This window comes from Aeromonas sp. R6-2 (genome assembly GCF_040908155.1).
Lineage (GTDB): Bacteria > Pseudomonadota > Gammaproteobacteria > Enterobacterales > Aeromonadaceae > Aeromonas > Aeromonas schubertii.
In genome coordinates this window covers 51,513-213,392 of sequence record NZ_JBFODE010000037.1, presented here as the reverse complement: position 1 = coordinate 213,392, position 161,880 = coordinate 51,513, and the positions used below count along the sequence as shown (strand labels likewise).

152 protein-coding genes, 6 tRNA genes and 1 pseudogene are annotated in these 161,880 nt (G+C 62.0%); 63 read left to right on the top strand and 96 right to left on the bottom strand.

From position 1 onward, the window contains the following. Positions 1–122: 122 nt before the first annotated feature. The 10 genes from pepB (AB5Y48_RS09815) to trmJ form a co-directional block, all read right to left on the bottom strand. Positions 123–1,397 (bottom strand): aminopeptidase PepB, encoded by a 1,275-nt coding sequence (gene pepB / locus AB5Y48_RS09815; protein ID WP_050665069.1) that lies wholly within the window; start codon positions 1,395–1,397, stop codon positions 123–125. After that, on the bottom strand, positions 1,394–2,683 hold the full coding sequence (gene pepB, locus AB5Y48_RS09810; RefSeq protein WP_060584730.1) for an aminopeptidase PepB: 1,290 nt from the start codon (positions 2,681–2,683) through the stop codon (positions 1,394–1,396). Before pepB (AB5Y48_RS09810) ends, pepB (AB5Y48_RS09815) begins: the two co-directional genes overlap by 4 nt. 147 nt (positions 2,684–2,830) lie before the next feature. Next, positions 2,831–3,169, bottom strand: a complete 339-nt coding sequence (gene fdx, locus AB5Y48_RS09805) for an ISC system 2Fe-2S type ferredoxin (RefSeq protein WP_050665067.1) — start codon at positions 3,167–3,169, stop codon at positions 2,831–2,833. 2 nt (positions 3,170–3,171) lie between these two features. Continuing rightward, the gene (gene hscA, locus AB5Y48_RS09800) at positions 3,172–5,010 is read right to left on the bottom strand and encodes a Fe-S protein assembly chaperone HscA (protein WP_368164290.1); all 1,839 of its coding nucleotides are present in this window, start codon (positions 5,008–5,010) and stop codon (positions 3,172–3,174) included. Positions 5,011–5,016: 6 nt separating this feature from the next. After that, the gene (hscB, locus tag AB5Y48_RS09795) at positions 5,017–5,535 is read right to left on the bottom strand and encodes a co-chaperone HscB (RefSeq protein ID WP_060584725.1); all 519 of its coding nucleotides are present in this window, start codon (positions 5,533–5,535) and stop codon (positions 5,017–5,019) included. Between the two features lie 12 nt (positions 5,536–5,547). Continuing rightward, positions 5,548–5,871 carry an iron-sulfur cluster assembly protein IscA gene (gene iscA / locus AB5Y48_RS09790; RefSeq protein WP_050665064.1) on the bottom strand — a complete coding sequence of 108 codons (324 nt, stop codon included), beginning with the start codon at positions 5,869–5,871 and terminating at the stop codon, positions 5,548–5,550. 10 nt (positions 5,872–5,881) lie between these two features. After that, positions 5,882–6,268 carry a Fe-S cluster assembly scaffold IscU gene (iscU, locus tag AB5Y48_RS09785; RefSeq protein WP_050665063.1) on the bottom strand — a complete coding sequence of 129 codons (387 nt, stop codon included), beginning with the start codon at positions 6,266–6,268 and terminating at the stop codon, positions 5,882–5,884. A 33-nt stretch (positions 6,269–6,301) separates the two neighbouring features. Further along, positions 6,302–7,516, bottom strand: a complete 1,215-nt coding sequence (locus tag AB5Y48_RS09780) for an IscS subfamily cysteine desulfurase (RefSeq protein WP_050665062.1) — start codon at positions 7,514–7,516, stop codon at positions 6,302–6,304. Positions 7,517–7,572: 56 nt separating this feature from the next. After that, entirely contained in the window at positions 7,573–8,079 is a 507-nt protein-coding gene (iscR, locus tag AB5Y48_RS09775; RefSeq protein ID WP_050665061.1) for a Fe-S cluster assembly transcriptional regulator IscR, read from the bottom strand. A 92-nt stretch (positions 8,080–8,171) separates the two neighbouring features. Further along, a complete protein-coding gene (trmJ, locus tag AB5Y48_RS09770) occupies positions 8,172–8,897 on the bottom strand; it encodes a tRNA (cytosine(32)/uridine(32)-2'-O)-methyltransferase TrmJ (protein ID WP_368164289.1) in 726 nt (241 codons plus the stop codon). A 176-nt stretch (positions 8,898–9,073) separates the two neighbouring features. Between trmJ and AB5Y48_RS09765 the strand changes: the two genes are divergently transcribed. After that, on the top strand, positions 9,074–9,505 hold the full coding sequence (locus AB5Y48_RS09765; protein WP_368164288.1) for a hypothetical protein: 432 nt from the start codon (positions 9,074–9,076) through the stop codon (positions 9,503–9,505). On the opposite strand, the gene AB5Y48_RS09760 is transcribed toward AB5Y48_RS09765, so the two are convergent. After that, positions 9,446–9,973, bottom strand: coding sequence for an SCP2 domain-containing protein (locus AB5Y48_RS09760; RefSeq protein WP_050665058.1), 528 nt, complete (start codon positions 9,971–9,973; stop codon positions 9,446–9,448). The two genes, AB5Y48_RS09765 and AB5Y48_RS09760, sit on opposite strands and share 60 nt — an antisense overlap. 182 nt (positions 9,974–10,155) lie before the next feature. On the opposite strand from AB5Y48_RS09760, the gene AB5Y48_RS09755 reads away from it, so the two are divergent. Then, positions 10,156–11,151 (top strand): peptidase U32 family protein, encoded by a 996-nt coding sequence (locus AB5Y48_RS09755; RefSeq protein ID WP_136613092.1) that lies wholly within the window; start codon positions 10,156–10,158, stop codon positions 11,149–11,151. Positions 11,152–11,160: 9 nt separating this feature from the next. Continuing rightward, the gene (locus AB5Y48_RS09750; protein WP_136613091.1) at positions 11,161–12,030 is read left to right on the top strand and encodes a U32 family peptidase; all 870 of its coding nucleotides are present in this window, start codon (positions 11,161–11,163) and stop codon (positions 12,028–12,030) included. Between the two features lie 16 nt (positions 12,031–12,046). Here the strand turns inward: AB5Y48_RS09750 and nlpI are convergent, their stop codons facing one another. From nlpI to queA, 7 genes are all read right to left on the bottom strand, one after another. Beyond that, positions 12,047–12,988, bottom strand: a complete 942-nt coding sequence (gene nlpI, locus AB5Y48_RS09745) for a lipoprotein NlpI (RefSeq protein WP_317986266.1) — start codon at positions 12,986–12,988, stop codon at positions 12,047–12,049. 89 nt (positions 12,989–13,077) lie between these two features. Continuing rightward, positions 13,078–13,446, bottom strand: a complete 369-nt coding sequence (locus tag AB5Y48_RS09740) for a rhodanese-like domain-containing protein (protein ID WP_050665054.1) — start codon at positions 13,444–13,446, stop codon at positions 13,078–13,080. A 54-nt stretch (positions 13,447–13,500) separates the two neighbouring features. Further along, positions 13,501–14,448 (bottom strand): protein translocase subunit SecF, encoded by a 948-nt coding sequence (secF, locus tag AB5Y48_RS09735; protein ID WP_060584717.1) that lies wholly within the window; start codon positions 14,446–14,448, stop codon positions 13,501–13,503. An 11-nt stretch (positions 14,449–14,459) separates the two neighbouring features. Continuing rightward, on the bottom strand, positions 14,460–16,304 hold the full coding sequence (secD, locus tag AB5Y48_RS09730) for a protein translocase subunit SecD (protein ID WP_050665052.1): 1,845 nt from the start codon (positions 16,302–16,304) through the stop codon (positions 14,460–14,462). A gap of 18 nt (positions 16,305–16,322) precedes the next feature. Further along, entirely contained in the window at positions 16,323–16,658 is a 336-nt protein-coding gene (yajC, locus tag AB5Y48_RS09725) for a preprotein translocase subunit YajC (RefSeq protein ID WP_050665051.1), read from the bottom strand. Positions 16,659–16,712: 54 nt separating this feature from the next. Further along, positions 16,713–17,849, bottom strand: a complete 1,137-nt coding sequence (tgt, locus tag AB5Y48_RS09720) for a tRNA guanosine(34) transglycosylase Tgt (RefSeq protein ID WP_136613090.1) — start codon at positions 17,847–17,849, stop codon at positions 16,713–16,715. A 71-nt stretch (positions 17,850–17,920) separates the two neighbouring features. After that, a complete protein-coding gene (gene queA / locus AB5Y48_RS09715; RefSeq protein WP_368164287.1) occupies positions 17,921–18,970 on the bottom strand; it encodes a tRNA preQ1(34) S-adenosylmethionine ribosyltransferase-isomerase QueA in 1,050 nt (349 codons plus the stop codon). A gap of 224 nt (positions 18,971–19,194) precedes the next feature. Between queA and AB5Y48_RS09710 the strand changes: the two genes are divergently transcribed. After that, complete coding sequence (locus AB5Y48_RS09710; RefSeq protein ID WP_136613088.1) at positions 19,195–19,641, top strand: CBS domain-containing protein; 447 nt, start codon at positions 19,195–19,197, stop codon at positions 19,639–19,641. Between the two features lie 342 nt (positions 19,642–19,983). Continuing rightward, positions 19,984–20,601, top strand: coding sequence for an ACP phosphodiesterase (locus AB5Y48_RS09705; RefSeq protein WP_136613087.1), 618 nt, complete (start codon positions 19,984–19,986; stop codon positions 20,599–20,601). A gap of 12 nt (positions 20,602–20,613) precedes the next feature. On the opposite strand, the gene AB5Y48_RS09700 is transcribed toward AB5Y48_RS09705, so the two are convergent. Together AB5Y48_RS09700 and arsC are read right to left on the bottom strand one after the other, a co-directional pair. Next, positions 20,614–20,997: a DUF2069 domain-containing protein gene (locus AB5Y48_RS09700; protein WP_060584709.1), complete on the bottom strand. Its 384-nt coding sequence runs from the start codon at positions 20,995–20,997 to the stop codon at positions 20,614–20,616. Further along, on the bottom strand, positions 20,994–21,344 hold the full coding sequence (gene arsC / locus AB5Y48_RS09695) for an arsenate reductase (glutaredoxin) (protein WP_050665045.1): 351 nt from the start codon (positions 21,342–21,344) through the stop codon (positions 20,994–20,996). Before arsC ends, AB5Y48_RS09700 begins: the two co-directional genes overlap by 4 nt. Before the next feature lie 67 nt (positions 21,345–21,411). Here arsC and AB5Y48_RS09690 point away from each other — a divergent pair, with 67 nt between their 5' ends. Continuing rightward, complete coding sequence (locus AB5Y48_RS09690) at positions 21,412–21,903, top strand: thioredoxin family protein (protein WP_082634767.1); 492 nt, start codon at positions 21,412–21,414, stop codon at positions 21,901–21,903. A gap of 43 nt (positions 21,904–21,946) precedes the next feature. Here AB5Y48_RS09690 and AB5Y48_RS09685 read toward each other — a convergent pair whose 3' ends face one another. Next, positions 21,947–23,404 (bottom strand): M48 family metalloprotease, encoded by a 1,458-nt coding sequence (locus AB5Y48_RS09685; RefSeq protein WP_050665043.1) that lies wholly within the window; start codon positions 23,402–23,404, stop codon positions 21,947–21,949. Between the two features lie 116 nt (positions 23,405–23,520). On the opposite strand from AB5Y48_RS09685, the gene AB5Y48_RS09680 reads away from it, so the two are divergent. The 3 genes from AB5Y48_RS09680 to AB5Y48_RS09670 all read left to right on the top strand — a co-directional run bounded on the left by AB5Y48_RS09680 (position 23,521) and on the right by AB5Y48_RS09670 (position 25,685). Next, positions 23,521–23,754, top strand: a complete 234-nt coding sequence (locus tag AB5Y48_RS09680) for a sulfurtransferase TusA family protein (protein WP_050665042.1) — start codon at positions 23,521–23,523, stop codon at positions 23,752–23,754. Further along, entirely contained in the window at positions 23,755–24,825 is a 1,071-nt protein-coding gene (locus AB5Y48_RS09675; RefSeq protein WP_050665041.1) for an AI-2E family transporter, read from the top strand. A gap of 65 nt (positions 24,826–24,890) precedes the next feature. After that, a complete protein-coding gene (locus AB5Y48_RS09670) occupies positions 24,891–25,685 on the top strand; it encodes a MipA/OmpV family protein (protein ID WP_136613084.1) in 795 nt (264 codons plus the stop codon). 63 nt (positions 25,686–25,748) lie between these two features. On the opposite strand, the gene AB5Y48_RS09665 is transcribed toward AB5Y48_RS09670, so the two are convergent. After that, on the bottom strand, positions 25,749–26,549 hold the full coding sequence (locus tag AB5Y48_RS09665; RefSeq protein WP_136613083.1) for an alpha/beta fold hydrolase: 801 nt from the start codon (positions 26,547–26,549) through the stop codon (positions 25,749–25,751). Positions 26,550–26,655: 106 nt separating this feature from the next. Between AB5Y48_RS09665 and ppk2 the strand changes: the two genes are divergently transcribed. Beyond that, on the top strand, positions 26,656–27,459 hold the full coding sequence (ppk2, locus tag AB5Y48_RS09660; protein WP_050665039.1) for a polyphosphate kinase 2: 804 nt from the start codon (positions 26,656–26,658) through the stop codon (positions 27,457–27,459). 83 nt (positions 27,460–27,542) lie between these two features. On the opposite strand, the gene AB5Y48_RS09655 is transcribed toward ppk2, so the two are convergent. The 5 genes from AB5Y48_RS09655 to yejK form a co-directional block, all read right to left on the bottom strand. Continuing rightward, positions 27,543–28,679: an ABC transporter ATP-binding protein gene (locus tag AB5Y48_RS09655; RefSeq protein ID WP_050665038.1), complete on the bottom strand. Its 1,137-nt coding sequence runs from the start codon at positions 28,677–28,679 to the stop codon at positions 27,543–27,545. A 63-nt stretch (positions 28,680–28,742) separates the two neighbouring features. Further along, positions 28,743–29,633, bottom strand: coding sequence for a maltose ABC transporter permease MalG (gene malG, locus AB5Y48_RS09650; RefSeq protein WP_050665037.1), 891 nt, complete (start codon positions 29,631–29,633; stop codon positions 28,743–28,745). Positions 29,634–29,643: 10 nt separating this feature from the next. After that, positions 29,644–31,293, bottom strand: coding sequence for a maltose ABC transporter permease MalF (malF, locus tag AB5Y48_RS09645; RefSeq protein WP_050665036.1), 1,650 nt, complete (start codon positions 31,291–31,293; stop codon positions 29,644–29,646). 72 nt (positions 31,294–31,365) lie between these two features. Further along, complete coding sequence (malE, locus tag AB5Y48_RS09640; RefSeq protein WP_368164286.1) at positions 31,366–32,547, bottom strand: maltose/maltodextrin ABC transporter substrate-binding protein MalE; 1,182 nt, start codon at positions 32,545–32,547, stop codon at positions 31,366–31,368. Positions 32,548–32,952: 405 nt separating this feature from the next. Beyond that, positions 32,953–33,972, bottom strand: coding sequence for a nucleoid-associated protein YejK (gene yejK, locus AB5Y48_RS09635; RefSeq protein ID WP_060584699.1), 1,020 nt, complete (start codon positions 33,970–33,972; stop codon positions 32,953–32,955). Positions 33,973–34,045: 73 nt separating this feature from the next. Between yejK and AB5Y48_RS09630 the strand changes: the two genes are divergently transcribed. Next, positions 34,046–34,273, top strand: coding sequence for a YejL family protein (locus tag AB5Y48_RS09630; protein ID WP_050665033.1), 228 nt, complete (start codon positions 34,046–34,048; stop codon positions 34,271–34,273). Between the two features lie 39 nt (positions 34,274–34,312). Beyond that, positions 34,313–36,163, top strand: coding sequence for a DUF3413 domain-containing protein (locus AB5Y48_RS09625; protein WP_224159603.1), 1,851 nt, complete (start codon positions 34,313–34,315; stop codon positions 36,161–36,163). 27 nt (positions 36,164–36,190) lie between these two features. Here the strand turns inward: AB5Y48_RS09625 and AB5Y48_RS09620 are convergent, their stop codons facing one another. The 13 genes from AB5Y48_RS09620 to AB5Y48_RS09560 form a co-directional block, all read right to left on the bottom strand. Further along, positions 36,191–38,731, bottom strand: coding sequence for a family 14 glycosylhydrolase (locus AB5Y48_RS09620; RefSeq protein ID WP_368164285.1), 2,541 nt, complete (start codon positions 38,729–38,731; stop codon positions 36,191–36,193). A gap of 143 nt (positions 38,732–38,874) precedes the next feature. Next, positions 38,875–39,888 (bottom strand): UDP-glucose 4-epimerase GalE, encoded by a 1,014-nt coding sequence (galE, locus tag AB5Y48_RS09615; protein ID WP_136613077.1) that lies wholly within the window; start codon positions 39,886–39,888, stop codon positions 38,875–38,877. Positions 39,889–39,972: 84 nt separating this feature from the next. Next, positions 39,973–40,962: an FAD-binding oxidoreductase gene (locus AB5Y48_RS09610; protein ID WP_368164284.1), complete on the bottom strand. Its 990-nt coding sequence runs from the start codon at positions 40,960–40,962 to the stop codon at positions 39,973–39,975. 72 nt (positions 40,963–41,034) lie between these two features. Continuing rightward, the gene (gene hcp, locus AB5Y48_RS09605; protein ID WP_060584691.1) at positions 41,035–42,684 is read right to left on the bottom strand and encodes a hydroxylamine reductase; all 1,650 of its coding nucleotides are present in this window, start codon (positions 42,682–42,684) and stop codon (positions 41,035–41,037) included. 189 nt (positions 42,685–42,873) lie between these two features. After that, positions 42,874–43,341 (bottom strand): Dps family protein, encoded by a 468-nt coding sequence (locus tag AB5Y48_RS09600; protein WP_224159598.1) that lies wholly within the window; start codon positions 43,339–43,341, stop codon positions 42,874–42,876. A gap of 148 nt (positions 43,342–43,489) precedes the next feature. Further along, a complete protein-coding gene (locus tag AB5Y48_RS09595) occupies positions 43,490–43,714 on the bottom strand; it encodes a TIGR02450 family Trp-rich protein (RefSeq protein WP_136613075.1) in 225 nt (74 codons plus the stop codon). A 194-nt stretch (positions 43,715–43,908) separates the two neighbouring features. Then, entirely contained in the window at positions 43,909–45,303 is a 1,395-nt protein-coding gene (phrB, locus tag AB5Y48_RS09590; protein WP_368164283.1) for a deoxyribodipyrimidine photo-lyase, read from the bottom strand. 1 nt (position 45,304) lies between these two features. Continuing rightward, positions 45,305–46,120: a MerR family transcriptional regulator gene (locus AB5Y48_RS09585; protein ID WP_368164282.1), complete on the bottom strand. Its 816-nt coding sequence runs from the start codon at positions 46,118–46,120 to the stop codon at positions 45,305–45,307. Then, positions 46,117–47,055 carry a DUF523 and DUF1722 domain-containing protein gene (locus AB5Y48_RS09580; RefSeq protein ID WP_060584671.1) on the bottom strand — a complete coding sequence of 313 codons (939 nt, stop codon included), beginning with the start codon at positions 47,053–47,055 and terminating at the stop codon, positions 46,117–46,119. The genes AB5Y48_RS09585 and AB5Y48_RS09580 overlap by 4 nt, the downstream gene beginning before the upstream one ends. A gap of 139 nt (positions 47,056–47,194) precedes the next feature. After that, positions 47,195–47,833: an outer membrane beta-barrel protein gene (locus AB5Y48_RS09575; RefSeq protein ID WP_050665022.1), complete on the bottom strand. Its 639-nt coding sequence runs from the start codon at positions 47,831–47,833 to the stop codon at positions 47,195–47,197. A 135-nt stretch (positions 47,834–47,968) separates the two neighbouring features. Beyond that, complete coding sequence (locus tag AB5Y48_RS09570; RefSeq protein ID WP_060584667.1) at positions 47,969–48,517, bottom strand: DUF3157 family protein; 549 nt, start codon at positions 48,515–48,517, stop codon at positions 47,969–47,971. Between the two features lie 79 nt (positions 48,518–48,596). Next, positions 48,597–49,445, bottom strand: coding sequence for a hypothetical protein (locus AB5Y48_RS09565; protein WP_060584665.1), 849 nt, complete (start codon positions 49,443–49,445; stop codon positions 48,597–48,599). 10 nt (positions 49,446–49,455) lie between these two features. Continuing rightward, on the bottom strand, positions 49,456–50,049 hold the full coding sequence (locus tag AB5Y48_RS09560; RefSeq protein ID WP_050665019.1) for an HAD family phosphatase: 594 nt from the start codon (positions 50,047–50,049) through the stop codon (positions 49,456–49,458). Positions 50,050–50,379: 330 nt separating this feature from the next. Here AB5Y48_RS09560 and pheA point away from each other — a divergent pair, with 330 nt between their 5' ends. Next, positions 50,380–51,549, top strand: coding sequence for a prephenate dehydratase (gene pheA, locus AB5Y48_RS09555; RefSeq protein ID WP_050665018.1), 1,170 nt, complete (start codon positions 50,380–50,382; stop codon positions 51,547–51,549). 50 nt (positions 51,550–51,599) lie between these two features. Here the strand turns inward: pheA and AB5Y48_RS09550 are convergent, their stop codons facing one another. Further along, on the bottom strand, positions 51,600–52,019 hold the full coding sequence (locus AB5Y48_RS09550; protein ID WP_136613070.1) for an LPP20 family lipoprotein: 420 nt from the start codon (positions 52,017–52,019) through the stop codon (positions 51,600–51,602). 10 nt (positions 52,020–52,029) lie between these two features. Further along, the gene (locus tag AB5Y48_RS09545; RefSeq protein ID WP_050665016.1) at positions 52,030–52,650 is read right to left on the bottom strand and encodes a FlgO family outer membrane protein; all 621 of its coding nucleotides are present in this window, start codon (positions 52,648–52,650) and stop codon (positions 52,030–52,032) included. A gap of 184 nt (positions 52,651–52,834) precedes the next feature. Between AB5Y48_RS09545 and AB5Y48_RS09540 the strand changes: the two genes are divergently transcribed. The 9 genes from AB5Y48_RS09540 to AB5Y48_RS09500 all read left to right on the top strand — a co-directional run bounded on the left by AB5Y48_RS09540 (position 52,835) and on the right by AB5Y48_RS09500 (position 57,678). Next, positions 52,835–53,986, top strand: coding sequence for a flagella assembly protein FlgT (locus AB5Y48_RS09540; RefSeq protein ID WP_050665015.1), 1,152 nt, complete (start codon positions 52,835–52,837; stop codon positions 53,984–53,986). 52 nt (positions 53,987–54,038) lie between these two features. Further along, positions 54,039–54,115: transfer RNA gene (locus AB5Y48_RS09535), tRNA-Arg, on the top strand. A 168-nt stretch (positions 54,116–54,283) separates the two neighbouring features. Next, positions 54,284–54,676 carry a hypothetical protein gene (locus AB5Y48_RS09530; RefSeq protein ID WP_050664985.1) on the top strand — a complete coding sequence of 131 codons (393 nt, stop codon included), beginning with the start codon at positions 54,284–54,286 and terminating at the stop codon, positions 54,674–54,676. Positions 54,677–54,754: 78 nt separating this feature from the next. Continuing rightward, positions 54,755–55,234 carry an NlpC/P60 family protein gene (locus tag AB5Y48_RS09525; protein ID WP_368164281.1) on the top strand — a complete coding sequence of 160 codons (480 nt, stop codon included), beginning with the start codon at positions 54,755–54,757 and terminating at the stop codon, positions 55,232–55,234. Between the two features lie 130 nt (positions 55,235–55,364). Continuing rightward, positions 55,365–55,449, top strand: a tRNA-Tyr gene (locus tag AB5Y48_RS09520). Between the two features lie 33 nt (positions 55,450–55,482). Next, a tRNA-Tyr gene (locus AB5Y48_RS09515) sits at positions 55,483–55,567 on the top strand. 20 nt (positions 55,568–55,587) lie between these two features. Next, a tRNA-Tyr gene (locus AB5Y48_RS09510) sits at positions 55,588–55,672 on the top strand. Positions 55,673–55,800: 128 nt separating this feature from the next. Beyond that, positions 55,801–56,427, top strand: a complete 627-nt coding sequence (locus AB5Y48_RS09505; protein WP_060584658.1) for a response regulator transcription factor — start codon at positions 55,801–55,803, stop codon at positions 56,425–56,427. A 105-nt stretch (positions 56,428–56,532) separates the two neighbouring features. Further along, entirely contained in the window at positions 56,533–57,678 is a 1,146-nt protein-coding gene (locus tag AB5Y48_RS09500) for a patatin-like phospholipase family protein (RefSeq protein WP_050664982.1), read from the top strand. Positions 57,679–57,680: 2 nt separating this feature from the next. Here AB5Y48_RS09500 and AB5Y48_RS09495 read toward each other — a convergent pair whose 3' ends face one another. Beyond that, positions 57,681–59,630 carry a cation:proton antiporter gene (locus AB5Y48_RS09495; protein WP_050664981.1) on the bottom strand — a complete coding sequence of 650 codons (1,950 nt, stop codon included), beginning with the start codon at positions 59,628–59,630 and terminating at the stop codon, positions 57,681–57,683. Positions 59,631–59,790: 160 nt separating this feature from the next. Here AB5Y48_RS09495 and AB5Y48_RS09490 point away from each other — a divergent pair, with 160 nt between their 5' ends. Further along, entirely contained in the window at positions 59,791–60,642 is an 852-nt protein-coding gene (locus tag AB5Y48_RS09490) for a GGDEF domain-containing protein (RefSeq protein WP_050664980.1), read from the top strand. Here AB5Y48_RS09490 and tilS read toward each other — a convergent pair. Then, positions 60,639–61,973, bottom strand: coding sequence for a tRNA lysidine(34) synthetase TilS (gene tilS / locus AB5Y48_RS09485; protein ID WP_082177870.1), 1,335 nt, complete (start codon positions 61,971–61,973; stop codon positions 60,639–60,641). The two genes, AB5Y48_RS09490 and tilS, sit on opposite strands and share 4 nt — an antisense overlap. Positions 61,974–62,177: 204 nt before the next feature. Between tilS and AB5Y48_RS09480 the strand changes: the two genes are divergently transcribed. Together AB5Y48_RS09480 and AB5Y48_RS09475 are read left to right on the top strand one after the other, a co-directional pair. Next, positions 62,178–64,205: a M13 family metallopeptidase gene (locus AB5Y48_RS09480; protein ID WP_368164280.1), complete on the top strand. Its 2,028-nt coding sequence runs from the start codon at positions 62,178–62,180 to the stop codon at positions 64,203–64,205. Between the two features lie 19 nt (positions 64,206–64,224). Beyond that, positions 64,225–64,653 (top strand): PliI family lysozyme inhibitor of I-type lysozyme, encoded by a 429-nt coding sequence (locus tag AB5Y48_RS09475; protein WP_136613065.1) that lies wholly within the window; start codon positions 64,225–64,227, stop codon positions 64,651–64,653. A 61-nt stretch (positions 64,654–64,714) separates the two neighbouring features. On the opposite strand, the gene AB5Y48_RS09470 is transcribed toward AB5Y48_RS09475, so the two are convergent. From AB5Y48_RS09470 to AB5Y48_RS09460, 3 genes are read right to left on the bottom strand one after another with little or no spacing between them, the layout of a single operon-like run. Beyond that, entirely contained in the window at positions 64,715–65,158 is a 444-nt protein-coding gene (locus AB5Y48_RS09470) for a flavodoxin (RefSeq protein ID WP_224163416.1), read from the bottom strand. A gap of 48 nt (positions 65,159–65,206) precedes the next feature. Beyond that, positions 65,207–65,947, bottom strand: a complete 741-nt coding sequence (gene truC / locus AB5Y48_RS09465) for a tRNA pseudouridine(65) synthase TruC (RefSeq protein WP_050664976.1) — start codon at positions 65,945–65,947, stop codon at positions 65,207–65,209. Next, positions 65,944–66,282 (bottom strand): YqcC family protein, encoded by a 339-nt coding sequence (locus tag AB5Y48_RS09460; RefSeq protein WP_050664975.1) that lies wholly within the window; start codon positions 66,280–66,282, stop codon positions 65,944–65,946. The genes truC and AB5Y48_RS09460 overlap by 4 nt, the downstream gene beginning before the upstream one ends. A 170-nt stretch (positions 66,283–66,452) precedes the next feature. Here AB5Y48_RS09460 and AB5Y48_RS09455 point away from each other — a divergent pair, with 170 nt between their 5' ends. From AB5Y48_RS09455 to yddG, 6 genes and pseudogenes are all read left to right on the top strand, one after another. Continuing rightward, the gene (locus AB5Y48_RS09455) at positions 66,453–67,487 is read left to right on the top strand and encodes a DUF3549 family protein (protein WP_136613062.1); all 1,035 of its coding nucleotides are present in this window, start codon (positions 66,453–66,455) and stop codon (positions 67,485–67,487) included. Continuing rightward, positions 67,484–67,747 (top strand): annotated as a pseudogene (locus AB5Y48_RS09450) (DUF3301 domain-containing protein); the annotation flags it as partial. The gene AB5Y48_RS09455 and the pseudogene AB5Y48_RS09450, both read left to right, overlap by 4 nt. Positions 67,748–67,843: 96 nt before the next feature. Then, the gene (locus AB5Y48_RS09445) at positions 67,844–68,074 is read left to right on the top strand and encodes a DUF2789 domain-containing protein (protein ID WP_060588220.1); all 231 of its coding nucleotides are present in this window, start codon (positions 67,844–67,846) and stop codon (positions 68,072–68,074) included. A 19-nt stretch (positions 68,075–68,093) separates the two neighbouring features. Beyond that, positions 68,094–68,357 (top strand): hypothetical protein, encoded by a 264-nt coding sequence (locus tag AB5Y48_RS09440; RefSeq protein WP_050664973.1) that lies wholly within the window; start codon positions 68,094–68,096, stop codon positions 68,355–68,357. A 30-nt stretch (positions 68,358–68,387) separates the two neighbouring features. Next, positions 68,388–69,158, top strand: coding sequence for a Zn-ribbon-containing protein (locus AB5Y48_RS09435; protein WP_060584639.1), 771 nt, complete (start codon positions 68,388–68,390; stop codon positions 69,156–69,158). Between the two features lie 42 nt (positions 69,159–69,200). Beyond that, on the top strand, positions 69,201–70,094 hold the full coding sequence (yddG, locus tag AB5Y48_RS09430) for an aromatic amino acid DMT transporter YddG (protein ID WP_368164279.1): 894 nt from the start codon (positions 69,201–69,203) through the stop codon (positions 70,092–70,094). On the opposite strand, the gene syd is transcribed toward yddG, so the two are convergent. After that, entirely contained in the window at positions 70,095–70,634 is a 540-nt protein-coding gene (gene syd, locus AB5Y48_RS09425) for a SecY-interacting protein (RefSeq protein WP_050664971.1), read from the bottom strand. It lies immediately after the preceding gene. Between the two features lie 54 nt (positions 70,635–70,688). Here syd and queF point away from each other — a divergent pair, with 54 nt between their 5' ends. The 7 genes from queF to AB5Y48_RS09390 all read left to right on the top strand — a co-directional run bounded on the left by queF (position 70,689) and on the right by AB5Y48_RS09390 (position 79,483). Then, entirely contained in the window at positions 70,689–71,537 is an 849-nt protein-coding gene (gene queF / locus AB5Y48_RS09420; protein ID WP_368164278.1) for an NADPH-dependent 7-cyano-7-deazaguanine reductase QueF, read from the top strand. A gap of 73 nt (positions 71,538–71,610) precedes the next feature. Beyond that, positions 71,611–73,878, top strand: coding sequence for a tetratricopeptide repeat protein (locus AB5Y48_RS09415; RefSeq protein ID WP_368164277.1), 2,268 nt, complete (start codon positions 71,611–71,613; stop codon positions 73,876–73,878). Positions 73,879–73,929: 51 nt separating this feature from the next. After that, on the top strand, positions 73,930–75,492 hold the full coding sequence (locus AB5Y48_RS09410; RefSeq protein ID WP_224159560.1) for a GGDEF domain-containing protein: 1,563 nt from the start codon (positions 73,930–73,932) through the stop codon (positions 75,490–75,492). 145 nt (positions 75,493–75,637) lie between these two features. Beyond that, positions 75,638–76,993, top strand: a complete 1,356-nt coding sequence (gene ppnN, locus AB5Y48_RS09405; protein ID WP_060584632.1) for a nucleotide 5'-monophosphate nucleosidase PpnN — start codon at positions 75,638–75,640, stop codon at positions 76,991–76,993. A 68-nt stretch (positions 76,994–77,061) separates the two neighbouring features. Beyond that, a complete protein-coding gene (xni, locus tag AB5Y48_RS09400; protein WP_368164276.1) occupies positions 77,062–77,838 on the top strand; it encodes a flap endonuclease Xni in 777 nt (258 codons plus the stop codon). A gap of 111 nt (positions 77,839–77,949) precedes the next feature. Next, complete coding sequence (locus AB5Y48_RS09395; RefSeq protein WP_224159558.1) at positions 77,950–78,957, top strand: isocitrate dehydrogenase; 1,008 nt, start codon at positions 77,950–77,952, stop codon at positions 78,955–78,957. 109 nt (positions 78,958–79,066) lie between these two features. Beyond that, positions 79,067–79,483: a hypothetical protein gene (locus tag AB5Y48_RS09390; protein WP_050665796.1), complete on the top strand. Its 417-nt coding sequence runs from the start codon at positions 79,067–79,069 to the stop codon at positions 79,481–79,483. Here the strand turns inward: AB5Y48_RS09390 and rlmM are convergent. From rlmM to dinB, 6 genes are all read right to left on the bottom strand, one after another. After that, on the bottom strand, positions 79,480–80,571 hold the full coding sequence (rlmM, locus tag AB5Y48_RS09385) for a 23S rRNA (cytidine(2498)-2'-O)-methyltransferase RlmM (protein ID WP_050665797.1): 1,092 nt from the start codon (positions 80,569–80,571) through the stop codon (positions 79,480–79,482). The two genes, AB5Y48_RS09390 and rlmM, sit on opposite strands and share 4 nt — an antisense overlap. Beyond that, positions 80,564–80,950: a DUF423 domain-containing protein gene (locus AB5Y48_RS09380; protein WP_050665798.1), complete on the bottom strand. Its 387-nt coding sequence runs from the start codon at positions 80,948–80,950 to the stop codon at positions 80,564–80,566. Before AB5Y48_RS09380 ends, rlmM begins: the two co-directional genes overlap by 8 nt. Further along, the gene (locus AB5Y48_RS09375) at positions 80,947–81,561 is read right to left on the bottom strand and encodes an alpha/beta family hydrolase (protein ID WP_136613057.1); all 615 of its coding nucleotides are present in this window, start codon (positions 81,559–81,561) and stop codon (positions 80,947–80,949) included. Before AB5Y48_RS09375 ends, AB5Y48_RS09380 begins: the two co-directional genes overlap by 4 nt. After that, positions 81,561–82,478 carry a transcriptional regulator GcvA gene (locus AB5Y48_RS09370; protein WP_050665800.1) on the bottom strand — a complete coding sequence of 306 codons (918 nt, stop codon included), beginning with the start codon at positions 82,476–82,478 and terminating at the stop codon, positions 81,561–81,563. The genes AB5Y48_RS09375 and AB5Y48_RS09370 overlap by 1 nt, the downstream gene beginning before the upstream one ends. Before the next feature lie 289 nt (positions 82,479–82,767). Next, on the bottom strand, positions 82,768–84,897 hold the full coding sequence (locus tag AB5Y48_RS09365; RefSeq protein WP_368164275.1) for a methyl-accepting chemotaxis protein: 2,130 nt from the start codon (positions 84,895–84,897) through the stop codon (positions 82,768–82,770). A 68-nt stretch (positions 84,898–84,965) separates the two neighbouring features. Continuing rightward, on the bottom strand, positions 84,966–86,018 hold the full coding sequence (dinB, locus tag AB5Y48_RS09360) for a DNA polymerase IV (RefSeq protein WP_368164274.1): 1,053 nt from the start codon (positions 86,016–86,018) through the stop codon (positions 84,966–84,968). A gap of 137 nt (positions 86,019–86,155) precedes the next feature. Between dinB and AB5Y48_RS09355 the strand changes: the two genes are divergently transcribed. Continuing rightward, a complete protein-coding gene (locus tag AB5Y48_RS09355; protein ID WP_368164273.1) occupies positions 86,156–86,365 on the top strand; it encodes a hypothetical protein in 210 nt (69 codons plus the stop codon). A 37-nt stretch (positions 86,366–86,402) separates the two neighbouring features. Here AB5Y48_RS09355 and nqrM read toward each other — a convergent pair whose 3' ends face one another. From nqrM to AB5Y48_RS09305, 10 genes are all read right to left on the bottom strand, one after another. Further along, entirely contained in the window at positions 86,403–86,627 is a 225-nt protein-coding gene (nqrM, locus tag AB5Y48_RS09350) for a (Na+)-NQR maturation NqrM (RefSeq protein WP_005349134.1), read from the bottom strand. Between the two features lies 1 nt (position 86,628). Beyond that, a complete protein-coding gene (locus AB5Y48_RS09345) occupies positions 86,629–87,675 on the bottom strand; it encodes an FAD:protein FMN transferase (protein ID WP_050665804.1) in 1,047 nt (348 codons plus the stop codon). 3 nt (positions 87,676–87,678) lie between these two features. Then, entirely contained in the window at positions 87,679–88,902 is a 1,224-nt protein-coding gene (gene nqrF / locus AB5Y48_RS09340) for an NADH:ubiquinone reductase (Na(+)-transporting) subunit F (RefSeq protein WP_050665805.1), read from the bottom strand. Positions 88,903–88,918: 16 nt separating this feature from the next. Next, positions 88,919–89,515, bottom strand: a complete 597-nt coding sequence (nqrE, locus tag AB5Y48_RS09335; protein WP_050665806.1) for an NADH:ubiquinone reductase (Na(+)-transporting) subunit E — start codon at positions 89,513–89,515, stop codon at positions 88,919–88,921. A 3-nt stretch (positions 89,516–89,518) separates the two neighbouring features. Then, the gene (locus AB5Y48_RS09330; RefSeq protein ID WP_060584605.1) at positions 89,519–90,151 is read right to left on the bottom strand and encodes an NADH:ubiquinone reductase (Na(+)-transporting) subunit D; all 633 of its coding nucleotides are present in this window, start codon (positions 90,149–90,151) and stop codon (positions 89,519–89,521) included. Then, on the bottom strand, positions 90,144–90,917 hold the full coding sequence (locus tag AB5Y48_RS09325; RefSeq protein WP_050665808.1) for a Na(+)-translocating NADH-quinone reductase subunit C: 774 nt from the start codon (positions 90,915–90,917) through the stop codon (positions 90,144–90,146). The genes AB5Y48_RS09330 and AB5Y48_RS09325 overlap by 8 nt, the downstream gene beginning before the upstream one ends. Then, entirely contained in the window at positions 90,907–92,136 is a 1,230-nt protein-coding gene (locus tag AB5Y48_RS09320; protein ID WP_136613054.1) for an NADH:ubiquinone reductase (Na(+)-transporting) subunit B, read from the bottom strand. Before AB5Y48_RS09320 ends, AB5Y48_RS09325 begins: the two co-directional genes overlap by 11 nt. 3 nt (positions 92,137–92,139) lie before the next feature. Continuing rightward, positions 92,140–93,480 carry a Na(+)-translocating NADH-quinone reductase subunit A gene (locus tag AB5Y48_RS09315; protein WP_224159756.1) on the bottom strand — a complete coding sequence of 447 codons (1,341 nt, stop codon included), beginning with the start codon at positions 93,478–93,480 and terminating at the stop codon, positions 92,140–92,142. Positions 93,481–93,860: 380 nt separating this feature from the next. Then, positions 93,861–94,172, bottom strand: coding sequence for a BolA family transcriptional regulator (locus tag AB5Y48_RS09310; RefSeq protein ID WP_050665811.1), 312 nt, complete (start codon positions 94,170–94,172; stop codon positions 93,861–93,863). Positions 94,173–94,208: 36 nt separating this feature from the next. Further along, a complete protein-coding gene (locus AB5Y48_RS09305; RefSeq protein ID WP_368164272.1) occupies positions 94,209–94,787 on the bottom strand; it encodes an alpha-ketoglutarate-dependent dioxygenase AlkB in 579 nt (192 codons plus the stop codon). A 78-nt stretch (positions 94,788–94,865) separates the two neighbouring features. Here AB5Y48_RS09305 and AB5Y48_RS09300 point away from each other — a divergent pair, with 78 nt between their 5' ends. From AB5Y48_RS09300 to AB5Y48_RS09280, 5 genes are all read left to right on the top strand, one after another. Further along, on the top strand, positions 94,866–95,996 hold the full coding sequence (locus tag AB5Y48_RS09300; protein WP_368164271.1) for a methyltransferase: 1,131 nt from the start codon (positions 94,866–94,868) through the stop codon (positions 95,994–95,996). An 11-nt stretch (positions 95,997–96,007) separates the two neighbouring features. Then, positions 96,008–96,580, top strand: coding sequence for a YajG family lipoprotein (locus AB5Y48_RS09295; protein WP_050665814.1), 573 nt, complete (start codon positions 96,008–96,010; stop codon positions 96,578–96,580). Between the two features lie 24 nt (positions 96,581–96,604). Continuing rightward, positions 96,605–97,177, top strand: coding sequence for a peptidylprolyl isomerase (locus AB5Y48_RS09290; protein ID WP_368164293.1), 573 nt, complete (start codon positions 96,605–96,607; stop codon positions 97,175–97,177). 84 nt (positions 97,178–97,261) lie between these two features. Continuing rightward, on the top strand, positions 97,262–98,635 hold the full coding sequence (locus AB5Y48_RS09285; protein ID WP_050665835.1) for an MFS transporter: 1,374 nt from the start codon (positions 97,262–97,264) through the stop codon (positions 98,633–98,635). 127 nt (positions 98,636–98,762) lie between these two features. Continuing rightward, positions 98,763–99,581 (top strand): outer membrane protein OmpK, encoded by an 819-nt coding sequence (locus tag AB5Y48_RS09280; RefSeq protein ID WP_060584591.1) that lies wholly within the window; start codon positions 98,763–98,765, stop codon positions 99,579–99,581. 93 nt (positions 99,582–99,674) lie between these two features. Here AB5Y48_RS09280 and AB5Y48_RS09275 read toward each other — a convergent pair whose 3' ends face one another. Further along, positions 99,675–100,157 (bottom strand): YajQ family cyclic di-GMP-binding protein, encoded by a 483-nt coding sequence (locus AB5Y48_RS09275; RefSeq protein WP_368164270.1) that lies wholly within the window; start codon positions 100,155–100,157, stop codon positions 99,675–99,677. A gap of 201 nt (positions 100,158–100,358) precedes the next feature. On the opposite strand from AB5Y48_RS09275, the gene AB5Y48_RS09270 reads away from it, so the two are divergent. Beyond that, positions 100,359–101,279: a ketopantoate reductase family protein gene (locus AB5Y48_RS09270; protein WP_050665818.1), complete on the top strand. Its 921-nt coding sequence runs from the start codon at positions 100,359–100,361 to the stop codon at positions 101,277–101,279. Between the two features lie 16 nt (positions 101,280–101,295). Continuing rightward, positions 101,296–101,853: a DJ-1 family glyoxalase III gene (locus tag AB5Y48_RS09265; protein ID WP_050665819.1), complete on the top strand. Its 558-nt coding sequence runs from the start codon at positions 101,296–101,298 to the stop codon at positions 101,851–101,853. Here AB5Y48_RS09265 and alsS read toward each other — a convergent pair. Together alsS and budA are read right to left on the bottom strand one after the other, a co-directional pair. Next, entirely contained in the window at positions 101,850–103,520 is a 1,671-nt protein-coding gene (alsS, locus tag AB5Y48_RS09260; protein WP_368164269.1) for an acetolactate synthase AlsS, read from the bottom strand. The genes AB5Y48_RS09265 and alsS overlap by 4 nt on opposite strands. Positions 103,521–103,537: 17 nt before the next feature. Beyond that, a complete protein-coding gene (gene budA / locus AB5Y48_RS09255; protein WP_050665821.1) occupies positions 103,538–104,329 on the bottom strand; it encodes an acetolactate decarboxylase in 792 nt (263 codons plus the stop codon). Between the two features lie 109 nt (positions 104,330–104,438). Here budA and AB5Y48_RS09250 point away from each other — a divergent pair, with 109 nt between their 5' ends. Beyond that, positions 104,439–105,347, top strand: a complete 909-nt coding sequence (locus AB5Y48_RS09250; RefSeq protein ID WP_050665822.1) for a LysR substrate-binding domain-containing protein — start codon at positions 104,439–104,441, stop codon at positions 105,345–105,347. Between the two features lie 7 nt (positions 105,348–105,354). Here the strand turns inward: AB5Y48_RS09250 and tyrS are convergent, their stop codons facing one another. Continuing rightward, positions 105,355–106,554, bottom strand: coding sequence for a tyrosine--tRNA ligase (tyrS, locus tag AB5Y48_RS09245; protein WP_005349086.1), 1,200 nt, complete (start codon positions 106,552–106,554; stop codon positions 105,355–105,357). 111 nt (positions 106,555–106,665) lie between these two features. On the opposite strand from tyrS, the gene AB5Y48_RS09240 reads away from it, so the two are divergent. Then, complete coding sequence (locus AB5Y48_RS09240) at positions 106,666–107,943, top strand: peptidoglycan DD-metalloendopeptidase family protein (protein ID WP_368164268.1); 1,278 nt, start codon at positions 106,666–106,668, stop codon at positions 107,941–107,943. After that, positions 107,940–109,049, top strand: a complete 1,110-nt coding sequence (locus tag AB5Y48_RS09235) for an anhydro-N-acetylmuramic acid kinase (RefSeq protein WP_368164267.1) — start codon at positions 107,940–107,942, stop codon at positions 109,047–109,049. The genes AB5Y48_RS09240 and AB5Y48_RS09235 overlap by 4 nt, the downstream gene beginning before the upstream one ends. A 42-nt stretch (positions 109,050–109,091) precedes the next feature. On the opposite strand, the gene AB5Y48_RS09230 is transcribed toward AB5Y48_RS09235, so the two are convergent. The 20 genes from AB5Y48_RS09230 to glyA form a co-directional block, all read right to left on the bottom strand. Beyond that, positions 109,092–109,787 carry a DUF3334 family protein gene (locus AB5Y48_RS09230; RefSeq protein WP_050665825.1) on the bottom strand — a complete coding sequence of 232 codons (696 nt, stop codon included), beginning with the start codon at positions 109,785–109,787 and terminating at the stop codon, positions 109,092–109,094. Positions 109,788–109,900: 113 nt separating this feature from the next. Then, a complete protein-coding gene (locus AB5Y48_RS09225) occupies positions 109,901–110,326 on the bottom strand; it encodes an HIT domain-containing protein (protein ID WP_368164266.1) in 426 nt (141 codons plus the stop codon). A gap of 57 nt (positions 110,327–110,383) precedes the next feature. Beyond that, positions 110,384–110,977, bottom strand: a complete 594-nt coding sequence (locus AB5Y48_RS09220) for a DUF2057 family protein (protein WP_136613045.1) — start codon at positions 110,975–110,977, stop codon at positions 110,384–110,386. 90 nt (positions 110,978–111,067) lie between these two features. Further along, positions 111,068–112,003: an ABC transporter permease gene (locus AB5Y48_RS09215; protein ID WP_368164265.1), complete on the bottom strand. Its 936-nt coding sequence runs from the start codon at positions 112,001–112,003 to the stop codon at positions 111,068–111,070. Between the two features lie 2 nt (positions 112,004–112,005). After that, complete coding sequence (locus tag AB5Y48_RS09210; protein ID WP_368164264.1) at positions 112,006–112,980, bottom strand: ABC transporter permease; 975 nt, start codon at positions 112,978–112,980, stop codon at positions 112,006–112,008. A 91-nt stretch (positions 112,981–113,071) separates the two neighbouring features. Beyond that, a complete protein-coding gene (locus AB5Y48_RS09205; protein WP_060588218.1) occupies positions 113,072–114,628 on the bottom strand; it encodes an ABC transporter substrate-binding protein in 1,557 nt (518 codons plus the stop codon). 27 nt (positions 114,629–114,655) lie between these two features. Continuing rightward, positions 114,656–116,380 carry an ABC transporter ATP-binding protein gene (locus AB5Y48_RS09200; RefSeq protein WP_136613044.1) on the bottom strand — a complete coding sequence of 575 codons (1,725 nt, stop codon included), beginning with the start codon at positions 116,378–116,380 and terminating at the stop codon, positions 114,656–114,658. A 487-nt stretch (positions 116,381–116,867) separates the two neighbouring features. Beyond that, complete coding sequence (locus AB5Y48_RS09195) at positions 116,868–117,350, bottom strand: phosphatidylglycerophosphatase A (RefSeq protein ID WP_050665831.1); 483 nt, start codon at positions 117,348–117,350, stop codon at positions 116,868–116,870. After that, positions 117,347–118,306: a thiamine-phosphate kinase gene (gene thiL / locus AB5Y48_RS09190; RefSeq protein WP_050665832.1), complete on the bottom strand. Its 960-nt coding sequence runs from the start codon at positions 118,304–118,306 to the stop codon at positions 117,347–117,349. The genes AB5Y48_RS09195 and thiL overlap by 4 nt, the downstream gene beginning before the upstream one ends. Before the next feature lie 54 nt (positions 118,307–118,360). After that, entirely contained in the window at positions 118,361–118,774 is a 414-nt protein-coding gene (gene nusB, locus AB5Y48_RS09185) for a transcription antitermination factor NusB (RefSeq protein WP_050665833.1), read from the bottom strand. Positions 118,775–118,788: 14 nt separating this feature from the next. After that, positions 118,789–119,259, bottom strand: coding sequence for a 6,7-dimethyl-8-ribityllumazine synthase (gene ribE, locus AB5Y48_RS09180; RefSeq protein WP_050665834.1), 471 nt, complete (start codon positions 119,257–119,259; stop codon positions 118,789–118,791). Between the two features lie 419 nt (positions 119,260–119,678). Next, positions 119,679–120,626: a transposase gene (locus AB5Y48_RS09175; protein ID WP_368164263.1), complete on the bottom strand. Its 948-nt coding sequence runs from the start codon at positions 120,624–120,626 to the stop codon at positions 119,679–119,681. 24 nt (positions 120,627–120,650) lie between these two features. After that, positions 120,651–120,923, bottom strand: a complete 273-nt coding sequence (locus tag AB5Y48_RS09170) for a transposase (protein ID WP_368164262.1) — start codon at positions 120,921–120,923, stop codon at positions 120,651–120,653. 470 nt (positions 120,924–121,393) lie between these two features. Then, positions 121,394–132,781, bottom strand: a complete 11,388-nt coding sequence (locus AB5Y48_RS09165; protein WP_368164261.1) for a DUF637 domain-containing protein — start codon at positions 132,779–132,781, stop codon at positions 121,394–121,396. A 60-nt stretch (positions 132,782–132,841) separates the two neighbouring features. After that, complete coding sequence (locus tag AB5Y48_RS09160; RefSeq protein ID WP_368164260.1) at positions 132,842–134,419, bottom strand: ShlB/FhaC/HecB family hemolysin secretion/activation protein; 1,578 nt, start codon at positions 134,417–134,419, stop codon at positions 132,842–132,844. A 390-nt stretch (positions 134,420–134,809) separates the two neighbouring features. Continuing rightward, positions 134,810–135,919: a bifunctional 3,4-dihydroxy-2-butanone-4-phosphate synthase/GTP cyclohydrolase II gene (gene ribBA, locus AB5Y48_RS09155; RefSeq protein ID WP_060584564.1), complete on the bottom strand. Its 1,110-nt coding sequence runs from the start codon at positions 135,917–135,919 to the stop codon at positions 134,810–134,812. Positions 135,920–135,991: 72 nt separating this feature from the next. Continuing rightward, positions 135,992–136,639, bottom strand: a complete 648-nt coding sequence (locus AB5Y48_RS09150; RefSeq protein ID WP_050666076.1) for a riboflavin synthase — start codon at positions 136,637–136,639, stop codon at positions 135,992–135,994. 1 nt (position 136,640) lies between these two features. After that, positions 136,641–137,750: a bifunctional diaminohydroxyphosphoribosylaminopyrimidine deaminase/5-amino-6-(5-phosphoribosylamino)uracil reductase RibD gene (gene ribD / locus AB5Y48_RS09145; RefSeq protein WP_368164259.1), complete on the bottom strand. Its 1,110-nt coding sequence runs from the start codon at positions 137,748–137,750 to the stop codon at positions 136,641–136,643. Next, the gene (gene nrdR, locus AB5Y48_RS09140; RefSeq protein WP_050666074.1) at positions 137,750–138,199 is read right to left on the bottom strand and encodes a transcriptional regulator NrdR; all 450 of its coding nucleotides are present in this window, start codon (positions 138,197–138,199) and stop codon (positions 137,750–137,752) included. Before nrdR ends, ribD begins: the two co-directional genes overlap by 1 nt. Positions 138,200–138,316: 117 nt before the next feature. After that, positions 138,317–139,570 (bottom strand): serine hydroxymethyltransferase, encoded by a 1,254-nt coding sequence (glyA, locus tag AB5Y48_RS09135; RefSeq protein WP_368164258.1) that lies wholly within the window; start codon positions 139,568–139,570, stop codon positions 138,317–138,319. Between the two features lie 174 nt (positions 139,571–139,744). On the opposite strand from glyA, the gene AB5Y48_RS09130 reads away from it, so the two are divergent. Then, positions 139,745–140,209: a GNAT family N-acetyltransferase gene (locus AB5Y48_RS09130; protein ID WP_368164257.1), complete on the top strand. Its 465-nt coding sequence runs from the start codon at positions 139,745–139,747 to the stop codon at positions 140,207–140,209. A 1-nt stretch (position 140,210) separates the two neighbouring features. On the opposite strand, the gene torS is transcribed toward AB5Y48_RS09130, so the two are convergent. Beyond that, a complete protein-coding gene (torS, locus tag AB5Y48_RS09125; protein WP_368164256.1) occupies positions 140,211–142,970 on the bottom strand; it encodes a TMAO reductase system sensor histidine kinase/response regulator TorS in 2,760 nt (919 codons plus the stop codon). A 72-nt stretch (positions 142,971–143,042) separates the two neighbouring features. Between torS and torT the strand changes: the two genes are divergently transcribed. Further along, positions 143,043–144,068, top strand: coding sequence for a TMAO reductase system periplasmic protein TorT (gene torT / locus AB5Y48_RS09120; protein ID WP_368164255.1), 1,026 nt, complete (start codon positions 143,043–143,045; stop codon positions 144,066–144,068). A gap of 53 nt (positions 144,069–144,121) precedes the next feature. Here torT and torR read toward each other — a convergent pair whose 3' ends face one another. After that, complete coding sequence (torR, locus tag AB5Y48_RS09115; protein WP_050666069.1) at positions 144,122–144,832, bottom strand: two-component system response regulator TorR; 711 nt, start codon at positions 144,830–144,832, stop codon at positions 144,122–144,124. Positions 144,833–144,975: 143 nt separating this feature from the next. Between torR and torC the strand changes: the two genes are divergently transcribed. The 4 genes from torC (at position 144,976) to AB5Y48_RS09095 (ending at position 149,765) form a co-directional block, all read left to right on the top strand. Continuing rightward, entirely contained in the window at positions 144,976–146,139 is a 1,164-nt protein-coding gene (torC, locus tag AB5Y48_RS09110) for a pentaheme c-type cytochrome TorC (RefSeq protein WP_368164254.1), read from the top strand. A gap of 26 nt (positions 146,140–146,165) precedes the next feature. Continuing rightward, positions 146,166–148,658, top strand: coding sequence for a trimethylamine-N-oxide reductase TorA (torA, locus tag AB5Y48_RS09105; RefSeq protein ID WP_368164253.1), 2,493 nt, complete (start codon positions 146,166–146,168; stop codon positions 148,656–148,658). A gap of 82 nt (positions 148,659–148,740) precedes the next feature. Further along, complete coding sequence (torD, locus tag AB5Y48_RS09100) at positions 148,741–149,400, top strand: molecular chaperone TorD (protein WP_050666066.1); 660 nt, start codon at positions 148,741–148,743, stop codon at positions 149,398–149,400. Beyond that, the gene (locus tag AB5Y48_RS09095) at positions 149,397–149,765 is read left to right on the top strand and encodes a hypothetical protein (protein WP_050666065.1); all 369 of its coding nucleotides are present in this window, start codon (positions 149,397–149,399) and stop codon (positions 149,763–149,765) included. Before torD ends, AB5Y48_RS09095 begins: the two co-directional genes overlap by 4 nt. Here AB5Y48_RS09095 and AB5Y48_RS09090 read toward each other — a convergent pair. Beyond that, positions 149,762–150,028 (bottom strand): hypothetical protein, encoded by a 267-nt coding sequence (locus tag AB5Y48_RS09090; protein ID WP_368164252.1) that lies wholly within the window; start codon positions 150,026–150,028, stop codon positions 149,762–149,764. The two genes, AB5Y48_RS09095 and AB5Y48_RS09090, sit on opposite strands and share 4 nt — an antisense overlap. 209 nt (positions 150,029–150,237) lie before the next feature. Between AB5Y48_RS09090 and acs the strand changes: the two genes are divergently transcribed. Both acs and AB5Y48_RS09080 read left to right on the top strand, forming a co-directional pair. Beyond that, complete coding sequence (acs, locus tag AB5Y48_RS09085) at positions 150,238–152,184, top strand: acetate--CoA ligase (protein ID WP_368164251.1); 1,947 nt, start codon at positions 150,238–150,240, stop codon at positions 152,182–152,184. A gap of 131 nt (positions 152,185–152,315) precedes the next feature. Next, on the top strand, positions 152,316–152,783 hold the full coding sequence (locus tag AB5Y48_RS09080; RefSeq protein WP_050666062.1) for a hypothetical protein: 468 nt from the start codon (positions 152,316–152,318) through the stop codon (positions 152,781–152,783). On the opposite strand, the gene AB5Y48_RS09075 is transcribed toward AB5Y48_RS09080, so the two are convergent. Beyond that, the gene (locus AB5Y48_RS09075) at positions 152,780–153,277 is read right to left on the bottom strand and encodes a putative 4-hydroxy-4-methyl-2-oxoglutarate aldolase (protein WP_050666061.1); all 498 of its coding nucleotides are present in this window, start codon (positions 153,275–153,277) and stop codon (positions 152,780–152,782) included. The genes AB5Y48_RS09080 and AB5Y48_RS09075 overlap by 4 nt on opposite strands. 41 nt (positions 153,278–153,318) lie before the next feature. Next, positions 153,319–153,711, bottom strand: a complete 393-nt coding sequence (locus AB5Y48_RS09070) for a DUF3293 domain-containing protein (protein WP_368164250.1) — start codon at positions 153,709–153,711, stop codon at positions 153,319–153,321. Positions 153,712–154,103: 392 nt separating this feature from the next. On the opposite strand from AB5Y48_RS09070, the gene arcA reads away from it, so the two are divergent. Further along, positions 154,104–154,823: a two-component system response regulator ArcA gene (gene arcA / locus AB5Y48_RS09065; protein WP_060584534.1), complete on the top strand. Its 720-nt coding sequence runs from the start codon at positions 154,104–154,106 to the stop codon at positions 154,821–154,823. Positions 154,824–154,880: 57 nt separating this feature from the next. Here the strand turns inward: arcA and AB5Y48_RS09060 are convergent, their stop codons facing one another. The 3 genes from AB5Y48_RS09060 to AB5Y48_RS09050 form a co-directional block, all read right to left on the bottom strand. Beyond that, positions 154,881–156,179, bottom strand: coding sequence for a methyl-accepting chemotaxis protein (locus AB5Y48_RS09060; protein WP_368164249.1), 1,299 nt, complete (start codon positions 156,177–156,179; stop codon positions 154,881–154,883). Positions 156,180–156,371: 192 nt separating this feature from the next. After that, a tRNA-Gly gene (locus tag AB5Y48_RS09055) sits at positions 156,372–156,446 on the bottom strand. A gap of 10 nt (positions 156,447–156,456) precedes the next feature. Then, positions 156,457–156,530, bottom strand: a tRNA-Gly gene (locus tag AB5Y48_RS09050). Positions 156,531–156,730: 200 nt separating this feature from the next. Between AB5Y48_RS09050 and cydD the strand changes: the two genes are divergently transcribed. The 5 genes from cydD (at position 156,731) to tsaA (ending at position 161,866) form a co-directional block, all read left to right on the top strand. Further along, positions 156,731–158,500, top strand: a complete 1,770-nt coding sequence (gene cydD, locus AB5Y48_RS09045; RefSeq protein ID WP_050666057.1) for a cysteine/glutathione ABC transporter permease/ATP-binding protein CydD — start codon at positions 156,731–156,733, stop codon at positions 158,498–158,500. Further along, complete coding sequence (gene cydC, locus AB5Y48_RS09040) at positions 158,493–160,220, top strand: cysteine/glutathione ABC transporter ATP-binding protein/permease CydC (protein ID WP_368164248.1); 1,728 nt, start codon at positions 158,493–158,495, stop codon at positions 160,218–160,220. The genes cydD and cydC overlap by 8 nt, the downstream gene beginning before the upstream one ends. 77 nt (positions 160,221–160,297) lie before the next feature. Continuing rightward, positions 160,298–160,669, top strand: coding sequence for an Rcs stress response system protein RcsF (gene rcsF, locus AB5Y48_RS09035; RefSeq protein ID WP_050666055.1), 372 nt, complete (start codon positions 160,298–160,300; stop codon positions 160,667–160,669). Between the two features lie 44 nt (positions 160,670–160,713). Next, entirely contained in the window at positions 160,714–161,100 is a 387-nt protein-coding gene (locus AB5Y48_RS09030) for a DUF488 domain-containing protein (RefSeq protein WP_050666054.1), read from the top strand. A 58-nt stretch (positions 161,101–161,158) separates the two neighbouring features. Continuing rightward, entirely contained in the window at positions 161,159–161,866 is a 708-nt protein-coding gene (gene tsaA / locus AB5Y48_RS09025; RefSeq protein WP_368164247.1) for a tRNA (N6-threonylcarbamoyladenosine(37)-N6)-methyltransferase TrmO, read from the top strand. Positions 161,867–161,880 lie beyond the last annotated feature (14 nt).

Genomic DNA, 161,880 nt, shown 5'->3' with positions numbered 1-161,880 from the left:
TTCGATGCGCATAAAAAATCCGAAACCAATCAATAGGTTTCGGATTTTCACACATCAGAAGGATCGGTCAATGGATCCTTAACTGATCGGCATTAACCTCAAGCGAGGTGGTTTTTTGTTTATCAGGCCTGCTCCAGCAGCCGGGCCACGGTGCGCATGCCGAGGGTCGTCGCCCCCGGCGCCCACAGGCTGTCACCGTTATCGCAGAAGCAGGCGGCCAGATCGATATGCAGCCACCCCTCACCATCCCGGGGCACGAAGCGCGACAGGAAACCGGCCGCATTGGAGGCTCCGCCTGCGCCGCCCCCCTTCACCGGTCGGCTATTGGCGGTGTCGGCGTAGTGGGAAGGGCACATGCCCCGGTGCCAGCGCTCCAGCGGCAGGGGCCAGGCCGGCTCCTGCTCCGCATCGGCCACTTGCCGGGCCCGCTCCACCAGCGGCTTGTCGAGGCCAAACAGGGCGTTGTAGCGCCCCCCCAGGGCCATCACGGCAGCCCCGGTCAGGGTGGCGGCATCGATGATGAGCGGCGCCCCCGACTCCCCGGCCAGTTGCAGACCGTCGGCCAGCACCAGGCGCCCCTCGGCGTCGGTGTTGACGATCTCTACCGTGGTACCGTTCTTGTAGGTAAGGATGTCCCCGAGCTTGTAGGCATGGCCAGAGACCAGGTTCTCGGCGCAGCAGAGAATGAGCTTCACCCGTTTGGTCAAACCACGCGCGATGGCGAGCCCCAGGGCGCCGGTCACGATAGCCGCCCCTCCCATGTCGCACTTCATGGTGAGCATCCCCTCGGAGCTCTTCATGGAGTAGCCGCCCGAGTCGAAGGTGATCCCCTTGCCCACCAGGGCGGCCGCCACCGGCGCCTTGGGATCCCGGGTCGGGTTGTAGTCGAGCTCAAGCAACACGGGCTCCCGTGCACTGCCACGCCCCACCGACCAGATCCCGGTCCAGCCCGCCTGCTGCAGGGCCTCGCCCTTGAGAATGCGATGGCTGACCCGATCCGGCGCCAGCTCGGTAATGAACGCAGCCGCCTCCACCGCCAGCTCCAGCGGGCCGATCTGCTCCGGGGTGGCGTTGGTCATCTCGCGTACCCAGCGACCACAGAGCCAACGGGCCTCGAGTTCGGCGCGGTCGCTCTCTTCGCAGGTGGCCCACTGCAGCTGCACCTCGGCCTTGGGGGTCTGGAAGCCCTGGGCGAAGGCCCACTGCTGCTCCCGCTCCCAGTGGCCACAGAGGGCCGCTTGCTGGATCCCCTGAGCGCAGAGGCGACGGGCCCCCTGCTGAATATCCCCCAGAGGATCACTGCCCAAATGAATGGCAATGCCCTCCTGATGCCAGGAGAGCAGTGCCCCCTCGCCCCACGCAGGGGCGGCCGGATCGCGACTCAACCAGACGTTCATGCGCATACCTCCCCGAGCCAGGCGGCAATGGTGCGCAGGCCGTGTCCCTTGGCACCGACGGCCCAGAGATCGTTGCCCGCCTTCTGATAGGAGCCGGCCAGATCCATGTGTACCCAACCCTCTCCTCCTGCATGCACGAAGCGCGACAGGAAGGCGGCCGCCGTGGTGGCCCCGGCGGTGCCCTCGGCGCTCGCCACGTTGCCCATATCGGCAAAGGAGGAGCTGAGCTGACCCACATGCCAGGGCTCGAGGGGCAGCGGCCAGGCCTTCTCGTTCTCGCGGCGGGCGGCGGCCAGCAGACGGGCAGACTCCTCCTCATCGAGGGCGAACACAGCATTGTAGTCGCGTCCCAGCGCCATCTTGGCGGCGCCGGTCAGGGTGGCGGCATCGAGGATGCAAGCGGCGCCGCTCTCGACGGCGGTGAGCAGGCCATCGGCCAGTACCAGGCGCCCCTCGGCGTCGGTGTTCTGGATCTCCACCGACAGGCCGTTGCGATAAGTGAGGATGTCACCGAGTTTGAAGGCATGGCCCGAGACCAGGTTCTCGGCACAGCAGAGGATCAGCTTGACCCGCTTGTCGAGGCCACGGCTGATGGCGAGTGCCAGGGCACCGGTCACCATGGCGGCGCCGCCCATGTCGGACTTCATGGGCAACATGTTGTCGGAGGACTTCATGGAGTAACCGCCGGAGTCGAAGGTGATCCCCTTACCCACCAGAGCCGCCGCCACCGGCGCGTCGTCACGGCCGGTCGGGTTGTAGTCAAGCTCGAGCAGCACAGGCTCGCGTTCGCTGCCACGGCCCACCGACCAGATGCCGATGTGGCCGGCTTCTCGCAGTGCCTCGCCGGCCGTGATACGGGCAGTCACCCTCTCGCCCCCCAGGCCGCGAATGAGCAGCAGGGCCGATTCGGCCAGGGTCATGGGGTAGATCTCCTCGGGACAGGCGTTGGTCACATCGCGCACCCACTGGGTCGCCTTGAGCAGCCCTCCCAGCTCGCGGGCCTCCTGCTCGCTCTGCTCACCGAAGTCGAGCTCGCGATCCCCCTTGGCCGCATAGAAGCCCTGGGCAAAGGCGAAGCGACGCTCCAGATCCCACCCTTGCCCTGCCAGGCGCACCTGACGGATGCCGGAGGACTCGAGGCGGCGGGCGGCGCGCTGCACGGCGCGCAACGGGTCCCCCTCCAGATGAATACGGGCGCACTCCCCCTCGAAACTGAGCAGGGCTCCCGCCCCCCATACGGCGGGCGCCGGGGTAGTGGTGAGCAGAACGTTCATCAATTCAGCCATCTTGGTTTGCTTCCTTCTTCTTGTGATCGCCGGCCAAACCGGCGCTTAATCCATCATGGGTTGATTGCTGCGGCAAATAAAAAAGGCCGTGCCCCGGGGGCAACGGCCTTTCACCATATCATTGCGACGCCTTCACCGCAGCACCACTCAGTGGCGTTCGGAGGCGAGGTTCAGGGTGTATTTGGGAAACTCCACCACCAGATCCTCATCGGTCACCTTGGCCTGGCAGCTCAAGCGGGACTCGGGCTCGAGGCCCCATGCCTTGTCCAGCATGTCATCCTCCAGCTCGTCGCTCGGATCGAGGGAGTCAAACCCCTCGCGCACCACACAGTGACAGGTGGTGCAGGCGCAGGACTTCTCACAGGCGTGCTCCACCTCGATCCCGTTGCGCAGGGCCACGTCGAGGATGGTCTCTCCCTCACGGGCCTCGAGAACCGCCCCCTCGGGACAGAGCTCGGCATGGGGCAATACAACTATTTTCGGCATGGTTACACCTTGTTGACGTTCTGGCCGGCCAGCGCCTTGCGGATGGAGGCATCCATGCGGCGGGCGGCAAATTCGGCACTGGCCCCATCGGTTGCCTCGATGGCGGCCTTTATCTCATCGGCACTGCCGCTCTGGCGGGTCGCCACCAGGCGGGCCACCTGGTCGCGCAGGGCAGCCAGTTCGCCCTCGTCGAGCAGGGCCGCACCATCGGCCGCCAGGGCGGCGTTAAGGCTCTCGACCACCCGATCGGCCTCGACCTGCTGCTCGGCCAGCATGCGCGCGGCCATGTCGTCCGCCGCATGCAGGATGGAGGAGTGCAGCATGGAGAGGATCTCCCCCTCCGCCAGCCCATAGGAGGGCTTGACCTGAATTTCGGCCTGCACCCCGGTGGACTTCTCCATGGCGGTGACCGAGAGCAGCCCGTCCGCGTCCACCTGGAAGGTGACCCGGATGTGGGCGGCGCCGGCCGCCATGGGCGGGATGCCGGTCAGGGTAAAGCGTGCCAGGGAGCGGCAGTCCGCCACCAGTTCGCGCTCCCCTTGCACCACATGGATCATCATGGCGGTCTGGCCATCCTTGAAGGTGGTGAACTCCTGGGCGCGAGCCACCGGTATGGTGGTGTTGCGCGGGATCACCTTCTCGGCCAGTCCCCCCATGGTCTCGAGACCCAGGGAGAGGGGGATGACGTCGAGCAGCAGCATCTCGGAATCGGGTTTGTTGCCCACCAGGATGTCGGCCTGCACGGCGGCACCGATGGCGACCACCTTGTCCGGGTCGATAGTGGTGAGCGGGGTGCGGCCGAAAAACTCGCCCACCCGCTCGCGCACCAGGGGCACCCGGGTGGAGCCACCGACCATCACCACCTCGAGCACTTCATCCGCCTCGACACCGGCATCCTTGAGGGCTCGGCGGCAGGCGAGCAGAGTGCGCTTGACCAGGGGTTGAACCAGCTCGTCGAACAGATCGCGGGTCACCTCACCCTGCCAGTTTCCGAAGGCGACGGTAACGACGGCCTCATCGGTCAGGCGCTGCTTGGTGTCACAGGCGAGATCGAGCAGGCGGCGCTGCTCCCCCGGGCTCAGGGTCGAGACACCGGCCTGCTCCCGGATCCTGTGAGCCAGCAGGTGATCGAAGTCGTCCCCACCGAGGGCGGAGTCACCACCGGTCGCCATCACCTCGAACACGCCACGATGCAGACGCAGGATGGAGATATCGAAGGTGCCACCGCCGAGGTCATAGACGGCGATCACCCCTTCCTGGCCCGAGTCGAGGCCATAGGCGATGGCCGCCGCGGTCGGCTCGTTGAGCAGGCGCAACACATGCAGACCGGCCAGGCGGGCCGCATCCTTGGTGCCCTGGCGCTGGGCATCGTCGAAGTAGGCGGGCACCGTGATGACCACGCCGTCGAGCTCACCACCCAGGCTCTCGCGACCGCGAGCCGCCAGGGCCTTGAGGATCTCGGCAGAGACCTGCACCGGATTGACCGGTCCCTGACGGGTGAGGATATTGGGCAGTTCCCCCTCGGCGAAGCGGTAGGGGAGGTGATCGCGCGGCACGTCTGCCAGGGCTTTGCCCATCAGACGCTTGACCGAGATAACGGTATTTTCCGGATCCTGGGCCGCCTCGCGCTTGGCGTCGCGGCCAACCCGCACCCCCTCGGCCAGATAGTGAACGGCGGAGGGCAGGATATCGAAACCGTCGTGATCGGTCAGGGTCTCGGCCTTGCCACTGCGTACCGTGGCGACCAGGGAGTTGGTGGTGCCGAGATCGATGCCGACGGCGAGTTTGTGCTGATGAGGCGCGGCGCTCTGGCCGGGCTCGGCGATTTGCAATAATGCCATGGGTAATTAGAGTTCCAGCAGGGAATCCTCGAGGCGTTCGAGCTCCTCGAGCATCTTGTCGACAAACTTGAGCTTGCGCACCGTGTCGGCCGCGCTCTCCCAGGCCCCCTCCTCCAGCTGATGCTCGAGGCGGCCCATCAAGCCCTTGTGCTCCCCCTTGATCTCGCGGCGGAAGGCATCGATGGCCCCCTCCGGCTCCTCGGCCGCGCGCAGATCCTCGAGGGCTTCGCGCCACTCCAGCTGTTGCATCAGGAAGGCGCTGTCTTGCAGGGTACGAGACTCACCACGGATGTCGTGGCCCTGCAAAGAGAGGAGGTACTCGGCCCGGCGCAGGGGGGATTTCAGGACTGCATATGCCTCGTTGATGAGGGCTGCGCGGGAAACGGCGGCGAGCCGCTCCCCTTCCGGGGCAGCGGCAAAGCGATCGGGGTGGAATTGGGACTGCAGCCGACGGTAGGTCTCTGCCAGAGCTGCCCCGTCAAGGGGAAAGCCCGGCACCAGGCCGAACAGCTCGAAGTGGTTCATGCAATGCTCCAATCAGACGCTGAAGCTCTCGCCACAGCCACACTCCCCCTTGGCGTTGGGGTTGTTGAATTTGAAGCCCTCGTTGAGCCCCTCTTTCACGAAGTCGAGCTCGGTACCGTCGAGGTGGGAAAGACTCTTGCCATCGACGATGATCCTGACCCCCTTCTCCTCGAAGACCTGGTCCTCCTCGCCGAGTTCGTCGACGAACTCGAGCACATAGGCAAGACCGGAGCAGCCGGTGGTCTTGACGCCGAGGCGCAGGCCAATGCCCTTGCCCCGGTTGGTCAGGAAAGATGCAACTCGCGCCGCGGCGGCGTCTGTCATGGTAATGGCCATATGACTAACCTCAGGCGAGCCCTTTCTTCTGCTTGTAATCGGCAATGGCGGCCTTGATGGCGTCCTCGGCCAGGATGGAGCAGTGGATCTTCACCGGCGGCAGCGCCAGCTCTTCGGCGATCTCGGTATTCTTGATAGAAGCCGCCTCGTCCAGAGTCTTGCCCTTGACCCACTCGGTCACCAGCGAGCTGGAGGCGATGGCAGAGCCACAGCCATAGGTCTTGAACTTGGCGTCCTCGATGACCCCTTCCTCATTGATCTTGAGCTGCAGCTTCATCACGTCGCCACAGGCGGGAGCGCCCACCATGCCGGTGGCCACGCTCGGATCGTTCTTGTCAAACCCGCCGACATTGCGGGGGTTTTCGTAGTGGTCGATGACCTTTTCACTGTAAGCCATAACTTAACTCCTGCAGATTCCGTCAAACCACGATCAGTGGTGGGCCCATTCGACTGTGTTCAGATCCACGCCATCCTTGAACATCTCCCACAGGGGGGACATCTCGCGCAGGCGACCGATGGAGTTGCGGATAAGCTCGACCGCATAGTCGATCTCTTCCTCAGTGGTGAAGCGACCGATGGTGAAGCGAATGGAGCTGTGGGCCAACTCGTCGTTCATGCCCAGGGCACGCAGTACATAGGAGGGCTCCAGGCTGGCGGAGGTACAGGCCGAGCCGGAGGAGACCGCCAGGTCCTTGAGTGCCATGATGAGGGACTCGCCCTCTACGTAGGCAAAGCTCACGTTGAGGTTACCGGGTACACGGTGCTCCATGTCACCGTTGACATAGACCTCTTCCATGTCCTTGATGCCGTTCCAGAGGCGATCACGCAGAGCGCGGATACGCGCCTCTTCGGTCGCCATCTCTTCACGGGCGATACGAAACGCCTCGCCCATGCCGACGATCTGGTGGGTCGCCAGGGTGCCGGAACGCATGCCACGCTCGTGGCCGCCGCCGTGCATCTGGGCCTCGATACGCACCCGCGGCTTGCGACGAACATAGAGGGCACCGATCCCCTTGGGACCGTAAATCTTGTGGGCAGAGAGGGAGAGCAGGTCGATCTTCATCGCCTCGACATCGATCTCGACCTTGCCCACGCTCTGGGCAGCATCGACGTGCAGCAGCACCTTGCGGGCACGGCACAGCTCGCCGATCCCCTGAATGTCCTGAATCACGCCGATCTCGTTGTTCACGTGCATCATGCTCACCAGGATGGTGTCGTCACGCATGGCATTTTCGATCATCTCGAGGGTGAACAGACCGTTGGGCATCGGCTCGAGATAGGTCACCTCGAACCCTTCACGCTCGAGCTGGCGGCAGGTATCGAGCACCGCCTTGTGTTCGGTCTTGGAGGTGATGATGTGCTTGCCCTTGCCGGCATAGAAGTGAGCAACGCCCTTGATGGCCAGGTTGTCGGACTCGGTCGCACCGGATGTGAAGACGATTTCGCGGGGATCGGCACCGATCAGCTCTGCCACCTGATTACGGGCCAGATCGACCGCCTCCTCCGCCTGCCAACCGAAACGGTGGGAACGGGAGGCCGGGTTGCCGAACAGACCGTCCATGGTGAGACACTGCATCATCTTCTCTGCGACGCGCGGATCTACCGGACAGGTGGCCGAATAATCAAGGTAAATTGGCAGTTTCATGTTTTTCTCCGTTACAACCGGGACCCCACTGGTCATGGGTTGTTGAAAGCACGCTTTTATAGTTGGACTTTCAGGCTCAGATTGCTGTGCTGTTCACCACGGTCACCCAGGGTGACAGCACCTTTCAAATGATGATCTTGTTTGTCGGCAATGCGGCGCACGTCGGCCTGGCGGACCAACTCACCCAGAGTAATCTCGCCGAGAAAGCTGGAAATGCGCTCGCTCAAATCCCGCCACAGGGAGTGGGTCAGACACTGGGTACCCCCGTGGCAATCCCCTTTTCCGAGGCACTTGGTGGCATCGACCGACTCGTCGACGGCCGAGATGACCTGCCCCACCGAGATGGCATCGGGATCCAGCCCGAGGCGATAACCACCGCCGGGACCGCGAACGCTCTGGACCAGGCCATTCTTGCGCAGACGGGCAAACAACTGCTCCAGATAGGAGAGGGAGATGCCCTGACGCTCCGAAATATCTGCCAAGGGAACCGGCCCTGTCTCAGCATGTAATGCTACATCCAGCATGGCGGTCACTGCATAACGTCCTTTCGAAGTCAGTCTCATGGTGCTTTACCGTATCCCTTAATTCGTTGCCGTGAATGCTCACATACCCGACTAATTTAGTCAAGAATAATAGTTGAGTGCCACAGTAGGAATTACTTGGGGGGATGGGGTTTCTGCACCGAGGTGAGAATGCCGCGCAGTATATTGAGCTCGGCCGATTCGGGGCGAGCCCGATTGAACAGGCGGCGCAGCTTGCTCATGACCTGGCCGGGATGCCCCTCACTGATAAAACCGGTCTGCAACAGGGTCTGTTGCAGATGGCCATAGAATCCCTCCATCAGTTCACTGCTGGGATAATCCGTCTCATCCACTTCGGCAACCGGCTGCTGACCCGCCAGCCAGTGCATGCGCACCTCATAGCAGAGGGTCTGCACCGCCATGGCCAGGTTGAGGGAGCTGTACTCCGGATTGGCCGGGATGGCGACATGGTAGTGGCAGCGTTGCAGCTCTTCGTTGGTGAGGCCGGTGCGTTCACGGCCGAACACCAGAGCCACAGGATGACGCGCCCCTTCTGCCACCAGCTTCTTCCCCGCCTCACGGGGATCGAGCATGGGCCAGCTCAGGGTTCGGGAGCGGGCGCTGGTACCAATGACCAGGCCACAATCGGCCACAGCCTCATCGAGGGTCGTCACGATACGGGCCTTGGCCAGTATATCGCTGGCGCCTGCCGCCAACGCATTGGCATTGCCATCGGGAAGGGCCTGGGGATCGACCAACACCAGGTTACTCAGCCCCATGGTCTTCATGGCGCGGGCCGCAGACCCCATGTTGCCGGTGTGGGAGGTATTAACCAGTACGATGCGAACCTGATCCAGCATGAGCCGTCAATCTTGTCTCAAAATAAGGCGGGCAATTGTAGCATAGGAAAGGTGAAATTGGGCATGGGAAAGGTGCGGTGCGACACAGAAATGAGGGACGGTTATCACCAAACGATCTTATCCCCGCCTCCCCCTTGGCTAGACTGGAGCAGAGAAGCCCTCAGGGAGAAACTGCCATGCTGCCGCGCCCCCTCTACGAATCCATGCCGCTGGGCTGTCTGGCACTGGGTGCCCTGGTCGCAGGTCTGGGACATACTCCCCTGCTCTGGTTTGCCGGCGGCATGTTGTTTGGCTGTGGCGCCCTGCTCTGGGTGATGCGGTCGAGCTACCGGCGCACCGATCTGGTCATCTATCCCGACAAGCGCTGGTTCCAGCCCGAGTGGTTCTACGAACTGCAGCCCTTCATGCTGCTGGCAACCGCCGTCATCATCGCCCGTCTGCATGAGTTGGGCCCCTGGCTGGCCCTGCTTCCTGCCTTGTGGGCCCTCAACTGCCTGCGCCTGCGTCTGCGCTCACGCCACCACAGGCGCGAGTTTGCCGGCGAGCAGTTAAAGCGCCACCGAGTCCCCGCGCGCCGGGTCAGCAACCGGCGCACGACGAACTCGTGACACCAATTCCGCCAGGTCCTGCAGAGGCAGTCTGATCAGGGCGGGCAGTGCGCTCATGTCGAGGCTGTCGAGCAGGTTTTTCACCTCCAGCCCCAGCTCGGTATCCCCTTCTATCTTGAGCCGGCGCTGGAAGAAGAGCGCATCCGGATCCTCTTTGCGACCGGCGATCAGAATGAGATCGTTGGCCTCCCCGCTAAAACTCACATCGACCTGTGGAGCGCACTGAGCCACTCTCAGGGCCCCCTCCTCCTGAGTGATAAACCAGCACAGACCCAGATCGGTCACCGCGACCTTGAGCCAACGCCCCGCCAGAAAGTCGAAGTCACCGTCGGCAATGGCCTCATGAAAGGCCTTGGTCAGCAGCGTCTCCAGCACCTTCTGTTGCAACGTGAAGGGGACCCACTTCAGGGGGGGGCGCAAAATGGCGGGAGCCTGCTCGACCAGGCGGCGCTGCAATTCGATCAACACTGTGCTTCTCCTCTTGTGGTGGTGGCATTCAAGCACAGGGGCAGGACGCAGATCCTGTTGAAAATCAAACTTATGATGCCTAACTCCAAAGAGTAAAAGGGCCTATAAGCTGCCTCAGGTCAATAACTGCCACGACGCCCCTGCCTACAATCCCTCCATTTTCACGATCAGGGAGCCCACTGATGGAACTACTCTGCCCGGCGGGGAGCCTGCCGGCCCTGAAGAGCGCCGTGGACAACGGTGCCGATGCCGTTTACATCGGCTTCAAGGATGACACCAACGCCCGCCACTTCGCCGGCCTCAACTTCGACGGCGGCAAGCTGGAGAAGGCGGTCAACTATGTGCACGATCACGGGCGCAAGCTCCATGTCGCCATCAACACCTTCGCCCATCCCGGGGCCGATGCCCGCTGGAAGTCAGCGGTAGACAAGGGGGCTGCGATCGGTGCAGATGCACTCATCATCGCCGATCTCGCCGTGCTCGATTACGCCAGGGAGCGCTACCCCGACATGGAGCTGCATGTCTCGGTGCAGGCCTCGGCCACCAATGCGGCGGCGATCCGCTTCTACCAGCAGCACTTCAACGTCAAACGGGTGGTGCTGCCGCGGGTCCTCTCCATGCACCAGGTCAGGCAGCTGGCCCGGGAGACGGACGTCGGCCTCGAGGTGTTTGCCTTCGGCAGCCTCTGCATCATGGCCGAGGGACGCTGCTATCTCTCCTCCTACCTGACCGGCGAGAGTCCCAACACGGTAGGGGCCTGCTCTCCGGCCAAGTATGTGCGCTGGGAAGAAACCCCTTTGGGCCTGGAGTCACGACTGAGCGAGGTACTGATCGACCGTTACGGGCCCGGGGAAAACGCCGGTTATCCGACCCTGTGCAAGGGGCGCTTCGAGGTGGATGGCCAGCTCTACCACGCCCTGGAGGAGCCCACCAGCCTCAACACCCTGGGGCTCTTGCCCGAGCTGTTCCAGACCGGTATCCAGTCGGTCAAGATCGAGGGACGCCAGCGCAGCCCGGCCTATGTAGAGCAGGTTACCCGGGTATGGCGTGCCGCCATCGACGCCTACCAGGCCAATCCGGCAGGCTACAGCGTCAAACCCGAGTGGGATGCCCAGCTCGCCCGCATCTCCGAGGGGAGCCAGACTACCCTCGGCGCCTACCATCGTCAGTGGCAGTAAGGAGGCCATATGCAATTTTCACTCGGGCCCCTGCTCTTCTACTGGCCCAAGGCACAGACCCTGGCCTTCTACGAGAAGGTGGCCGGCAGTCGGGCCGATATCGTCTATCTGGGGGAGACAGTCTGCAGCAAGCGTCGCGAGATGAAGGTCGATGACTGGCTGGCGGTGGCCCGCCAGCTGAGCGATGCCGGCAAGCAGGTGGTACTCTCGACCCTGGCCCTCATCAGCGCCCCTTCCGAGCTCAAGGAGGTCAAGCGGATGGTGGATAACGGGGAGTGGATGATAGAGGCCAACGATCTTGGCGCCGTTCAGCTCGCCGCCGAGGCGGGGGTACCGTTTGTCTGCGGTCCGGCCATCAACGCCTACAACGCCGACGTGCTGCGCCTGCTGCTGCGCCAGGGGATGAAGCGCTGGGTGATGCCGGTGGAGCTCTCTCGCGACTGGCTCTGCGCCCTGCGCCGGGAGTGCGCTCCGCTGCGGGAAAAATTCGAAGTGGAGCTCTTCGCCTACGGCCATCTGCCGCTCGCCTACTCTGCCCGCTGCTTCACCGCCCGCTCCCTCGACCGTCCCAAGGATCAGTGCGAACTGGCCTGCATCGACTACCCCACAGGGCGTCAGGCCAACAGCCGGGAGGGGCAGAGCGTCTTCAACCTCAACGGCATCCAGACCCAGTCAGGCTACTGCTACAACCTGGTCAACGATCTGCCTTCCATGACCGGGCTGGTCGACGTGGTACGCCTCAGCCCCGAGGGAGACGACACCCTGCTCTGGCTGGACCGTTTCCTGGCCAATCGGCAGGGTGAGGCGCCGCAGCCTCTCACCGGCCACGACTGCAACGGTTACTGGCGGCAGATCCCCGGCATGAAACTGGTCTCCTGACCAAAAAAATCAGGCCTCAAATCGAGGCCTGTTTTTTTGCGTTGGCGTCACCGCCACTCTGTTTCTTGCGGGACATCAGCTCCAGCTCCAGCAAGGCATAGCGGTGTTCGATAAAGTCGTAGACATTGTTGGCCAGCGCCAGCTTGAAGTAGCTGATGGCCTCCTTGCGATTGCCCTTGGCCAGCTCCAGCTTGCCCAGATAGAAGTAGGTCTCGCACAGGCGCTCGGCCAACTCTCGATTATCCTTGACCCCCTTGACCACGTTCCCCATCAGCTGGGTCGGATTGATATCCCCCAGATAGAGACGCACCAGATCCCAGTTCCAGTTGCCGTCGTGACCCCGGCTGAAACGATCGCGCAGATTGCTTCTGGCCTTGGCCGGATCGAGTTTGGCCTCGGCCATGTAGAGCCAGAGCTGGCGATAGGGATCTTCCGGCTGCGCCTCGTAGAAGCGCTTGATATCGGCGGCGGCCAGATCGGAACGATTGCCGTAATAGAGGGCAATGCCACGATTCAAATAGGCGTAGTCATAGTCAGGTGCCAGCTCGAGGGCCGAATCAAAGGCCTCATAAGCCTCATCGTAGTTCTGCTGTTGGACCAGATAGACGCCGATGAAGTTATAGGCCTCGGCGAAGTCGGGCTTCTCCCGCAGGGCGCGGGTAAAGTCCAGGCGCGCCAGGGAGCGCAGACCCACCTTGTCAAAGACCACGGCACGCTCATAGAAGAGCTCGGCCCTCTGCTCCTTGGTCAGCTCCATCTCGCTCAACATCTGCCCGAGACGGGCCAGGGCCAGCTCACTCTGATAGGAGACCTGAAGGGGGGTGGCCAGGATGAGAGAGGCAGGCTCCGGCTTGGGCTGGGACTTGGGTGCGTCAGTTTGACCTACACTGCTGCATCCCAGGAGGGGTAGTGCCAACAGGATACCGACCAGGTACCTGATTCCTTTCCAGTTGCTCAACGAAAACTCCGCCGCATTAGCTTTACCCGCCTATGGTAAAGGGCCGGATCGGGTTTGTCATGTGGCTGACCGTGTCGACACAAAATAATTCATGCCTCGACCGGGTAGCCGGCCTCGCACCAGCCACGAAATCCGCCGTCCACGCTCACCACCTTGCCATATCCCATCTTTTGCAGACTCTCGGCCACCAGCACAGAGCGAAAGCCGCCACCGCAATAGAGGTAGAGTTCGCTATCGGGATCGGGGAAGCGGGTCTCGATATCGCGCTCGACGATGCCGCGCCCCAGATAGACGGCGCCCGGCAGGTGTCCTCTGGCCCACTCGCTCTCCTCGCGCACATCCACCAGGATGAAGTCGCGTCCGGCCTCCTGCCAACGGCGGATGGTGTGAACATCGGTCTCCTCGACGTGGCGACGCGCCTCATTGACCAGGGCAAGAAAACGGGGATTGTGCTGCATGAGTCACTCCTTGGCGATGAAATAAGAAGAGCGCCCCGAAGGGCGCTCCTCATCTTACGGCATGATCTCCTGCTGATCAGCCCCTTCCTTCTCCACCTGGGGAGGCAGCATGTGTTCACGCTTGACCCCCATGTACATGGCAAAGGCACTCGCCACATAGATGGATGAGTAGGTACCGAACGCAACCCCTGCCAGCATGGCAGTGGCAAAACCGTGAATGAGCGGGCCGCCCTTGAAGAAGAGGGCCAACACCACCACCAGGGTCAGGCCCGAGGTGATGATGGTACGGCTCAGGGTCTCGGTCATGGAGAGATCCAGAATGTAGGCCGTATCCCCTTTGCGGATCTTGCGGAAGTTCTCCCGCAGACGGTCAAACACCACGATCGTATCGTTGAGGGAGTAGCCCACCACCGTCATCAGCGCCGCCACCACGGTCAGATCGAACTCGATCTGGAACCAGGCAAAGATGCCGAGGGTGATGGCGATGTCGTGAGCCAGGGAGATGATGCCCCCCATGGCCAGACGCCACTCGAAACGAAAAGCCACGTAGATGAGGATACAGATGATGGAAGCCAGCATGGCCAGGGCACCATCGGTCGCCAGCTCGGCACCGACCGAGGGGCCGACGAACTCCACCCGTTTGAGCGCTGCCGCCGGGTTGAGGGTCTGGGCCGCCGCCAATACCTGACGCCCCTGCTCATCCACCTTGATGCCCTCTTTGGGCGCCAGGCGGATCAGCACATCCTGGCTCGAGCCAAAGTGCTGCAGGGTCGCCCCCTCGATCTGGTTGGACTCCAGGGCGGAGCGCACCTCATCGAGGGAGACGGTCTGCTGGAAGCCCACCTCAATGATGGTACCGCCGGTAAAGTCCAGCCCCCAGTTCAGCCCCTTCTGGGCCAGGGTCACCATGGAGAGCACCACCAGTGCCAGGGAGAAGATCACCCCCGGCTTGGCGAAGCGCATGAAGGGGATCGGCTTTTCAAAATGCAGAATCTGAAACATCGCAACTCCCCTCAGATGGGCAACTTGTCGAGGCGACGACCACCCCAACCGAGGTTGATGATGGCGCGCGAGACGGTGATGGCGGTGAACATGGAGACGGTCAGACCGATCCCCAGGGTCAGCGCGAAGCCCTTGATGGGACCACTACCGATGCCAAACAGGATCACCGAGGTAATCAGCGAGGTGATGTTGGAGTCGGCGATGGTGGAGAAGGCTCGGTCAAAACCCAGATGGATCGCCTGCTGTACCCCGCGCCCGTTGCGCAGCTCCTCACGGATCCGCTCATAGATGAGCACGTTGGCATCGATGGCCATCCCCAGGGTCAGGACGATACCGGCGATCCCCGGCAGGGTCATGGTGGCCCCCGGAATCATCGACATCACCCCCACCAGCAGTACCAGGTTGAGGCACAACGCCAGGTTGGCGACCCAACCGAAGACCCGGTAGTAGATGCCCATGAACAGCACGATGACCACCATGCTCCACATCATGGCTTGCAGGCCACTGTCGATGTTTTGCTGGCCCAGGCTCGGGCCTATGGTGCGCTCCTCGACGATCTGGATCGGGGCAATCAGGGCACCGGCGCGCAGCAACAGGGCCAGGTTGTGGGCCTCGTTGGCGTTGTCGATGCCGGTGATGCGGAACTGGCTACCCAGACGCGACTGAATGGTGGCGACGTTGATCACCTCTTCATTCTTGCGGAACTTGCGCTTGCCATCCGGACCCGGCTCACCAACCGGCTTGTACTCGATAAAGACGGTGGCCATGCCCTTGCCGACGTTGTCCTTGGTGAAGGCAGACATCTTGTTGCCACCCTGGCCATCGAGCTTGATGTTCACCTGGGGACGGCTGTACTCGTCAAAGCCCGATTGGGCACCGACGATATGATCACCGGTCAGGATGATGCGCTTTTGCAGCACCACGGGACGGCCGTTGCGATCCGTATAGAGCTTGGAGCTCGGCGGCACGCGACCGGACTGGGCGTCGGCAGTCTCGTCCACCATGTGGAACTCCAGGGTCGCGGTGGCGCCCAGGATCTCCTTGGCGCGGGCGGTGTCCTGAATACCGGGCAGTTCGACCACGATGCGCTCGGCACCCTGTTGCTGCACCAGCGGCTCGGCCACACCCAGCTCGTTGACCCGGTTACGGATGATGGTGATGTTCTGCTCCAGGGCGTACTTGCGTACCTCCTTGAGCTTCTGCTCGCTCATGGCGGCGCGCAGGGCGAACTGGCCGTCCGCTGACTCCTTGTTGAAGGTGAGCTCAGGGTTCAGACGACGCAGATGGGAGGCCGCCTTGTCCAGGCTCTCCTGATCGCGGAAACGCACCAGCACCTGATCGCCACTGCGATTCACACCGGAATAGCGGATCTTCTGGTTACGCAGCTCGGTGCGAAAATCCTGCACCATCTGCTCTTGCTGCTTGGCGATCGCCTCGTCCATGTCCACCTCCATCAGGAAGTGCACACCACCACGCAGGTCGAGACCGAGCTTGAGGGGGGCGGCGCCCACGCTCTCCAGCCAGGCTGGTGTGGAGGGCGCCAGGTTGAGGGCGACCACAAAGTTATCACCCAGCTTGGCGGCCACGAGATCGCGCGCCTTGAGCTGGGCTTCGGTATTGGTGAAACGAACCAGGATCTGGCCCTGTTCGAATGCGGCATGCTTGATGGGAATGCCGGCTTCATCGAGGATGCCTTTGACCTGCTCCAGGGTGCTCAGTTGCACCTCGGCGCCACGGCTGGCAGAGACCTGCAGTGCCGGATCTTCACCGTAGAGATTGGGGGCTGCATAGAGAAAACCGATGGCGATCACCAGGATCACCATCAGGTTCTTCCACAGCGGAAAGCGGTTTAACACGCTGTGCTCCTCGGGAGATTACAGGGACTGGATAGAGCCCTTGGGCAGAACGGCCGTCACGAAGTCACGCTTGATGGTGACCTGGGTCTGATCGTTCAGGGAGAGCAGAATGTAGTCGTTCTCGGCAGAGACCTTGGCGATCTTGCCAACCAGACCACCGGAGGTAAGCACCTCGTCACCCTTGGAGAGGGAGCTCATCAGAGTCTTGTGCTCCTTCACGCGCTTGGCCTGGGGGCGGTAGATCATGAAGTAGAAGATGAGGCCGAACACGGCCAGCATGATGATCATTTCCATACCGCCACCCTGGGGAGCGGCAACACCGGCGTCAGCGTAAGCCTTGGAGATAATGCTCATTTAAAAACCTCTCTGGTCAGTAATAATCCGTGAGTTCAAATAAACGAAGGGGCCTTACTCGGTGGCCGCTTCTGCCAGGGGGGGAACGGGCTTCCCTTGCCGACGGTAAAACTCAGTTACAAAGTCGTCTAATTTACCCTGCTCGATCGCGTCCCGCAAACCCTGCATCACACGTTGGTAGTAGCGCAGGTTGTGGATGGTGTTGAGTCGGGCGCCGAGGATTTCATTACACTTGTCCAGGTGATGCAAGTAGCTACGGCTGTAGTTTTGACAGGTGTAACAGTCGCACTCGGCATCCAGGGGGCTGGTGTCATCCTTGTGCTTGGCATTACGGATCTTGACCACACCGTCGGTGGTGAAAAGATGACCGTTACGGGCGTTGCGGGTCGGCATTACGCAGTCGAACATGTCGATACCGCGACGCACCCCTTCCACCAGATCCTCCGGTTTGCCCACCCCCATCAAATAGCGCGGCTTGTCGGCCGGGATCTTGGGACAGACGTGCTCGAGGATGCGATGCATGTCCTCTTTCGGCTCACCCACGGCGAGACCACCCACGGCGTAGCCGTCGAAACCGATCTCCAGCAAGCCGTCCAGGGAGACGTCGCGCAGGGGCTCATAGACAGAGCCCTGGATGATGCCAAACAGGGCATTCTTGTTGCCCAGCTCGTCGAAACGCTGGCGTGAGCGCTTGGCCCAGCGCAGGGACATCTCCATGGACTTGCGCGCCTCTTCATAGGTCGCGGGATAGGGAGTGCACTCGTCGAAGATCATCACGATATCGGAGCCCAGATCGAACTGGATCTCCATCGACTTCTCGGGGGAGAGGAAGATCTTGTCGCCGTTGATGGGGTGACGGAAGGTGACCCCCTCCTCGGTGATCTTGCGGATGTCGCCGAGGCTGAATACCTGGAAGCCACCGGAGTCGGTCAGGATGGGGCCGTGCCAGTTCATGAAGTCATGCAGATCCCCGTGCAGACGCATCACCTCTTGCCCCGGACGCAGCCAGAGGTGGAAGGTGTTGCCCAGCAGGATCTCGGCACCGCTCTGGCGCACCTCTTCCGGGGTCATCCCCTTGACGGTGCCATAGGTGCCCACCGGCATGAAGGCCGGAGTCTGTACTGTGCCACGCTCAAACACCAGCTGGCCGCGACGGGCGCGCCCATCGGTGGTTTTCAGTTCAAATTTCATCGTTTACCTCGAAAAAGCCAGAGAAACAGTCTGACGGTGTGGGGCTGTGCCCCGCTAGCAGTCGCCGACGGTCAGCGGCTGCGGCGACGGGTGATGAACATGGCATCCCCGTAGCTAAAGAAACGGTACTGCTCGACCACCGCCTCACGGTAGGCCGTCATCACGTTGTCATAGCCGGCGAAGGCGCTGATCAACATGATGAGGGTTGACTCGGGCAGGTGGAAGTTGGTGACCATGGCATCCACCACCTGAAACTCGAACCCCGGGTAGATGAAGATGTCGGTGTCGCTGAAAAAGGGCGCCAACGGCTGGCCCTGGGCCAGGGTCACCCGGGCGGCGCTCTCGAGGGAGCGCACCGAGGTGGTGCCGACGGCGATCACCCGGCCACCCCGGGCCCGGGTTGCGGCGATGGCATCCACCACCTCCTGGGGCACCTCGGCATACTCCGAGTGCATGTGGTGATCTTCAATCTTGTCGACCCGCACCGGCTGGAAGGTGCCCGCCCCCACGTGAAGCGTCACAAAAGCGGTCTCGACGCCCTTGGCGCGGATCTGCTCGAGCAGCGCCTGGTCAAAGTGCAGACCGGCAGTGGGTGCGGCCACCGCACCGGGCTTGGCGTTGTAGACGGTCTGGTAGCGCTCCTTGTCCGCATCCTCATCGGGTCGGTCGATATAGGGGGGCAGCGGCATGTGGCCGATAGCCTCCAGGATCGCCAGCACGGGACGCGGGTCGAGGAAGTGGATCTCGAACAGGGCATCATGACGGGCACGCATCTCGGCCTCTACGCCACCATCCAGGATCAGGCGAGTACCGGGTTTGGGCGCCTTGGAGGCGCGCACATGGGCCAGCACGGCATGATCGCCGATGATCCGCTCGACCAGGACCTCCAGCTTGCCGCCGCTCGCCTTCTGGCCAAACAGACGGGCCGGAATGACGCGGGTGTTATTGAAGACCAGCAGATCGCCGGGATTAAGCAGGTCGAGCACATCGACGAACTGGCCGTGACGGCGCTCACCGCTCTCGCCATCCAGCTGCAGCAGGCGGCTGGCGGTACGCACGGCGGTGGGATATCGAGCGATCAGCTCATCGGGAAGGTCGAAATGGAAATCGGATACTTGCATCGCACACCTCGGAAAACCGGCGGCTAGTCTAGTTATCCCCCCCCTTCGTGGCAACTCAAAATGGCCCCGATTCGCCATCTTTCGACCCGTGGCAACCGTCACCGCTCAATTTTGTGAGCAGGCACAAGTTGCAGCGGTTTTAACAAAATGTCTTGACCTTGATCAATCGCTACCACGCCCCCCCGAGTAATGTGGATCAGGAAGGCAGTAGCGAGGAGGCCGCCATGATCACCCTGTCCGAAATCATGACCGAGAAACCCTTCACCCTGGGACCGGAAAACAGCCTCAAGCAGGCCATCGATCTGATGAACCAGGAGAAAATCCGCCACATTCCCGTCGTCGACGGTGAGCATCAGCTGCTGGGTCTGGTGACCCTGAGCGATGTACTGGCCACCCGGGAGTCCAAGCTCTTTGTTACCACCCAGGAGCGGGAGGCGGAGTTCACCGACAGCGTGCGGCTCGAGGAGCTGATGACCCGCAACGTGGCCTGGGTCGACCCCCACGCGGGGATCAAGGAGGCAGCCCTCTATCTGCAGCGTCACAAATATGGCTGCCTGCCGGTGGTAGAGCGGGGCAAGCTCATCGGCATCGTCACCGACAGCGACTTCATCGGCGTCGCCATCAACCTACTCGAGGTGATGGAGGAGCGGGAGCCTTATGATGATGACTGATCTAAAATAAACGTAATAAAATTACAAAAAATAAAATTTTTGCGCTAAAAAACACCTTATCAACTGAAAGCGTTTCAGTTTGCCAGTTTTATTACAACAACATCTTGCAATGTGAGCCAGATCACACTACTATTCACTCCGCAATATTGCTGAAGGATGGGCTGCGGAGTGTGCTCCCGTTGCGTGTTCTTCCCGTGTGCATGTTTGCAACACCCCATAGTTTGTCTTTGCTGCCCATGGCAGCACTTTGTAAAGCCATTCCTTGTTGATTCTCCGGCCTCTGGCCGGTTTTTTTTTGTCTTCGTATCCGCTAGCCTGAGGGGGTCTGAAACGAGATACCCCATGAACTATCTGGCCCACCTCCATCTGGCAGATCACACCCATACCTCTCCCCTGGGCAATCTGCTGGGAGACTTCGTCAAAGGGCCCCTGGCCGGCGATCTCTCCCCCGAGCTCAGACTCGGCATTCGTCTGCACCGCACCATCGACGGTTTTACCGATAACCACCCCGAACACAGGGCCGCCGTCGCCAGCCTCTCGTCCCCCTGGCGCCGCTATGGTCCCATCCTGATCGACATGCTCTATGACCACTGGCTGAGCCGCCACTGGGCGCGCTTCGCCGCCGATCCCCTGCCTGCCTTTCTCGCCAGGCACTACCGTGCCCTGCTCACCGTGCGTCCCCACCACCCCGGGCACCTCCCGGCCGGGCTCCCCTTGCCCCTGCGCCATATGGCCGAACAAGGGTGGCTGGAGAGTTATGCAGAGTGGGAGGGAACGGCCCGGGCGCTCGACGGGATCGGTCGTCGTCTGCGCCGCCCCCTTCCCCTGGGAGAGGGCGTTCGCGACTTGTCCCTGCCACACAGAGGCGAGATGGAGCAGGGCTTTCTGCGTTTCTATCCCGACCTGATGGCGTTTGCCCTGGGTGAGGCCAAACGGCTGAAACGAGAAGAGGCGGGATAACCCGCCTCTCTCTTACTTCGCCTGCTGTTTCTCTTTCTTTATCCCGAGTCCCAGCTCCCGGCCGCGCAGCCGGGCATAGTAGGTGCAACCCACGAAGGCGATGGTGGCAAGCAGCAGCTCGACCAGCGCCAGAAGGCGTTCCCCCTCGTCCGTGGTGATCAGAGTCAGGGAGTGCAGAAAATAGAACATCAGCACGAAGTTGGCCCAGGCATGGGTATAGGGCTTGCCCAGCAGGATCCCCCGCAGGGGAAAGAGCAGGGGCACCACCCAGATGGTCAGCAGCAGGGTGTTGCTGATCTCCGGATGGGGTGAGAGCCAACCGTGCCACAGCACGACCCAGACCAGCAGCCCCAGATAGCCGAAGAGGGCCAGGATACGGGCAAGGGAGCTCGTCACTTGATGATCTCCAGCACCTGCTCGGGCGGACGACCGATGCGGGCACGCCCGTCACAGACCACGATGGGACGCTCGATAAGCTTGGGATGCTCGGCCATGGCGCGGATCAGGGCATCCCCCGACTGCTCGGCCAGCCCCAACTCACGATAGAGCTCCTCCTTGGTACGCATCAGTTGACGCGGATCGTCAAACCCCAGCAGTACCAACAGCTCACGGATCTCCGCCTCGCCGGGGGCCTGCTCCAGGTAAAGGGTGACGGTGGGCTCAATCCCTTGCTCGGAGAGCAGGGCCAGGGTTTCCCGGCTCTTGGAACAGCGCGGATTGTGGTAAATTCTGACTCGGCTCATGAGGCCTCCCGTGGCAGCTAATCAACGGCCGCCATTGTAGGGGAAACACGTGGAGAAACATAACTGAATGAAACGAATTTGTTGGGCAGTTGTGGCCGGTCTGCTGCTCGGTGGCTGTGGCGAGATCACCCAGTTTGAGAAGGCATCGGGGGCTCGGGTTGCCCTCAGCGAGTTTTATGGTCGCCCCCTGCTGGTCAGCTACTACGCCCCCTGGTGCGCCCCCTGCCAAAGCGAACTTCCCCTGCTGCAGGAGATGGTGACCCGGCGCGGTCTTCAGGTCTTGCTGGTGAGCTATGATGCCACCTCCCAAGAGGAGCTTGGCCGCCAGGGTGCCCCGCTCGCTCCCGAGCTCCCCCTGCTCAGAGCACTGCCCAATGCCAGGCTCCCCTATCCCAAGCCCCGGGCGCTTCCCACCAGCTATCTGCTCGATGCCAGCGGCCAGCTCAAGGAGACCATCACGGGTGAGCTCTCGGCCCGCAAGGTCGATGAGCTGGTCACCACCATGCTCACCCCTCTGCCCCGCCCCGAGCCCTGGATGATCTACAGCTCCAAACAGTAACGACGCGGCCCCTTCACGGGGCCGCCTCTTTCGCTTGTTGACGTTAGCGCTTGAGAGACTCCAGCTCCTTCTGCGCCTGCTCCAATTGGGCGATGCGCGCCTCGATTCGGGCCAGGGTCAGTTTGTCACTGGTCGTGCCTCGCCCCACCACCATCTCGTCGATGGCGGCCTGATAGTCACCGCGCAGGGCCAGTTGCTCGGCCCTCGCCAGGTGCAGGTCGGTCATGCGTCCGGCCTTGCGATAGGCATCGGAAAGCATGCTCCAGGCCAGGCTGTTATCCCCGTGGGCGCGCACATAGGGATCGAGCAGGGCGATGGCCTGCTTGGTCTGGCCACTCTCGAGCAGGGCATTGGCCAGGTTGATGATAACCACCTCGTTGTCGGGCATGCGCCGCTGGGCCGACTTGAGACGGGCGATCGCCTCCTGGCTGCGCCCCTTGGCCATATCGATATCGGTCTGGGTATCGATGACGAAGAGATCTTCAGGGTGGCGGCTCGCCAGCTCCTTCATGATGACATCGGCCTCGTCGTAGCGTTTGAGCTGCACCAACGCCAGTGCCTTGCCATACAGGGCCGCATCCTTGAGGCCATAGTCCCCCTTGGCAAGGCGGGCATCGAAATAGGTGAGCATGCCATCGGCACTCTCGTTACCGTAACGCACCTGAATACGGGCCTTGGCCATCAGGAAGTCGAGGCTGGGGGGCACCCGCCGGGCCTGGTAGCTGGCGGCTCTCGCCCGCGCCTCCGAGATGCGGGTCTCGGGCAGGGGGTGGGTGAGCAGCATCTCGGGGGGTTTGCTGGTATAGCGGTACTCCGCCGCCAGCTTCTGGAAGAAGTTGGCCATTCCCATGGGCTCGAACCCGGCGTCATAGAGGGTCTTCATGCCGATACGGTCGGCCTCGAACTCGTTGTCGCGGGTGTAGTTGATGGCCGACTGCATCGACAAGCCAAGGGTGGTCTGCAGCGCCGCGATACCGGCGGTGGGGTTGATCACCGCGAGCGCAATCGAGCCCACCAAACCGGCCAGAGTCAGGGGGGTATTGCTGGCCTGGGCCTCGAGATAGCGGGCGATGTGGCGCTGGGTCACGTGGGTGATTTCGTGGGCCAGTACCGAGGCGAGCTCGCTCTCGTTGTCGGCATAGAGAAACAGCCCGGTATGCACCTTGACGCGCCCACCGAGAAAGGCGGCGGCGTTGATGCTGCTGTCGTTGACCAGAAAGAAGGTAAAGGGGAAACGTACCCCGTCTGCGTTGGCCAGCAGACGCTGCCCTATGCTGTCGAGGTATTCGCTCAGCACAGGGTCATCGATGACCGGCAGACCGGCACGGGCAAAACGCATGAAGGCATCCCCGTAGCGCACCTCCTGCTCGATGGGCAGGGCCACGACACCGGCGGTCCCGATATCGGGCAACTGATTGCTGGCCAGCGCCGGCGCGGTCGCACCGCTGAGGGCGGCGATCAGCAGGGGAATACTGGCGGCGACGAGGGATTTTCTGGCCACGCTCTCTCTCTCCTTGGGATGGGCCTGCGCAGGATAACCTTGCCATCTGGCCCCCACAAGCGTTGTTTAACACTCGCCGCGGGGCAATAATAGCCTGCCGTCATGAGGGAGAGACGATGGAGAGAGTGGATCTGCGAGCCCTGCGCTGCCCCGAGCCCCTGATCCGGGTCAAACTCTGGTTGCGTGAGGCCGCCACGGGGGAGACGCGCGAGCTGCTGCTCAGCGATCCGGGTTCACGCCGGGATATCCCCCGTTACCTCACCCGAATGGGCCACCACTGGGAGACTTGCGAGGAGTCTGCCGATCATCTGCACTTGCGGGTGCAGGTCTGCCACAAGGAATTGCTCTGAATGTTTGATGTCATCAGGCGCTGGTACAAGTCCCGTTTCTCCGATCCCGATGCGGTCGCCCTCTTCCTGCTGCTGCTCAGCGGCTTCGCCGTCCTCTGGTGGTTTGGCAATCTGCTTGGCCCCTTTCTGGTTGCCCTGGTGCTCGCCTACCTGCTGGAGTGGCCGGTAGCCCGGCTACAACGACTGGGGTTGTCGCGTACCCTCGCCACGGCGCTGGTGGTCACCCTCTTTCTCGCCTGCATGATCATGCTCTTGCTGGGCCTGGTGCCAACCCTGGTCGTACAGGGGATCAACCTGGCCAAGGAGGCGCCCACCATGCTGGCCCACACCCAGGACTTCGTGCGCAACCTGCCGGAGAAGTACCCGGATCTGGTCGACATCTCCCTGGTAGAGAGCGTCATCGACACCATTCGCCAGCGCATTCTCTCTCTGGGGGAGAGCCTGGTCGCCGCCTCCTTAAGCTCGCTGGTGAGCATAGTGACCCTGCTCATCTATCTCATCCTGGTCCCCCTGCTGGTCTTTTTCATGCTCAAAGACAAGCAGGCTCTGCTCGGCGGCCTGCAGCGCTTCCTGCCGCGCAACCGAGCCCTGGTACGCCAGGTGTGGCTGGAGATGAACGACCAGATAGTCAACTACATCCGCGGCAAGGTGATGGAGATCCTTATCGTCGGGGTGGCCACCTATATCCCGTTTGCCTTCCTGGGGCTGCGCTACTCGGCCCTGCTGGCGGTGGCGGTGGGCTTCTCGGTACTCATTCCCTATATAGGGGCCGTGGTGGTGACGGTTCCGGTCGCCATGGTGGGGCTGTTTCAGTGGGGCCTGACTCCCGAATTTGCCTGGTTGATGATCCTCTATCTGGTGATCCAGGCCCTCGACGGCAATGTGCTGGTCCCGGTGCTCTTCTCCGAGGCGGTCAACCTGCACCCGGTCGCCATCATAGTGGCCGTGCTCTTCTTTGGCGGCCTGTGGGGCTTTTGGGGGGTCTTCTTCGCCATCCCGCTGGCCACCCTGGTCAAGGCGGTACTCAATGTCTGGCCCAAGCGCGACGAGCTCCCGCTTAGCCAGGGATAGCCGGCTTCCCACCTGAGGGGGGGCCCGCTACACTGGGGTTCCCCCCTGGCATAAGGAAGTGGCCCATGACCCACACCCCTCGTCTTCTGCTGTTACTCCCCCTGCTCCTGGCGGGGCAGGCCCGGGCCGATATCGATCTCGGCGCCCTGGGCGCCTTCTCCAGTGACAGCCCCACCAGCCCCATTCCCAAGGGATTGGTGCTGGGCGGTGCACTCATCGGTGGCCAGGCACGCTACCAGCACCAGGACGATGCCCTGCTCCCCATTCCGGGCGCCCTCTACTTTGGGGACGACCTCATGTACCTGGGCGATCGGGCCCGCTACTACCTCACCCGGGAGGGGGGCCTGTCGACCTACGCCTTCGGCCGGATGCGCTTTGGCAACCTGGACCCGGATGATGACCCCTTTCTCGGCGGCATGCACAAGCGCAAGGGGGAATTTGAGGCGGGCCTGGGGGCCGATCTCATCACTCCCTATGCCCTGCTGAGCATGCGTGCCACCACAGATGTGACCGGCAACAGCAACGGTCAGGAGGTGATGCTGTGGGCCAACTTCCCCATCATCCGTGGCCCGCTGCTGCTGATGCCGGGGGCCGGTGTGATGCTGCGCAGTCACAATCTCGCCAACTACTACTTTGGCGGCGTCTCACAGGAGGAGGCCAGGGCCGGCCGACCGGCGTGGAACACGGGCACCACCCTCTCCCCCATGGTCTCGCTCATCGGCAGCTATCGATTCAGTGCCAACTGGATTGGCGGCTTTGGTGTCAACTACGAGCGCTATGATGACGATATCGCGCAGAGCCCCATCGTCCAGCACAGGGGCGAGCTCTATGCCGGGATGGGACTCGGCTATATCTGGTGATACCCTCTTCGCCAAGAAAAAAGGAGCCGACGGCTCCTTTTCTTATTCGGGGTTACCCCTCTCTCACAGCTGCGCCAGGAAGTGCATCAACCGCTGGTTGACGAACGCCGGATTCTCCAGGGTAGCGATATGGCCCGCCCCGGGGATCTCCACCAGAGGACACGCCAGCACCTCGGCCATCAGGTAGCCTTCCAGCACGGGGCGCGCCTTGTCCTCACAACCTGTCATCACCAGGGCCGGACAGGGGATCGCTTCGAGCCACTCCATGCGATCGGCGCGGGTGACGAAGCTGCGCCCCACCGCCACCATGGCCGCCACCTTGTCCGCCGGCCAGGCAGCCAGACGGGCCTTGAAACCGGCCATCAGGGCCGGGTCTGGCTGGTTGGCGAAAAACAGTGGCGCCACCTGCTCGACGATGGGTGCCGGAATGGTGCCGAGCTGCTCGATGGCCCCCAGCATGCCGAGGTAGCGCTCGCAGGTGATCTGGGGCTCGAGGCCGACGAAGGTATCCATCAACACCAGCCCCTTGATGCGCTCTGGCACCATCCTGGCCAGCTCTACCCCCCACATGCCACCGATGGAGAGACCCACCAGGATAAACTCCCCGACGCCGAGGGCATCGAGCAGGGCCAGATGATCCCGGGCGAGATCCGCCAGGGTGAGGCGCCCGGCCGCCAGGCCATCGGACTCCCCGTGTCCCCACAGCTCGGGGACGATGCAGCGATACTGCCCCTTGAGGGCCTCCACCTGGGGCGCCCACATGGCGCTGTCCCACAGGTAGCTGTGGCCAAACAGGATGACGGGGCCCTGGCCCTCGTCCAGATAGGCGAGACTGCGCCCGCCGAGCTCGATCCGCTGTTTCATCGATAGATCCATTCTCATGACAGGTGCGGCAGTTTAGCACAGGGAGACTGGTCACCCCTGCTCCGATTAGTGCATGCTCATCAGAGACCGACAAGGAGAGAGAAGGATGGCCAAAGAGAAGATCAAACGGCTCGACAAGAAGCTCTACGAGCACCACCTTGCCCATCTGCAGGAGGAGCTGGTCAAGCTGCAGGAGTGGGTCAAGCAGGAGCACCTCAAGGTGGTGGTGCTGTTCGAGGGACGCGACGCCGCCGGCAAGGGGGGGGTCATCAAGGCGATCACCGAGCCGCTCAACCCCCGGGTCTGCCGGGTCACCGCCCTGCCCGCCCCCTCGGACAGAGAGCGCTCCCAATGGTACTTTCAACGCTATGTCGCCCACCTGCCGGCCGCCGGCGAGATGGTGCTGTTTGACCGCTCCTGGTATAACCGGGCCGGGGTCGAACGGGTGATGGGCTTTTGCAGCGACGAGGAGTACCGGGAGTTTCTGCGCGCCTGCCCCGAGTTCGAGCGGATGCTGATCCGCGCCGGCATCATCCTCATCAAGTACTGGTTCTCGGTGAGCGATGAGGAGCAGGAGAAGCGCTTCAAGGAGCGCATCAACACCCCCATCAAGCGCTGGAAGTTCAGCCCCATGGATCTGCAGTCCCGCTCCCGCTGGGCCGAATACTCCCGGGCCAAGGATGACATGTTCACCTACACAGATACCCAGGACAGCCCCTGGTTCGTGGTGGATGCCGATGACAAGCGGCGGGCCCGGCTCAACTGCATCACCCACCTGCTCTCCAAGATCCCCTACGAGGCGATCCAGTACGAGAAGATAAAGCTGCCGCCCATCAATCAGGAAGGGTACGAGCGGCCCCCCATCACCAGCCAGACCTTTGTGCCGGATATCACCGCCGAGCTGCAATAAAAAGCCGGCCCAAGGGCCGGCAAAAGTGATAACACTGCATTGGAAATCCGAACTCCCGGCCCTCCTGGCCGGGAGCTTGCACCTTAGGTGCGGTTGTAACGGGCGGTACGGGGGAAGGCCCGCTCCTTGGCGTCGAACAGGTAGCAGGCTTCGGCCGGGATCCCGACGCTGAACTGCTGGCGCGCCTCGACCTCCAGGTCCGCATTGGCCTTGACGGTAAAGTCGTGACCATCCACCTCCATGTAGACGAAGGACTCGGCCCCCAGGTGCTCGGCCACCTGTACCGTGCCGGTCACCACGCTGTGGGCGTGGTCGTGGTCGGTCGCCACCAGATGCTCGGGGCGCACCCCCAGCTCCACGGCATCCCCCACCTGGCCGCGACGGGCATCGACCCGGGCGCGCACCTTGTCCCCCGTGGTCAGGGTCACCACACACTCCTGCTCACCGATCTCGGTCAGGGTCCCCTTGAGGAAGTTCATCTTGGGAGAGCCGATGAAACCGGCCACGAACTTGTTGTCCGGGTTGTGGTAGAGCTCGAGCGGGGTACCAAACTGCTCCAGGTTGCTCTCGGCCTCACCCTTGAGGGGGCTCAGCACCACGATACGGTTGGCCAGGGTCATGGCCTCGACCTGATCGTGGGTCACATAGATGATGGTGGAGTTGAGTTCCTTGTGCAGCTTGGCGATCTCGATACGCATCTTGACCCGCAGGGCGGCGTCGAGGTTGGAGAGCGGCTCGTCGAACAGGAACACCTGGGGCTGCTGAACGATGGAGCGACCGATGGCCACCCGCTGACGCTGACCGCCGGAGAGAGCCTTGGGCTTGCGCTCGAGCAGCGGCTCTAGGCCGAGGATCTCGGCGGCGCGCATCACCCGCTTGTGGATGGTCTCCTTGTCCATCTTCTTGAGCTTGAGGCCGAAGGCCATGTTCTCGTAGATGTTCATGTGCGGATAGAGGGCGTAGGACTGGAACACCATGCCCACGTTGCGCTCGACCGGCGGGACATCGTTCATGTAACGACCACCGATGGAGAGCTCGCCGCTGGTGATATCCTCCAGACCCGCGATCATCCGCAGCAGGGTGGACTTACCGCAGCCGGACGGGCCGACGAAGACGATAAACTCCCCTTCCTTGATGTCCAGGTTGATGTTGCGCAGGGTGTCCTTGTGGACCGCCGGATCGTAGTTCTTGCGAACGCTTTTAAGTACAACTTCTGCCATGACAGGCTCCGCTCAAAAATCGTTTTAACCTGGCGGCGGGCACTCCCGCCGCCTGTGAATGCATCAGCCCTTGACGCCGCCCGCCGTCAGACCACCCACCAGCCAGCGCTGGGCCAGCAGGAAGACGACCGTGATGGGGAAGCCGGAGAGCACGGCCGCCGCGGCGAAGTCACCCCACAGGTAGTTCTGGGGGTAGAGGTATTGCTGGGCACCGACCGCCAGGGTCAGGCTGTTCACATCCGACAACAGGATGGAGGCCATGGGCACCTCGGTGATCGACCCGATGAAGGCGAGGATGAAGACCACCGCCAGGATCGGCACCGACAGGGGCAGCAGGATCAGGCGGAACGCCTGCCACGGCGTGGCGCCGTCGATGGCCGCCGCCTCTTCCAGGGAGGAGTCGATGGTCTCGAAGTAGCCCTTGATGGTCCACACGTGCAGGGCAATCCCCCCCATGTAGGCCAAAATCAGGCCGCCATGGGTGTTGAGCCCGAGCCAGGGGATGTATTCACCAATCTTGTTAAACAGGGCGTAGATGGCCACCAGCGCCAGCACGGCCGGGAACATCTGGAACACCAGCATCCCCTTGAGGATGGTGGCCTTGCCACGGAAACGCAGACGGGCGAAGGCGTAGGCGCAGGTGGTGGAGAGCACCACGATAAACAGGGCGGTAAGGCCCGCTATCTTGATGGAGTTCCACAGCCAGGTCAGCACCGGGAACGGCGGCGGGGTGATGCTGCCGTCCGGATTGGTGACCGGGATGCCCAGCGCCAGCCGCCAGTGATCCAGGGTCGGATTGGTGGGGATGATCTCCCCCACCGAGAAGTTGCCGTTTCTAAAGGAAATGGCGATGACCATGATCAGCGGGAAGATGATCAGCGCCACGAAGCTCCACATCACCAGATGGGTGGCCCAGACCCGATACTTCACCGATTTGGGTTGTACGATTGCCATGGGTCTCTCCTTAGATCTTGTCCGCTTTGGTCAGCTTCAGGTTGAGCAGGGCCAGTGCACCGACAATCAGGAAGATGGCGGTGGCGATGGCGCTGGCCAGACCGTAGTCCTGACCGCCCGATCCCTGGAACGCGATCCGGTAGGTGTAGCTCACCAAGAGATCCGTGGTCCCGGCCGGGGTGGTGGCACCTATGATGTCCGGCGCCCCGTTGGTGAGCAGCTGGATCAAGACGAAGTTATTGAAGTTGAAGGCGAACGACGCAATCAGCAGGGGCGTCAGCGGCTTCATCAACAGGGGTACTGTGATCTTGAAGAAGTTCTGGATGGGACCGGCTCCGTCCATGGCGGAGGCCTCGTAGAGATCCTCCGGGATGGCCTTGAGCAGACCCATGCAGAGGATCATCATGTAGGGATAACCCAGCCAGGTGTTGACGATGAGGATCATGGTCTTGGCCAGCATGGGACTGGTGTACCAGTCCGGCTTGATGCCGAAGGCCGCCTCGAGGAAGAGGTTGATCTCACCGAAGTTCTGGTTGAACAGGCCCTTGAACACCAGGATCGAGATGAACGCCGGGATCGCATAGGGCAGGATCAGCATGACCCGATAGAAGCCGCGCCCCTTGAGCTCTTCCCACTGCACCAGACAAGCCAGCACCATGCCGATGGCGAGGGTGAAGGCGACCGAACAGGCGGAGAAGATAACGGTCCAGATAAAGATCTGCAGGAAGGGCCCCTGGATACCCGGGTCCGTGACGATACGGGCAAAGTTCTTCCAGCCGACGGCGACCACGAAGCCTGGGGCGACGCTCTTGCCGACAAACTGACCCTGCTCGTCGATGTACTGGTAGAAACCGGTCTCCTGATTGGGCAGCATCAGCTGACCGCTCTGGTTGTCGCGCAGCAGGTTGCCATCCTTGATGACCACTCCGGACTTGAGCACGGCACCGTCGGTCAAACGGCTGTATTGGCTCTTCTGAGCGGCGAACTTGCGCAGGCTGCTCATGGTCAGGGTGACACCGTCCGGCAGACGCAGGCTGAGACGATTAAGGTCGCTGCGATGGCTCACAATCTCGCGGATCGGGGCCGCTGTCGCGGTGACCTCGCCGGTCACCGGCTGCAGAGGCACCTCTTTGGCATCGCCGGCGGCGACACCCTGCTTGGTGGCCAGATCCAGCGTCTTGTTGTCCATCAGGCTCAGCGGATGGCTGATAAAGGCTTGGTCTCCCTGTTTCAGCAGCAGCTGAAACTGATTGTTTTCACCACTAACCAGGGTGAAATCGTACTCACCGCCCTGCACCTTGTAGGTTTTTTTGAGGTGATACTCCCGGGCCTGCTCCATGGAGAGGAGGTTGGCACCCGAGTAGTTGGTGAAGGCGATGCCGATCGTGTAGGCAAGAGGGAAGATGATAAAAACAACCATGCCGGCCACACCGGGGAAAATGTAGCGGTGGGCATAGGTCTTCTTGTTCATGAAGACATAGAGTCCGACAGAGACGACCACCAGGTCGAGCAGGGCAAATACCCACTCGCCGCTGGCATACATCATGACTGCCGCATAACCATTGAGGACGGCAACCAGGGCCGCCATGGTCCACTTCAGCCAGACATACTTGTCTTTCTTCGGACCGGCATAGGATTCGATAGAAGGTACTACTTCCATGCCAATTAACCTTTATAACGCCAAGAGAGTAGAGGGTGCGGGAGGCAGTTGGCCTCCCGCGGGGTGGTGCAATTACTGAACGATACGCTTGGCAGCAGTATCCAGAGCCTCGTCAACACGCTGACGGCCAGAGGTGACGTTCTTCAGCGCGGTCTCAAAGGAGGACCAGAAGCGGCTCATTTCCGGTACGGACGGCATCGGCTCGCCGGCCTGGGCGTTGGCCATGGTGGCCTTGATGCGGGCATCGGCTTCCAGGGTCTTCTGGAAGGACTTGAGCGCCACGGCACCCAGGGGCTTGTCGGCGTTCATCGGCGCCAGACCGCCATCGGTCAGCAGGTAGTTCTCGAGGAACTCGATGGCCAGATCCTTGTTCGGGCTGGCGGCGTTGATGGTGGCACCCAGCACGCCCACGAAGGCCTTGGCCGGTTTGCCATTCAGGGTCGGCAGCGGAGCGACGCCATACTTCAGACCAGTCTTGTCCAGGTTGCTCCAGGCCCAGGGGCCGTTGATCATCATGGCCACTTCGCCCTTGTTGAACTTGGCATCCATCACACCGTAGTCGATGCCCTTCTCCAGGTTGCCGTTCTTGATCATGTCGGAGATATATTTGACGCCCGCCTTGGCACCGGCATTGGCCACACCAGTGTCTTTCACGTCATAACCGGTGGCCGTTTTCTTGAAGGCATAACCCCCGTTGGCCGCTACCAGCGGATAGCTGAAGTAGGGGGTGTCATAGGCCCACATGATGGCGCGCTTGCCATCTTTCTTCAGCTTCTCGTCGATCTGGGCGATCTCTTCGAAGGTCTTCGGCGGCTCGGGCAGCAGATCCTTGTTATAGATGAGGCTCACGGCTTCGACAGCCACCGGATACCCGTAGACCTTGCCATCGACCGTCATGGCGTCCCAGGCAAACTGCTCAAACTTGGCCTTCTCGGCATCGCTCGGGGTGACAGGCACCAGCAGACCGGACTTGACCCACTCACCGTAACGGTCGTGAGCCCAGAAGAAGATGTCCGGACCGTTGCCGGTGGAGGCGGCCTGCTGGAACTTCACTTCTACCTGATCCGGGTGAGCCACGGTCACCTTGACGCCGGTCTCGGCCTCGAACTTCTTGCCGATTTCAGCCAGACCATTGTAGCCCTTGTCACCGTTGATCCAGATGGTCAGCTGACCCTCCTCGATGGCAGCGGTCGCAGTACCGGCAACACCCAGGGTGGCCAGAGCAATCAGGGAGGAGATCAATTTCTTTTTCATGAGCCTTTCCTTGTCGTGGGACAGCGAAGAGTGTCGACGCTGCAAATAACTGTGTGTGCGGGGCTCATAGTAGCCGATGCCAATTTTGACTCACATGACGCAACTCGCATTTTTTGAAATGCAATTACGTCTTTTCTTCCAATAACTTATGAAAGCATTTTCAATACCTGGGCAATATCGTGATTGAGATCTCATGTAACGAAATGAAACAGGGAAAATAATTACCATAAAGAAATTAAATTACACAAATGAAAGGGTTTTCAAATAACTGAAAACCCTTTCATCTGCGTGATGAGCGTATTTTGTTACTAAAAGCCGCAGAGGAATTTCCAACTCGCCCTGCGGCAGGCATCAAAAAGCCCCCGGATGGGGGCTTTCGGTGTATTTGTGATCTCAATCACGTCATCAGCCTTGGCGCAACAGCTGGTCCTTGAGATTGGGCGGCACCCCCTTGACGGTCAGGGTATCCGTATCGGGATCGTAGAAGACCCGGCTGCCGAGCAGCTTCTGATCGAAACTCAGGGTGAGCCCGCCCCCGGACCCCACAAACTTGGTCAGGCCGCGCAAGGTGCTGCGATCGACCGGGAAACGCTCCTCGAGCTGGTACTCATCACCGACGAAGCTGTAGAAGTCGAGATCGTCCTTGCCGGGCAACTCGGCCGACAGCTCCCGCAGCTCGATCTCCTCACCGGCGCTCGCCTGTTCAGTGCAATATTTAAACACCTGCTTCTTGTATTCACGGCTCTCCTCGGCGGGCATCTGCCGAGTCTCGCAATACTCCTCAACCGCCTGCAGCAGCCCCTTGTTTTGCAACTTGGGATCCATCCCCTCACGGATACCGAACAGCTCGATAAAGAGATCCCCCAATTTACGTCCAACCCGCCCCTTGCTGAAGGTGACATAACGGCGCGAGTCGCCCTGGGTTTGCCACTCGGTGAGATCGACCCGGGCCACCAGATTCATCTTGCCGATGTCGAGATACTGGATGTGGCGCAGCTCCAGGCGGTCGCTCACGGTCACGCTCTCCTTGCTGTCGAGCAGCGCCAGCAGCAGGTAATCCACCCCCACATACTGGTAGCGCGCCACCAACAGCACGCCATGCTCGTCGAGGCCATGGCGAACCAGCGTCTCAACCAGGGCACCGGTCAACTGCTCGGAGAAGGGGACAAAATCGAGCGCCCCCTGGCGCAGGGCCGTCAGTGCGTCACGAAACCGGGGATCCGGTGCCTCCTCCTCATCGGTGGCGGCGGGGAAGTAACCAAACCCCTTGCCCCCCTTGCCGTTGTAGATGCGGTGCAACTCGGCCATCAGCCCCTGCACGGCATCGTCGACGACCAGCAGCTGAGAGTGGGAATCCGCCCGGGGACGGCCTTCGGCGTCCAGTCGCAGGGAGTGAAGGATGATCTTGTCGATATCGAGACTCATGTCACAAAGCCATAGTGTTAGCCAAGAGGGTGGGGTATTATAAGGCGCTTTGAACCGAGATGAATCCAAGATTATGCCCATCGTATCAAAGTACAAAAACGAGCAGTTTGACGCCCTGATGAACGATCTCATCGCCGTGCTGGAACAGCACAAGGCCCCGGTGGATCTCAGCCTCATGGTGCTGGGCAATCTCGCCACCAATATCATCAACGAACTGCCCCAGGCACAACGCCAGGCCATCGCCGACAAGTTCGTGCAGGCCCTGACCGCCTCCGTGGACAAAGGCAACCAGCCCCACTGAGCTTCCGGTCCGTATCCAACCTGAACCTGATGGACGAGTATGGTCGAAACCGGTAACCCCTATCGTGATAATGTCTCTCGCCTGATCACCTGGGGACATTGGTTCTGCTTCTTTAATATTCTGCTGGCCATGCTGATCGCCACCCGCTATCTGGGCGCGATCCCCTGGCCGTCGACCACACTCGGAGTTGCCTATCTGGTGGTCAGCTGGATCGGCCACTTCTCGTTTCTCGGCTTCGTCACCTATCTGCTCACCATCTTCCCCTTAAGCTTCGTGCTGCCAAAGGAGAAGGTGCTGCGCTTCAGTGCCGTGGTGGTCAGCACGCTCGCACTGCTGTTACTGCTGCTCGACACCCAGATCTTCCGGCTCTTCAAGTTTCACCTCAACGGCCAGATGTGGCCGCTGCTGCTGGAGCAGGCCCAGACCGAGGAGGGGACCAGCTGGAGCATGCTCTTCATCGCCGTGCCCAGCCTGCTGCTGATCGAGCTGCTGCTCTCGGCCTACACCTGGCGCAAGATCAACAAGCGCAAGCGTCGCCAGTATGGCAATCACGTAGGCGTACTGCTGCTTATCTGCTTCATGTTGACCCACCTGGTCAACAGCTGGGCCGATGCCACTCTCTATCAACCGATAACGGCCCAGAAGGCCAACTTCCCTCTCTCCTATCCCATGACGGCCCGCACCTTCCTGGCCAAGCATGGCTGGCTGGATCTGGCCGAGTTCGAGAAGGCGGCCAAGAGCCAGCAGGAGAGCGAGGGCAATGAACGGCTGCGCTACCCCCTGCGTACCCTGAGCGTCGATGTCCCGGAGCAGCGTTACAACCTGCAGGTCGTCGTGGTCGACTCCCTGCGCTTTGACATGCTCAACAACATCAACATGCCGAATCTGCAGCGCTTTGCCGATCAGCATCTGCTCTACCGCTCCCACCTCTCCGGTGGCAACGGCAATCTCAGCGGCCTCTTTACCCTCTTCTACGGACTGCCGGGCCACTACATGGCCGACATGGGTCGGGAGAAGCGCCCTCCCCTGCTGTTCGACGAAATGCTGCGCCAGGATTATCAATTCGGCCTCTTTGGCCCGCTGGCCTCCGAGCGTCAGTATCGCAATACCTTGCTGGCCGGCTTGCGCAAACCTGTCTTCATCTCCCAGCAGCCGCAAGATGGCGCCCTGCTCGAGCAATGGGGAGCCTGGCTGGAGAAAAACAGCGACGAGCGTCCCTGGTTCTCCCTGCTCTATCTCACCTCGGTCGGCCGTTACAGCACGCCAGAGCAGTTCCAGGGTCCCTTCCAGCCGACGCTCAAGCAGTTCAATCCGGCCACGGCCTACCGTAAAGAGAACCGTCAGCGGCTGGAGAACAGTTACAAAAACGCCGTCTTCTACGTCGACCAGCTGCTCGAGCAGCTCACCAACCGGCTCCAGCAACAGGGCGTGCTCGACAAGACCATCGTCATCATCACCTCCGACCATGGCATGGAGTTCAACGACACCGGACGCAACAACTGGGGTTATGGCAACAACTTCTCCCCATACCAGGTACAGGTGCCTCTGGTCATCGCCTGGCCCGGCATGCAACCGGCCGTGATGACCCAGGACACCAGTCATCTGGATCTCGCCCCCACCCTGATGCAGGGCATGCTGGGGGTGCGCAATGCCCCTCGGGACTACGCCAGCGGGCAATCCCTCTTCATGCCCGGCAATCGCAGCTGGACACTGAGCGGAGACGGCCAGGAGTTTGCCATCTATCAAGGGGATGTGATCACCCACTTCGACAAACGGGGTGACTTCGAGCTGCTGCACCGAAGCGACTACACGCCCCTGCGCCACACCAACCCCGACATGGGGGTATTGGTGCAGGTGATGAACGAACTCAACCGCTTCTATCGCCAATAATCCACACCCCGCCACGGCGGGGTGTTTTCATTGGAAGCGGGTGATGAGGCGCTGTAGCTGTTCGAGAGGGGTGCGGTCCTCATCGAAGAAGTGCTGCATACGCAGCAGGGTTAACCCGCCAAAGCCCGGCGTCTCTGCCAACGCCTTCTCCATCTGGCGCCAGCCTGTCTCCCCATACAGCTCGCCGGCCAGGGCATTCTCCCCCATCAGACGGATCCCCAGCTCATGGGCCGCCGCCGCAAACCACCCCACCAGATCGGCGGCCTGGGAGTACCCCTCATAGGGGCGGTTCTGCATCTCGAGACAGGTAAAATGCACCACCACCCGTCCCCGCAGCCCGGCGGGCACCAGGGCATCGAGCAGCTGTACATACTCTCGCTGGTTGTGTGGTCCCATGGCCGGGTGTGGACGCAACAGTCCTGCGGTGATCTCGGCGACTCTGGGCTGGTGCGGATCGCCGATCTCCCAATGGATACCGGGGATCTTGATGCCGATGGGTACCCGCGACCAGTGTGGCTCGTCAAACACAGCGAGAGCACAGTCGGTGATCCGGCGCCCATGGCTGACCAGGGCATCGTGGTACCACCCCAGATACTCCCTCCCCCAGGCAGAGTGCTGGTAGGCCCGGTTTTCGAACAGGAGATCGGCCTGCGGCAGCGGGATCGCTTCAAACGTCTCATGGTGAGTGCCAAAGGTGTAATTCAGTACCCGAATGTCCTGATAGCGACGCGCCAGGTGAGCACACCAGTCAAGCCTGGCCAACTCACTGTAACACTGGAGTGTGCCCCGGTTGGGGTAGTTGCCCCAATCGTGAGCGTTATAGCTGGGATATCGCAGCTCACCGGCGGGGCCCAGGCTGACGTTGATCTCGGCCATCAGGTCAGCATGGGGCCGATAGTGGTCACGAAACGCCGCCATAAAGGCGCGATAGTAGGGAAGCACCCACTCATCGGCCCAGAGGGAGAGATACTCCATGGAGGCATCTCCGGTCTCGCTCACGTATTGCAGCTCTCGCACCGAGTCCAGCTCGGGATGACGGGACAAGAGGGTGCCCCAGAGCCAAAGCGGTATGGTCTGGGTAAAGTCATCGTTGACGTTGCCACCGGCCTGATGAAACGAGAGGATGGGAACCCAGCGCATCTGCTGGCGCGCGAGCAGCGCAACCAGCCTGTCGTAGTACCGCCAATCGAAACATCCGGGCTGACGCCCCTCCACCAGTCCCCACCAGATATCGGTCGAGATGGCGCTCACCCCAATCCGGCGCAGGGTGGCGACCTCCTCTTCGAAGCGCAGCCACTCCTGCTCGCTCAACACCTGACGCTGGTTGCCCACTTTCAGATGCAAGGGGCCCATGACACGGAACTCCTTGCGGCGCTGGTGCTCATCCTCGCCCCGGGAGTGGCGCAACCTGGCCAGGCGGCGTATGCGCTCTGCCACCGGATCGAGCCGCTCCAGATCGCGCCACACCCAGCCCCGGCATGAAGGCCCCTGCAAGGCCGCCATCCTGAAACGCTCCCAACTGGGGTGATCGTCACCGGGCAGGAAGCCGCGGTTCTCAATCAGAGTGCCCATCCCCCTGCCGGCACAGGTCTGCTGCCAGGCGCAAAGCGCCTCCTCTTCTTCCCCGCCCGCCAACCAGATCCTGAGCCGCTCGACCGGCAGGGTGTCAGGCAAGGCCTCGTCAAGCCAGGCGCCAATCGCCCCGGGCTCGGCCAGCACGGGAGTATGCCCCATGGCCAGACGCGCCCCCAGAGTCGTGTGCTGCCACGGACCCTGTAGCAGACCCGCAACCTGCGACAGCCAGCCCCGTCCCTGATGGGCAATCCCCCGCGCCAGCCATGACGCCACCTCCTGGTGGATCGCCTCTCCCGGCGTCGAGAGGAGGGTGCGCAGCCCCGCTTCCTGCACATCGGGCATTTGCCAGGCGCACTGCCAATCCTCTGGCGAGCCATAGCGCGCCACCATGTCCCGCCGCAAGGCGGCAAGACCGGCGCGCCCAAACAGTGGCCACCCGTGCCGGGCAAAATCGGGGTAGCGCCACTCCCCGGCGGGCCCCATCCCCAGTTGCAGATGCGGGATGGCGGCCGCCAGCGGGCTCAGTTGCTCAGTCAGCAGTGAGAGCCACTGGCGCATCAGAGGGGCTATCAATGACTCGCCCCACCAGCTGATCGAGAGGGAGCTGTCCACCCCGGCCTCATCGCGGTATCGCAACAGATCCGCCGATGCCGACACCGGCAGACGCTCACCGGCCCATCCCCACAGCCAGTCCGGCAGCAGACGGTCATAGCCGGAGCCTGCGGCCGCCAGGTGTACCTCGGGGATTAGCGCCAGGCCGCTGTCGGCGATGGTGTGACAGAGGCGAAGCAGGGGCTGCCATGCGGCGGCCTCACTCATTTGACGGGGTGTATCAGGCGCCAGATGCCGCCACAGGATGGGCACCACGACCCCCTCGATACCCAGTGAGCGGGCCAGTGAGAGGCGGGCGGGCAGATCCTCGCGGACTCTGCGGGGGTGAGGGTCGCCGCCGAGATGAGCCCAGAGGTGAAGGGGGTGAGGTGACCTTGTCATGAGGATGGCTCTTAACCGGGATGATGAGCCACCGTTTCTCACATCAAACGAAGAAAAGCGCAAATTTGGTAGGCTTTTCAGAACAGAAAACTGAGATCCTCTTCACAGAGAGAGCAAGAGGCGCCCCCTGGGCGCCTCTCTCGTTAGCCGTGGTAGCCGTTGGGATTACCGCTCTGCCAGCGCCAGGTATCGACCATCATCTGCTCGAGCCCCCGCTCGGCCTGCCAGCCCAGCTCGTCACGAGCCAGAGCCGGATCGGCCCAGCACTCGGCAATATCTCCAGGCCGGCGAGGCTTGATCTGGTAAGGGATGGGGCGCCCGCTCGCCACCTCGAACGCCCTGACCATCTCCAGCACCGAGTAGCCCTGACCCGTCCCCAGGTTGTAGGTGAAGACGCCGGTGTCGGCTGCGATACGCGCCAGCGCCTTGAGATGGCCGATGGCAAGATCCACCACGTGGATGTAATCACGCACCCCGGTGCCATCGACCGTGGGGTAGTCGTTGCCAAACACGCCCAACGCCTTGAGCTTGCCGACCCCAACCTGGCTGATGTAGGGGAGCAGGTTGTTGGGGATGCCGCTCGGGTCTTCACCGATGAGGCCGCTCTCATGGGCGCCGACCGGGTTGAAGTAACGCAGCAGCACGATGGACCAGCGGGGATCGGAGGCGCTGAGATCGCGCAGCATCTCTTCGACCATCAGCTTGGAGCGGCCATAGGGGTTGGTGGCCCCGGTCGGGAAGTACTCGTGGATGGGCACCGAGGCGGGATCCCCGTAGACGGTGGCCGAGGAGCTGAACACCAGGCGAAACACCCCGGCCCTGGCCATTTCCTCGCACAAAACCAGGGTGCCGGTAACATTGTTCTGGTAGTAGGTGAGCGGGATCCGGGTCGACTCCCCCACCGCCTTGAGGCCGGCGAAGTGAATGACCGCCTCTATCTTGTGCTCGGCAAACAGACGCTGCAGACAGGCTCTGTCCAGCACATCTCCCTCGACGAAGGTGACCCCCTTGCCGGTGATCTGCTCGACTCGCTTGAGAGACTCCGGTGACGAATTGGAAAGGTTGTCCAGCACCACCACCTGCTGCCCATCAGAGAGCAGCTCTACCAGCGTATGGGAGCCGATATAGCCGGCACCACCCGTTACCAAAATGGTCATCTTGTTATCCCGCAGTCGTTAAAAACCGGGACAGAGTCTACCCTGCCACTCCCGTCGGGAAAAGATGATGACACAATTGACACCTTAATAGTCGAGGCTGACATCCCCTCTGGCGATGCAGGAGCAGGCCAGGGCCACACCACTCTCCAGATCCTGTGTACTCAGGGTCACCACGCTCTGGCGCTCGATCTCACCCGTGGTGGTGCAGCGACAGGCCCCACACACACCGGCCCGGCAGGCAGCCTGCATGCTCTCCCCGGCCGCTTCCAGCGCCGCCAGCAGGGTTTGCCCCGGCAATATCCTCACCCGCTTGCCACTCTTTTTCAGGGTCAGCCAGAAGTGATCCAGGGACTCGGGTACAGGCTCGGCAACTGGCAAACCAAAGGACTCCTGATGCAGTTGTCCGGCAGGCAGCCCCAGCTCGACCAGCATGGCGCCCACCGCCTCCATATAGGGGGCAGGACCACACAGGTAGACATGACGGCCAAGCAGATCCGGTGCCAGCTCTCTGAGCATGTCCGGCGTGAGACGCCCCACCCAGGGGTGATCGGCTGGCGCCTCTTCCAGTACCAGGGCGTGGCGCACGCCGGGGTGTGCCTCGGCCAGGGAGGCCAGCTCCCGGCCAAAGATCACATCCTGTGGCGAGCGGGCACTGTGAATAAAGCGGATATCGGCATCGCTCCGTTTGGCCAGCTCATCGCGCAGCATGGCCCACATGGGGGTGACGCCAGAGCCGGCGCTGAGCAGCAAAGGGCGATCGCAAGGCAATGCGCTCAGGTTGAACTCCCCGAAGGGGCCGTCGACCCGGATGGTATCGCCCACCATCAGGCTCTGGTGCAGATGGCTGGAAACCTTGCCCACGGCCTTGATGGTGACTGTCCAGAAGGGATCATGGGGGGCCGACGACAGGGTGTAGGCGCGGCGGTGGGAGACACCGTCAATCTCGGTATGCAGGGTCACGCACTGGCCGGCAAGCACGGGCGGCAGACTCCCCTCCTGGGGGGCAAGTTGCCAGCTCACCACGTCGTGGGTCTCGGCGCGACGGCCAATGCAGGTGAGGCTAAGTGAGGTCATGGTCAGGCTCCTCGGTGCGAGGTGAAAAAAGGCGAGCCGGGCGGCTCGCCAAACGCAGATAAGAGACGGGGATCAGGCCGCCAGGATCTCGGCCAGATCGGCCTCGGCCGTGGTGGTTCCCTTGAGGCCAAACTGCTCCTCCAACACCTGGATGAGATGAGGCGTGAGGAAGGGGGGCGCGGTCGGGCCAGTGCGAATATTCTTCACACCCAGCGCCAGCAGGGTGAGCAGGATGACGATGGCTTTTTGCTCGAACCAGGAGAGCACCAGGGTCAGGGGCAGGTCGTTGACCCCGCACTCGAAGGCATCGGCCAGGGCCAGGGCGAGCTGGATGGCAGAGTAGGCATCGTTGCACTGACCCACATCGAGCAGGCGCGGAATGCCCTGGATATCGCCGAACTCCAGCTTGTTGAACTTGTACTTGCCGCAGCCCAGGGTGAGCAGCAGGCTGTCCTGCGGCACTGCCTTGGCAAATTCGGTGTAGTAGGCGCGCTCGGCACGATCGCCGTCACAGCCACCGACCAGGAAGAAGTGCTTGATGTCGCCGCTCTTGACCCTGTCGATAACGGCGGGGGCCGCCTGCATCAGGGCGTTGCGGGCAAAGCCGATGGTGATGAAGTGCTCCAGCTCTTCATGCTTGAAGCCATCCAGTGCCTGTGCCTTGGCGATCACGGCGGAGAAATCCTCCCCTTCCAGATGGGTGACACCGGGCCAGCCGACGATGGAGCGAGTGAAGATACGATCGCTATAGCTGCCGACGTTGGGGTCTATGATGCAGTTGGAGGTCATCACCACGGCGCCCGGGAAATTGGCGAACTCTTTTTGCTGGTTCTGCCAGGCTGAGCCATAGTTGCCCACCAGGTGCGGATACTGCTTGAAGAAGGGGTAGGCCAGGGCCGGCAGCATCTCACCATGGGTATAGACGTTGATACCGGTGCCAGCGGTCTGCTCAAGGATGAGTTTGAGGTCCACCATGTCGTGGCCGGAGACCAGGATGCACTTGCCCGGCACCGGGGTGACGCGCACCCGGGTCGGCTCCGGATGGCCGAAGGCACTGGTCTCACCGCGATCGAGCATCTCCATTATCTTGAAGTTGAGCAGGCCAATGTCCATGGCGCACTGGAGCAGGGGGGCAACCTCGGCGGGATCGGTGGCCAGCCAGGCCATGATGCGATGGAACTCGGCGCCAATGGCATCGTCCTGCTCCCCCAGCACCCGGGCGTGCTCCATGTAGGCGGCAGCCCCCTTGAGGCCGTAGAGGCAGAGCAGGCGCAGCCCCATGACATCCTCGCTGACCCGATCCTTGCCGCGATTGACGGCGGCCTGGGGAGCCACGGCGAGCTGGCTCAATTTCTCTTCACCCGGCTCGAAGGTGGCCGCGGCAGGCAGGGCGGTGAGATCCACGGCGAAGGCACCGATGCGCCCGGCCAGTTGCTGACGGAAGGCGAGAGCCTGGCGCACGTAGGCGATGATGCGATCGGAGTCGAAGTTGACGTTGGTCAGGGTGGCAAAGAAGGCTTGGGGGACGAAGGCGTCGATGGCGCGATCCACGATGCCGTGCTCTCGGGCAAGCTCGGCCCAGGCACTCACCCCTTGCAGGGTATAGATGAGCACGTCCTGCAGATCGGAGGTCTCGGCGGTCTTGCCGCACATGCCCTGGGCGAAGGCGCAGCCGTTGCCGGCCGGGGTACGGATGGTCTGTTCACATTGCACACAAAACATGATGCCACTCCTAATTGACATTTCATTTGTCTGTTTTGCGGCGATTCTATGCCTGACCCCGCCGATTGAATAGGCATTCTGATTGTTAGTTTATATTCGTTTGATCTGAATCAATTTCATCACCATAAAAAAACCGCCCAGAGGGCGGTAAAGGGTGGATAACGGTATGGCAAGGAAGGAAAATATGTCTTAGTCGAGATAGGCTCGCAGCATCCACACCAGCTTCTCTTGCTGCTGGATGTAGTCAGAGAGCAGGGAGCCGGTACCTTCGTCGCCGGCCTCGGCGGCCTGGTTCAATATGGTGCGCTGGGCCATCAGCAGCTCGCGAAAACCCGCCAGCAGGGATTCGATGCAGGCGCGCCCATCGTGAACGCCCTGTGCCTCGGCGATGGAGGAGAGGGTCAGATAGCGGCTGAAACTGTGCTCGGGCACGGCCCCCAGGGTGAGGATCCGCTCGGCCAGCTCATCGACCTTGAGCAGCAGATCGTTGTAGATCTCCTCGAACTTCAGGTGCAGCTCGAAGAATTGGTTGCCGCGAATATTCCAGTGAAAACCGCGCACGTTCATGTAGAGGATCTGATAGCTGGAGAGGAGCTGGTTAAGCTCGGCGGCCAGCGCCTGGGATTGAGCGGCATCGAGACCGATAGCATTTTTCATGAAACACCTCCAAATCTTGGGAACAGAGCCAGAATAATCACTCAGGAAGTGGAGGGATAATCGTTGCTGCCTGGGAACTTGATAGTTGCAGGCTATCAGTGAGCCCTTGTCAGGAGAGGATAAAACAGGAGACGTTGGCTTCCCGGAGCTAATCCCAACCACGATGCCAACGGCCCGAGCCCTGTAACTCATGACTCTCGACCTCCATCTCGGAGAGATCATTGACATTTTGCAAGGTGACGCGCTCAAGCGACCCCATGGCATTACGACAACAGGAGACCACCAGAAAGTGATCCGTAAGGGCTGACCTCACACCGGAAGGCTCCGGCTCCCGGGTCCACTTGCTAAAGAGCAGGGTCTCGTCATGGCTCATGATCTCGCCTCCCCATCCGGTTGCCCTGATCATCAAGGGCAACAGCACCAGCCAGAGAAGGGGCTGTACCAGCGCACACACCCCTGCCCCCAATAGCAAGTCTATCTCAGCCGGATGAAGGCGTAGTCTGATATGGTCGCACCCGCCCCTCTCTCCCCTTCCCAAAGCGACGAAGAAACAGAGGCATCGATGACTCACCCCAACGCTTTAAACATGGCGATGGCGCGCAGACGGGCCGCGCCGTGATCGACGATGGGGGCCGGATAGGCGCCGACGGGACCGGGCTGATGCAGACGGGTGACAGGCAGGGCCGCCAGCTCGGGTACCCAGCGGCGAATAAAGGCCCCTTCAGGATCGAAGCGCTGCCCCTGGGTGGTGGGGTTAAAGACCCGGAAATAGGGCGCTGCATCGGCTCCGGTGCCGGCCGCCCATTGCCAGCCACCGTTGTTGGCGGCCAGATCCCCGTCGATCAGCTGGCTCATGAAATAATCCTCCCCCCGGCGCCAGGAGATGTGCAGATCCTTGGTGAGAAAGCTCGCCACTATCATGCGCAGCCGGTTGTGCATCCAACCGGTCTGCCGCAGGCAGCGCATGGCCGCATCGACGATGGGATAACCGGTACGCCCCTCACACCAGGCGAGGAAATGCTCCTCATCATGGCTCCAGGCCAGCGCCCGGGTGTGCAGTTGAAACGGCTGGTTTCTGGAGAGGCGCGGCGCCAGGTAGAGCAGATGGCGGTAGAATTCGCGCCAGATGAGCTCATTGAGCCAGGCAAAACCGGGCGCCTCCTTCTCCATAGGAAGGGTGCCTAGGCCAGTCTGGATGGCCGCGAGGCACTGGTTGGGGCTCAAGACTCCCGCGGCCAGATAGGCAGAGAGGCTTGAGGTGCCATCCTGCGCTGGAAAATCGCGCCACTGCCCATAGGCGAGCAGCCCCTCCTCCACAAAACCGCACAGGCGCCCCTCGGCCTCCCCCTCGGCTACCGGCCAATGGGCCAGCACCCGCTGCTCGTGCTCGCTGCGCTCGGGCAATGACAGAGGCTGCCACGACAATGGGGCCGCAACCGGGCGGGGAGGCGGCAGCAGGGAAAATCCCCGCGACGCCAGTTGCCCAAGCCAGGCCCGGCTGAAGGGGGTGAACACCTTGAAGGGCTCCCCCTTGCCGGTGAGGATCTCCCCCGGCGCGAAGACGCAGCAGCCGGGGATGAAGTGACAGGGGATGGGCAGGGCCGCCGCGACGGCCTTATCCCGGCGCCGCTCGTCAATCTCGATGGCGCTCAGGGCATGCAGCTCGCTCACCCCCCTCTCCTGCGCCCAGCTTGCCAAAGCGGCAGGTATCTCCTCAAACCAGGGCACCTCGATAAGATGCAGCGGGATGCCGAGGCGCGCCAGCTCGGCGCCCAGCTCGTTGACCCGCTCGAACAAGAAGCGCTCGCGCACTGGGGCCATATGGTGATGACGCCACTGCTCGCGGCTGATGATAAAGAGACCCGCAACGGCCTCACCGCGCTCGCGGGCGCGCTGGCAGGCCTGAGTCAGGGCGCGGTGATCGACGATCCGCAGATCCTGGCGAAACCAGACGAGCTGCATATCAGGCCCCCTCTCTTGCGGCTAGCCACTCCCCAACCCCGGGGAAGGCACCACCTGCGTAGTCGGGATAGAGGGAGAGCATCTCACCGAGCAGCACTGTCCCCTCGGGCCAGCTATCGCTCACCTCGCCGGGTACTCCTGCCCCCACCAGCACCAGCAGGGGGCCGCTCAGACGTGGCGCCAACAGACGGGCCTCGCGGGCCGTCAACTGCGGCAGCAAAGTGACCATAAAGCCCGCCTCGCGGGCCTCCATGGCGCACAGCACCAGCTCGAGCGGTGGCAGGCGCCCCACGCCAGCCAGAGTCAGGGGCACCCCTTTGTCCTGGGTCACCAGGCGACGGCCAAAATAGATCTCGAGGAAGTTCAGGGCATAGGCGTACAGCGCCGCACCATCGGGACGCTCCAGATGGCGGGCCAGATGTGCCAGCCAGGGGGAAAAGACCTGGCGGCGCAGCAGGGGCAGCGGGTAATTGGCGGTCAGCTCACCGAGAAGCGACTCCAGTTGGCGCTGATTCAAGACCAACAAGGCCGAGTCGAGGGACTCCACCTTCTCCTGCCAGTGATCCGGCAGGCCTTTCGCAGCCGGGGGATCCTGCTCCAGCAGTGGACGCACCTGACCGATGCTGACCCCCAGCTCGAGCCAGGCGAGAATACGCCGGATCAGGGCGATATCCTGCTCGCTGTAGAGGCGATGTCCCTTCTCGGTACGCTGTGGCACCACCAAACCATAACGGCGCTGCCAGGCCCTCAGGGTGACCGGGTTGACCCCGGTCAGACGTGCCACGTCACGAATGGGGTAGAGAGAGGGGTCGGTCACAGGCTGTACCTCAACTTCAAGGATTCGGGATGGGGCTGCAGGTAGACCTGCGACGCCAGATAGGGGTTCGGAAATTCACGCAGGTAGTGACGGATCAGGGTCATGGGGACCAACAGTGGCAACAGGCCGACCCGATACTTGTGGATCACCTCGGCCAACTCCTGGCGCTGGGGTGAGCTCAGGTGGCGCTTGAAATAGCCCTGCAGATGCTGCAACACATTGGAGTGCCCCTTGCGGTTGGCACGCCGGGTCAGGGCCGCCATCAGACCGGCGATATAGGTGTCAGCCACCTCATCGAGGGGGCGCTCGTCGAGGCGACCGAGCAGGCTGCCAAGACGACGATAGGCATCGGGGGCATGGGAGAGCACCAGATACTTGTAACGGGAGTGAAAGGCGATAAGGCGCGCCGCGCTCAGCCCCTGGCGTGCCAGCTGCTGCCAGTCGTGGTAGGCAAAGACTCGCAGCACGAAGTTCTCACGCAAGATGGGATCGTTGAGCCGCCCCTCCTCCTCCACCGGTAACAGGGGATGCGCCTTCATCAGGGCCTGGGCAAACAGCCCAACCCCCTCCTTGGCAGCCCCCTCGCCTCCGTAGACCTTCACCCGCTCCATGCCACAGCTGGGGGACTTGGCGCAGAGGATGTAGCCGCTGAGGAAGTCGAGCTCGCGTACCTTCTGTTCGCTAAACGCGATGAGACGCTCGGTCACGTCAAAGCTGCCGTTGCTCGCCTCGGCTCGAATGGTGCCATCGCGGCGCACCAGACGTATGGTGGGGCGTGGCGCCCCGAGACCGATGGCCATCTCGGGACAGAGGGGATGAAAATCGAAGTGTTGGGCCAGTTCACGCTCGCAGAAGGGGGAGCGCTTGTGGCCCCCGTCATAGCGCACCTCGGCCCCGAGCAGACAGGCGCTGATCCCGACATTAATCTTGTACATGACACACCTCCTTGCACAACTATTTCTCTTTATAGTGGTTGTACAAGAAAATGCAAGTTGTATAAGTTTATCCCGTGCCGCCATGAAAAAGGCCCGGGCAGATGCGCCGGGCCAAAGGAGGTGGAAACCAGACAGGGGATCAGAAGCTGTATTTCACGCCCAGGCTGGAGATGGAACCCTTCTGCAGATCCCAGTTGCGATAGGTGTAGTCGGCGGTCAGGGCCCAGGCAGGGCTCAGCTTGTAGGCAGCCCCCACCTTGAAGTCGTGCATGTCCTTGGTCATGTTGGCGTAACGGTAGGCGGTGGAGAGCTCCACATTGCCAACGTCGTAACGCAGACCCACTTCGCCGTACAGGCTGCCGCTGCTCTTGCGAGAGATCGCATCCCACCCTTTCACATCGTGAGCCAGCTCGCGCTCCAGGGTGTAGCCCATGGCGCCCATCTCACCGTAGAGGTTCAAGCCGGTGCTGAGGGGGGTAAACATACCGATACCGGCGTTGTAGATGCCCATGCCGTCGTTGCCATGCTGGCGAGAGGTGTACTCGCTGCCGAGGCGACCATAGAAGTTACCGGCAAAGGACTTGGAGAGATCCAGGGTCACACCGCCAAAGTCGCGGGTCGACTCACTGTCACGGGGGCTGTTCAAGTCCTTGAGATAATCGGACTTGGTGTGTGCCCAGGTGGCAGCGCCCTTGGCATAACTGAAGGCGTCGGCCGCGAAGGCAGAGTGGGCGGTCAGGGCAGAGAGGGCCAGCAGGGAGAGGGTGATCTTCTTCATGGTATCAAACTCCGTTTCAAGGATGGATTGGAACGGGAGTCATTGTGCCTCTACCCTGCGGCCCGGCCGAGCCACAAGCTGTTACCGGAGCATTGCAGTTGTAAGCAATTTTTGCAGCCGGTAAGCAGTCATGTCTCAGCGAAAGGCGATCTCGTCGAGCTCGACACGCACCAGGGGCTTGCCGGTCAGGCCCGCCGGGCGTGCCAGCTCAAGGTCGCGGGCCGCGCGCTGCTCACCCTTGCGCAGATAGGTTTCCGGCATACGGGTCTCGGCCACCCAGAAGCGAGCCGGCTCACGCACCAGCTGGCGACCGTCCTGATCGAACAGGGTCACCCAGCCAGTCACCAGGATGGCATTGCGGCTCCCCTGGTTGTGCGCCTCGAAGTGCAGGGTGAGGGTCTCATCCCCTTCTACACCACTCAGGGCAACGGCGATCCCCTCCTTGGTGGCCTGGCTCAGCAGCTCGGGTCGCGCCTTGGCCTGCTCGGTCAGCACAGTCGCCACGGGCGCACCGCTGGTTGCGGTCGCCGTCACGCTCGGCTCGGCCGGTTTGACCACCAGATACTCCCAGGTGTGATCGTCGTTAAGCTGGATCTGGGTACCATCGGGCAGGGTGACCTGGGTCAGGGGCGCCGCGACTGTCAGGGCTGGAACCAGCAGCAGGGTGGAAAGAAGGCTCTTCATCGGGTGATTCTCGTGATGGGCAAAGGGTGGCAAGTATAATCGCGTCGGCCCCCTCTGCCCACGACCGGGATCACACTGCCTACGGCCGGCACTGCTCGAGAGCATGGTCGTGCGCCATCCGGTGCAGATCGAGAGTCACCAGATCGAAGCCGCACGCCTGCAGGGCGCCAAGGATCTCTTCGCGCCGATCGAAGGCGGTCGCCAGCTCTCGCTCATCCACCCGCACCCGACCGAGCATGGTCTCCCCATCCGACAGGTAGTGAAAGAAGACCCGCGCCTCGGGTAACCCCATATCGGCCAGGATCTGCTCGGCCATGTCCACCATGCGCAGCCGATCCCCGTCCATGTCCTCCTCGCTGGAGAAACGCAGGCTCAGACAACCGGTCTCGTTGCTTCCCCAGACGGCCAGTTGGCGCTGGTGAAAACCGTAACGAAAGTCGCGGGTGGTCATCCCCTCCTCGGCAAAGGTCCAGAGGGTGTTGGCCGGAGGGGGGCCAAAGTGGGCACGATAGGCCTCGGCATCTTCCACCGAGGCCGCCACCAACAGTGGAATGGTCGCAAGCCCCGGGTGGGCGTCCCGAAAGCGGCTCAGCCAGCGAACGGGGTCAGGCGCCTGGGTGGCGATGCCGTCGTGGTCGAAGAAGATCATCTCCTCGCTCTTGATCAGCACCTGATCGATGCCATGGTACTCACAGTAACGACGGGAGCGGGCGATATCACGCCGGCTACGGTTTGGGCTGTCGACCGTAAAGGCCCGCACCGACACGCCGGCGGCGCGGCAGAGTTCCATGGCATAGCAGGACTCCATCCTGCCCGAGAAGGAGACGATCAGCCGCGGATGGGCGGCGAGCTGAGCCATCAGTCGCTGTTCTCTTGCCAGAAACAGCTGATCGCGCACGGGGCTCAGAGAGACAATATTGTCGGACATGAGGGTTACCTTACAGCTTGCCGAAGGCCTGCAGTTCGTGGCGACACTGGCTCGCATCCGTAAACAGGATCCCCTGAATGCCGACCCGGGCGGCCGCCTCGATATTGGCGGCACTGTCATCGATAAAGAGGCAATCCCGGGCCTTGAGGTCGTGAGCCACCAGCAGATAGCGGTAGATATCGGGCTCTGGCTTCATCATGCGTACCCTGGCCGACACGACCTTCCCCCTGAAGAAGCGCCAGAAGTCGCAGTGCTGCTCGAGATAATCGATGCTGGCGTGCCCCATGTTGGAGAGGGCATAGAGGTGGTGACCACGCTGATGCAGCTCGGCGAGCAGGGATAGCATGGCGGGGTTGGGTACCAGGGAGGGAGGCACCGCCTCCAGAATGGCCAGATTCTCGGCCATGGAGAGGCCGGTTCGCGCCTCGGCACGGCGCGCCATGGTGTGCAGGGAGAGGGTCCCCCGGTCCACCTCCAGCCAATCGGGATGATCGAACAGCACCCGGGCCAGCTCGGCGGCGCCGGCCGACCCTCGCACCGCCTTCACTATGCCCTCGGGATCCCAACTGACGATCACTCGCCCCAGATCGAAAATCAACGCCATGATACCTCCCGCCAACCGTCATTATTGTCGCCCATGATGCCGTGAGCCGCGCCCAAGAACCAGTGCCACAACCGGCAAAGAGAGCGCTGACCTGTGCCCTGTCACGCCATTTTTTACTTGCAAGCCACCGGCAAATCCCTTAATGGTTAGAGGATTGACGACAGGGAGACCTCCCCATGCAGACCCTATTCCTCTTTGGTTTCTTCTTCTTTACTCAGCCTGACTGAGGGTGGCTGCGCGTCGTTAACGAGACCAAAGACGAATCGAGCCTCCCCCCGCGGAGGCTCTGTTTTTTTATAAGCCATGACGGCACATCACAGGGAACAAGCAATGGCATTGCTCGAGCACATCAGAGAAGAGATCACCCAACTCGACACGGAGCTGCTGGCCCTGCTGGCCCGGCGCAAGAGCCTCAGCATTGAGGTGGCCAAGGCCAAACAGGCCAATCCACGCCCCATACGGGATCACCAGCGCGAGCAGGATCTGCTGGTCAACCTGATCCAGAAGGGGCGCCCCCTCGGTCTCGATGCCCAGTACGTGACCCGCATCTACCACACCATCATCGAGGACTCGGTGCTCTCCCAGCAGGCTTACCTGCAAGGGCTGCTCAATCCGGGGCAGCAGGAGCCCATGACCAGCGTCGCCTATCTGGGACCGCGGGGCTCTTACTCCAGCCTGGCCGCCCGCCGCTATCTGGCGCGCTACAAGGATCAGGTCATCGAGGTGAACTGCCACAACTTTCGCGAGGTGATCGATGCGGTGGAGTCGGGGCAGGCGGCCTATGGCGTCCTGCCCATCGAGAACACCAGCTCGGGCTCCATCAACGAGGTCTACGACGTGATGCAGCACACCAACCTTTCCATCGTCGGTGAGCTCACCTACCCCATCGAGCACTGCATCCTCACCGCCGTCGCCACCGATCTCACCCGCATCAAGACCCTCTACGCCCACCCTCAGGTGTTCCAACAGTGCTCCCACTATCTGGGCAAGCTTGAGGGGGTACGCCACGAGATCTGCGACTCCTCCTCCAGCGCCATGATGAAGGTGCGCGAGCTGGCCAGTCCCGAAGCCGCAGCCATCGGCAGTGCTGCCGGCGGCGAGCTCTATGGCCTCGAGGTGCTGGCCACCCATCTGGCCAACCAGAAGGAGAACTACAGCCGCTTCATCGTGGTGGCCCGCAAGCCCATCGAGGTGGCCCCCCAGATCCCGGCCAAGACCACCCTCATCATGTCCACCTCCCAGCAGGCGGGCTCCCTGGTTGAGGCACTGCTGGTACTGCGCAGCCACCAGATCAACATGACCAAGCTCGAGTCCCGTCCGGTGCAGGGCAATCCCTGGGAAGAGATGTTCTATCTGGATGTCTCGGCCAATCTGCAAACTCCCCAGATGCAGGCCGCCCTGGTGGAGCTGACCAAGATCACCCGCCACATCAAGGTGCTTGGTTGCTATCCGAGCGAGGATGTCAAACCGACCGACGTCCCCCCCGTGTTGCTGGGGTAGTGATAAAAACCAAAGAGGCGGGTCACCCCGCCTCTTTTGTATATCTGCCTTCAGTAACCGTAAGCCAGCTGATTGATGTTGTAGAGATCCCGGGTGTCGAGTTCCATCTCGGTGGCATAGGTATTGCCGTTGGGATAACTGCGTACCACCCTGGCTCCGCGTACTATGCCCTCAACCGACACATCGAGAGCATTGGAGACCTGGGTCAGATCCTTGTAACTGGAGCGGCCCATCACCTGCTGGCCATTGAGGGACTCCGCAAGCTCCCGATAGGCATCCATCTTGGAAGCCCGGATCGCTTGAAGCATCTTCTCATCCTGGCTCGGGCCGGGTTGGATGCTGATCACCGCATAGCCCACGGCACGGATCACGGGAAAGTCGTCCGGCTTCTGATTGGTGTAGTCCACGACCCGATTACCACTGCAGCCGTTGAGCAGCAGGGCGCCGAGCAGGATCCAGAGCACTCTCATGACCGTCTCCTCAATAGACAGGGTTTACCAGCCGGCCGCTCGGGCCGACGATGTTACTGCGATAGACATAGCCCCGGTTGGGGGAGGCCCGACCGAAGGAGTTGGCCGCCCCATTCAGGTAGGCCTGGGGGATCAGGTTCTGTGCCGTGGTTTCGACCATCTTGGTGCGCATGTCGATGATGCGGGCATTGACCAGTACCCCTTGCTTGTTACGGCTAAAGGTCCCCACCAGAATACGGGAGATGGGCAGGCGTCCCGCCAAGTCCTTGTAGTTACGGCTGAGGACGAAGTCCCCCTGGGGGGTCACCTTGATGGCTCCGGTCAACTTGAAGTCCACCACCACCTCACCGCGGCGGTTGAGCTCGTGGATAAAACTCTCCTGCAGTTGCAGGCCCATCCAGTTGGTATCCTGCAGCGTATCGAGATCGACAAAGGCCGCCACCGCAATGGGCTCGGTCAGGGTCGAGGGAGAGCGCTTTTCCATCATCTGATCGGCCATGCGCGCCGTCAGCCAGGTAAGCTCCATGCCCGGCATCGCCTGACGAGGATCGCCCACCCCCCGATCGATAGGATCAGTCGAACAGCCGAGCAGGCTCATGCAGAGCAGGGCCGTCATCATCACACGCTTCATGAACATCATCCTGAAAGAGGTCATGTCCGGTTATCGGTTCATACTACAAACTCTTGAGTTCATTTAATGACAGAAGAAGAAGAGTAAAACCTTGCATGATTCTTGCTTGATAAGAGGAGCCATCGCCTCGCCCCAGTCAGAGTGACGTCACCGAGGCCCCACATTACAAGCAAAGGTCACTGCCATGAAATGCCCCCTGTTGCTCGCCCTGCTGCTTACTCTTCCGGCCCAGGCCGCCTGGATCCAGGCCAGGGGCAGTGCCGCCATCACGGGTGGCGATGAAGCCTATGCCCGCGAGCAGGCCACCCGGGATGCCCTGCGCCAGGCCCTGCTCGACAGCGGCGCCTCCGTCTCCAGCCTGCAACGCCTGGAAAATGGCAGCATCAAGCAGGATCGCTTTCAGGTACGCTCGGGGGGCGAAATCCGTCAATACCAGTTGCTGCGCGAAGAGGTGCGTAACAACCGCATGTTTATCACCCTGCGCGCCGACATCCGTGCCGAACGTCAGCTCTGCCCCTCCCAACGTTACGCCAAGGATCTGACGCTGGTACGCCTGCGTCTGCGCAACCCCGAGCAGACCAGTTACGGCGCCCTCAATGACCTTCCCCCCTCCGTATCACGCCGCCTGTTCGAGAAGATCGCCGACAACGACAAGGCCTTGGTGGCACGGCGCTGGCTGGACGAAAACCTGCGCATCGATCCCCTCTATCTGCAGCAGGGGGATCGCAGTTACATGGAAGAGATCAAGGCGCTGAGTCAACGCACCGACAGCCAGTATTTGCTGCTGGGGAGCATCGACGATGTCTCGGTGGAGAGTCAGGGCAATGCCCTCACCGCCTGGTATCAGGATCCCCTGCGCCACTTCCGCCTGCAGCTCTACCTGTTTGACGGCATCAACGGCGCCATGCTGAGCCGTAAGGCCTATGAGGGGGCGGCCCTGTGGACCTTCGACAAACGCGAGCAGGTGGGAACCACTGACAGCCGTTTCTGGAGCTCCAGCTATGGCCAGGAGGTCGACCATCTGCTCGAGCGGGCCGCCCAGGATGTGGCCGGCGAGCTTGCCTGCGCCCCCGTCATGGCCCGCGTCATCGCCCAGAACGAGCGAGGCCCTCACATCAACCTGGGACGGCGCAACGGGGTCAAGCTCGGGGACCAGTTCCGCATCCAGCACAGGGCCGATTTCGTGGATGCCTATGGGGATGCCCGGGCCCTGCGCAACCCCGCCACCGGCCTCTTCGAGGTGGTTCAGGTGTTCGACGATGGTGCAATTTTGCGCACCCAGAGCCGCTATGAGCCATTTAATATCCAGATCGGCGACTTTGCCATATTGGAATAGAAATCAAGGCTTTAATTACGATCATCTTGCTGTATAATGCCGCCCACGCGCCGCTCCCGTAGCTCAGTAGGATAGAGCGGTCCCCTCCTAAGGGACAGGCCACAGGTTCGACTCCTGTCGGGAGCGCCATACAAAACAAGGGGTTGGCATCATCACGATGCCAACCCCTTGGTCTTTCCGGCCGCAGGTCCCGCAGGGCCGGGCGGCAGCCGTTACACTCTAAGTCGAAGGGCGAAGCGGGAGTCCCTCATGTTGCGAGGTCCCGTGTTCTCCTCTTATGACGGGAGGGCTAATCCCATGACCCATCCGAACCAGATTGAGCTGGCTCCACTGCTCGACCGGTTGACTCCCGGCGCCCACATCCTCATCAGCGGCGATGACGGCCACCTCTGCCATGCATTGCGCGAGGCCGGCATGGTGGTGAGCGCCTGTTGCGACGCCATTCCGGCCGCCATGACCGCCTCAGCCCGGGGAGGGGTACCGGTACGGGCCGTCCCCCTGCATCGCATGAGCTCGATCGTCCCCTTCGACGGGGCCTGCCGCATTGGCGGCGAGCATCACTGGCATGCTGATCTGCGGGCTCTTCGCGCGCTGCTCAAAGCGGGTGCCCCCCTGCTCGTGCTGGGCACCCCTCCCGCCGGCGAGCCTCCCGAATGGCATCGGGAGGGCGCTATCCTGTTTCACGACTGAACCGGTATCGGCATCGGGTTTTCTTTGAATACCCCCCTGCTTTACACTCCATAAGACAAGGATCTTGCGGAGACGTCGATGCGATACCTTCTTCTTTCCACTCTCATGCTGCTGGCTGCCTGCTCGTCCACGTCGCCTCCGCCTCCCCCGGTGTCAACACACTCTGCCTTCGAGGGCTTCTATCAGGAGTGGCGCGGTGTCCCCTACCGACTCGGCGGCAGCTCCCGCAACGGCCTGGACTGCTCAGCCTTTACCCAGCTCGCCTATCGCCAGGTACTGGGGCTGCCCCTGCCCCGCACCACCGAATCCCAGGCCGAACTCGGCCTTCCCGTCTCCCGCTCCGCTCTGCGTCACGGAGACCTGGTCTTTTTCAAGACCGGCTGGAACCAATACCATGTGGGTGTCTATACGGGGGGCGGTGAATTTATCCACGCCTCGACCAGCAAGGGGGTGATCCGCTCGCGCCTCGATAACGTCTACTGGAAACGCCATTACTGGCAGGCCCGCCGCATGGATCCCATCCTGATGATGGCGCTGCAAGGCGCTTCCGGGTCATGAAACGCTCACAAAAGGGCGAAAAATAAGCAAACAAACCAAAAAACAGGGTGAAACAGGCTTTTTTACCAATCTTTTTATTTTTCGGGGTTCACAAGCGAAAAGTTTCTGGTAGTATTCGCCTCGCACTTGAGGAGGGGTTCCCGAGCGGCCAAAGGGATCAGACTGTAAATCTGACGGCTCTGCCTTCGAAGGTTCGAATCCTTCTCCCTCCACCATCTACCAAGTGCGACAATCAGGAAGTACCCCGTGGAGGGGTTCCCGAGCGGCCAAAGGGATCAGACTGTAAATCTGACGGCTCTGCCTTCGAAGGTTCGAATCCTTCTCCCTCCACCACTTTCCTGAACACAATCTGTGGAGGGGTTCCCGAGCGGCCAAAGGGATCAGACTGTAAATCTGACGGCTCTGCCTTCGAAGGTTCGAATCCTTCTCCCTCCACCACTATTCAGAGACCCCGGCCCAGTGCCGGGGTTTCGCTTTTCCACCCGTCTCACATTTGTCCCTCCCCTCATTTGACCCGACCGTCCCGGGGTGTTAGCTTCCTGACAAAACAATCTGTTAACAACGCCATGGACAGCTCACTCACCATCGTCATCGCCGACGATCACCCTCTCTTTCGCGGTGCCCTCTATCAGGCTGTACACCTGGCCATGAACCAGGCACACCTGCTCGAGGCAGACTCTATCGATTCCTTGCTTACCCTGTTGGGCGAGCATGACGAGGTGGATCTGTTGCTGCTTGATTTGAAGATGCCCGGGGCCAATGGCCTGGAGGGGCTCGCCCACCTTCGTGGCCAATACCCGGATCTGCCGGTGGTCGTGGTCTCGGCAGCCGAGGAGCCCGCCATTATCGGTCAGGTGATGGCCATGGGGGCCCTCGGTTTTATCCCCAAGTCCTCCCCCATGAAGACCCTGGTCGACGCGCTCACGACGGTACTCGGTGGCGACACCTGGTTGCCGGAGGGCATCGCCTTGCAACAGGAGGAGTATCCCCTGGCCGAGCGACTCTCCAGCCTGACTCCCCAGCAATACAAGGTGCTGCTGATGCTGCGCGATGGCAGCCTCAACAAGCAGATCGCCTGGGAGCTCAGCGTCTCCGAGGCGACCATCAAGGCCCATATCACCGCCATCTTCCGCAAACTGGGGGTCAAGAATCGCACCCAGGCGGTGATCGCCCTGCAGCAGCTCGACCTGTAGACGAACAGGTCGGCGCCGGCAACCCGGATAGCCCGATAACGAAAAAAAAATGGTCTTCGATGACAGCGACTTATAGTTAAAAAAAAAGTCGTAGGAACATGCTGTATGTCGAGGCCCAACACCGCACTGCTGTTGACCGGGGGGGGCGCCCGCGCCGCCTATCAAGTGGGGGCCATCAAGGCCATCGCCGAACTCTACCCGCGCAATATCGGGATCCCGTTCCCGATCCTCTGCGGTACCTCGGCCGGGGCTATCAACGTGACGGCCCTGGCCTGCTATGCCTCCTGCTTTCAGTTGGGAGCACGCAAGCTGGAGTGGGTGTGGCGCCGCTTCGAGACGCGCCATATCTTTACCTTCTTTCCAGGTCAGGTGCTGCGCCGCCTCCTGTTTGAGGGATCGGCGGGGCTGATTCGCCCCACCCCCAACCCGGCCTTTAACCTCTTCTCCCACGACCCCCTGCGCCGCCTGCTGGATCAGCTCATCGACTATGAGCGGATCGACGACAACCTCCTCTACGGCACTCTGGAGGCGCTGGCCATCACGGCGTCAGACTACTATGGTGGCCAGTCCACCACCTTCTTTCAGGGGCGACCCGATCACCTCCCGTGGGAGCGCGCGAGGCGCCGTGGCGTCAGAACCGTCATCAATACCGACCATCTGCTGGCTTCGGCGGCGCTCCCCTTCGTCTTCCCCCCCCTGATGATCGAGGGGCACTACTATGGGGATGGCTCCATCCATCAGCTCAGTCCCCTAAGCCCGGCCATCCACCTGGGGGCCGAGCATATATTGGTGATCTCCCTCGATGCCCCCCACAAGGAGCGGCCCCACAGCCACAGCCTGACCAGCTCGGAGATCGCCAGCCACCTGCTCAACACCGTCTTCACCGACACCCTCAACTCGGATCTCGAGCGACTGTGGCGCATCAACAAGACGCTCGCCATGCTGCCGCGGGGGGAGCGTGAGCGACTCAAACTCAAGTCGGTCGAAACCTGTCTGCTCAAGCCGAGCCAGGATCTCGACGAACTGGCGATCCCCTATCTGCCCAGGCTCCCCGTCCATGTGCGTCGCCTGCTGCGGATCCTGGGGGTCAAGGGGGATGAGCCGAGCACCCTGGCCAGCTTCCTGATGTTTCATCCGGGCTATTGCCAACGCCTCATCCGACTGGGCTATGAAGATACCCTGGCCGATCAGGAGCGCGTCTGCGCCTTTCTCGATCTCATCCCCCCCTACCGGGCGGAGCAACCGGCCTGAGGCTAGCCCCCCTCCAACAGTCGCTGGACCCCCTGCTCGATGTCGGCACTGTTGCCAAACAAAATGATGGTATCCCCCTTCATCAGACGCAGGGTCGACAGGGGCTCCAGGCTCTCCTGCTCGCGCAGCACCTCCTTGATATGCACCGCCAACCCCAACTCCTCGATGCGTCGCCCTATGGCCCAGGCCTGCCCCTCCAGCAGCACCGGATGCAACCGCTCCAGCACCAGCTCCCGCTCGATCCCGGCGCCGCTCTGGTCACCCCAATAGAAGCCGTGCAAGAAGCGATAGTGGGTGCGCCGCTCCTGCTCCATACGGCGGATGATGCGCCCGATAGGAATGTCGCAATTCACCAGCACATGGGAGACCAGCATCAGCGCCCCCTCCTGGGACTCGGGTACTATCTCCTGGGCGCCGGCCGCCAGGTAAGCCTCGAGATGGGTATCATCCCGAGTGCGCACCAGCGTCTTGACCCCGGGCGCCAGCTCCTTGACCAGCGCCAGCATCCCTTCGATACGCCGCCTGTCGTCGAAGGTAATGATGAGCAGCCGGGCCCGTGACAGACCGGCCGCCAGCAGGATCTCCCGTCGTCCCGCATCCCCAAAGGCCACCTGCTCTCCGGCCAGCCTGGCCTCGCTGACTCGCTCCGGATCGAGATCCAGTGCCAGAAAGGGGATCTCCTCGAGCCTTAAGAAGCGGGCACAGGTCTGACCGACCCGGCCAAAGCCGGCGATGATCACATGATCGCACTTGCCCAGGCCGCTCTGGGCCACTTCGGACTGGGCGAGCAGCCGTGAGCGGGTCAATGAGGCGGCCCAGGCCTGGGAGCGGTTGATAAGCCAGGGAGTCATGGCAATGGAGAGCACCCCGACCCCGATGAGCAGAGAGGTCTGGTCGCGGCTGAGCAGACCGTGTTGGGCCGCCAGCGCCAGCAGCACGAAGCCGAACTCCCCCATCTGGCTCAGCATGATGCCGGCGGCCAAACTGTCTCGTTTGCGCTCCCCCATCAGGCGCCCGGCCAACATGACCAGCACCGCCTTGCAGAGCATGAGCGCGAGCACGGCCCCCATCACCCAGGACCAGTGCTGGGCCACCCGCTGCCACTCCATGCTCATGCCGACGGTGACGAAGAAGAGCCCCATCAACATGTCGCGAAAGGGGCGAATATCGACCTCAAGCTGGTGCCGGTAATGGGACTCCCCCAGCATCATGCCGGCCAGGAAGGCCCCCAGTGCCATGGAGAGGCCCAGCCAGTTGGTCAGCAGGGCCGCGAGCAGCGCCACCAGCAGGGTCGTCATCACGAAGAGTTCGTCAGAGCGAACCCGGGCCACCTCAAAGAAGAGTCTGGGCAGCAGCCACTTCCCCACCGCCAACAGGCCCACCAGCGCCAGCATCCCCTTGCCCGAGGCGATCAGCACCAGCTGGAGCAGGGCAACCCCCTCCACCTCGGGCTCGGCAAAAATGGGGATCATCACCAACAGGGGAACCACCGCCAGATCCTGAAACAGGAGCACACTCACCCCCAGCTGGGCACGCCGGGTATGCAGCAAGTTCTCGTCGCCCAGCTGCTTGATCACCACCGCCGTCGAGGACATGGCCAGGGTGCCCCCCACCACCAGGGCCTGGGGCAGGGAGAACGACCAGGCCAGCAGGACCGCCACACAGAGCAGGGAGGTGAGCAATACCTGCAGCAGACCGACACCAAGCACCAGGCGGCGCATGGCGATGAGTCGTGGCAGGGAGAACTCCAGACCGAGGGAGAACATCAAAAAGACGACCCCCAGATCGCCCAGGGTATGCATCACCTCCTGATTGCTGACCGCCCCGCTGCCATAGGGGCCCAGCAGCACCCCCACCAACAGGTAGGCGAGGATCGCCGGCAACCCGAGGCGTCGGAAAAGTGCCACCAAGAGGACGGCGACGAGCAGGAGTAGCAGCAGTTCCCGGTACAATTTTTCCTCCTGTTTGATTGACTTAAGTCTAGTCAGCCAAATCGGGAGGCAGTGATCATCTTTTCGGCACGTTGTTTGCAGAAGTGTTGCGTGAAGAGGGGGAAAATGTCATTCCCCGGGTTGTAAGGAGTAGGCTGTGGACAATACAACGACGGCCGGCATGTTGAGCCAGGGGCTCGACCACTGGGTCAGACAGAGTGAACGCCTGACCTGCCTCTCGAGTGCGGAGCGGATCACGCTGATCGAGTCGCTGCTCGCCCAACAGAGCCTGAGCGACTTGCTGGCAACCTTTGCCAGCGAGGCGGCAAAGATTGTCCGGATCCGCTCTTTGCTCATCGACTGCGGACAACCCCGCCACATCATCAACAGCGAGGGCGCCGTACTGCATCACAGCTTCGAGCTGCGCGGCAGTGACAACCACCTGCTCGGCCTCATCCACTATGGGCTGGATCAGACCCCGAGCCAGGGACAATTGCGACTGCTGGAGCAGTATCACCTGGTGCTGGTGCAACCCCTGCGCCTGATGCTGCGCCTGGAGCAGCTGCAACTGCAGGTGCGCCTCGATCACCTCACGGCCCTGGGCAACCGCGCCTATTTTGACGAGGCCATTGGCCGGGCGGTGGAGCAGCACAGCCGCGACTCCCGTGGCCTGGTGCTGGCGCTGGTCGATCTGGATCGCTTCAAGCAGATCAACGACACCTGGGGCCATCCGGTCGGCGATCTGGTGCTCACCCGCTTTGCCCACCTGCTGCAGGAGGTGATCCGCACCACGGATCAGGCCTTCCGCCTCGGCGGCGACGAGTTTGCCCTGATCCTGCAGCCGGCCGAGCCGGCCGCCTGGCAGCCGGTCTGGCTCAGGCTCAACGAGCAGCTGGCCTGCCACCGTGAGCTCTCCACCTTCTCGGTGGGCTGCAGCATGGGGGGAGCCAGCTGGCATCCTGGCATGAGCGTTCACCAGCTCTATGAGCTGGCCGATGCCGACCTCTACCTGCGCAAGGTGCGGCGCGGCTAGTCCTGGCACCACTGCCAGGCGAGCCCCCTGCCGGCCTCACAGATGAATCCCTGGCAGATGAAGACCCCGAGCACCGCCGCCGGAGTCTCGCCGTAATAGAGGATGGGGATGCGCCCTCGCTGCCAGGAGGGGATCCCATACTCCTGCCACAGCTTCTTGAGCCTTCTGCTGCCAGCCCGCCCCTCTGGATGCAAGCGGCATCCTGGGGGCACGTCGAAGCGTACCGACAGCAGCTCCCCCTGCCGGGGCAATCGCAGTGCCCCCCCTTGTGTCTCCCGCAGTTGCAGGTGCCCCAACCCCTCGGGAAGCGTCAACGACAGACCCGGCTGCAGGCTCCCCTGCCACGCCAGGGGGCGGGCCTCTCCCTCGCTACGACGCAGCAGGTGAAGCGCCCCGTCATGGCGGCGACAACTCCACTCATCCCAGCTGAGGCAAGGATTGGCATCCTCCCTGGCACAGGCCACCTCGAGCCAGAGGCGCTGCAACTGCTCGCGAGAGGGCGCGCTGGCACCACAGTGCCGGAGCCAGTAACGCAGCAAGTTATGACGACGGGTAGCCGAAAACGCCCCCAGAGCGGCGATGGCCAGCCCCTCCCCGCAGGAGGCGCGCTGCAGATCCTCGGCCGCCACCTCGTCGAGCAGCGCCGAACTCTCGGCACAAAGCTCGGCGCTGCGCCCGGCCGTCTGCAAGATGGCGGGCCAGCGCTCGCGCAGCAAGGGCACCAGGTGCAGGCGCAAGAAGTTGCGATCGAAGCGAGCGTCGCCGTTGCTCTCGTCATCGACCCAATCTATCCCGGCGTGCTGCGCCGCCGCGGCCAGTTGCTGGCGGGAGAAAGAGAGCCAGGGGCGCAGATGTACCCCCTCTCCAAACGGCTGCGCAGGGCGCATCGCCCCCAGGCCGCGCACACCACTACCCCGCTTGAGGGCCAGCAGCAGGGTCTCGAGCTGATCGTCTCCGTGATGGGCCGTGAGCAGCACGCCTCCCACCGGAAGACGGGTTCGCAACACCTCATAACGGGCCTCACGCGCCTGGGCCTCCAGGCTCTCCCCCGTCCCTCTGGCCAGCAGGACCCGCTCCGTCACCAAGGGCACCCCCAACTCGTCGCAGCGAGCCTGACAGAAGGCCATCCAGGTGTCGGCGTGGGGACTCAGACCATGGTGCACATGGATCGCCACCAAGCGATGTCGCCACGTCGGGTCGGCGGCGAGCAGGGTCAGTAACAGGGCAGAGTCGAGCCCCCCGCTCAGGGCCAGACACAGGGGCGCAGAGGGGTAGTCGCCGAGCGCCTGATGCAGGGCCAGGCGCAGAGGAGAGTCGCTGAAGGTGGTCATAAGGCATCCCGGGTACAGATCGGGGCATCATACCACCACTTGAATCGCAGCATCGGCCAATGTGATAACGTGTTCCCCTCATCGCGCCCGGCAACAGTACCACCACTTGAGTCACGGGATCGGGCACTGATAGAGTGTTCCCCTCATGCCGCCCGGCAACATGGACAGGCTGAACCCCTATTGGATAGCAAGAGACGAATAACAATGACCCATAAGCTGACCTTAAGCGCCTCTCTGGTGGCCCTGGCCCTGTTGGCCGGTTGCCAGAGCACCCCGCCTCGCCACAGCGGACTGCAGGGCGCCAACATGGATCTCGGCGTCAAGCCGGGCGATGACTTCTTCCGTTATGCCAACGGCCACTGGCTCGGTACGGCCCGGATTCCGGCCGACCGCCCCGCCGACGGCGCCTTCTATGCCTTGCGCGATCGCTCCCTGGCCGACGTCAAGGTGCTGGTGGATGAGGCGGTCAAGGCCAACGCCAGCGAGGGGAGCGATCAGCAGATCGCGGCCCTCTATGAAAGTTACATGGACCGCACCCGGCGCGATGCCCTGGGCATGGCCCCCCTCAGCCCGCTGCTTGCCGAGATAGACAAGGTCCAGAGCCAAAGCGATCTGGCCCACGCCTTCGCCCGCAGTGCACGCATCGGTGGCGGCGCCCCCTTCGCCTTCTGGATCGGGGCCGACGAGAAAGATCCCGACAGCTACAGCGTCACCCTCTACCAGAGCGGCCTCGGCCTGCCGGATCGGGACTACTACCTCAAAGACGACGCCGAGGCGCGCGCACTGCAGCAAAAGTACCAGGCTCATATCGCCGCCATGCTGGCCCGCAGCGGCATCCCCGCTGCCGAGGCCGATACCCAGGCCGCCCGCATCCTGGCCCTGGAGACCCGGATCGCCAGGCTGCAATGGGACAATGTCACCCTGCGCGACCGGGAGAAGGGCTATAACCCCAAGAGCCAGGCCGAGCTTAAACAACTGGCCAGCCGTTTCGACTGGGGACGCTGGCTCGACGATACCGGGCTTGCGAAGCAACAGCGCCTCATCGTCGGCCAGCCCGACTACCTGACCGGTGTCGATGCGCTGATACAGGAGACGCCCCTGGCAGACTGGCGCGCCTACCTGCGCTGGCATCTCATCAGCAGTTGGGCCCCTTATCTGGACAAGGAGACCGACCGCCTCAACTTCGCCTTCTTCGGCACCACCCTGAGCGGTACGCCGCAGCAGCGTCCGGACTGGGAGCGTGCCCTGGGAGTGCTCGACGATCATCTGGGTGAGGCGATCGGCGAGCGCTATGTGGCCCGCTACTTCCCCCCCGCCGCCAAGGCGCGCATGGAGCAGTTGGTGGAGAATTTGCGCACCGCCTACGGCGAGAGCATCCGGGAACTCGACTGGATGAGCGAGCCCACCAAGGCCAAGGCCCTCGAGAAGCTGGCCAAGTTCCGCCCCAAGATTGGTTACCCGGACAAGTGGAAGGACTACAGCGCCCTCTCCCTGCGCGCCGACGATCTGGTGGGCAACCTGCTGCGGGCCAGCGAATTTGAATACGCCGATAACCTGGCGCGCCTCGGCAAGCCGGTGGATCGGGACGAGTGGCACATGACGCCGCAGACGGTGAACGCCTACTACAACCCGAGCAACAACGAGATCGTCTTCCCGGCGGCCATACTGCAGCCCCCCTTCTTCGATATGCAGGCGGACGATGCGGTCAACTACGGTGCCATCGGCGGGGTCATTGGCCACGAGATGGGACACGGTTTTGATGATCAGGGAGCAAAATCGGATGGCGACGGCGTCCTCACCAACTGGTGGAGTGCACAAGATCTCAAGGAGTTCCGCTTCCGCACCAGCCGCCTGGTAGCCCAGTACAACCGCTTCGAGCCCATCGAGGGACAGTACGTCAACGGCGCCTTCACCCTGGGTGAGAACATCGGCGATCTGGGTGGCCTCACCATAGCCCACAAGGCTTATCTCCTCTCCCTCGATGGCAAGGGGGCGCCGGTCATCGATGGCTATAGCGGCGAGCAGCGCTTCTTCCTGGGTTGGGCCCAGGTGTGGAAGGGCAAGTATCGCCCCGAGCTGATGCAGATGCTGCTGCGCTCCGACCCCCACTCTCCGCCCGAGTATCGGGTCAACGGTGTGGTGCCAAACATTCCGGCATTCTACGATGCCTTTAACGTCAAACCCGGCGACAAGCTCTACCTGCCACCGGAAAAACGGGTCAAGATCTGGTGATGACCCTGAGGAAATGATGATGAAAAGATGGGTCTTTACCCTGTTGCTGGCCATGGCCGGCGCCACGCAGGCGGGAGAGCTCCCGCGGCAGTTGACCCTGCCAACGGGACTGGTGATCACGCTGGAGCAGGGGAGCGGCGAGCCTGCCTCTATCGGCAGCTATGCCCTTCGCCTCTACTCCGGGAGCAATCCCCGGTTTCCTCTCGATGACTTTATCGCCGGCATCATCATGCCTCGCAACGGCAGCCTGGTCGCGGCCAGGCTGGTCGATCTCAACGATGACAAGCAACCGGAGTTGATCGTGGTGGCCCAAAGTGCCGGCAGCGGTGGCTATCTCTCGGCCGATGCCTTCACCGTTACCCCGGAGGGCATAGAGAGCTACAGTCAGGTGGTGGATCTGCCCCCGGACAGCGATCTGGTCAAGGCACTCAGGGCGCCGCAGGAGTGATCGACCATAACCGGACAGGGGAGCCATGGCTCCCCTGTTTGCTATCTAGGTCCCCGAAGGCTCAGAGACGGCCCATCCACCCCTTGAGCCAGGCCAGGGCCGGACGCTCCGGCTCATCCTCTTGCCCGGCATCGATCTCGAGACGGGGCACCAGGGGGCGGGCCCCCAGCTCTTGCAGCAGACCATCCAGGGTTCGACCGGCTCCGCAATAAGTATCGCCATAACCACTGTCGCCCATGGCAATCAGGGCGTAGCGCAGGGGAGAGAGCCAGGGAGACTGGTGGCGCAGATCGTCGGCGAAAGGAGCCAGGTTTTCCGGTATATCCCCCTGCCCCGTGGTGGAGGTGACAAGCAGCAGGAAACGCTCCGGGCTGAGATCCCTGGCCCGCGCCTCCTCATTGATTGTGACCCTGTGCCCGCCACGCTTGAGCTCACGAGCCAGCTGCTCGGCCACCAGCGCCGCCGAGCCATAGACGGTCCCCACAAACAGATCCACTTGCGCCATCGTCACTCTCCTTCTCCACGATAAGCCCCAGCATGGCACAGAGGGGGATCAATAGTCACTCTCGCTGGCCGGCCAACCGAGTCGCTCGAACAGGGCCAGCACCTCGCGTCCGAGCGGCGCCTGGATGCGCATCGGCACCTTGAGCACCGGATGGGTAAAGCTCAGGTTACGGGAAATAAGCAGTAGCCGATCCGAGCCCAGCTCCTGCTTGAAGAAGCGGTTGTGGCGCCCGTCACCGTGGGTGGTATCCCCTATGATGGGATGGAAGATATGGTCGAGATGGCGGCGCAGCTGATGCTTTCGCCCGGTGTGCGGGTGCAGCCGCACCAGGCTGTAGCGACTGGTAGGGTGCTTCTTGGAAACAGCATGGGGGAGCTCCACCCGCTGCAGCCGGCGATAGCTGGTGACCGCATCCTGGGCCGGCTTGTCGGGACTGCTGAAGGCGTCGGCAATCTTGTCGAGCTGCTCCTTGAGCGGATAGTCGATGAGCCCCTGCTCGGGCACCCAGCCGCGCACCAGCGCCAGGTACTCCTTGTGGACCTGACGGTTGGCAAAGGCCTCGGTCAGGGTGCGGGCGGTCTGCGGGTCGAGGGCAAACAGCAGCACTCCCGAGGTGGGGCGATCGAGCCGGTGCACCGGGTAGACATGACGGCCACCGATAAGATCCCGGGTCATCTGCATGGCAAAACGGGTCTCGTGCTTGTCGAGCCAGCTGCGATGCACCAGCAGACCGGAGGGCTTGTTCACTGCCACCAGCCAGTCATCCTGATAGAGGAGCTCGAGCCTCATCGGTCCACCACTTTACCCGAGAGCAACAGATCGAAGCGGCCGATGAGACGCAGCAACTGCTCCACCTCGGCCAGCTCCTCCTTATAAACCTCGCTGGCCATGGGATAGAGGGAGACGCTGCTTGGCAACTCGGCCTCCAGCAGGATGAGCTGCTGCATGCGCGGAATCAGAATGAACTGGATCCACTGATCGAAGCTGAGGGTATCGACACAGAAGGGGAGCTGGCTGGCCAGGGCCTCGGCACTCGGTGCCTCACTCTGCCAGCGACCGATGCGCTGCATCTCCACAGTCATCTCCATCAGAAGCTCTGAGACCAGCAGGTGCTTGTTGAACATGGGAACGTCCTTAATTTGCCGGGCGCCAGGGGCGCGGGGGGGCGCTACTATACCATGCCGCCTTGACGCGGCAGAGCAGGCTCTTTTGATTATGCACCGCAGGGAACGGTTTGCGCCGGCACTCAGGCTCCCTATAATCGGGCACCAAACCCCAGACTCGAGAGCAAGGCATGTCCACCATCGATACCCTGACCCAATTTCTGACCCAGGCCGGCACCGAATTCCAGCTGTTCGATCTGGGCCGCCAGCTCAGAGTTCTGGAGCGCGACCGGTTCGAGCGCATCGAGCGCCAGCAGGAGCCCTACCCCTGGCCCCTGCAGCAGAAGGCCTGGCTGGCGGTGCACTTCTATCAGGAAGGGGGCAAGCACTATCTCTGGTTTCTCACCTTCCCCCTCGACGAGCAGGGGCTGCTGATGGGGGCCGGCCCCAAACAGTTTATGGATCTGGTGGTCGAGACCCTGGGCTACCAGCTCACCGGCGAGCTCGACGAGGCCAAGGCAGAGAAGCTGGCCAACAACCCCTGGACCTTCCGCCCGGCCGAGGCCAAGATGGCGGCGCTCCATGCCCACCTGTCACGCCGGCTGGCCCAACCCTCTTCGGCCTATCTCGCCCCCCTGTGCGGCTACCTCGCCGATCCCCGGAGCGATGGCTGGCAACAGCTCGGTCTGCAGGGCTTTGCCGACCTGGCCGAGCGGGTGAGTGATCAAGACATCCTCCCTCTGGTGTGCAAGAGCCTGCCGCGCCTGCCCGAGCCCGTGCTGCACGCCCTGTGTCAGGCGTTGGAGTCGGTCGCCCTGCCCCCGGCCCTGCAAGGGGCGCTCATCGAGCGCATCAATCAGGAGCAGGAGCGCGCCGAGCCGAGTGACGAGACCCTGGCACACCTGTGCCGGGCCCAGGCCTCCTGTCCGCCCCAGGCCCTGCGCCGGGCCAAGCTGCTGACCCTGCTCACCACCCATCCGAGCCAGGCCCTGCTGCTCGCCATTGCCGGGCGCTTGCCCGGCGATCTGGAGGACGAGGCCCTGCTTGGCGCCTTCCTCGAGGCCCTGGCTGCCCTCGACACCCGCCTCTTTGGCCAACTCTTTGCCGAGCTGGTCACCCTGCCCAACCTGCGACCCGGGTTGCTGGGCAAGCTGCGCGACCCCAACCGCAGCGCGGCCCTGGGCCAGGCCATCGGCGAGCTCTTCAAGGCGGCACACGGCGGATGAGCAGCGAACTCTGGCTGATCCTGCTGCTCCTGCTCGGGGCAGCCCTGTTCTGGCGTGAGCGGCAAAAAAGCGAGCTCGCCGCCCTGGCCCTGCGCCGCTACTGCAAGGCCAACGGACTGCAGCTACTCTCGGTGGCCCTGAGCCACCGGCGCTTTGGGCGTAGCGGTCTGGTCAACTGCTACCAGTTTGAATTCTCGAGCGACGGGGAGAGCCACTACACGGGCCAGCTGCTCCTGCGTGGCAACCAGATAGAGGGGATAGACCTCCCCCCCTTTCGCATGAGCGGGAACGACCGCTCGGGGAGGGTGATGGAGGCAGAACTATACTCAGATCCAGTCAAGCTGGAGACGAAAACCATGGAGAGCCCGCATCACACCCTGAGCCACCTGTTCGCGCAGTTGGGGCTGCCCTCAGACGAGCTCAGCATTCGCCGGTTCATCAACAGTCACGCCCTGGACTCGCACACCCTGCTGCCCGAAGCCCCCTTCTGGAGCCGGGCCCAGGCCGACTTCCTGCGCGATGCCCTCTATAACGACTCTGACTGGTCGAGCTGCATCGACGAGCTGGACCGACAACTGCGCCGCTAACCCTGTATTGGAGAGAAAGATGTCCCATCGCGACGCCATCTTGCGTATCGCCAACGAGCTGGCCGAACGGGGTACCACCCCGACCACCGCCATGATCAAGGCCCGCCTCGGTGAACCGGTCCCCATGGCCGAGCTGATGTCGGTGCTGGCCAGCTGGAAACAGGGGAACCCCCTCCCCTCGGCCCCCGCACAACCCGAGGCCCCAGCCGATAGCCTGGAGGCACGCCTGACCCGCATCGAGACCAAACTCGATACCCTGATCACCCTGCTGCAATCACGCTAAGGGCGGCCGCTCCGCCCCGTTGGACACCTCATGTACCTTGTCGACCTCATCTTCGAATGCTTCGAAGACACCACCCTCTCCCGTGCCGAGCAAGGGATCCTCGGTTATCTCGATGCCCTGCGCTACAACGGCCAAATCATCGGGCGCGAGCTCCCCACCAGCGTGCAGGAGGGGTGGTTCAAGAGCCGGGTGGTCTGCCCCGAGCCAGACAGCCTGCACCCACGCCATCACAGCGAACAGGTGCAACTGGCCGAGCGGCGCCTGAGCGACGCCGGCCTGCTCGCCCCCAAGGTGGAGCTCGATGGCCCGGATCTTTTCTCTGACAGCACAGACCCGTGCGAAAGCCCGAGCTGGCAGGTGCTCTACACCAGCTTCCTGCACACCTGCTCACCCCTGCGCTGCGGGGATCACTTCGCCCCCATCCCCCTCTACCGCATCCCGCCTGTGGCCAACGGGGATCACAAGCAGGTGATCAAGTGGCAGGAGGATTGGGAGGCATGCGATCAGCTGCAGATGAACGGCTCCATCGCCGAGCACGCGGCCCTGCACGAAATTGGCGAGGTAGGAAGCCGTCTCCATCGCCGTGGCTGGGATCTGTGCAAGCGCATCGAATACCTGACCAAGACGCCGACCTACTACTACCTCTATCGGGTCGGCGGCAGCCGTGAGGAGGAGCTCACCCGTCCCTGCCCCCAGTGCGGCGGACAGTGGCGCCTCCCCGCGCCCCTTCACGAGATCTTCGACTTCAAGTGCGACGATTGCCGGCTGGTTTCCAACATCTCCTGGGATTTCAAGGAGTAATGTTCGTGCCCCATGGGCCATCATCCAGACGGAGCTGATCCCTTGCCCCTCTCCCCGCACTCCCGTCGCCGGGCCACCCTGATCGGCATGAGCGCCGTCTTGCTCTGGAGTGGGTCGATCGGACTGTTTCGCAGTATCTCGGAGATCTTCGGGCCGACCGGCGGGGCGGCGCTCATCTTCAGCGTCAGCGCCCTGCTCGCCACCCTGGCATCGGGCTGGCCGCGCCTGAGCGCCATTCCACGCGCCTACCTGCTGATTGGAGGAGGTCTGTTTGTGGCCTACGAGATCTCGCTGGCCCTGGCACTCGGCCTCGCCCATGACAGGGCCCAGGCCCTCGAGCTCGGCATGCTCAACTACCTCTGGCCGAGCCTGACCGTGTTGCTGGCGGTCTTGAGCCGTCAGCAACGGGGCTCACTCCTGTTGCTGCCCGGGCTCGGTCTCTGTCTGGCGGGGATCGGCCGGGTGATGCAGGGGGATGGTGGGGGGTCACTCACCCATAGCTGGCAGAGCGTCATCGACAATCCGACGGCCTATCTGCTGGCTCTGGCCGCCGCCTTTATCTGGGCCTGTTACTCCCTGGTGACGCGCCTGCTCGGTCGCGGGGAGCGGGTCATCCCCCTGTTTCTCGCCGCCACCGCCCTGATGCTGTGGGGCAAGTACCTGCTGGGGGAAGAGCCCCCTCTCCCCTTCCACCCGGGGGGCCTGCTGCAGGTGCTGCTGCTCGGCGTCTTTACCGCCACCGCCTACTCCTGCTGGAATCATGGGGTGCAGGGGGGCAACCTGACCCTGCTGGCCAGCGCCTCCTACTTCACCCCCATCCTCTCCATGGTGCTCGCCAGCCTCTGGCTCGGCGTTACCCCCGGGGCCGGCTTCTTCGGCGGGGTGGCCATGGTCAGCCTGGGCTCCCTGCTCTGCTGGTGGGGCAGCCGTAGCTAATCAGGGGAGCAAGCGGTCGAGGAAGGTCGCCAGATCCGGCGCTATGATGGTGCGTTTGTCGCTGTCGAGCCGCTCGAAGAGCACCTCACCACTCCCGTTATCGAGGCTGATGATCCCCATCTCGTCCCGGCAACTGGCCAGAAACAGGGTCGGTGTACGCCCGAGCTTGCGCTGCATGAGCAGGTGACCGATGAGGTTCTCCTTGAGGAGATCCAGATCCTCCTGGTTCCATGGCTGGATGAGGCAGAGGCGCAGCCCCTTGAACCAGAGGGTGAGGGGGCGGCTGAACCAGTGGCCATAGAGGGCCTTGATGGAGGGGTGCAAGGGGAGTTCGAGGGCCTGCTCGAGCGCGGAGAAGTCCTCCGCCTCGGGGCGAGCGGCAGGACGCCAGGCGACCCGCCCATCGTGGGGCTCTCCAAGCTCACACGGGGAATGCCATCCCGCCTCAAACTCGCACAGGGGCAGGCTGCCCCGGCTCTCCCCCAGCTGCTGCCAGCGCACAAACAGGCGCCCCAGCGCACACAACACTTGATCCGTCATCCAAATTCACCACAATTGCCGCCAAAGCCCGTCATTTTATGCGACATCGACACCATGACCAACCAAGACCGTTACGCCGGCGCCAAGGCACTGGCCGGCCTCTCCCTCGGCCAGAAATCCGACTACATCAGCAGCTACACACCAAGCCTGCTGCAACCGGTCCCGCGCAGCCTGAACCGCGATGACCTCTCTCTGGGCGATGCCCTGCCCTTCCAGGGAGAGGATATCTGGACCCTCTATGAACTCTCCTGGCTCGATAGCAAGGGCAAGCCAGTGGTCGCCCTGGGAGAGGTTCGCATTCCGGCCACCAGCACGAATCTGATTGAATCCAAGTCATTCAAGCTTTACCTCAACTCCTTCAATCAGACCCGCTGCGAGAGCCTGGCTGCCGTACAGGCGCTGCTCGAGCAAGATCTCGGGGCCTGTGCCGGCGCGCCGGTAGCGGTGACCCTGTGGCACCTCGATGAGGCACCGGCCACCATCGCCACCCTGCCCGGGGAGTGTATCGATCACCTCGACATCGAGGTAAACGACTACCACTTCGACAGCGCCTGGCTCGACGGCGCCACCGGCGACGAGGAGGTGGAAGAGACACTGCACAGTCACCTGCTCAAGTCCAACTGCCTGGTCACCTCCCAGCCGGACTGGGGCTCAGTGGTGATCCACTATCAGGGCCCACGTATCGACCGGGAGAAGCTGCTGCGCTACCTCATCTCGTTTCGTCAACACAACGAGTTCCATGAGCAGTGTGTCGAGCGGATCTTTACCGACCTCAAGGCCCTGTGTGGCTGCCACCGACTCACCATCTATGCCCGTTATACCCGTCGTGGCGGACTGGATATCAACCCGTTCCGTAGCGATTTTGAGCACTCCCCCGCGAATATCCGACTGATTCGCCAGTAATCTTTTCCAGCGCTGGACGCGCAAGGGGCCCCTTGGCTAACATGCCCTGACCCCTTGCGCGCTGTTACTGACAATGAACCAATTGCTCTTTCTGGCCATGATGATGTCTTCCCTGTCGACTCCCGAACTGGAGTTGGCCAAGACATCCCTGCCCAGCGAGCTCATCTCGGCCCAGGCTCAGGCCTTCAACCAGCCCCGTGAGTGCGTGCGCCTCGCCGATGCCTTCCTCCAGCGCATCGGGGAAAATCCGACCCAGGTGCTGAGCAGCAGCCAGACCAACTCCTATCGGGAGCCACTGCTCAATTACCGTACCCAGGAGCAGGTCAATGCCGCACTGATGCTCAAGGGTATCTGTCTGGCCCAGGCCAGCGAGATTCAGGCCGCGTTGGCCACCCTGACCCAGGCCCAGGAAGTTGCCCAGAAGGAAGGGTTCACCAGCCAGCTGGCAAGCACCCTCTACCTCAACTCCCGCTTGTTGACCCGGGATGAGCGCCGCCTTCATGAGGCTCGCCCTCTGCTGGGACAGCTCGATCGCCTGCTTGCAGAGCCGGCGCTCCGGGCCCATCCCTTGCAAGTCTATGCCCCCCTGCTGGAGGCCTCCCTGGCCATCGGCCATCATCAGCTCGAGCAGGCCAAAGACTTGCTGGCAAAGAGCCAGAAGGCGGCAGAGAAGAGCGCAGACCCCATCCAGCTCGCCTGGTACGGGGCCGTGCAGGGTGACTTCTATCTGGCCATCCGCCAACCCGAGATGGCGCTGGGTCAATATCTCGATGCCCTCAAGCGGGTCGAGGGGATGGAGCAACACTTCTTCCTTGGCATGCTGACCGCCCAGATCGCAGCCCTCTATCGCGACGAGGGTAACCTCAAGAAGGCGCTCGAATTCGCCAGCAGCTCGGCCGATCACTATCAGAATCTGGGGGATCCTCGCCCCCTGCAGCAGGCGTTAATCGCCCTGGCCCAGCTCAACCGGGAGCAGGGTGATCTCAACATGGCCCTGGTCTATTTCTTCAACGCCCTGGATCTGCAAGACGACAGGGCCCCGCAGCAGCAAGGGGCCAGGCTCAAGTTCGAAATTGGCAAGACCTACCTGCAGGCGGGTAATCTGGTGCTGGCGCGCAACTACCTCAACGCCGCCCGCCAGGCCTATGAGTTTGGTGACGACAAGGCGCCCCTGGTCGACACATTGCAACTGCTGGGGGAGCTGCACCTGCGCCAGCGCGAGGCGGGCATCGCCATCTTGCAGCTCGAAAATGCCCTGACCCTGGCCAATCAACTCGGGGACAAAGCGCGGCAGATCGCGCTCTACCGCTTGCTGGCGGGAGCCTATGAGCAGAAGGGCTTCTATCAGCAGGCGCTGGCCAGCTACAAACGCTTCCACCAGAGCAGCGAACAGGTACGCCAGCAGCAGACCGACCTCTATCAGGATGGGCTGGAAGAGCATTATCAACGGGTCGAGCGGGAGCAGATGATCAGCCAGCTCGACAAGACCCTCAAAGAGGAGCAGCGCTCTCGCCAGCGCTACCAGTGGACCTCCATACTGACCGGCCTCTCACTGGCACTCTTCATCTGGCTCTTCTTTACGCTCTGGCTCAAGTTGCGCACCCTGCGCCTGCAAAACAAGGCGCTCGGCCGGGCTTTGCAAAAAGAGGCCAGAACCGGCCTGCCCAACTGGCAACGGCTGCTGCAACGCACCCCGGAGGAGATGGCCAAACGCCAGCAGAGCTCGGATCTCTGGTATCTGACCGAAGAGGGGGAGAAGGCATTCGATGACAAGCTCCATTACCTGCTGTTCAAGGTCCCCTTCCTGATCGATTGCCGCGAACGCTTCGGACATCAGGTCGCCTGCGAGCTGGAGCAGGCCTTTGGCCACTATCTGGAGGCGGGCAAGCCCAGGGATGGCCGCATCTACGATCTGCGCGAGGGGCATCTGCTCTATGTCGTCCCCCAGCGCCATGTGACCGATCTCCCCCGCCTGGCCGATGAGCTCATCGCCTGGCTCGATGCCTTCCCAAGCGACCTGGCGCTCGATCGCCGGGTAGCCCTCGGTATCATCAGCTACCCCTTCCTGCCCAAGGCGGCCGGCGCCTTCGATCATCGCCGTCTGTTTGACCTCTGCTACCTGGCCCTGGCCGGTGCGGTATCGGCCGGCCGTAGCGACGGCCGGGCAGCCTGGGTTGAACTGGCCGCCGTGGATTGCCAACAGGCGGCGTTCTTCCATGGGGATGTCTGGGAGCGCTGCCTGATGGCAATTGACAAAGGGCTGGTTAAAGTGAATTCTTCACATGAAAAACAGTGGATTGAGTGGCATATGCTGGCCAGGAAGCAGGCATCTGAACACTGACGACGCGACCATTTTTTATGCTCATAATAACAATGACAGGTGACCTCTTTTATGAAGGACATGGCCACTTCGGCAGAACAGATGAACGAGCTGAGAGTTAAGCTGAGCGAATTGAGGGAGCAGACGGTCGCCGAGCGCACCCGGATTACCCAATTCCTTACCAAATTGATGCTGGCCTGCCGGGGTCATGATCGCGAGCTCGACACCCGACTCGCGAAGCTCAAGCAGCGGATCGACGTCAACCACACCTATATGACTCTCGATGCTGAGATGGTACTCATCGAGCGGCTGCTGCAGCGTCACTCTGACGCCGTTCAAGACTCGATCGATTCGGTTCGTGATGCGGTCCATTTTGGCGCAAAAAATATCCGTCCAGTACGAGACTTCACCGAGAAGGCCTGCCAGACCCTGCGCGAGCATCTGCTCGCCGACGATGGCTACAGCTTTGGCGATTATCATCGCAAAGTATTGAAGTTGCTTGAGTATTACCAGCAAGCCCTGAAGTACCAGTCCGCCCAATCCCCCCTGCTTCAAGAAAATCAGGACGTCCCCCTCCCCGACGCGGAGCTGGAGCCCGGCTCGTCAGGCCAACTGGCCGACGAACTGCAACGACTCATCACAGAGCTCGACTTCGCCGGCCAGACTGGCGAACAGCTGGACAGCATCCGCCGCGAGTTGCTGCAAGGGGTTCCCCTGGAAAACCTGGCCAATATGGCCCTGCAGGTCATTGAGCTGATCATTCAGGGGACCCGTGAGGAGCGCAAAGCCTCCCACTCCTTCCTGAGCAGCCTCAACGAAAGCCTTAACGCCGTTCACTTCAGCTTTACCGAGACCCTCGACGAAGGGCGTAGCCTGCAAGATGAGACCACCCTCAGCAGACTGGCCCTCAACAAGGAGCTGCAGGCCATCGGCAAGACGCTTGGCAACCAGCAGACGGTCGAAGAGCTCAAGCTCGCCATCCACCGCCATATGGACGCCATCTCGCACCTGCTCAGCGAACGGGATGCCCTCTATCAACGCGAGCGTGGCCTGATGACCCGCCTCTCCGCCATGGAGGCCAAGCTGCGACTGATGAAGGACGAGACCGCCGAATACAAGAAGCGTCTGACCATCCAGAAGCACAAGTTGTTCCTCGACAGCCTGACCCAGGTACACAACCGGGCGGCCCTCGACGAGCGGCTCGAGCTCGAGTACAAACGCTGGCTGCGCTACCAGACCCCCCTCTGTCTGGCGGTGGTAGACATAGACCACTTCAAGACCATCAACGACAACTATGGCCACATGGCCGGTGACAAGGCCCTCAAGGTTGTGGCCAAGGCGCTGCAACGGACCCTGCGCGATACGGACTTCATCGCCCGCTTCGGTGGTGAGGAGTTTGTGATCCTGCTGCCCAATATCAACCCCGACAAGTTCCAAAAACCCCTCGACAAGCTGCGCCAGACCATCAAGAGCATCCCGTTCCGCTTCAAGGATGCCCGGGTAGAGATCACCATCTCCATCGGCGCCACCCTGTTCAAGGAGGGGGACCAGCCCACGGATGCTTTCGAGCGAGCCGATCAGGCGCTCTACAACTCCAAGCACTCGGGGCGCGACCAGGTCAACCTGGTGTTCTGAGCGGGAAGCACAAAAAAGCAGCAGACGAACTCGCCCCCTATTCCCCTTTTGCCCCGCTTGCATCTAGTATCGGATGGAAGGGATACCAGTCGGTATCCCTTTGATGAATCAGGAAGAATGATAAGAACAACCCTAAGGGGGGCCTATGATCACCCACATCAATCCGGTCGGCAGCATGGATCTGCTGTCACAGCTCGAGGTGGATCGCCTGAAGCAGACCGCTACCAGCGATATCTATCAGCTGTTTCGTAACTGCTCCCTGGCGGTACTCAACTCCGGCAGCCACACCGACAGCTCCAAGGAGATACTGGAGCGCTACAAGAGCTTCGACATCCATGTGATTCGTCGTGAGCGGGGGGTCAAGCTGGAGCTCTTCAACGCCCCCGAGCACGCCTTCGTCGATGGCGAGATCATTCGCGGTATCCAGGAACACCTCTTCTCGGTGCTGCGCGATATCCTCTATGTCTCCAATCAGCTCGAGTCCAATCGCCAGGTCAACCTGACCAACTCCACTCATATCACCAACGTGGTCTTTGCCATCTTGCGCAATGCCAAGGCTATCCTGCCCGGCGCCGATCCCAATCTGGTCGTCTGCTGGGGTGGCCACTCCATCAACGAGATCGAGTACAACTACACCCGCGCCGTCGGCAATGAGCTGGGCCTGCGCGAGCTCAACATCTGTACCGGGTGTGGTCCGGGCGCCATGGAGGGGCCCATGAAGGGAGCCGCCGTGGGACACGCCAAGCAGCGTATCAAGAACAGTCGCTATATCGGCCTGACCGAACCCTCGATCATCGCCGCCGAGCCGCCCAACCCCATCGTCAACGAGCTGGTGATCCTGCCGGATATCGAGAAGCGACTGGAGGCCTTCGTACGCCTCGGCCACGGCATCATCATCTTCCCCGGCGGGGTCGGCACGGCCGAAGAGCTGCTCTACCTGCTCGGTATCATGATGAACCCGGCCAACGAGCGTCAGCCTATTCCCATCATACTGACGGGCCCCAAAGAGAGCGCCGACTACTTCACCGCCATAGACGACTTCGTGCGTGCCACCCTGGGCGAGGCAGCCACCCGCCTCTATCGCATCATCATCGGCGATGCACCCGAGGTTGCCCGCGCCCTGAAAGAGGCGATGCCCAAGATCCGCGAGTATCGCAAATCAGTCGGGGATGCTTACTCCTTCAACTGGTCTCTCAAGATAGAGCCGGAGTTCCAGCTGCCCTTCGAGCCCAACCACGAGACCATGGGTAGTCTCAACCTGCATCGCAACCAGCCGCCCCAATCCCTGGCGGCCAACTTGCGACGCGCCTTCTCCGGCATCGTGGCCGGGAACGTCAAGGAGGGGGGCATCCGCGCCATCGAGAAGAAGGGGCCCTTTAAGATCCATGGGGACAAGGAGCTTATGTTGCTGATGGACAAGCTGCTGCAAAGCTTCGTCAAGCAGCAACGGATGAAGTTGCCGGGCTCGGCCTATGTGCCTTGCTACGAGATAGTCCGTTAAGACGCTGCAAGGGGGCGCGACGCGCCCCCTTTTGTTACAATGGCGGGCCCGAACCGAGCGAGCCCTCCATGTCCCACCTGCTGATCATCGATGCCCTCAATCTCATCCGCCGCATTCACGCGGTGCAAGCCAGCCAGTCTCTGACGCCGGATCAGGCCCTCATCGCGACCCGGGCAACCCTGCTCAATACCACCCGCAAACTGCTCACCCAAGCGGCCCCCACCCATGCCATCGCGGTCTTCGACGCCGAGGTGGACGGCTGGCGAAAGGCACGCTTTCCCTCCTACAAGGAGGGAAGAACCCCCATGCCGCCGGAACTGCGTGCCGGACTCGATAGTCTGCAGGATGCCTTCTGGGAGCTCGGCATCGATGCCCTGCTATCAGAGACCGATGAGGCGGACGATCTGATCGCGACCCTGGCCCGCAAGATGGCCCGTCACGGCCAGTGTGTGACCATAGTGTCGACCGACAAGGGGTTTTGCCAACTGCTCTGCCCGGAGATCCGCATCCGCGACTACTTCAACAAGCGCTGGCTCGATCTGCCCTTCGTCCAGAGTCAGTTTGGCGTGGCGCCAGGTCGGCTGGTCGACTACTGGGCCCTGACCGGTGTGGGAGGTAGCGGTATCAAGGGGGTACCGGGGATCGGGCCCAAGAGTGCCACGGCGCTGCTGCAGGACCACGACAGCCTGGCAGCCCTGCTGGCAGCAGAGAGCGACGACAAGGGGGTAAAGAAGGTGCAGGCTCACGCCGATGAGGCCCGCCTGGCCTTTGAGCTGGTGCGGCTGAGAGACGACATCGAACTCGGGTTTAATCTCAAGGATCTGAGACTCCCCTCCCCCGACTGAGGAGAAGGCGCTCAAAATGGCGCCATGATGTAAAGAAAAATGGAGGAAATGTTTCTAAAATGGTATAAGAAACACCGACTTCTACACCTATCTGTACCTCGGAAGTGCCCTATGTCCAAAACAAGAATCACCGTCATCCCGGGTGACGGCATCGGCCCCAGCATCATCGACTCCGCCATCCAGATCCTGCAAAAAGCGGGTTGCGATTTCGACTACGACTACGCCGACGCCGGCCTGACTGCGCTCGAAAAACATGGTGAGCTGCTGCCCCAGGCAACCCTGGATCTCATCGACCAGAACAAGGTGACCCTCAAGGGCCCCCTGACGACGCCGGTTGGTGGTGGCTTCACCTCCATCAACGTCTCCTTGCGCAAGAAATTTAACCTCTACGCCAACGTGCGCCCGGTTATCTCCTTCAAGGGGACCAAGAGCCGTTACGAGAACATCGACATCATTACGGTACGTGAGAATACGGAAGGGATGTATTCCGGTGCCGGTCAACGCCGCAGCGATGATAACAACAGCGCCGAGGCAATGAGCATAGTCACCCGCGAAGGGGCCGAACGCATCGTCGAGTTTGCCTTTGATCTGGCCAAGAAAGAGGGCCGCCAGAAGGTGACCGTGGTGCACAAGGCCAACATTCTCAAATCCACCTCGGGTCTCTTCCTGGAGGTCGCGCGCCAGGTAGCGGCACGCCACCCGGAGATCCAGTGTGAGGAGATGATCGTCGACGCCGCCTGCATGAACCTGGTGATGTACCCTGAGCGCTTCGATGTGATCGTCACCACCAACCTGTTTGGCGACATCCTCTCGGATCTCTGCGCCGGTCTGGTGGGGGGCCTTGGCATGGCACCGGGGGCCAATATCGGCAGCGGCGCCGCCATCTTCGAAGCGGTACACGGCTCCGCGCCCGATATCGCCGGCAAGAATATTGCCAACCCCACGTCAGTGATCCTTGCCTCGGTGCAGATGCTTGAGTATCTCGGCATGCAAGAGAAGGCCGAGCGCATTCTGACCGCAGTGCGCAGCACCATAGAGGCGGGTCAGTGCGTGACTCGAGATCTGGGTGGCAGCGCCACCACTGACCAGTTTACCCAGGCCGTGATGGCCAAACTCTGATTATTAAATAGACGCAAAAGGAGCCTTTATGGCTCCTTTTATTTTGCCCATTTTGCTCAGGCCGGGACACCCTGATCTATGTTTGTATCAGAGAAGGGAGGGATCTCTGATGCGTGCGCTTTTTCTGCTGCTCCTGCCGGTCTTGCCTGTCATGGCGCTCGATGAAGCCAGCTGGAAGAGCGCCCTTGACAGCGATGAAGTCGCCCGCTGGCAGAGCTCCCGAGAGGAGCTGAGCCTCAGCCGTTACTCGAGCCTTAGCCTTGAGGTCAAACGCAACGACAGTGGCGAGGCGACCCTCGCCCCCTACCACAGGCTCAATCTAACCCCCGACAAGCGTGTTTCGGTGGGCTTCGAAAATCTCAGACCCAGAGTCAAGTTTCGCGCCGGCACCATGGACACGGCGGTCAAGCTGAGGGGAGATGGCATCAAGGTCCAGCTCACCCCCAGCGACAAGACGATCCCCATGCAGATAGAGCTGAAGATCACCGACGACGAATCAAGCCTTAAGTTCGACTATCGCTTTTAGGCCGGTTTGAGCTTGGAGAGGGCATAGCGGTTGTAGACGTGTACCGTGATCTCCTCGCGGTCATGGTAGAGCTGCTTGGCCTGTACCACGAAGCCGGGATCGATCTCGGCAAGCCGCTCGCGCAGCACATTCAGGTTGTGCTCGCACTCTACGAAGCGCTTCTTCATGGGCAGCTTAAGGTTGAAGATCGCCTCCTGACAGAGCCCGTCCTGGAACCAGTCACCGATCATCTGCACCACCCGCGCCGGCTTGTCGACCATGTCGCACACCAGCCAGTAGGTGTTCTTCTTCACCGGCTTCCACATGAAGCCATCATCGCGCAGGTGTTTGACCTGGCCCGTCTCCATCAGAGAGTCGGCCATCATGCCGTTGTCCACGGCGGTCACCATCATGCCACGGCGCACCAGTTGATAGGTCCAGCCTCCCGGACAGGCGCCCAGATCCACCGCCTTCATCCCGGAGGTGAGGCGCAGATCCCACTCCTCCTTGGGTACGAAGACATGAAACGCCTCCTCGAGCTTCAGAGTCGAGCGGCTCGGAGCGTCGGAGGGGAAGCGCAGACGAGGAATGCCCATATGGAACTCAGAATTATTGAACGAGTAGGAGTAGCCAAGCAGCACATGATCGGTCGCCACAAAGAAGGCGTGGAAGACCGGCCGATTGGGGGTCTCCTTGCTGGTCAGGATCTCGTTGCTACGCAGGGCCTGACGCAGGGGTACCGTGAACTTGCGGCAGAAGGCAGAGAGCTCTTTGGCCTCATTGGTGTCTGCCGTTTCGACCCTCAGATCCCCACAGATGGCATAGTCACGGCACGCCTCCACGATGGGACGGATCCGATCCCCCAGATCCAGATCGGAGAGATCGTGGGTCAACACCAGCATCTGGCGGGCAAAGATGAGCTCACGGAAGGGGAGCTTGCGTGCCAGCAGGTCGGCCTGTCCCTCCTCATAGAGCTCGAAGAGCACATAGCCGCTGTCGTCCTTGACCCGGGCAAAGCCGTAGCACTGCATGTCGCTGGCACGCTCGGTGATCTCTGCCGCCGCCTCTTTCTCAAAGCCGGGACGGCAATAAATCAGCAGGTTATTCATTTCTTCCTCCAAGACGACAGCCAACCCAAAACAGGGTTGCCCATCCCAACATAAAACAGACTCCCCCGACCGGCGTCAGCAGGCCAATTCCCTTGGTTCCCAGCAGTACCATGGCGTAGATACTGCCGCTAAAACCCAGGGTGCCCAGCACGAAGAGGCCGGCAGCCAGGGCCAGACCACGCCCGCGCAGGGGAGAGAGCCCGAGCGCCAACAGCGCCAGGGCGTGAAAAAACTGGTACTGCACCGCCGTATTGAAGGCGGAGAGCTTATCGGGGGCTATGCCGGTCGCCGGCAAACCATGAGCGCCATAGGCGCCCAGCAGGGTGGCCGACAACCCCATCAGAGCCGCCACCATGAGTTCGATTCGTTGCGCTTTCATCCTCTCACCTCATGGGCAAACGCCCGGATCAGACGGGCCGCCGAAGCCAGATTGTCCGCCTCGGTCAAGCCGCTGCGCTGGCGCGGTTTCAGGCTGTGATCTCCGTCCGGTAGCCAGTGGCAACGCACCGCCGGGGAGAAGGGAAAACCGGCCAACTCCTCACGACAGCCAAACGCGTCTCGCTCCCCCTGCAACAGCAGGGTCGGCGTGACGATCTGCTTGAGCACCTCACCACGCCAACGCTCGGGCTTACCGACGGGGTGGAAAGGATACCCCAGTAGCACCAATCCCGCAGCCCCCGTTTCATCGGCAAGCTCGGCGGCCATCCTCCCTCCCATGGATTTACCCGCCAGAATGAGCCTGGGATGGGCATGGGCGGCAATCACCTCGCGCCAGCACTCGAGTAACACGGGAGCCCGATCGGGAGGGCGGCGCCCTCCTTCCCTCTGCATGCGCGCCATATAGGGAAAGTTAAAACGCACCACCTGCAACGTCTCATCGGCCAGCAGAGCACTCAGGGTGACAAGAAAGGGATGATCCATACCGGCCCCGGCGCCGTGAGCCAGCAAGAGACGAACCGGGGCGTCCACCGCCCCCTGGGTCTCTGTCATCAGGGTTTGACCTGGGCGCGGCGGCGCGCCTCTTCCTGCTCGACCAGCTCCAGCATCCAGTCGCGGAAGGCGACGATCTTGCCCTGCTCCGACTGTTGCTCCTGACAGACCAGGTAGAAGGCGTTCTTGCTCACCAGCACCTGCTCGAAGGGGCAGATGAGGCGACCGGCATCGATCTCGGGCTGGGCCAGCACGCTGTGACCCAGCGCCACTCCCTGACCGTGAATGGCAGCCTGGATCACCATGGTCGAGTGGCTGAAGATGGGCCCCTGATTGACGTTGGGGGCATCGATCCCCAGCTGGCGAAACCAGGCCTTCCAATCGCGGCGCGAGGTGTCGTGCAGCAGGGTATGACGGGTCAGGTCTTCGGGGGTACGCAGGGGCTTGGGCCCGGTCAGCAACATGGGCGAGCAGACCGGGATCAGATACTCGGTATGCAACTTGTCGGCCCTGAGCCCGGGCCAGTTGCCGCGCCCGTAATAGATGGCCACATCCACATCGTCGGTGAGCGATCCCTCATCCAGATCCACGGCCTTGATACGCACATCGATATCCGGATGACGCTCACTAAAGCGCACCAGGCGAGGCACCAGCCACTGAATCGCGAAACTGGGCTGCAAAGAGACGGTCAGTGCCCCCTTGGCACTGCGTGCCAGCAGCTTCTCGGTGGCCTCAGAGATGGAGGCAAAGATATCCTTGATATCGAGAAAATAGCCCTGCCCCTCTTCGGTCAACAGCAGGGAACGATTCTTGCGGCGAAACAGTTTAATCCCCAGGTACTCCTCCAGCGCCTTGATCTGGTGGCTGATGGCAGCCTGGGTGACAAACAGTTCTTCCGCCGCCCGAGTAAAACTCAGGTGGCGAGCCGCCGCCTCGAAAGCCTTGAGGGCGTTGAGGGGAGGAAGACGACGCGACATGACTCCTGCCAAAGATGAGATTTTCTAATGGTCTGCATTATAAATTGTCGGTTGCGACGCCACCAGCGAATAAACATAATTCGCCGCACAATCAGTTGCCATATGGCTCGCACTTCCCCATGAAACCCTGTGGGAAGGGCAATTTTCCGAGTCAGTGACTGTCGATTGTGGTGTTGTGTAATCTTCCCCCGGGAAGAAAAGGTTCAAATTTTCCGATTTGACCTGTCTGTCATCTGAATTGTTTGGCGCCACCTCAGGATGGCGCCTTTTTTCTGTCTGGCGTGACCCCTTATACCTTGAACTGCCCCATCAGGGCCTGCTGGCGATCGGCCAGGGTAAACATCTCCCGACCAATCCTGGCAGAGGATATGGCCTCTTCGCTGATGTTCTGGCTCACATCCCTGATGGTTGCCACATTGTGGTTAAGGGAGTGGATCACCTCGCTCTGCTGACCGGCGGCGCGGGAGATGAGATCGTTCATCTGCTCAATCGAGCCAACCGCCTCGAGGATCTGCTCGAGCATGGTGACCGAGGCCTCCACTCGCTCCCGGGTACGGCCGGCCCTGGCGTGACTCTCGACGATGGCCTCCACCACGCCGCTCGTTCCCCCTTGCAGCTTCTCGATGAGTTCGCGGATTTGGACCACGGAGTCCTGGGTCCTTCCCGCCAGGCTGCGCACTTCATCGGCCACCACGGCAAATCCCCGACCCTGTTCACCGGCCCGGGCAGCCTCGATGGCGGCGTTGAGGGCCAGTAAATTGGTCTGCTCGGCGATGGCCTGGATCACCTCGAGAATATTGCCGATATTGTCGCTCTCATCGGAGAGCCGCTCAGCCATGGGTCTGGCCGCCTCAATCACCTGCATCAACTCATCCATAGCGCGCTGGCTCTCATTGACCGCCTGCTGTCCATGACGCGCCATCCCCTCGGCCTCCTTGGCCGAGGCCACGGCACTGCCGGCACTCCCGGCCACTTCGGCGGCGCTGGCATTCATCTCCTCAAAGGCCGCGGCGACCATCTCCACCTCCTTGAACTGGGCCTGCAGGCTGTCGCGGGTACGCTCGGCCACCGCTGCCGCCTGGCTCGCCGTCTCGCGAGTTCCCGCCACCGTCTCTACCACCTGGGAGACGGTGCCCTGCAGCTTGTCGAGGAAGAGATTGAACCAGCGAGCCAACTCCCCGAGCTCATCCTGGCGGTCTATCTGCAGCCGCTGGGTGAGGTCCCCCTCACCGCTGGCGATATCCCGCAACCGACTGACCACTGCACGAATGGGTGAGACCACCTGGCGCGCCAACAGGGTAATGGCACCGAGCGCAAGCAGGGTGATCAGGATGCCGATCTCAATTTGAATCCAGCCGCTGCTGGCGGCCTGCTCGGCCAGCTCGGCACTGAGCCGATCGGCCTCCTCCAATACCACGGCACGGGGCAGCTGGATATAGACCCCCCAGCTGTGGCCCGCCACCCGGATCGGCGTGAAGCTCTGTAGCCAGGCCCCATCCTCGCTCCAGCGTGAGAGTGGCGCTCCCTCCTTGAGCCAGCCCTTGAGCTGCCCCCCCAGGGGATCGCCGCCAAGCGGCTTGCCTACCGGGGTGTTAAAACCGCTCTGGGCGGCCACAGTCCCTCCCTGGCTTATCAGCATCACATCGCCGCTGCCCCGGTAAAGATCCTCATCCATGCCCTGCACCACCTGCTGCAGACTGTCCAGGGCCAGATCCACACCCACGATACCGATCACCTTCCCCTCCTCCATGAGCGGAACCGTGACCGAGGTCATCAGACGGGATTGTCCCTCGACCTCATCCAGATAGGGCTCGAGCAGGCAGCTGCTGCGACTCTCCAGGCTACAGCGATACCAGTAATTGGCAGGGGTACCACTCTCATCGGGAGCGCTGTCGGCCAGATCCTCCTCACTCATGGTCTCGGCGACTATGCCCTCCTTGCCGCGCGCCCAGTAGACGGAGAAGCGCCCCTTCTCGTTGGAGCCCAGGGCACTCGAATCAACATAGTTGGCATCCTCACCATCGAGGGCATCGGGCTCGAATACCCCGTAGACACCGAGCAAGTTGGGAGCCGCCAGCAACGACTCGTGCAACATCTGGTTGAGGGCACCGCGCAGGGCCTCGGAGTGCATGAAATTGTCTTGGGCATTCTTGCGCTGGAAGAGGATCCCCTGAGCCAGCAGGGAGGCCCGATAGAAAGACTCATCCAGATAGGCCGTCACCCTGGCGGACTGGGCCAATCCCTGAGCCTGCATCACTTGCTGGGCGGCACCACGCGCACTCTCGGCGGTGCGCATCTCGATGCGAGACTGCACTTCACGCCCTTGATAGAGGGAGAAGCTGATGAGTGAAACCGAGAGCAGCAACAGGCAGAGACCGGCAGAGAGGGTGATGCGCCACTGGACCGAGAGAGATTTCATGGAAACATCCTTGTTGTATTCGATACCGAATTATATCGGCGGCCATGCTTCATAACTTAATAATATATTTATAAATCAAGAGCTAACTGTTCAGACGAGTCCCCTACTCCAACCACCACGCCCACCAGGCGAATGCCCCGGCCGCGAGCCCGAAGCAGCCCCTCGCGCAGCAGCGTCGGAAGCAATGCGGCATCGGGCCTTTCACAACTACGATAGACGGTCGTCTGCTGAAAATCGGCAAACTTGAGCTTGATCCCCACTCCCCGTACCGGTCGACGCCCCTGATGGCGCTCGAGACGACGCAGCAACTCGGGCCAGAGCGCCTCGAGACAGGTGAGAACCAAGGGCGCATGAGGGGGCAGATCCTCATCCAGGGTGGTCTCCACTCCCACGCTCTTGCGCTCCCGGCTCACTGCCACCGGTCGCTCATCTCTCCCCCAGGCTCGCTCGAGCAGTGCCTCTCCCGGTTTCCCCCAGAGACGGCGAGCCCGCTCGAGGTCGAGGGCTCTGAGATCTTCGCAGGTAATAAAGCCCAGCGCCGCCATCCGCTCGGCACTCTTGCGTCCCACGCCGGGGATCTGGGAGAGCGGCAACTGGCACACAAACTCATCGACCTGATGGGGGGCGATAACAAACTGGCCATCGGGCTTGTTGCGCTCGGAGCCGATCTTCGCCAGAAACTTGTTGGGGGCAACACCGGCAGAGGCGGTCAGGGCCAACTCCTCCCTGATCCGCTCTCGGATTTCGGCGGCGATCCGGGTCGCCGAGCCTCCCAGCAGGGGACATTCGGTCACATCCAGATAGGCCTCATCCAAAGAGAGGGGCTCGATGAGAGAGGTATAACGGCGGAAGATATCATGCAGCTGACCGGAGACCTCCTTGTAATAGGCAAGCCTCCCGGGCAGCAATACCAGGGGTGGGCAGAGACGGCGAGCCACCGCCGTCGGCATGGCTGAACGGACCCCGAAGCGACGCGCCACATAGTTACAGGTCGAGATGACGCCACGGTGCTCGACGCTGCCACCTATGGCCATAGGCACCTCACGCAGGGCCGGATCGTCACGCATCTCCACGGCGGCATAGAAGCAGTCCATGTCGATATGGATGATTTTACGTCCCATTGTGCCCTCCAAACCGACCGGTGACATGCCAAAAGCTGGATAAAAAAACAGTATACAGGTTGACCTGTGCATTTTGACAGTCCGCTCCCGAGAGAAAGGGGCTATCCCTAGGGGACTAATGGCCCCAGGAGAAGCAAATGGACGCACAAGCCGTCTGGCTGATGGTAATACTGGCCATGCCACTGGCCGCCAAAAATAACCCCACGGCCGAGTGCCAATGGCTCCACGATCGTATCGAGACGCTGGAAATTGCGATCAAGAAGGGAGATACCCTCGGCACCCGGGAAGAGCTGACTCGCTGGCGGGGTGAGTTCAGGAAGAAGGAGTGTCACCAGTATGACTACTGAAAAACAGCGCGGGGCCGATGGCCCCGCGCTGTGATTACTAGATGATGCGATTTTCTTCGAGCATCTTGCGGCGCGCCTCTTCGGCGGCCATCTTCTTCTTGCGATTGTCACAGGGTTCGGGACAGTCGCACTCCTTCTCGATGCCGATGGCACCCAGCCCCCCGCAGGAGCCGGAGATGGTCTTCTTCTTGATGATGTAGCCGATGGCCATGGCCGCGACAAATAACAGGAAGACGGCGAAGGTTATCAGAAAGATTTGCATATCACTTTCTCACCAGATAGGGCTTGAAGGCATCCGAGTACTCCTCACGGAACCCTTCGTCGGTCTTGGTAACCATGAAGATAGCCAATCCCTTCTCCCTGGCATAGGCCATTCCCTTCTCCGGTCCCATCACCGTCAGGGCGGTAGCCAACCCGTCTGCAGTCATGCAGGAGGGATGCACCACGGTCACTGATACCAGGCGGTGAGTGATGGGCTTGCCGGTCGCCGGATCTATGGTGTGGGAGAAGCGCTTGCCATCCATCTCGTAGTAGTTGCGGTAGTCTCCCGAGGTGGCGACGCCGTTGTCACCAACCACGATCACCTCCTGCACCGAGCCTTCCGCACTACCGGCTACCGGTTTCTCGATGGCCACCCGCCAGGGGTGTCCCTTGCCGTTGAGCCCCTTGATACGCAGCTCACCGCCAATCTCGACCAGGTAGTTGCGCGAGCCGAGCGCTTCTATGTATTCGGCTACCTTGTCCACACCGAATCCCTTGGCGATGGAGGAGAGATCCACATAGAGATCCGGTATGTCCTTTTGCAGGGTATCCGCATCGACCGAGGTGGTCACATGAAGATTACCCAGGCCTGTCTTCTGACGGGTCTGGGCAATCAGCTCATCACTCGGCACCTTGGTAGGCCGTTTGTCAGGGCCAAAGCCCCACAGGTTAACCAGAGGGCCAACCGTCACATCCAGCGCCCCCCGGGTCTCACGGCCCAGATGCAGCGACTCGGTCACCACCCGGGCAGTGTCACGAGAGACGACCACAGGCTTGCTGTCGCGGGTCTGGTTGAAACGGGAAAGCTCGGAGTCGGGACGATAAGTGGACATCTGGTCGTTGACCCGCTCGAGCAGCGCATCCACCTCGGCCTGAAAGGCCTCGGGGGTCTTGGCTATCTTGTCGGCGACCTTGATGGAGTAATAGGTTCCCATGGTGCTGCCGGTGATGTGGATCTCCGGCCCTGTGTTGACCTTCTCCTGACCGCACCCTGTCAAGAAAAAGGCCAGCCCGATAAGGGCCAGCCATGTCTTTACCGCAGAACGCATCGATTAGCCACCGAAGTCGTCGAGCAGGATATTTTCGTCTTCCACGCCCAGGCTCTTGAGCATGTTGATGACGGCGGCGTTCATCACGGGAGGACCACACATGTAGAACTCGCAGTCTTCCGGGGCCTCGTGGTTCTTGAGGTAGTTCTCATAGAGCACGTTGTGGATGAAGCCGGTGTAGCCGGTCCAGTTGTCTTCCGGCTGCGGATCCGAGAGCGCCACATGCCACTGGAAGTTGTCGTTTTCCGCCTGCAGCATGTCGAAATCTTCCACATAGAACATTTCGCGCTTGGAGCGGGCACCGTACCAGAAGCTCATCTTGCGCTTGGACTTCAGGCGACGCAGCTGGTCGAAGATATGGGAGCGCATCGGTGCCATACCCGCACCACCCCCGATGAACACCATCTCGTTGTCGGTCTCTTTGGCAAAGAACTCACCAAACGGACCGGAGATGGTCACCTTGTCACCCGCCTTCAGGTTGAAGATGAAGGAGGACATCTGGCCCGGCGGCAACTGCATGTTGCTGGGGGGCGGCGTGGCAATCCGCACGTTCAGCATGATGATGCCGAACTCTTCCGGATAGTTGGCCATGGAGTAAGCACGGATGATCGGCTCGTTGACGGTCGACACCAGGTCGAACAGCTTGAAGCGATCCCAGTCACCACGATACATCTCGGGGATGTCGAAGTTCTTGTACTCCACCTTGTGAGCCGGCGCCTCGATCTGGATATAACCACCGGCGCGGAACGGCACACTCTCCCCGTCGGGGATCTGCAGCTTGAGCTCCTTGATGAAGGTGGCCTTGTTGTCATTGGAGATGACACTACATTCCCACTTCTTCACGCCGAAGATCTCTTCAGGCAGCTCGATGTCCATGTCCTGACGCACGGTCACCTGGCAGGCCAGACGCTCACCGTGGCGGGCATCACGCTTGCTGATGTGATCCAGCTCGGTCGGCAGGATATCACCACCGCCCGCCTTCACCCGAACCTTGCACTGGCCGCAGGAGCCACCGCCACCACAGGCGGAGGAGACGAAGATACCACTGCCGGCCAGGGCTCCGAGCAGTTTGCCACCGGCCGGGGTCTTCACCGCCTTGGCCGGGTCATCGTTGATCACGATTGTCACGTCGCCCGCGGTCACCAGCTTGGACTTGGCGAACAGTATGACTGCCACCAGCGCCAGCAGGATCACGGTGAACATGACCACACCCAAAATAATTTCCATCTATCGTTCCTTCCGATTACAGGGAGATACCAGAGAAGGACATGAAGCCCAGCGCCATCAGGCCGGCGGTGATGAAGGTGATACCCAGACCGCGCAGGCCGTCCGGCACATCGGAGTACTTCATCTTCTCGCGGATACCCGCCATGGCCACGATGGCCAGCATCCAACCAAAGCCGGAGCCCACGCCATAGACGACGGATTCGGCAAAGTTGTAATCACGCTGCACCATGAAGGAGACGCCACCGAAGATGGCGCAGTTCACCGTGATAAGCGGCAGGAAGATACCCAGGGCGTTGTAGAGGGCCGGGAAATACTTGTCCAGCGCCATCTCCAGGATCTGCACCAGAGCCGCGATCACACCGATGAAGGTGATGAAGCTCAGGAAGCTGAGATCCAGGCCAGTCACCAGGGCCCCGTCTTTCAACACGAAGTTGTAGATGAGGTTGTTGGCCGGTACGGCGATGGTCTGCACCACGACCACGGCGATGCCGAGACCGATGGCGGTTTTAACCTTCTTGGAGACCGCCAGGAAGGTACACATCCCGAGGAAGAAGGAGAGTGCCAGGTTTTCGATGAAGACCGAGCGGATTAACAGACTGATATAGTGTTCCATCTCTTACTCCTTCGCCTCCACCTGCTTGGGATCCTTGGTGCGGACCGCCCAGATGATGAGGCCGATCAGGAAGAAGGCACTCGGCGGCAGCAGCAGCAGGCCATTGGGCACGTACCAACCACCGTTGTTTACCAGCGGCAGCAGTTCGATGCCAAACCAGGTACCTGAGCCCAGGATCTCGCGCACGGTGGCCACGGTCAGCAGCACGGCACCGTAACCCAGGCCGTTGCCGATACCATCCAGGAAGGAGGGCAGCGGGGCACTCTTCATGGCATAGGCTTCGGCGCGCCCCATCACGATACAGTTGGTGATGATAAGACCAACGAACACGGAGAGCTGCTTGGAGATGTCATAGGCGACAGCCTTCAGCACCTGATCCACCACAATAACCAGAGAGGCGATGATCGCCATCTGGGCGATGATCCGCACACTGTTGGGGATCTGGTTACGGATCAGGGAGATGAAGAGGTTGGAGAAGGCCGTGACCGCGGTTACGGCCAGGGTCATCACGAATGCCGTCTTCATCTGGCTGGTCACCGCCAGAGCGGAACAGACACCCAGCACCTGAAGGGCGATGGGGTTGTTGCCGATCACAGGGGTGAGCAGCAGCTTTTTCATTTCGCTCTTGTCAGCCATTGTTGAGCTCTCCTGCACGCAGCTTGGCCAGGAACGGACCAAAGCCATTGGAACCCATCCAGAACTCGAAGGTGTGCTGGACGCCGTTGGAGGTCAGAGTGGCACCCGAGAGACCGTCGATCTCGTGCTCGGAGCCTTCCGGCGCATGACCCTTGATCACGCGCAGGGCCGGTTTGCCATCAGCATCAAACAGCTTCTTGCCAACAAACAGCTCGCGCCAGGCCGGATTCTCGACCTCACCACCCAGACCCGGGGTCTCACCCTGATCGTAATAGGTGATGCCCTTGATGGTCTGGCCATCCGGCGCGACCGCCAGGAAGGCGTACATGGTGGACCAGAGGCCCTGACCATAGATCGGCAGGATCACGCTCTCCACCTTGCCATCTTCCCCCTTGGCGAGGAACACAGGCATGGTCTTGGAGATGCGCTTGATACCGGCACGATCGGCGTCAGCGGGGATCAGGAAATTTCGTGACGGGTCTTTGGCGGCGGCCAGCATGTCGAAGCCGTCGGCATCCCCTTCCACGAACTGACCACTGGCCAGATCGACCAGACGAGCCTCGATCTTCTCGCCATAGGTCTTGGTCACATTGCTCACATCCAGACCGGCAACGGAGAGGATGTTGGACTGCTTGTCGAGGGCCTTATTGGCCTGCTGGGCAGGGCGCAGACCCACGGCCGCCACGGAGACGACGATGGAGCAGACCAGGCACAGGCCAGCAACGACGCTGACGGTGCCGATAGTCGTATCTTTGTTAAACGCCACGAGCGATCCTCCGCTTGATGTTCGCCTGTGCTACGAAATGGTCAAACAGCGGGGCAAACAGGTTCGCAAACAGAATGGCCAGCATCATGCCTTCCGGGAACGCAGGGTTAACCACGCGCACCAGCACCACCATCACGCCGATCAGGGCGCCATACCACCACTTACCGGTGTTGGTAAAGGAGGCAGAGACAGGATCGGTGGCCATGAACATCATGCCGAAGGCAAAACCGCCCAGCACCAGATGCCAGTGCCACGGCATGCTGAACATGGGGTTGGTATCAGAACCGACCACGTTGAACAGCAGGGAGGTGGCGATCATGCCGATCATCACGCCGGCGATGATGCGCCAGGAGGCGATGCGCATGTAGACGATCATGGCGCCGCCGAGCAGGATCATCAGGGTAGAGACTTCGCCGATAGAGCCCGGCAGGTTGCCGAGGAAGGCGTCCATCCAGCTGATAGCCTGACCGGTCGCCGCATTGACCAGACCAGCCTGACCACCCTGGGCCCACTGGCTCAGCGCGGTGGCGCCGGAGAAGCCATCGACGGCAACCCAGACTGCATCACCGGAGATCTGGGCCGGGTAAGCGAAGAACAGGAAGGCACGACCGGCCAGGGCCGGGTTCAGGAAGTTTTTGCCGGTACCACCGAACACTTCCTTGGCCATCACCACACCGAAGGTGATACCCAGAGCAGCCTGCCACAAGGGCAGTTCGGGCGGCACGATCAGGGCAAACAGGATCGAGGTCACGAAGAAGCCTTCGTTGATCTCGTGCTTGCGCACCATGGCGAACAGCACTTCCCAGAAACCACCGACGAAGAAGACGGTGATATAGATCGGGAAGAAGTGAGCGGCACCGATCAGCATCTTGCTGCCGACACCCGCCACGGCCGGATCCAGAGAAGCCCCCAGCAGGGAGGCCAGGGTGTACTGCCAGGTATCGAGGCCGGCGGCGCTACCCAGTTGGGCGACGGCGCTCATGGCCTGGTTACCGACGTTGTACATGCCCCAGAACATGGCCGGGAAGACGGCCAGCCACACCATGATCATCATGCGCTTGAGATCGAGCGCATCACGGACGTGGGAAGAGGAGCGGGTCACGGAACCCGGGGTATAGAAAAGCGTGTACGCCGCTTCGAACAGGGCATAGTACTTCTCGTACTTGCCGCCCGGCTCGAAGTGATGTTCCATCTTTTCAAGAAGTTGCTTAAAACTCATCGCTTAACCTTCCTGTTCGATCTTGGTCAGGCAGTGGCGCAGAATCGGACCGTATTCGGTCTTGCCCGGGCAGACGAAGGTACACAGGGCCAGATCCTCTTCATCCAGCTCCAGGCAACCGAGAGCCTGGGCACCGTCCGTGTCACCGGCGACCAGGTCGCGCAGCAGCAGGGTCGGCAGGATGTCCAGCGGCATCACTCGCTCGTAGTTACCAATCGGCACCATGGAGCGATCACTACCGTTGGTACTGGTGGTGAAGTTGAACAGCTTGCCCTTGAAGAGGTGGGACAGGGTGGTACGAGTGATGGTGAACTTGTCGGCACTGGGATTGGCCCAGCCGAGGAACTCCTTCTCGCGCCCTTCACCCAGCACGCTGACCTGATTGTGGTAGCGACCCAGGTAGGCGACTTCACCCCTGGCATGCACACCGCTCAGGATAGAGCCGGAGATGATGCGGTTCTCGTCGGCACGCAGCTCGTTATTGGTCAGCTGAGCCATGCTGGCACCGATGCGGGTACGCAGCAGACGCGGCTTGAGCACGTTCGGACCGGCCAGGGAGATTACCTTGTCGGTGCAGATCTCACCGGTGGTGAAGAGCTTGCCGTAGGCAATCACATCCTGGTAGTTGATGTGCCAGACACACTTGTGGGCACTCACCGCATCCAGGAAATGGATGTGGGTACCGGGCAGACCGGCCGGGTGCGGGCCCACAAAGACCTCTTCCTGTACCTGAGACAGGGTGGACTGGGGCAGGCTACCCTCGGCCTTGCACACATACACCTTGCCATCGGTCAGACGGCTCAGTACCGCCAGGCCATCGACGAAGGCCTGGGCCTGTTCGCGGATGACAAGCTCGGCACTGGCAGCCAGCGGATTGGAGTCCATGGCGGTGACGAAGATGGCGCGCGCAGCGCTACCCACGGCGGGCACCTTGCTAAACGGGCGGGTGCGCAGGGCGACCCACTGGCCGGACTCGACCAGGATCTCCTGGACCTTGGCCCGGTCAAGCTGGGGCAGCTCGGCGGAAGAGAAGGCGGCAAAGGTGATCTGCTCGTCGCCGTCGATATCGATCACGACAGATTGCAGAACTCGTTTGTCACCACGGTTAATCTCGGCAACGACACCGGCAGCAGGGGCAGTGAATTTCACGCCAGGATTCTTCTTGTCTTCAAAAAGAATCTGGCCCTTCTTGACGCGATCCCCGACCTTGACGGCCATGGTGGGACGCATCCCCACGTACTCCTCGCCGAGTGTAGCGACACGGGTGATGGCGGGGCCATCGTAGATTACTTGCTCTGGCGCACCCAACACGGGGATGTCCAGTCCTTTTTTAATTGTAATCATACTCACTTGCACTACCGTTACGGGAAGACAGGTTGGTAAGTGCCGGGAGAGGCTCCCGACTGTGGATTGACTCTCCGGGATGTAGTCGAAGGTGACCACATCCATGGAAATTCAAAAAGCGATTGAGTTTATCATCTCGGTGATTCCCCCCGCCATGACAAAACAGGAAAATTCACGCAACATCACAAAAATCACCCTACAAACTGTGATAGTGAATTCGAAGTGACTTTTCAAGCAGGACAAGGGGATAACCCCAACATACCCATTAAGGGATAAACAAAATTTATCCCCTCCATGGTCAAGAAAATTTAATGATTAAAATCCATCCTGACACCGGATAAAGCACCATCGATTGCCGACCGATGAGGGAACACAGAGCCTTACAATGTCGGTTTGCCCACACAGGAAGGCGTGCGCGGCGCCCCTTCCCGAGCCTGCCACTCGGCGTCAGTGTAGGTGTGCAGAGCCAGGGCGTGCAGAGTACTTGCCAGCTCCTCGGCCAACAGGGCATTGATTCTGCGATGACGTGCCAACAGACGCTCACCGGCAAAGCATTCGCTCACGACAATTACCTTGAAGTGGCTCTCGGCCCCCGGCTCGGTACGATGCATGTGACTCTCATTGATAACCTCGAGATGGCTCGGGGCGAGGGCCTCCCGTAACTTCTGCTCGATGTGGGTTTGCAACTGCATAAAACAGACTCCGCTGACTGACGATGGAGAGCCATTCTAACGGCCCGGCTGGATCAAACGAAAGGTGAGGCTGATGCGCGGCCCGACCCGACTCCGGGTTTTGGGCAGGCAGTGCTGCCAGCATGACTGCAGACCCGGCGCCATCAGCAGCAAGGAGCCAGGCTCCAGCCACCACTCCTCGCGGCACCGATGATCCTCCAGTCGGCGCAGCAAGAAGCGTCGGCATGCCCCCAAAGAGACGGCCGCCACCGCAGGCGCCGCGCCAAGCTCGGCCTCATCGTCCCGATGCCACCCGATGCTGTCACTGCCGCTTCGGTAGTGATTGAGCAACACGCTGTTAAAGGCATATCCCGTGGCGGTGCAGACCCTGTCGCGCAGCTGTGCCAAGGGCTCAGGCCAGGGGGTGGCGGGGAGCTGCAAGCCCGAATAGCGGTAGGGGCTGTCACCATACCAGGCGCTCAGCCTCGGCTGAGGCAGAGTCCGGCCAAACAGCCGTACCCGGTATTGCTGCCACCTTATCTCCTCCAGCCATTGCCACCACCACGCTTGCTCCTCTTGCGTGAGCCAGCCGGGCCAATACCGCAAAGCGGCCCCTTCCGGATGAGTGGCCTTCATTTATCCTCCCGATGAGATATGACTTCTGACGCCGAGCCGCTAAAATAGCGGCCCCGTTTATGTCACGCCGGAGCCCTGATGCTGACCCGTCTCGATCATCCCCATTGCCAGTTTGAGCTGCTGCGCTATCCGCCACAAGCCAACGACCCGTTACAGGCCTGGGATGCTGCCGACGAATACCTGATCACCACCCTGGCCGAGGAGGGGATAGCGGCCGGCGCCGTGGTGATCATGAATGACAGTTTTGGTGCACTCACCGCATTTTTGCACGCCCATCACCCGCACTTTGTCAGCGACTCTTTCGTCAGCCGCCGCGGCGCCGAAGAGAACCTCAGGCGCAACGGCCTGGCTCCCGACAGCGTCGTCTGGCAGGATGCCCTGGCTCCTCTGCCTGCGGCACCGGCGCTGGTCGTCATCAAGGTGACCAAGTACCAGGCCCTGCTCGAGCAGCAACTGATCGCCCTCTCCCGGGTGGTGACACCGCAGACCCGTATCCTCGCCGCCGGCAAGGCCAAGGAGATCCACACCTCCACCCTGCAGCTGTTTGAGAAGTGGCTCGGGGCCACCACCACCTCGCTGGCCTGGAAGAAGGCACGCCTCATCCACTGCGTGCCGCGCGGCGAGCCCTGCAAGGCCAGCGACCCCTACCCCACCATCTGGCCACTGGAGGGGACCGACATGGTGCTGCGCAATCACGCCAACGTCTTCTCTCGCACCAGCCTCGATATCGGGGCCCGCTTCATGCTTGATCACCTGCCGGTGATGAGTGCCCGTCAGGTGATCGATCTCGGTTGTGGCAACGGGGTGCTGGGGCTCTCTCTGCTCGCCAGGGATCCGCAAGTCGCTGTCACCTTCTGCGATGAGTCTTACATGGCCATCACCTCGGCCAGGGAAAACGTGCAGAAGAACCTGCCCGATGCTCTCGGACGCGCCCACTTTATGGTCAACAACTGTCTCGACGGCGTCGAGATCGGCAGTGCGGATCGCATCCTCTGTAATCCCCCCTTCCACCAGCTGCAGGCCATCACAGACCATATCGCCTGGCAGATGTTCCAGGATGCACACAGGGTGCTCCCGCGCGGTGGGGATCTCTGGGTGGTGGGCAACCGCCACCTCGACTACCACCTCAAGCTCAAGCGGTTGTTTGGCAATGCTCAACTCATTGCAGGCAATAAAAAATTCGTTATCTTGAAAGCCATCAAACGTTAAAGGAACCCCAGATGAAGAAGTCTCTCATCCTGATGGGGGCGCTGCTGCTCGGCGGCTGTGCCACCAGTTGGCCGGAAACGGCCTATATCAATCCCCAAATCATCCCGGCCAACCAGCAATACTACTCGGGTAACAGCATCACCCTGGAGGGCGTCGATCGCCGTGAGGCAGCCTATGTCATCTCGGTCAAGAAGAGAGAGAAGGCCCCGGTGCTGGTCAACGCCTACGCCCCTCTCGGGCAGGTCCTCGCCGACAAGCTATCCGAAGGGCTGCGCAGCCAGGGGCTGAACGTGGGCGGTATCGGCTCGACACACCTGCAACTGGAGGTGCTGCAGGCGGCCGTCAATGTGGAGGAGAAGACCTTCACCTATGTGACCAAGTCCAGAGTGAGCCTCAAGGCCACCGCCGATTTCCAGGGCAATCGGGTGAGCAAGCAGTTCAACGCCACCTCCTCCAAAGAGGGGCCGGGTGAGCCGGACATGAGCGATCTGGAGTCCACCCTGAACCAGCAGTTGGGTAATCTGCTGCAACAGATCCTGGCGGATCAGCAGCTGCGCAGCTACCTCAAGGGCCAACCGGGCTAACGGAGAGTCATGATGAAAAGATGGATGAGTGTGCTGGCATTGGCTGCCAGCCTGTTGCCTGCTCTGCTGCAGGCAGCGCCAAGGGTTCAGTTTGAAACCAATCATGGCAATATCGTGGTCGAGCTCGCCCCCAAGGCGGCGCCACAGACGGTCAAAAACTTCCTGCGTTATGTGGCCGACGGCAGCTACGATGGCAGCCTGTTCCACCGCATAGTGCCGGGTTTCGTGGTGCAGGGGGGAGGCTATAACCAGCAGTATCAGCAGCTCCCTACCTATGATCCCGTGGTCAATGAATCCATCGGTGGCCTCTCCAACAAGCGGGGCACCATCGCCATGGCCCGAACCCAGGCGGTGGACAGCGCCACTCGCCAGTTCTACTTCAACCTGGTCAACAACACCAATCTGGATGGCGCCGGGCAAGCGGGCTACACCGTGTTTGGCCAGGTGGTGAGCGGACTCGAGGTGCTGGACAAGCTGGCCCAGACCCCGACCCAGTACAGCAGCATACTGCGCGCCAACAACGTGCCCACCACCCCCGTCATCTTGCGACATGTCACCCTGCTGCCCGATCAGCCGGCAACCAAGAAGAGCAAGTAAGCCTCAGGCGGGCCCAGAGCCCGCCTTTCACTTTGTTATTGCGAGGAGTGCAAGGTGCGCAACACATCCGGCTGGCTGCAGGTCATGGCCATCTATCTGGAGCCCAGAGTTCTCACCCTGCTGACGTTGGGATTCTCGTCGGGGCTGCCCCTGCTGCTGGTCTTTGGCACCCTCTCCTTCTGGCTGAGGGAGGCCGAGGTGAGCCTCACCGATATCGGCTACATGAGCTGGGTGGCACTGGCCTATGGCTTCAAGTGGGTGTGGTCTCCACTGGTCGATCGCCTCTCCCTGCCTCTGCTCTCAAGCCTGCTTGGACGGCGACGCAGCTGGATGCTGCTCTCCCAGCTACTGGTCATGGGAGCCCTGATCGGCATGGGGATGAGCGACCCCAAACTGAGCCTGACCCATCTCGCCCTGTTTGCCCTGTTGGTGGCCTTCGCCTCGGCGACCCAGGATATCGTCATCGACGCCTTTCGCATCGAGTCTGCCCCCGAGCGCCTGCAGGCGGCCATGGCGGCGGCCTACATGACGGGCTACCGACTCGCCATGATCCTGGCCGGCGCCGGCGCCCTGGCCCTGGCCGCCTGGCTCGGCAGTGATACTGGCTACTCTCGGGATGGTTGGCAACTGACCTATTTCATCATGGCCGCCTGCATGAGCGTCGGCCTTGTCACTACACTGCTCTGTCACGAGCCTGAAGCCGATCTGCAACGCCAGAGCGAGGAGCAAGCCGCCTGTAAAGCGTCGTTGCTGGAGCGGGGCTGGCCCCCAGCTATCGCCGCTGTGGGAGCCTGGTGCATCGAGTCTATCTGGCGTCCCTTCAGCGACTTCTTCGAGCGCTACGGCAAGACGGCGCTGCTGATCCTGGCGCTTATCGCCTGCTATCGCATCTCGGATGTGGTGATGGGGGTGATGACCAGCAGCTTCTATGTGGACCTGCAGTTTAGCAAGACCGAGGTGGCCACCATCACCAAGGTCTACGGCGTCATCATGACCCTGGTGGGCGCCAGCGTCGGGGGGGTGCTGGTGATGCGCTTTGGTACCCTGCGCATCCTGTTGATCGGCGCCCTGCTCACCGCCAGCACCAATCTGCTCTTCTCCCTGCTGGGGGTCGTGGGACACAACACCTGGCTGCTCACCGTCATCATCTCGCTGGATAACCTGGCCGCCGGCATCGCCACCGCCGCCTTTGTCACCTATCTGTCGAGCCTCACCAACGTCGCCTTCTCGGCCACCCAGTACGCCCTGTTCAGCTCGATGATGCTGCTGCTGCCCAAATTTCTGGCCGGTTTCTCCGGTGCCGTGGTGGAGCAAATTGGCTACAGCCACTTCTTCATTGGCACCGCCCTGCTGGGTATTCCCGCCATCTGCCTGATCCCGATCGTCTCCAAACGGACAACGGCTATCACGAGAGAGCGGTCACAAGATAATCGTTTGCGAAATAGTGGGGGTGATTAGACTCACACTTCATCACAAAGTTCCCAACAATTTATTTATCCCCCGGGATGTTTGGCCTAGAATCCACTCGCTCCCTCGCTGGAGCGGGCTACGGAAATCCTCAACTACGGACATAAGAGATAAGAAGATGGCCAAGTTCACCAAATCCCTGATCGCCGCCGGCCTGCTGGCCGCCGCCGCTACCCCCGCCTTCGCCGCCGACTACAGCGGTGACATCCACAAGAACGACTACAAGTGGATGCAGTTCAACGTGATGCACACCATCGGCCAGCTGCCGAGTGGCGATCACGACTACAACGACACCTACTTCGAAATGGAGTTTGGCGGTCGTTCCGGCCTGTTCGATCTGTACGGCTATGTCGACGTCTTCGATATCTTCGACAACCGTCACAGCGACAAGCACGGTGGTCAGAACATCTTCATGAAGTTTGCCCCGCGTCTTTCCCTGGATGCCCTGACCGGTAAAGATCTCTCCTTCGGCCCGGTGCAAGAGCTCTACATCGCCTCCCTGAACAACGTCGATGACACCATGATGGAGAACCAGATCGGTCTGGGCGCCGATGTGATGGTTCCCTGGTTTGGCAAGGTGGGCATGAACCTGTACGCTCGTCACGCCACCGAGAGCAAGTTCTTCCAGGAAGAAGAGGGTAAATGGAACGGCTATCAGTTCTCCATGAACTGGTTCAAGCCCTTCTATACCTTCTCCAACGGCTCCTTCATCTCCTATCAGGGCTACCTGGACTACCTGTTCGGCGCCGACACCTATGGCCGCGCCGACCGCAATGCCACTGGCGTTGCCACCTTCCACGGCCTGTACTGGCACTCCGACCGCTACGCCGTCGGTTACGGCCTGAAGTACTTCAACGACGTGTACGGCATCAACAACTCCGATGGCTTCAAGTCCACCGGTTTTGGCCACTACTTCTCCGTTACCTACAAGTTCTAATCGAACCTCGGGTAACCAAAAAACCGGAGCATCTGCTCCGGTTTTTTTATTGCGCCTGATAAGCAAGGGGGCAGTGCCCTGCCCCCTTGAGACTCAGTCGCGGAAGTTCTGGAACTGGAACGGCTGATCCAGTTCGGCACCGCGAATGAGCGCGATGGCCTCCTGCAGATCGTCACGCTTCTTGCCGGTGACGCGCACCTCGTCGCCCTGGATGGCGGCCTGCACCTTGATCTTGGAGTCCTTGATCAGCTTCACCAGCTTCTTGGCGGTCTCCTTCTCGATCCCCTGCTTAAAGTTCACCTCGAGGGAGAAGCGCTTGCCGGAGTGGACCGAGTCCCCCACCGTCATGGAGTTGGTATCTATGCCCCGCTTGATGAGCTTCTCGCGCAGGATGTCGACCATCTGCTTGAGCTGAAAATCGGCGTCCGCCTCCAGCTTCACCACTTCCTTGCTGAGGGTGAACGAGGCCTCGACACCACGAAAATCGAAGCGGGTCGAGAGCTCGCGGTTGGCGTTGTCCACCGCGTTCAACACCTCGTTCATCTGGACTTCGGACACAATATCGAATGACGGCATCTGGGCCTCCTCATCTAATCTGAATCGCAGGGGGCACACTCTACCAAAATCCCGCCAAAAAAGCTGACCCCACTTTGCCCCCTTGCTAGAATGCCACCCCGAAGCATGATGGATAAGCCCCATACAGGGCCATTGCTCACGTACCACCATCAGGCGGCCGATCGGCAGGAGCCGGGTCCCCGCCCGCATAACGAGAATTCGATGCCACGCAGCAATACACTCCCCCCCCTCTGGACCCTGCTCGGAGCCGGCGCCCTCGGCGGTGTCTTCGCCAGCCTGCTCTCCCAAAGCGGCCAGGGAGTACGTCTCATGGTGCGCGACAGCCAGCGTTCGCGCCTGCACCCGACCCTGGACTTCACCGCCCTGGATGGCTCGGCGCATCTGCTCCCCATCCCGCGCTGCTTCGCCAGCGACGGCGCCACGACCCGCCGCCTGCTGGTGATGACCAAGGCCGGTCAGGTAGTCGAGGCGCTGCGCCCCCTGCAGGGAATACTCGGGCGCGAGGTGCCCATAGTGCTGCTGCACAATGGCATGGGAATCGCCGAACAGGTGGCCGAGCTGTTCCCCGACAATCCCCTGCTGGTGGGGGTCACCAGCCACGGAGCCATGCGCGGTCAGCACTACAGCTTTCGCCATACCGGCAAGGGAGAGACCTGGATCGGCCCCTTCAATGAGGCGGGTCGCCAACACCGCCATATCGCCGATGACCTGGCCCGAGCCCTCGGCCAAGCCGAATGGGACGAGCAGATCCAGCGTCGTCAGTGGCAAAAGCTCGCCATCAACTGCATGATTAATCCGCTTACCGCCCTGCACAGGGTCAAGAATGGCGAGCTCTCCACCCCCCGCTTTGGCGACGCCCTGACCCAGCTCTCGGTGGAGCTGGCCGACGTGATGCAGGCAGAGGGGATGGAAGCGGGCGCCGACGAGCTGCTGCGCCGGGCCCTCACAGTGGCAGAGCTGACGGCGGATAACCACTCCTCCATGTTGCAAGACAGGGAGGCAGGACGCGTCACCGAGATCGACGCCATCACGGGCTATCTGCTGGCGCGCGCCGACCATCACGGCATCGCCGTGCCGGTTAACCGCAGCCTGTTTGAGGCCATTTCACAAAAAGCAGGCTGATGCCTGGGAGGCAGGGATGAAGGCAGTGGTCCTGATGGGGCCGGGCTCGGAGGAGATCGAGACCGTGACCCTGGTCGATGTGCTGGTGCGTGGTGGCGTGGCGGTGACGCTCGCCTCCTGCGCCCAGGATGGTGCGCTCACCCTCACCGCCTCGCGCGGAGTGAAGATAGTGACCGATGGCCATGTGCGGGATCTGCCCGATGAGCCCTGGGATCTGGTGGCGGTGCCGGGGGGGGTGCCCGGCAGCGAGGCCATTCGCGACAGCGATGAGGCTATCGCCCTGCTGCGCCGTCAAGCCGCCGCGGGGCGCTGGCGCGCCGCCCTGTGCGCCGCACCCGCTTTGGTGCTGGCCCACCACGACCTGATAGGTAGCGCCCGCGTCACCTGCCACCCGGGCTTTCAGGAGCGGCTGCCCGCCGCCCAGCTGAGCACAGACAGGGTGGTTGTCGATCGGACGCATCGCCTCATCACCAGCCAAGGGCCGGGCACCAGCCTCGAATTCGCCCTGACCATCCTCGCCGAGCTGAGAGGAGACGATCTGGCGCGCCAGGTCGCCGCCCCCATGGTGGTCTAGGCCATCACCTCGGGACGCAGCTGGGCCATCAGGCTCGGGTTGTCCGAGTAATCCACCGGAATGGCCACCACGGCCGGCCCGTCGACCTCCAGCGCCGCCCTCAGGGTGGCGCGCAGGGTGTCGGCCGACCTCACCGCAAATCCCGCCGCCCCGAAGGACTCGGCATAGCCCTTGAAGTCGATGGGACCAAACGCCACCCCCGAGGTGCGCCGGTATTTCTGCTCCTCCTGCATCGCCACCATGTTGTAGCCGTTATCGACCCAGATGATGTGCAAGATGTTGCTGCCAAGGCGTACCGCCGTCTCCAGCTCCATGCTCGACTGCATGAAACTGCCGTCCCCTGACACCGACACCACCTTCTCCCCCGGCCGCACCATGGCCGCACCAATAGCCCAGGGCAGTGCGACCCCCATGGTCTGCTGACCGTTGGAGATAAGCACCTGGCGGGCCCGAAAGCTGTAGAGATAGCGGGCGATCCAGATGTGGAAGCTGCCCATGTCGACGCACAGGGTCATGTCGCCACGCACCAGATCCTGCAGCTCGCGCACGATGCGCAAGGGGTGCACCGGCATGCCGTGCAGATCGTCGGCGCGCAGGGCCAATCGCAGCCGCTGCTGACGGACGCCATGCAGCAGGCGTTGAACCTCGGTAGTACGCTCCTTGGGATGACCCAGGGTGTGTGTCAGTCGCTGCAGGTTGGCGCTGATCGACCCCACCAGCTCGCCATTCGGGCAGTAGCAGCTGTCGATCTCCGCCGGCAGCACGTCGATGTGCAGGATGCGCCGCGAACGATCCCCATTCCACAGCACGGGATCGTACTCGATGGGGCTGTACCCGATGCAGATCACCAGATCCGCCCCCGCCAGTAACTGATCACCCGGTTGGTTGTTAAACAGGCCGACCCGGCCGGCAAAGTCATCGAAGTGCTCGCTGTCGACCACCCCGGCCGCCTGGTAAGTGCCGGTGACTGGCAAACGCACCTTGTCGAGAAAGGCGCGCACCGCCTCGGCGGTGGAAGGCCGGCTCGCCATCAGACCGAGCAGCACCACCGGATTGTCCGCCTCACTGATGAGAGCGAGCGCCTGCTCCAGATTACGCTCATCGGCACAGCCGGGCTCGGGCACCTCGCGCGGCACCAGCACCCGCCCCTGCACCGGCTTGTTGATGATGTCCATCGGCAGGCTGACAAAGGCCGCCCCCGGTCGCCCCAGTTCGGCAGCACGAAACGCATTGGCCATCACCTCGCAGAGCGCCGCGCCACTGCTAACCTGAGCGCTGAACTTGGTGACCGGCCGACACAGGTTCACCGTATCGAGACTCTGATGGGTGAGCTTGAGGCCATCGGCCCGCCGTACCGCCCCTCCCAGGGCGACCATGGGGTCCCCCTCGGACGTGGCGGTGGCGAGCCCGGTCACCAGGTTGGTGCAACCCGGCCCCGAGGTGACCAGCGCCACTCCCGCCTTGCCGGTCAAGCGCCCCACCGCCGCCGCCATGAAGGCCGCGTTGGCCTCGTGGCGCACCACTATGGTCTCGATGGGCGACTCCTCCAGGGCGTCGAATACCCGATCAATCTTGGCGCCCGGGATGCCGAACACCTGTCTGACTCCTTGCGCCTCAAGGTGGCGCACCACCAGCTGGGCGCCACACTGCCACTGCGTGTTTTCCATCGAATCCTCCTTGTGTGTCAGCCTTCGGCGGCGCGGATCGCCCGATCCAGTTCGGCCGGGCAGAGGTTGGCGCCCCGAAAAGCGGTGTCGGGCGACAGTGTCAGATTGAGATGGCGCACCACACAGAGGCGCAGCGTACCGTGCGCCATGGCGTAGTCGAGCAGGTGGCCTCCGCAGCAGCGATCCTCTGTGATCATGTGCTCATGAAATCCCGCCACGTTGATCCCCTGCACGAAAGGGGGGCAGCGAAAGCCAACCAGGGTTCCCTCCACCCCGGCCAGGCGAAACAGCGGCTGCGCCTCGATGGCCTCCAGCATGGGCTTATAGGGTGGGCTCTGGCGCGGCACTGTGCGCACCTTGGCGGTTTCGAATCGACCATCGAGACGCAGGGCCACGAAGACATTGTCCGACCCCACCAGGCGATCGACCCACTGGTGGATCTCATCCCGGCTCAGGGGGTGGTCGAAGTGCCGCTCCAGGCAGGGGCGAAACTGGGTCATCACGGCGAACGGCGTCTTCTGCCAGGGATCGGCCCGACGCGCGGAGCCGTCGGCTTTCAGCTGATGGATCTGCCGCTCGAAGGCGATCAGCTCCCCGTCGAGGTGGTTGAAGGTGCCGAGACCAAAGTCTCCATGGTGCAGAAGCTCACTCATGGTGGTCTCCCCCTCGTAAACGCCGGCCAGCAGGGCGCTCATCAGGGAGCTCTGATAGATCACACCCTCATCCTGATGGCGGCGCCAGCGGTCAAACTGGCGACTCACCTCAAGCGCGCAGCTATCCTGGCTGTCAGATACGGCAATCTCTCCCATTTGAGTTTCACCTCTCGATCTCGTCCTGTTACTGTTCGGAGTCAATGGTGACCCAGTTCACACTCCGATGACCAATACTCAGCACCCACGACTTCGAGACGCCTTCGATATGGAACTGCGAACCCTCAGATACTTCATGACGGTGGCTAAGCTGCGCAGCTTCACCCGCGCCGCCGAGCGCCTCGGCATGGCTCAACCGCCCCTGAGCCAGCAAATTCGCAAGTTGGAGGAGGGGTTGGGCACTCCCCTGCTGCGCCGCCTGACCCGCAGCGTCGAGCTCACCGAAGCGGGCGAGAGCCTCTATCAAGATGCGGCCCGCATCCTGTCCCTGGCGGAAGGGGCACGTCAGCGGGTCGAACGCATCGCCCGCGGCGAGGCGGGGGTCCTGCGTATCGGTTTCGCCGGCTCCACCGTGCTCCATCCGGCGGTGCTGGCCTTGCTGCACGACTTTCGCGAGCGCCACCCCGAGGTCATGCTCACTCCCCAGGAGGGGAGCATGCCGGGGTTGGTCGCCGCCCTCTACGACGAGCGGCTCGACGCCGCCATTCTTCGCCTGCCGTGCAGCGCCAGTGCCGACCTGGCGCATCACCTGATTGAGCGCGAACCACTGGTGATCGCCCTGCCCGCCCGGCATCCCCTGGCCGGTGCCGATGCTCTGGCCATGCATCAGCTGCGCGATGAGTCCTTTATCCTGTTCCCGCGCGACATAGGTCCCGGTCTCTACGACGGGGTGATCGGCCTGTGCCAGGGGGCCGGCTTTGTGCCACGGCTCGGCCACGAGTGCCCCCAGGTGATCTCGACGGTAGGCATGGTGCAGGCGGGGTTTGGCATCACGCTGGTGCCGCGCTCGGTGGCAGCCCTGCATCCCCAAGGAGTGAGCTATCACCCTGTGCTGGGAGGGGGGCTCATCACCGAGGTGAGCCTGGCCACCCGCCCCCACCCGCGCAGCGCGGCCCTGCGCCGGCTCATTTGTCAGATACAAAAAAGGCCTCCCGAAGGAGGCCTCTTGGCAAGGTAAGCACCGCTTACGCCAGGGTGATGCGCGCGAACTTGCGCTTGCCCACCTGATAGACGGCGGTACCGGCACCCAGCAGCGCCTTGCCGTCATCCAGCTTCTCGCCGTCGATCTTGACCGCCCCCTGCTTGATCATGCGCAGGGCCTCGGAGGTGGTCTCCACCAGGCCGGCCTCCTTGAGCAGGTTGGCCACCGGCATCCCCTCCCCTTCCAGGGCCAGGGTCAGCTCCGGCATCTCGTCCGGGATAGCGTTCTTGGAGAAGCGCTGGGTGAAGTCCTCGTGAGCCGCCTCGGCCGCCGCCTCGTCGTGGTAACGGGCGATGATCTCCTTGGCCAGCCAGATCTTCACGTCACGCGGATTGAGGGTACCGGCCTCGATGCCCGCCTTGAACCCTTCGATGTCGCTCAGGGGACGGAAGGAGAGCAGCTCGTAGTAGTTCCACATCAGGGTGTCGCTGATGGACATGATCTTTCCGAACATCTCGTTCGGGGCATCGTGCACACCGATGTAGTTATTGGCCGACTTGGACATCTTCTTGACCCCGTCCAGCCCCACCAAGAGTGGCATCATCAGCACACACTGGGTCGCCATGCCGGCGTCCTTTTGCAGCTCGCGCCCCATCAGCAGGTTGAACTTCTGGTCGGTACCGCCCAGCTCGACGTCGGCCTTGAGGGCCACAGAGTCATAGCCTTGCAGCAGCGGGTAGAGGAACTCGTGGATGGCGATGGACTGACCGCCGGCGTAGCGCTTCTTGAAGTCGTCGCGCTCGAGCATGCGGGCCACGGTCTGCTTGGCCGCCAGCTTGATCATGCCGGTCGCCCCCAGCTCCTTGAGCCAGCTGGAGTTGTACTCGATACGGGTCTTGGCCGGGTCGAGGATCTTGAACGCCTGCTCGGCGTAGGTCATGGCGTTGTGCTTGATCGCCTCTTCGGAGAGCGGCGGACGGGTGGCGTTCTTGCCGGAGGGGTCCCCCACCAGGGCGGTGAAGTCACCGATGAGCAGGATCACCTCATGGCCCAAATCCTGGAAAGTCTTCAGCTTGTTGAGGATGACGGTGTGGCCCAGGTGAATGTCCGGGGCGGTCGGATCCATCCCCAGCTTGATGCGCAGCGGGCGCCCTTCCTTCAACTTGGCAACCAGTTCCTCTTCAACCAGGATCTCTTCTGCTCCGCGTTTGATCTCGGCCAGCGCCATCTCGAGCTGGGACATGTTTTGACTCTCCAATCACGTTTCCACAAGACCGCTCATCTTACTGGAATGGCAGGACAATTGGAAAGCCTGTAAAATCGCGGCATTGTGCTCGTTTGTCCCCCCTTTTTCATGGCTATCTGGAACGCCTTTACTAACCTCCCCCATTGGCACCGCCGAATGGTGCTGATCGTGGGAATTCTGACCATGATGCTGGCCATCTGGCCGAGCGAGCGTGTCGAAGCGATTCGCACCGTGTCCGAACCGTCGCCGCCCCCTCAGCTCGTGCCATCCGGGCCGGTGACGCCCGCCAAGCCCAAGTTGGTAACCCGCAATGTCACGGTACGCAGCGGGGATAACATGGGCGTCATCTTCCAGCGCCTTGGCCTCGACAGCGGCGATCTGCACACCATCGATCAGCTGGCAGCGGCCGAGCCATTGCGCCGCCTCAAGCCCGGCGACGAGCTCACCTTCAAGCTGACCCCGCAAGGGGATCTCCACAGCCTCTATTACCCCCATAGCCTGGATCAGACCCTCAGGGTGAGCCGGGATGGAGAGCGTTTCGCGGCCCGCCACCTCAAGATTGACCTCGATACCCGCGAGAGTCTGGCTCAGGGGGAGATCCGCGCCAGCTTCTGGGGCTCGGCGGTGGAGGCCGGCCTGGACGAGCCGCAGATCATGAGTCTGGCCACCATCTTCGGCTGGGATATCGACTTTGCCCAGGACCTGCAACCGGGCGATCGCTTCACCGTCATCTATCAGGACAAATACCGGGACGACGAGCGGGTCGCCGCCGGCGACATACTGGCCGCCGAGTTCGTCAATCAGGGAGAGCGCTATCGCGCCATTCTGGGGGAGGATGGTACCTACTACACCCCGGAGGGAAAGGCGATGCGCAAGAGCTTCCTGCGCGCACCGGTCAACTTCCGCTACATCAGCTCCAACTTCAACCCGCGCCGCCTGCATCCGGTCACCGGCAAGGTTCGCCCCCATAACGGCATCGACTATGTGGCACCTGTGGGTACCCCCATCATGGCCTCCGGCTCCGGCAACGTGGTGGCCGCCGGTTACAACCAGTTCAACGGTAACTACGTCTTCATCCGCCACGACAGCACCTATGTCACCAAGTACCTGCACCTCTCCAAGCGCATGGTCAACAAGGGACAGAGGGTCAAACAGGGTGAGACCATCGGCCTGCTGGGTGGCACCGGGCGCGTCACAGGCCCGCACCTGCACTACGAGTTTCTGGTGGCGGGTGTGCACAAGAATCCACGCACCGTCACCCTGCCCAAGGCCGAGGCACTGGCAGGACGGGAGCTCAAGGCGTTTCGCGCCAGCAGCGCCCCCCTGCTCGCCCGCCTCGACAGTCCGGGGGATGACAGATTGGCCATGAGCCGGGAGAAACCATGAGAGAGCGCTACATAGGACTCATGTCCGGCACCAGCATGGATGGCATCGATGCGGTGCTGATACGCCGCAGCCCCTCCCAAGGCGACCAGACGTGCTGGGAGGTAGAGAGTGCCCTGTGCCACCCCTGGCCCACCACAGTGGCCGGCGAGCTGCATGCTCTCTGCATGCCCGGAGAGAACGAAATAGACAGGCTCGGGGTCGCCGATAACCGGGTGGCCGACGAGTTTGCCGCCGCCACCCTGGCCCTGCTGGCCAAGGCGGGGCTGACGGCGAATGACATCAGGGCCATCGGCTCCCACGGTCAGACGGTACGCCACCGACCCGAGCTCGGCTTCACCCTGCAGATCGGCAATGGCCACCGGCTGGCCGCCCTGACAGGGATCGACGTGGTGGCCGATTTTCGCACCATGGACATGGCCCTGGGCGGTCAGGGGGCCCCCCTGGTGCCCGCCTTCCATCAGGCCTGTTTTGCCAGCCAGGCAGAGCCTCGCGTAGTCCTCAACATCGGCGGCATCGCCAACCTCTCGGTGCTGCCGGGCCCCCCTGAGGGGGTCTACGGCTTCGATACAGGCCCGGGTAACACCCTGCTCGACGGCTGGCACCGGCGCCACCGGGGCGGCAGCTTCGATGCCGGCGCGGCCTGGGCCTCTGAGGGAGAGGTGCACGAGGCGCTGCTCGGGGAGCTGCTTGCCCACCCCTACTTCGCCCAGCCCCACCCCAAGAGCACGGGGCGCGAGACCTTTACCCTGGCCTGGCTCGATCACTTGCTCACCGGATACCCCGCACTGGCACCGGCCGATGTGCAGCGGACCCTGCTGGAGCTGACTGCCCGCTCCATTGCCGATGCCCTGCCGGCCCGGGCAGGCTCACTCTTCGTCTGCGGCGGCGGGGCCCATAATCCGCTTCTGATGGCTCGCCTGGCAGCCCTGTCACCCCGCTGGCAGATAGCGGACACCTGTGCCCTCGGCATCCACCCGGACTGGGTCGAAGGTGCAGCCTTCGCCTGGCTGGCGCAGCGCTTTCTCGCCCGTGAGCCCGGCAATTTGCCGGCGGTGACGGGAGCCGCACGCCCCGCCGTACTTGGCGCCCTCTTTCCTGCCCCTTAAAACGAAAAAGGCCACCTCGCGGTGGCCTCTTGCTATGAGGGATCAGATCCCGAGTGAGTCGAGCAGATCGTCGTGATCGCCCCCCCCTGCGGCAGCCGGCGCCGGGGCGGCAGGCTTGGCCTGGTTGGCCTGGGCGATCAGCTCGTCCGGATCGATCTCCTCGTGCACCTCCCCATCGTGAATCTTGATGAACTCGGTACGGTCCATGGCAAGCTCCAGGTAGAAGATGTTGTTATTGGAGGTAAAGAAGGTGACTCGGCGCGACTCGGGATGGTCCAGATTGGTGTCGACACTCAGCATCACCTGCTTGTTAAGAGCCAGCATCTTGGGCTGGTTCTGGGTGATGTGAGTCTGCAGCTCACGCCCGACCTTGCCGGTGAAGCTGCCGACGATCTGGTTCATCAACTCACCCATCACATTGCTCACCTCATCCGAGGTGTGAGAGATGGCCAGATCCTCCTTGGAGAGCCCCATGCTCAACATGTAGTTTTGATAGAGCTCCATGGCGGCGGCGGCGGAGAAGTTGATCACCACCAGGCCGGAGAAACCACCGTCGAACAGCACGAAGCAACCGATATCGGGCTTGAGGCAGGTCTTGCTGATGCGCTGTACCATGCCGGAGAAACGGACCTGGCTCTGGGTAGCGGCACTGAGTACACCGGTTACCGAATGGCAGAGGCTGAGCAGCACATCCTCTGTGGTCAATACCCGGGACTCTTCATCTTTGTTAAACATCATGTGACATCCTGAACACGTTGCGGTGGGACTATCTATACCATAGTCCCGCTTTGCCCGGAGCGAGATCATGGACAGGCCGAGATCTGGCTCCCAGTTGAGGCCTGCATCACCAATCAGGCCGATACGAACCCCTCTACCCCCACCAGGCGGTGTTGCCAGAGGGCCACCTGCTTCTCGAGTCCGGCCTCCTCATAGGGTTGCGCCGGCTTGGCCCCCCAGATGGGGCCCGGCCAGGCGGCGTCGCCGGTGAAACGAGCCACATGGTGCAGGTGCAGCTGGGGCACCAGGTTACCGAGAGCGCCGATATTGATCTTGTCCGGCTGCAGGCTCGCCTCCATCAGGGCGGCAACGGCACAGGACTCACGCATCAGCTGCTGGCGGTCGGACTCAGCCAGATGGTGGATCTCGCGCAAGTTATCGATGCGCGGCACCAGGATGAGCCAGGGGTAGTTGCTATCGCGCGACAGCAACACGCGGCAGAGGGGAAGATCGCCCAGTACCCGGGTGTCGGCGGCGAGGCGGGGATGCAGTTCAAACATGGAGAGGACTCCGGTGGACACAAGACTGCGCCCACCATACTGCAAGGGAGGAGGAACTCAAAGCTGATTGGCGGCCCAGCCGATAAAGCGGCGCTTGAGGGCAGGATCGGCGCCGAGGAAGAGGCGCTGCAACTCGGCCTCCAGGGTGTCGGCAGGCGCCGTGGCAGACACGACGCCGGCGGCGGCCCAAGCGGCCTTGCCGGTGCCGCGGTTGTAGTCGGCCAGCTTGCCACTCCAGTCCACCCCGATCTGCAGGCCGCTCACGGCCAGCTCGTCTTGTACCAGGTTCACCGGCTGGCCAGCGCCGTCGTGCAGGGTCAGCACCGGGTGCTCGGCAAAGCGCGCCTTGTCGCCCCGTTCATCCGGCAATCCCGTCAGTTGCAGGCTGGTGTTGCTCGCCTCGAAGCGCAGCACCTGGGGACGGGAGCGGTAGTGGCGATCACTCTCGCTCGAGCTGCGGCTCTCCTCTACGCCGTCATACTGCAGCAGAAGCTGATTGACACCGTCAGGCAGGGTCACGCTCTGCCCCTGCGCGTGGCCTTGAGCGGAGCCAAGCAGTACCAGGTCGTCAGGAAGAGTGAGGCGCACTTCGGCCTGCGCGGGGGCGGCGCAGAGGGCGGTGAGGCAGAGTGCGGCCAGGGAACGTTTCATGGTGACATCCTTCTGTCATGGGGCTGGCAGGCACCTTATCCCTTCAAGATGACAGAAAGATAACAGGGCCCGCAGGCCCTGTTGGAAGGATTATCCCTTGTAGATCTTGGGGTTGAACACGTCTCGCAACCAGTCACCGAGCAGGTTGATGACCAGCACCAGCAGCACCAGACAGATGCCCGGAAAGGCGGTGATCCACCAGGAGCCGGAGAAGATGTAGTTAAAGCCCACGCTGATCAGCGACCCCAGCGACGGCTGGTCCACCGGCATACCAAGGCCCAGGAAGGAGAGGGCCGCCTCGCTCATGATGGCGTTGGCCACCTGCACGGTCGAGATCACCAGGATCGGCGACAGACAGTTGGGCAGGATGTGGCGAAACATGATGCGCGGGGCACGAAAGCCCATCACCTTGGCCGCCTCCACATACTCCTTCTTCTTCTCGGCCAGTACCGAGGCGCGCACGGTACGGGCGTACTGGGGCCACTCGGCCACGCCGATGATCACCACCAGCATCAGGATGGCGTACTGAGAGAAGAAATCAGAGCCAAAGGCCGCCTGGAAGATGGCCGAGACGATGATGGCCACCATCATGGTGGAGAAGGAGAGCTGGACATCGGCGAAGCGCATCAACAGGTTGTCGATGCGACCGCCGAAGTAACCGGCCATGAGTCCGATCACCACCCCCAGGGTCATCTGCAGACCCACGGCAAACAGGCCTATGGTGAGCGAGATACGCGAGCCATAGAGGATGGTGCTCCAGATGTCACGCCCCTGGTTATCAGTACCGAGCCAGAAGCGGGGATCGCCCCCCTCCAGCCAGGAGGGCGGGATCTCGGCATCCATCAGATCGAAGCTGGTCTGATCGTACACATTGTGCGGCGCTATCCAGGGGGCCAGCAGGGCGGCCACCACATAGACCAGAAACACCACGAAGCTGAACATCGCCACCTTGTCACACAGGAAGTAGTAGACGATGTCGGAGTTTTTGAAGCGGGCCCAGCGGCTCGCGGTCACGGCGTGAGTCATGCTTACCCCTTGGCTGTCAGGTTAACGGTCGGGTTGATGAGACCATAGAGGAGGTCCACCAGGGTGTTGGTCACCACGAAGATGAGCCCGACGAAGATGACGTAGGCGGTGATAAGCGGAGTATCAACCCGGTGGATCGCCTCGAGAAACAGAAACCCCGTTCCCGGCCACTGGAACACGCTCTCGGTCAGTATGGTGTAGGCCACCATGGTGCCGATCTGTACGCCACCGACGGTAATGACCGGCAGCATGGTGTTCTTGAGCGCATGGCGATAGTAGACCTGGTTGTCATCGAGCCCCTTGGCCCGGGCAAATTTCACATACTCGGAGGAGAGCTGCTCGAGCATCTCTGAGCGCACCAGCCGGATAAACAGGGGCAGCATGATGGAGGAGAGGGCCACACTCGGCAGGATCAGGTGCAAGATACCGTCCAGAGTGAAGAAGCCCGACTCCCATCCCAGCACGTTGGCGGTCTCGCCGCGACCATAGGCCGGCAGCCAGCCCAGGTGGATGGAGAAGAGGTACATCAACATGATGGCGGTGAGGAACACAGGGATAGAGATGCCGATGCTGCTCACCCCCATGATGATCTTGGTCAGTATGCTGCGCGGGCGAATGGCGGAATAGACCCCGAGCGGAATCGAGACGAAGACGATGATGAGAGAAGCCCCGAAGACCAGCTCCAGGGTCGCTACCAGCTTGTCGAGGATCACCTCGAGGGCCGGTCGCTTGAAGAAGTAGGAGGTGCCGAGATCCCCGTGAATGGCCCCCTTGAGGAAGCGGGCATATTTCACCAGGAAGGGATCGTTGAGTCCCATCTGATCGCGCAGGATCTGGCGCTGCGCCTCGGACACCGACTGCCCCACCAGCTCGCGCAGGGGGTCACCCAGGTTGTCCTGAATTGAGAAGGCCACCAGGCTGATGACGAACATCACTATGATCGCCTGGTAGAGCCGCTTGAGCAGAAATGTAAACATGCTGGTCCTTCTACGTGGCCTGCTTTATGGGTGCAGGCTTTCCATCAAGGCGGGGGCTCGCGCCCCCGCCGGGTCCTTGGTGGCAGACGCCTTACTGCTTGATGACCAGATCCCCGAAGTAGGGGAAGTTCATCACGTTGACCACCGGCTTGATGTCGGCACTCTTCTTGGCCCCATAGGCGAGGTTTTCCCAGTGCAGGGGCACGAAGGGAGCATCCTCGGCCAGGATCGCCTCGACCTTCTGCAACATGGCGGCACGCTTGGCCGGATCGGTCTCGGCGTTGGCCTCGGTCACCAGCTTGTCAGCCTCGGCGTTGGCATAGCCGGAGCAGTTGTATTGACCCATGCCGGTCTTGGCGTCCTTGCTGAAGGTGAGGAACTCGAAGAAGTTGGCGCTGTCCTCGGTGTCGGAGTGCCAGCCAATCACCTGCATGTCGGCGGCGCACTTGTCAAACTCCGGCCAGTACTGGGCTACCGGCATGGTCTTCAGATCTACCTTGATGTTGATCTTGGAGAGCATGGCGGAGACGGCCTGAGCAATCTTCACATCGTTCACGTAACGACCGGCCGGGGAGATAAAGGAGAGCTTGAGCCCCTTCTCGTAACCCGCTTCCTTCATCAGCGCCTTGGCCTTGGCCAGATCGTAACGGGGGGTCAGTGCCTCGTTATAACCGGCGTAGCCCTTCGGGCTCAACTGCCCTGCCGGGGTACCGAAACCCTTGTTGATCTTCTCGACGATACCCACCTGGTTGATGGCGTAGTCGATGGCCTGGCGTACGCGCTTGTCTTTCAGGGCCGGGTTGGTGTTCTGGTTCAGCTCGATGATGATGGCGCGGGTACCGGAGAGGGTCACCAGCTGGGTGCTTGCCCCCTTCTCGACGCGGTCCAGATCGTTCGGGGCGACCGGGTAGATGACGTCCACATCGCCACCCAGCAGGGCGGCCACGCGGGTCGCGTCTTCCTTGATCGGCACCAGGGTCAGGTTTTCGACGTTACCCTTGGAGGCTTTGTCCCAGTAGTTGGGGTTGCGGGCGTAGTCGAGCTTGACCCCCTGCTCGCGGAACTTGACGGTGAACGGACCGGTACCGGAGACGTTGGTGGAGGCAAACGACGCACCATTTTTCACGATCTCGGCCTTGTCCTTACCATCCTCGGTCTTGCCGGTGTAGAACTTGGAGTCCATCGGGAAGATATAGGTGACGGTCTGCAGGATCAGCGGATAGGGGTTCACGGTCACCAGATCGACGGTGTAGTCGTCGACCTTCTTGGCCTCGGCGATGGGATCGAAGATCGCCTTGAAGTCCGGGGAGGCCTTCAGACGGTTGACGGTCCACACCACGTCATCGGCGGTAAAGTCGTTGCCGGAGTGGAACTTGACGCCCTTGCGCAGGTGGAAGCGGACGGTCTTGTCGTCGATGCGCTCGTACTTCTCGGCCAGGCGCGGCTCGAATTGCAGATCTTGCGTCCAGCGCATCAGGGGATCGAACACCAGGTGAGACATCTCCAGGGTCTGGCCGGAGAGCTGCTCCTGGGGATCCAGCGAGGTCGGGTCGGAGGCCACGGCCACCTTGATATCGGCGGCAGAGACATTGAAGGCCAGGCCAGCGGCCAGCAGCGCCATTGCAACCTTGGACATTCCTTTCTTCATCTTGTTCTCCATGCGTATCTCTTTGTTTTAGCTTGCGATTTCCAGCCCCTCGCGGGACATTCCCTTGAACTCCGGCATCAACGAGATCAGCTTGCGGCTGTACTCATGCTCGGCATTGGTAAACAGCTTCTCGGTCTCGGCCACCTCGACCAGATGACCGTGTTTCATCACCCCGATGCGGTCACACATCTGGCGGATGACCGGCAGGTCGTGGCTGATAAACAGCATGGTGAGCCCCAACTCCTGCTGCAGATCCTTGAGCAGGTTGAGGATCTGGGCCTGCACCGACACATCCAGCGCCGAGGTCGGCTCGTCGCAGATGAGGAAACGAGGACGGGTAGCCAGGGCACGGGCAATCGAGATGCGCTGGCGCTGGCCGCCGGAAAATTCATGGGGATACTTGACTCCGGCCCCGCGGCCGAGCCCCACGTGATCGAGCAGGTCCCCGACGATCTGCTCTATCTGTCGCTCGCTCTGGGCGAGGCGGTGGAAGCGGATCGGCTCGGCGATGATGTCACGCACCTTCATGCGCGGGTTCATCGACGAATAGGGATTCTGGAACACCATCTGCATCTGGCGACGCAGGGGACGGCGCTCATGCTCACCCTTGAGGGCGGTGAGATCGACCCCCTCAAACACTATCTTGCCGCTGTCGGGCGGATAGAGGCCTGTGATGGCGCGGGCTATGGTGGACTTGCCGGAGCCCGACTCCCCCACCAAACCGAAGGTCTCCCCTTCGAAGATCTCGAAGCTGATGTCGCTGCACGCCTGCACATACTGGCGACGACTCGGGAACAGGGAGTCTTTGGTGACAAACTTGAGATCCACATGCTCGACCCGCAACAGGGCCCCCTCATAGGGGCGCTCATCCTGGCTTTGGCCTAGCCAGTGGGTCTTGAGATCGATGCTGGTGTCGGGGGCACTGGCATCCTCGATGTAGGAGACCAGCGGGAAGCGCACCAGCTTGACATCCGAGCGCGGCACCGCCGAGATGAGGCTGCGGGTATAGGGGTGCTCGGGGGCGCCCAGCACCTGCTCTGTGGTGCCAAACTCCACCAGATCACCGCGATACATCACCACCACCTTGTCGGTGACGTTGGAGACCACCCCCATGTCGTGGGTGACCAGCATGCAGCCCACCTGACGCTCCTTGCACAGGGTGCGAATGAGCTGGAGGATCTGATCCTGGATAGAGACGTCCAGCGCCGTGGTCGGCTCGTCGGCGATGATGAGCTCGGGGTCGCACGACAGGGCGATGGCGATCACCACCCGCTGGCGCATGCCGCCGGAAAACTGGTGCGGATACTGCTTGATGCGCAGCTCCGGACTTGGGATCCCCACCGCCTGCATCAGCTCAAGGGCCTTGTCGAAGGCCTGCTGACGGGTTAGCTCGGTGTTGGCGAGTATGGTCTCGACCAGCTGCCGCTCTACCGTGAACAGGGGGTTCAGGGAGGTCATGGGATCCTGAAAGATGAAGCCGATACGCGAGCCACGGATGGCGCGCATCGCTCCCTGGCCAAGGCCAGAGATGAGCTCTCCATTGAGATAGATATCCCCCCGGGCGATGCGCCCCGGTGGACTCAACAGATCGATGATGGCATTGCCTATGGTGGATTTGCCGGCGCCGGACTCACCGACTACACCGACGATCTCCCCCTTCTCAATGGAGAAAGAGAGATCCTTTACCGCGGCGTGCACCCCGTAGCGGGAGGGGTACTCGATCCGCAGGTTCTTTACTTCGAGCAAGGACATGGTTACCTCTGCGGGGGACATCCGTCCCAAACAAATTCGTCCATAAACAGTCCGCAGATGCCGGATTGGTCTCGAGCCTCGGCAGGCTCACTCCGTGAGACAGGCAAACCAGCGATCCGCGCGGGTTTTTTGCATTTTTTTGGAATAACCCGCCTGTAACCTAAACTGTTTACCCCCCCGTGTAAATGATGGATTTATACAATTCCGTCACCTCGGCATCGACCGAAAGAGTGTAAACAGATAAAAAATCACAACATAAGCAGAAAAACAGCTATAAATCCCACACAATCATGCTCGAGCAGAAATCACTAATAAACAAGAGCACAACAAGCAGAGTGTTTCTCTTTTTTGATGAAAGGATTCTTACGAAGCTTTGTAGTGAATTTTTATTCACAAAGCCTTCTGCTTGGCATAGAGCACCAGTGATTAACAATTAATCAGAAAAAAATAGGGGACGCCATGGCGTCCCCTTCTGCCGGATGACCCCTCATCCCCACCAGTGGGCCAATAATTGCATACAGATCAGGGCGAAGAGGCCGGCAATGAGATCATCGAGCATGATGCCGAACCCACCGTGGATGCGGCGATCAAACCAGGAGATGGGCCAGGGTTTGATCACATCGAAGAGGCGAAACAGGGCGAACCCGGCCACCACCCAGGCCCAGCCGGCCGGGGCGGCTATCATGGTAACCCCGAAACCGATGATCTCGTCCCAGACGATCCCCCCGTGATCGGCCATGCCGATGGCATCGGTCGCCACCTGACAGATATGGATGCCGGCCACAAAGCCCACGACCAGCAGGGCGATAAACCAGGGGGTAGGCAGGCCGCTCACCAACAGATAGAGGGGGACGGCGACCAGGGTCCCCATGGTTCCCGGGGCCTTGGGGGAGAGGCCGGAGCCAAACCCCACCGCCAGCAGGTGGAGGGGGTTGGCAAGGTTAAGACGTTTCAGCTCGGGTTTGATCATGCGAAGTGGTCCCACCCCTTGAGGGTCAGGCTGACCGGCTTGTCGGCCAGCAACCACTCGATTCCCGGCTCACCGGCCAGAATGCGACCGATACGGGTGAACTTGACCCCGCTATGGGCCAGGGCGGTATCGAGCACGCCGCGATGCTCTTCGGGCACGGTGAAGAGGAGTTCGTAGTCGTCGCCGCCGGCCAGGGCCAGCTGCCACGCCTGCTCGGGGGAGACCGCATCCTGCAGCACCGGCGACAGGGGCAAGGCGTCCAGATCGATCTGGGCGCGCACACCGGAGGCGCGCAGCACGTGCCCCAGATCCGACGCCAGTCCGTCGGAGAGATCGAGGGCCGCGTTGGCGATGCCGCGCAGGGCCTGACCCGCCAGGATGCGGGGATGAGGGTGATCGAGGCGGGGCAGCACGGCCGCCAGCTGGTTTTCGTTCAGGGTACGTCTGGCCAGCAGGTGGCTCAGGGCCAGGGCGGCGTCACCGAGCGTCCCGGTCACATAGATGCCGTCACCGGCCTTGGCGCCGCTGCGCAGCAGGGCCTTGCCGCTGGGCACAGTTCCCTTGACAGAAACCGTGATGGAGAGTGGGCCACGGGTCATGTCACCCCCGACCAGGGCCACGTTGTAGTACTCGGCGAGCTCCAGAAATCCTTCGGCAAAGCCGGCGACCCAGGGCTCGTTGATGGCGGGCAGGGTCAACGCCAGGGAGACCCAGCGGGGCTCGGCGCCCATGGCGGCGAGATCCGAGAGGTTCACCGCCAGCGCCTTGTAGCCGAGATCCACCGGGTCCATCTCGGGCAGGAAGTGTACCCCGCTCACCAGGGTATCGGTGCTCACCGCCAGCTGGGTATCGGGAGGCAGGGTCAGCAGGGCACAATCATCCCCCGGCCCCAACACTACATCCTTGCGGTGGTGGGCCACCTTGAAGTACTTGTCGATCAGCTCGAATTCACCCATGCAATAAAAAGCCAGCTTGCGCTGGCTCCTCTCTTATTCGGTTTTGGGCCGCGCTTACTGCTTACCCAGGGATTTGACGACCTTGTCCAGCACACCGTTGACAAACTTGTGGCTGTCTTCGGCGGCGAAGGCCTTGGCCAGCTCGATCGCCTCGTTGATGGCCACACGGGGCGGCACATCATCACGACGGGTCAGCTCGTAGGTAGCCAGGCGCAGGATCGCCTTGTCCACCAGATCCACCTCTTCCAGCGGACGGGAGAGGAAGGGCGAGAAGACCTTGTCCAGATCGTTGCAATACAGCGAAACGCCAAACAGCAGATCGCGGAAGTAGGCGAGATCCACGCCCTTGGTCTCCTGCTCGACCTTGAACTGCTCCTCGATATCGCCCACGTTATCCTTGGTCATCTGCCATTGATAGATGGCCTGGATGGCGAAATGGCGGGCTTTGCGGCGCTCAGACGGTTTCAATCTCTCTCTCCTCGTTACACGTCCAGTTGCTTCAGGACGTTGATCATTTCGAGCGCACTCAGTGCAGCCTCTGCACCCTTGTTACCCGCCTTGGTACCGGCGCGCTCGATGGCTTGTTCGATATTTTCTGTGGTCAGCACGCCAAAGGCGACGGGGATCTCGTACTCCATCATCACCTGGGCCATGCCCTTGCTGTTTTCATTGGCGACCAGATCGAAGTGGTAAGTACCACCCCGGATCACGGTACCCAGCGCCACAACGGCATTGTACTGGCCGCTCTTGGCCAGCTTCTTGACCGCCAGCGGGATCTCGACAGCACCCGGTACCTTGACCAGGGTGATGTTGTGATCGGCGATCTGGCCCTGACGCTTGAGCACATCAAGGGCGCCTTCTACCAGGCTGTCATTGATGAAGCTGTTGAAACGAGCCACGACGATGGCGACACGCGCCTCGGGGGCGGCAATATTCCCTTCGATAACCTTCATGGGCAGTCCTGTGATAGAGGCCTTGAGTCAAAGTGGGGCACATTCTAGCACAAAGGGTCAGGGACCAAAACCGGCATAACGACTTGCCCGTCTCCCGCCCCAACGTCCCTTCTTGCCGGCAGCGACGCCGCCTCCAGCACAAGGGAGCTCCGAACGCACCTTCTGATGCAAATATGCCCTCTCTTTATCTTGGGACATCCACCTTGAAAATATCTTGGGACATCCACCTTTTTGTATAAGAGACAAACAATCCATCACTGCGGCTCTTGGGGTCTCTAAGAATCTAACGACTGGCTGCTGAGCAGAGGATCGGCGATCACCATATAGCCGCTGTGGATGCGTAATCCACACGATGGCAATAGCAGCGGGTCATGCAGGAGACGCATGGATGATACGGTGGTATCCAGATGCACAAATAATCAGGTGGCGGGCTGATGACACCGTCGCTGGCCGCAGTGGTGGGCGTAACGCTCTCGCGCCACGCCGTGACCGATGGCCCGGATGCCGCTTCGCTTAAACAGCCTAACCTGCTTGAGCCAGTCCTCAGCGTCGAGTTGCAGGCGCTCCAGTATGGGGGAAAGCGCCTCAGGGATATGGCCCCGCTTGTCATCACGGATGGCCCGCCCCGTCCAGTCAACCAGCGCCAGATAGTCGCTGAAGGTATAGGGGAGTGACTCGTGTTCATCCTGCTTGGCAAACGGCAGCAGCAGGGGTGGCAACTCGGTGGTCTGGGCCCTTCCCAGACGCTGGCTGATGCTGGTGTAGTCACTCTCCTCGGGTCGGTCGGCGAGTTTGGCGCGAATGGGGTTGAGCTCCACATAGGCCATACAGGCGAGCAGCGCCGACTCGGTCAGCAGGGCCTGACTCTTGAAGCGCCCCTCCCAGAAGTGACCCTTGCAGCTGTCTTCCTGATTAGCTTGGCGAGCCAGCCCTTCGTTGAGCAGGCGCGCAAACCAGCTGATGGAGTAGAGCCTCCTGCGCCACTCCTCTATCAGCCCCTGCACCACCAAGAGCTCTGGCTCAATCAGGGCATCCCCCTGATACCAGCGCCGTACCAGCAGCGGCCACTGAAACAGCCCGGCCCAGCGCTCGGCCACCTCTCGCTCGCTCCAGCCTTGCGCCTGCTCGGCATCCACTTTCAGCACCAGGTGGTAGTGGTTGCTCATCACCGCGTAGGCGCAGATGCCGATGGCAAAGAGCTGCGACAGCTGACCCAGCCGGTCAACCACCCACTGACGGCGATGCTCGTAACTCTGGCCCGAGTGGGCATCTTCCCCACACAGAAAGGCCCGCCGCACGCAGCGGCTGACCACGTGGTAGTAAGGCGTATCCTGCAGGCTGATCTGACGTGAACGGGCGATGGTCATGGAAAGTTCCTCGGCAGTGATGCTTCAAGTCCAGCAGAGCGCTACGCCTCTGTCAAAATGGTGGGTGTCCCCAGAATCTTTGTCAAAATGGTGGGTGTCCCAGTTTCCTTCCGGCGTCCCCTTGGTAGATGCGCCAGCCCGCTCCGAGCGTAGCTGACGAACCCAGTACTCCAGGGCCGATTTACTGACCCCCATCGCGTCGCATGCGGAACGAAAAGAGTATCCCTGATCGAGCACGAGCTGTGCACATTCGAGTCTGAACTGAGGGGTAAAAGTACGTCGTTTTGGTTGGGTCATGATGCCACCTGTCAGTGTATGAGGTGAGAGTATCACCTCTAATCAGGTGGCCAAATTCACTATGCCACTACACTCGGCAGTGATGCCTCAAGCCAAGCAGACCACTACGCCCCTGTCAAAATGGTGGGTGTCCCGGAATTTCCTTCCGGAATTTCCCTATCGCTTAAGCCAAGCAGACCGCTACGCTCCCGTCAAAATGGTGGGTGTCCCAGAATTTAATCAACAACGCCCCTAACAACGCCATGAAGATTTAATCTTCTTAATGAGAAATGTAATAATGGCATACAAGGTTATAGACGTACCACAAATAACACCAAAGGCAATAGCTCGCTCGATTTGCTCCATAGGGAAAGAAAATGAACCATGTAAAAAATAAAAGGCAGCAGAAATGGAAAAACCAACAAACAATAACAACAACACACAAAAAAAACAGGAGTAGAGATACAAATAAACAAACCTACAAACAGCCCTCATTGTTTATCACCTTTCTTATCAAATGCTTCGCTCGCTTTCACCTTGAAATAATCAGATGAGAACTCCGATGTTACACCACTAACAAAGTCATAAACAACCGAGGGGAGCTGATTATCACCTAGAAGCTCACCTGCTCCTGCGGGTGCATATTTACCAAACAACCCTCCAGCTAGCGCCCCTCCACCAGCTCCACCAACTTTACCGGGATCAGCCCCATCAACTATAAATGCAGCCCCCATACTAATGCCTACATTCTGCCATATACCACGACCTGGTGATAATGCGCCTGTAACAACTGCACTAGCAGTACCCCAATAATCCCATGTTTTATTCTCATTTCCAGGGAGGCTCATATCAAACCATTGATATGCACCATTAGCCAAAGTGTTTATAGTCGCACTTGTTGCAACAACCTCAAACGGAACAGACGGCCATAAAATTATACCACTTGCTACTAGTGCACTAGCCTTAGCTGTCTCTATTTTTGCTTGCTTATCGGCCTCATCAATAATAGGTGCTATATCTTGGGATATTTGCTCCAATATTGCTTCAGCAGAAAGATACTTAAGATGTTCTAGAGTGTTAAATCGATATACATCCTCCGCCCGCTCAGCCCCGGTATCAAACTGGCTTTGATCGCCTGTCACCGCCACCGCAGCCAAGCCGCCCAGTACCTTGTTAAAGGCGACCTGATGCTCGGTGTCTGAGAAGACTTGGCTGCTCCAGTTGCTCGCCAGCTCCGACATGGCACCACCGGCCGCTCCCGCCGCAAACTTGCCGCCAGTGATCTCGGCAATGGCACCGCTGGTCACCCCATGGGCAGCGATTTTCCCTGCCTCTGCCAACGGGCTGTTGGCAGTATCATATTTAATGCCTTGATCCCCTATCCAGTTGGCGGTGGACTTACCCACCTCTCCCTGAATATTGGCCAGCAGGCTGGCTTTAAAGGTGTCGGCGAAGTTGGAGCCATTGATGGTGGTATCGATCCCCGCCGTTACCGCCGCATGACTGGTTACCCGGTTAAAGGTATCCCAGGAGAACAGATTGGAGGCCGCAGGCTGGCTGGCTGCATTGCTGGCGGCTGGTGCCGCACTCGCCCACCCCATCGCATTATCCAGTCCTTGCAAAGCCCCCGCACTGGCCACCGAGGTCGCCAACTGCTTGACACTGGCACTGCTGCCCATCTCTTTGAGTACGGCGCCCAGATTGCCGCCATTGTTAATGGTGGAGATAGTTGCCTGGCTAACCAGGGTGCTGAACGCTGCATTGGCCATGGCAGCCGAAGCTGTCCCGGCAATAGATGCAGTCGTAACCCCTTGAGCTGCAGCCAGTGCAGCAGCACCTGCGCCTGCCGTTGCCACCGCCAGAGCAATGGCAATAATTGAGGAAGCAATTGGACTCAGACTTTGCTGGCTATAGTTCCACTGCTCATAAGCCTCTTGCACTGCCTCCATCTTCACGCCTGGCATACTGCGAACCTGCCCCACCCAGGCCATGCCGGGTTGCGCCACCAGGGTATCCAGCCGCGCCTGCAGGCTTTCTCCCTCCTTCTGCCCCACTTGCAACAGCACACCCTGACCCGCATTGATATTGATATCTGCACCGTCCAGCTGGTTTTGGCGCTCGGTGGTACTGTTGGTACCATTGCCGGACATCTTGACCATGACACCGCTCTTCTTCTCATCCTTGCGGTAGAAATGCTCATCGGTGGCCGTCAACAACTTCAACATTCCATCCGTTTCAAGACTCAGGGTCTCTCCGGCCTTGATGGCGCTGCCTTTGAGGGCCATGTCCCCCTGACTGGCCAAGCTCACGTTGCCACCGGCAGTGATGGTCGTCCCCTGCGCCGTCACATCCTTCTGCTCTATTTCGGTAGATTTCGACTTCAGGAAGCCTTTGCTCTTGCTCTGCTCGAAGTGATAGACCTCGTTGTCTGCTGTCAGTAACTGCAGTTCACCACCGGCCAGCAACGCAGCATTCCCTTTCGCATCCAGTGTACTGGCCTGAGCCAACAAGTTGTTGCCCGCTTCAAGCATCAGATTGTTGCCACTGAGTTCGACGCCCTGCTGGGTAGTGGTGCGATCGATGATGTGTTTGTTGCCACGACGAATATCATCGCTGCTTTGATTGGCTTCACTGGCCAAGAGCAGGTTATTGCCCGCCAGCAGGTTGATATCCCCCTTCCCCTCGACACGGGATGCGCTGAGCGCCAGGTCTTGGCCCGCCTGGATAGCAACACGACCGCCAGCATTCAGTTCACTCATCAGCTGCTCAACCCGGGCGAAGCGGCTGTTGCCCTCCTCCCACTTGCGACGATCTTCGACACTGCCGATGTTGATGTCCCGCCCCGCCGACAGCGACATGTCGAGTCCGGCCAGCAGCTGGCTGGCCGAGAGGGAGATATCCTGCCCGGCCTGCAGCAGCAGGTTGCCCGCCGACTCGATGCGGGCAATCTCACCCACGTCGGTGCGACTGAAACGGGTCTGCTCGGTCAACTCATTCGACAGCACACCGTTGACATCCACGTGACGCTGCGCCGTCTGGGTTTCGTTGCGTACCGACCCCTCCAGAGAGGCGATGGCGACCTCACCCCCCTTGATCAGGTTCTGGTTGAGGATATCGCCCCTGGCAAGCAGCTCGAGCCGCCCACCGGCCTGGATCTGCCCCTGGTTGACCAGGGTGCTGCCACTCTTGAGCGACAGGGTACCGTCGGCCAGCAGGGTGCCACTGTTGTTGATGCCGCCGGCGGTGAGATCGATGTTGGCGGCGGTGATGACGCTGCCGGAGAGGTGGCGTTTGTCGACTTCGGTCAGGTAGAGCTTGGGCGCCAGCACGATCTTGCCCTGATACCAGACCGGCTCCCACCAGACCATGCTGCGGCCCAGTTGCGCCACCTGAGCGGACGTCAAGGCAACCCCGGGGCTGAGCCCCAGCTCGCGCTGGTTTTTGGCCGCATTGTCGATAAGGGCGCGCATCTGGGCAAGATCGGACCCCATCTCCCCGTTGATAAAGCGCCGCCCGGTCTGGGCCAACACCGCATCCCGGATGACCCGAGTATCGAAGGCGGCATCACCCAGTAGCTTGATATCTTTCTCCGGGGTAAAGCCAACTTGCGCGAAGAAGTAGTTGGAGCCGAGGAACTGGTTGACCTGGGTCAGGGTAGGGCTGGTCTCAATCTGCGGCTGGGTCGCCAGCGCAGGAATGACTTGCTGCCCCGTCTGTACCGCCCCCGGCCCGGTTACCGCCACGGCCGCAACCACGGGGGAGTGCCAACCCGGTTGCAGACTCTGTTGCCACTGACCCGATGTGGCAACATGACCACTGTTTGACGGTATCATACCGCTTAACGACCGCAACTCAGGGGCATTTCCCCCGCTGCTTGCACGGCTCGGCAGCGCCCAATCAGTGCCATGACCAGCCACCTGGGCAATGCCGCCATTACCCGAAACCGCATCGAAGGAGAGTTGTCCCGCGCCCTGCAACTGCTGCCGGAGCGCCGCATCGATACGCTCCAGCATGCCGTTGCCAGCCTGACCCAAATTGGCCAGCAGGGGGTTTACTTCGATCAGATAGGGGCTGTCGCTCTTGCCGGTGACGGTAAAGAGCCCCTTGTCGCCGCTGGGCAACTGGAAGTCAGGCAACGGCACCCCGTTGTCGGGGCCGACCGGTTTTAGCTGCTGGGAAAGGTATTGGGCATCCCCCTGCAGGCCGGGGGCGGTACCCGCACCCTGTGCTTGCGGCAAGGAGATGGAGGGACGCTGGGTGGTGGTGCTGACCGGGCCGGCATGGGCTTTGATGGTGACGTTATCAACTTGACTGATAAATGATCCATTAATATTTCGTCCAGCAGATAAATCCCCTTGAAGCACACTCGCATTATCATATCGAGTTACCAAGTCTTGCAATTCCAATCGATAACCATAACGAGCACCATCAGGGCGATTCCCTGCGTAGGAGTATTTTGCTTCAGTAATTGAATCCCCCAACTGATAGGCTTTATTAGTTAGAGCATTACCGTACATGTTAAGATCCAGTCCGGCACTGATGATGGAGGCATCATTGACAATCCGACCAACATTCAGCGTAACATTTTCCTTACTCACTATTACGGCCTGCCCCCCTCCTATTGAGGGCATAGTTAATCGCTTGTGCTCTATCATTTTAAGCTGAGGTGCTGTCGCATTGTCTGCATAGACTGGAGAGTAGAGCATTCGGCACCCTCCCCCATTCTTCCCACTACCACAATATCGTTCTTCGTCAATACGAATGGGGAGCACATCTACGTATAGAGGGATGTTATCGGTATGAACAAGGCTTTCCTCATGAAGAGTAAAACCATTACGCTCATTTATAATCTCCTGTGATTCAACTGTAAGGTTTTGGCCACTTTCTATGTGACCAGAACGATTTAATAATGATGCAGCCTTAAGCCCATCTGACAAGCCTCTGATATGAAAATCACCATCTGACAATATGATACCATAATTATTTTCCAGACCATCACTGACACCTAGCAGCATATTCCAATGAGAATAAATGGTTCCGGAGTTATAAACCCCCTTAGAGTTGATATGTTGCTCACCCAGGCTGGCTATCATTCCGTTATTTAGCAAGCCCCCTTTGATATCTAAATTTTGTGTACTACCAGCCTGCACGCTGCCGCTGTTCTCCAGCCGCTGGGCATTCAGCTGCATGACGCCGTTGCTCACCAGAGCGCCGAGGTTATTGAGCTGACCCGTGGTGGTGGCGGTAAAGCGCGAGCCTGCTCCCCACTGCCCCTGATGTTGCCAGTCCCCCTGCACTCGCAGATCGAGCGCCCCCTTGGCGCTCAGCGTGCCCTGGCTGGTCAGCGATGAGCCGACACTGAGGGCCAGATCGCCGCCGGAGAGCCACTCGCCGAGGGCGCTGACCCGGCCTGCCTCTATGCTGCCCTTCTGCCCCGCCAGGATCTTGCCCGGGGCCCGGATATCGGCACTCTTGAGGGTCAGTTGCTGGCCGAAGAGGGTGCCACTGTTGTGCAGCAGCGCCAGGGGCGAAGCCGCCAGCCAGTTGGCGCTGACCAGGCCCAGGTTTTCGAGCTGGTTGCCGCTTAGCTGAAGCTGCCCCGCCGACGAGATCTCGCCCCGGTTGGCCAGGGTGGTGGCAGTGAGGCTGCCCACGGTTTGGGCACGCAGCACGGCCCCTTGTGCGTTATCCAGTCGTTGGGTGGTGAGGGTCAGACTCCCCCCCTGCAACCGTCCGCTGTTGCCGAGTGTGTCGCTGGTGAGGGAGAGGCTATTTGCCAGCACCGTGCCCCGGTTATCGAGCCGGGTCGAGCCGATGACCAGCTCGCCCCCCTGCAGGGTACCCCGGTTATCGAGGTGGACACCGGCCACTGTCCCCTTGCCCGCCACCAGCATGATGCCGTCGTTTTGCAGCGCGCCGTGACTTTGCAAAGCACCCGCCTCGATGCGACCCTGCTGGGCAATCCGGGCGGCATTGAGGGTGAGCTCGCCGCCGCTCAACAGGTTGCCGAGCTGGGTCAGGAGCGAGGTGGCGCTCAGGCTGATATGACCCTTCGAGGCCAGCGTTCCCTTGAGGGTGAGGGAGGGCGCCGAGAGGAGGATCCCCCCGTCGGCCTGCAGGGTACCATCTAGGGTGGTGCTCTCACCCAGCGCCGCCTTCAGCACGCCCTGGGTACGCGTCTTGCCGCCTGCCAGCCAACTGGCGCTCTGCAACTGGAGATCGCCTCCCGCCAGCAGATCGCCCTGCTGTGCGAGCCGGGTACCCTTGAGCGCCATGCCACGGCCCGACTGCCACAGCCCCTGCTGACTCAGGGTGCTGCCGCTCACGGAGAGGGCGCCGCCCGCCACCAACTCACTGCCGGCCTGGCTGGCCAGTGCACCGAGACTGGTGAGGGAGAGATCGCCGCCGGTGACCAGCGAGCCACCCAGCGTCATGGTATCGGCCTGAATGTTCGCACCACCGCGAATACGCCATGGGCCGGCCAGTTGCAGCTGGCCAGTGCGCAGTTCGAGAGGTCCCCCGCTGCTGACGCCACCACTTCCCTGCCAGCTGGCACTGCGCAGCACAATCTGGTTGCCTTGCAGTTGGCCATGGTGCTGCACCGCAGCGCGAGCATTGACCGTCAGATCGCCACGGCTGGTCAGTTTGCCGCGGCTGGTCAATGTGCCGGAGTCCAGCAACACCCGCTCCCCTTGCAGGTCACCGTCCAGGGTGACGGACTCGCCCTGCAGGGTGAGCGCGCCATTGGTCACCGCATTGCCACTGTGCGCCAAATTTGCACCTTGCCAGCTCAGATCTCCCGCCGATGACAGCGTCCCCTGGCTGGTCAAGGTGCCCGCATGGAGTTGTAACTGGCCATTGCTGGCCGTGGTGCTACCACTGCCCAGCGTGGCTTCATTGGTGTTCAGAACAAGGTCTTTATTGGCCAGCAGCTTGCCGCTGCTGCTCAACTGGGGGGCGTTGATGGTAAGGCCTGCACCGGCAAGCAACGCTCCGCTGTTATCCAGTGCATCCAGTGTCAATGTCTGACCCAGGCCGCTGACCCACTGACCGCTGTTGAGCAGCCGGTTGGCCGTCAAGGTGATGCCCTGGTCCGATTGCCAGTGGCCGCGGTTAGTCAGGGTGCCTGTCTTCAGGTTCAGTGCGCCCTTGCTGACCAGCGCCCCCCCGTTGTCGATGTGGGCTGCCGTCAGCGTTATCGCTTGCGCCGACACCTTGCCATCGTTGTGCAGGGTATCGGTCACTTGCAGTGCCAACTGGCCACCACTGGCCAGCACGCCCTGCTGCGACAACCGGGTGGCGTTGATACCCTGTGTCTGGCCCGCCACTACGCTGCCTTTCAGGGCCATCTCTGCGGCGGTCAGCTGCTGCCCCTCTTTGGCCAGCAGTTGACTCTGCTGACCGGTCGTGAGGGTAGTCGCCGTCACCTGTTGGTGGTCCCCTTTGAGGGTCCCACCCAACGTCACTTGTTCACCACTCAAGGTGGCATCTCGCGCGGCCACCGTGCCCGACATCAGCAGCGTCTTGCCGCGCCACTGCAGTTGGTCGGCGGCCAGGGTGCCAGCCAGCGTCGCCTGCTCCGCCGTCACAACCAGTTCACCGTCGGCCTGGGTCAGGCCATTTAACGTCAGGAGTGAGGCCCCCAACTGCATGGAACCGTTGCTCAGCATGTCACCCTGGGAGTCCAGGGTCCCCGCCGTCAGGTTTATCCCCTCCTTGCCAACCAGTACGTTGCGGTTGTCCAGACGGGTGACCGCCTTCATGGTCAGTTGACGAGTACCCACATCCCCGCTGTTGAACAAGGTGTCGCCCGTGAGCGTGGCACGCCCTGCCAACAGCGCGCCCAGATTGCGCCACTGCGCCCCCTGCCAGTTAAGCTCACCACCGCTCTCCATCCGGCCCCGGTTTTCAAGCTCATCCAGGGTGAAGTCGAGGCCTGCAGCCCGCAAGGTACCGCTATTGACCAGCTTGTGGCCTTTCACCTGCAAGGCGCCGTCACCGACCCACTGTCCCTGCTGTTCGAACTCGTCAACCGCCAGAGTCTGCTCACCCTTGCCAAGCCAGCTTCCCTGCTGCACCACGCGTTTGCCGGTCAGGCTCAGCGCCCCCCCGACAATCAGGGTTGCGCCCTGCTCGTTATGCCACTCTCCCACCTGCAGATTGGCGGCCTGTTCGCTGGCAAGACGGCCCTTGTTGGTAAGCTCATCAGCCTGCACTTGCCACTGACCGGCCTGCCAGTCACCAGCCAATGTCAGTTGTTTACCGGTGCTTTGCAGCAACCCGCCAACCCGCCAGGCCCCGGCCAGCTGCTGAGTATCCCCCTTCAGCGTCAGAGCACCACCAATATTTCCGTTACCGGCCAGGGCCAGCAGATTGGCGCCCAGTTGAACCTGCCCCTGACTGGTCAAACGCCCGGTCAGGGTAGCCTCTTCGGCCTGAAGGGTGATGCCTTGTTTGCCCTGAAGCAAGCCGCCGCTTTGCAGTGCCTTGCTCTTGAGGGAGAGAGTCTTGCCCGCCAAATTACCCCGGTTAATGAGCCGCTCCGTGGCACTGAGTTGGTGCTCACCACCGGCAATCGCCGTCCCCTCGTTCTCGAGCATACGGCTAGTCAGCGTGAGAGCATCGCCTGCCTGCAACCAGCCCTGATTGCTCAACTCATCGCTCTGCCAGCTGAAGTGCTGCGCGATCAGATGCTGACCACGGCTTACCCCCGCCAGGCTGTGCAACTTTGCGCTGTTTGCCTGAGTGGAACCGCCCAGTTGCAGTGTCTTGGCATCGATACTCAGCTCCCGGGCTACATTCATGGCCCCCTGTTGCCGGTACCCATTTGCCACCACCGCCATATTGCCTTTGGCCGCCACATCCCCGGCCAGGAGAATGTCATCGCCAGTCAGGTTTATCGCACCACCGGCTTGCAGCAGGCCATCGCCATCCTGAGTCAGGTTGTGGCCACGCCAAGTCAGTGCATCGTCGGTCGTCAATGTCCCGCGCTGCTGCCAGTTCATGGCACCGATATCCGCCTGGCGCGCCAACAGCTTGCCACCGCTGGCAAGCGCTCTGGTCTCGAGGGTGAGCGCTTGCCCTACCTCAAGATCACCGCCCATATCCGCCTGCTCTGCCTGCAAGTGCAGGTTGCCCCCGACACGCTGGGAGCCTGAGAGCGTCAGCAAGGTCGCCCCCAGAGCCAGATCTGAACCGGTGCGCAGCTCTCCCCCCAATTGCAGGGTGTCGGCCTTCACCCGAGCGGAAGTCTTGCTTTCCAACGCCCCAGTCAGGGTGAGACGAGATCCCGTCACTGTCATCTCATTGGCAAACAGGCCACCCGTGCTGTTCAGCTCTGCAAAGGTGAGCGCCAGATTGCCGGCCGTCACGGCCGTGCCATTGTGGGTCAGATGCTCCCCGAACACATTCAGGTTTTGACCGGCCTGTAGCCAGCCATTGCTATCGAGCTGCTTGCTGTGCCAGTTCAGCGTATCGCTGGCCAAGATGCGCCCACGCTGGGTTGCTCGCTCGCTGTTCAGGGCTATCTCGCGTCCTTGCACTTGTCCAGCCAGCGCCAACTCCTCGGCTTTCATCGTCAGCGTCTGGCCACTGACAAGCTGGCCGCTCTGAGTGACCCGCTTGCCCTTGATGGCCACCTCTTGGCCCGCACCAACCGTACCACCCAGAACCAGCTGGTCGCCGCTCAGACTCACGCTCTGGTTGGCCAGCAGCTCACTTGCACTTCCCGTCACAAGGTGTTGCCCTTCCCATGCAATACCTTCTCGACTGTGCAGCTTGCCCTCGCTTGTCACCAGATTCGCCCTCAGCACCAGCGATTGAACCTTCAGCAGGCCATCGAAATGCGCTGTTTCGGCCATGACCCTGGCTTGCCCCCCCACCAGGCTCTGGCCACTTAATTGCAGCAGCCGGCTGCCCAATTGCAGTTCGCCATCGGTCAGTTGCTGGCCGGTGAGCACCAATTCATCGCCTCCGAGCGCCAGTCTGGAGACACCGAGCAGTGTGCCACTGCTACGCAACTGGCGACCGTCCAACGTTGCCACCCGACTGGCGATGCGCCCCTCGTTTTCGAGGGTGTCGACCTGCACGGTGAGGCTGTCTCCTCCCGCCAGGGAGCCCTGATTCAACACGGTATCGCCCTTGAGGGTCAGCTGGTTGTCCCCCTGCAGGGTGCCGCTGTTGGCCAGTCGGCTGCCTTGCCAGTTCAGGGTCTGCCCTGCCTGTACTTCACCCCGGTTGGTGAGTGCGTCGGCTTGCAACTGCACCTCACGGCCCTTCGCCTTACCGGCCACAGTCAGTTCAGAGGTGTTGATATTGAGTGACGGGGCATCCACCTCGCCGGCCAGGCTAATCTGCGGCGCCTGCAGCCGAATACTCTTGCCTGCCTCGCTTTTGCCTTGTGCATCTTGCTCCCAACGCGAGCCCGCCCGTAATGTCAGACTGTCAACCGCGCTTAGCTGGCCGGCGTTATGACCCCGCTCACCCAGCGCCACCGCCATTGTCTGCCCGCTCTTTAAGGAGCCCTGGTTATCCAGGGTCTTCGCATCAATGGTCAGGCTCTGTGCCGCCAGGGTCGCGCCCTGATGGCGTACATCACCGGCGGTCAGTTGTACCCGGTCACCCTGAATATCGCCCGCCTGGCGCAACTGTCCGGCCTGCAACGTTATGTCAGAAGCGATCATCGCCGACTGGGAGTCCAGGCTGGAAGCACTGGCTGTGATGGACTCTCCTTGCAACGCATCATCCCGCAAGACCAGAGCATCGCTCGCCTTGAGGGCCAACTTGCCACCACTACTGACCTTGCTCTGCTGCAATTGCTGTGAGCGAGCAGTCAGGGTGACATCACCGGTAGCAGCGACATTCGTATCCTGCGCCGTCAACTGGCCAGACGCCGCCAGATGTACAGCGCCACCACTTTGGATAGCCCCGGTGACGGCCAGATCATCCTTGCTGTTGACGGTTAGACGGCTGGCACTGGAGCTGTCACGTAACCGGACCTTACCACTTGCGTCCAGGGTCAGATCGCCCTGACTTGCGACCACGTTGGCGAGGTTGACCCCCACCCCCTGCTCCGAGGAGACCAGACGGATCTTGCCTGCATACATGCCACCGAGGGCGGCTGTATCGATGGCCACCTCAGGTGTCGGGCCAGTGCCCTCCTGCGGCCTCACCTCACCGCTGTGCCGATCGATTCGGTTGGCACCGGCAACCAGATTGATCTCTTTGCCGTGAAGTGCCCCATTGATGCGTACTGCTCGGGCCATCAAATCGACCGACGCTTGCCGGCTGGTATCCAGTCCCTTGCCACCGACCGTCAGAGTCCCCCGCTTGACATCGAATGCCTGCAACTGCCCCTGGGCATCCAATACGGGTTTTCCGGTGGAGAGGGTGACATTGGGGGTGTTGATGAAACCACAGCCATCACAGGTGAGGCCATTGGGGTTGGCCACCACCACCCCGGCCTGTTGACCGGCGACCTCCAGATAACCTTGAAGTTGGGAAGGGTTGGCCCCCACCACTTCGTTGATGATGAGGTTGGCTGCCTGGCCATTGAGATGGGGGTTGTTTTGAATAAGCCCACCCAACTGAGTCGGGGTGAGCTGGCCGGTGGCATTGTTGAGAATGACGCCCGCCTGACCAACGTTGAAGTCTTGGTAAAGGTTGTGGGACAACCCGGCTCCATTAGGAGTCGCAATATCGACGATCGGAACCCCGTTCCCCGCCTGATTGAGGGTGGTATTGCCCGTTGCGACAGCAATGCCTTGTGCAAAAGCCGGATGAGTCGGCTGCAGGGCCATCATCAGACAGAGTTGGTAGACCACTGCCCGGCACACCAGAGAAAAACGGGGTTCACCCTGCTTCATTGCTTTCGCATCCATTCCTACCACCTTCACCAATCCGCTCATGTTTGTTATCACTCACAACCCTTGTGCCACTGACTAAAACGGGACACTCGCCCGGTAGTAGAGCACCCAGGGGTCGGCATTGAGCCATCCCGGTGCACTGAGGGGAATGCCCAGGCTGACGCCGCCGGTAAAGTGGTGATAGCGCTGCTCCCAACCGATGGCGGTCCCCACCATGCCACGCCAGCTATCCCCCTGATTGCCCATGTCGAGCCGTCCCATATCGAGGGCGAGCCAGCCCTTCCACTGCCCCAACCAGTCGGGCGAGTCCCCTTGCAGACTCAACTCGTTACGCAGGTACCCACCGGTATCGCCGCTGATGCTCTGCTCCTTGAAGCCACGAACGGATGCCTCGCCGCCCAGCGAGATACGCTCGACGCTGTAGAGAGTGTCGGGGGACCACTGCAGCGCCCCCGTCGTCAGCCATCCCCAACGTCCATTCCCCGTGCTGTAACTGCCAAATAGCCCCCACTTTTGGAATTGAGCCTTGGGGAAAGTGTCGACTCGCCCGGCATCACGGTCGGCACCAAACCAGTCCGTCCCCAGGGTCAGCGCAGGGTTGAGGGTGAAAAAATGTCGATTCCATCGAGTCGCCATGTTGAGACCGAGGCGCAGAGAGGAGAGTTGATAGCTACTTGACTCCAGCAACTGGTCCAACACGAAGTTGCGGCTGCGACGATGGGTAACCCCCACCACCCCGGAAAATTTACTCTCTCCGTCCCGATAGAGGGTTCGGGTCAGGGTACCTGTGGTCGTACGGGTATCCCCACGGGTCTCATAGACATAACCACGGGATTGAAGATCGTTGCGGTAATCGCTGTACTGATAGCCGGCTTCAAAGAGCCAATAGCCATAAGGCTGGCTCATGCCGACCTGCCAATTGGTCGCATTGTGGCTCGCCCTCCCATCCGTGCTACTGCCAGCCATCAGAGTCCACTGATCTGCCAGAGAAAGCAGATTATCAAGGCTCAAGGAGAGCTGTCCTTGCTCCTCACCGGTGCTCTGCTGACCGCTATTGTCAAATCCGAGGCTCCCCTGCACCGGCAGGTTGCGACTTCCCTTGAGGTTGACGACTGATTGCCCGGGGGCCTTACCGGGCTGAATATCGAGCTGATAGGCTAGGGAGCGTAGACGTGACAGTTGATCCACCCCCTGCTCCAGATCCCGCAGGTTGAGGATCTGCCCCACAAGACCAGGAAAGAGTGTCCGGGTGACTGGGTCTGGCTCTCCATTGACACGAAATGCTTCAATGCGTCCCTCGAGTGCTCCAATGGTGAGCCTCCCCCCGGCCAGATCCTGCTCGGGCAGGTACGCACGGCTGGTGATATAGCCCTGGGCCAGGTACCACTGACTCACATCCCGGATAAGGGCATTGATCTGGGCCAATCCCATGCAACGGTGCAGGTAGGGCTGACTCAAGGCCGCCTGGGCATTCTCATCGAGAACCGAGCTCCCCTCAAACCGAATCGTGGTGACTTCAAAACAGGGGCCTGTGGCCTCGACCTCTCCGGATGGACTTGGCTTGGGCAGGGTTATCGGACGCGCCACATCTTCACGCTGACGGGCCGCCTCCTCGAGTTGGGCACGCTGTTGCTGCTCGATTTCCGATTGCACGGACGGAGAGGTAATGTGAGTTGCCGACAGAGCGTGAAAGGCGACAAACAACGACAAGAGAGTCACCCCTTGTCCAAGGGGTAACCTGAAGATCCAACCCATTATTAACTACTTGTTTTTTATGTTAATTAAATCGTGAGATGGCAGTATTTGACCATCGACACAAACCTGAACGCGGCTATATTATCGCAACGATTAAAATAAGAACAGACTCAGATGGTGAGAGATCGACCGTCATGTATGGAGGAAAAAAGCCATGATTTTTCAGTCCACTATTGACAGTAAACACAGATGAAATGATGGGGGCATATCGGGCTTAATAGATACCTCCCTGAATAAGAGAAAAAAAGGCTGGCGCCGTAGCGTCAGCCCTTATTAACCATAAATGGCCTACTCGCCCACGTACTCCACAACTTCCAGGCCGAAGCCGCCGAGGGCGTGGTACTTCTTCGGGGTGCTAAGCAGGCGCATCTGGCGCACGCCCAGGGCCTTGAGGATCTGGGAGCCGACGCCGACCCGGCGCGAGGTGCCCTGCCACTTGGCCCCTTCCGGCTGCTCGCCCTTGTCCACCGCCTCGAACTGGCGCACCCGGTTGATGATCTCCTGGCCGCTCGCCTCGGCACCCAGGATCACCAGCACGCCCCCCTCGCTGGCGATGCGCGCCATCGACTTGGCCAGCGGCCAGCTGCGCGCCGCGTGGCGATCGGTCATCAGCAGATCGCTCAGCACATCGTGCAGGTGCACCCGCACCAGGGTCGGTGCATCCTGCCTGACCTCCCCCTTCTTGAGGGCGAAGTGGATCTGGTTGTCGACGGTGTCGCGGAAGGTGATGAGGTCAAACTCCCCGAACTCGGTCGGCAGTTTGCACGCGGCCACCTGCTCCACCGTGGTCTCGTTCTGGTTGCGATACTCGATGAGATCCGCGATGGTGCCAAGCTTGATGCCGTGTTCGGCGGCGAACAGCTCGAGATCCGGGCGCCGCGCCATGGTGCCGTCTTCGTTGAGGATCTCGACGATGACGGCCGCCGGCTCGTGGCCCGCCAACCGGGCCAGATCGCAACCGGCCTCGGTGTGGCCGGCGCGGGTCAGCACCCCCCCGTCCTGGGCCATCAGCGGGAAGATGTGACCCGGCTGCACCAGATCGGCGGCCTTGGCATCCGGCGCCACGGCGGCCAGCACGGTAACGGCGCGATCGGCGGCCGAGATGCCGGTGGTGACCCCTTCTGCCGCCTCAATGGAGACGGTGAAGGCGGTGGAGAACTGGGCATTGTTACGGTCCACCATCAGGGGCAGGGCCAGCTGCTTGCAGCGATCCCGGGTCAGGGTCAAACAGATGAGGCCACGGCCGTAGCGGGCCATGAAGTTGATGTCCTCGGGCCGCACGCAGGAGGCGGCCATGATGAGATCCCCCTCGTTCTCTCTGTCCTCGTCGTCCATCAGGATCACCATCTTGCCGGCCTTGATGTCGGCGATAATCTCGGCGGTGCTGCTCAGTGCCATGTGCTTCTCCAGAATCGTTCGGGGTACCCGGTCAAGATGAGGGCAGACCGGGGCGTTTCAATGCCGTCTTGGTCACAAAAAGCCGGATTGGGCCAGCTTCTCCAGGGTCAGGGAACTCTGGGAGCCCCGCTCCCCTTGCATCAGGCGCTCCAGGTAGCGGGCTATCTGATCTACCTCCAGGTTGACCCGGGTGCCCGGCTTCCACTGGGCTATGGTGGTCTCCTGGGCCGTGTGCGGGACTATGGTGAGGCGAAACTCGCATCCCTTCACGGCGTTGACCGTGAGGCTGATGCCGTCCACCGCGATCGAGCCCTTCTCGGCGATATAGCGGGCCAGCTCCCCGGGGGCTGCAATCCAGTACTCGATGGCACGGCCGCTGGATGACTTGCTCTTGACCAGGCCTACCCCGTCCACGTGGCCCGAGACCAGGTGGCCGCCAAGGCGGGTGGTGGGCAGCAGGGCCTTCTCCAGATTGACCCGATCGCCCACCTTGGCGTCGACAAAACGGGTACGATTGAGGGTCTCAAGAGAGACGTCTGCGCTGTAGCTGCGCTCTCCCAGACTCACGACGGTGAGGCAGACCCCGTTGGTGGCGATGGAGTCGCCGAGCTTCACGTCGGAAAAATCGAGCGCGGGGGCGTGCACCGTCAGGGTGACGTCATCCCCTTGGCGCTGCAGGGCTGTCAGGGTGCCGACCGCTTCTATGATGCCGGTAAACATGTCAAACCACCTTGGCTGTGATGCGGATATCCGGGCCGACGCGGCGCACGTCGGTCAACTCGAGTCTGGGGGCGCGCGAGAGCTTCTCGAGCCCCGGCAGGTGACACAGGCCGCGGCCGGCATCCCCCAAGAGTTTCGGGGCCTGGTAGAGCACCAGCTCGTCGACCAGGCCGGCATTGATGAGGGCGCCGGCGATCGAGGCGCCCGCCTCCACCAGCACAGAGTTGATATTCTGTCTGGCCAGCACCATGAAGAGACTCACCAGATCGAGCCCCTCCCCCAGACGCGGCACCAGGGTCTCGCGCACCGACGCGGGCCAAGTGCCATCCGCAGTGTGGCGCGCCAGCCACACCTCGCCGCCCGTGCCGAACAGGGACTGGGCCGGAGTGAGGCGGTTCTTCGAGTCGACGAGAACGCGCACCGGCTGGCGCAGGCGATCGATGGGGTAGACGGCCTTGACGCTCTCGGGCAGCTCGTCCCAACGCACGGTGAGCGAGGCGTCATCCGCCAGCACTGTGGTGGCGGTGGAGAGCACGGCGTCGTGGCGCGCGCGCAGGCGCTGCACGTCGCGGCGCGCCTCGGGGGAGGTGATCCACTGGCTCTCGCCGCTGGCCATGGCGGTGCGCCCGTCCAGGCTCGCCCCCATCTTCAGGGTCACTCGCGGGAAACCGGTGCGCATGCGCTTGAAAAAGCCCGGGTTGAGCGCCTCGGCCTCGGCCGCCAGCAGGCCGTGCGCGGTCTCTATGCCGGCTTCGGCGAGCAGGCGCAGGCCGCGTCCCCCCACCTGGGGATTGGGGTCAACCATGGCGGCCACCACCCGGGCCACACCGGCCTCGATGAGGGCGTTGGCGCAGGGGGGAGTGCGGCCGTGGTGGGAGCAAGGCTCCAGAGTGACGTAGGCGGTGGCGCCACGGGCCAGCTCGCCCGCCGCCCGCAGGGCATGCACTTCGGCATGGGGCTCCCCGGCGCGCCGGTGATACCCCTCACCCACCACCTCGCCTTCGTTGACCAATACACAGCCGACGCTGGGGTTGGGGGCCGTGGTGTAGATGCCGCGCCGCGCCAACTCGAGGGCGCGGCTCATCCAGCGGTGATCGTCTTGGCTAAACATCACTTCTCCAATTTGGCGATCTCTTCGCCAAACTCACGAATGTCTTCGAAGCTGCGGTAGACGGAGGCAAAGCGAATGTAGGCCACCTTGTCGAGGGCCTTGAGCTCCTCCATCACCAGGTTGCCCACCAGCTCGCTCGGCACCTCCCGCTCGCCGGTGGCACGCAGGGCAGACTTGATGCGGTTGATACCCTGCTCGATGGACTCCATGCTCACCGGACGCTTCTCCAGTGCTCTCAGTATGCCGGCGCGCAGCTTGTCCTCGTTGAACGGCTCGCGCGAGCCGTTGCTCTTGATGACCCGCGGCATCACCAGCTCGGCCATCTCGAAGGTGGTGAATCGCTCGCGGCATTGCAGGCACTCGCGCCGCCGCCTCACCTGGTGCCCCTCGGCCACCAGCCGGGAGTCGATCACCTTGGTATCCACGGCACTACAAAACGGGCAATGCATGACGCCTCCGCAGCAGGCTGTAACGAAATGAGCGCCAGTGTAGCACGGGCACTAAAATCCTGAAAAAACAATGCCACCCGGGGGTGGCATTGGTCTCAAACCGGATTAAGGCCGTTATCAGGCATAGACCGGGAAGCGGCGGCAGATCTCCAGCACCTTCTCGCGTACGGTGGCCAGCACTTCGTCGTTGTCGTGGTTGTCCAGCACGTCGCAGATCCAGTGGGCCAGCTCGATGGACTCGGCTTCCTTGAAGCCGCGGCGGGTGATGGCCGGGGTGCCGATGCGCACCCCTGAGGTGACGAACGGGGAGCGCGGGTCATTCGGCACCGAGTTCTTGTTGACCGTGATGTTGGCCTTGCCGAGCGCTGCATCGGCATCCTTACCGGTCAGCTCGCGGCCGATCAGATCCACCAGCATCAGGTGGTTGTCGGTGCCGCCGGAGACGATCTTGTAGCCACGCGCCATAAAGGTGGCGGCCATCGCCTTGGCGTTCTTCACCACCTGGGCCTGGTAGGTCTTGAACTCGGGCTCCAGCGCCTCTTTGAAGGCCACGGCCTTGCCGGCGATGACGTGCATCAGCGGGCCACCCTGACCACCCGGGAAGACGGCAGAGTTGAGCTTCTTATAGAGCTCCTCGTCGTCGGCGGCGGAGAGGATCAGGCCACCACGGGGACCGGCCAGGGTCTTGTGGGTGGTGGAGGTGACCACGTGGGCGTGGGGAACCGGGTTGGGATAGACGCCGGCGGCAATCAGACCGGCCACGTGGGCCATGTCGACGAACAGGTAAGCACCCACCTTGTCGGCGATCTCGCGCATACGGGCCCAGTCGACGATGCCGGAGTAGGCGGAGAAGCCGCCGATCATCATCTTCGGCTTGTGCTCTACGGCCTGGCGCTCCATGTCGTCGTAATCGATCTTGCCGGACTCGTCGATACCGTAGGGGATGATGTTGTACAGCTTGCCGGAGAAGTTGACCGGGGAGCCGTGGGTCAGGTGACCGCCGTGGGCCAGGTTCATGCCCAGCACGGTATCGCCCGGCTGCAGCAGGGCCATGTAGACGGCGCTGTTGGCCTGGGAGCCGGAGTGGGGCTGCACGTTGGCATAGGTGGCACCGAACAGCTCCTTGGCACGCTCGATGGCCAGGGTCTCAACCACGTCCACATACTCGCAACCGCCGTAGTAACGCTTGGCCGGGTAGCCTTCGGCGTACTTGTTGGTCAGCTGGGAGCCCTGGGCTTCCATGACCCGCGGGCTGGTGTAGTTCTCGGACGCGATGAGCTCGATGTGCTCTTCCTGACGACGGTTTTCATTGGTGATGGCCTGCCACAGCTCTGGATCATAGCCGGCGATGGTCATGTCACGTTTCAACATCCGTTTCTCTCCTGAAAATCGTTTGCGCGTGGGTGAAATCAAGGCTCGCGCATTGTAACGTGACCGGGATCAAAGGGACAGCCCGACCACTTAAAAATTTGTTTATAAATTGTAAATTGCGTCGCATGCCGCAACCTGGCTACCATGGGGCCTCTCTTCCTCTCCGGAGTATCCATGTACCGGCTGCTGCCCGCCGAACCGGCCACCCACCTGAGCCACTGCCTGCCGTTTCGCCGCGATGCCTGGCGCATCAGCTTCGGCCAACTCGACACCTTCGACGAGCAGGACACCCTGGCCTGGCTCGCCCGCCTGCAGGCGCTCGGTCGCCTGCATCACCTCTGGCATGAAGACGAGATCATCGGCCAGCTCGAGCTCAGCCCGGCGCTGGTGCGCCCCGGTGGGGTGCAGGAGGGCTACCTCTATCTGCTCTATCTCTGCCCACCCTGGCGCGGTCTGGGGGCCGGCCGCTGGCTGCACGATCAGGCGCTGGCGCGGATCCGCGCCGCCGGCAGCCAGCGGGCGGGGCTGCGGGTCTCGCCAAGTAACCTGCCGGCGGTCAGCTTCTACGCGCGTCTGGGCTGGCAGCCGGTCGGTCTGCCCGACGCCCGCGGCCAGCTGCTGACCCTGCCCCTGTCTTGAGTCACTTCAGGGCAGCCAGCGTCTGGCGCCAGCAGGTGGCCAATCCCTCGATCCCGCTCTCACCACGCTCGATGGCCTGACACAACTCCGCCAGGGGGGTCGCCTCCAGACTCAGGGCACTGCCCCTCAAGCGATGGGCCAGCCGGCGGCGCGCCTCACCGGGCTCGCTCGCCAGCAGCTCGCCGACCAGTTGCTCCCCCTGCTCGTGGAACAGGGCCAGCAGCCGCGCCCCCCTCTCCTCGCCGAGCAGGGCCCTGTCCCTCGCCAATCCCTGAAGCGGGGAGGTGGGCCCCTCCTCCTGCCCCGTTAGAGGCCCCTGCCAGTGGGCGGCGATCGCCGCACCGAGCGTCGCCAGGCGCAGGGGCTTGCCGACGAAGCCGGCAAAGCCGGCGTCGAGGCAGCGCTGCACATCCTCCGGGTACATCTGGGCGGTGACCGCCAGGGCCGGCAGCGGGCGGCCGTGCTCCTCCAGGCTGATCTCGGCAAGATCCTCGCGCAGGGTGATGCCATCCGTATCGGGCAGGTTGAGATCCACCAGCGCCAGATCGAAGGGGCGCTCGGTCACCAGGGCCAGGGCGCGGCGGCCATCCTCGGCCAGGGTGACTCGGTGACCGAGGCGGCGCAGCATCCCCTCGGCTACCAGGCGGTTGATGGGGTTGTCCTCCACCAGCAACAGGTGGGCCCCCCCGACGTGCAGGGTCACCGGTTCGGGCGCCAGCAGCTCGGCCGGCTGGAGCGACAGGGAAAACGAGAAACGGCACCCCTCCCCCGGCTGGCTCTCCAGGGCCAGAAAGCCCCCCATGGCCTGCACCAGACGACGACTGATGGCCAGTCCCAATCCGGTTCCCCCCGGGTGACCCGCATCGCGGCCACGCTGGCGAAACGCCTCGAAGACCGCCTCCTGCTCATGTGCCGGGATGCCAGGGCCTGTGTCGCTGACCGTGAAGCGCAAGCAGGGCTGCAGACAGGGGCCGGCGCACTCGAGCGGCCCCACCGTCAGGGTCACGCCGCCATGGCGGGTAAACTTGATGGCATTGCCGATCAGGTTGGCGAGCACCTGGCGCAGCTTGCCGGCATCCCCCTCCACCACGGCAGAGACAGTGGCGGCACAGTTGAGCGTCAGTGACAGCCCGCGCCCCTCGGCCCTGGGGGTAAAGAGGGCAACCAGATCGCCGAGCAGGGCGCGCAGATCGAACGGGGCGCGGCGCGCCTCCAGGTGGCCCGCCTCGATTTTGGAGTAGTCGAGGATGTCGTTGAGGATCTCGAGCAGGGACTCGCCGCTGTGCTCCACCGCCCCCAGATAGCGACGCTGTTCGCTATCGAGAGGCGTCCCTTCGAGCAGGGAGAGCCCACCCAGAATGCCGTTCATGGGGGTGCGGATCTCGTGGCTCATGGTCGCGAGGAAGACCGACTTGGCCCGGTTGGCCTGCTCGGCCTCGGCGCGCGCCTCCTTCTGGCGAGCCACCTCCAGGGCGAGTCGGTCATTGGCCTCGTTGAGGGCCTGCGTGCGCTCACTGACCCTCTGCTCCAGCTCGGACTGATAGCCGCGCAGCTCGATGGCGTTGCGCCGGAACACTTCCAGCGCCTCCCCCATGGCGGCCAGCTCATCGCTCCCGGCCGGATTGGGCAGGGCAACCTCCAACTCCCCGTGGGCAAGGCGCTCGATGGCGCCGGTAGCCTCCTGCAGAGGAGCCAGAATACCGCGCTGTACCGCCCGCACCATCAGTATGCCCATCAGCACCAGCGAGATGAGGCCGATCAGGGCCAGCGCCCGGGTAAGCAGGCGCAGCCGCTCGGCCAGCAGGTGTTGCCGCTCGCCCAGGCGAGCACGCTCCTGTGCCACCAGCTCGGCCACCTCGCCATTCATGGTCTCCATCAGCTGTTGGTTACGTTCACCCAACTCCCCGATCATTCGCTCGGTATCGAGCCACTGACCGCGTACCCGACCGAGACGTTCAGCCTGTGCCAGTCGCGTCAGGGCGGCCCTGGCCGCTCCCTGCCGATCGGGGTCGGCCAGGGCATGGGCGCGTAATGCCAGCACCGCCAGATCCTGGTCGGTCTGTCTCATCAGGGCGGTCACCTCGTTGCCACTGGCGGCGCGCCCCATCTCCTCGATCCGCTGCTGCAGGGCGAGGGCGCGATGGCGCAGCTCTGTCATCTGCTCGAGCCAGTCGAGATCCCGATCGAGCAGGGTATCGAGGCGTACCCTGGCCGCGCTCCCCGTGAGGCCATAGAGCTCCCCCATTCCCGCCACCAGCAGGCTCTGGGCGTTCTCCATCTGACTGCGCGCCAACTCGGCCACCTCGCCGGCGTCACTGACCAGCGTCTCACGCAGATTCAGACCCTGTTGCTCCAGGCTGAGACGCTCCCCCACCAGCAGCCCCTGTCGACCCAGGTTACCGATAAGGGCGAGCTGCAACTGCTCGAGCCGCGCCCGCCGCGCCCCGTCCCCCTCCCGGTCCAGGCTCTCCACCAGGGCCACCAGGCGACGCCCTTCCAGAGTCAAGCGCTGCCCCTGACGGGTACGCTCCGCCTCGCTGTCAGAGGCCACCAGCAGGCGCGAGGTGGTGAGAATATCGCCCCCGACCCGAGCCAGCTCGCGGGCACTGTCGAGGGCCGGCAGAGTGCGCTCCATGCGCTGGGCCAGGGTGGCGATATGACCCAACCCCAGCCAGCCGAGCAGGCTAGCGCCCAGGGTGAGCAGCGCCATCAGGGAGAAGGCGATCAGCAGCCGGCCACGCAGGCTGGAGAGCAGGGACATACGCATACCTTGATTGTCGATGCCGACAGAATGGGGATAATGACTCCCCACACTCTACCAAAAGCCCCCGCCATGCGAAGCCGAAACCTGCTGACCCTGCTTGCCGCCTCGCTCGCCCTCGTCTCCCCGACGAGCCCGGCCCGTGCCGCGTCCCCCCTCGATGGCTGGACCCCGCCCGTGCGGGCGACACGCCCCTATCTGCTCTGCGCCCTCTACCCTCACCTGCGCGACGCCTACTGGCTCTCGGTCAATCAGGGCATGGTGGAGGAGGCGCGCCGGCTCGGGGTGCGCCTCGAGGTGCAAGAGGCGGGAGGCTATGAGGCGCAAGAGGAACAACAGCGGCAGATTGCCGGCTGCCAGGCGCAGGGGGCCGATGCCATCCTGCTCGGCAGCGTCACGCCAGACGCCCTGGCCGGCACCATCCGCGCCAGCCGGGTTCCTGTCTTCGGGGTGGTCAATGCCCTGGCACCGGGCCTGGCGGTCGCCGAGGTGGGGGTGGACTGGGCCGAGATGGGGGCACGCATCGGTCAGTGGCTGGCCCGGCGCCATCCGGCCGGCAGCCCGGCGGTGCGGGTTGCTCTCTTCCCCGGGCCCGCCGAGCGGGGGGGCAACAATCTGGTGGAGCCGGCCTTTGCCAACGCCATAGAGGGGAGCGCGGTCACGCTGGTGACCACCCGGCGTGGCGACAACAGCCGGGAGATCCAGCGCACCCTGGTGCAACAGGTGCTGCGCCAGTACCCGGATCTCGACTATCTGGTGGGGGGCGCCATCGCCGCCGAGGTGGCCATGAGCGAGCTCTCCGGCCGCCCCCGACCCGCCATCGCCGCGACCTACTTCAGTCACGGGGTGCAGCGGGGGCTGCTGCGCGGGCGCATTCTGGTGGCCAACAGCGATCAGATGCGTCTGCAGGGACGCCTCGCCGTGGCCCAGGCGGTCTGCCTGCTCAACCAACCTGACGCCAGTGAGGCGCGCTGCCCGCGCCACCTGGCCCCTCCCATATTGACCCTGGAGAGGGCGTTACCCGACACCCGGGACAGCCTCTCCGACGGGGATTTTCGCCCTGTCTACCGCATCGCATCCGAAAAGAGCGGACCATAAAGAGCCTCAGAAGCACGAGACAGGCGACGACCTGCCCCACATTCTCGAGCGCCCTAACCGCTCACGGCCCCGGCGAACAGATAGCCCTCCCCGTGCACAGTGACGAACAGCTGCGGATCGCGGGGATCCTCTTCCATCTTGCCGCGCAGGCGGCGGATCAGCACATCGATGGTGCGATCGCTCGGCCCATCGCCCCTGTGGCTGATGAGAGAGAGCAATCGCTCACGGCTGAGCACCCGCCCCGGGTGGGCGACGAAGGCCACCAGCACCTCGTACTCGGCCTTGGTCAGGCGCACCGGCACCCCGTCCTTGCTGAGCTGACGACGGGGAATGTCGAAGCGCCAGGGGCCAAAACCAATGGCATCGTCCTGGTCGACGGGCGCCGGAGCCTGCTGCGCCAGGGAGATACGCCACAACAGGTTCTTGACCCGCACCAGCAGCTCGCGCAGCTCGAATGGCTTGGTGACATAGTCGTCGGCCCCCATCTCGAGGCCGACGATCCTGTCCACCGCATCGCTGCGACCGGTCACCAGGATGATCCCCACTGTGCTGCGGGCCCGCAACTCGCGAGTGAGCAGCAGGCCATCCTCTCCCGGCAGGTTGATGTCGAGCATGATGAGGGAGACCGGCTCGCGCGCCAGAACCTCACGCATGGCCGCGCCATCCCCCACCGCCGTCACCCGGTAGCCTTCCCGCTCAAAATAGCCAAGGAGGCGTTCTCGGGTGACGATGTCGTCCTCGACGACCAGGATGTGATGGGACATGGGGAGCCTCGTGCGCAGTGGAGGGGGTATTCTATTCACATTCTTTCATAATTACCCCTTATTCGTTAATAGCCAGGGGCAGCCCTGTTCACACCCCCTCCCTACTATGGCCTCCATCAAAATAGCGATGCGAGACCCATCCGATGAAAAAACTGTGGCACTTCCTGCGCACTCCCAGCCGCCGCTGGTCGGTGCTGGCCCTGGTTCTGGCCGGGGTTGCCGTGACCCTGGCCGGCTCCGTTGGCCTGCACTACGGCTTCGAGAAGACCAGCTCTCTCGAGTTCTGTATCTCCTGTCACACCATGAAAGAGACCGTCTACCAGGAGTACAAGGAGTCGGTGCACTACCAAAACGCCTCCGGCGTGCGCGCCATCTGTACCGACTGCCACCAGCCGAAGGACTTCGTCGGCAAGGTGTCACGCAAGATGGAGGCGGCCAACGACCTCTATCAGCAGTACATAGGCCACAGCATCGACACCCAGGAGAAGTTTGAGGAGCGCCGCCTGCATCTGGCCGAGAAGGTGTGGAATCGCATGAGCAGCCAGGGCTCCAAGACCTGCAAGTCCTGCCACGACTACAGCGCCATGGACCACGCCAAGCAGTCCCCGGCTGCCGCCAAAGCGATGACGGAAGCGGCCGCCAAGAACATGAACTGTATCGAGTGCCACAAGGGGATAGCCCATGAGCTGCCCAACATGGCCGGGGGCTTTCGCGCCACCTTCGACAAGCTCAAGAGCGAGGCCAAGACGGCCCCCGAGGCCGAGACCCTCTACACCCTGGGTGAGAAGGACCTGTTCGCCTCGGCCACGAGCACAGAGCCGGTGGGCAAGCTGCTGCCTGCCAGCAAGGTGAGCGTGCTTGAGCGCGACGGGGATCGCCTGCAGGTGGCCATCGAGGGGTGGCGCGAGACTCTGGGTACCGGTCGGGTGCTGAGCGAGTACATGGGCAAGCGGGTCTTCGTCGCCACCGTGCGCGACGAGCTCAAGGCCACCGAGACCCTGCTCGGCGAGCAGACCGACAGCGCCACCCACATCCAGTGGCAGCAGGTGAAGGTGACCGCCTGGACCGACGGTCAGGGGCTCGAGAGCAGCCTCAAACCCATCTGGGACTACGCCGGCGAGATGTACAAGTCCACCTGTAACTCCTGCCATGCGGCCCCGGATCCCGCCCACTTCAGCGCCAACGGCTGGATCTCCGGGCTCAAGGCCATGTCCGCCTATTACCGCCTCAGCAAGGAAGAGGAGCGCACCTTGCTCAAATACCTGCAGAGCCACGCCGCCGACACCGGTGGTCAGGGTCACCACTGAAACCCCATTGAGAGAGGAACAACACAATGATCAACGTATCCCGTCGTGGTTTCCTGGGTGGCCTGCTGGCCGGTAGTGCCGCCACCCTGATCGGTCCCTCCCTGTTGGGGCGGGCCGCCATGGCCGCCGAATCGGGCGAGAAACTGGTGCAGTCGGGCTCCCACTGGGGCGCCTTCCGTGCCCGGGTGGTGAATGGCCGCTGGGTCGAGACCCTGCCGTTTGAACACGACAAGCACCCTACCGACATGCTCAAGGGGCTGCATGAGGTGGTCTACAACCCCTCCCGGGTGCGCTACCCCATGGTGCGGCTGGACTGGCTGCGCAAGGGCTACCGCTCCGACACCCGCGAGCGCGGCCAGAACCGCTTCGTGCGGGTCAAGTGGTCCCAGGCGCTGGACTTCGTCTACCACGAGCTGGAGCGGGTGCAGAAAACCTATGGCCCGAGTGCCCTCTATGCGGGCCACTCCGGCTGGCAGTCGGTGGGCAAGCTGCACTCCGCCGGCGCCATGCTGGGGCGCGCCATGAACCTGCACGGCACCTACCTGGCCAAGGCCGGTGACTACTCCACCGGCGCCGCCCAGGTGATCCTGCCCCATGTGGCGGGCGCCATGGAGGTGTACGAGCAGCAAACCTCCTGGCCCCTGGTGCTGGAGCACAGCAAGACAGTGGTGATCTGGGGATCGGACCCCATCAAGAACTTGCAGGTGGGCTGGCTGGTGCCGGATCACAGCGTCTACGACTACTGGCAACAGCTCAAGGAGAAGGTGGCGGTCGGCCAGATCCGGGTCATCAGCGTCGATCCGGTCAAGTCCAAGACCCAGAACTTCCTCGGCTGTGAGCAGGTCGCCCTCTATCCCCAGACCGATCTCCCCCTGATGTTGGGGATAGCCCACACCCTCTATAGCGAGAAGCTGCACGACGAGAAGTTCCTGAAGAACTACACCACGGGCTTCGATCAGTTCCTCCCCTATCTGCTGGGCACCCGGGACGGTCAGGTGAAAGACGCGACGTGGGCCTCTGCCATCTGTGGCGTACCCGCCGACACCATCCGCGATCTGGCGCGCACTATGGCCGGCGGTCGCACCCAGATCATCGGTGGCTGGTGCGTGCAGCGCATGCACCACGGTGAGCAGTACGCCTGGATGCTGGTGGTGCTGGCGGCCATGCTGGGCCAGATTGGCCTGCCCGGCGGCGGCTTCGGGTTTGGCTGGCACTACAACGGCGCCGGCACCATCACCTCGGCCGGCCCCATCATGTCGGGCTTCAGCTCCGTGGTGCCCGGCGCCAAGCCGATCCACGATGGCAGCTTCAAGGGCTACTCCAGGTTCATCCCGGTGGCCCGCTTCGTCGACTGCATCCTGAACCCGGGCGAGACCATCGACTTCAACGGCCAGAAGATCGTCTTCCCCGAGATGAAGATGGCCCTCTTCTGCGGCAACAACCCGTTCCACCACCAGCAGGATCGCAACAAGATGGTGGCGGCCTGGCGCAAGCTGGAGACGGTGGTCAGCGTCGATCACCAGTGGACGGCCAGCTGCCGCTTCGCCGACATCGTCCTGCCGGCCACCACCACCTATGAGCGCGACGACATCGAGCAGTGGGGCTCCCACTCCAACGCCGGCATCCTGGCCATGTACAAGGTGGTCGAGCCCCTGTTCGAGGCGCGCGATGACTACGACATCTTCGCCGATCTCTGCCGCCGCTTCGGGCGCGAGGAGGCCTTCACCGGGGGCAAGAGCAAGATGACCTGGATCCAGAGCATTTACGACGACGCCCGTCTGCAGGGTCGCGGCATCGGGGTGCGTCTGCCACGTTTCAGCCAGTTCTGGAGCGGCGAGGGGTTCGTCACCTTCCCGGCCGGCCAACCCTGGGTACGCCACCAGGCGTTTCGCGACGAGCCGGATCTGGAGCCGCTCGGCACGCCATCCGGCCTCATCGAGATCTACTCCAAGACCATCGCCGGCTTCGGCTACGCCGACTGCCCTGGGCACCCGGTCTGGATGGAGCCCTACGAGCGCTCCCACGGCGGCCGCGGCAGCGCGCGCTTCCCGCTGCACCTGCAGTCGTGCCACCCGGACAAGCGGCTGCACAGCCAGCTCTGCTCCTCGGATCAATACCGGGCCAGCTACACGGTGCAGGGGCGTGAGCCACTCTACATGAGTCCGCAGGACGCCAAGGCGCGCGGCCTCAACGACGGGGATCTGGTACGGGTATTCAACGACCGCGGCCAGGTGATCGCCGGCCTGGTGGTGAGCGAGGATTACGCCCCCGGTGTCATCCGTCTGCAGGAGGGCGCCTGGTACGGCCCCGAGGAGGGGGGCAAGGTGGGGACGCTCTGCACCTACGGGGATCCCAACGTGCTGACCGCCGACATCGGCGCCTCACGCCTCTCCCAGGCCACCACGGCCCACACCGCCCTGGTGCAGGTGGAGAAGTTCAAGGGCCAGGCGCCGGCCGTGACCGCCTTCGGGGCACCGGAGTCGGTGGCGGGGATCGATCCCCTCTTCCCCGCCATGTAAACCGGCAACGGTTTCCTTTAGCGGGAAAGCAGTTAGAATCGGGAGCCAACTAGGCTCCCGAATTAGCATCTACGGAGGAGTAATGCAGGAATTTCTGGCCACCAGCGAACGCCGGGCCGAACTCTACTGGTGGTTCTCCACCCTGTTTGCCAGCGAACTGAGCGACGAGCAGATCGCCGAATACGACACCTACGACGTGCGCAGCTTCCTGAAAAGCCTCGCCACCCTGGATCCCATGCGCGAAGCCGTGGCAGAACTTAACGATGCCATCGCTCGCCTGCTGGTGCGTCCCGATCGGCAGCTGGAGCTGGCCGCCGACTTTGCCGCCCTGTTTCTCGGCGACGCCAAGCAGGGGGTTCCGCCTTATGAGTCCCTCTTCTGCGGTGACCAGCGGCTGCTGATGCAGGCCCCCACCGCCCGCATGGAGGCGCGACTGACACGCCTTGGCATCTCGGTAAGCGACAAGTACAAGGAGCCGGCCGATCACCTGGCCATCGAGCTGGATCTGATGGGCAACCTCATCATCCGCGCCGCCGAGGCGGGGGACGCCGACGGCCGCGAGCAGTGGCTGGATGAGCAGGAGAGCCTGCTGCACGACCACCTGCTGGCCTGGGTGCCCGCCTTCGAGGCCGAATGCCGCACCAAGGACGCATTCGGTTTCTACGGTGCCTGCGCCCGTCTGCTCGGCGTCTTCCTCACCATGGACGCCAACTACCTCACCCTGGTCAAACCCGCCCGGTGAAGACGGCCCTGCTGCTCATTGCCAGCTGGCTGTTGACCCTGCTCCCGACGGAGCAGGGGGTTGTGCCCCTGCTCGCCCTGCTGTTTGACGCCGACCGGGAGCTCTACGGCACCGGTCAGCTTACTGGCCTGGCGGGCATACTGCTGACCCTCTATCTCGCCAATCTGGGGGTCGAGGTGGTGCTGCGCCGCCGCTTTCAGATAGCCGGCATGCTGACCCTGGTGGCCGCCTGGATCGAATTTATCAATCAGGGGGCCGCGCTGGCCCCCTGGTGGAAAATCATCTTGCCCGCACTCCCCTTTCTCGGCCTCAGCCTGCTGGTGCTGCTACGCGGCATCCAGGCCTTTGGCCGACAGAAGGGCTAGTTTCCCAACTGGAGTTGCCAGTTGTCGCGCTCTTTCTCGTTAAGATGGCGCACCAGGGGGGACTCCCCTTGATAACGGGGCGGCGCCGAAAATTGCAGCGGGAAGGATTCATCGGCCAGCCCCAAATTGGACTGTACCTGCTCACGCAGCCCCTTCGCCTCGCCCGCCGGCTGCTCGAGCACCACTGAGGGAAATTTGTCGCTCACCACAGGAGCCGGGGGGTCAAACTGCCAGGCGGCCGTCATCACGATCAGACCTATCATCTTGAAGTGCCTTCTGTGAAATCAAACATCCCCATACCCTAACAAAAGCAACCCCCCTATACGTCCTCTTTTTCCCTGTCAGGGGTTAATAATGTGGCGCTCACTACCGGCCTGACCCAGGCTATCCAAAAGTCTAATTTGTCCCGTCGGGACAAAGGTATAAGTTGTTAAGAGACGATTAAAAGGATGTGTTGCCAAGGAGCCGCAAAATGAGCGAGAGCAAGGTCTACCCGGTCAAGTCACAAATTGCCCAGCATGCCCATATCGACAAGGCCGGCTACGAAGCCATGTACCGCGCCTCGGTGGAAAACCCTGACGCCTTCTGGGGCGAACACGGCAAGATAGTCGACTGGATGAAGCCCTACACCCGGGTCAAAAACAGCTCCTACGATCCCGGCCATGTCTCCATCAAGTGGTTTGAGGATGGCCAGCTCAACGTCTCGGCCAACTGCCTGGACCGCCATCTGAGCGAGCGCGCTGACAAGGTCGCCATCATCTGGGAAGGGGACAACCCGGCCGAGGATCGCACCCTCACCTATCGTGAGCTGCACACCGAGGTGTGCAAGTTTGCCAACGTGCTCAAGGCTCAAGGCGTCCACAAGGGCGACGTGGTCTGCCTCTACATGCCCATGGTGCCGGAAGCCGCCATCGCCATGCTGGCCTGTACCCGCATCGGCGCCGTTCACTCCGTCGTCTTCGGTGGCTTCTCCCCCGAGGCCCTGGCCGGGCGCATCATCGACTCCGGCTCCCGGGTGGTGATCACCGCCGATGAGGGGTTGCGTGGCGGACGCGCGGTTCCCCTCAAGAAGAACGTGGATGAGGCCCTGACCAACCCGGATACCCGAGTCGAAAAGGTGATCGTGCTCAAGCGCACCGGCGGTGATGTCGCCTGGCACAACCACCGCGATCTCTGGTGGCATGAGGCCACCGCCAGCGTCGGTAGCGACTGCCCGGCCGAACCCATGAACGCCGAGGATCCCCTCTTTATCCTCTACACCTCGGGCTCTACCGGCAAACCCAAGGGGGTGCTGCACACCACGGGGGGCTACCTGGTCTACGCCACCATGACCTTCAAGTACGTCTTCGACTACCACGAGCAGGACATTTACTGGTGTACCGCCGACGTGGGCTGGGTCACCGGTCACTCCTATCTGGTCTATGGCCCTCTGTCGAACGGTGCCACCACGATATTGTTCGAGGGGGTGCCCAACTACCCGGCCACCAACCGCATGAGCCAGGTGGTCGACAAGCACCAGGTCACCATTCTCTATACGGCTCCGACCGCCATTCGCGCCCTGATGGCCAAGGGTAACGAGGCGGTTGAAGGGACCTCCCGCGCCAGCCTGCGCATCATGGGATCGGTGGGCGAGCCCATCAACCCGGAAGCCTGGGAGTGGTACTACCGCACCATAGGCGATGAGCGTTGCCCCATCGTCGACACCTGGTGGCAGACCGAGACAGGCGGCATCCTCATCACTCCGCTGCCCGGCGTCACCGACCTCAAGCCGGGCTCGGCCACCCGCCCCTTCTTCGGGGTTCAGCCGGCCCTGGTCGACAACCTGGGCGAGCCGCTGGAGGGGGCCACCGAAGGCAACCTGGTGATCACCGACTCCTGGCCGGGTCAGATGCGCACCGTGTTTGGCGATCACGAGCGCTTCGAGCAGACCTACTTCTCGACCTTCCCCGGCCGCTACTTCACCGGTGACGGTGCCCGCCGCGACCAGGATGGCTACTACTGGATCACCGGTCGGGTGGATGACGTGCTCAACGTCTCTGGCCACCGCATGGGCACCGCCGAGATCGAATCGGCCCTGGTGGCCCATCCCAAGATTGCCGAGGCGGCCGTGGTGGGGGTTCCCCACGAGATAAAAGGTCAGGGCATCTACGCCTATGTGACCCTGATCGCCGGTGAAGAACCAAGCCGCGAGCTGCACAAGGAGGTCAAGGAGTGGGTGCGTAAAGAGATCGGGGCCATCGCCACCCCGGATGTGATCCACTGGGCCGAGGGGCTGCCCAAGACCCGCTCCGGCAAGATCATGCGCCGTATCCTGCGCAAGATTGCCACCGGTGAGACCGAGAGTCTGGGGGACATCTCCACCCTGGCCGACCCGGGGGTAGTCGACAAGCTGATCCGGGAGAAGAGCGAGGCGATTTAGGGGGTTCCCCCACACCTCAAGCCGGCCTCGAGCCGGCTTTTTTCATTTTTATACTGCTGACAAAAAAGCCACTTGCAGATGTATGGCATGTGCCATGCTTGTACTTCCAGCATCCACAGGGAGGAGGGCACATGGTCAAGACATTGGCAGTGGCAGGCGTCATCTTCGGGATGCTGGGTCAGGCGCAGGCCGGCGTCTGGGATTCGGTGCTGCAGGAGAAGGAGAGCGCCCTCTACACCAGCGGTTACTCTGGCGTGCTGGTCGGGCAGCGCCCCACCCAGGAGCATTTCGATCTCTGGCTCATCAACACGGGTTATCGTCAGCCCCTGGGCGAAGGGTGGAGCTGGTTTGTCGAAGCTGGCTCGGCCCTCGCCGGCCAGCAGACGGTGGCAGGGCACACCCTCGGCTCCGGCGTACGCTACCAGTTGCTCCCTTCACTCACCCTGGGTGGACAACTCAGACAGCTTAGCCTCGGCACGGGGCGCACCGAGCTGCAACTCAATAGTGCTCTGCGGCTGCGCCCATCGCTCTCTCTGCAAGCCGATTTGGGCGTCAGCAAGGAGTCGAGTCTGACCTTGGGAATTGGCTATCAGTTTTAGTCCAGCAATGCGTCGGCACTCACCGCCACCCCGTTGGGATCGGCATAGAGATAGTCGCCAGGATGTATCACCAAACCGGCAAACTGCAACACGGCATCCCGCTCGCCCAACCCCAGCTTCTCGGTCTTGATCGGACAACTTCCCAGGGCCTTGACCCCCAGGGGCAGGGTTCCCAGGGTGACCACATCGCGCACGGCCCCGTTGATCACCACCCCCTCCCAACCGTTGTCGACCGCCTTCTGGGCCAGCAGATCCCCAAGCAGTGCACGGCGCAGTGACCCCTGACCATCGATGACCAGCACCCGGCCTCGCCCATCCTGAGCGACCAGTTCGCGCACCAGACTGTTGTCCTCGAAACAGGAGAGGGTCACCACCCGTCCGAAGAAGGTGGTGTGGCCACCGTAATCATTAAAGGGGATTGAGGCGACTTGCAGCCGCTCGGCATGGTTATCACACAGGTCCGGTAACAGATCCCTGGAAGGGCGCAGTAACATGGAAGACTCCTTCATCCTTGATGGCATCAGTGCCCATTATTTCAACGACTTTCCCCCGGTGCAATCCAGTAGGGGGCGAGCGCCCCCAACACGACAACCTCCTCTGCCAGCAACACAGGGATCAGGGACAAACACCCCCCCTCGATCCAATAAATGGCATTTTGCCCGTGCTCGGCCGCCAGCCCCATGGCGACGGAAAGCGGGCAGGCCACCGCCAGGCTGAACTCCTGCCACCCCAGATCAGGGGCACTCCCCCATACCCCCAGATGAGGGTAGTCACACAGCCTGGCCAGCAGAGCCTGATGGCGCAGCTCGTTCTCGGTCCGGGTCAATGGCTGGCTCGCCGGATTCCAGGCGGTGATGATGGCGAAACAGGGCCAATCTGGTGTGGGCACCTCGGCCAGAAAGCGAATTTGTTTGTAGTTTTCCCACATGTTTGATGCCTGTGAAATGTAACAAATACCCTACACCCACCCACTGGAGGAGGGGCCAGGAGCCCCGTTGCGGGCCCCTTACCGGCGATTTGACCTACATCAAGCCGGAGTTAAATAGTTGCTATCCAACACCAAAGAGTGTTGTTATGTCTCTGTTAACTGATAAAATGCCACAACCATCGTAATGGACTACCCTCTAGAACATGGCGTGACAAGCTTCTATCGACGCCAGCACAAGGCCACGGAGTGGGCCGATGCCGACTTACAGGTCTGCCGATCTGAACTGCAACCCCAGGATGACGTAATTCTTTTTCAGGACACCAGAATCAGGGTCAGGCTGAACCGACAGTGTTAAATTTTAATAATCAGTTGCTACGAATCCGGGAACATTCATGCAAACACCACACATTCTGATCGTCGAAGACGAACTCGTCACCCGCAATACCCTCAAGAGCATCTTTGAGGCCGAAGGCTACACCGTTCTCGAGGCCAACAATGGCGACGAGATGCATCAGGCCCTGACCAGCCACACCATCAATCTGGTGATCATGGACATCAACCTGCCGGGCAAAAACGGCCTGTTGCTGGCCCGTGAGCTGCGCGAGCACGACAACATCGCCCTGATGTTCCTGACCGGCCGTGACAATGAGGTAGACAAGATCCTCGGTCTCGAGATCGGTGCCGATGACTACATCACCAAGCCCTTCAACCCCCGTGAGCTGACGATCCGTGCCCGCAACCTGCTCAGCCGTACCATGAACGCCAATGGTGCCGGTGAAGAGAAGAAACTGGTTGAGCGCTACAAATTCAACGGCTGGGCACTGGACATCAACAGCCGCGCTCTGGTCAGCCCGAGCGGCGATCTCTTCAAGCTGCCCCGCTCCGAGTTTCGCGCCATGCTGCACTTCTGTGAGAATCCCGGCCAGATCCAGACCCGTGCCGAGCTGCTCAAGAAGATGACCGGTCGCGAGCTCAAGCCCCACGATCGCACCGTCGACGTGACCATCCGTCGTATTCGCAAACACTTCGAGAGCGTGACCGATACCCCCGAGATCATCGCCACTATTCACGGCGAAGGGTACCGCTTCTGCGGCGAGCTGGAAGTAGAGTAAACCTTGCTGTATTGCACAAAGGGCGCCTCGGCGCCCTTTGTCGTTATCCTTCTGGCCTCAGGAGTGAGAGAGGCCGGCGATGGTCACCGAAACATGCTCGGCCCCGCGGCGGATCTCCTCCATCACACTCGCCACCTCACCAATTTGTCGCTGGCCCTGCTGGGCACTGGAAGAGACGGCCCCCATCTGGGCGCTGACCTGACCGGTGAGCTCACGATTCTTGCGCACCACATTGGCTATCTCCCCGGTCGATTGAGACGTTCGGGCCGCCAGCTGGCGCACTTCGTCGGCCACCACCGCAAATCCCCTCCCCTGATCACCGGCCCGGGCCGCCTCGATAGCGGCATTGAGCGCCAGCAAATTGGTCTGATCGGCGATCCCGCTGATGGTTGAAACAATAGCCTCAATGCTTTGTGACTGGGCGTTGAGTTTGTCCATGTAGTCGCTGGCCTCCTCCATCTGCGAGGCGATACTGGCCGATGTCTCCACCACCCCCGTCAACAGATTGACCCCCTTGCGAGCCGATTGTTCGGTCTCAACCGAAGTCGATCTGGCCACCTCGGCAACCTCCTGCACCGCATGGGCTCGCTTTATCTGGGCCGTGATATCGGCGGCAAACTTGATCACCTTGGTCACCTTGCCACCTGCACCAAAGATGGGGTTGTAGGTGGCCTCAATCCAGACTTCCTCTCCATGATGGCCTCGCCGCAGAAACTGGCCAGACTTGAAGCGCCCCTGGGCCAGATCCTCCCAGAAATGGGGCCGCTCACGATAGAAGCTCTCGTCGCAGAAGATACGGTGATGTTTTCCCTTGATCTCGTCGAGGCGATACCCGAGGGTGTCGAGGAAGTTCTTGTTGGCGTTAAGGATCTCCCCGTGGGGAGTAAACTCGATAATGGCCATGGAGCGGTCGAGGGCCTGGAAGAGGGCCTCCTGAGTCAGCCTCTGATCCTGCTGGGCCGTCACATCCAGTGCAATCTTGATCACCTGGACCACACTCCCTTCGACCTTCACCGGGAAGTAGGTCGCCTCCAGCCAGATGTTTTGGCCCTGCTTGCCGCGCCGCCGGAAGGTCCCTGACTTGACCTGGCCCTGAGCCAGCTCCTGCCAGAAACGTTGGTACTCCGGCGAGTGGCGCTCACTCTCGTCACAAAACATGGAGTGATGATGACCCACTACCTCGGGCAGGGTATAACCCACGGTTTTCAAAAACAGTGCATTGGCATCGACCACCTCCCCCTGGGGAGTGAAGGTGATGCTTGCCATGCTCTGGTTGAGCGCCTCGATGAATGCCTTTTGCCGGGCCAGCTCGGAACGGGTCAGCTCCAGCTCTCCCTTAAGCCTGTTATTGAACATCTCTTCACCTCATACGAGCTATACGATCGCCCTGCATGGTGGCGACCTCCTTGTCACGAGCCATCACAAGACGGCTTGCGTTCAGTATGAATCAGGGAGAGAGTCCATGCCGAAGAGAGAGGGATTGAGGAGGCAAGAAATGAAAAGAGAGGCGATAGAGACAAAAAAACCGCCCTGATGGCGGCCTTGATGTGGAGCGGGCAGCGGGAATCGAACCCGCATCATCAGCTTGGAAGGCTGAGGTAATAGCCATTATACGATGCCCGCACGCATTGTATGGAGCGGGTGATGGGAATCGAACCCACGCTAAGAGCTTGGGAAGCTCCCGTTCTACCATTGAACTACACCCGCTTGGTGGACCCACTATATGGTTTTTCAGGATAAGCGCAACGACCTTGATACACTTTTTTGCTGTTGCCCCTACCGTTCGACCACCATTTAACCAAGGTGATGATTTTTCACACCAACGTCTCTTATTCTGATGCGACTGCCGGTTGCCAAGGGGGGAACCCGCAGATAGTCTTGCGCCACCCCGAGCAAATGGAGGTGGCATGGACAAACAGACACAAAAGCGCCTGTACGGCTGGCTGCGCAAGCAATCGGCTCACGGCAAACGCTGGATCGGCATGAGTATCGCCCTTGGCCTCGCCCAAGGGGTCTTGATGGTGGCGCAAGCCTGGCTGCTGGCGACCCTGTTGCACAGCTTTATCATGCTCAAGCAGGCGCCAGCCGAGATGCTCCCTCACTTCGCCGCCCTGCTGATCACCACGGCACTCAAGGCGGCCGCCGCCTATGGTCGTGAAATAACCAGCTTTCGGGCCGGTGCCGCAGTGCGTCAGACCATCCGTGATCTGGTGCTGACTCGTCTCTCTCAATTGGGCCCGGCCTACATCCAGCGCCGGCCGGCCGGCAGCTGGGCCAGCCTGCTGCTCGAACAGGTGGAAAACATGCAGGAGTTCTTCTCCCGCTATCTGCCCCAGATGGCCATCGCCGTCTTCATTCCCCTGGTGATCCTGGTGGCCGTGTTCCCGGTCAACTGGGCTGCGGGCCTTATCTTGCTCGGCACGGCGCCACTGATCCCCTTCTTCATGATCCTGGTCGGCGTGGGGGCCGCCGATGCCAACCGTCGCAACTTCCACTCCCTGGCCCGCCTCTCCGGCCACTTCCTCGATCGCCTGCGCGGCCTGCGTACCTTGCAACTGTTCCTGCGCGCCAGTGAAGAGGGCAAGGTCATCGAGCGCGCCTCCGAGGAGTTTCGTGCCCGCACCATGGAGGTGTTGCGCCTCGCCTTCCTCAGTACTGCGGTACTGGAGTTCTTCGCTGCCATCGCGGTGGCACTGGTGGCGGTCTACTTCGGCTTCAGCTACATAGACCATCTGGATTTTGGCCACTATGGTGCCGAGATCACCCTCTTCACCGGCCTCTTTGTGCTCTTTCTGGCTCCCGAGTTCTACGCTCCCCTGCGCGAACTGGGTGCTCACTACCACGCCAAGGCCCAGGCCATTGGTGCCGCCGAGCAACTGCTCGACTTCCTCGAGGCAGAGGTGGCAGAGCCCGCCTCGGGACGCGCCCCCTTCTCTGCCGCAGCCCCCATCGCCATAGAGGCGTGCGCTCTTGAGGTGCTGAGCGCCGAAGGCAAGGTGCTGGTCGGCCCCCTCTCCTTCTCCATCGCGGCGGGCAGCCAGGTGGCTCTGGTCGGGGTCAGTGGTGCCGGCAAGAGTTCCCTCATCAATGCCCTGCTTGGTTTTATGCCCTACCGGGGAAGCCTCAAGGTCGACGGGCAAGAGCTGCGCGAGCTCGACATGGTGCAGTGGCGCCGCCAGGTAGGCTGGCTCTCCCAACATCCTCAGCTGCTCACCGCCTCGGTGCGCGACAACCTGCAGCTGGCCGCCCCCCGCGCCGATGATGCCGCCCTGGAGCTGGCGCTGCGCCGTGCCCAGGCCTGGGAGTTCGTGGCCGCCAGGGGGCTCGACTATCGGCTCGGCGACGGGGCGAGCGGCCTCTCGGTCGGCCAGGCCCAACGCGTCGCCCTCGCCCGTACCCTGCTCAAGCCGACCTGGCTGATGGTGCTCGATGAGCCAACCGCCAGTCTGGATCGCCACTCGGAGCGCGCCATCATGGCGACCCTGGCCGAGGTGATCTGCCGCCAGACTCTGGTGATGATCACCCACAGGGTCGAACAACTGGAGGGGATGGACCAGATCCTGGTGCTCGAGCGGGGCCAGCTGGTCGAGCAGGGGAACTGGCGCAGCCTGATCCGTGCCCAGGGGCCCTTTGCCACCCTGCTTGCCAACCGTGACGAAGGAGATCTCGATGCGTGACCTGCTCCCTTTCCTGCGCCTCTACCGTCAACACTGGCTGAGCCTGAGCCTCGGCCTGCTGCTGGCCCTGGTGACCTTGATTGCCGGCATGGGCCTGCTCTCCCTCTCCGGCTGGTTTCTCAGCGCCGCCGCCGTGGCAGGGCTCACGGTGGCCAGCAGCCACGCCTTTAACTACATGACCCCGGCGGGTGGAGTCCGTTTCTTCTCCATCATTCGTACCGCCGGACGCTGGGGAGACAGGGTCGTCAGCCACGATGCCACCTTCAAGGTGCTGACCCGGCTGCGGGTCTGGTTTTGGCAACGCCTGGCCCCCCTCTCCACCGGCAGCCGTGGTCAATTCCGCCAGGCTGACCTGCTCAACCGCCTGGTGGCCGATATCGATGCCCTCGACCACGTCTACCTGCGGCTGCTCACCCCCATAGGCGTGGCCCTGCTCGGTTCCCTTGCCATGGTGGGCTTTCTCAGCCTGTTTGATCCGCGCCTGGCGCTGATCCTGGGCACTATCCTGCTGGTGAGCATGGTGCTGCTGCCCATCCTCTTCTATCACCTGGGCAAGCGTCCCGGCCGCCTCCTGATCGAACAGAAGGCCCATCTGCGCACCCGGCTGCTCGACTACCTCGGCGCCCAGGCCGAGCTGCAGATGTTTGCCGCCGCAGAGGAGCTGCACATGGCACTTCGCCGCGATGAACGTGACCTCATCGAGGCTCAGGCCACCATGGCACGCATCACCGGCCTCTCGAGCGCCCTGATGACCCTCATCAGCGGCTGGAGCCTGGCACTGATGCTATGGCTCGCCGGTCACGGAGTGGCAGGCCAGGCGCCGGACCCCGTCACCGCCCTCATGGTGTTCGCCACCCTGGCCAGCTTCGAGGCCCTGATGCCGCTGGCCGGCGCATTCCTGCACCTCACCAGCAGCCTGACTGCGGCACGCCGGCTTAATCAGGTGCTGGAGCAGGCCGAGCCGACCACCTATGGCGAGCAACGCGAGCCAGCCCGGGGTGACCTGGTGATGGAGCGCCTCCTCTTCGCCTATCCGGGAAGCGATACCCAAGTGCTGCAAGGGGTCTCCCTCACCCTGGCCGCGGGGGAGAAAGTGGCCCTGCTCGGTCAGACCGGCTGCGGCAAATCGACCCTGCTCTCCCTCGTCACCCGTGAGTGGGAGCCGACGGCGGGCACCCTCACCCTGGGGGGGATACCTCTTTCCGACTACAGCGAAAGCGCCCTGCGCGGGGCCATGACGGTGGTGAGTCAGCGGATCCACCTGTTTAGCGACACCCTGCGCGCCAACCTGTTGCTGGCGGCGCCCGCTGCCCCGGATGAGCGCCTCGCCGAGGTACTGACCCGGGTTGGGCTTGGCCAGCTGCTGGACGATGACGGCCTCGATACCTGGCTCGGCGAAGGGGGGCGTTCGCTCTCCGGCGGCGAGCAGCGACGCATCGGTATCGCCCGCGCCCTGCTCCACGACGCGCCGCTCTGGCTGCTCGACGAGCCCACCGAGGGGCTGGATCGTCAGACCGAGCAGGCCATCATGGGACTACTGCATGAGGTGTGTGCCGAACGCAGCGTGCTGCTCATCACCCATCGCCTCACCGGTCTGGCACAGATGGATCGCATCGCCGTGATGGAGGAGGGGAAGATCTTGCGCTGTGCCCCCCATGGGGAGCTGATGGTGCAGGATGACCACTACCGCCGCCTGCACCAGAGACTGACGCCGGCCTGATGTACCATGCGGGGCTGGTCGGCACAGGCCGCCCGCCCCTATAATGGCCGCTCCGACCCCGACAACAAGACACGACCATGAAACGCCTGATCCTGATGATGCCCCTGCTGGCCAGCGGCTGCGCCAACTTTGCCTTCAACAGCAACCTCGACAAGGAGAACTTCGAGGAGTACTTCAAGCCGGGTAGCGTGGAGATCTATCGCCAGGATCAGCTGACCGAGCTCAACTACCTCTACCTGGGGACCGTCGAGGGACAATCCTGCCAGGAGGGGAGTGATCAGCCGATCCCGAGTGCCGCCAATGCCCGCACCGAGGCCCGCAACCGGGCCGCCGATCTGGGGGGGAATGGACTGGTTCTCGACAAGTGCAGCGAGCGCAGCGACACGCCGGGCTGTCTCAAGCAGATCGTCTGCTACGGTCAGGCCATCAAGGTGGCCGACACCAAGTGATAGAGCGGGCCTGCGGGCCCGTTTTGCATCGTCAAGGAGTCATCATGGCCCTCTCCATCATACGTCTCGGGACGCCCCGCCAACCGGGCGAGGGGCTGCGCATCGGCACGGTACGCCGACCACCTCGCGGTATACCCAAGAGCGACTATGCCAGTGGCGACTGGTTCGATGTCTGGTACCCCAATCTGGCCCCCGGCAGCGAGACCATGAAACTCGGTCAGGAAGCAAACGACGAGCAGAGCTGGCAGCGCTTCGTACGCCGCTACCGGGCCGAGCTCAAGAGCCCGGAGGCACGCCACAACCTGGCGCTGCTGGCCGCCCTCTCCCATACCTGCGATCTCTCCATCGGTTGCTACTGCGAGAACGAGGCTCGCTGTCATCGCAGCGTGCTGCGCGAGGAGCTGGCCACCCTGGGCGCGGCCCTCGCCTGAATGGCAGGGGCGGGGCGACTGTGCTAGATTGCCCCGGTTTTTTATCGATGGAAGTGCCATGAAGTTCGAGCTCGATACCCTGGGGGTGATCCACTCCCCCTACAAGGAGAAATTCGCCATCCCGCGCCAGCCTGGTCTGGTCACCGCCTCCACCGCTCGTCTCGAGCTGTTGCCTCCCTACAACCAGGCGGATACGGTACGGGGGCTGGAGCAGTTCTCCCACCTCTGGCTCAGCTTCGTCTTCCACCAGACCATGAGTCAGGGGTGGCATCCCACGGTGCGCCCACCCCGCCTCGGCGGTAACGAACGGGTCGGCGTCTTCGCCACCCGATCCACCTTCCGCCCCAACCCCCTCGGCCTCTCTGTGGTCCCCCTGCTCGGGGTGACCCTGGAGCGGGGAGGCGTCTGGCTCGAACTCGGCGCCGTGGACTTGCTCGATGGCACCCCCATCGTCGACATCAAGCCCTATATCCCCTACGCAGACAGCCTGCCCCAGGCTCGGGGCGGCTTTGCCCCCGAGCCCCCGGGAAACCTGTTGACGGTGCGCTTTACCCCCGCAGCCGAGACCGAACTCACGCGCAGGCAGCAGACTCTGCCGCAACTGAGACAATTTATCGCCGAGGTGTTGGCTCAGGACCCCAGACCCGCCTACAAGAAGGGCAAGCCAGACGAGAAGGAGTACGGGGTGCGCCTCTACGATCTCAACGTCCGCTTTCGAATCCGCGAGCCCGAGTGCGAGGTCATCTCACTCGATCCCGCCCAATGAGAAGGCGCCACCCC

Coding starts and splice junctions, on each gene's coding strand:
- truC (WP_050664976.1), bottom strand. CDS start 65,947: ATGAGGCTCGAGCTCCTCTATCAGGATGACTGGCTGGTGGCAGTGAAC.
- AB5Y48_RS09320 (WP_136613054.1), bottom strand. CDS start 92,136: ATGAGTTTTAAGCAACTTCTTGAAAAGATGGAACATCACTTCGAGCCG.
- AB5Y48_RS09365 (WP_368164275.1), bottom strand. CDS start 84,897: ATGAAATCTCTCTCGGTCCAGTGGCGCATCACCCTCTCTGCCGGTCTC.
- AB5Y48_RS09595 (WP_136613075.1), bottom strand. CDS start 43,714: ATGAGCCATGACGAGACCCTGCTCTTTAGCAAGTGGACCCGGGAGCCG.
- AB5Y48_RS09525 (WP_368164281.1), top strand. CDS start 54,755: ATGCGATACCTTCTTCTTTCCACTCTCATGCTGCTGGCTGCCTGCTCG.
- AB5Y48_RS09070 (WP_368164250.1), bottom strand. CDS start 153,711: ATGTGGGAAAACTACAAACAAATTCGCTTTCTGGCCGAGGTGCCCACA.
- AB5Y48_RS09545 (WP_050665016.1), bottom strand. CDS start 52,650: ATGAAGCGTGTGATGATGACGGCCCTGCTCTGCATGAGCCTGCTCGGC.
- AB5Y48_RS09440 (WP_050664973.1), top strand. CDS start 68,094: ATGTCCCATCGCGACGCCATCTTGCGTATCGCCAACGAGCTGGCCGAA.
- AB5Y48_RS09410 (WP_224159560.1), top strand. CDS start 73,930: ATGAAGGACATGGCCACTTCGGCAGAACAGATGAACGAGCTGAGAGTT.
- AB5Y48_RS09705 (WP_136613087.1), top strand. CDS start 19,984: ATGAACTATCTGGCCCACCTCCATCTGGCAGATCACACCCATACCTCT.
- thiL (WP_050665832.1), bottom strand. CDS start 118,306: ATGGGTGAATTCGAGCTGATCGACAAGTACTTCAAGGTGGCCCACCAC.
- AB5Y48_RS09675 (WP_050665041.1), top strand. CDS start 23,755: ATGTTTGATGTCATCAGGCGCTGGTACAAGTCCCGTTTCTCCGATCCC.
- iscU (WP_050665063.1), bottom strand. CDS start 6,268: ATGGCTTACAGTGAAAAGGTCATCGACCACTACGAAAACCCCCGCAAT.
- xni (WP_368164276.1), top strand. CDS start 77,062: ATGTCCCACCTGCTGATCATCGATGCCCTCAATCTCATCCGCCGCATT.
- AB5Y48_RS09310 (WP_050665811.1), bottom strand. CDS start 94,172: ATGCAGTTGCAAACCCACATCGAGCAGAAGTTACGGGAGGCCCTCGCC.
- nqrE (WP_050665806.1), bottom strand. CDS start 89,515: ATGGAACACTATATCAGTCTGTTAATCCGCTCGGTCTTCATCGAAAAC.
- AB5Y48_RS09130 (WP_368164257.1), top strand. CDS start 139,745: ATGTACCGGCTGCTGCCCGCCGAACCGGCCACCCACCTGAGCCACTGC.
- AB5Y48_RS09330 (WP_060584605.1), bottom strand. CDS start 90,151: ATGGCTGACAAGAGCGAAATGAAAAAGCTGCTGCTCACCCCTGTGATC.
- AB5Y48_RS09750 (WP_136613091.1), top strand. CDS start 11,161: ATGCAATTTTCACTCGGGCCCCTGCTCTTCTACTGGCCCAAGGCACAG.
- arcA (WP_060584534.1), top strand. CDS start 154,104: ATGCAAACACCACACATTCTGATCGTCGAAGACGAACTCGTCACCCGC.
- hscB (WP_060584725.1), bottom strand. CDS start 5,535: ATGAACCACTTCGAGCTGTTCGGCCTGGTGCCGGGCTTTCCCCTTGAC.
- AB5Y48_RS09075 (WP_050666061.1), bottom strand. CDS start 153,277: ATGTTACTGCGCCCTTCCAGGGATCTGTTACCGGACCTGTGTGATAAC.
- torC (WP_368164254.1), top strand. CDS start 144,976: ATGAAAAAACTGTGGCACTTCCTGCGCACTCCCAGCCGCCGCTGGTCG.
- AB5Y48_RS09665 (WP_136613083.1), bottom strand. CDS start 26,549: ATGAAACAGCGGATCGAGCTCGGCGGGCGCAGTCTCGCCTATCTGGAC.
- AB5Y48_RS09355 (WP_368164273.1), top strand. CDS start 86,156: ATGGACGCACAAGCCGTCTGGCTGATGGTAATACTGGCCATGCCACTG.
- AB5Y48_RS09455 (WP_136613062.1), top strand. CDS start 66,453: ATGTCCACCATCGATACCCTGACCCAATTTCTGACCCAGGCCGGCACC.
- nrdR (WP_050666074.1), bottom strand. CDS start 138,199: ATGCATTGCCCGTTTTGTAGTGCCGTGGATACCAAGGTGATCGACTCC.
- torA (WP_368164253.1), top strand. CDS start 146,166: ATGATCAACGTATCCCGTCGTGGTTTCCTGGGTGGCCTGCTGGCCGGT.
- AB5Y48_RS09060 (WP_368164249.1), bottom strand. CDS start 156,179: ATGTTCAATAACAGGCTTAAGGGAGAGCTGGAGCTGACCCGTTCCGAG.
- AB5Y48_RS09620 (WP_368164285.1), bottom strand. CDS start 38,731: ATGACAAGGTCACCTCACCCCCTTCACCTCTGGGCTCATCTCGGCGGC.
- yajC (WP_050665051.1), bottom strand. CDS start 16,658: ATGAGCATTATCTCCAAGGCTTACGCTGACGCCGGTGTTGCCGCTCCC.
- AB5Y48_RS09505 (WP_060584658.1), top strand. CDS start 55,801: ATGGACAGCTCACTCACCATCGTCATCGCCGACGATCACCCTCTCTTT.
- AB5Y48_RS09490 (WP_050664980.1), top strand. CDS start 59,791: ATGTTGAGCCAGGGGCTCGACCACTGGGTCAGACAGAGTGAACGCCTG.
- torS (WP_368164256.1), bottom strand. CDS start 142,970: ATGTCCCTGCTCTCCAGCCTGCGTGGCCGGCTGCTGATCGCCTTCTCC.
- trmJ (WP_368164289.1), bottom strand. CDS start 8,897: ATGCTGGATCAGGTTCGCATCGTACTGGTTAATACCTCCCACACCGGC.
- AB5Y48_RS09370 (WP_050665800.1), bottom strand. CDS start 82,478: ATGTCGCGTCGTCTTCCTCCCCTCAACGCCCTCAAGGCTTTCGAGGCG.
- AB5Y48_RS09575 (WP_050665022.1), bottom strand. CDS start 47,833: ATGAAGAAGATCACCCTCTCCCTGCTGGCCCTCTCTGCCCTGACCGCC.
- AB5Y48_RS09375 (WP_136613057.1), bottom strand. CDS start 81,561: ATGACAGAGACCCAGGGGGCGGTGGACGCCCCGGTTCGTCTCTTGCTG.
- nqrM (WP_005349134.1), bottom strand. CDS start 86,627: ATGCAAATCTTTCTGATAACCTTCGCCGTCTTCCTGTTATTTGTCGCG.
- AB5Y48_RS09165 (WP_368164261.1), bottom strand. CDS start 132,781: ATGGATGCGAAAGCAATGAAGCAGGGTGAACCCCGTTTTTCTCTGGTG.
- AB5Y48_RS09200 (WP_136613044.1), bottom strand. CDS start 116,380: ATGTCCTTGCTCGAAGTAAAGAACCTGCGGATCGAGTACCCCTCCCGC.
- AB5Y48_RS09560 (WP_050665019.1), bottom strand. CDS start 50,049: ATGGCGTTGATTTTCGATCTGGGGCGAGTGATCGTCAGTTGGGATCCC.
- AB5Y48_RS09580 (WP_060584671.1), bottom strand. CDS start 47,055: ATGTACAAGATTAATGTCGGGATCAGCGCCTGTCTGCTCGGGGCCGAG.
- AB5Y48_RS09395 (WP_224159558.1), top strand. CDS start 77,950: ATGTCCAAAACAAGAATCACCGTCATCCCGGGTGACGGCATCGGCCCC.
- queA (WP_368164287.1), bottom strand. CDS start 18,970: ATGCAAGTATCCGATTTCCATTTCGACCTTCCCGATGAGCTGATCGCT.
- torD (WP_050666066.1), top strand. CDS start 148,741: ATGCAGGAATTTCTGGCCACCAGCGAACGCCGGGCCGAACTCTACTGG.
- ribBA (WP_060584564.1), bottom strand. CDS start 135,919: ATGGCACTGAGCAGCACCGCCGAGATTATCGCCGACATCAAGGCCGGC.
- AB5Y48_RS09460 (WP_050664975.1), bottom strand. CDS start 66,282: ATGTTCAACAAGCACCTGCTGGTCTCAGAGCTTCTGATGGAGATGACT.
- AB5Y48_RS09170 (WP_368164262.1), bottom strand. CDS start 120,923: ATGACCCAACCAAAACGACGTACTTTTACCCCTCAGTTCAGACTCGAA.
- AB5Y48_RS09480 (WP_368164280.1), top strand. CDS start 62,178: ATGACCCATAAGCTGACCTTAAGCGCCTCTCTGGTGGCCCTGGCCCTG.
- alsS (WP_368164269.1), bottom strand. CDS start 103,520: ATGGAAAACACGCAGTGGCAGTGTGGCGCCCAGCTGGTGGTGCGCCAC.
- AB5Y48_RS09090 (WP_368164252.1), bottom strand. CDS start 150,028: ATGATAGGTCTGATCGTGATGACGGCCGCCTGGCAGTTTGACCCCCCG.
- hcp (WP_060584691.1), bottom strand. CDS start 42,684: ATGTTTTGTGTGCAATGTGAACAGACCATCCGTACCCCGGCCGGCAAC.
- AB5Y48_RS09690 (WP_082634767.1), top strand. CDS start 21,412: ATGAAACGAATTTGTTGGGCAGTTGTGGCCGGTCTGCTGCTCGGTGGC.
- AB5Y48_RS09380 (WP_050665798.1), bottom strand. CDS start 80,950: ATGAAAGCGCAACGAATCGAACTCATGGTGGCGGCTCTGATGGGGTTG.
- dinB (WP_368164274.1), bottom strand. CDS start 86,018: ATGGGACGTAAAATCATCCATATCGACATGGACTGCTTCTATGCCGCC.
- tgt (WP_136613090.1), bottom strand. CDS start 17,849: ATGAAATTTGAACTGAAAACCACCGATGGGCGCGCCCGTCGCGGCCAG.
- AB5Y48_RS09270 (WP_050665818.1), top strand. CDS start 100,359: ATGCCACGCAGCAATACACTCCCCCCCCTCTGGACCCTGCTCGGAGCC.
- glyA (WP_368164258.1), bottom strand. CDS start 139,570: ATGTTGAAACGTGACATGACCATCGCCGGCTATGATCCAGAGCTGTGG.
- AB5Y48_RS09435 (WP_060584639.1), top strand. CDS start 68,388: ATGTACCTTGTCGACCTCATCTTCGAATGCTTCGAAGACACCACCCTC.
- AB5Y48_RS09265 (WP_050665819.1), top strand. CDS start 101,296: ATGAAGGCAGTGGTCCTGATGGGGCCGGGCTCGGAGGAGATCGAGACC.
- AB5Y48_RS09295 (WP_050665814.1), top strand. CDS start 96,008: ATGAAGAAGTCTCTCATCCTGATGGGGGCGCTGCTGCTCGGCGGCTGT.
- AB5Y48_RS09150 (WP_050666076.1), bottom strand. CDS start 136,639: ATGTTTACCGGCATCATAGAAGCGGTCGGCACCCTGACAGCCCTGCAG.
- acs (WP_368164251.1), top strand. CDS start 150,238: ATGAGCGAGAGCAAGGTCTACCCGGTCAAGTCACAAATTGCCCAGCAT.
- cydD (WP_050666057.1), top strand. CDS start 156,731: ATGGACAAACAGACACAAAAGCGCCTGTACGGCTGGCTGCGCAAGCAA.
- ppnN (WP_060584632.1), top strand. CDS start 75,638: ATGATCACCCACATCAATCCGGTCGGCAGCATGGATCTGCTGTCACAG.
- AB5Y48_RS09215 (WP_368164265.1), bottom strand. CDS start 112,003: ATGACTCACGCCGTGACCGCGAGCCGCTGGGCCCGCTTCAAAAACTCC.
- AB5Y48_RS09300 (WP_368164271.1), top strand. CDS start 94,866: ATGCTGACCCGTCTCGATCATCCCCATTGCCAGTTTGAGCTGCTGCGC.
- AB5Y48_RS09280 (WP_060584591.1), top strand. CDS start 98,763: ATGGCCAAGTTCACCAAATCCCTGATCGCCGCCGGCCTGCTGGCCGCC.
- torR (WP_050666069.1), bottom strand. CDS start 144,832: ATGTCCCATCACATCCTGGTCGTCGAGGACGACATCGTCACCCGAGAA.
- AB5Y48_RS09565 (WP_060584665.1), bottom strand. CDS start 49,445: ATGTCCGACAATATTGTCTCTCTGAGCCCCGTGCGCGATCAGCTGTTT.
- iscR (WP_050665061.1), bottom strand. CDS start 8,079: ATGAGACTGACTTCGAAAGGACGTTATGCAGTGACCGCCATGCTGGAT.
- AB5Y48_RS09765 (WP_368164288.1), top strand. CDS start 9,074: ATGCTGCCGCGCCCCCTCTACGAATCCATGCCGCTGGGCTGTCTGGCA.
- phrB (WP_368164283.1), bottom strand. CDS start 45,303: ATGCAGCTCGTCTGGTTTCGCCAGGATCTGCGGATCGTCGATCACCGC.
- AB5Y48_RS09680 (WP_050665042.1), top strand. CDS start 23,521: ATGGAGAGAGTGGATCTGCGAGCCCTGCGCTGCCCCGAGCCCCTGATC.
- AB5Y48_RS09550 (WP_136613070.1), bottom strand. CDS start 52,019: ATGAGAGTGCTCTGGATCCTGCTCGGCGCCCTGCTGCTCAACGGCTGC.
- pheA (WP_050665018.1), top strand. CDS start 50,380: ATGGCATTGCTCGAGCACATCAGAGAAGAGATCACCCAACTCGACACG.
- AB5Y48_RS09275 (WP_368164270.1), bottom strand. CDS start 100,157: ATGCCGTCATTCGATATTGTGTCCGAAGTCCAGATGAACGAGGTGTTG.
- AB5Y48_RS09655 (WP_050665038.1), bottom strand. CDS start 28,679: ATGGCAGAAGTTGTACTTAAAAGCGTTCGCAAGAACTACGATCCGGCG.
- rcsF (WP_050666055.1), top strand. CDS start 160,298: ATGAAACGCCTGATCCTGATGATGCCCCTGCTGGCCAGCGGCTGCGCC.
- AB5Y48_RS09670 (WP_136613084.1), top strand. CDS start 24,891: ATGACCCACACCCCTCGTCTTCTGCTGTTACTCCCCCTGCTCCTGGCG.
- malF (WP_050665036.1), bottom strand. CDS start 31,293: ATGGAAGTAGTACCTTCTATCGAATCCTATGCCGGTCCGAAGAAAGAC.
- malG (WP_050665037.1), bottom strand. CDS start 29,633: ATGGCAATCGTACAACCCAAATCGGTGAAGTATCGGGTCTGGGCCACC.
- rlmM (WP_050665797.1), bottom strand. CDS start 80,571: ATGAATAACCTGCTGATTTATTGCCGTCCCGGCTTTGAGAAAGAGGCG.
- AB5Y48_RS09630 (WP_050665033.1), top strand. CDS start 34,046: ATGCCCATCGTATCAAAGTACAAAAACGAGCAGTTTGACGCCCTGATG.
- AB5Y48_RS09080 (WP_050666062.1), top strand. CDS start 152,316: ATGGTCAAGACATTGGCAGTGGCAGGCGTCATCTTCGGGATGCTGGGT.
- nqrF (WP_050665805.1), bottom strand. CDS start 88,902: ATGGAAATTATTTTGGGTGTGGTCATGTTCACCGTGATCCTGCTGGCG.
- budA (WP_050665821.1), bottom strand. CDS start 104,329: ATGGGAGAGATTGCCGTATCTGACAGCCAGGATAGCTGCGCGCTTGAG.
- secF (WP_060584717.1), bottom strand. CDS start 14,448: ATGTTTCAGATTCTGCATTTTGAAAAGCCGATCCCCTTCATGCGCTTC.
- cydC (WP_368164248.1), top strand. CDS start 158,493: ATGCGTGACCTGCTCCCTTTCCTGCGCCTCTACCGTCAACACTGGCTG.
- AB5Y48_RS09740 (WP_050665054.1), bottom strand. CDS start 13,446: ATGCAGCACAATCCCCGTTTTCTTGCCCTGGTCAATGAGGCGCGTCGC.
- AB5Y48_RS09205 (WP_060588218.1), bottom strand. CDS start 114,628: ATGAAGAAAGGAATGTCCAAGGTTGCAATGGCGCTGCTGGCCGCTGGC.
- AB5Y48_RS09230 (WP_050665825.1), bottom strand. CDS start 109,787: ATGATGTTTAACAAAGATGAAGAGTCCCGGGTATTGACCACAGAGGAT.
- AB5Y48_RS09530 (WP_050664985.1), top strand. CDS start 54,284: ATGACCCATCCGAACCAGATTGAGCTGGCTCCACTGCTCGACCGGTTG.
- ribD (WP_368164259.1), bottom strand. CDS start 137,750: ATGTTTAGCCAAGACGATCACCGCTGGATGAGCCGCGCCCTCGAGTTG.
- AB5Y48_RS09445 (WP_060588220.1), top strand. CDS start 67,844: ATGGAGAGCCCGCATCACACCCTGAGCCACCTGTTCGCGCAGTTGGGG.
- AB5Y48_RS09290 (WP_368164293.1), top strand. CDS start 96,605: ATGAGTGTGCTGGCATTGGCTGCCAGCCTGTTGCCTGCTCTGCTGCAG.
- iscA (WP_050665064.1), bottom strand. CDS start 5,871: ATGGCCATTACCATGACAGACGCCGCCGCGGCGCGAGTTGCATCTTTC.
- AB5Y48_RS09755 (WP_136613092.1), top strand. CDS start 10,156: ATGGAACTACTCTGCCCGGCGGGGAGCCTGCCGGCCCTGAAGAGCGCC.
- galE (WP_136613077.1), bottom strand. CDS start 39,888: ATGACCATTTTGGTAACGGGTGGTGCCGGCTATATCGGCTCCCATACG.
- AB5Y48_RS09500 (WP_050664982.1), top strand. CDS start 56,533: ATGTCGAGGCCCAACACCGCACTGCTGTTGACCGGGGGGGGCGCCCGC.
- AB5Y48_RS09470 (WP_224163416.1), bottom strand. CDS start 65,158: ATGGCGCAAGTGGATCTGTTTGTGGGGACCGTCTATGGCTCGGCGGCG.
- malE (WP_368164286.1), bottom strand. CDS start 32,547: ATGAAAAAGAAATTGATCTCCTCCCTGATTGCTCTGGCCACCCTGGGT.
- pepB (WP_050665069.1), bottom strand. CDS start 1,397: ATGAACGTCTGGTTGAGTCGCGATCCGGCCGCCCCTGCGTGGGGCGAG.
- AB5Y48_RS09540 (WP_050665015.1), top strand. CDS start 52,835: ATGAAATGCCCCCTGTTGCTCGCCCTGCTGCTTACTCTTCCGGCCCAG.
- AB5Y48_RS09610 (WP_368164284.1), bottom strand. CDS start 40,962: ATGACCTCACTTAGCCTCACCTGCATTGGCCGTCGCGCCGAGACCCAC.
- ribE (WP_050665834.1), bottom strand. CDS start 119,259: ATGAAGGTTATCGAAGGGAATATTGCCGCCCCCGAGGCGCGTGTCGCC.
- AB5Y48_RS09210 (WP_368164264.1), bottom strand. CDS start 112,980: ATGTTTACATTTCTGCTCAAGCGGCTCTACCAGGCGATCATAGTGATG.
- AB5Y48_RS09305 (WP_368164272.1), bottom strand. CDS start 94,787: ATGAAGGCCACTCATCCGGAAGGGGCCGCTTTGCGGTATTGGCCCGGC.
- AB5Y48_RS09225 (WP_368164266.1), bottom strand. CDS start 110,326: ATGTTTGAACTGCATCCCCGCCTCGCCGCCGACACCCGGGTACTGGGC.
- torT (WP_368164255.1), top strand. CDS start 143,043: ATGCGAAGCCGAAACCTGCTGACCCTGCTTGCCGCCTCGCTCGCCCTC.
- yejK (WP_060584699.1), bottom strand. CDS start 33,972: ATGAGTCTCGATATCGACAAGATCATCCTTCACTCCCTGCGACTGGAC.
- fdx (WP_050665067.1), bottom strand. CDS start 3,169: ATGCCGAAAATAGTTGTATTGCCCCATGCCGAGCTCTGTCCCGAGGGG.
- tyrS (WP_005349086.1), bottom strand. CDS start 106,554: ATGTCCCAGCTCGAGATGGCGCTGGCCGAGATCAAACGCGGAGCAGAA.
- AB5Y48_RS09175 (WP_368164263.1), bottom strand. CDS start 120,626: ATGACCATCGCCCGTTCACGTCAGATCAGCCTGCAGGATACGCCTTAC.
- syd (WP_050664971.1), bottom strand. CDS start 70,634: ATGACGGATCAAGTGTTGTGTGCGCTGGGGCGCCTGTTTGTGCGCTGG.
- AB5Y48_RS09240 (WP_368164268.1), top strand. CDS start 106,666: ATGGCTATCTGGAACGCCTTTACTAACCTCCCCCATTGGCACCGCCGA.
- AB5Y48_RS09285 (WP_050665835.1), top strand. CDS start 97,262: ATGGCCATCTATCTGGAGCCCAGAGTTCTCACCCTGCTGACGTTGGGA.
- AB5Y48_RS09625 (WP_224159603.1), top strand. CDS start 34,313: ATGGTCGAAACCGGTAACCCCTATCGTGATAATGTCTCTCGCCTGATC.
- tsaA (WP_368164247.1), top strand. CDS start 161,159: ATGAAGTTCGAGCTCGATACCCTGGGGGTGATCCACTCCCCCTACAAG.
- AB5Y48_RS09415 (WP_368164277.1), top strand. CDS start 71,611: ATGAACCAATTGCTCTTTCTGGCCATGATGATGTCTTCCCTGTCGACT.
- ppk2 (WP_050665039.1), top strand. CDS start 26,656: ATGGCCAAAGAGAAGATCAAACGGCTCGACAAGAAGCTCTACGAGCAC.
- AB5Y48_RS09475 (WP_136613065.1), top strand. CDS start 64,225: ATGAAAAGATGGGTCTTTACCCTGTTGCTGGCCATGGCCGGCGCCACG.
- queF (WP_368164278.1), top strand. CDS start 70,689: ATGACCAACCAAGACCGTTACGCCGGCGCCAAGGCACTGGCCGGCCTC.
- AB5Y48_RS09570 (WP_060584667.1), bottom strand. CDS start 48,517: ATGAAGAGCCTTCTTTCCACCCTGCTGCTGGTTCCAGCCCTGACAGTC.
- pepB (WP_060584730.1), bottom strand. CDS start 2,683: ATGGCTGAATTGATGAACGTTCTGCTCACCACTACCCCGGCGCCCGCC.
- AB5Y48_RS09390 (WP_050665796.1), top strand. CDS start 79,067: ATGCGTGCGCTTTTTCTGCTGCTCCTGCCGGTCTTGCCTGTCATGGCG.
- AB5Y48_RS09600 (WP_224159598.1), bottom strand. CDS start 43,341: ATGAAAAATGCTATCGGTCTCGATGCCGCTCAATCCCAGGCGCTGGCC.
- AB5Y48_RS09030 (WP_050666054.1), top strand. CDS start 160,714: ATGGCCCTCTCCATCATACGTCTCGGGACGCCCCGCCAACCGGGCGAG.
- arsC (WP_050665045.1), bottom strand. CDS start 21,344: ATGAGCCGAGTCAGAATTTACCACAATCCGCGCTGTTCCAAGAGCCGG.
- AB5Y48_RS09315 (WP_224159756.1), bottom strand. CDS start 93,480: ATGATTACAATTAAAAAAGGACTGGACATCCCCGTGTTGGGTGCGCCA.
- AB5Y48_RS09780 (WP_050665062.1), bottom strand. CDS start 7,516: ATGAAACTGCCAATTTACCTTGATTATTCGGCCACCTGTCCGGTAGAT.
- AB5Y48_RS09220 (WP_136613045.1), bottom strand. CDS start 110,977: ATGAAACGTTCCCTGGCCGCACTCTGCCTCACCGCCCTCTGCGCCGCC.
- hscA (WP_368164290.1), bottom strand. CDS start 5,010: ATGGCATTATTGCAAATCGCCGAGCCCGGCCAGAGCGCCGCGCCTCAT.
- AB5Y48_RS09195 (WP_050665831.1), bottom strand. CDS start 117,350: ATGATCAAACCCGAGCTGAAACGTCTTAACCTTGCCAACCCCCTCCAC.
- AB5Y48_RS09235 (WP_368164267.1), top strand. CDS start 107,940: ATGAGAGAGCGCTACATAGGACTCATGTCCGGCACCAGCATGGATGGC.
- AB5Y48_RS09710 (WP_136613088.1), top strand. CDS start 19,195: ATGATCACCCTGTCCGAAATCATGACCGAGAAACCCTTCACCCTGGGA.
- tilS (WP_082177870.1), bottom strand. CDS start 61,973: ATGACCACCTTCAGCGACTCTCCTCTGCGCCTGGCCCTGCATCAGGCG.
- AB5Y48_RS09345 (WP_050665804.1), bottom strand. CDS start 87,675: ATGCGTTCTGCGGTAAAGACATGGCTGGCCCTTATCGGGCTGGCCTTT.
- AB5Y48_RS09250 (WP_050665822.1), top strand. CDS start 104,439: ATGGAACTGCGAACCCTCAGATACTTCATGACGGTGGCTAAGCTGCGC.